The organism is Pseudomonas sp. rhizo25, from assembly GCF_031931935.1.
Lineage (GTDB): Bacteria > Pseudomonadota > Gammaproteobacteria > Pseudomonadales > Pseudomonadaceae > Aquipseudomonas > Aquipseudomonas synxantha.
The window spans coordinates 55749-229018 of the sequence record NZ_JAUJXA010000009.1 but is presented as its reverse complement, the minus strand read 5'-3'; the positions used below and the strand labels follow the sequence as shown (position 1 = coordinate 229018).

General features: G+C 60.1%; 160 protein-coding genes, 8 tRNA genes and 1 pseudogene (1 of these 169 only partly in view). 78 read left to right on the top strand and 91 right to left on the bottom strand.

Annotated elements, in window-relative coordinates:
- The first annotated feature begins 202 nt into the window (after nt 1-202).
- The 4 genes from rhtA to QZR30_RS20015 all read left to right on the top strand — a co-directional run bounded on the left by rhtA (nt 203) and on the right by QZR30_RS20015 (nt 3002).
- Nucleotides 203-1090, top strand: a complete 888-nt coding sequence (rhtA, locus tag QZR30_RS20030; RefSeq protein ID WP_046069007.1) for a threonine/homoserine exporter RhtA — start codon at nt 203-205, stop codon at nt 1088-1090.
- A 161-nt stretch (nt 1091-1251) separates the two neighbouring features.
- Nucleotides 1252-1533 carry a hypothetical protein gene (locus QZR30_RS20025; protein ID WP_046069008.1) on the top strand — a complete coding sequence of 94 codons (282 nt, stop codon included), beginning with the start codon at nt 1252-1254 and terminating at the stop codon, nt 1531-1533.
- A 111-nt stretch (nt 1534-1644) separates the two neighbouring features.
- A complete protein-coding gene (locus tag QZR30_RS20020) occupies nt 1645-2376 on the top strand; it encodes an SDR family oxidoreductase (protein WP_059397175.1) in 732 nt (243 codons plus the stop codon).
- Nucleotides 2377-2411: 35 nt separating this feature from the next.
- Nucleotides 2412-3002, top strand: a complete 591-nt coding sequence (locus tag QZR30_RS20015) for a 2-hydroxychromene-2-carboxylate isomerase (RefSeq protein ID WP_046069010.1) — start codon at nt 2412-2414, stop codon at nt 3000-3002.
- Nucleotides 3003-3039: 37 nt separating this feature from the next.
- Here the strand turns inward: QZR30_RS20015 and QZR30_RS20010 are convergent, their stop codons facing one another.
- The 3 genes from QZR30_RS20010 to QZR30_RS20000 form a co-directional block, all read right to left on the bottom strand.
- Complete coding sequence (locus tag QZR30_RS20010; protein ID WP_056846323.1) at nt 3040-4848, bottom strand: aminopeptidase P family protein; 1809 nt, start codon at nt 4846-4848, stop codon at nt 3040-3042.
- 49 nt (nt 4849-4897) lie between these two features.
- Entirely contained in the window at nt 4898-6058 is a 1161-nt protein-coding gene (locus tag QZR30_RS20005; RefSeq protein ID WP_056846322.1) for a cysteine desulfurase family protein, read from the bottom strand.
- 234 nt (nt 6059-6292) lie between these two features.
- Nucleotides 6293-6562, bottom strand: coding sequence for a hypothetical protein (locus QZR30_RS20000; protein ID WP_080944644.1), 270 nt, complete (start codon nt 6560-6562; stop codon nt 6293-6295).
- Nucleotides 6563-6812: 250 nt separating this feature from the next.
- Here QZR30_RS20000 and QZR30_RS19995 point away from each other — a divergent pair, with 250 nt between their 5' ends.
- Nucleotides 6813-7916, top strand: a complete 1104-nt coding sequence (locus tag QZR30_RS19995; RefSeq protein WP_311904023.1) for a sigma-54 interaction domain-containing protein — start codon at nt 6813-6815, stop codon at nt 7914-7916.
- Here the strand turns inward: QZR30_RS19995 and QZR30_RS19990 are convergent.
- Nucleotides 7905-8270 (bottom strand): antibiotic biosynthesis monooxygenase, encoded by a 366-nt coding sequence (locus tag QZR30_RS19990; RefSeq protein WP_056846328.1) that lies wholly within the window; start codon nt 8268-8270, stop codon nt 7905-7907. The two genes, QZR30_RS19995 and QZR30_RS19990, sit on opposite strands and share 12 nt — an antisense overlap.
- 100 nt (nt 8271-8370) lie before the next feature.
- On the opposite strand from QZR30_RS19990, the gene soxR reads away from it, so the two are divergent.
- The 4 genes from soxR (at nt 8371) to QZR30_RS19970 (ending at nt 11412) form a co-directional block, all read left to right on the top strand.
- Nucleotides 8371-8826 (top strand): redox-sensitive transcriptional activator SoxR, encoded by a 456-nt coding sequence (soxR, locus tag QZR30_RS19985; RefSeq protein ID WP_046069014.1) that lies wholly within the window; start codon nt 8371-8373, stop codon nt 8824-8826.
- A gap of 80 nt (nt 8827-8906) precedes the next feature.
- The gene (locus QZR30_RS19980; protein ID WP_059397172.1) at nt 8907-9362 is read left to right on the top strand and encodes a VOC family protein; all 456 of its coding nucleotides are present in this window, start codon (nt 8907-8909) and stop codon (nt 9360-9362) included.
- Between the two features lie 159 nt (nt 9363-9521).
- On the top strand, nt 9522-10406 hold the full coding sequence (locus tag QZR30_RS19975) for an alpha/beta fold hydrolase (RefSeq protein ID WP_311904020.1): 885 nt from the start codon (nt 9522-9524) through the stop codon (nt 10404-10406).
- A 91-nt stretch (nt 10407-10497) separates the two neighbouring features.
- Nucleotides 10498-11412, top strand: coding sequence for a LysR substrate-binding domain-containing protein (locus tag QZR30_RS19970; RefSeq protein WP_311904019.1), 915 nt, complete (start codon nt 10498-10500; stop codon nt 11410-11412).
- Here the strand turns inward: QZR30_RS19970 and QZR30_RS19965 are convergent.
- From QZR30_RS19965 to leuC, 3 genes are all read right to left on the bottom strand, one after another.
- Complete coding sequence (locus QZR30_RS19965) at nt 11393-12634, bottom strand: MFS transporter (RefSeq protein WP_442967574.1); 1242 nt, start codon at nt 12632-12634, stop codon at nt 11393-11395. The two genes, QZR30_RS19970 and QZR30_RS19965, sit on opposite strands and share 20 nt — an antisense overlap.
- Before the next feature lie 68 nt (nt 12635-12702).
- Nucleotides 12703-13317: a 3-isopropylmalate dehydratase small subunit gene (leuD, locus tag QZR30_RS19960; protein ID WP_059397168.1), complete on the bottom strand. Its 615-nt coding sequence runs from the start codon at nt 13315-13317 to the stop codon at nt 12703-12705.
- Entirely contained in the window at nt 13314-14732 is a 1419-nt protein-coding gene (gene leuC, locus QZR30_RS19955) for a 3-isopropylmalate dehydratase large subunit (protein ID WP_046072527.1), read from the bottom strand. Before leuC ends, leuD begins: the two co-directional genes overlap by 4 nt.
- A gap of 274 nt (nt 14733-15006) precedes the next feature.
- Between leuC and QZR30_RS19950 the strand changes: the two genes are divergently transcribed.
- Genes QZR30_RS19950 through QZR30_RS19915 form a run of 8 tightly spaced genes read left to right on the top strand, consistent with a single transcriptional unit; the run spans nt 15007 to nt 21160 of the window.
- Nucleotides 15007-16209 (top strand): PepSY-associated TM helix domain-containing protein, encoded by a 1203-nt coding sequence (locus QZR30_RS19950; protein WP_046069020.1) that lies wholly within the window; start codon nt 15007-15009, stop codon nt 16207-16209.
- Nucleotides 16206-16742, top strand: a complete 537-nt coding sequence (locus tag QZR30_RS19945; RefSeq protein WP_043050327.1) for a hypothetical protein — start codon at nt 16206-16208, stop codon at nt 16740-16742. The genes QZR30_RS19950 and QZR30_RS19945 overlap by 4 nt, the downstream gene beginning before the upstream one ends.
- Entirely contained in the window at nt 16739-17062 is a 324-nt protein-coding gene (locus QZR30_RS19940; protein WP_043050326.1) for a hypothetical protein, read from the top strand. Before QZR30_RS19945 ends, QZR30_RS19940 begins: the two co-directional genes overlap by 4 nt.
- A complete protein-coding gene (locus tag QZR30_RS19935) occupies nt 17059-17619 on the top strand; it encodes a DUF6162 family protein (RefSeq protein WP_056846315.1) in 561 nt (186 codons plus the stop codon). The genes QZR30_RS19940 and QZR30_RS19935 overlap by 4 nt, the downstream gene beginning before the upstream one ends.
- 19 nt (nt 17620-17638) lie before the next feature.
- Nucleotides 17639-18559, top strand: coding sequence for a metal ABC transporter substrate-binding protein (locus tag QZR30_RS19930; RefSeq protein WP_311904014.1), 921 nt, complete (start codon nt 17639-17641; stop codon nt 18557-18559).
- Complete coding sequence (locus tag QZR30_RS19925) at nt 18556-19302, top strand: metal ABC transporter ATP-binding protein (RefSeq protein ID WP_046069023.1); 747 nt, start codon at nt 18556-18558, stop codon at nt 19300-19302. Before QZR30_RS19930 ends, QZR30_RS19925 begins: the two co-directional genes overlap by 4 nt.
- Entirely contained in the window at nt 19299-20198 is a 900-nt protein-coding gene (locus tag QZR30_RS19920) for a metal ABC transporter permease (RefSeq protein ID WP_046069024.1), read from the top strand. Before QZR30_RS19925 ends, QZR30_RS19920 begins: the two co-directional genes overlap by 4 nt.
- The gene (locus tag QZR30_RS19915; protein WP_057023760.1) at nt 20198-21160 is read left to right on the top strand and encodes a metal ABC transporter solute-binding protein, Zn/Mn family; all 963 of its coding nucleotides are present in this window, start codon (nt 20198-20200) and stop codon (nt 21158-21160) included. Before QZR30_RS19920 ends, QZR30_RS19915 begins: the two co-directional genes overlap by 1 nt.
- Here QZR30_RS19915 and QZR30_RS19910 read toward each other — a convergent pair.
- Complete coding sequence (locus tag QZR30_RS19910; protein ID WP_046069026.1) at nt 21141-21866, bottom strand: UTRA domain-containing protein; 726 nt, start codon at nt 21864-21866, stop codon at nt 21141-21143. The two genes, QZR30_RS19915 and QZR30_RS19910, sit on opposite strands and share 20 nt — an antisense overlap.
- 350 nt (nt 21867-22216) lie before the next feature.
- On the opposite strand from QZR30_RS19910, the gene QZR30_RS19905 reads away from it, so the two are divergent.
- From QZR30_RS19905 to QZR30_RS19870, 8 genes are all read left to right on the top strand, one after another.
- Nucleotides 22217-23293 (top strand): ABC transporter substrate-binding protein, encoded by a 1077-nt coding sequence (locus tag QZR30_RS19905; protein WP_043050320.1) that lies wholly within the window; start codon nt 22217-22219, stop codon nt 23291-23293.
- Nucleotides 23294-23501: 208 nt separating this feature from the next.
- A complete protein-coding gene (locus QZR30_RS19900) occupies nt 23502-24308 on the top strand; it encodes an alkaline phosphatase family protein (RefSeq protein WP_124400055.1) in 807 nt (268 codons plus the stop codon).
- A 5-nt stretch (nt 24309-24313) separates the two neighbouring features.
- Nucleotides 24314-25150, top strand: a complete 837-nt coding sequence (locus QZR30_RS19895; RefSeq protein ID WP_311904029.1) for an ABC transporter permease — start codon at nt 24314-24316, stop codon at nt 25148-25150.
- Nucleotides 25137-25937 (top strand): ABC transporter permease, encoded by an 801-nt coding sequence (locus QZR30_RS19890; protein ID WP_046069029.1) that lies wholly within the window; start codon nt 25137-25139, stop codon nt 25935-25937. Before QZR30_RS19895 ends, QZR30_RS19890 begins: the two co-directional genes overlap by 14 nt.
- Complete coding sequence (locus tag QZR30_RS19885; protein WP_046069030.1) at nt 25934-26923, top strand: ABC transporter ATP-binding protein; 990 nt, start codon at nt 25934-25936, stop codon at nt 26921-26923. Before QZR30_RS19890 ends, QZR30_RS19885 begins: the two co-directional genes overlap by 4 nt.
- Nucleotides 26924-26956: 33 nt before the next feature.
- On the top strand, nt 26957-27610 hold the full coding sequence (locus QZR30_RS19880; RefSeq protein WP_046069031.1) for an HAD family hydrolase: 654 nt from the start codon (nt 26957-26959) through the stop codon (nt 27608-27610).
- Between the two features lie 324 nt (nt 27611-27934).
- The gene (locus QZR30_RS19875) at nt 27935-30016 is read left to right on the top strand and encodes a carboxy terminal-processing peptidase (RefSeq protein WP_233518718.1); all 2082 of its coding nucleotides are present in this window, start codon (nt 27935-27937) and stop codon (nt 30014-30016) included.
- A gap of 119 nt (nt 30017-30135) precedes the next feature.
- Nucleotides 30136-31905 (top strand): bifunctional diguanylate cyclase/phosphodiesterase, encoded by a 1770-nt coding sequence (locus QZR30_RS19870; RefSeq protein ID WP_059397165.1) that lies wholly within the window; start codon nt 30136-30138, stop codon nt 31903-31905.
- Here the strand turns inward: QZR30_RS19870 and QZR30_RS19865 are convergent.
- The 4 genes from QZR30_RS19865 to QZR30_RS19850 all read right to left on the bottom strand — a co-directional run bounded on the left by QZR30_RS19865 (nt 31902) and on the right by QZR30_RS19850 (nt 34246).
- Nucleotides 31902-32273 carry a hypothetical protein gene (locus QZR30_RS19865; protein ID WP_005786715.1) on the bottom strand — a complete coding sequence of 124 codons (372 nt, stop codon included), beginning with the start codon at nt 32271-32273 and terminating at the stop codon, nt 31902-31904. The two genes, QZR30_RS19870 and QZR30_RS19865, sit on opposite strands and share 4 nt — an antisense overlap.
- Complete coding sequence (locus tag QZR30_RS19860; RefSeq protein ID WP_046069033.1) at nt 32270-32608, bottom strand: helix-turn-helix domain-containing protein; 339 nt, start codon at nt 32606-32608, stop codon at nt 32270-32272. The genes QZR30_RS19865 and QZR30_RS19860 overlap by 4 nt, the downstream gene beginning before the upstream one ends.
- A 96-nt stretch (nt 32609-32704) precedes the next feature.
- Nucleotides 32705-33160: a YkvA family protein gene (locus QZR30_RS19855; protein ID WP_043050312.1), complete on the bottom strand. Its 456-nt coding sequence runs from the start codon at nt 33158-33160 to the stop codon at nt 32705-32707.
- A gap of 345 nt (nt 33161-33505) precedes the next feature.
- Nucleotides 33506-34246, bottom strand: coding sequence for an FKBP-type peptidyl-prolyl cis-trans isomerase (locus QZR30_RS19850; protein WP_043050311.1), 741 nt, complete (start codon nt 34244-34246; stop codon nt 33506-33508).
- A 247-nt stretch (nt 34247-34493) separates the two neighbouring features.
- Between QZR30_RS19850 and QZR30_RS19845 the strand changes: the two genes are divergently transcribed.
- Nucleotides 34494-36302: a c-type cytochrome gene (locus tag QZR30_RS19845; RefSeq protein ID WP_068966770.1), complete on the top strand. Its 1809-nt coding sequence runs from the start codon at nt 34494-34496 to the stop codon at nt 36300-36302.
- Between the two features lie 29 nt (nt 36303-36331).
- The gene (locus tag QZR30_RS19840) at nt 36332-37465 is read left to right on the top strand and encodes a catalase family protein (protein ID WP_046072529.1); all 1134 of its coding nucleotides are present in this window, start codon (nt 36332-36334) and stop codon (nt 37463-37465) included.
- 1 nt (nt 37466) lies between these two features.
- Here QZR30_RS19840 and QZR30_RS19835 read toward each other — a convergent pair whose 3' ends face one another.
- Entirely contained in the window at nt 37467-38366 is a 900-nt protein-coding gene (locus tag QZR30_RS19835) for a LysR family transcriptional regulator (protein WP_059397163.1), read from the bottom strand.
- 104 nt (nt 38367-38470) lie between these two features.
- Between QZR30_RS19835 and QZR30_RS19830 the strand changes: the two genes are divergently transcribed.
- Nucleotides 38471-39979 (top strand): MFS transporter, encoded by a 1509-nt coding sequence (locus QZR30_RS19830; protein WP_311904002.1) that lies wholly within the window; start codon nt 38471-38473, stop codon nt 39977-39979.
- Between the two features lie 280 nt (nt 39980-40259).
- Here QZR30_RS19830 and QZR30_RS19825 read toward each other — a convergent pair.
- A tRNA-Asp gene (locus QZR30_RS19825) sits at nt 40260-40336 on the bottom strand.
- Nucleotides 40337-40355: 19 nt separating this feature from the next.
- Nucleotides 40356-40431, bottom strand: a tRNA-Val gene (locus QZR30_RS19820).
- 201 nt (nt 40432-40632) lie between these two features.
- Here QZR30_RS19820 and QZR30_RS19815 point away from each other — a divergent pair.
- From QZR30_RS19815 to QZR30_RS19805, 3 genes are all read left to right on the top strand, one after another.
- Entirely contained in the window at nt 40633-41151 is a 519-nt protein-coding gene (locus QZR30_RS19815) for a sigma-70 family RNA polymerase sigma factor (protein WP_068966766.1), read from the top strand.
- Nucleotides 41152-41157: 6 nt separating this feature from the next.
- Nucleotides 41158-42138 (top strand): FecR family protein, encoded by a 981-nt coding sequence (locus QZR30_RS19810; RefSeq protein ID WP_311904001.1) that lies wholly within the window; start codon nt 41158-41160, stop codon nt 42136-42138.
- A gap of 82 nt (nt 42139-42220) precedes the next feature.
- On the top strand, nt 42221-44653 hold the full coding sequence (locus tag QZR30_RS19805; RefSeq protein ID WP_046069038.1) for a TonB-dependent siderophore receptor: 2433 nt from the start codon (nt 42221-42223) through the stop codon (nt 44651-44653).
- Between the two features lie 144 nt (nt 44654-44797).
- Here the strand turns inward: QZR30_RS19805 and QZR30_RS19800 are convergent.
- Together QZR30_RS19800 and QZR30_RS19795 are read right to left on the bottom strand one after the other, a co-directional pair.
- Nucleotides 44798-44874 (bottom strand) — tRNA-Asp (locus QZR30_RS19800).
- Nucleotides 44875-44893: 19 nt separating this feature from the next.
- Nucleotides 44894-44969 (bottom strand) — tRNA-Val (locus QZR30_RS19795).
- A 159-nt stretch (nt 44970-45128) separates the two neighbouring features.
- Between QZR30_RS19795 and rdgC the strand changes: the two genes are divergently transcribed.
- The 3 genes from rdgC (at nt 45129) to sugE (ending at nt 47589) form a co-directional block, all read left to right on the top strand.
- Complete coding sequence (gene rdgC, locus QZR30_RS19790; RefSeq protein WP_003172886.1) at nt 45129-46049, top strand: recombination-associated protein RdgC; 921 nt, start codon at nt 45129-45131, stop codon at nt 46047-46049.
- 153 nt (nt 46050-46202) lie between these two features.
- On the top strand, nt 46203-47162 hold the full coding sequence (locus QZR30_RS19785) for a bile acid:sodium symporter family protein (protein WP_059397161.1): 960 nt from the start codon (nt 46203-46205) through the stop codon (nt 47160-47162).
- Nucleotides 47163-47274: 112 nt separating this feature from the next.
- Nucleotides 47275-47589 (top strand): quaternary ammonium compound efflux SMR transporter SugE, encoded by a 315-nt coding sequence (gene sugE, locus QZR30_RS19780; RefSeq protein WP_010211634.1) that lies wholly within the window; start codon nt 47275-47277, stop codon nt 47587-47589.
- 105 nt (nt 47590-47694) lie between these two features.
- On the opposite strand, the gene QZR30_RS19775 is transcribed toward sugE, so the two are convergent.
- The 3 genes from QZR30_RS19775 to QZR30_RS19765 all read right to left on the bottom strand — a co-directional run bounded on the left by QZR30_RS19775 (nt 47695) and on the right by QZR30_RS19765 (nt 52071).
- Nucleotides 47695-49569: an MFS transporter gene (locus tag QZR30_RS19775; RefSeq protein ID WP_046069040.1), complete on the bottom strand. Its 1875-nt coding sequence runs from the start codon at nt 49567-49569 to the stop codon at nt 47695-47697.
- A 57-nt stretch (nt 49570-49626) separates the two neighbouring features.
- Nucleotides 49627-50775 (bottom strand): TDT family transporter, encoded by a 1149-nt coding sequence (locus QZR30_RS19770; RefSeq protein WP_311904000.1) that lies wholly within the window; start codon nt 50773-50775, stop codon nt 49627-49629.
- A gap of 108 nt (nt 50776-50883) precedes the next feature.
- The gene (locus QZR30_RS19765; protein WP_046069042.1) at nt 50884-52071 is read right to left on the bottom strand and encodes an MFS transporter; all 1188 of its coding nucleotides are present in this window, start codon (nt 52069-52071) and stop codon (nt 50884-50886) included.
- A gap of 91 nt (nt 52072-52162) precedes the next feature.
- On the opposite strand from QZR30_RS19765, the gene QZR30_RS19760 reads away from it, so the two are divergent.
- A complete protein-coding gene (locus QZR30_RS19760) occupies nt 52163-52702 on the top strand; it encodes a TetR/AcrR family transcriptional regulator (protein ID WP_056846301.1) in 540 nt (179 codons plus the stop codon).
- 132 nt (nt 52703-52834) lie between these two features.
- Here the strand turns inward: QZR30_RS19760 and QZR30_RS19755 are convergent, their stop codons facing one another.
- The 4 genes from QZR30_RS19755 to QZR30_RS19740 all read right to left on the bottom strand — a co-directional run bounded on the left by QZR30_RS19755 (nt 52835) and on the right by QZR30_RS19740 (nt 56012).
- Nucleotides 52835-53614 carry an ABC transporter permease gene (locus QZR30_RS19755; protein ID WP_046069044.1) on the bottom strand — a complete coding sequence of 260 codons (780 nt, stop codon included), beginning with the start codon at nt 53612-53614 and terminating at the stop codon, nt 52835-52837.
- The gene (locus QZR30_RS19750) at nt 53611-54543 is read right to left on the bottom strand and encodes an ABC transporter ATP-binding protein (RefSeq protein WP_046069045.1); all 933 of its coding nucleotides are present in this window, start codon (nt 54541-54543) and stop codon (nt 53611-53613) included. The genes QZR30_RS19755 and QZR30_RS19750 overlap by 4 nt, the downstream gene beginning before the upstream one ends.
- A 135-nt stretch (nt 54544-54678) precedes the next feature.
- Nucleotides 54679-55296: a glutathione S-transferase family protein gene (locus QZR30_RS19745; protein ID WP_046072531.1), complete on the bottom strand. Its 618-nt coding sequence runs from the start codon at nt 55294-55296 to the stop codon at nt 54679-54681.
- 56 nt (nt 55297-55352) lie between these two features.
- Nucleotides 55353-56012 (bottom strand): transglutaminase-like domain-containing protein, encoded by a 660-nt coding sequence (locus QZR30_RS19740; RefSeq protein WP_046069046.1) that lies wholly within the window; start codon nt 56010-56012, stop codon nt 55353-55355.
- A 191-nt stretch (nt 56013-56203) separates the two neighbouring features.
- Between QZR30_RS19740 and QZR30_RS19735 the strand changes: the two genes are divergently transcribed.
- Both QZR30_RS19735 and QZR30_RS19730 read left to right on the top strand, forming a co-directional pair.
- Entirely contained in the window at nt 56204-58651 is a 2448-nt protein-coding gene (locus tag QZR30_RS19735; protein ID WP_059397158.1) for an acyl-CoA dehydrogenase, read from the top strand.
- Between the two features lie 76 nt (nt 58652-58727).
- Complete coding sequence (locus QZR30_RS19730; protein ID WP_003190109.1) at nt 58728-59135, top strand: PA2817 family protein; 408 nt, start codon at nt 58728-58730, stop codon at nt 59133-59135.
- A gap of 60 nt (nt 59136-59195) precedes the next feature.
- Here QZR30_RS19730 and QZR30_RS19725 read toward each other — a convergent pair whose 3' ends face one another.
- Nucleotides 59196-60170: a LysR family transcriptional regulator gene (locus QZR30_RS19725; RefSeq protein ID WP_059397157.1), complete on the bottom strand. Its 975-nt coding sequence runs from the start codon at nt 60168-60170 to the stop codon at nt 59196-59198.
- Between the two features lie 89 nt (nt 60171-60259).
- Here QZR30_RS19725 and QZR30_RS19720 point away from each other — a divergent pair, with 89 nt between their 5' ends.
- The gene (locus QZR30_RS19720; RefSeq protein ID WP_059397179.1) at nt 60260-60934 is read left to right on the top strand and encodes a hypothetical protein; all 675 of its coding nucleotides are present in this window, start codon (nt 60260-60262) and stop codon (nt 60932-60934) included.
- 65 nt (nt 60935-60999) lie between these two features.
- Here the strand turns inward: QZR30_RS19720 and QZR30_RS19715 are convergent, their stop codons facing one another.
- Both QZR30_RS19715 and QZR30_RS19710 read right to left on the bottom strand, forming a co-directional pair.
- Nucleotides 61000-62574, bottom strand: a complete 1575-nt coding sequence (locus QZR30_RS19715; RefSeq protein ID WP_046069049.1) for an alkaline phosphatase D family protein — start codon at nt 62572-62574, stop codon at nt 61000-61002.
- A complete protein-coding gene (locus tag QZR30_RS19710) occupies nt 62571-63125 on the bottom strand; it encodes a GNAT family N-acetyltransferase (protein WP_311903990.1) in 555 nt (184 codons plus the stop codon). Before QZR30_RS19710 ends, QZR30_RS19715 begins: the two co-directional genes overlap by 4 nt.
- Before the next feature lie 190 nt (nt 63126-63315).
- Here QZR30_RS19710 and QZR30_RS19705 point away from each other — a divergent pair, with 190 nt between their 5' ends.
- From QZR30_RS19705 to QZR30_RS19680, 6 genes are all read left to right on the top strand, one after another.
- Nucleotides 63316-63723 carry an ExbD/TolR family protein gene (locus tag QZR30_RS19705; RefSeq protein ID WP_046069051.1) on the top strand — a complete coding sequence of 136 codons (408 nt, stop codon included), beginning with the start codon at nt 63316-63318 and terminating at the stop codon, nt 63721-63723.
- Nucleotides 63724-63725: 2 nt separating this feature from the next.
- Nucleotides 63726-64457 (top strand): energy transducer TonB family protein, encoded by a 732-nt coding sequence (locus QZR30_RS19700; RefSeq protein WP_056846294.1) that lies wholly within the window; start codon nt 63726-63728, stop codon nt 64455-64457.
- A gap of 23 nt (nt 64458-64480) precedes the next feature.
- Nucleotides 64481-66766 (top strand): TonB-dependent receptor, encoded by a 2286-nt coding sequence (locus QZR30_RS19695; RefSeq protein ID WP_046069053.1) that lies wholly within the window; start codon nt 64481-64483, stop codon nt 66764-66766.
- A 24-nt stretch (nt 66767-66790) separates the two neighbouring features.
- A complete protein-coding gene (locus tag QZR30_RS19690) occupies nt 66791-67438 on the top strand; it encodes a MotA/TolQ/ExbB proton channel family protein (protein ID WP_056846292.1) in 648 nt (215 codons plus the stop codon).
- 56 nt (nt 67439-67494) lie between these two features.
- A complete protein-coding gene (locus QZR30_RS19685) occupies nt 67495-68712 on the top strand; it encodes a phospholipase D-like domain-containing protein (protein WP_311903987.1) in 1218 nt (405 codons plus the stop codon).
- Nucleotides 68713-68807: 95 nt separating this feature from the next.
- Nucleotides 68808-70547, top strand: a complete 1740-nt coding sequence (locus QZR30_RS19680) for a dipeptidase (protein WP_311903985.1) — start codon at nt 68808-68810, stop codon at nt 70545-70547.
- A gap of 33 nt (nt 70548-70580) precedes the next feature.
- Here the strand turns inward: QZR30_RS19680 and QZR30_RS19675 are convergent, their stop codons facing one another.
- Complete coding sequence (locus QZR30_RS19675) at nt 70581-72242, bottom strand: M24 family metallopeptidase (protein WP_311903984.1); 1662 nt, start codon at nt 72240-72242, stop codon at nt 70581-70583.
- Nucleotides 72243-72319: 77 nt separating this feature from the next.
- Here QZR30_RS19675 and pdxR point away from each other — a divergent pair, with 77 nt between their 5' ends.
- The gene (pdxR, locus tag QZR30_RS19670) at nt 72320-73810 is read left to right on the top strand and encodes a MocR-like pyridoxine biosynthesis transcription factor PdxR (protein WP_046069058.1); all 1491 of its coding nucleotides are present in this window, start codon (nt 72320-72322) and stop codon (nt 73808-73810) included.
- 6 nt (nt 73811-73816) lie between these two features.
- Here pdxR and gltS read toward each other — a convergent pair whose 3' ends face one another.
- The 3 genes from gltS to QZR30_RS19655 form a co-directional block, all read right to left on the bottom strand.
- Nucleotides 73817-75028, bottom strand: coding sequence for a sodium/glutamate symporter (gene gltS, locus QZR30_RS19665; RefSeq protein ID WP_046069059.1), 1212 nt, complete (start codon nt 75026-75028; stop codon nt 73817-73819).
- Nucleotides 75029-75189: 161 nt separating this feature from the next.
- Nucleotides 75190-75477, bottom strand: a complete 288-nt coding sequence (locus tag QZR30_RS19660; RefSeq protein ID WP_046069060.1) for a hypothetical protein — start codon at nt 75475-75477, stop codon at nt 75190-75192.
- 55 nt (nt 75478-75532) lie between these two features.
- The gene (locus tag QZR30_RS19655) at nt 75533-76636 is read right to left on the bottom strand and encodes a polyamine ABC transporter substrate-binding protein (protein WP_046069061.1); all 1104 of its coding nucleotides are present in this window, start codon (nt 76634-76636) and stop codon (nt 75533-75535) included.
- Between the two features lie 137 nt (nt 76637-76773).
- Between QZR30_RS19655 and QZR30_RS19650 the strand changes: the two genes are divergently transcribed.
- On the top strand, nt 76774-77565 hold the full coding sequence (locus tag QZR30_RS19650) for a helix-turn-helix transcriptional regulator (RefSeq protein ID WP_056846287.1): 792 nt from the start codon (nt 76774-76776) through the stop codon (nt 77563-77565).
- A gap of 79 nt (nt 77566-77644) precedes the next feature.
- Here the strand turns inward: QZR30_RS19650 and QZR30_RS19645 are convergent.
- The 4 genes from QZR30_RS19645 to QZR30_RS19630 all read right to left on the bottom strand — a co-directional run bounded on the left by QZR30_RS19645 (nt 77645) and on the right by QZR30_RS19630 (nt 78059).
- Nucleotides 77645-77720, bottom strand: a tRNA-Gly gene (locus QZR30_RS19645).
- Nucleotides 77721-77723: 3 nt separating this feature from the next.
- Nucleotides 77724-77799, bottom strand: a tRNA-Glu gene (locus QZR30_RS19640).
- A 105-nt stretch (nt 77800-77904) separates the two neighbouring features.
- A tRNA-Gly gene (locus QZR30_RS19635) sits at nt 77905-77980 on the bottom strand.
- 3 nt (nt 77981-77983) lie between these two features.
- Nucleotides 77984-78059 (bottom strand) — tRNA-Glu (locus QZR30_RS19630).
- 358 nt (nt 78060-78417) lie between these two features.
- On the opposite strand from QZR30_RS19630, the gene QZR30_RS19625 reads away from it, so the two are divergent.
- Complete coding sequence (locus QZR30_RS19625) at nt 78418-79188, top strand: hypothetical protein (RefSeq protein WP_046069063.1); 771 nt, start codon at nt 78418-78420, stop codon at nt 79186-79188.
- A 209-nt stretch (nt 79189-79397) separates the two neighbouring features.
- Nucleotides 79398-80210 carry an alpha/beta fold hydrolase gene (locus QZR30_RS19620; RefSeq protein ID WP_311903983.1) on the top strand — a complete coding sequence of 271 codons (813 nt, stop codon included), beginning with the start codon at nt 79398-79400 and terminating at the stop codon, nt 80208-80210.
- A 36-nt stretch (nt 80211-80246) separates the two neighbouring features.
- Here the strand turns inward: QZR30_RS19620 and QZR30_RS28055 are convergent, their stop codons facing one another.
- From QZR30_RS28055 to QZR30_RS19605, 4 genes and pseudogenes are all read right to left on the bottom strand, one after another.
- A complete protein-coding gene (locus QZR30_RS28055; protein WP_428977831.1) occupies nt 80247-81110 on the bottom strand; it encodes a methyl-accepting chemotaxis protein in 864 nt (287 codons plus the stop codon).
- Nucleotides 81108-81305 (bottom strand): annotated as a pseudogene (locus tag QZR30_RS28050) (HAMP domain-containing protein); the annotation flags it as partial. The gene QZR30_RS28055 and the pseudogene QZR30_RS28050, both read right to left, overlap by 3 nt.
- Nucleotides 81306-82327: 1022 nt before the next feature.
- Complete coding sequence (locus tag QZR30_RS19610) at nt 82328-83740, bottom strand: aminotransferase-like domain-containing protein (RefSeq protein ID WP_056846284.1); 1413 nt, start codon at nt 83738-83740, stop codon at nt 82328-82330.
- Nucleotides 83741-83939: 199 nt separating this feature from the next.
- Nucleotides 83940-84701: an SDR family oxidoreductase gene (locus QZR30_RS19605; RefSeq protein ID WP_046069067.1), complete on the bottom strand. Its 762-nt coding sequence runs from the start codon at nt 84699-84701 to the stop codon at nt 83940-83942.
- A gap of 228 nt (nt 84702-84929) precedes the next feature.
- On the opposite strand from QZR30_RS19605, the gene QZR30_RS19600 reads away from it, so the two are divergent.
- On the top strand, nt 84930-85937 hold the full coding sequence (locus QZR30_RS19600) for an NADP-dependent oxidoreductase (RefSeq protein ID WP_046069068.1): 1008 nt from the start codon (nt 84930-84932) through the stop codon (nt 85935-85937).
- Between the two features lie 564 nt (nt 85938-86501).
- Here QZR30_RS19600 and pyrF read toward each other — a convergent pair.
- Nucleotides 86502-87200, bottom strand: a complete 699-nt coding sequence (gene pyrF, locus QZR30_RS19595) for an orotidine-5'-phosphate decarboxylase (RefSeq protein ID WP_043051239.1) — start codon at nt 87198-87200, stop codon at nt 86502-86504.
- Nucleotides 87201-87460: 260 nt separating this feature from the next.
- On the opposite strand from pyrF, the gene QZR30_RS19590 reads away from it, so the two are divergent.
- Nucleotides 87461-88225 carry a response regulator gene (locus QZR30_RS19590; protein WP_046072533.1) on the top strand — a complete coding sequence of 255 codons (765 nt, stop codon included), beginning with the start codon at nt 87461-87463 and terminating at the stop codon, nt 88223-88225.
- Entirely contained in the window at nt 88225-89259 is a 1035-nt protein-coding gene (locus tag QZR30_RS19585; RefSeq protein WP_056846282.1) for a sensor histidine kinase, read from the top strand. The genes QZR30_RS19590 and QZR30_RS19585 overlap by 1 nt, the downstream gene beginning before the upstream one ends.
- 5 nt (nt 89260-89264) lie before the next feature.
- On the opposite strand, the gene QZR30_RS19580 is transcribed toward QZR30_RS19585, so the two are convergent.
- The 9 genes from QZR30_RS19580 to QZR30_RS19540 all read right to left on the bottom strand — a co-directional run bounded on the left by QZR30_RS19580 (nt 89265) and on the right by QZR30_RS19540 (nt 97368).
- Entirely contained in the window at nt 89265-90329 is a 1065-nt protein-coding gene (locus QZR30_RS19580; RefSeq protein ID WP_046069070.1) for an AI-2E family transporter, read from the bottom strand.
- Nucleotides 90330-90401: 72 nt separating this feature from the next.
- Entirely contained in the window at nt 90402-91220 is an 819-nt protein-coding gene (locus tag QZR30_RS19575) for a DUF4892 domain-containing protein (RefSeq protein WP_046069071.1), read from the bottom strand.
- A gap of 102 nt (nt 91221-91322) precedes the next feature.
- A complete protein-coding gene (locus tag QZR30_RS19570; protein ID WP_046069072.1) occupies nt 91323-92177 on the bottom strand; it encodes an alpha/beta hydrolase in 855 nt (284 codons plus the stop codon).
- A complete protein-coding gene (locus QZR30_RS19565; RefSeq protein WP_046069073.1) occupies nt 92174-92977 on the bottom strand; it encodes an alpha/beta fold hydrolase in 804 nt (267 codons plus the stop codon). The genes QZR30_RS19570 and QZR30_RS19565 overlap by 4 nt, the downstream gene beginning before the upstream one ends.
- A 97-nt stretch (nt 92978-93074) precedes the next feature.
- On the bottom strand, nt 93075-93518 hold the full coding sequence (locus tag QZR30_RS19560) for a hotdog fold thioesterase (protein ID WP_043051244.1): 444 nt from the start codon (nt 93516-93518) through the stop codon (nt 93075-93077).
- A gap of 30 nt (nt 93519-93548) precedes the next feature.
- A complete protein-coding gene (locus tag QZR30_RS19555) occupies nt 93549-95198 on the bottom strand; it encodes an AMP-binding protein (RefSeq protein WP_311903980.1) in 1650 nt (549 codons plus the stop codon).
- A 340-nt stretch (nt 95199-95538) separates the two neighbouring features.
- Nucleotides 95539-95988, bottom strand: a complete 450-nt coding sequence (gene sixA / locus QZR30_RS19550; RefSeq protein WP_046069075.1) for a phosphohistidine phosphatase SixA — start codon at nt 95986-95988, stop codon at nt 95539-95541.
- The gene (locus QZR30_RS19545; protein ID WP_177342315.1) at nt 95985-96335 is read right to left on the bottom strand and encodes a DUF4389 domain-containing protein; all 351 of its coding nucleotides are present in this window, start codon (nt 96333-96335) and stop codon (nt 95985-95987) included. Before QZR30_RS19545 ends, sixA begins: the two co-directional genes overlap by 4 nt.
- Before the next feature lie 7 nt (nt 96336-96342).
- On the bottom strand, nt 96343-97368 hold the full coding sequence (locus tag QZR30_RS19540; RefSeq protein ID WP_046069076.1) for an NAD(P)H-dependent glycerol-3-phosphate dehydrogenase: 1026 nt from the start codon (nt 97366-97368) through the stop codon (nt 96343-96345).
- Between the two features lie 195 nt (nt 97369-97563).
- Here QZR30_RS19540 and QZR30_RS19535 point away from each other — a divergent pair, with 195 nt between their 5' ends.
- The 5 genes from QZR30_RS19535 (at nt 97564) to fabB (ending at nt 104513) form a co-directional block, all read left to right on the top strand.
- On the top strand, nt 97564-99687 hold the full coding sequence (locus tag QZR30_RS19535; RefSeq protein ID WP_322101189.1) for a TonB-dependent receptor plug domain-containing protein: 2124 nt from the start codon (nt 97564-97566) through the stop codon (nt 99685-99687).
- A 1-nt stretch (nt 99688) separates the two neighbouring features.
- Entirely contained in the window at nt 99689-100618 is a 930-nt protein-coding gene (locus QZR30_RS19530; protein ID WP_056846277.1) for an ABC transporter substrate-binding protein, read from the top strand.
- The gene (locus QZR30_RS19525; protein WP_311903979.1) at nt 100615-102516 is read left to right on the top strand and encodes an ATP-binding protein; all 1902 of its coding nucleotides are present in this window, start codon (nt 100615-100617) and stop codon (nt 102514-102516) included. Before QZR30_RS19530 ends, QZR30_RS19525 begins: the two co-directional genes overlap by 4 nt.
- Before the next feature lie 249 nt (nt 102517-102765).
- On the top strand, nt 102766-103281 hold the full coding sequence (gene fabA / locus QZR30_RS19520) for a 3-hydroxyacyl-[acyl-carrier-protein] dehydratase FabA (RefSeq protein WP_003190035.1): 516 nt from the start codon (nt 102766-102768) through the stop codon (nt 103279-103281).
- An 11-nt stretch (nt 103282-103292) separates the two neighbouring features.
- A complete protein-coding gene (gene fabB, locus QZR30_RS19515) occupies nt 103293-104513 on the top strand; it encodes a beta-ketoacyl-ACP synthase I (protein WP_046069079.1) in 1221 nt (406 codons plus the stop codon).
- A gap of 110 nt (nt 104514-104623) precedes the next feature.
- Here fabB and QZR30_RS19510 read toward each other — a convergent pair whose 3' ends face one another.
- Nucleotides 104624-105646 carry an amidohydrolase family protein gene (locus QZR30_RS19510; RefSeq protein WP_046069080.1) on the bottom strand — a complete coding sequence of 341 codons (1023 nt, stop codon included), beginning with the start codon at nt 105644-105646 and terminating at the stop codon, nt 104624-104626.
- 137 nt (nt 105647-105783) lie between these two features.
- Between QZR30_RS19510 and QZR30_RS19505 the strand changes: the two genes are divergently transcribed.
- Together QZR30_RS19505 and QZR30_RS19500 are read left to right on the top strand one after the other, a co-directional pair.
- Entirely contained in the window at nt 105784-106200 is a 417-nt protein-coding gene (locus tag QZR30_RS19505) for an OsmC family protein (RefSeq protein WP_043051254.1), read from the top strand.
- Between the two features lie 64 nt (nt 106201-106264).
- The gene (locus tag QZR30_RS19500) at nt 106265-107131 is read left to right on the top strand and encodes a pirin family protein (RefSeq protein ID WP_311903978.1); all 867 of its coding nucleotides are present in this window, start codon (nt 106265-106267) and stop codon (nt 107129-107131) included.
- A gap of 502 nt (nt 107132-107633) precedes the next feature.
- Here QZR30_RS19500 and QZR30_RS19495 read toward each other — a convergent pair.
- From QZR30_RS19495 to QZR30_RS19480, 4 genes are all read right to left on the bottom strand, one after another.
- Nucleotides 107634-108362 (bottom strand): dienelactone hydrolase family protein, encoded by a 729-nt coding sequence (locus QZR30_RS19495; protein WP_046069082.1) that lies wholly within the window; start codon nt 108360-108362, stop codon nt 107634-107636.
- 66 nt (nt 108363-108428) lie between these two features.
- Nucleotides 108429-110333, bottom strand: coding sequence for a molecular chaperone HtpG (gene htpG / locus QZR30_RS19490; protein WP_056846272.1), 1905 nt, complete (start codon nt 110331-110333; stop codon nt 108429-108431).
- A gap of 89 nt (nt 110334-110422) precedes the next feature.
- A complete protein-coding gene (locus tag QZR30_RS19485) occupies nt 110423-110875 on the bottom strand; it encodes a PaaI family thioesterase (RefSeq protein WP_046069083.1) in 453 nt (150 codons plus the stop codon).
- On the bottom strand, nt 110872-111348 hold the full coding sequence (locus QZR30_RS19480; RefSeq protein ID WP_046069084.1) for a PaaI family thioesterase: 477 nt from the start codon (nt 111346-111348) through the stop codon (nt 110872-110874). Before QZR30_RS19480 ends, QZR30_RS19485 begins: the two co-directional genes overlap by 4 nt.
- Nucleotides 111349-111505: 157 nt before the next feature.
- On the opposite strand from QZR30_RS19480, the gene QZR30_RS19475 reads away from it, so the two are divergent.
- Nucleotides 111506-111763: a hypothetical protein gene (locus tag QZR30_RS19475; RefSeq protein WP_043051010.1), complete on the top strand. Its 258-nt coding sequence runs from the start codon at nt 111506-111508 to the stop codon at nt 111761-111763.
- 84 nt (nt 111764-111847) lie between these two features.
- On the opposite strand, the gene QZR30_RS19470 is transcribed toward QZR30_RS19475, so the two are convergent.
- The 11 genes from QZR30_RS19470 to sdhC all read right to left on the bottom strand — a co-directional run bounded on the left by QZR30_RS19470 (nt 111848) and on the right by sdhC (nt 125901).
- Nucleotides 111848-112588, bottom strand: a complete 741-nt coding sequence (locus QZR30_RS19470) for a DUF599 domain-containing protein (RefSeq protein ID WP_046069087.1) — start codon at nt 112586-112588, stop codon at nt 111848-111850.
- Nucleotides 112589-112759: 171 nt separating this feature from the next.
- Nucleotides 112760-114073 (bottom strand): branched-chain amino acid transport system II carrier protein, encoded by a 1314-nt coding sequence (gene brnQ / locus QZR30_RS19465; RefSeq protein WP_046069088.1) that lies wholly within the window; start codon nt 114071-114073, stop codon nt 112760-112762.
- Nucleotides 114074-114501: 428 nt separating this feature from the next.
- Nucleotides 114502-115383, bottom strand: coding sequence for a succinate--CoA ligase subunit alpha (gene sucD, locus QZR30_RS19460; RefSeq protein ID WP_003190013.1), 882 nt, complete (start codon nt 115381-115383; stop codon nt 114502-114504).
- Nucleotides 115383-116549 carry an ADP-forming succinate--CoA ligase subunit beta gene (sucC, locus tag QZR30_RS19455; protein ID WP_003190011.1) on the bottom strand — a complete coding sequence of 389 codons (1167 nt, stop codon included), beginning with the start codon at nt 116547-116549 and terminating at the stop codon, nt 115383-115385. Before sucC ends, sucD begins: the two co-directional genes overlap by 1 nt.
- Nucleotides 116550-116753: 204 nt before the next feature.
- On the bottom strand, nt 116754-118199 hold the full coding sequence (lpdA, locus tag QZR30_RS19450) for a dihydrolipoyl dehydrogenase (RefSeq protein WP_043051007.1): 1446 nt from the start codon (nt 118197-118199) through the stop codon (nt 116754-116756).
- A 99-nt stretch (nt 118200-118298) separates the two neighbouring features.
- A complete protein-coding gene (gene odhB, locus QZR30_RS19445; protein ID WP_046069089.1) occupies nt 118299-119534 on the bottom strand; it encodes a 2-oxoglutarate dehydrogenase complex dihydrolipoyllysine-residue succinyltransferase in 1236 nt (411 codons plus the stop codon).
- Nucleotides 119535-119578: 44 nt separating this feature from the next.
- Nucleotides 119579-122410 carry a 2-oxoglutarate dehydrogenase E1 component gene (locus QZR30_RS19440; RefSeq protein WP_043051005.1) on the bottom strand — a complete coding sequence of 944 codons (2832 nt, stop codon included), beginning with the start codon at nt 122408-122410 and terminating at the stop codon, nt 119579-119581.
- 262 nt (nt 122411-122672) lie between these two features.
- On the bottom strand, nt 122673-123377 hold the full coding sequence (locus QZR30_RS19435) for a succinate dehydrogenase iron-sulfur subunit (protein WP_034118919.1): 705 nt from the start codon (nt 123375-123377) through the stop codon (nt 122673-122675).
- An 11-nt stretch (nt 123378-123388) separates the two neighbouring features.
- The gene (sdhA, locus tag QZR30_RS19430) at nt 123389-125161 is read right to left on the bottom strand and encodes a succinate dehydrogenase flavoprotein subunit (RefSeq protein WP_003190007.1); all 1773 of its coding nucleotides are present in this window, start codon (nt 125159-125161) and stop codon (nt 123389-123391) included.
- A 3-nt stretch (nt 125162-125164) separates the two neighbouring features.
- Nucleotides 125165-125533 (bottom strand): succinate dehydrogenase, hydrophobic membrane anchor protein, encoded by a 369-nt coding sequence (gene sdhD, locus QZR30_RS19425; RefSeq protein ID WP_003172805.1) that lies wholly within the window; start codon nt 125531-125533, stop codon nt 125165-125167.
- Nucleotides 125527-125901: a succinate dehydrogenase, cytochrome b556 subunit gene (gene sdhC, locus QZR30_RS19420; protein ID WP_003190005.1), complete on the bottom strand. Its 375-nt coding sequence runs from the start codon at nt 125899-125901 to the stop codon at nt 125527-125529. The genes sdhD and sdhC overlap by 7 nt, the downstream gene beginning before the upstream one ends.
- A gap of 365 nt (nt 125902-126266) precedes the next feature.
- Here sdhC and gltA point away from each other — a divergent pair, with 365 nt between their 5' ends.
- The gene (gene gltA, locus QZR30_RS19415; protein WP_003233249.1) at nt 126267-127556 is read left to right on the top strand and encodes a citrate synthase; all 1290 of its coding nucleotides are present in this window, start codon (nt 126267-126269) and stop codon (nt 127554-127556) included.
- A gap of 166 nt (nt 127557-127722) precedes the next feature.
- On the opposite strand, the gene QZR30_RS19410 is transcribed toward gltA, so the two are convergent.
- From QZR30_RS19410 to QZR30_RS19400, 3 genes are all read right to left on the bottom strand, one after another.
- A complete protein-coding gene (locus QZR30_RS19410) occupies nt 127723-129381 on the bottom strand; it encodes a cation acetate symporter (RefSeq protein WP_046069090.1) in 1659 nt (552 codons plus the stop codon).
- On the bottom strand, nt 129378-129689 hold the full coding sequence (locus QZR30_RS19405; protein WP_046069091.1) for a DUF485 domain-containing protein: 312 nt from the start codon (nt 129687-129689) through the stop codon (nt 129378-129380). The genes QZR30_RS19410 and QZR30_RS19405 overlap by 4 nt, the downstream gene beginning before the upstream one ends.
- 255 nt (nt 129690-129944) lie before the next feature.
- Nucleotides 129945-130796, bottom strand: coding sequence for a glycine betaine ABC transporter substrate-binding protein (locus tag QZR30_RS19400; RefSeq protein ID WP_311903975.1), 852 nt, complete (start codon nt 130794-130796; stop codon nt 129945-129947).
- Nucleotides 130797-131129: 333 nt separating this feature from the next.
- On the opposite strand from QZR30_RS19400, the gene QZR30_RS19395 reads away from it, so the two are divergent.
- Complete coding sequence (locus tag QZR30_RS19395; RefSeq protein ID WP_311903974.1) at nt 131130-132683, top strand: glycoside hydrolase family 17 protein; 1554 nt, start codon at nt 131130-131132, stop codon at nt 132681-132683.
- 105 nt (nt 132684-132788) lie between these two features.
- Here the strand turns inward: QZR30_RS19395 and QZR30_RS19390 are convergent, their stop codons facing one another.
- A complete protein-coding gene (locus QZR30_RS19390; RefSeq protein WP_046069093.1) occupies nt 132789-133157 on the bottom strand; it encodes a hypothetical protein in 369 nt (122 codons plus the stop codon).
- Nucleotides 133158-133392: 235 nt separating this feature from the next.
- On the opposite strand from QZR30_RS19390, the gene QZR30_RS19385 reads away from it, so the two are divergent.
- Together QZR30_RS19385 and QZR30_RS19380 are read left to right on the top strand one after the other, a co-directional pair.
- Entirely contained in the window at nt 133393-134691 is a 1299-nt protein-coding gene (locus QZR30_RS19385; RefSeq protein ID WP_046069094.1) for a serine/threonine protein kinase, read from the top strand.
- A 25-nt stretch (nt 134692-134716) separates the two neighbouring features.
- Nucleotides 134717-135472 carry an MlaA family lipoprotein gene (locus QZR30_RS19380; RefSeq protein WP_411741021.1) on the top strand — a complete coding sequence of 252 codons (756 nt, stop codon included), beginning with the start codon at nt 134717-134719 and terminating at the stop codon, nt 135470-135472.
- Nucleotides 135473-135528: 56 nt separating this feature from the next.
- On the opposite strand, the gene QZR30_RS19375 is transcribed toward QZR30_RS19380, so the two are convergent.
- Nucleotides 135529-136443 (bottom strand): DUF808 domain-containing protein, encoded by a 915-nt coding sequence (locus QZR30_RS19375; RefSeq protein WP_046069096.1) that lies wholly within the window; start codon nt 136441-136443, stop codon nt 135529-135531.
- Nucleotides 136444-136577: 134 nt separating this feature from the next.
- Between QZR30_RS19375 and QZR30_RS19370 the strand changes: the two genes are divergently transcribed.
- On the top strand, nt 136578-137183 hold the full coding sequence (locus tag QZR30_RS19370; RefSeq protein ID WP_046072537.1) for a TetR/AcrR family transcriptional regulator: 606 nt from the start codon (nt 136578-136580) through the stop codon (nt 137181-137183).
- Between the two features lie 63 nt (nt 137184-137246).
- Here the strand turns inward: QZR30_RS19370 and QZR30_RS19365 are convergent, their stop codons facing one another.
- Nucleotides 137247-137687 carry a GlcG/HbpS family heme-binding protein gene (locus tag QZR30_RS19365; protein ID WP_034118908.1) on the bottom strand — a complete coding sequence of 147 codons (441 nt, stop codon included), beginning with the start codon at nt 137685-137687 and terminating at the stop codon, nt 137247-137249.
- A gap of 257 nt (nt 137688-137944) precedes the next feature.
- Here QZR30_RS19365 and gcl point away from each other — a divergent pair, with 257 nt between their 5' ends.
- From gcl to QZR30_RS19310, 9 genes are all read left to right on the top strand, one after another.
- Nucleotides 137945-139720 carry a glyoxylate carboligase gene (gene gcl, locus QZR30_RS19360; RefSeq protein ID WP_311903973.1) on the top strand — a complete coding sequence of 592 codons (1776 nt, stop codon included), beginning with the start codon at nt 137945-137947 and terminating at the stop codon, nt 139718-139720.
- Between the two features lie 10 nt (nt 139721-139730).
- Nucleotides 139731-140513 carry a hydroxypyruvate isomerase gene (gene hyi / locus QZR30_RS19355; RefSeq protein ID WP_046069097.1) on the top strand — a complete coding sequence of 261 codons (783 nt, stop codon included), beginning with the start codon at nt 139731-139733 and terminating at the stop codon, nt 140511-140513.
- Nucleotides 140514-140625: 112 nt separating this feature from the next.
- Nucleotides 140626-141516 carry a 2-hydroxy-3-oxopropionate reductase gene (locus QZR30_RS19350; RefSeq protein ID WP_046069098.1) on the top strand — a complete coding sequence of 297 codons (891 nt, stop codon included), beginning with the start codon at nt 140626-140628 and terminating at the stop codon, nt 141514-141516.
- A gap of 149 nt (nt 141517-141665) precedes the next feature.
- The gene (locus tag QZR30_RS19340; RefSeq protein ID WP_046069099.1) at nt 141666-142946 is read left to right on the top strand and encodes a glycerate kinase type-2 family protein; all 1281 of its coding nucleotides are present in this window, start codon (nt 141666-141668) and stop codon (nt 142944-142946) included.
- The gene (gene pyk, locus QZR30_RS19335) at nt 142936-144351 is read left to right on the top strand and encodes a pyruvate kinase (RefSeq protein WP_046069100.1); all 1416 of its coding nucleotides are present in this window, start codon (nt 142936-142938) and stop codon (nt 144349-144351) included. The genes QZR30_RS19340 and pyk overlap by 11 nt, the downstream gene beginning before the upstream one ends.
- A gap of 105 nt (nt 144352-144456) precedes the next feature.
- Nucleotides 144457-145332 carry an urea transporter gene (locus tag QZR30_RS19325; protein ID WP_046069101.1) on the top strand — a complete coding sequence of 292 codons (876 nt, stop codon included), beginning with the start codon at nt 144457-144459 and terminating at the stop codon, nt 145330-145332.
- Nucleotides 145333-145363: 31 nt separating this feature from the next.
- Nucleotides 145364-146188: an ion transporter gene (locus QZR30_RS19320; protein ID WP_046069102.1), complete on the top strand. Its 825-nt coding sequence runs from the start codon at nt 145364-145366 to the stop codon at nt 146186-146188.
- A 94-nt stretch (nt 146189-146282) separates the two neighbouring features.
- On the top strand, nt 146283-147284 hold the full coding sequence (locus QZR30_RS19315; RefSeq protein ID WP_046069103.1) for a sulfate ABC transporter substrate-binding protein: 1002 nt from the start codon (nt 146283-146285) through the stop codon (nt 147282-147284).
- Between the two features lie 231 nt (nt 147285-147515).
- Nucleotides 147516-148712, top strand: coding sequence for an MFS transporter (locus QZR30_RS19310; RefSeq protein ID WP_046069104.1), 1197 nt, complete (start codon nt 147516-147518; stop codon nt 148710-148712).
- Between the two features lie 141 nt (nt 148713-148853).
- Here QZR30_RS19310 and QZR30_RS19305 read toward each other — a convergent pair whose 3' ends face one another.
- From QZR30_RS19305 to ccmA, 14 genes are all read right to left on the bottom strand, one after another.
- Entirely contained in the window at nt 148854-150764 is a 1911-nt protein-coding gene (locus QZR30_RS19305; protein WP_311903972.1) for a M10 family metallopeptidase C-terminal domain-containing protein, read from the bottom strand.
- 307 nt (nt 150765-151071) lie between these two features.
- The gene (locus QZR30_RS19300) at nt 151072-152805 is read right to left on the bottom strand and encodes a M10 family metallopeptidase C-terminal domain-containing protein (RefSeq protein WP_082561438.1); all 1734 of its coding nucleotides are present in this window, start codon (nt 152803-152805) and stop codon (nt 151072-151074) included.
- Between the two features lie 912 nt (nt 152806-153717).
- Complete coding sequence (locus QZR30_RS19295; RefSeq protein ID WP_311904027.1) at nt 153718-155259, bottom strand: M10 family metallopeptidase C-terminal domain-containing protein; 1542 nt, start codon at nt 155257-155259, stop codon at nt 153718-153720.
- Between the two features lie 816 nt (nt 155260-156075).
- Entirely contained in the window at nt 156076-156648 is a 573-nt protein-coding gene (phnN, locus tag QZR30_RS19290) for a phosphonate metabolism protein/1,5-bisphosphokinase (PRPP-forming) PhnN (protein WP_046072689.1), read from the bottom strand.
- A gap of 615 nt (nt 156649-157263) precedes the next feature.
- Nucleotides 157264-157659 carry a lipoprotein gene (locus QZR30_RS19285; RefSeq protein ID WP_046071627.1) on the bottom strand — a complete coding sequence of 132 codons (396 nt, stop codon included), beginning with the start codon at nt 157657-157659 and terminating at the stop codon, nt 157264-157266.
- Nucleotides 157660-157674: 15 nt separating this feature from the next.
- On the bottom strand, nt 157675-158859 hold the full coding sequence (gene ccmI, locus QZR30_RS19280) for a c-type cytochrome biogenesis protein CcmI (RefSeq protein WP_274358223.1): 1185 nt from the start codon (nt 158857-158859) through the stop codon (nt 157675-157677).
- Nucleotides 158852-159325, bottom strand: a complete 474-nt coding sequence (locus QZR30_RS19275) for a cytochrome c-type biogenesis protein (protein ID WP_056846744.1) — start codon at nt 159323-159325, stop codon at nt 158852-158854. Before QZR30_RS19275 ends, ccmI begins: the two co-directional genes overlap by 8 nt.
- Complete coding sequence (locus QZR30_RS19270; RefSeq protein ID WP_046071624.1) at nt 159322-159858, bottom strand: DsbE family thiol:disulfide interchange protein; 537 nt, start codon at nt 159856-159858, stop codon at nt 159322-159324. The genes QZR30_RS19275 and QZR30_RS19270 overlap by 4 nt, the downstream gene beginning before the upstream one ends.
- Complete coding sequence (locus QZR30_RS19265) at nt 159855-161840, bottom strand: heme lyase CcmF/NrfE family subunit (protein ID WP_046071623.1); 1986 nt, start codon at nt 161838-161840, stop codon at nt 159855-159857. The genes QZR30_RS19270 and QZR30_RS19265 overlap by 4 nt, the downstream gene beginning before the upstream one ends.
- Nucleotides 161841-161843: 3 nt before the next feature.
- Nucleotides 161844-162311, bottom strand: coding sequence for a cytochrome c maturation protein CcmE (gene ccmE / locus QZR30_RS19260; RefSeq protein ID WP_056846745.1), 468 nt, complete (start codon nt 162309-162311; stop codon nt 161844-161846).
- A complete protein-coding gene (ccmD, locus tag QZR30_RS19255) occupies nt 162308-162484 on the bottom strand; it encodes a heme exporter protein CcmD (protein ID WP_003172771.1) in 177 nt (58 codons plus the stop codon). Before ccmD ends, ccmE begins: the two co-directional genes overlap by 4 nt.
- Complete coding sequence (locus QZR30_RS19250; protein ID WP_046071622.1) at nt 162481-163236, bottom strand: heme ABC transporter permease; 756 nt, start codon at nt 163234-163236, stop codon at nt 162481-162483. The genes ccmD and QZR30_RS19250 overlap by 4 nt, the downstream gene beginning before the upstream one ends.
- 88 nt (nt 163237-163324) lie before the next feature.
- A complete protein-coding gene (gene ccmB, locus QZR30_RS19245) occupies nt 163325-163993 on the bottom strand; it encodes a heme exporter protein CcmB (RefSeq protein ID WP_046072688.1) in 669 nt (222 codons plus the stop codon).
- Complete coding sequence (gene ccmA, locus QZR30_RS19240) at nt 163990-164625, bottom strand: cytochrome c biogenesis heme-transporting ATPase CcmA (protein ID WP_046071621.1); 636 nt, start codon at nt 164623-164625, stop codon at nt 163990-163992. The genes ccmB and ccmA overlap by 4 nt, the downstream gene beginning before the upstream one ends.
- Nucleotides 164626-164825: 200 nt before the next feature.
- Here ccmA and fliK point away from each other — a divergent pair, with 200 nt between their 5' ends.
- Complete coding sequence (fliK, locus tag QZR30_RS19235) at nt 164826-166403, top strand: flagellar hook-length control protein FliK (RefSeq protein ID WP_056846746.1); 1578 nt, start codon at nt 164826-164828, stop codon at nt 166401-166403.
- Nucleotides 166400-166729 carry an EscU/YscU/HrcU family type III secretion system export apparatus switch protein gene (locus tag QZR30_RS19230; RefSeq protein ID WP_046071619.1) on the top strand — a complete coding sequence of 110 codons (330 nt, stop codon included), beginning with the start codon at nt 166400-166402 and terminating at the stop codon, nt 166727-166729. Before fliK ends, QZR30_RS19230 begins: the two co-directional genes overlap by 4 nt.
- Before the next feature lie 123 nt (nt 166730-166852).
- Here the strand turns inward: QZR30_RS19230 and QZR30_RS19225 are convergent, their stop codons facing one another.
- Nucleotides 166853-168079, bottom strand: a complete 1227-nt coding sequence (locus QZR30_RS19225) for a molybdopterin molybdotransferase MoeA (RefSeq protein ID WP_311903968.1) — start codon at nt 168077-168079, stop codon at nt 166853-166855.
- On the bottom strand, nt 168063-168602 hold the full coding sequence (gene moaB / locus QZR30_RS19220; protein ID WP_057008368.1) for a molybdenum cofactor biosynthesis protein B: 540 nt from the start codon (nt 168600-168602) through the stop codon (nt 168063-168065). The genes QZR30_RS19225 and moaB overlap by 17 nt, the downstream gene beginning before the upstream one ends.
- 76 nt (nt 168603-168678) lie before the next feature.
- Here moaB and mobA point away from each other — a divergent pair, with 76 nt between their 5' ends.
- Nucleotides 168679-169281, top strand: a complete 603-nt coding sequence (gene mobA / locus QZR30_RS19215) for a molybdenum cofactor guanylyltransferase MobA (protein ID WP_311903965.1) — start codon at nt 168679-168681, stop codon at nt 169279-169281.
- A gap of 79 nt (nt 169282-169360) precedes the next feature.
- Nucleotides 169361-169582 carry a YgdI/YgdR family lipoprotein gene (locus tag QZR30_RS19210; RefSeq protein ID WP_005786486.1) on the top strand — a complete coding sequence of 74 codons (222 nt, stop codon included), beginning with the start codon at nt 169361-169363 and terminating at the stop codon, nt 169580-169582.
- Between the two features lie 55 nt (nt 169583-169637).
- Here QZR30_RS19210 and QZR30_RS19205 read toward each other — a convergent pair whose 3' ends face one another.
- From QZR30_RS19205 to QZR30_RS19195, 3 genes are all read right to left on the bottom strand, one after another.
- Complete coding sequence (locus QZR30_RS19205) at nt 169638-170528, bottom strand: pseudouridine synthase (RefSeq protein ID WP_046071616.1); 891 nt, start codon at nt 170526-170528, stop codon at nt 169638-169640.
- A 69-nt stretch (nt 170529-170597) separates the two neighbouring features.
- Nucleotides 170598-170933: a hypothetical protein gene (locus QZR30_RS19200; RefSeq protein ID WP_003189932.1), complete on the bottom strand. Its 336-nt coding sequence runs from the start codon at nt 170931-170933 to the stop codon at nt 170598-170600.
- Between the two features lie 74 nt (nt 170934-171007).
- Nucleotides 171008-171244 carry a glutaredoxin family protein gene (locus QZR30_RS19195; RefSeq protein WP_046071615.1) on the bottom strand — a complete coding sequence of 79 codons (237 nt, stop codon included), beginning with the start codon at nt 171242-171244 and terminating at the stop codon, nt 171008-171010.
- 154 nt (nt 171245-171398) lie between these two features.
- Here QZR30_RS19195 and QZR30_RS19190 point away from each other — a divergent pair, with 154 nt between their 5' ends.
- Nucleotides 171399-173135, top strand: a complete 1737-nt coding sequence (locus QZR30_RS19190; protein ID WP_059397131.1) for a cation:proton antiporter — start codon at nt 171399-171401, stop codon at nt 173133-173135.
- Here the strand turns inward: QZR30_RS19190 and QZR30_RS19185 are convergent.
- Nucleotides 173122-173270, bottom strand: partial view of an ammonium transporter gene (locus tag QZR30_RS19185; protein ID WP_046071613.1) — the final stretch only. Its footprint extends 1060 nt past the window's final position; 149 of the gene's 1209 nt are visible here — the last part of the coding sequence; the start codon falls outside the window, past its right edge — the gene reads right to left on this strand; its stop codon occupies nt 173122-173124. The genes QZR30_RS19190 and QZR30_RS19185 overlap by 14 nt on opposite strands.

The following is a 173270-nucleotide window of genomic DNA, read 5'->3' as shown; positions in this document are numbered from 1 at the left end:
TGGAAGTGGGGCGAATTATAGGCTTCCAGAATCTGCCGTCAAGGCTTAATTCAGGTTTTCTATCAATACGGCTGCAAACTCCATGATCCTTCTATATAGAAAGACTTAAACGGCAAATTGAGCAATATATTGCTCATTACTCAACAGTTAAGCATCATAGCGACATCTGCTCATCGACTATGACTTCGGAAGAACACCTCCAATGACCTCCCCTCCCCGCGGCCTGGCCTGCGCACTGTTTCCCGTCGGCCTGCTGTTGATCGCTATGGCCTCCATCCAATCCGGTGCCTCACTGGCCAAGAGCATGTTTCCTATTGTCGGCGCGCAAGGCACAACTACTCTGCGCTTGATCTTCGCCAGTGTGATCATGCTGCTTCTATTACGCCCATGGCGCGCCAAGCTGACGGCAAAGTCCCTGCGCACAGTGATCATCTACGGGATGGCGCTGGGTGGCATGAACTTCCTCTTCTATATGTCCCTGCGCACCGTGCCCTTGGGAATTGCTGTAGCACTGGAATTCACAGGCCCGCTCGCCGTCGCTATCTACGCGTCGCGGCGAGCAGTCGACTTCCTCTGGATTGCGCTAGCAATTATCGGCCTGCTCCTGCTGATCCCAATGAGCGAGGCCAGCAGCGGTATCGATTGGGTTGGAGCAGCTTACGCGCTGGGCGCAGGGGTATGCTGGGCGCTCTATATCCTGTTTGGCCAAAAGGCGGGGAATGACAACGGTGTCCAGACCGCCGCCCTCGGCGTAATGATTGCAGCCCTGTTCGTTGCGCCGATCGGCATCGTGCATGCCGGCACCGCATTGCTGACGCCCGCCCTGATCCCTATCGCCATTGGCGTTGCGATTCTGTCGACGGCCTTGCCCTATACGTTGGAGATGGTCGCACTGACTCGTCTCCCCGCACGCACGTTCGGTACGCTGATGAGTATTGAACCGGCGTTCGGCGCCCTCTCCGGCCTGTTCTTCCTGAATGAGCACCTATCCCTCGCCCAGTGGCTGGCGATTACCTGCATTATCCTGGCTTCCGTGGGCGCCACTTTGACGATGCGCAACGAATCAAAACCGCTGGTGCCCGCCGACTGACCTCTTTAACACAAGCTCTGGTATTTGCCGCTCATTTAGGCCATGTTTAAGCCGTAACCGAATGTCATTCATGGAGAATTTCGACACGGACAGCATGAACGCTACGCTCGAGAGCGAGTAAGCGGCTCTGTTCTTCTGCAGAGCGGCTATTAAGGATGGGAATGAAACGAATTTTGATACTGTTGTTGGTTGTGGGCATCGTTGGCTGTGCTGCAACCACCAAAACAGAAGTGAAACGGGGCAAAAAAGGGCTGCACATCAACTGTTCTGGCCTGTCCTCCTCCTGGGACCAGTGCTACACCAGTGCAGCCAATTCATGCGGTGCCAAGGGTTATCGGGTGATTGCCAAGTCCGGCGACAACTCCGAGGAGCCTGGGGACTATCCGTTCGGCCTCAATCCTGCCGGCTATACCAGCCGCAGTATGATCGTCATTTGTAAATAGCTGCCGAGCAGCCTCTCTTGGCTGCTCGTCTCAAATTCCCACCACATTCCAAATGCCTTTTGCGACACGGCGGCTAAACTCCTGCTCGATCATCGAGCCAATGGAGTTCCCATGACGCACAACAAGAAAATCGTATTGGTAGTCGGTGCAGGTGACGCAACCGGTGGTGCCATCGCCAAGCGCTTTGCCCGCGAAGGCTACATTGCCTGCGTTACCCGTCGCAGCGCCGACAGACTGCATCCCCTGGTAGACAGCATCCAATCGGCAGGCGGTGAAGCCCACGGTTTTGCCTGTGACGCACGTAAAGAAGAAGACGTTATCGCACTGGTCGAGAAAATCGAGACCGAACTGGGGCCTATTGAAGCGTTTGTCTTCAACATCGGCGCCAACGTGCCTTGCAGCATTCTGGAAGAAACCGCACGCAAATATTTCAAGATCTGGGAAATGGCGTGTTTTTCCGGTTTCTTGAACGCACGTGAAGTTGCCAAGCGCATGGTCACCCGTAACCGCGGCACCCTCCTGTTCACCGGCGCGACTGCGGGCTTGCGCGGAGCCGCAGGGTTCGCCGCGTTCGCCGGTGCAAAGCACGGTATCCGCGCCCTCGCCCAGAGCATGGCGCGGGAATTAGGCCCGCTGGGCATCCACGTCGCCCATGTGGTGATCGACGGGGCCATCGATACCGACTTCATTCGCGAGAACTTCCCGCAAAAATATGCCCTCAAGGACCAGGACGGCATCCTCAACCCAGACCACATTGCCGACAACTACTGGTACCTGCATAGCCAGCCACGGGACGCATGGACGTTCGAACTGGATCTGCGGCCCTGGAACGAACCCTGGTAACACGCCCCTATAACAATAAGCAGCGAGTATCGACCATGAGTAAAATCCTGGAGTTTTTCTTCGATCTGGGCAGCCCCGCCACTTACCTGGCCTACACCCAGATGCCGGCTCTCTGCGCCGAAACCAGCGCACAGCTGGTGTATCAGCCGATGCTGTTGGGCGGCGTATTCAAGGCCACTGGCAATGCCTCACCGATCATGGTACCGGCCAAGGGGCGCTACATGCTGGATGACTTGGCGCGTTACGCCAAACGCTACAATGTACCGCTCAGATTTAACCCGCACTTCCCCATCAATACCCTGGTACTGATGCGCGCAATCACCGGCATGCAAATCCATCAGCCTGAGCGCTTCCTCGACTTTATCGATTGCCTGTTCCGTGCGCTCTGGGTAGAAGGCCGTCACCTGGGCGATCCCGAGGTCGTGGCCAGCGTCCTCAGCGATCATGGGTTCGATCCAGAGCAAGTACTGGCCCTGTCCAATGACGAAGCCGTCAAGAACACCCTCAAGGACAACACCGAACAAGCCGTTAAACGCGGCGTGTTCGGTGCCCCCAGCTTTTTTGTGGGCGATCAGCTGTTCTTTGGCCAGGACCGTCTGGACTTTGTGCGCGAAGCCCTCAGCTAGATTTAGCTTGCAGCCGGCGCGGGCCGGCTGCAACAAATCAAATGGCCGCGGTGCGCACCTGCAGCCACTCGAGCGCCGCACCACTGAGCAACGGGCTCAAGCGCTCACGCACTTCGGCGTGGTACGCGTTGAACCACTCGCGCTCATCCGCCGTCAGCAACGACGGCTCCAGGCAACGGGTATCAATCGGGCACAAGGTCAGGGTTTCGAACTTGAGGAATTCGCCAAACTCGGTCTTGCCCGCTTCACGGTTAAGTACCAGGTTTTCAATGCGTACGCCCCAACGACCGGGACGATAAGTACCTGGTTCAATCGAAGTAATCATCCCCGGCTGCATCGCCGTTTGTGGCGCAGCAGCAGCCTGGTAGGCAATGACCTGCGGCCCCTCATGCACATTGAGGAAATAACCTACGCCATGGCCTGTACCATGGCCGTAGTCCACTCCTTCGGCCCAGATCGGCGCACGGGCAATGGCGTCCAGCAACGGTGACAGGATGCCTTTGGGGAAGTGCGCACGGGACAGGGCAATCACTCCCTTGAGCACCCGTGTGCAATCGCGTTTCTGCTCTTCACTCGGCGTACCGATGGGCACCATGCGGGTGATGTCGGTGGTCCCGCCCAGGTATTGGCCACCCGAGTCGATCAACAGCAAGCCATCCCCTTCGATCAGCGCGTGCTCTTCTTCGGTGGCGTGGTAGTGCGGCATCGCGCCATTGGCGTTGAACGCGGCAATGGTGTTGAAGCTAAGCGACACATAACCGGGGCGACGGGTACGCGCAGCGGTCAGGTGTTCGTCGATAGTCAGTTCAGTGATGCGCTCACGGCCCAAAGCACTGTCGAGCCAGGCGAAAAATTCGCACAATGCCGCGCCATCCTGCTCCATCGCCTGGCGGATATGTTCCGCGTCCGCCAGGCTCTTGCGGGATTTGGCAAGCGTGGTCGGGTTCAGACCTTCCACCAGCTTGACGCCAGTGTCGAGGTTTTCCAGCAAGCCAGCCGTCACGCGTGCGGGGTCCACCTGCAAGCTTGCACCCGACGGCACGGCACGCAGCGCATCGGCCACATCGCTGTAGTCGCGCAAGGTCACGCCATCCTGCTCAAGCACGGCCCTCAGTTCGGCATCGACCTTGCCCAGCGCCACAAACAAGGTGGCCTGCTGTTGATTGATCAACGCAAAGGACACGAACACCGGATTGAACGACACATCACCGCCGCGCAGGTTGAATAACCAGGCGATGTCATCCAGCGTCGCGATGAAATGCCAGTCGGCGCCCTTGTCTTTCAAGCTGGCGCGCAATGCGGCAAGTTTCTCGCCACGGCTGACGGTGGCTTGGGGCGGCAGATGCTGGTAGATCGGCTGGTTCGGCAGCGCCGGGCGGTCTTGCCAGACCTCGTTGAGCAGGTCGATATCGGTACGCAAACGGGCACCGCGCTCGGCCAGCTTGCTACCCAGCGTACGTGCCGAGGCCACGGCCATGACCGCACCATCCACGGCCACCACGCCGCCTTCTGGGGTTTGCTCGGCCAGCCACTCCAGCGGCCCAGGTTGGCCCGGTTGCAGTTTGACAAGCTCGATGCCGCTGCCCTTGAGTTCCTTGGTCGCCTGTTCCCAGTAGCGGCTATCAGCCCAGACCCCGGCAAAATCCGCCGTGACGATCAATGTCCCCACCGAACCATGAAACCCTGACAACCATTGGCGCCCTTGCCAGTAACCCGGCAAGTACTCGGACAAGTGCGGGTCGGCCGATGGCACCAGCAGGGCATGGATGCCCTCGCGACGCATCAGTTCACGGGTATGCGCCAGGCGCTGGGGAACCGTTCCATGGGTCAAAGGCTGCGTACTCATTGTGTCTCCTGCTAACCACTAATAATTGTTATGTACTGCAAATGATAAATCAGACCGCCCAGAACGCCGGCGCGCTGGCCAGTGAGGCCTTGATCAGCCGGGCCGCTTCGTCGATATCCTGTTCGGTGGTAAACCGGCCCAGGCTCAAGCGGATAGTGCGTCCGGCGCTGCGAGCATCATGCCCCAAGGCCAGGAGCACATGGGACGGCGCATTGCTTGCCGAATTGCACGCAGAAGTCGCGGAAAAGGCAATGCCCGCGCTCAGTGCGGCGGAATTGAATTCGCCTTCGCTGAACGTCAGGCTGAGGGTATGTGGAATACGCTGGGTGGGGCTGCCATTGAGACGCAGGCCAGCGACTGACGCCAGTTGATCCAGCAGGCGCTGGCGCAGCGCAACAATCGTGGCCTTCTCATCAGCGAAGGACGCCGCCGCCAAGGCGAATGCTGTGCCCATACCCGCAATCTGATGGGTCGCCAGGGTGCCGGAACGCAAGCCCCCTTCGTGACCACCGCCATGAATCTGTGCCAGTACCTTCTGCTGTGCCCGAGGCCCGACGTACAACGCGCCGATACCCTTGGGCCCGTACAGTTTGTGCGCAGAGAACGACATCAAGTCCACCGGCCACTGGGCCAGATCAATGGCCACCTTACCCGCCCCCTGCGCCGCATCCACATGGAACAACGCGCCATGCTCACGCACGCGGGCGCCGATGGCCGGGATGTCGTTCAGGGTGCCCAACTCGTTATTGACCAGCATCAGCGAGACCAGGAAGGTGTCCTCGCGCAGGGCTTCGCTGACGGCGTCGACGCTGATCAAGCCGTGGGCATCCGGCACCAGGTAAGTCACCGCCACGCCGGCGTCCTGCAATTGCCGCGCGGTATCCAGTGTGGCCTTGTGCTCAATCTGGCTGGTGATGATATGCCCACCCGCCACACCACGGGCCTGGGCCACGCCCTTGAGCGCCAGGTTGTTGGATTCTGTAGCACCGGAGGTCCAGACGATCTGCTCAGGCTGGGCGCCGACCAATTCGGCGACCTGGCGACGCGCCTGTTCAACCGTATGCCGAGCCGCCTGGCCAAACGCATGGGAACTGGACGCAGGGTTACCGAAGTTGGCATTGAAGCCCAGACACTCGACCATCACCTGGATAACCCGCTCATCCACCGGAGTAGTGGCGGCGTAGTCGAAATACAACGGACGTTTATTCATGACGTTAAAAACTCGCAGAGCGTATTCCCGAGAGCAGCGTCTCGGGAGGCATCGACCAGAACAGAGGTCGTCAGGTTTAACCGATCGAGTGCCATTAAAGAAGGACCACTTTGTTTAAATGTGCGTAGGAACGCTCCTGAAATTCAGCTTAACAGGCTGAGGTAGCCCCATGGCAAACAAAAAGCCCGAGGTTCCTTATGGGACGCCTCGGGCTTTTTGCCGCAGGAAGCGGGCTCAACTGGGACGACCATGCAGGACGACGCTGCGCTCGGCGTTCATTTCACCCTGGTGATCAAAGCCGAAGGGTTGTTGTGGCTGGCCAAGCAACGCGGCGCGCTGGCGTTGATAGTCGTCAAACGACAAACCACGGCGGCCCAGGGCCTCCAGGGCCAATTGCCTGGTTTCTTCCGCGGTATAAGGCCGTAGCTCCGGTGACGGCTGAGTCGCACAACCGGCAAGGACAGAGGTGACAAGTAAAAAAGAAACAGCGAGCAAACGGTTCATGGCGGAGGCCCTGCGAAGGTGGTTTCAAGTCAATGAACACAGGCTACTCCCGCCCCTTCGCGGTGAAAAATCACCGTCCGTGATAGTCGCTATCAACCGTCACGGCATACCAGATAGCATCTTCTGCTTATTCACTTAAGACCTATAAATATAGAAATACGCACGTTTACGGAATAACCGTATTCTTCTATACCTACCCCATGAACCAGTCCATGCCGATTCCGACGCTCCATTTCAAACAGAGGTGCCCATGCAGCTTTTGACCCTCCCGCCCTCGCCCGCCCTCGCGACGTCGATCCGCGCCACGGCCCAGGTTTTCGAAGACCCGAAATCCCAGGCGTTGCTCGAGCATATCCGGCAAGTGGCGCCGAGCGAAGCCAGCGTACTGATCATCGGCGAGACCGGCACCGGCAAGGAGCTGGTGGCGCGGCATATCCACAACCTCAGCGCACGGCGCAACCGGCAGTTCGTGGCGGTGAACTGCGGAGCCTTCTCTGAATCCCTGGTGGAGGCCGAGCTGTTCGGCCACGAGAAAGGCGCGTTTACCGGAGCCCTCTGCGCCAAGGCAGGCTGGTTCGAAGAAGCGGACGGCGGCACTTTGTTTCTCGATGAAATCGGTGACTTGCCGATGGCTATCCAGGTCAAGTTGCTGCGGGTGTTGCAGGAGCGTGAAGTGGTGCGCCTGGGTTCGCGCAAGAGTATTCCAATTGATGTGCGGGTCCTGGCCGCCACCAACGTGCAACTGGAAAAGGCCATCAACGCCGGGCACTTCCGCGAAGACCTCTACTACCGCCTCGACGTGGTCAGCCTGGAGCTCAGCCCACTGCGCGAGCGCCCCGGCGATATCCTGCCGTTGACCCGGCACTTTATCGAAACCTATAGCCGGCGCCTGGGCTACGGCCTGGTCACCATCAGCCGCGAAGCCGAGCACAAGCTCCGTAGCTACAGCTGGCCGGGCAATATTCGCGAGCTGGAAAACGTGATTCACCACACCCTGCTGACCTGCCGCAACGGTGTGATCGAGCGCGACGACCTGCGCCTGTCGAACCTGCGTATCGAGCGCCAGGACGACAGCCGGCATGGCGTCGATAACAGCGCAGAAGCCCTGCTGGCACGGGCGTTTCAAAAGCTCTTCGAGGAGCAGGCCGGCGCCCTGCACGAAAAGGTCGAGGACGCATTATTACGCGCCGCTTACCGCTTCAGCCATTACAACCAGGTGCACACCGCCAACCTGCTGGGCTTGAGCCGCAATGTGACGCGCACGCGCCTGATCAAGATCGGCGAGTTGGCGGTGAACAAGCGTCGGCCAGGGGAAAACCTGCAAGGCGAGCGAATGCTGCATCTATCCATTTAGCCTGCAGTGCAACGCGTCATCCTGGCTGCGCTCAAAACTGCGCAGCACCTGGAACGAACCAAAGGTCACGGCCGTGGCCTGGTGAGCACGGATCAGCGTCCAGAAATCCGCATCGCCCTGCTCAAAGCACTTGAAGGCCGCCTCACCGGCCTCGCGGGATTGCCATTGCAGGTAATTGAGCACCCGCCGACCATCATCGCTGACCTGTACGCTGGCGCTCAAAAAGCCGCCATGGCCTTCGGCCAGGCGCTCGCTCTGGGTGGTCAAGGCTGCCACCAGGGCGGATTGCTGACGGGGTTCGATGTGAAATTCGATCAATTGGGTGAAGCTGCGATTTTTCTCTGATACCTGCATGAACACACCCCTTTCTTTGTAGGCAGAATCTTGCGATTCGATGCCACGCAGGGTAAAACCTCTAGTTAAGTCGAGGTCAAGCACTGCTTGGGAGTTTTGCATGCTCAACAAGGAACTCAGCGTCGGTCAGTTGGCGGCCCGCAGCGGGGTGGCGGTCACTGCCCTGCATTTCTACGAAGCCAAGGGGCTGATCAAGAGTAATCGCAATGCCGGTAACCAACGGCGTTATCCACGGGACGTACTGCGGCGGGTGGTGGTGATCAAGATCGCCCAGCGCTTGGGCATTCCACTGGCGACCATTGGCGAAGCATTGCAGACGCTGCCCGATGGGCGCACACCTAACGCTCGCGACTGGGAACGTCTGTCGGCGTTGTGGCGTGAAGACCTGGATGAGCGCATCAACAAGCTGATGCTGCTGCGGGACAAGCTCAATGGCTGCATCGGTTGTGGATGTCTGTCGATGCAGGCGTGCCCGCTGCGCAACCAGGATGACCAGCTGGGTGAGCGCGGCCCCGGTGCCCAGCTGTTGGAGCCCACCCTTGATTCCGACCTGTAGGCCCAATCAATGGTGGGGTGGTGCGGCGTGACCTATAGTGAAAAGGCTGTCACTCCATAACCACAATAAAGGAGAACGTTATGAGCGTTAAACCTATTCCCGACGGTTATCACGGCATTACCCCCTATCTGGGGATCAACGAGGCCGCAAAGGCGATCGAGTTCTATCAGAAGGCCTTCGACGCCACCGTGTCCATGCGCCTGGACATGCCCGACGGCAGGGTCGGCCACGCGGAGCTGCGTATTGGCGAAGCGATGATCATGCTGGGCACCCCCTGCGATGAAACGGCCCTGCGCAACCCGGATACACACCCCAGTGTCGGTTTGCACCTGTATGTCAACGATGTGGATGCACAGTTCAAACAAGCCATTGAGGCAGGCGCCATCGAAGTGTCTGCCCCACAGGACCAGTTCTATGGCGACCGCTCCGCGAGTGTGAAAGATCCGTACGGGCACCTGTGGTTCCTGGCTACACATAAAGAAGACCTGACCGAAGAGCAGATCCGCCAGCGTGCCATGGAGATGTTCAAACCGTAGTGCATTCGAGGTGGGAGGGAGCCCCCTCCCACATTGGATCTCCTCTGTTTGAAGGGCCGGGCTTCTACACACTTCATGAACATCCCCCCCACACTTTTCCCCTTGCCCCAACCGCCGTGTGATTCCAGGATGCAGGTCATCATCACAAGGAGTCATTCCATGTTTGCCGGCTTCGAGAAAGACCAGTGCCACGTCAATGGCGTAGACATAAACTACCGCAGAGGCGGTACAGGCCCCGGCCTGCTTCTGCTCCACGGGCACCCGCAAACCCATGTCATCTGGCATAAAGTCGCCGAGCAATTGGCCGAACACTTCAGCGTGGTGGCTGCCGACCTGCGCGGCTATGGCGACAGCAGCAAACCTGCGGCCAACGAACACCACACCCATTATTCGAAACGGCAAATGGCCCAGGACGGTGTCGAACTGATGCAGGCCCTGGGCTTCGACACGTTCTCGGTGCTGGCCCACGACCGTGGCGCCCGCGTCGCCCATCGCCTGGCCCTGGATCAACCCAAGGTTGTAAAACGCATTGTGCTGCTGGATATCGCGCCAACCCTGGCGATGTACGCCCAGACCGATGAAGCCTTCGCCCGCGCCTACTGGCACTGGTTCTTCCTGATCCGTCCGGCGCCGTTGCCGGAAGCCCTGATCGAAGCCAACCCCGAGTTGTACCTGCGCAGCGTCATGGGCAGCCGCAGCGCCGGGCTTAAGCCATTCACCGACGAAGCCTTCGCCGAGTACCTGCGCTGCCTGACATTGCCCGGCACCGCCACCGGTATCTGCGAGGACTATCGCGCCGCCGCGAGCATCGACCTGGAACATGACCAGGCTGACATCGACGCCGGCCATCATTTGAATCTGCCTCTATTAGTGATATGGGGCGCCGACGGCACCGTCGGCCGCTGTTTCGACCCACTCGGAGAATGGCAGAAAGTCGCCACCAACGTACGTGGCAAGGCGTTGCCGGCCGGGCACTACATAGCAGAAGAGGCCCCGGAGTTATTGCTGGTTGAAGCCCTGCCCTTCCTTCTCGCAGCCAAATAAGCTGTGGACTCCCGTCGTGGCCGCTACCCGAGCACAGCGGCCTCCCCAACCGATGCTATCCTGGCGACTCACCCTCCCACACCTGCCTGCGATGACGAACAAAAAAGCCACCGTGCCCCTGCCCGAAGACCTGCGGGTATTCCTCACCGTTATCCGCAAAGCCGGCTTTGCCGCAGCCGCCGACGAACTGGGCTTGTCCCCAGCCTATGTCAGCAAGCGTATCCAGATCCTCGAAACCACACTGGCCACGCGCCTGCTGCACCGCACCAGCCGACGCATCGCCCTGACCGAAGACGGCGAACGGGTGCAGCGTTGGGCTGTGCGCATCCTCGAAGACTTTCAGCAACTCTCGGATGAACTGTCCGACGCCCATGACAGCCCCCGTGGACACCTGCACTTGTGCAGCAGCTTCGGCTTCGGTCGCAACCATGTGGCCCCGGCCCTGTCAATGCTGGCAGAAAGATACCCAGGACTGGACATCCGCCTGGACCTGTTCGACCGCGTGGTGGATATCGTCAGCGAAGGCTTCGACCTGGAGATTCGGGTGGGCGATGACATCCCCGGCCAGCACATCGGACGGCGCCTGGTGAGCAACCGTCGAGTGCTGTGCGCCGCACCGTCCTACTTGCAACGCCGGGGCACGCCGCGGCAATTGAGCGACTTGGAGCGCCATGACTGCCTGGTGATCAAGGAGCGCGATAATGCCTTCGGCATCTGGAACCTGGAGCGCGATGGCACAGCGCACAGCGTGCGCGTTCGCGGGCCGCTGTCATCCAACAACGGCGAGATCGTGTTGCAGTGGGCACTGGACGGGCGCGGTGTACTGCTGCGCTCGATGTGGGACGTGAAGCCGCTGCTGGAGCAAGGCCAGCTGGTGCAGGTGCTGCACGACTACACCCAAAGCGCCAACGTGTGGGCGGTTTACCCGACACGCCTGGCCTACTCCGGCAAACTGAGGGCTTGTGTGGAGTTTCTACAGGAGCACTTCAAGGGTTTGTCGATCTGACACTCCGGTAGGCAGCGCAGCCCAGCCATATCGTCATGACCACCAACGCGGTCAATGGCAACCCATGAAACAACACGATCACCTGGGCCGGCGTCCACGTCACATAGAACGGCCCGACCACCAGCATGCCCACGCCAAAGCCCGCCATCTGGATCAGGGTCAAGAGGCTGAACAGCGGCAAGCGCAAGCTATCGGGCTCGCTTTGCGCGCGTGAGATCAATGCCACCTCGGACAATCCGTCGCCCAGCCCCGCCCACACCACCAGTAACAATGCCAGCCACAGTTCGGTCTGTTGGAAAGTCAGGATAAAGCCACTGGACATCAACGCCACACCGAGCATGAACAAACGCTCCATGCCTTGGGTTCCACAGCCTTTCAACATCGCGCTGGCGATGCGCGCGCCAATAAACTTGCCACAGGCCCACACGGCCAGCAGATAGCCCATGACCGTCTTGGCCGTGTCCGGGGAAATATACTGCGACAGCACGGGCCAGCCGACGTTATGTGCTGCGCTGCCAAGGGTATCGAGCATGCTGATCAGCAACATGACGGCCAGCACCGGCGCGCCACGCAGCCCCTTGGTCAGCGCCTGCCATTCGGCGGCGAGCCCGCGATGGGCCGCAACGGCCACGCTATACAAGGCACGCAGGGGCAAGACCAGGCAAGCAGCAATCACATAGGTGCCGATATTGACGACAAACACCGCTTCAAATCCACCTGTAGCGATCAGCAAGCCTGCGAGCAAACTGCCAAAGACCGCGCCGGTGGCAGCCGCCGAGGTGATCCATGCGTTGGTATTTACCCGCTGTTCAAGGGCGACCCAGGTGGGCAATTGACTGTTGAGGCCAATGGCGAACAGCGAATTACACAGGCCGAGGCCAAAGGCGATAAAGGGCAACAGCGTGAGTTGATGGGCCGGTAACAACACCAGCAGCGGCGTCAGCAATAATGCCCGCGCCAAATCCAGCCCCGCCAATGTGCCGCGCCCGGCAAACCGACGAAAAAACGGAATGCCAAACAGGCTGGCAACAATGCCGCCGGTGACCCGGCAGGCGAGGAAGATGCTGACAAACACCACGCTCTGACTGAGCCAATACACATAAGTGGACAATGCCACCATGTTGAGGAACGCCCCGAAATCCGACACGCCGCGGGCAAAGATGATCAGGCGTGCGTTGCGGGTCGACAGGGTCGATTGAGGATCAACGTTCAGCACATCCATGTTACGAACTTTCCTTGAGTGAGCCGACGCCCATGTCGGTCCCACTTAAGTCGACGAAGCACCCGGTGTCAACCGAGCCAGGGCTTCGTCGTCAGGTGCTGGCGCTCAAATGCCTTGATCTGCTCGCTGCGCTGCAAGGTGCTGCCAATTGCATCCAGGCCGAATAACAGTGCCGTTTTGCGCAAGGTGTCGATCTGGAAGGGGATCAACTGGCCATCCGCTAGACGAATCTGCTGGGCCTCAAGGTCAATACTGATCTGCGCCTGGTCTGCTTGACTGATGGTTTGCGCAAGCCGGTGCAACACCGCCTGTTCCAGAGTGATCAATAACAGCCCGTTGCGCTGGCAGTTGTCATGAAAAATTCCGGCGAAGCTGCTGCCGATCAAGGCGCGAATGCCCATTTGCTTCAGGCCCCACACCGCATGCTCGCGGCTGGAGCCACAGCCGAAGTTCGGCCCCACTACCATAAAGTTCGCGCCTTGCCAGGCCGGTTGATTGAGCACGAACTCGAGATTTGGTGCACCGGACGGCAAAAAACGCAGGTCAAAAAACAGTCCACGGTCCAGGCCATCGCGGTCGATGCCCTTGAGAAACTGCTTGGGCATGATCACATCGGTATCGATATTGGCCGCCAGCATCGGTGCGGCTTTGCCAGTGACCAGGGTGAAGGGTTGCAGGCTCATGGGCGCTCTCCAAGGTCACGGATATCGGTGAGCCGGCCGGTGATGGCGGCAGCGGCGACCATCGCCGGGCTCATCAAGTGAGTGCGGGCACCCGCGCCCTGGCGGCCTTCGAAATTGCGGTTGGTGCTGGAGGCACAGCGGTCGCCGGGGGCCAATACGTCGTCGTTCATCGCCAGGCACATCGAGCAGCCCGACTGACGCCATTCGAAACCAGCGGCGATAAAGATCGCGGCCAGCCCTTCGGCTTCGGCCTGGTCCCTGACTTGCGTGGAGCCCGGTACGATCATCGCGCGTACATGATCGGCCACCTGTTTACCGCGCACCACGCGGGCGGCGTCGCGCAGGTCTTCGATGCGCGCGTTGGTGCAGGAACCGATAAATGCATGGCTGATGGCGATATCGCTCAGCGGCACGCCCGGTTCCAGGCCCATGTAATCGAGGGCGCGACGCATGCCCTGGCGCAGGATCAGATCGCTGACGTGCTGCGGGTCGGGCACGCGGGCGCCAATGGACGCGGCCTGGTCGGGGCTGGTGCCCCAGGTGACCATGGGTTCCAGGGTGGCGGCATCCAGTTGGACTTCGCGGTCAAACACCGCGCCCTCGTCACTGCGCAGCGTGCGCCATTGACGCAGGGCTTGTTCCCACAGCGCCCCCCGGGGTGCGCGAGGCTTGCCCTTGAGGTAGGTGAACACCTTGTCATCCGGCGCCATGAACGCGCCGCGGGCGCCGGCCTCCACGGCCATATTGCAGATGGTCATGCGCGCTTCGACACTCAGGGCATCAATGGTGGAGCCACGGAACTCGATGGCGTAGCCGGTGGCGCCGGAAGCACCGATCTGGCCGATCAGCGCCATGATCACGTCTTTGGAGGTCAAGCCCGGCGCCAGCTCACCGTCGACGCTGACCCGCAAGGTCTTCAAGCGTTTATAGACCAGGGTCTGGGATGCCAGCAGATGCTCGATTTCCGAGGTGCCGATGCCAAAGCCGAATGCGCCCAAGGCACCGTAAGTGGTGGTGTGGCTGTCACCGGCGGCAATCACCATACCGGGCAGGATAAACCCCTGCTCCGGCGCGATCACGTGTTCGATGCCTTGATGCTTGTCGAGGACATCCAGCAGTTCGATGCCGAAATCCCGGCAGTTTTCTGCAAGATAGGCCACCTGTCGCGCCGCGCCGGCATCCGGCATGGTCGCGACCCGCGTGGGAGTGGTGGGGTTCACATGGTCAACCACCGCCAGCGCCGTGCCGGGGCGCCACACCGTGCGCCCGGCCTCGCGCAAGCCGCTGAACGCCTGAGGGCTGGTGTATTCGTTGATTACCTGGCGGTCTATATAAAGCAGGACATGGCCTTGGTCATCCAGGGCGCACACCGTATGGGAATCGATGTGTTTGTCGTAGAGGGTTCTGGCAGTCATTTTATTGCGGGCTCGCTCGACGGGGTCCGCCCATCCTAGCCAGCCGCCCTGCCCCATCAATGGCGACTGGGTGATCGCATGAAACATGTTTCGTGTTCGATCAACGTTTCCATACCGCCTGAATGTGAACCTGAAACATTTACTTTCATATATGCCTTAGGGATTTCTCATTCTCATCCGTCTTAATTTAGATACAGCCCGTCGCGTCAGCAAAAGCTACGACTGGCCTTTTCCGGGCCTCCATTGCCCCCTCCGATCAAGACCCTCATTAATCATGTCGAAGAAGTCACGCTCCAAACTCTGGTTTCTCGTGCATAGCTGGCTGGCATTGCCCATCTGGTTCTTTGTACTGATCGTCTGCGTTACCGGCACCCTGGCGGTGGTCAGCCAGGAAATCGTCTGGCTGGCCAACCCGGATATCCGTGCGAGCAAGCCGTCGGATGACGCCCAGCCGCTGAGCTTTGGCCAGGTGATCGCCGCCATCAATCGCGATGAACCCGAGGCTATCGTGCAATCCATCAGCCGCCCGGATGAATCGCACTTCGCCTTGAGTGTCGACCTCAGCTACCCGGATGGACGCTCCGTGGAGGTCTACGCCAACCCGTATACCGGAGCGATACAGGGCATCAGCCCGTCGTTCAACTTCCAGCAATTCACCCGTGCCCTGCATGGCTGGTGGCTGGTGCCGTTCACCAACGGCTACAGCTGGGGCTGGTACCTGGTGTCCTTGCTTGGCTTGCCGCTGCTGGCCTCGCTGGTCACCGGCCTGGTGGTGTACAAGCGTTTCTGGAAAGGCTTCTTCAAGCCAACCCTGCGTTTTCGCCACGGTGCGCGCATTTTCTGGGGAGACTTCCACCGCCTCAGCGGTATCTGGTCGATCTGGTTTATCGCGGTCATTTCCATCACCGGCACCTGGTTCCTGATCCAGGCGATCCTGGGTGACAACCAGATTTCCATCTCCAGCGAGCCGGTCGTGCCGGTGATCGCCCGCGAGAAAGTGCCAACCTCTGCACCTGGCGTACCCGCGCCGATGATTGCGCTGGACGACGCAATCAAGATTGCGAGCCAACGCATTCCCGGGCTGGAAGCCTCCTTTTTGGTCCTGCCGTTCAACGCCTACAGTCATTTGCAGATTGGCGGCCGGGGCTGGTACCCACTGATGTTCCAGACCGCACAACTGAACCCCTATGACGGTGAAATCGCCGTCACGAACCTGCTGTCCGACCGTACCGCGCTGGAGTTCGTCACCGAATCCATGCGCCCGCTGCACACTGGTGACTTTGGCGGCTTGTGGATCAAATTGATCTGGGCATTCTTCGGCCTGGTGCTGAGCATGATGGTGCTGAGCGGCTTGCTGATCTGGACCAAGCGCACCGCCCTGGCCACCCTCAACGCCCTCAAGCGCGAAGCCAAGACCCAGCGGCAACCCGCGCCCATCCCGGCCATGCAGGCTGAAACCTCGGAGGCCCAGCGATGAGCAAGGTCGCGACTGTACCGCCATCCCCCCTGCGCGCCTTCTGGCTGAAATGGCGTTTCCACATCAACATCCTGCTGTTGCTCGTGCCACTGGGGTTCATGCCCAAGTACTTCGCCGATGCCGCGCTGTTTCGCGGAGATACCGGTATCGGCGAGCGCGTGGCTGGGCAAGTGCAAGTCGGCCCGTGGAGCCTGACCCTCGCCGAGCTGCGCAATGAAGGCCCACGGCCAGACCCTGCCGGACCGATGAAATTATTCAATGCCGCCCTGTGTGACACCTGCACCAATCAGGTCAAGGCCACCTACCTGCGCATCGGCAAGCCGCGCAGCCTGCGCGCCGCCGGGGTGATCTTCTTTGGTACGCCGTACCGCATGGGCGCCGCCCTTCCGGTGCCGGAACGCACACCGGTAGACGCCGAAGTGTGGGTGACCATGGAAGGTTGGGACGGCAGCATGCACCAGGGTTCCATCCCGCTGAGCCAGGCCTCGCCTGCCACCATTGCCTGGCTGAACAAGCAAGGAGTCAAACCATGACCTTCAAGCGCCTGACCCGCGCCGCACTGTTGCTGTGCGCCGCTTTCAGTACCACCGCCTTTGCCCACAACCCGATGTGCGAATGCAAGGAAATCCCCGGCGAGCAGATCCAGTGCAAGGGCGGCTTTTCCGACGGCAGCGGCGCCCCCGGTGTGACCCTGGATGTGATCGGCTACGACGAGACCATCCTGGTGCCGGGCAAGCTCGGAGAGGATTCAACCCTGACGTTCAAGAAGCCTGCTGCCGAGTTCTATGTGCTGTTTGATGCCGGCCCCGGCCACGTAGTGGAAATCGACCAAGCGGATATCCAGGCGCAATGACTACCACACAGGTTGTACGCCCCGCCGGTGCAGGTCATGAAACCCTCTACGTGCTGTTGCTGTGCCTGATCATCCTGGCGGTGGCGGGTACGGTGGTGGCGCTGCACGGTGAAACCCAGGCAGTCGCGGCAGTGCCAAGCCACCAGCTGGACGCCCGCCGCGACCTGAGCGCCGCCGAACAAGGTATCTATGCCGACCTGCGGGTGACGCTGGATGAAATCCACCTGTTGCAACAGGAGCAAAATGCCCTACCGACACCTGAGCAACTGGCCGAGGAAGGCTTCGCGCCCTTTGCCCAGGATGCCAGTTCGGTCAGCCGTGGCGCCCACCGCTGGCAGCTGTTGGCCCCGGCCGCCTACCTGGGTTTGAGCCAGGTTCCGGCCACCAGCGGTTCGCTGCTGATGCGCGTGCTGGGCAACGAGCCGGATATCTGGCTCAACCGCAGCGCCAACCTCGCCGCCCCCTCCGACCTCACTGACCAGGCGCTGATTGCGGCCGGCTGGCAGCAAGTGGTCGCGCAATTCGATGCCGGCGTCACTCGCCAGCACCGTCACTGAACGAGAAGACCGATTGCCCATGTCTATTTCATCGCCCCTGTTGCGCCTGTTGCTGGTCAGCTTTCTCAGCCTGATACTCGCCCCGCTGGCGAATGCCGATGCGGCAAAGCGCCTGCGTATCGGCATCACCCTGCACCCTTATTACAGTTATGTGGCCAATATCGTCGGCGACAAAGCCGAGGTGGTGCCGCTGATCCCGGCCGGCTTCAACCCCCATGCCTACGAGCCACGCGCCGAAGACATCAAGCGCATCGGCACGCTGGATGTGATCGTGCTCAACGGCGTCGGCCATGACGACTTTGCCGACCGCATGATTGCCACCAGCGAGCGCCCGGACATCCCGGTGATCGAAGCCAACGCCAACGTGCCGCTGCTGGCCGCGACCGGCAATGCCGCACGCGGCGCAGGCAAGGTGGTCAACCCGCACACCTTCCTGTCGATCAGTGCCTCGATAGCCCAGGTCAATAACATCGCCCGCGAGTTGGGCAAGCTCGACCCGGACAACGCCAAGGCCTACACCCAGAACGCCCGCGCCTACGGCAAGCGCCTGCGCCAGATGCGCGCCGACGCCCTGGCCAAGCTGACCAGCGCCCCCAACCCGGACCTGCGCGTAGCAACGGTGCATGCCGCCTACGACTACCTGCTGCGCGAATTCGGCCTGGAAGTCACCGCCGTAGTCGAGCCGGCCCACGGTATCGAACCGAGCCCCAGCCAGTTGAAGAAAACCATCGATGAGCTGCGCGCCCTGGATGTGAAGGTGATCTTCTCGGAGATGGATTTCCCGTCCACCTACGTTGACACCATCCAGCGTGAATCCGGAGTCAAGCTGTACCCGCTGTCGCATATTTCCTATGGCGAATACAGCGCTGAAAAGTACGAAGTGGAAATGACCGGCAACCTCAACACCGTGATCCGTGCGATCCAGGAGTCGGGGGCATGACGGCGGCAGAGCAACTGAACGTAGTCAGCGTCGGTCCGACCCTGGACTTCGACCAGGTATCGCTGACCCTCGGGCGCACCGTGATCCTCGACAGCGTAAGTTTCCAGGTACAGCCGGGCAGCATCCACGCACTGGTAGGTCCCAACGGCGGCGGCAAAAGCTCGCTGATCAAGACCCTGCTGGGGCAGACGCCCCACCAGGGCCGATTGAGCCTGGAGTGGCCGACCACGCCCGGCACCATCGGTTATGTGCCCCAGGCACTGGAGTTTGACCGTGGCTTGCCGATGACCGTGGATGATTTCATGGCCGCCATGTGCCAGCGCCGCCCGGCGTTCCTGGGCCTGTCCAAGCATTACGCCGCCGCCATTGGCGAAGCGCTCGAACGGGTAGGCATGCACGACAAGCGCAAGCGCCGCATGGGCGCGTTGTCCGGTGGCGAACGCCAGCGCGTCCTACTGGCCCAGGGCCTGATCCCGGCGCCGCAATTGCTGGTGTTGGATGAGCCGATGTCGGCCCTCGACGAAGCCGGCATCCAGGTCTTCGAACGCTTGCTCAATGACTGGCGCCTGGCCGGGATCACCGTGCTGTGGATCGAGCACGACCTGGAAGCCGTCGGCCGCCTGGCCGACCATGTCACTGGCCTGAACCGCCGTGTGCTGTTCGACGCCACGCCTAAAGAAGCGCTGACCCCGGACCGCCTGCTGACCCTGTTCTCCACTCACCCTCGGAGCGCGGCGCAATGAGTTATGAAGCCTTTCGCCTGATGGTCCAGGGCTGGGCCTCTTCCGGTTACCTGCCAGAAGCCCTGGCCTACGGGTTTGTGGTCAACGCCCTGCTCGCCGGTTTGCTGATCGGCCCGGTACTGGGCGGCTTGGGTACGCTGGTGGTGGTCAAGCGCTTTGCGTTTTTCTCCGAAGCGGTCGGCCATGCCGCACTGACCGGCGTGGCCGTGGGTATCCTGCTCGGCGAACCCTACACCGGGCCCTATGGCAGCCTGTTCGGCTACTGCCTGCTGTTCGGCATCCTGCTGAACTACCTGCGCAACCGTACCGGCCTGGCGCCGGATACCCTGATCGGCGTGTTCCTGTCGGTGTCCCTGGCACTGGGCGCCAGCCTGCTGCTGATCCTGGCCGGCAAGATCAATGTGCATATCCTGGAGAACGTGCTGTTTGGCTCGGTGCTGACGGTCAATGGCAACGACTTATTGGTATTGGCAATCGTCGGTTCGCTGGTGATGGCCCTGGCGTTGCCGCTGTACAACCGCATCATGCTTGCCAGTTTCAACCCGCAGTTGGCGGCGGTGCGTGGTGTCGCGGTGAAAACCCTGGATTATCTGTTCGTGATTCTGGTGACACTGATCACCGTCGCGGCGGTCAAGGTCATCGGCGCGATCCTGGTCGGTGCGCTGCTGGTGATTCCGGCCGCCGCCGCACGCCTGTTGAGCCAGTCGCTCAAGGGGTTCTTCTGGGTGTCGGTCGTCATCGCCACCGTCAGCACCCTGTTCGGGATCCTGCTGCCGATTATCTTCGACCTGCCGATCCCGTCCGGCGCCGCAATCATCCTGGTTGCCGGTATCGCCTTTGCCTTCGCCGCCATTGCCCGCGGCACCGTGCCCAGCCTCAAAGGGAATCTTGGATAATGCGCCCTGTCTTTCGCCCAATGGCCCTGGCCATCGCTTGCTTGATCAGTACTTCGGCGCTGGCCGCCGTTGATGGTTTCGATCCAAAGGAGTTCAAGGCCAACCACGGCCTCGGCCATGCCGCTCTGACCAAGGCCAAGTCGGTAAAACCGGTCAAGGTCCTGGCCTCGCTGCCCATTACCTACGGCTTGGCCGAAGTGCTGCTCAAAGGCACCGACGTGCAGCTTGAACGTGCGGCCCCCGCCAACCTGCCAGGCTCGCGGCAGGTGTCCTATTTCACCGGCCGCGGTGCTGCGGCACTCAATACCTTGGCACAGGACGCCGACGCCGCCATCGGCCTGCGTTCCCTGTGGGCCGATGACCCGCTGTACCCGGTGGCGCGTCGCAGCAATATCCGTATCGTGGAAGTGGATGCCGCACGCCCGGTAGACGGCGGCTTGCCAGGGATCGCCGTGCAACCCGGCGGCGCCGATGGTTTGAACAGTCAACCCTGGCAATCGAGCAACAATATGGGGCGCATGGCCGATGTGATGGCCGCCGACCTGAGCCGCCTGGCACCGGGCGCCAAACCGAAGATCGACGCCAACCTGGCCGCCCTCAAGCAACGTCTGCTCAAGCTCAACGCCGATAGCGAGGCGCGACTGGCAAAAGCTGACAACCTGAGCGTGGTCAGCTTGAGCGATCACTTTGCCTACTTGGTCAGCAGCTTGAACCTGGAACTGGTCAGCACCGATGCGCGACCCGATGCCGACTGGACGCCTGAGGCGCTGCAGAAACTCAGTACCGACTTGAAGGACAACGATGTGGTGATAGTGCTGCACCACCGTCAACCAAGTGAGACGGTGAAAGCGGCTGTCACTGCCGGCGGCTCCACGCTGCTGGTGTTGAATGTGGACGGTGCCGACCCTGTGACCGAGTTGGAAACCAATGCGGATCAGGTGATCAAGACGCTGACGCCATGACATCCACCCCCACATGAATCGCATCATGACGCCAGAACTCCAGGTCACAATCGATCAGGCGCTGGTGCTGGTCATAGTTGACCCGGGCGATGCGCAAGCCCGGGCTGCCCACCGACACGCGCAACGCGGCGGCGGCCTCCACTGGCAGGGAAGTCGGCACGATTTCAAAGCGCACCCGTCCATAGTGCAAGTCGTACTTGCGCGCATACAGCTCGGTCATCGACTGATTCAAATCACACGCCAGGATCCCCGGAAAATACCGGGGGTTCAGGTAGTGCTCCACGTACAGCACCAGACGCCCGTCGATCCTGCGGCTGCGGCAAATCTGGATCACGCTGGACAGCGCCGGCAATTGCAACCATGCACACACTGCCGCCGACGCCGGTTGCAGCCGCGCTGAAATCACTTCAGTGGAGGCCACACGCCCTTGGTCGCTGACCATCGCGTGAAAGTGGCTGCGTTGCATCAGGTTATAGGCCAGTCGCGGCGGCGAGACGAACCAGCCACGACGCTCTTCGCGATAGATCTGCCCTTGAGCCTCCAGCTGTAACAAGGCTTCCCGCACGGTAATCCGAGTGGTACCAAACAACTCGCTGAGCTTGCGTTCGGCGGGCAACTTGCTGGCTGGCGGCAACAGGCCATGGTCGATCTGCTCTTGCAGCGCCAGGCCAATGGAGGTTACCGCCTTGATTGCCTCATCACGCATCAACGTTACCTATTTGGACTAGACCAGCACCGTTCGGGTGCACAGAACGTGCGCTATCTGGGCTTTTGCTGTCGCGTGCCAGCCTAGGCATTACAGATGACCGACAGATGACAGCGGGCGTAGCCTTTCCTACCACACCCTGCAATACATCGGCCAAGTCCAGGGCCTGCGGGCACTTGGGCATGGTCTACGCTAAGTTTGCGCTGAGCGACATCAGCGCTTTGAAAACGACATCGACATGAAACTGTCATCCATCGGGCCTAGATTGGCTCAGGTATTGCTGACCTAGACCAAACCACCGCTAACGTTCATATAAAACGCCGCGTTGAAAACGCCCAAAGGAGCTTCGGATGAAACAGCTTTTCCTGGCATCACTGTTAGGCTCGACCATTGCCATGTGCACCGCCGCCATGGCCGCTGATACCGATTTGAAAACGCTCGAAGCCGCCGCGAAAGCGGAAGGCGCCATCAACAGCGTCGGCATGCCCGATGACTGGGCCAACTGGAAAGGTACCTGGGCAGACCTGGCCAACACCTATGGCCTCAAGCACATCGACACCGACATGAGTTCGGCCCAGGAAATCGCCAAGTTCAAAGCCGAAAAAGACAACGCCAGTGCCGATATCGGCGACGTTGGCGCGGCCTTTGGCCCCATCGCGGTGAAACAGGAAGTCACCCAGCCGTACAAGCCTTCTACCTGGGCACAGGTGCCGGACTGGGCCAAAGACAAAGACGGTCACTGGGCCCTGGCCTACACAGGCACCATTGCCTTTATCGTCAACAAGAAGCTGCTGCACGGCTCCGAGGTTCCGACCAGTTGGGCTGACCTGCAGACCGGCAAGTACAAGGTGTCGGTAGGTGACGTGAGCACCGCCGCCCAGGCGTCCAACGCGGTACTCGCCGCCGCCATCGCCAACAAGGGCGACGAGAAGAACATTGCCCCGGGCCTGCAATTTTTCACCAAGATCGCCCAGCAAGGTCGCCTCTCGCTGTCCAACCCGACCATCGCCACCATGGAAAAAGGCGAAGTCGAAGTGGGTATCGTCTGGGACTTCAACGGCCTGAGCTACAAGGCCAAGATGGCCAACCCGGATGACTACGTGGTGTTGATCCCCTCGGATGGCTCGGTGAAATCCGGCTACACCACCATCATCAACAAATACGCCAAGCACCCGAACGCCGCGAAGCTGACCCGCGAGTACATCTTCAGCGATGCAGGCCAACTTAACCTGGCGAAGGGCAATGCCCGTCCTATCCGCGCTGAAACCGACCTGAAACTGCCGGCCGACATCGCCAAGAACCTGATCCCGGGCGAGCAATACACCAAGGCCAATCCGCAACCGATCAAGGATGCCGATGCCTGGGAAGCGACCTCCAAGAAGCTGCCGCAGCTGTGGAACGAGCAGGTCATCGTAGAAATGAAGTAAGCCACCAGCCCACTTTGCAGCCCCATGTGGAATGGGGCGTTTGTGGGAGGGGCGGTGCGACGATTCGACTTGCTCCCGATAGCGGTGTGTCATTCAAACAATTCATTGCCTGATCGACTGCTATCGGGAGCAAGCCCCCTCCCACATTTTTGACCTCGTTCCTCCAGGGGAATTTAGCCAAGTCTATTGCTGCGGAGCGCTCTCCCCCATGAAGCACAATGTCATCCTTGTGGTGCTCGACGGCCTGAACTTCGAGGTCGCCAGGCACGCCATGGGGCACTTGCAGGCCTATGTCGGCGCAGGACGCGCAGCCCTCTACACACTGGAATGTGAACTGCCCGCCCTGTCCCGCCCGCTGTATGAATGCATCCTTACCGGCGTGCCGCCAATCGACAGCGGCATCGTTCACAACAACGTCTCGCGCCTGTCCAACCAGCGCAGCGTCTTCCATTACGCCACCGATGCAGGCTTGACTACGGCAGCGGCGGCTTACCATTGGGTCAGTGAGCTGTATAACCGCACGCCCTTTCTCGCCGCCCGAGATCGCCACACCGACGACAAAGCGCTGGCTATCCAGCATGGGCATTTCTACTGGCACGACCATTACCCGGATTCCCACCTGTTCGCCGATGCCGAAAGCCTGCGGCTCAAGCACGCCCCGAACCTGCTGCTCGTGCACCCGATGAACATCGACGACGCCGGCCACAAGCACGGCCTCGACTCCGCGCAATACCGCAACAGCGCACGCTCGGTCGACATCATCCTGGCCGACTATCTGCAAGCCTGGCTCGACGCCGGCTACCAGGTGATGGTTACCGCCGACCACGGCATGAACAACGATCGCTCCCACAATGGCCTATTGCCAGAAGAGCGCGAAGTACCACTGTTTGTACTCGGCGACGGATTCAGCCTGGACAGCAATGCCGCGCCCAAACAGACCGAGTTGTGCGGCACGGTGTGTGAACTGCTCGGCGTACTACACGACAAACCTGTGTGCCGGGAGCTGCTCAAGTGAATTCAATGACCCGCGGCAAATGGCTGGCCCTGCTCTGCCTGGTGCCCTTCGCACTGTTCTTTATCGTGTTCGAGATTGCGCCGCTGGTGTGGGTGCTGATCAACAGCCTGCAGACCGAAGAGTCCGGCTGGGGCCTGGAAAATTTCACCCGCATCTTTACTTCGAAGTTCTACCGGCAGGCGATCCAGTTCAGCCTGGAGATCAGTTTCTACTCCAGCATCTTCGGCATCATCATCGCCATCCTGGGCAGCTACTCCCTGCGCCGGGTGGATTCGCCACTGCGCAACTTCGTCACCGCGTTCGCCAACATGACCAGCAACTTCTCCGGCGTGCCCCTGGCCTTCGCGTTCATCATCCTGCTGGGGTTCAACGGCAGCATCACCATCATGCTCAAGCAGGCCGGGATCATTCAGGACTTCAACCTGTACTCGAAAACCGGCTTGATCATCCTCTATACCTACTTCCAGATTCCCCTCGGCGTGCTCTTGCTCTACCCAGCCTTTGACGCATTGCGCGAAGACTGGCGTGAGTCGGCTGCCCTGCTCGGCGCCAATGGCTGGCAGTTCTGGCGGCATATCGGGTTGCCGGTGCTGACGCCGGCACTGCTGGGCACCTTCGTGATCCTGCTGGCCAATGCCCTGGGCGCCTACGCCACGGTGTATGCCCTGACCACAGGAAACTTCAACGTGCTGCCGATCCGCATTGCCGGCCTGGTCTCCGGCGATGTGTCGCTGGACCCGAACATGGCCAGCGCCCTGGCGGTGGTGCTGGTAGCGCTGATGACGGTGGTCACCGTGGTCCATCAACTGCTGCTCAAGAGGAGCTACCATGTCACGCGCTGATGCCGGCCCGGCCACCCTCTACCATCGGGTAGTGGTGTACCTGTTGTTCCTGATCCTGGTGCTGCCGCTGATTGGCACCTTTGTGTATTCCATTGCCAGCAGTTGGTCAGCCACCATCCTGCCTGCCGGTTTCACGGTGAAATGGTATGTACAGCTGTGGAGCGACCCGCGCTTCCTGATGGCATTCGGGCAATCATTGCTAGTGTGCGTGGGCGCGCTGATTCTCTCAGTGGTGCTGATCCTGCCGCTGCTGTTCGTGGTGCATTACCACTTCCCCAGGCTCGACGCGCTGATGAACATCCTGATCCTGCTGCCCTTTGCGGTGCCGCCGGTGGTGTCGTCGGTGGGCCTGCTACAACTATATGGCTCCGGGCCATTAGCGATGGTGGGCACGCCATGGATCCTGATCGGCTGCTACTTCACCGTGGCGCTGCCGTTCATGTACCGCGCGATCACCAATAACCTGCAGGCCATTAACCTGCGCGACCTGATGGACGCCTCGCAACTGCTCGGCGCCAGCACCTGGCAAGCCGCGATCCTGGTGGTGCTGCCCAACCTGCGCAAGGGCCTGATGGTGGCGCTGCTGTTATCGTTCTCGTTCCTGTTCGGCGAGTTCGTATTCGCCAACATCCTTGTCGGCACCCGCTACGAGACCTTGCAGGTGTACCTCAACAACATGCGCAACAGCAGCGGCCACTTCACCAGCGCCGTGGTGATTTCCTATTTTTTCTTCGTGCTGGTGCTGACCTGGGCCGCCAATATCTTGAACAAGGACAAAAGCCAATGAGCTTCGTCAGCGTCCAACATCTGCAAAAAGGCTACTCCGGTACCCCGGTGTTCAGTGATATCAACTGCGAAATCGCCAAGGGCGAGTTCGTCACCCTGCTCGGCCCGTCCGGTTGCGGCAAGTCCACGCTGCTGCGCTGCATTGCCGGGCTGACCTCGGTGGACAGCGGTAAGATCCTATTGGATGGCCAGGACATCGTGCCCCTGAGCCCGCAGAAACGTCATATCGGCATGGTGTTCCAAAGTTACGCGCTGTTCCCCAATATGACCGTGGAACAGAACGTCGCCTTTGGCCTGCGCATGCAAAAGGTCAACGCCGACGACAGCCACAAGCGTGTGCAGCAAGTGCTGCAACTGGTGGAGCTCAAGGACCTGGCCGGTCGCTATCCGCACCAGATGTCTGGCGGCCAATGCCAGCGTGTGGCCCTCGCCCGCTCCCTGGTGACCCGCCCGCGCCTGCTGTTGCTGGATGAGCCACTGTCGGCGTTGGATGCACGGATTCGCAAGCACTTGCGCGAACAGATCCGCCAGATCCAGCGCGAGCTGGGGCTGACCACGATCTTCGTGACCCATGATCAGGAAGAAGCCCTGACCATGTCTGACCGCATCTTCCTGATGAACCAGGGCAAGATTGTGCAGAGCGGCGATGCCGAGACGCTCTACACTGCGCCGGTGGATGCATTCGCCGCCGGTTTTATCGGCAACTACAACCTGCTGGACGCCGACAAGGCCACTCAACTGCTGCAACGCCCGATCAACAGCCGTATTGCCATTCGCCCGGAAGCCATCGAGCTGAGCCGCAATGGCGAACTGGATGCGCTGGTGCGTAGCCACAGCCTGTTGGGCAACGTGATCCGCTACCGCATCGAAGCCCGCGGTGTAGAGCTGGTGGTGGACGTGCTCAACCGCTCGGCCGACGACCTGCACCCGGACGGCCAGCGCCTGGCACTTTCCATCGACCCCAGCGCCCTGTGTGAAGTAGCCTGACAGGCAGCGACCTATTGAGAGAGAACATGACGGATGGCATTGGTAATTTTTGATCTGGACGACACCCTGATCCACGGCGACTGCGCCACCCTGTGGAGCGAACAGATGGGCCGCCTGGGCTGGGTCGACCCTGAGTCGTTCATGCGCAGGAACAACGAATTGATGGACGCCTACAGCCGTGGCGAGTTGCGCATGGAAGACTTCATGGACTTCAGCCTGGAGCCGATGATCGGCCGCACCCCGGAAGAGATCGATCATCTGGTGGAGCCCTGGGTCGAAGACGTGATTGAGCCGCTGATCTACAGCGACGCCACCAAGACCATCGCCCGCCACCGTGCGAATGGTGACCGGATCCTGGTGATTTCCGCATCGGGCACTCACTTGGTCACGCCGATTGCGGCGCGCATCGGTATTGACGAAGTGCTGGGGATTAACCTGGACGTCGGCCACGGCGTGTACAGCGGCCGTACCGTGGGTGTACTGACTTACCGCGAAGGCAAGATCACGCGCTTGCTGGAATGGCTGGAGCAGGAAGGGGAAACCCTGGAGGGCGCGTATTTCTACTCGGATTCGCGCAATGACCTGCCGCTTTTGCTCAAGGTCGACCACCCGCAGGTAGTGAACCCGGACCCGGTGTTGCGCACCCACGCCGAACAGGCCGGCTGGCCGATCCATCATTGGGTCTGAACTGTTCGATATATACATGTGGGAGGGGGCTTGCTCCCTCCCACATGGGTCGCATGACAACTCGGGAATATTCAGCGCGATGAGTACCCGCGGCCATCACGTCAACACGAACTCGCCCTACATTGCATGTAGGACCAAGCTCTTACACCACTCGACATGCCCCTCAACGCCTTGCAATGCTCTCACTGTGCCTCCATAGTGAGTCTGGACTGAGCCCGTAGCAGTAGTGCCGGGCTTTTTGCATTATGCGACCGGACCATATGGAACCGGCTCCCTCAAAGACGGCCTAATATGCGTTATCAATTGCCCCCGCGTCGAATCAGCATGAAGCATCTGTTCCCCAGCACCGCCTTAGCTTTTTTCATTGGTCTCGGCTTCGCGTCGATGTCGACCAATACGTTCGCAGCCAACAGCTGGGACAATCTTCAGCCTGATCGCGATGAGGTGATTGCCAGCCTCAACGTCGTCGAGTTGCTCAAGCGCCACCACTACAGCAAGCCGCCGCTGGACGACGCTCGCTCGGTGATCATCTACGACAGCTACCTCAAGCTGCTGGATCCGTCGCGCAGCTACTTCCTGGCCAGCGATATCGCTGAGTTCGACAAATGGAAGACGCAATTCGACGACTTCCTCAAGAGTGGCGACCTGCAGCCCGGTTTCACCATCTACAAGCGTTACCTGGACCGCGTCAAGGCGCGTCTGGACTTCGCCTTGGGTGAGCTGGACAAAGGCATCGACAAGCTCGACTTCACCCAGAAGGAAACCCTTCTGGTGGATCGCAAGGACGCTCCGTGGCTGACCAGCACCGCAGCCCTCGACGACCTTTGGCGCAAACGCGTCAAGGACGAAGTGCTGCGCCTGAAGATCGCCGGCAAAGAGCCCAAGGCCATTCAGGAGCTGTTGACCAAGCGCTACAAGAATCAGTTGGCGCGCCTGGACCAGACCCGTGCCGAAGATATCTTCCAGGCTTACATCAACACCTTTGCGATGTCCTACGACCCGCACACCAATTATCTGTCGCCAGATAACGCGGAAAATTTCGATATCAACATGAGTCTGTCCCTGGAAGGCATCGGTGCCGTCCTGCAAAGCGACAACGACCAGGTCAAGATCGTACGTCTGGTGCCGGCAGGTCCGGCGGACAAAACCAAACAGGTCGCCCCGGCGGACAAGATCATCGGCGTGGCCCAGGCTGACAAAGAGATGGTCGATGTGGTCGGCTGGCGCCTGGACGAAGTGGTCAAGCTGATCCGTGGACCGAAAGGCAGCGTAGTGCGCCTGGAAGTTATTCCGCACACCAATGCACCGAACGACCAGACCAGCAAGATCGTGTCCATCACCCGTGAAGCGGTGAAGCTCGAAGACCAGGCCGTGCAGAAGAAAGTCCTCAACCTCAAGCAGGATGGCAAGGACTACAAGCTGGGCGTGATTGAAATCCCGGCCTTCTACCTGGACTTCAAGGCCTTCCGTGCAGGTGATCCGGATTACAAGTCCACCACCCGCGACGTGAAGAAAATCCTCACGGAATTGCAGAAAGACAAAGTCGACGGCGTAGTCATCGACCTGCGCAACAACGGCGGCGGCTCCCTGCAGGAGGCCACCGAGCTGACCAGCCTGTTTATCGACAAGGGCCCGACCGTGTTGGTGCGCAACGCTGACGGCCGCGTCGACGTGCTGGAAGACGAGAACCCGGGCGCCTTCTACAAGGGGCCGATGGCGTTGCTGGTCAACCGTCTCTCGGCCTCGGCCTCGGAGATTTTCGCCGGCGCCATGCAGGACTATCACCGTGCGTTGATCATCGGCGGCCAGACCTTCGGCAAAGGCACCGTGCAAACCATCCAGCCGCTGAACCATGGCGAGCTCAAACTGACCCTGGCCAAGTTCTACCGCGTATCCGGGCAGAGCACCCAGCACCAGGGCGTGCTGCCGGATATCGATTTCCCGTCGATCATCGACACCAAGGAAATCGGCGAAAGCGCCCTGCCTGAAGCCATGCCGTGGGACACCATCCGCCCTGCGATCAAGCCGGCGTCGGACCCTTTCAAGCCGTTCCTGGCGCAGTTGAAGGCTGACCACGACACCCGCTCCGCCAAGGATGCCGAGTTCGTGTTTATCCGTGACAAGCTGGCCCTGGCCAAGAAGCTGATGGAAGAGAAAACCGTCAGCCTCAACGAAGCGGATCGTCGTGCACAGCACTCCAGCATCGAAAACCAGCAACTGGTGCTGGAAAACACCCGCCGCAAGGCCAAAGGTGAAGATCCGCTCAAAGAGCTGAAGAAAGAAGATGAAGACGCACTGCCGGCCGAAGCCGATAAAACCAAGCCGGAAGATGACGCCTACTTGGCCGAAACCGGCCGGATCCTGCTCGATTACCTGAAAATCACCAAGCAGGTGGCCAAGCAGTAAATGATGGCAATTTAATGTGAGCGCTCCATGGAGTGTCATCATATAGACATCATTCTGTCGTGAAATGAAAGGACCGCAGGCTTTATGCCTGCGGTCCTTTTTTTTCGATCGAGATCGCTATGACCATGACCGAACAGCTGAATGCATTGGGCTCAATCCTGGCTCAACGCAGTCTGCACAGCCTGTTCCAACCGATCATTTGCCTGTCGCAGCGGCGAATTCTCGGTTACGAAGCCCTCAGCCGCGGCCCGTCCAACAGCCCCCTGCACTCCCCCGTCGCGCTATTCTGCGTGGCCCGCCAGGCCGGGCGCCTGAGCGAGCTGGAAATGGCGTGTCGGGAGAGTGCATGCCGGCGTTTCAGTGATCAGAAACTGCCGGGCAAGCTGTTTCTCAATGTCTCGCCGGAATCCTTGATGGAGACTGCGCATCAGCCGGGGCGCACCCTGCAACTGCTGCGCGACTTCGGTATTGCGCCCAGTCAGGTGGTGATCGAACTCACCGAGCAGACGCCCACCGATGATTTCGCCCTGCTGCAAACCGCCCTGCACCATTACCGCGACATGGGCTTTGCCATAGCCCTTGATGACCTGGGTGCCGGTTATTCCAGCCTGCGATTGTGGTCGGAGCTACGTCCGGACTACGTGAAGATCGATCGGCACTTTATCGACGGCATTCACCAGGACGCGCTCAAGCGCGAATTTGTCGGCTCGATTCTGCAGATCGCCAGGGCATCCCGCGCCCAAGTGATTGCCGAGGGGATCGAACGACCGGAGGAACTGGCAGTGTTGACCGAGATGGGTGTCGACTTGATCCAGGGTTACCTGCTCTGCCGCCCGCAGGAGCATCCGCCTCAGGAAGCGCGCCTGATGCTGCCCAAACTCGATAACGCCGCCACTGCCCTCAATGACGAAGGCAGTGACCTCAGTGCCCTGCTCAATGAGCAACCAGCGGTGGATCAAGAGACTGCCACGGCCCAAGTACTCGAATCGTTCCGTCGCCAGGCCAACCTCAATTCGCTGGCGGTGCTGGATGGCTGCGGTCGCCCCGTCGGTATTGTGCATCGGCATTCGTTGTCGGACGCGCTGCTCAAGCCGTTCGCAACGGATCTATTCGCGCGCAAACCCATCAGCCGCTTGATGAGCAGTGACTTCCTGGCGGTGGAGTTGAGCCAGTCCTTGCAACAGGTCAGTCGATTGCTGACCAGTCGCGCGCGACAGCGCATCGAAGAAGATTTCATCATCACCTTGAACGGCGATTACCTGGGCTTGGGCCGGGTCATCGATGTGCTCAAGTTGATCACCGAACTGAAAATCCAGCAGGCACGTTACGCCAACCCATTGACCTTGCTACCCGGCAACGTGCCGATCCAGCAGTGCCTGACACGACTATTGCAACAACAGCGCGAGTCGGTGATCTGCTATGTGGATATCGACAGTTTCAAGCCGTTCAACGACATCTACGGCTACGGGCGTGGAGATGAAGTGCTGCTATGTCTGGCGCAGTGCCTGAACGACCGGGTTGACCCTAGCCGCGACTTTGTCGGGCATATCGGTGGGGATGATTTTCTGCTGGTGCTGGGCCCGCAAGACTGGCGCAAGCGGCTTAACCAGTTGCTGGATGACTTCCACACCCAATGTCGACGCTTTTACCGCCCCGAGCACGTTGATGCTGGCTGCTTTGTCGCACTCAACCGCCAGGGCGTGCGCCAGGAGTTCGCCCTGCTGTCGCTGTCCATTGGCGTGGTGCATCTGTACCCACAAGCCTGTGAGCGGCTCGATGCCAGCCAGCTGGCGGAGTTGGCCTCACAAGCAAAACACCATGCCAAGGATGTGGCGGGCTACAGCATCCATGTGATCGACAGCATGGACAGAGTCCCCCAGGCGCTTTAGGCCTCGGCAGATTCCGGGTACTCGTACTCGAACACCCGCACCACTTCCGAAGCATGCCAGGACGCAGCGGCCACGCCATCAGACGGCCCGCTGAAACGCCCCAGCCGCTCCACACACTCAAAGAAACCGGTGCGCGGCAGGCGGCTGGCACCCTGGCTTATCACCAGTGAACTGCGCAGCGGCTGCTCGGCTTTGGCATCCAGCGCCGCCAGGTGTTCCAGGGCGGCGGCCAGGGTCTGCATGGCCGGGGTCGGGAACTGCAGGCGCTCCAGCAGCGCCCGGTACGTCAGCAAATGGCGCTGGCGACGTGCCTGGTCCAGTTCATTGAGTAATCCATCCCAGTGCTGACGGCTGATACGTAGGCTCAAGACTCATCCCTCCAACCTGCAACGCCCAATTCCCAAGCCAGGCTGCGGCGAATGGCGGCATCCGGCTGGCGTTCACCACTTTCAATCAATCCAAGATACGAGGGGCTGATCCCCACCGTGCGTGCCAAGGCCTCGATCGCCAGGCCCTTGGCTTCACGCAGGCCGCGCAGGTCTGCTAGCGGGCGCAGGTCCTGATCGGTGACGATGGGGGCGACAGGTGAAGGAGCGAGTGTAGGTTGCTGCTGACCGGCAGCTTTTAGCAGCGCCTGGTACTGGTCCCATGGCAACACCGCATACTCGGGTTCGCCATTGCGTGAAATGATCTGGATATCCATGACTGCCCCGTAGGATAAAAACACTTACTAAGTAAGTTCTTTCCTTAGAAGTGTAATCCTAACAGCCACAAAGGTCGTAGGGGATACCCAGCATCATTAGTTTTTTTGCGGGTTTTCCTGGGCCAGCAGTTCAGGCGTTGCAGGCAGGCGCTCAACCACCGCCAGTTTTTCCGGACGTTGCCCGTCGCGCCAGGCGCGAAAGGCGCTCAGTTCGCCGCTCAGGGTCTTCATGACCCATGCCAGCACGGCGATGTCGTCGAGCATGCCGAACATGGGGATAAAGTCCGGGATCGCATCAATCGGGCTGAGGAAGTACATCAGCCCCGCCACCACCGAGATCAGCGCCTTGGGGCTGATCGCCCTGTATTCGCCGCGCCAGTAAGCCAGGCACAGGGCCTGGAGCAATTTGAGATCATCCTTGAGCTGGCCCAGCCGGTTGCCTTGGCTTGAGCCTTTGGCCGCGACGGCAAACAGCAGGGTCGGTAAGCGCCCCCGACCAAGCAGACGAGCCGCCATAGGCAGGAAACGGGTGAAATTGAAGGGTGGTTTCATCGGTCACTCCAGTTCCAGGCGATATAAAAGGTTATCCACACAAATTGTGGATAACCTTGTGAACAGAGCCTGTTTTATCGGCTGAAAGCCACGCTCTACAAGGCTCGCAGTCAGATCGGGCGTTTTTTGCGCACATAAAAAAAACCCAAGATTTCATTGACTTGGCATGCGCGTGCGGCTACCCGTGCTCGAGTCTTATATCAGACTGTTTCCGCTGCCGTGGGTTCTATCGGATTTCACTGTAGGGCAAGCTTGCCCGCCACACTTAGCTCTGCGGCAACAAAACTGAACCGGCAGAAACAACAACGCCCCGTCGAGACGGGGCGTTGTCTGTTCAGGCGCCGATTACTTTTTGGCGGCTGGTGCAGCAGGTGCTTCAGCAGCGTCTGCCTTGGCTGGGTCCTTGATGGCCAGCAGTTCCAGGTCGAATACCAGCACGGAATTGGCTGGAATCGCCGGGCTCGGGCTCTGGGCGCCGTAAGCCAGGTCAGACGGGATGTACAGCTCGACCTTCTCGCCAACGTGCATCAGTTGCAGGCCTTCGACCCAACCCGGGATCACGCCGCTGACCGGCAGGTCAATCGGGCTACCGCGATCCACGGAGCTGTCAAAGGTGGTGCCGTTGGTGAGCTTGCCGGTGTAGTGCACAGTCACTACGTCGGTTGGCTTGGGCTGGGCGCCGTCGGCCTTCTTGACGATCTTGTACTGCAGGCCGGAAGCGGTGGTGACGACGCCGTCTTTCTTGGCGTTGTCTTCGAGGAATTTCTTGCCGGCGGCTGCCGACTCTTCGCTCATCTTGGTCATGCGTTCTTCGGCACGCTTTTGCAGTGCGGCAAACGCCTCGACCAATTCGTCGTCCTTGAGCTTCTGTTCTTTCTTGCCGACGGCATCTTCAATGCCCTGGGCCACAGCCTTGGAGTCCAGGTCGTCCATGCCTTCCTGGGCAAGGCTCTTGCCCATGTTCAGGCCGATGCCATAGGAAGCTTTCTGCGCCGGGGTTTTCAGCTCTACGCTGGTCTGCGAATCACAACCCGCAAGTACCAGGCTAACCAGGGCCACCGCCGCCGCCAACCGATGCTGTTTCATGCTATTTCCTTGTTCATGCGCCAAAAGGGCATTTGAATAAAGTCGCGAGCTTATCAGGCGGCCACGACCAATGGCTACCGGCATGTGAGCAGGAAACTTCCGATAAGTTCACGTGTTTAAAAGCATTTTCATTCATTATGGAGCACCGCGACGGATCGTGGGGCCGCCTGCAACCAGACTACTGGCTACTTGCCGCACCTGTGGTGTAGTGGCATAACGATGCGATAACTCGACAAGGATAGTTATCTTGCGCATTTTTTCCCGTGTTTTACTCCTGATACTCATCGCCCTCGGCCTGATCCTGGCCGTGGTGCTCTATTACACCATTAACCCCAAGCTGCCGGACTACGTGCCAGTGCAGCAGGTGCACTATCAGGATCAATGGAGTGCCGCTGACCGCCAGGTCTATTACTTCACGCCCCAGGGCACCCAGGTAAAAGGCCTGCACTACGACTGGTTCACCGCACTGGAGTTGCCGTTCTCCGAGCAACGCTTTGCCGCGCCGCAGTACCTGGCGCGCTTCGGCTTCCTGGTCGACCCCAAGCAGCTTCCCACCACACAGAACCCAGGCAACCTGCCAGTGGGTTTCGCCCGACACCAGAACGCCGACAGCAAGGTTCAGTACCTGGACATCACCTGCGCCGCCTGCCACACCGGCGAACTGCACTTCAAAGGCCAGGCCCTGCGCATCGACGGTGGCTCTGCGCAACATGTATTACCCTCCAGCGTCCCTACCTTGCGCGGCGGCAGTTTCGGCCAGGCGCTGGTCGCCAGCCTTGCCGCTACCTATTACAACCCGTGGAAGTTCGAGCGCTTCGCCCGCAAAGTCTTGGGTGACCGGTACGATGCCCAGCACGACCAACTGCGCAAGGACTTCAAGCAATCGCTGGACCAGTTCCTCAAGGTCGCCTGGAATGACACCCATCGCGGCCTCTACCCCACCGAAGAAGGTCCCGGCCGCACTGACGCCTTTGGGCGCATCGCCAATGCAAGCTTTGGCGACGCCATTTCCCCAGGCAATTACCGCATCGCCGACGCGCCTGTGGACTACCCGCAGTTGTGGGATATCTGGACCTTCGACTGGGTGCAATGGAACGGCTCGGCCCAGCAACCCATGGCGCGCAATATCGGTGAAGCCCTTGGCGTCGGTGCGACCCTGGCATTCTTCGACAGTGCTGGCCAACCGCTCCAGGGCGATGCCCGCTACCCGTCGAGCGTGCGGGTGCGCGACTTGCACCTGATCGAAGAAACCCTGCAACGGCTCAAGCCGCCAACCTGGCCGGAAGACTTGTTCGGCGCCATCGACAAACCCCTCGCCGCCCAGGGCCGTGCACTCTTCGCCGAAAATTGCGCTGGCTGCCACGTACCGACTGTTACCGAGGAAAACGGGCGCCCAGTACAGCAATTGAAAATGCTGCCTGTGGACTACATCGGCACCGACCCCGGCACCGCCAGCAACATTGCCGACCAGCGCTACGACCTCAGTGCCCTGCAATGGGACCCGGCCGAACTGGCCCAGCTGGATGTCCAATTGCACCCCACGCCTACCGCGCCGCTGGACCTGAAAAACATGTCCGTGGCCCAGGGCCTGGCCTACGTCACTGCCTTTGTCGAAGAACATGCCTACCGCGCTGCCGGCGTGACCCCAACGGAGCGCCCACAACTGGACGGATTCGGCCTGCCCATCGGCGTACGTGAATTACGTGCCTACAAAGCGCGGCCACTGGCAGGCGTATGGGCCACCCCGCCGTTCCTGCACAACGGCTCGGTGCCGACGATCTACCAACTACTGTCGCCCCAGGACGAACGCAGCACCACCTTCTACAAGGGCACCTTCAATTACGACCCTCGCCACCTGGGCTTTGAAAGCGCCGCCTTCAAGAATGCCTTCCTGTTCGATACCCGGATCACCGGTAACCACAACAGCGGCCACGAATTCCGTGCAGGTGCGCGCGGCAATGGCGTCATCGGTCGTGGCTTGTTGCCGCAGGAACGCTGGGCGCTGCTCGAATACCTCAAAGTGCTGGGCGGCCCGCTGGAGCATCAACTGCCATGATTATCCGATCGCAAAACAAGGACCGTTCCATGCTCGCTCGTTTGTGGCTGCGCCTTGGCGCCTTTCTCGGCAAAACCCTGCTGTGGCTGCTGGGCCTGGGCTTGCTGGGGTGGCTACTGGCGACCCTCTGGTTCGCCTGGCGCCACAGCGGCCCGGTGTCACCGGATGAGCAGATCCCACCGGGTGAAGCGGCCATGACCCAAGGCATCATCCAGACCGCAGTCCGCATCGTCGACCAGCATCGCGAAGGCACCCGATACCTGCGCGATGCCCACGCCAAGGCCCATGGCTGCGTGAAAGCCGAAGTCAGTGTGCTGGCCGATCTCGACCCAGCATTGCGCCAGGGAGTGTTCGCCGAACCGGGCAAGACTTGGGAGGCGACCATGCGCCTGTCCAACGGCAACGCCTACCCGCAGTTCGACAGCATCCGCGACGCCCGCGGCATGGCGATCAAGCTGCTGGATGTGCCCGGCAAACAGCTGATGGCCGACCAGCAAACACGCACGGAGCAGGATTTCGTGATGTTCAGTCATCCGAATTTCTTTGTCAGCGATGTAGCGGAATATGCGCAGAACATCGGCGCGCAGGCGGACGGCAAGAAGGTCCTGGCATTCTTCCCCAAGCTCGACCCGCGCAGCTGGCAAGTGCGCCACCTGTTTATTGCCCTGGCCACCCTGGCGCCCGCACCCGCCAGCCCGACGCAGACCACCTACTTCTCCGTTTCGCCCTACAAGTTCGGTGCGGCCAACGCCAAGTTCCGCGTCGCGCCAGACCCGCAAAGCTGCCCGGACTATGTGCTGCCCAAACAGAATCAGGCCCTGCCGAACTTCCTGCGCAGCGCCCTCACACAACAACTGTCCACCGACCGTGTAGCGGCGTGCTTCGTCCTGCAGATCCAGCGGCAGAACCCGCAAAAGTTCATGCCCATCGAAGACACCAGCATCGAATGGAAGGAAAGTGACGCAGCCTATGAAACCGTGGCGAAGGTCAGAATCCCCGCCCAGGACTTCGACACGCCCGCGCAGAACCTGGCCTGCGACAACCAGTCGTTCAATCCGTGGTTCGGTCTAGAAGCACACCGCCCTATTGGCGGCATCAACCGGTTGCGCAAGGCGGTGTATGAAGCGGTCAGCGATTACCGGCACAGCCGCAACGCGCCATAGATCAACCGGGGAAAGCAGGAAATAGACGCCCGGCGACAAAGTCCACGAACACGCGGATTTTTGGTGACAAATGCCGGCTTGACGGCCACAGCGCCCAGAATTGCCCCTGGTCGCTGCACTGGTCGTCCAGCTCACTTTCCAGCCGTCCTTGGGCCAAGGCCTCGCGCGCCAGGAAGTCCGGAACAAAGGCGATGCCGTGGCCATCAATCGCGGCCGAAAGTATGGCTTCCATGTTGTTCAAGGTCATTACGCCAGGCAGGCGCAATTGGGTAAACGCAGGGTTGGCAGATAAGGTCCAGTCCATGAGTTTACCGGTGGTGGCAAATCGATACAGCAGGCATTCGTGCTGCTCAAGATCAGCCACCACCTGCGGCCTACCCTTGCGCTGGAAATAACCCGGCGACGCACACAGCAAGAACCTGAAGGGCCCCAGCCTGCGCGACATCAATGTCGAGTCGGCCAGGGCGCCACTGCGAATCACCACGTCAAAGCCCTCCTCGATCACATCCACCAACAGATCATTGAAATCCAACTCCAATTCGATGTCTGGATAGGCGTCGCGAAACGCCTGCATGTGCGGCATGAGGAAGCGATAGCCAATGGTCGGCAGGCTCACACGCAAGCGGCCACGAGGTTGCTGCACGCTGTCACTGAGCATGGCGCGAGCGTCTTGCAGATCGTCGAGAATTTTGCGACAGCGCTCATAGAACAACTGTCCTTCGGCAGTAAGGCTGACTTTGCGCGTGCTGCGGTGCAGCAACCGTACATTCAGCGAAGCCTCAAGCTTGGCGACATTTTTGCCGACTGCCGACGCGGAAATACCAAGGCCACGGGCCGCCCCAATGAAGCTGAGCGCTTCGGCCGTTTTTACGAACGAAATAACACCGCTAAGGCTGTCCACAGGCCAATTGCATCCTTTTTATCCATTATCATCGGAATATAAGCCTGTTTATTCATGATTACATCCTCAATAGAGTGACTGTTACCTTTCCAAGGACAACAGACATGATCACCTCTATACGACCAGCGCGGGTGACCCTCGCCGCGATTTGCCTCGCAGCGCTGGTGCTGCCCTTAAGCTTCACCGGCGGAGCAGTGGCTACGCCATCCATTGGCCGGGCATTTGCAGCCACACCCACGCAACTGGCCTGGGTCACCAACGCCTTCATGCTCAGTTTCGGCAGCCTGTTGATGGCAGCGGGCACATTCGCTGACCTATACGGACGCAAGCGTTTGTTTATCAGTGGCATGAGCGTTTTTGCAGGCGCCTCCCTACTGCTGGCTGGAGCGCCCGACCTCGTTTGGCTGGACCTGCTTCGCGGCGTGCAAGGTATCGCCGCGGCTGCGGCGTTGGCCAGCGGTTCGGCGGCACTCGCACAAGAATTCGAAGGCCATGCCCGCACCCAGGCGTTCAGCTTGCTGGGCACCACGTTCGGCGTTGGCCTGGCATTCGGCCCGCTCTTGTCAGGACTGCTGATAGAGACGCTGGGCTGGCGCGGGATCTTTCTTTTCACTGGCCTGCTGGCGGTCGTCTCATTGGTGTTCGCCGTGCCAAACATGCGTGAAAGCCGCAACCCCCAAGCCCAACGGCTGGATACGCTGGGGGTAATGACGTTTTCCGGTTTGCTGATCGCTTTCACAACGGCAGTGATTCTGGCCCCGTGGTATGGCTGGGACAATTGGACGATACACACACTGCTGGGCGTATCAATCGTGTGTGCCATGGCGTTTGTCCTCGTGGAAACGCGCACGCAACAGCCCATGCTGGAACTGCGAATGTTTCGGCTCCCACGCTTCGTGGGCGTGCAGATCCTGCCGATTGGTACCTGTTACTGCTACATCGTGCTGATCGTGTTGCTGCCAATTCGTCTGATTGGCGTTGAGGGCGCCAGCCCGTTCCAAGCGGGGATAACAATGCTGGCACTGACTGCGCCGATGCTGATTGTGCCGCTTATTGCCGCGTCGCTGACCCGCTGGCTGCACGCCGGCTCACTGTGCGCCCTCGGCTTTGTAATGGCAGCGGTAGGCCTTGCCTGGATGAGCAACGTCAACACCCATGGGCAGCTCATCGCCGCCATGCTACTGACAGGTGCGGGTACTGCAATCCCTTGGGGCTTGATGGATGGCATGGCGATAAGCGTGGCACCAAAGGAGCGAGCCGGCATGGCGGCGGGGGTTTTCAACACTACACGCGTTGCCAGTGAGGGCGTGGCGCTCGCCATTACCATGGCGGTGTTAAGTGCACTGGTGGCCCGCCACTTGAGCGCGGGCACCACGGCCAGCGCTGCCTCGAACATCGCGCAACACCTGGTGATAGGCGATCTGCAACATGTAGGCCAGATCCCACTCGCGCAATTGCGCACAGCCTACGCTTCGGGATTCAATACTTTATTGCAGCTATTGGCGGCGTTCACCTTGATCACTGCCGTAATCGTTTATCTTTTTCTTGGCAGGCAACCTGCAGCAGCGGCCGCCGCACATAAAGAATGCGTAACAAGCAGCCGGGCGCCGTAAGCATTGCGTCAGCTCTATTGAGCGGCCTTCAGCCCGTCTCTACCGTGATGACCTATCCCATCATTGTGTAGGAAGCCACCGTGGAAAGCTCAACCCTCGGCATGATCGTACTGACCATAATCGCCGTGTTTGGCACGGCATCCTTCTGCTTCGAGCACCTGGCAAGGCGCCCGCGGCGCAAGAAAAAAGCTGAATAAACAAATCACAGACGAAAAAAAACCCGCTCAATGAGCGGGCTTTCTGTGGCGACCTGGCGTTCAGTGTTCCAAGTTGCCGAATATGGCGCAGCGGACGGGACTCGAACCCGCGACCCCCGGCGTGACAGGCCGGTATTCTAACCGACTGAACTACCGCTGCGCGTAACACTTGAAGCGAATGGTGGGTGATGACGGGATCGAACCGCCGACCCTCTGCTTGTAAGGCAGATGCTCTCCCAGCTGAGCTAATCACCCTTCGTTTCGGTGTGGGCGGCATCATACACCAAAAATCCGCAATGTCTTGATTTAAATGCACTTTATTTTAAATATTTTCTTGACCCAAGGTTAACCCGAATAAAAACGGGCTTCTGCTCCTGTAAACGCGAGTCTATTGCGTTTACCCAGCGCTTGGCTGCACAATTAAAAACCATTCTCAATAACGCCCGAGCCACGCCTATGCCTGTGGGTGAACCGCCATTCCAACGGGAAATTACCCAGCTCTACAGCGAGCATCATGGCTGGCTGCTCACCTGGCTGCGGCGCAAGCTGGGTTGCCGGCAGAACGCCGCCGACTTGGCGCAGGATACCTTTGCACGCATCTTGAACGCGCGTGAAACCGTGGCCAGCATTCGCGAACCCCGGGCTTACTTGAGCACCACCGCCAGGCGCCTGCTTATCGACCAAGCGCGACGCAGACAGATTGAACAAGCTTATCTGCAGGAATTGGCCCTCACGGTGGACGCGCTCGAAGGTGTTCAATCCCCAGAGCAAATCCACACAACGCTCGAGGCCCTTGAGCAGATTGCGTTTATCCTGGAAGGCATGCACGAATATTCACGCCAGGCTTTTGTGCTGTATTACCTCGAAGAATTGACCCAACAGCAAATCGCCCGGCAGCTCAAATTGTCAGAGCGTACTGTGCGCAAATACCTGATCAAGGCGCTCATGCATTGCAGCCACAGTATGGACACCTGATTGAACATGCCCGACCCACAACAAAAAATCGAAGAGCAGGCCGCCGACTGGCTGCTGCGCCTGCACGAGGGCGAACTGAACGACACCCAGCGACTGGCATTTGAACGCTGGAAACAGCAAAGCCCGTATCACGCTGCAACCGCCGCTCGCATGGAGGCCGCCGTGGCCCATATGCAGGCACTGCACGACAAGAAAGCACCGTCCCGAGCGGCGTTGAACGCAGCCTTCGCCCCATCCGAGAAGCGACGCGGCAAAAACACCCTACGGGCACTGTTATTGGTGTGCGGCCTGGCGATTCCAACGACGGCAATGCTCGTCAGCCCTTATCCGCAGCAGTGGCTGGCCGATATACGCAACGGTCCGGACCAATGGCAAACCCTGCAACTGGCCGACGGCTCAACCTTGACTCTCAACGGTATCAGCGCGGCAAACCTGTATTTCGATGGCAAACAGCGCCGCGTCGAACTGCTGCAAGGCGAAATCCTGGTGCAGGTGGCCCACGACAACACTCGACCGTTTATCGTGCAAACCCCTCAAGGTACGCTGCGCGCACTAGGCACGCGATTTGTGGTCAAGCGTGCGGGTGAGGTCACCGTTCTGAGCATGCTCGAGTCCCGGGTAGCCGCACATAGTGCGAACGGCCAACAGACACTGGAGGTCGACGCGGGCTCGCAGGCCACAATGCGCTCGAACGAGGTGCGCCTGGCCGGCCCCATCGATCCAGCGAGCATTAATGAAGCCTGGCGCCGCCATCAATTGGTAGTTGAGAACCGCCCCTTGCCCGAGGTGCTGGATGAAATTGCCAGGCATCGCGCCGGCCGCGTGCAATTTGATCGCCATGCGCTGCAATCCCTTCGCGTATCTGCCGTGATCCCGCTGGATAACAGCGACCACGCCTTGAAACTGCTGGCGCAAACACTGCCGATCCGGATACAGGCCTTCACCCCATGGCTGGTCGTGGTAAGCCCTCTAGACAAGAGCCAATGAATAATTATTCGCATTTGCTTCCGGTTTTTAAGAAGCTGCCCGTCAAGGAGGGTAATTGAACCCATAAAGGACTGCATTCACCATGTACGCCCCCTCCCACCTGCGTGGACGCTTTCGGCTATTGAAATGCGCACCGCTATCCTTGGCCATACTCACCACTTGCACACTCAATACCAGCCTGGTCCAGGCGGAGGCAGCCAGCATCGCCGCCCAGGCTTATGACATTCCTGCCGGGCCGCTGGGCAGTTCGCTCAACCGCTTTGCCCAGCAGGCCGGAGTCGCTATCGTGTTCCAGTCCCACGAACTGGAAGGTGTCAAGGGCCCAGGCCTGAAAGGCGACTACGGGGTTCAGGATGGCTTCGACAGGTTGTTGCGAGGCAGTGGTTATCGTGCGGTAAAAGGCGATCGGGGCTATGCGCTGCAACCTGCCCCCGTTGCGGGCAACGACACACTGGAGCTGAGCCCCACCGAAGTCAGCGCCAACCAACTCGGCAACGTCACCGAAGGCACCGGCTCCTACACGCCCGGCACGATCGCGACTTCCACGCGGCTGGTGCTGACCCCCAAGCAAACCCCGCAGTCGGTATCAGTGGTTACTCGCCAGCACATGGACGACTTCGGCCTGAACAACGTTGACGATGTGATGCGTCACACGCCAGGCATCACCGTTTCAGCCTTCGACAGCGAGCGCAGCAACTACTACGCCCGGGGCTTTTCGATCAATAACTTCCAGTACGATGGCATCCCGTCCACCGCGCGCAACGTCGCGTACTCGGCGGGCAACACCTTGAGCGACATGGCGATCTACGACCGCGTCGAAGTGCTCAAGGGTGCCACCGGCCTGCTCACTGGCGCAGGCTCATTGGGTGCAACGATCAACCTGGTGCGCAAGAAACCTACAGCGGATTTTCAGGGGCACGCCACCCTCGGCGCCGGGTCCTGGGACAATTACCGCAGCGAGCTGGATGTCAGCGGCCCGATGACTGAGAGCGGCAATGTGCGTGGTCGGGCAGTGGCCGCCTACCAGGACAAGCACTCATTCATGGACCACTACTCACGCCAAAGCCCGACGTACTACGGCATCATGGAGTTCGACCTGTCACCCGATACCCTGCTGACCGTAGGCGGCGACTATCAGGACACCTTGCCACGGGGCTCATCATGGTCAGGCAGCTTCCCGCTGATCAACTCCAAAGGCGACCGTAACAGCGTCAAGCGCTCGTTCAATAACGCCGCCGACTGGAGCAGCTGGGAACAATACACCCGCACCGTATTTGCCATGCTCGAGCACGATCTGGGCAATGGCTGGGTCAGCAAATTGCAACTGGACCACAAGATCAACGGCTACCACGCCCTGATGGGCTCGATCCAGGGCAACTACCCGAACCAGGACGGCACCGCCCAACTGACTTCGGGCAAGTACACCGGGGAAACCGTCAGCGATTCTGCCGACCTGTACGTGAGCGGTCCGTTCAGCTTGGGCGGGCGCGAACACGAACTGGTACTGGGCGGCTCCATCAGCGCCTCAGAATGGAAAGGCAAAGGCTACTGGAACCTCTCACCCAATATCGTCGACTTCAACAACTGGCACGGTCACGCAGCCATACCGGATTGGGGCAAGGCCCAATTGTTGATCGATGACACCGTGCGACAGACCGGCGCGTATGTGACCACACGCCTGAATCTCGCCGACGACCTCAAGCTGCTGATGGGTGGGCGCGTGGTCAACTACCAAGTCACAGGCTATAACCCCAACTACCGCGAGTCCGGACGGTTCGTACCCTACATCGGCGCGGTCTACGACTTGAACGACACCTACGCGGTCTACGCCAGCTACACCGATATCTTCATGCCACAAGAGAATTACAACCGCGATCGCGACAACAAACTGCTTGAACCGGATGAGGGCCAGAACTGGGAACTGGGCGTAAAAGCCGAGTTCCTCGACGGGCGTGTCAACGCCAGCGCGGCCTACTTTGAAATCCATGAATCCAACCGCGCACTCTCGGATGACGAGTACAACAACCAGACGCCGACCCCGAGCAACTACGCCTATAAAAGCAGCAAGGCCGTCACCAAAGGTTATGAGCTGGAAATGTCCGGCGAGATTGCCCCCGGCTGGCAACTCCAGGCTGGCTATACCCACAAGGTCGTGCGCGACGACAAGGACGTGAAGATCTCCACGTTCGAACCCGAAGACCAGGTCAAGCTGTACACCACCTACAAACTCAAGGGCCACCTGGACAAGCTGACCGTTGGCGGTGGCGTGCGCTGGCAGAGCGTCGGCTGGCAGGACATCTACAACGACCCCCACAAGCAATACGAAGAGTTCTCCCAGGACGCCTATTGGCTGGTCGACGTGATGACACGCTACCAGGTCAGCAAGAACCTGTCGGCGACGCTGAACGTCAACAACCTGTTCGACAAGCACTATTACACCAACATCGGCTTCTATAACTCCGCCGCCTATGGCGAGCCTCGTAACTTCATGGTCACCACTCGCTGGGATTTCTAAAGCCTCATAAAAAAGCCGCCGATCATCAAAAATGATCGGCGGCGGCGTTCCCGGTTATTTGCAAAAACCCAGACAGCAAAAAGCCCGCTCAATGAGCGGGCTTTTTGTGGAAACCTGGCGTTCAGCATTCCAGGTTACCGAATATGGCGCAGCGGACGGGACTCGAACCCGCGACCCCCGGCGTGACAGGCCGGTATTCTAACCGACTGAACTACCGCTGCGCGTAACACATGAAGCGAATGGTGGGTGATGACGGGATCGAACCGCCGACCCTCTGCTTGTAAGGCAGATGCTCTCCCAGCTGAGCTAATCACCCTTCGTTTCGGTGTGGCGCGCATTCTACGGAGCGACCCTAAGTCTGGCAAGCACTTTCTTAAATCTTTTTTTTCAGCCCTTCCAATGGCTTAGGCAGGGTTGGCCTGGGGCGTGATCAAGAGAATAATGCCCCCCTTTGTATAGAGGAGAGACTCACCCCATGTGGTTCAAGAACCTGCTTATCTATCGCCTGACCCAAGATCTGCCTGTTGATGCCGAGGCGTTGGAAGCGGCCATGGCCACCAAGCTGGCGCGCCCTTGTGCAAGCCAGGAGTTGACCACTTATGGTTTCGTCGCACCTTTCGGTAAAGGTGAAGATGCTCCCCTGGTTCACGTCAGCGGCGACTTCCTGCTGATCGCAGCGCGCAAGGAAGAACGCATCCTGCCGGGTAGCGTGGTGCGTGATGCACTCAAAGAGAAAGTCGAAGAGATCGAAGCCGAGCAGATGCGCAAGGTCTATAAGAAGGAGCGCGACCAGATCAAGGATGAAATCATCCAGGCCTTCCTGCCCCGCGCCTTTATCCGTCGCTCGTCGACCTTCGCCGCCATCGCGCCGAAACAGGGCCTGATCCTGGTCAACTCGGCCAGCCCCAAGCGCGCCGAAGACTTGCTGTCGACCCTGCGTGAAGTGATCGGCACCCTGCCAGTCCGTCCGCTGACAGTGAAAACCGCACCGACTGCCATCATGACCGACTGGGTCACCACCCAGAAACCGGCCGACGACTTCTTTGTCCTCGACGAATGCGAACTGCGCGACACCCACGAAGACGGCGGTATCGTGCGCTGCAAACGCCAGGACCTGACCGGCGAAGAGATCCAGCTGCACCTGACCACCGGCAAGGTCGTGACTCAATTGTCCCTGGCATGGCAGGACAAACTGTCCTTCATGCTCGACGACAAGATGACCGTCAAGCGCCTGAAATTCGAAGACCTGCTGCAAGACCAGGCGGAACAGGACGGCGGCGACGAAGCCTTGGGCCAACTGGATGCCAGCTTTACCTTGATGATGCTGACCTTCGGTGAGTTCCTGCCGGCGCTGGTTGAAGCGTTGGGTGGTGAGGAAACCCCACAGGGCATCTAAGCCATGTGAAGATCAAAATGTGGGAGGGGGCTTGCTCTCGATGGCGGTATGTCAGCCAATAGATGTGTAGCTGACCCACCGCTATCGGGAGCAAGCCCCCTCCCACATTTGATCGCATTGCCAACTAAAAAAACTAACAAAAAGGATGCCCCCATGCGTGCACTCGCCGCCTTGAGCCGCTTCATCGGCAATACCTTCGCCTACTGGGTGTTGATATTTGCCGTATTGGCCTTCCTGGAACCCGGTTGGTTCATCGGCCTCAAAGGCGCCATCGTCCCCCTGCTGGGCCTGGTGATGTTCGGCATGGGGTTGACCTTGAAACTCGAAGACTTCGCCGAAGTCGCGCGCCATCCGTGGCGCGTGGCCTTGGGCGTGGTCGCGCATTTTGTGATCATGCCCGGCGTGGCATGGTTGCTGTGCCAGATGTTCCATCTGCCGGCGGAAATTGCCGTCGGCGTGATCCTGGTGGGCTGTTGCCCAAGCGGCACCTCGTCCAACGTCATGACGTGGCTGGCCCGGGGCGACCTGGCATTGTCGGTGGCCATTGCCGCTGTCACCACCCTCCTCGCCCCGCTGCTCACCCCGGCATTGATCTGGCTGCTGGCCTCGGCCTGGCTGCCGGTATCGTTCATGGAGCTGTTCTGGTCGATCCTGCAAGTAGTGCTGTTGCCGATTGTGCTTGGCGTAGTCGCGCAACGCGTACTGGGTGAGCGGGTTCGTCATGCGGTGGACGTGCTGCCCCTGGTATCGGTGGTCAGCATTGTGATTATCGTTGCCGCGGTGGTTGCCGCAAGCCAACAGAAGATTGCCGAGTCGGGCCTGCTGATCATGGCCGTGGTGATGCTGCACAACAGCTTCGGTTACCTGCTGGGCTATTTCACCGGGCGCTTGTTCAAGTTGCCCTTGGCGCAACGCAAGTCGTTGGCCCTGGAAGTGGGCATGCAGAACTCCGGGCTGGGTGCCGCGTTGGCCAGTGCGCACTTTTCGCCGCTGGCGGCAGTGCCAAGTGCGTTGTTCAGTGTCTGGCACAATATTTCCGGAGCACTGCTGTCGACCTACTTCCGCCGCATGAGCGAAAAGGAAGACCGCCGCGCACTGGAAAGCGCGCCGTAACTTGATCGTCTGATCCGATTTCGGCACTCTACCAAGCTTCGCGGGGACGACCTCGCGACGCTATCAAGCGCTTACCCAGGGGACGACCCCACTTTGTAGAAGCGAGGTCATCATGTCCTGGATCATTCTGTTTTTTGCCGGGTTGTTTGAAGTCGGCTGGGCCGTGGGTTTGAAGTACACCGACGGTTTCAGCAAGCCACTGCCCACCGCCCTGACAATTGCCGCCATGGCGGTCAGCCTGGGGCTGTTGGGGCTGGCCATGAAGGAGTTGCCGCTGGGCACTGCCTATGCGATCTGGACCGGCGTGGGTGCGGTAGGTACCGTGATCGCCGGGATTATCCTGTTTGGCGAATCCATGGCGCTGTTTCGATTGGCCAGTGTGGCGTTGATTATCTGCGGGCTCATTGGGCTCAAGATCAGCACTTAGACCGCTACCACCATCGAGGGCAAGCCCCCACTTTTTGATTTGTGAACACATTCAGAATGTGGGAGGGGGCTTGCCCCCGATAAGGCCGCCCCCACCAATCTATAGCTACCTGACACTCCCCCGCAAACCGCCCACCGCCGCCTGCAACTGCACAGGCGTTGCCGCCTCCACGGCAATTGGCTCACCCGCCACCAACACCACCCGCGACCAAATCCGATGGAAAAAGCCCTTGTGCGGATCGCGACTGAAAAAACTTCCCCAAAGCCCCTGCAACGCCATCGGAATCACCGGCACCGGTGTTTCCTCCAGAATCCGCGTCACGCCACCGCGAAACTCATTCATCTCGCCATCGGCCGTCAACTTGCCTTCCGGGAAGATGCACACCAACTCGCCATCCTGCAGGTACTGGGCAATCCGCGAAAACGCCTTTTCATAGATCTGGATATCTTCATGCCGCCCGGCAATCGGAATCGCGCCGGCGGTGCGGAAGATAAAGTTGAGCACCGGCAAACGATAGATCTTGTAGTACATGACAAAGCGAATCGGCCGACGCACCGCGCCACCGATCAACAGCGCATCGACGAACGACACGTGGTTGCACACCAGCAGAGCCGCACCCTCATCTGGAATTTGCTCCAGGTTGCGATGCTCCACGCGGTACATGGAGTGGCTGAGCAGCCAGATCATGAAGCGCATGGTGAACTCAGGGACGATCTTGAAGATGTAGGTGTTGACCGCGATGTTGAGCAACGACACCACCAGGAACAGCTCGGGGATCGACAGCTTGGCCACGCTCAGCAGCAGGATCGAGACGATGGCCGAGACCACCATGAACAGCGCGTTGAGGATATTGTTGGCCGCGATCACCCGCGCCCGTTCGTTCTCAGCGGTGCGCGACTGGATCAGCGCATACAGCGGCACGATATAGAAACCACCGAACACACCGAGGCCAAGGATATCGAACAACACCCACCAGGCCTGGCCGTAACTGAGTACCGCAAGCCAATCATTGGCCTGGACGTTCTGTGGGAAGCCCCCCGAGTGCCACCACAGCAACAGGCCGAACACCGTCAGGCCGAAGGAGCCGAACGGCACCAGGCCGATCTCCACCTTACGCCCGGAGAGTTTTTCGCAGAGCATCGACCCCAGGGCGATGCCCACTGAGAACACGGTGAGGATCAAGGTCACCACGGTTTCGTCGCCGTACAACCATTCCTTGGCGTAGGCCGGGATCTGCGTGAGGTAGATCGCGCCGACAAACCAGAACCAAGAGTTGCCGACGATCGAGCGCGACACCGCTGGCGTCTGCCCCAGGCCCATGCGCAACGTCGCCCAGGACTGGGTGAAGATATTCCAGTTCAGGCGCAGTTGCGGCGTCGAAGCCGCCGCCCGCGGAATGCTGCGGCTGGCCAGGTAGCCCAGCACCGCCACGCCGACTATGGCCACCGCCACTACCGGGGCGTAATGGGTGGAAGACATCATGATCCCGGCGCCAATGGTGCCGGCCAGGATCGCCAGGAACGTGCCCATTTCCACCAGGCCGTTGCCGCCCACCAGCTCATCGTCGTGCAGGGCCTGGGGCATGATCGAGTACTTCACCGGCCCGAACAGCGCCGAATGGGTGCCCATGGCAAACAGTGCCAGCAGCATCAGCTCCAGATGATTGGTCAAAAATCCCGTCGCGCCCACGGCCATGATCACGATCTCACCGACCTTGATCGCACGGATCAAGGCGTCCTTGTTGAATTTCTCGCCAAATTGCCCGGCCAATGCCGAGAACAGGAAGAACGGCAGGATGAACAATAAAGCGCACAGGTTGACCCAGATAGAGCGGTCGCCCTCGATGCTGAGCTTGTAGAGAATCGCCAGGATCAGCGATTGCTTGAAGATGTTGTCGTTGAACGCGCCCAGCAGCTGGGTGATGAAAAACGGCAAGAAACGCCGTGTGCGCAGCAAAGTGAATTGCGAGGGGTGGCTCATCGTCCGTGTTCCTGCGTGGCCTGTTATTGATCAGGCCACGACTTTACCTAATCCCGCCTACTTATTCCCTAACCCTGCAATGCATGGCGAAACAAAAAGCTCGCCTTTATACGCGCCCTGCACCGTGCGCTTGGCCACGATCAGCCACATCAGCGCCAGCGCCGCCACCAGCACACTGCCCAATACGCTGAAGAACCCCAGCTGCAGCACGTTCGCCAATTTCAACGTGGCCAGGGCATACACCCCCAGCGGAAAGGTAAAACCCCACCAACCCAGGTTGAACGGGATACCGGCGCGCAGGTAACGCAGGGTGATCAGCACCGCGATCAACATCCACCACAGGCCGAAGCCCCACAAGGTGACGCCTGCGATCAGGCCCAGGCCATGGGCCATTTCACCGACACTCGCCAGGCCATTGGCAGCGAAGATCGCCGGCGCATCGCTACCGAGCAGTAACATGCCCAGGGCACCCGTACCGATAGGGCCCAGGGCCAGCCAGCTCGACGCCGCCATATTGGCGTGAGGCAACTTATGCAAGGCCATGCGCAACATCAGGATGGTCAGGATGCTGAACGCCACTGGCAGCGAGAACGCCCACAGCACGTAGCTGGTCACCAGCATCATCAGTTGCGCATGGGCGTCGACCAAGTGCGGGGCCAGCAAGCCACCGCTGGCCGCCGCTACTTCGGCAGCCACCACGGGCAACAACCAGACCGCGGTCATCTGATCAATGCTGTGCTCCTGGCGAGTGAACATCATGAACGGGATCAGCACGCCACAGGCCAGGGACATGGCGACGTCCAACCACCACAGGGCCTCAGCCAACGGGATCACATCACCACCCCAACGCGGCAGGCCGAACAGCAACAAACCGTTAAGAATGGTCGCCAGGCCCATAGGAATGGTGCCGAAGAACATCGAGACTGTGGAGTGCCCGAAAATCCGCCGTGCCTCGTGAAAAAACATCACCCAACGGGCGGCATACAACACGCTGAACAGCATGAACAGTCCGATGGTGAACACCCAAAGACCCTCTGCCACAGCGTGCAAGCCTGGCAGGCTGACAGGCAGTTGGGCCAATGCCAGCGCCAGCACCCCGGTGCCCATGGTGGCGGCGAACCAGTTCGGAGTGAACTGGCGAATCACTTCCCGCGGACGGGCCAGGTGACTTAAAGGTTTGTAGCGGTTGATAGTCGAGCAGGTCATGGCGTTAATCCTCTTCCTCGCATGAGGTTGAAGCCATGATAGAACCCGTTCGAATATCTATATAACGGGTAATATCTCTAACTATTATCTATTTTGCAGATATAGACTTTATGCGGCGGCTCTGCCTCGTGAAGCATCCTGCAACAGCAGCCCGGCGAATGCGCCGAGGGCCAGCAGGATAAGCATCACACCGTAGCCATCCGTAGTAGCGACAAGGCCAAACACTCGACTCAGGTTACCCGCCAACAACGCCGGCACACAGAACGCCAGGTAGCTCAATACATAGAACGCTGACATCAGGCCGGCCCGCTCATGAGGCAACGCCAAGCCGACAATACTGCGCACACTGCCCATGAAGCCGCCGCCGAAACCAAAGCCGGCAATCACACTGGCGACAAAGAACAGCCACAGGCTGGCGGTCTGCACGGCAACCAGCAGCAGCCCTACACCCACCGCCAGCAGCAGCGCCGACAGGCGCATGACCTTGTCGGCCGCACGGTTGCGCAGGCTGTAGATCATCACCGCGCCACTCAGGGTCACTACCGCCACCAGGCCACCGCCGATCAAATGCGAGCTCGACCCCGTCGCAGCCCGCACCAGCGACGGCGCCAGGGAGGACACGAACCCACCCAGCGCCCACACCGCCACATTCAGCGGCATCGCCAACCACAAGGCCCGGCGCGCTTGGGGCGGCACGTGCAGGGTTGGCGCCAGGGACTTCAAGGCCCCCGGTATCCGGCTGACGGTTTCAGGCAGACGCCACAGGTACAGGGCCTGCAGCACCATCAAGCCCAGCAGGGTGAAATAGACCAATTGGGTCGGTCGCGGCGCGTACTCCACCAGCAAGCCGCTGCCCAGGCCACCACAGGCCATGCCGAGCATCGGCGCGAGGCTGTTGAGCATCGGGCCACGCACGCGGTCGGTGTCGAGCAATGTCGCGCTCAACACCGCTGTGGCAGTCCCGGTCGCAAAGCCCTGCAATGCGCGAGCGGCAAGCAGGCAGGCGGTGCTGTCAGCGTTGATAAACAGCAGCATCGCCATGATATTCAGCAGCAGCGCGGCGAAGATCACCGGCTTGCGCCCCAGGTAATCCGAGAGCGACCCCACGGTCAGCAACGCCGCCAACAGGCTCACGGCATAAACGCCGAAAATGGCCGTGAGCATTGCGGCCGAAAAATGCAGGTTTTCCTGGTACACCTGATACAACGGTGTCGGCGCACTGGACGCGGCGAGGAAGGTCAACACGGTGATCACCAGGAACGCCAGGCTGGAACGGTGAGAAATGTTGCTGGACATGGGCACGCTCCGTTAAAGCTAATATTTTGCTTTTGCAGAGTGTGCTACCCGTCGGCGCTTAAAGCAAATTCTTTGTGTTAAGGTTTTAAGCATGGCGATTAAAGAAGGCCTCCGCCCGGGGGGCCGTAGTGCCCGGGTACAAGAATCCGTTCATTCGGCAGTGCGCGAATTGCTCGAAGCCCATGAGCGATCCAGTATTACTGTGCCGATGATTGCGGCGCACGCAGGCGTTACGCCCTCGACCATCTACCGGCGCTGGGGCGACCTTTCCGTGTTGCTCGCCGATGTAGCCCTGGCGCGCCTGCGCCCGGACAGCGAGCCGGCAAACACCGGCAGCCTGCGCGGCGATCTGCAGGCCTGGGCTGAGCAATACCTGGATGAAATGAGTACGGACGTAGGGCGCAATATGATGCGCGACGTGCAAAGCAGCGTGACGCCTGGGTATTGCGTAAGCATTCTGGGCGGGCAATTGCAGGCGATCGTCGATCGTTATCCGCAAGAGACGGCGCCGAGTGTGGACCGCTTGATCAACCTGCTCGCGGCGCCGACGGTGTTCCGTATTCTATTTTCGGCGCAGCCTTTGGCGGTTGAAGAGCTGCATGCCCTGATAGAACTGGCCCTGAAGGCCTGAAGGCCATACACCAAACCAAATGTGGGAGGGGGCTTGCTCCCGATAGCTGTGGATCAGTCAGTACAAGGTGTCTGACAGACCGCTATCGGGAGCGAGCCCCCTCCCACATTTTTTACCGCGTTGAATCGCTATTTAAGTACGCATCCCACGCCCACTCACCAGCAACCGCGCACAGCCGACATACAGCACCACGGTCGCCACGACCATGAAGGTGATCGCCACGCTGATCTTGATGTCCGACACGCCCAGAATGCCGTAGCGAAAGGCGTTGACCATATGCAGCACAGGGTTGGCCAGGGACACGGTCTGCCAGAACGGCGGCAGCAAGGTAATGGAGTAGAACACCCCGCCCAGGTAGGTCAGCGGCGTCAGCACGAAGGTCGGAATGATCGAGATATCATCGAAGTTGCGTGCGAAAACGGCGTTGATAAACCCCAGCAGCGAGAAGATCGTCGCCGTGAGCACTACCACCAGGATGGTGACGCCAAGGTGATGCACCTGCAGGTGGGTGAAGAACAGCGACAGCAGCGTCACGATCACACCCACCATCAGGCCACGCAGCACGCCGCCCAGGGTGTAGCCGATCAGGATCGTGTGGGGCGACACTGGCGAAACCATGAGTTCCTCGATGGAGCGCTGGAACTTGCTGCCGAAGAAACTGGAGACCACGTTGCCGTAGGAGTTGGTGATCACCGACATCATGATCAGGCCCGGCACGATGTACTCCATGTAGGTAAACCCACCCATGTCACCGATCTGCCGGCCGATCAGGTTACCGAAGATCACAAAGTACAGGACCATGGTGATTGCCGGCGGCAGCAGGGTCTGCGGCCAGATCCGGGTAAAGCGCTTCACTTCGCGATAGACAATGGTTTGCAGCGCGACGAGGTTGGGTTGTAGTTCGGAACTCATACCGCCACCTTCGCCAGATTTTTCTCCACCAGGGACACGAACAACTCCTCAAGGCGATTGGTTTTATTACGCAGGCTCAACACTTCGATGTTCAGGGTCGCCAACTGGGTGAACAGCGCGGTGATGCCCATGGCCTTGTCCACCTGCACTTCCAGGGTGTGGCTGTCGACCAGGCGGCTTGGATAACCCACCAGTTGCGGTGCCACCGCCAGGTTGTTCTTCAGGTCGAGCAGGAAGGTTTCCACATGCAACTGACCCAGCAGGTTGCGCATGCTGGTGTTCTCGACAATGGTGCCGTGGTCGATGATGCCGATGTTGCGGCACAGCTGCTCAGCCTCTTCCAGGTAGTGGGTGGTGAGGATGATGGTGATGCCCTTCTCGTTCAGCTCGGTGAGGAAGGTCCACATTGAGCGGCGCAGTTCAATGTCCACGCCCGCGGTAGGTTCGTCGAGGATCAACAGGCGCGGCTCATGCACCAGGGCGCGGGCAATCATCAGGCGGCGCTTCATACCACCGGACAGCGAACGTGAAGGTACATCGCGCTTGTCCCACAGGCCCAGTTGGGTCAGGTACTGCTCGGCGCGCTCCTTGGCGATTTTCGCCGGGATGCCGTAGTAGCCAGCCTGGGTCACGACAATATCGAAGGTCTTTTCGAACTGGTTGAAGTTGAATTCCTGGGGCACCACGCCAATGGAACGCTTGAGCGCCGCCGGGGATTTATCCAAGTCATGCCCGAAGATATTCACCGTGCCGCTGGTCTTGTTGACCAGGGTCGAGAGGATGCCGATGGTGGTGGATTTGCCGGCACCGTTGGGGCCGAGCAAGGCGAAGAAATCACCTTCGGCAACATCCAGATCGATACCACTCAGGGCCTGGAAACCGTTGCCGTAGGTTTTGGTTAGCTGCCGGATGGACAGAGCGGAACTCATATCGGGATACGCACCAAAGAAGGGAATAGAAACAATAGATGAGGGCACACCGCCGGTAGTTCAACCGGCGGTGCAGTGCGAGCATGGTGCGTGCCCATGCCGCACAAGTACAGTCACCCGTATTAATAGTGTGTATTAAGTCAACGCGGTCATCACCGCTTTGCGATAGGCCGGCCGCTGTTGAAGGCGTTGGTACCAGGCCTCTAGATTGGGCATTGCAGGGCGTTCGATAGGCATCTCGAACCAGGCGTAGATAAAGCTGCCCAGGGGGATATCACCCATGCCGATCTCATTGCCCGACAGGTAAGGTTGCTCGGCAAGGGCCTGGTCGACAGTCTTGAGCACCTCGATGCAGGCTTGGCGCCCGGCATGGATGTTGTCCCAATTCTGCTTCTCTGCCGGGGTGCGCAGCACGCCCCAGAACACCGTCTTGAAGGGTTCGGCGAAGGTGGAGGTGGTCCAGTCCATCCACTTTTCCGCGTTGGCGCGGGCCTTCAGGTCGCTCGGGTACCATGTCGAAGCCTGCTTGGCACACAGATAACGCACGATGGTGTTGGACTCCCACAACACAAAGTCGCCATCCTCGATCATCGGCACCCGGCCATTTGGGTTCAGGGCCCGGTACTGCGGAGTGTCGACCACACCGAAAGCCCCGCCCGCATCAATTGCCTCATAGTCCAGGCCGAGCTCCTCGGCGCACCACAGTGCTTTCCTGACGTTTGACGAATTTTTACGACCCCAGATTTTCAGCATGACCGCGCCTTCTTGTTGATGAACTTGGCAGGATGAAGGCAGCAGCATACGCCGGTTCAGGCGCGGCTTGAATCGCTGCGCATATCGCCCATCAGGATCGGTGCATCGTCGGTAAACAGGTGCGGGTAACACTGCTGGATATGGGCGAAGAAAAATGCCTCGGGCACATCGGCAAATTGCCCGTGGTCCACCAGATACTCCATCGAGCGCTGACCCTGGCGGTTGAAGGCGTGAAAGACGCTGTCGTGAAGGCCATCGAATTCCAGCGGTGGCACGTCGAACACCTCGCACAGTTGCTGGTTGAACGCAGGAGTCGCCTTGACCCAGCGGCCGTTCAGGCAGAGCTCGGTATAACCATGCATGGCGAACACGTCACTTTTGAGCAGGGCGAGCAGGCGTGGGGTGGACAGGTGATTGCGCACATCCGCCAAGCCGATTCGCGCAGGGATACCGCAGTGGCGGGCGCAGGCAGCGAGCAAGGTGGCCTTGGGCACGCAATAGCTTTCACCGGCAGCCAGGGCGAAGCTGGCGTTCAAGGTGCCGGGGTCACGGCTGAAGGTGTAGGGGTTGTAGCGAATCGCCTCACGCACGGCGTAGTAGAGACTGACTGCCTGGTCACTTAAATCCGCATGGGTTCCGCGATGTTTTTCGGCGAACTCCACCACTGCAGGGTGGTCACTATCGATGAAGCGGCTGGGACTCAAGTATGCGTTCATAAGCTTGATCTCCAAAGGAAGCCTCGAGTCTAACGACAGGCTTGCCACAAGAGATAACGACGATTCGGCCAAATGTCGGCGCCTGCGGATGGGTAGTCGAGTACAACTTGTAACACCCTGATCACCCGGCTTGATCGGATGCCGACTAAGCTCCCTGGTGGTTTCGCCCCTGGTTTCACGGAGGATTGCATATGCTGTTGTTGTGGATACTGGTGCTGGTGGTCGGCATTGCCTACCTGGCACACCGCCGTACCGCCCCCCTGCCCGCCCTGGGCGTGGTCGCCGTCTACCTGCTGGCGATGGGCGCCTGGAGCCACGCACCGGGTTGGCTGCTGCTGATCTTCTGGGTGCTGATCGCCGTGGTCGCCGTGCCATTGCTGTTGCCCGACCTGCGCCGCCAATACTTCACCAAGCCGCTGTTCAGCTGGTTCCAGAAAGTCTTGCCGCCGATGTCCGAGACCGAACGCGATGCCATCGATGCCGGCACCGTCTGGTGGGACGGGGAACTGTTCAGCGGGCGCCCCGACTGGGACAAATTGCTGGCCTACCCCAAGGTGCAATTGACCGAAGAAGAACAGGCGTTTATCGACGGCCCTACCGAAGAACTCTGTGCCATGGTCAGCGACTGGGAAATCGGCCAGGCCATGGACCTGCCGCCGGAGGCCTGGGAACACATCAAGACCCACGGCTTTTTCGCCCTGATCATTCCCAAGGAATACGGTGGCAAAGGCTTCTCTGCCTATGCCCACTCCCAGGTCGCGATGAAACTCGCGACCCGCAGCGGTGACCTCGCCTCGACCGTGATGGTGCCCAACTCCCTCGGCCCGGCCGAGCTGCTGTTGCACTACGGCACCGAAGAACAGCGCAACCACTACCTGCCGCGCCTGGCCCGTGGCGACGACATTCCATGCTTCGCCCTCACCGGCCCGCTAGCCGGCTCTGATGCGGGCGCCATGCCCGACACCGGCGTGATCTGCAAAGGCGAATGGGAAGGCAAGGAAACCCTCGGCCTGCGCCTGAACTGGGAAAAGCGCTACATTACCCTCGGCCCGGTCGCGACCCTGCTCGGCCTGGCCTTCAAGGCCCATGACCCGGACCATCTGCTGGGCGAGGAAGAAGACCTGGGCATCAGTCTCGCATTGATCCCTACGGACACCCCTGGCGTTGAAATCGGCCGTCGTCATCTGCCCCTGGGCGCCGCGTTCATGAACGGCCCCAACTCCGGCAAGGACGTGTTCATCCCCCTGGAATACCTGATCGGTGGCCAGGAAATGCTCGGCAAGGGTTGGATGATGCTGATGAACTGCCTGTCGGTGGGCCGCTCCATCTCCCTGCCTGCGGTCGGTACCGGCGCGGCCAAGTTCACCAGCCTGGTGACCGGGCAATACGCCCAGGTGCGCGAACAGTTCAACGTACCGCTGTCGGCCTTCGAAGGTATCCAGGAAGCCCTGGCGCGCATCGGCGGCAATGCCTGGCTGATGGACAGCGCCCGCATGCTCACCGCCAATGCCGTGGATTTGGGCGAGAAGCCCTCGGTGTTGTCGGCGATCCTCAAGTATCACCTGACCGAGCGTGGCCGTGAGTGCATCAGCCACGCCATGGACGTGCACGGCGGCAAGGGCATCATCATGGGCCCGAACAACTATCTGGGCCGTAGCTGGCAAGGGGCGCCGATCTTCATCACGGTGGAAGGCGCGAATATCCTTTCGCGCAATCTGATGATCTTCGGCCAGGGCGCGATTCGCTGCCATCCGTTCGTCCTCAAGGAGATGGCCCTGGCCGGTCGCGAAGACCATGACCAGGCGTTGAAGGAATTCGATGGCCTGCTGATGCAACACATCGGCTTTGCCGTGAGCAACGCGGCCAGCACCCTGGTGCTGAACCTGGGCTTCGGGCATTTCGAGAAGGCCCCCGGCAACCGTTTGAGCCAGGGCTACTTCCGCGCCCTGAACCGCCAGGCGGCGGCGTTTGCGCTGCTGGCAGACCTGAGCATGATGCTGCTGGGCGGTGAACTGAAACGCCGCGAACGCTTGTCGGCGCGTCTGGGTGACGTACTCAGCCATATGTACCTGGCATCGGCGGCGCTCAAGCGTTATCACGACCTGGACTCGCCGGATCACCTGGAACCGCTGTTTGCCTGGGCCATGGAAGAAAGCCTGGGTGAATCGGAACGTGCACTGGATGAGCTGCTGAGCAACTTCCCGAACAAAGTGTTGGGCTGCCTGCTGCGGGTGATCGTGTTCCCGTTCGGGCGTCGTCACACCGGGCCGTCCGACGCGCTGGATGCCGAAGTGGCCGCAGTGATCGGTCGCGCCAAGGGCGACCCGACCCTGGAAGAATTGCTGGCCGGCTGTTATCGCCCGCAATCGGCAGAAGATCCAGTGGGCGCGCTGCAGCATGCCTACGACCTGCTCGGCGCCAGCCATCCGTTGCAGAAAAAATTGCATGCCGCACTTAAAAGCGGGCAAGTCAAACCGACGGCCGGTGAGTCTGCCATCGACGCAGCCCTGCATGCCGGCGTACTGCAACCGGCCGAAGCGCAAACCCTGCGCGACGCCGAAGCGGCGCGGCGCAAGGTGATCGACGTGGATGATTTCAGCAAGGAAGAGCTGATCCAGGCCGAAGGTAAAGTCCGCTGAGTCAAGCGGTCATATAAATACGGGCGCGAGAGGCATATACTCTCGCGCCCGTTTTTGCTTTAGAGGACTTTATCTCGTGTCCAACGTCGTTGCCGATCATCTCGTCTTGCTCGACCACCTGCGCAGCATCCTGGTTGCCGTCGGCGAAGCCGAACAGGTGCCCGAGGAAAGCCACTCGCTGTTCCTGGAGCGTTTTGACGAACTGCGCGCCCTGCTGCCAATCGACCCGATCGAAAGCCAGTACCTGGGCCAGGACCTGATGAGCCAGGTCATCCTGCGCTACCCGCAGATCGCCCATTTGGTCCCCCGCGATCTGCTGTGGTTCTTTGGCGGTGACTGCCTGCACTTCATGCCCGACGAGGAACTGGACCTGTACCAGGCCCTGGAAGAGCGTCGCTATGAAGCCGAACAGAACGACGAACCGTTCGACTGGAACCAGGAAAAGCAACTGCTGGCCATGCCCCAAGACCAGAGCAAGCACTGACTTTTCAAACACTGAGATTCAAATGTGGGAGGGGGCTTGCCCCCGATAGCAGTGGGTCAATCAATGCAAAGGTGACTGACAGACCGCTATCGGGGGCAAGCCCCCTCCCACATTTAGCTTTGGCTCTTTCGCCATGCACTCCACCAGATAATCAATAAATACCCGCAACTTCGGCGGCAAGTACCGCGTCGGCGAGTGCAGCAACCACGCCTGGCCATGGTAAGACGCAATAAAGTCCCACGCCGGCAACACTTGCATCAACTGGCCCACCGCCAACGCATGCCGCGCCGTGAAATACGGCAAGCTGCCAATCCCCACATGCTGCAATACCGCATCCAACCGCACCCCAGTGTGGTTCGCCGCATAACGCCCGCGTACGCCAACCGTCACCGCCTTGCCGGCCTGGCGGAATTTCCAGCGCGAGTCGCCCGGGGTTTCCCCCAGGTAGATGCAACTGTGTTCGAGCAAATCGTGGGGATGGCACGGGGTGCCATGCTCGGCCAGGTACTGCGGCGTCGCGCACAGCAAGTGTTCGATGGGCAATAACTGGCGCCCGACCAAGCCAGGCGGCGGGCTGTCAGTGATGCGAATGCTCAGGTCGACATTATCGTCGATCAGGTCCACGTGCCTATCCTCGAGGATCAACTGCACATCCACCTTGGGATAGCGCCGCAGAAATTCAGGCATATGCGGATGCACCACAAAGCGCCCCACCGCCTTGGGCACGCTGACCCGCACCAGGCCCTCGGCTTCATGGTTGAACTGGCCACTGATTTCCATCACCGAGCGGGCCGCGTTGACCATCTCCTGGCAACGCTTGAACACCTCTTCGCCACCCTCGCTCAGGCGCAGCTTGCGCGTGGTGCGTTGCAGCAAGCGCGTGGCCAGGGCCTGCTCCAGGCGTGAAATGCTGCGGCTTACAGCCGAGGGTGAAACGCTCAGTTGCCGCGCCGCTTCGGAGAAGCTGCCGGTTTCCACGACTCTGACGAAAATTGCCATTTCGCCCAGCAGCGACAAGGGAAGATTGATGCTCATGACGCACAGGTCCATTGATAATTGAGCAGATTATCACCCATCCACGCACTATTTATACTGTCCGCAGAACCCCGATGCGGATGTAGATGATGACCGAGCGCCTGTTTTTTACCCACGACCACCTTACAGCCGAGCTGGAAGTGCTCAGTTGCACTGCGCACGAAGAGCAATTTGCCGTGATCCTGCAGTCGACGATCTTCCATCCCCAAGGCGGCGGCCAGCCGTTCGACACTGGCTGGCTCGGCAACAGCCAGGTACTGCGGGTCATGCAGGAAGCCGAGCATGTGGTGCATTACGTTGATCAGCCGTTGCAACCCGGCCCGATCATTGCGCGGGTCGATGCACAGCGCCGCGCGCTGCACACCCGCCTGCATTCGGCGGGGCATTTGATTGGCAATGCCGGCGAACGCCTGGGCTGGATGCCGATCAAGGCCCACCATTGGCCGGGTGAAGGCAAGATCACGTTTATCCGTGGCGAAGCTGCACAGGACATGGATGCCCAAATGCTTCAACTGCAGGTCAACCAATGGATCGCCGCCGACTACCCACGGCATATGAGGCTGGAAGAAGGCATCCGGGAAGTCGGCTTCGGCGAGTTGCCGTCATACGCTTGCGGTGGCACCCATGTGCAAACGTTGAGCGAACTGGGCCAGGTGACGATTTTGGCATTGTCGGAGAAAAAAGGCGCCCTGTCGGTGCGCTACGAAATCAATGTGGGAGGGGGCTTGCTCCCGATGGCGGAGGTTCAATCACAGCATGAGTGACTGACCCACCGCTATCGTGAGCAAGCCCCCACCCACAGGGGACCGATGCGCCACAGAGAAATAGGCTACACGGCAATCGCCCCCGCCCTCCCCGGCTCTACCACGAACGACTTCAACGTCGACACCGTCGCCGCCGGGTCGCGCGGGTCACTGATCGCGCGAAAGTTCGTCAGCATCCGCTGGGCCGTCAACTCCACCGACACGTACCCGCGCTGGCGGCTGTCGAAAAACTTCACGTGGCGGTTGAGCGGCATGATCTTCATGAAGGCGTCATAGGGCGGCCCGTCTGACGTCACCGACGAGCCGACGAACTCGGTGGCGACCACCGCCGAGTCCGGATTGTCGGCCTCTGCATGCAGGTCCGTGGCCCAGAACGAATGTATGTCACCACCCCAGAACACCGGGTTGTTGAGCCGATGGCGGGTGATGGACGCCAGCATCCGCGAACGGTTGGCCATGTAGCCATCCCAGCCATCGGTCCAACGCCCCGGCTTGTGATTGGTGAGATCACGCTGGATCAGCGGCGCCACCAGCAGATCCTGGGCGATCACATTCCACTGCGCCTTTGACTGGGCGAACCCCTGGTCCAGCCAGGCCTCTTGCTGCCAGCCGAGCAACGTGCGAGCGGGGTCACGCAAGTCACGGCAAGGGCTGGTCTGAATGTGCCCTTGGCGACTGCCATTGGCCTGGATACAGGGCTGCCCGGAACGGTATTGGCGACCATCGAGCACATGGAAACGGGCGAGCCGTCCATAGTCCAGGCGCCGGTAGATGCGCATGTCCGCGCCTTTCGGCACGCTGCTGGCGCGCAGGGGCATGTGTTCGTAATACGCCTGGTAAGCCGCCGCCCGTTGCTGCAGAAATTGCGTCACTCCGACCTTGGGGTCCTGGGACCAACGGTTGGCATAGTCGTTCTGCACTTCATGGTCGTCCCAGGTCGCCACACTGGGTGCGGCAGCGTGCAGGGCCTGCAGGTCCGGATCGGTCTTGTACAGCGCGTAGCGGTTGCGGTAGTCACTCAGGGTCTGCGCATTGCCGCTGCCATGGGAGCGAAAAACCTTGCCGGAATCCGCCGCGTAGGAACTGTCGTAGATATAGTCGCCGAGGAAAAACACCAGATCGGGCTGCTCGGCAGCCAGGTGACGGTAGGCGCTGAAATAACCGCGCTCCCAGTGCGAGCAGGACACAAAACCCAGCCGGGCCGAGGCCATGGCATGCAGTGCAGGTGTGGTGCGCGCCTGGCCCACCTGGCTCTGCGCGCCCAGCCCTTCAAATTGGTACCAGTACGGCCTGCCCGCCTCCAACCCTGCCACTTCGATGTGCAGCGAATGGCCAAAACGCTCGGTCGCCATGACCTCGCCTCGCTTCACGATCTGCGTCATCGCCGCATCAGTGGCGACGCGCCAACGTACCGGCACTGGACGACTCAACCCACCGCGCCCATCCACAGCGTTGAAAAAAGGTGCCAGGCGCGTCCAGATCACAAAACCATCCGGCAACGGATCGCCGGACGCCACACCGAGGGTGAACGGATAATCCACCCCGGCACTGCGCGCAAACGGGCTGAGGATGGAAAACGCCGTAGCGACCGCCAGGCCGCTGAGTACCCGACGCCGGTCGTGGTCTACGACACCGCTCATAGTCGTTGCTCCCAATCGTCACGCACGATGGCAAACCCGAGCAGGTCCTCGTACACACCATTTTTCAGAAATGCCTGGCGCAGGCAACCTTCATAACGCAGGCCGATCTTCTCCATGACCCGCGCCGATTCCTTGTTGCGGCCAAAGCATTGGCTGCCTATGCGCTGCAACCCCAGTTCAGCGAAGCCGAAGTCCATCACCGCGCTCGCGGCTTCGGCGGCATACCCCTGGTTACGGCAGAGCGCTGCCACCCAGCCACCCAAGTGCCCGTAGTGATGACGAGCGTTCAGACGCAGGCTGACCATGCCCATCAATTCGCCAGAGTCACGCACATGCATCCCCAGGTTCAGACACCCACTGGCGCGGTATTTTTCGCCGACCCCGGCAATAAACGCCTGCGCTGTTTCCAGGGTATAGGGTGATGGAATATTGGCCGTGTTGTCGGCAATTTTCGGCCCGTTGACCAGCGAGAAAAGCACCTCGGCCTGGTGCGCTTCCAAGGCGCGCAATTGTAGGCGCGGGGTGGACAAATGAGGCAACGCAGTGGACATACGGGGCGGCTCCCGAGATAAATTCCTCGAGGATGTACCCCCTGCATGTCAGTTTCATTACGTCGCAAAAGTGACCGGTAAGTTTTCTGAAAGACGCGTCCTAGAGCCTTTAAACCGTCAATTAAAGTTAACCGTTCGGTCATTTTTGCCTGTTAGCGTCTTGCCCCTAATTCACTGACGGGGTAACGGAATGAGAACCTGGGACGAACCCAAGAAACGCAAGGCGCACATCGAGCTGATCCCGATGATCGACGTGATGATGTTCCTGCTGGTGTTTTTCGTACTGGTGAGCTTGAACGTGATTCCCGCGCTCGGCATGAAGACGCAATTGCCCAGTGCCAGCAGTTCACAGCAGCTCAAACCGCAAAACAAATTCATCCTCACCCTGGGCCTGGGAGGCCAGTTGCAACTCGACGGCAAGGACCTGACGGTGGATGCCTTGGTGCCGGCGCTGAAGGCCGCCGAAAAGCCCGATACCAAGTCGACTATCATCGTCAACAGCGACAAAGGCGTTGAGGTTTCGCGCCTGGTGGAAGTGATGGACACCCTGCGCCTGGGTGGCTTCACTTCCGTTTCCATCGCTACGCGTAAGTCCTGATCATGTACATGCTGTTTCGTGCGCGTCAGCTGCTGGGCAGTGTACCGGCCGTGATCGCCCTGGTGCTGATTGCACTGGGTATCCAATCCCAGACCTTGAAGGTCGAGCCGGTGTATGACGAGTCGGCGGTCGAGTTGGCATTGGTCGAACCGGAGCCGGAAGTCGTCCCGGAACCGGTGGTGGAGCAAGAGCCGCCACCGCCGGTGATCGAAGAGCAGGAGGCCGAGCCTGCTCCGCCACCGCCACCGCCCAAGCCGCTCCCCAAACCTGAACCCAAGCCCAAGCCAAAACCTGTGCCCAAGCCAGTGGTGGCCAAGACAGCGTCCACGCCGCCCCCGGTCGCCGCCGCCAAACCCACCCCGCCCGTACCAGCCCCGGCAGCACCCGTGGCGGCCCCCGCCCCGCCTGCGCCGCCGAAGGTTGACGGCCAGGCCCTGGAAGGCGGTTACCTCAAAGGCTTGCGCAACGAGCTGGACACCTACAAGCAATACCCCACCGGGCGCCAGGCGTCCCTCGAACGCCCGAGTGGCGAGGTGGTGGTGTGGTTGCTGGTAGATCGCCAGGGTCGCGTTCTCGACTCCGGCGTACAAAGCCCGGCCTCAAGCATGCTGCTCAACCGGGCCGCCACCAACAGCTTACGTCGCATCAAGCAAGTCAAGCCGTTCCCCGAGCAAGCCTTCGGGGGGCGCAACGAGCAACGCTTCACCGCCACCTTCAACTACAGCGTGCAATAAGCACCCGACCCAGGACGACAGTGATGAAGTTCACCCGTATTCATCTGGCACTCGTTGCCGCGACCAGCATGACCCAGGGAATGGTCATGGCAGAGACCAGCGACAGTGACGTCGGCACCATTGGCGTAAAAGGCAAGGCGACCGCCGGCGGCGGCTATATGGTCCCGGAGGAGAGCATCAAGGGCCGCTCCACGGTGACCAAGGAAGCCCTGGACAAGCAGGCCGCGACGGGCAACGCCATCGACAAGCTCAAGTACACCCCGGGCTTGAACATCTCCAGTGAAGACAACACCGGTCTCTCGGGTTTTCGCTTCACCATGCGCGGCATGAACTCCGACCAGGTGGGCATGTCGGTGGATGGCATGCCGATCAACGACTCCGGTAACTACGCGCTGTACTCCAACCTGCTGGGCGACCCGGAGAATATCGACCAGATCTTTGTCACCCAGGGCGCATCGGAAGCCGATGGCCCGCACATCGGTTCGAGCGGCGGCAACATCGGCATCGTGACCATTCGCCCGACCAAGGAAACCGGCGCGTTCGTCAAACAGGTGGTCGGCAGCAACGCCACGCGCAAGACCTTCGCCCGCCTCAATACCGGCGAGATCAATGGCCTGAGCAACTGGCTGTCGGTGTCCCATACCGAAGGGGAAATGTGGCGTGGCTCAGGCGCGGTGCGCGCTGACAAGGTGGAGTGGAACAGCTTCTTCGACGCCGGCAACGGCAACACTGCCAACCTGATCCTCAAGTACCACGAGCAGGACAACAACAGTTACAGCCAGTTGACCAAGGCGCAGTTCCAGCAGAACGGCCGCAAGTACGATCCCTACCCGGCGACGCCGAGCGTGGGCAGCAACGGCAAGTACAACAGCTACTACGCCCTGGCGCAGAACCCGTTCCAGACCTTTACCGCCGTGCTCAACACCCAGTTCAAACTGGCCGACAACCTGGCCCTGTCGGTGATCCCGTATTACTACTGGGGCAACGGCAGCGGCGTCGGCTCGTCCGCCTATGCGCTCAACCGCGGCTCGAACCAGGGCGGAGTGTTCGACCTCGGCAACCTGCCCACCGCCGCGCAATACAACGCCGATGGCACGCCGAACAGCGGCGTGTACTACCGCCCTTCGCGCACCCAGACCTGGCGTCCGGGCATCACCACCAAGCTGACCTGGGACCTGGGCGACCACAGCCTGCAGTTCGGCTACTGGTACGAGCGCGCACGCCAGAGCCAGACCCAGCCGTTCATTCCGCTCAAGAGCAACGGCAAGCCGGTCGACACCTGGCCCGACTCCAACAGTGCCATCGTCGATGCCAATGGCAACCAGATCCAGGGACGCGACCGCTTCACTGTCACCCCGGCGCAAAAAGTCTGGGCCCAGGACACGTGGTACATCAACCCGGACTGGACCTTCATCGCCGGCCTTGCGTACATGAACGTCGAGCGTGACGGCACCAACCACGGCAGCCTCACCGAGCAGCCGGAAAAACGTAACCAGACCTATAACAAACTGCTGCCCAACGTCGGTCTCAAATACCAGCTGGACGAGCGTGACCAGTTGTTCTACAGCCTCTCGCGCAACATGCGCGTACCGCAGAACTACGCGCTCTACGACAAGGGCGCCGACTCTATCAACCTCGAGCCGGAAACCAGCTGGAACCATGAACTGGGCTGGCGCTACAGCGGCGACGACATGAGCCTGGCCGCCACCCTTTTCTACATGGACTTCAAGAACCGCCAGGTGTCGTCCAAAGACATCAATGGTGACGCTGCCGACATCAACGTCGGTGCGGTCACCAACAAAGGGTTGGAGCTGGAATGGAGCGGCCAGTTGCCTCACCACTTCAACTACTACACCTCCTACACCTACACCAAGGCCGAGCAGCAAGACGACATGACCGTCTACAACGCCGGCAAAGCCATCGTCTTGCCCACCAGCGGCAAGCAGTTCGCCAATGTGCCCAAGAACATGCTGGCGGCCAACATCGGTTATGACGACGGGCGCTTCTACGGCACCTTCGGCGGCAAGTACACCAGCAAGCTCTACGGCGACCTGACCAACGACGAAGCCATTTCCGGACGCACCGTATTCAACCTCGGCGCCGGTATCTACCTGCCGGTGGACAAGAAGGTGGTCAAGGACGCAACCCTGCGCCTGAACGTCGACAACCTGTTCGACAAGAAGTACCTGGACGGCGTGTACACCACCAAGACCAACGCGGCCAGCTACAGCGGCTTCCGCGATGGCGACCCGGCGTACATCGTCGGCCTGGACCGCACCGTAACGGTTTCGCTGGAAGCGAATTTCTAAGACTGACCCAAGAGGAACACCATCATGGATATGAACCTGCTCCACGACGTCACCTTCTATGTGATGTATGCGGCGATGGCCATCGCGATCTTCATCGCCATCGAACGCGGCATCTACTTCGCCTATGTGCGCCGCCAGGCCCGCGCCCTCACCGACGCCCTGGGCCCTCAGGTGCACAGCGAACGCGAGTTGCCGGACAGCCTGACCCGCCGCCACAGCCTGGCGCTGAACATGGTGTTGCCGGTGCTGGCGCAGAAGGCATCGAATGGCTCGCGCAAAGACCTCGACGACGAAATCGAAACCCAATACCTGAAGACCCGTGCGCCCTTGGCCCGTAGCCTGTGGATCATCGAAACCATCACCACTGCCGCCCCGCTGCTCGGCCTGCTGGGTACCATTCTGGGCATCATCGACACCTTCAAGGCATTGGCGACGGCGGGTGTTTCCGACCCAGGGCAGATTTCCGGTGGTATCGGCACGGCCCTGTTCGCCACCGGCCTGGGCATCGCCATCGCGCTGTTCTGCGTGGTGTTCCACAACTTCTTCCAGGACAGCCTGGAACGCATCAATGATCAGTTGAAGATCCTGCTGATCCGCGCAGCCAGCGGCGCCCGCGAGCAGGCCGAAGCACCACACCGCGTGCCGACCCCGCTTCACAGCCGCACGGCATGACCCGCCGGGCGGGCGCGTCATGCACCCGCCCCCTCTTTTTGTCCGATGAGACGCTTATGTCCCTTTCGATGAAGTTGCGTATTGCAAGCCTCGCCGGCTTGCTCCTCAGTCCGCTGGCCCAGGCGGACTTTTCCATTCCAGGGTTTGAATTGGTGCATACCGTGCCGGTGGACACCACCCTGGACGCTGCCGATCTGCGCCAGACCGGCGCGGTATGGATCGAGTTGTTCGACGGCGCAAAAAGCCGCATTGATATCGGCCAGTTCTACGCCGCCGATCATCCAGGCTCGGTAATGGACAAGGTCATCGAGCACCTTGAGGCTGCCGGCAAGCGCGGTGTGAAAATCCGTTTTCTGCTGGAAGAAAAAGGCATCAAGTTATCGGAAGCCGCCACCCTGGAACGTCTGCGTGCGATTCCCAATCTGACCTTCCGTGTGCTGCCCTACGGGCAACTGAGCGGCGGCATCATCCACGCCAAATACCTTGTGGTGGATGGCAAGCAGGCATTTATCGGTAGCCAGAATTTCGACTGGCGCTCCCTGGAACATATCCACGAAACCGGGCTGCGGATTACGGACGAGGCGGTGGTGGGCCAGGTTCAGGCGATCTTCGATCAGGACTGGCAAGCCCAGGCTGCCCTCGCCGATAAGCAACCGGTGCCGCTGCCGGCCACCGGCCAGGAACCTACGCGTGTCGGCAATTACCTGGTGGCCAGCCCGCAACGCTACAACCCGCCTGGCGTAGGCGACTCACAGCTGGAACTGCCACGCCTGCTGGGCGAAGCAAAAAAACAAGTCCGCGTGCAATTGCTTGACTATGCGCCACTGTCCTACGGCCCGGATCGGACCCGGCCGTACTACGCGGTGATCGACAACGCCGTGCGCGCCGCAGCCGCCCGCGGGGTGTCAATCAAACTGATGGTGTCCAACTGGAACACCGACAAGCTGGAATTGCCCTACCTCAAGAGCCTGGCGGTGCTGCCCAACGTCGAGATCAAGATCGTCACGCTGCCCGAGGCCAAGCAAGACTTTATCCCCTACGCGCGGGTGATCCACAGCAAGACCATGGAGATCGACGGGCAAGTGGCGTGGATCGGCACCAGCAACTGGCTGGGTGGTTACCTGGATAACTCGCGCAACCTGGAGGTGGTGATGCGCAGTGAAGCGATGGCCAAACGCGTAGGGCAATTGCATGCGCAACTGTGGGAAGGGCCCTACGCTAGAGCCTTGAACGTGACTGATGAATACCCTGCGCCCCATCCTGGCCAGCCTTGACCTTGGGCACCTGAGTAATGGTAGTGTGTGGAAATGTTTCTGGCATATCCGTCAGAAACCTCCTACTCACTACCTGCAAAGGAATGCCATCAACCATGCACTTCCCACTCAAAAAACTGGTAGCTGCCACCCTGTTCGCTGCTAGCCTTTCAGTTGTCACCACCCCTGCGCTCGCCAACATAAGCGCCGAACAAAGCGCGGCGATCCTGAAGAGCTTCAGCGACACGTCGGTCACCGATTTCCGCAGTTTCCTCGGCACCCTGGCCAAGGGCGACCTGGGCAAGAGCAGTGACGTCGGCCCGGCCATCAGCACCTTTCTCGACAACAAGACCCTGAGCGCCGAGCAGCAGAACGAAATCAACCGCCTGCTCGGCATCTACACCCGGGCGAAGTACGGCAAGGCGGCCCTGGAAACCCTGCGCGAACTGGTGGAGATCCCGACGTTCAACGTAGACGGTCTGCCACAGTACAAAAACCCGGAATTCCTCAAGATTGCCGACAAGATCCAGGCCCTGGCCAAGTCCTTCAACCTGAACTTCCGTAACGTCGATAACCGTGTGTACGAAATCTCCCTGGAAGGCAGCGGCGATGAAGTCGTCGGCGTGCATGCCCACGCCGATGTGGTGCCGGTGACGCCGGAAAATTGGGTACTGCAAGACGGCACCAAGCTCGACCCGTTCAAGGTCACGCTGATCGGCGACCGCATGTATGGCCGTGGCACCGAGGATGACAAGAACGGCATCGTCGTGGCGATGTACGCCATGAAGGTGATCAAGGAAGAAAACCTGCCGCTGGCGCGCACGTTCAAGCTGCTGGTGGACACCACCGAGGAAACCTCCGGCGACGCCATTCCTTACTATTTCGAACGCAATCCCGTGCCGCAATACAACCTGGCGCTGGATGGCGGCTACCCGGTAGTGATCGCCGAAAAAGGCTCGGGCACCGTCATGGCCACCTTCCCGGTGCGCAAGGGCGAAGGCCAAGGCGCAGAAATCATTTCGATGACTGGCGGCAAGGCCACCAACCAGATTCCTTCGGTATCGGTCGCCACGCTGGTCAGTGATAAACCTGCCGAACTGGCAGCCAGCCTGCAGCATGCTGGTGCTGATTATGCCAAGCGCAATGGCGGCAATTTCCAGGTGACTGCCAAGGTCGACGGCAAGGACGTCAAGCTCACCGTCACTGGCGTATCTGCCCACTCCTCGGAACCTGAATCCGGGATCAACCCGGTGGCACGCATGCTGGAGTTGATCCACAGCGTCGACGGCAAGATCGCCCTCAAGCACAACCACGTCACCGACGCCGCCCACTATGCGGCGGACAACTGGGGCCTGGACTACCTGGGGGGCAAATTGGGCGTGGGCTTTGCCGATGACTTCATGGGGCCGCTGACCACCTCGCCGACCTTTGTCGGCCTGGACGACAAAGCCTTCAAGCTGGCGGTCAACCTGCGTGCGCCGAAGGGCAAATCGCCGGAAAAACTCAAAGCCGAAATCGCCGAGAAGTTGAGCGCCTGGGACAAACGCACCCAGGTCAAGGTGGACTTTACCTACTCGCTGGATACGCCGATGTACCGCAACCCTGAAGGTGAATGGGTCAAGGCCTTGCTGGCGGTCGCCACGGAAAACCTCGGCATGGCGCACAAGTTCGGCACCTCGGCCGGCGCGACCTCCGTGCATGACTTGCCCAACGGCGTGCAATTTGGCCTGGCGCGACCTGAAGAGAAGTACACCGGGCACACCGACGGTGAGTTCAAGACCGTCGAGCAGTTTTTGCTGGACCTGCAGATTGTCACTGAAATGATGGGCCGAGTTGGCCAACTACCCAAGCTCTGAGCGCAGTGGGAGCCCGCCGCAATGGCGGGCTCGTCAGGCTTGCAGCATCAGCATATCCTCAAAAAAACCACCGACCGGCTCCGTGGGATGGCATAGCTGGATTTCCAGCACCCAGGCCATCTCACTCGGTGGGATTTCCAGCTCCGCCAGCACCTTGCTTTCGAACAGCGCATGGGGAAAATCCGCAAGGCGGTGCCCTGCGAGGTTGCGCGCCAGCCTCCAGCCCTTGGACTCGGCGCTCTGCTCGGCGAAGTCATAGAGCTCACGCCCGGTCAGCCCGCGCAGCCAGGCTTCACGGGTTTCATCAAATACTTCATGCAGGGCTTTTCTACAGGCCAGGTGCAACGGCAAATCACCGAACACAAAGGTGTCGCCGTAGTCGCCTTCGTAGCCATCCCACACCGGGCCCAGGTCAACCACGGCGATGTCCGTGGCGCGCAGCCTGCGTTGACGGTCAATGCCTTCACGGGGTGGGCGCACCGTGTCGGCGCCAAAGCGAATGTAGGTTGGATGCCAGGTGTGGGACGCGCCCAGGGCGTGCAGTTGCTCGGCAGCCATATCCAGGGCTTCGCCAGTAGTCATACCCACCTTCAATTGGCTGGCGATCGCCGCCAGGGCACGGATGGACTGCTCACGTGCCGCGAGCATGCCGTCCAGCGAGTAACGTGGGCCGACTTTTTCCCAGACCGGGTCCAATGGCTTGGAGAGCGTTCCCGCACTCGAACGGCCACTGGGCACAAAGGCTTCCGCGACAAACCGATGGCTGGGCAAACCCGCTTCAAGACAAGCCGCACGCGTCTGGCTGATCATCGCACCGTTGCCGCAGGCATAGACCTGGGCAGCCTCCCAGTGATGACCATGATTCAGTGCAACTTCCTGCACCCGGCCCTCTGAGGCCAGTACCGGATGCCAGTGAAAACGTGGGTGGTCCATGACCATCCTGTCCAAAAACAGACGGTCATAAAAATCTGCCGGCTGCGCACCGCCCCAGTACAGCGTCACCTCCACATCGCGTTTCAAGGCGGTCAGCAGAATCGGCTTGATACCCGCGTAACCCGTGCCCGTGGCGAACAGCATGACCGGCGCAGCGTCATCGTCCTGCCAGGTGCAGGCACCAAAAGGCCCTTCCAGTTGCAACAGGTCGCCGGCTTCAAGGGCGCCCAGGAAGGTCTCGGAAAACAGCCCACCGCTCACTCTACGAACTTGAAACATCAGGCGCCCATCACTCTCAGCCGGCAGGTTGGCGATTGAGAAACAACGCGAGTCACCATCGACCAGGCGGAACTTGACGTACTGTCCCGCACGCACCGCCAGCGGCATGTCCGGCATCACGATCAACTCGATGACATCGGGGCTGAGCGCGCGCTTGCCCAGCACCGTTGCCTCGACCACGAGCACGGGTGTGTCCAGCGACCAGCCGGGAATCTCCAGGCGCATGTCGGAGCAGGCATGGCTCTGGCACAGCAGCATTTCATTGGCTGCCAGTGGATAGGACGGTGCCGGGGCGCCCGGGTCCAGTGGCTTGGCACGGTATGCACCGTCCGCCACTACCACCTTGCACGACCCGCACGCGCCACGCCGGCACGAAAACGGCACGGTCAACCCGCTGGCAAGCATTGCATCAAGCAACAGTTCATCACCGGCTTCAAAGGTTTTCCCCGAGGGGGCGAGTTCGATGACATGGTGTGTGTTCATAAGGACCTCGGGGTGAGTGAGACCTGATTGTTGCGCTAGACTAGGCCCATTAGAACCTCCAGATTTGGATAATTCAGATGGTCCAGATGCGCAAATGGCGCCCCTTGCTCAAGCTCGACGAAGATACCCACCAGGCGTCCTACCGCAAGATTGCCGAGGGCCTGGTCAGCGCGATCCTCGAAGGCCGCCTGGCGCCTGGAGCCTTACTGCCGGGCACACGGGAAATGGCGCAGTTGCTCAACGTCAACCGCAAGACCGTGATCCTGGCCTACGAAGAAGCCATGACCAAAGGCTGGCTGATCAGCGAGCCGCGCCGTGGCACCTTCGTCAATGCGCAATTGACGCCCAAGCCCATGCCCAGTGCTGCGCAACCGTCCTTCGCGCCGCCGCTGCTGGAGCAGACGGTGGTGCCGTATTTCACCCACAACGCCCAAGTGGTCGCTCTCCAGCATCGACAGGGTGCGCTGTTTTTCGACAATGGCACCAGCGATCACCGTTTGCTGCCCCAGGCCGTTTTGCATCGCTACTATCGTCATGCATTACGTAACAGTTTTGCCTCCAACACCTTGCGCTACGGCAGTGAGGGCACCGGCTACCATTTGCGTTGCGCCCTGGCCGACATGCTGCGAAATAATCGCGGGTTGACGGTGAATGCCGAGAATATCTGCCTGACCCAGGGCACCCAGATGTCGCTGTACCTGAGCGCAAGCCTGCTGCTCAAGCCCGGCGACGTGGTGCTTGTAGAGCGTTTGAGTTACCCGCCGGCGTGGGAAATTTTCCGAAAACTCGGCGCACAACTGGTCACGGTCGACATCGATGATGAAGGTTGCCGCACCGACCAGATCGATCGCTTATGCCGCGAACATAAAGTGCGCATGATCTACCTCACACCCCACCACCAGTTCCCCACCACCGTGAGCTTGCATGCAGCACGCCGGCAACACTTGCTGGCACTGGCTGCGCAACATGATTTTTGCGTGATAGAGGAAGACTACGACCACGAATATCATTTCAGCGGTCGCCCTTACCTGCCGCTGGCCAGTGACCGCGCCCAACGCCACGTGATCTACATCGGTTCGTTATCCAAGGTGCTGGGCTCAACGTTTCGTTGCAGCTACATCGTGGCGCCCACCCAGGTGATTGAGGTTTTACAGCGCAATGCCGCATTGATGGTGGGCGATGCCGATGGGGTGGCGCAGGCCATGCTGGCGGACTTGATCAATGACGGTGAGTTGAAAAAGCATCTGCGCCGCGTCTCGAAAGAATACCTGGCGCGCCGAACTGTGCTGCGCGATTGCCTGGACCAGGCATTCGGCGATCGCATACAGGTGCGCGAGCCTGAGGGTGGCTTGGCGCTCTGGGTACGCTTCGAGGAAGGAATAGACGTGGATCGCTTGGTAACCACCGCCCTGGACCATGGGCTGGTGGTGCGCAGCGGTCGTCAGTTTTCACCCAACGACCGTCCGGAAAATGCGCTGCGCCTGGGCTTTGCATCCCTGGACCGGGATGAAATCGCGCAAGCCACGCAGCGCTTGGCCCAGGCGATGAGAGCGCTGGCCACGGGGTGAAGCGACTTACCCCACGGCCCCCAGGAACGGCAGTGCCAAGTACAGCTTGATCACCACAGCATTGGTGATATCGATGAAGAATGCCCCGACCATCGGCACCACCAGGAACGCAATCTGTGACGGCCCGAAGCGCTGGGTCACGGCCTGCATATTGGCAATCGCAGTGGGGGTGGCGCCAAGCCCGAACCCGCAATGACCGGCCGCCAATACCGCCGCGTCGTAATTACGGCCCATTACCCGAAACGTCACGAAAATCGCAAACAACGCCATCAACAGCGCCTGCGCAGCCAAAAGGATGACAATCGGCAAGGCCAGTGCCGCCAGGTCCCAGAGCTTGAGAGACATCAGCGCGATCGCCAGGAACAACGACAAACTGACATTGCCCAGCACCGACACTTCGCGCTCGAACACCTGGTGCCAGCCGAGGATCGACAGCCCATTGCGCAGCACTACACCGACGAACAATACGCAGACGAAGGTCGGCAATTCGAAGGCAGTGCCTTGGATGGCACTGTTGAGCAAGGTGCCGGCCTTCAGGCTGATCGCCACCAACGCCAGGGTCTCGATAAACGAAAACGCCGTGATCAGACGCTCCTGGTTGGGCTGTTCGAAGCCCTTTGGCAAGCGCGGCTGCGGTTGCCCGACACCTGGCACTTCGACCCGCTTGATCAGCAAGCGCGCCACGGGGCCGCCAATCAGGCCACCGAGTACCAAGCCAAATGTCGCCGAGGCAATTGCCAACTCAGATGCAGAAGCTACGCCATATTGCTCACTGAACACCGCGCCCCAGGCCGCGCCAGTGCCATGTCCGCCGGATAATGTCACCGAGCCGGCCAGCAAGCCCATCAGCGGATCCAGGCCAAGCGCCGTGGCCAGTGCGATACCCATGGCGTTTTGCAACACCAGCAGCGCGGTTACCACCAGCAGGAATATGGCCACTATGCGCCCGCCCTTCTTCAGGCTGGCGAAGTCTGCGTTAAGGCCGATAGTGGCGAAAAACGCCAACATCAAGGGGGTTTGCAAAGAGGGGTCGAAGCTTACCTCGATATCAGCCAGGCCGCGCAATGCCATGAGTAGCAGGGCGACCAACAAACCACCGGCGACCGGTTCGGGAATATTGTAGGTGCGCAAGAAGCCGATCCTCGTCACCAGCCATCGCCCCAGCAATAACACCAGCGAAGCGGCCACCAATGTTGAATAAAAATCGAGTTGAAGCATCTGGGCATTTCTCTGAAGTGAGCAAGGAGAATGGGTGGCCAGAGTAGAGAGCACGACAGAGAAACGCACCTCCCCCACAAAAAGTACAGACTATCCCTACATGTTTTACAAGAATGGCCTACGACGAGCTGCGCTTCTGATAGGAAAGACGGCCCATGAGGCTATTCACGATAGCGTCGCAACAAGGGCCAGTTGGACGCGAGTGCTCCGGGCTCATAGTTGCGCCCCTCGACCCGCACCAGGTCAGGGAACTCAAGCAGCAATGCGCGGTTACCCCTGCCGATGTGCTCCATCACTGCCAGGGTAATGTTCTCGCGCACCATGCCCGTCGAGACGTAATACATGGCCCAGGCTTGTTCGGGCGTACAAAGGCCAATCTGCTCTTCAATCTCTTTGTATGCCTTATAGTCGTCTGACTCCAGATAGCCCTGATCAACACCTTGGCGCATGCTGTCTCCCTCCCCCGGCCCCCGCCCTGTGGTCAGCCGGCCAATAGTTCTACCCTCACGTACCACTCTTGACCTTGGTCCACACACGGGTGCGAATGCGCTCGGCCTTCAGCGGCAAGGGCTCGAGCGGGACCAATGTGGCCATGGTCTTTTTATCGGGATAAATCCACGGGTTATCCCGCAGCTTCTGTTCGACAAACTGCGTGGCATCTTTATTGGCGTTGGGATAGAGCATGTAGTTGGATGTCTTGGCGATCACCTGTGGCCGCAGCATGTAGTTGATAAATTCCAGGGCGGCTTTGGGGTGCCGGGCATCCTTGAGCAGCACCCAGTTCTCAGACCAGACCAATGCCCCTTCCCGGGGCAGGCTGTAGGCAATCTTGCGTCCGCTGTTGGACTTTTCATTGATCGCCTGCGCCGCCAGGGCACCGTTGGCCCAGCCTACGACGGCGCAGATATTGCCGTCGGCCAAGTCGGTGTCGATGCGAGATGAGTCGAAATAGAGAACGTAGGGGCGGATTTTCAACAGCAGGGCCTGGGCCTTCTGGTAATCCTCGGGGTTGGTGCTGTTGCTCGGGAGCCCGAGGTAGTGCAAGGCAATCGAAATGATCTCGCTGGGCGAGTCGAGCATGGCCACGCCACACGTCTTGAGCTTGCTGATGTTCTCTTCCTTGAAGATCAGGTCCCAGCTGTCCACCGGGGCATCCTCACCCAGTGCCGCCTTGACCTTATCCACGTCGTAGCCAATGCCGGTGGTGCCCCATACGTAGGGTACGGCGTAGCGATTACCGGGATCATTGACCGCCAGCAGAGCGAGGATATCGGGATCGATGTGCGACAGATTGCTCAATTGCGAGCGATCCAGCGGCTGCAACACGCCGGCCTTGATCAGCCCGGGCAGCACATTGGAGGTGGCCACCACCAGGTCATACCCGGTGCGTCCGGCCATCACCTTGCTCTGCATGATTTCCGCGCTGTCGAAGGCGTCCATGTGCAACTTGATGCCGGATTCCTGCTGGAATTCACTCGGGGTCTGCGGCTCAAGAAACCCGAACCAGTTATATAGATACAACGAAGATTGGGCGGCGCCTGCCGGTGTACTGATTGCGGCACCCAGCAGCAAGGCTAAAAAAATAGCTCGCAAGTGTGATCGACTCATATGACTATCCTTGTCCACCCGACATGCCTTCATGGCTATCGTTAGTTCGGGGTGAATATACCGGGCATGGTTGAATAGTAAATACCTAGAAATACTTAGCCTTGGCCTGCCAATCCCTAACCCTAAAGGGGTAGAACATGTCGCTTGACCTTCATAGCCTGGCCTGGCATCGATCCGTTGGCAAACTGATCATGCAGCTCAATCGGCCAGAATTCTGGAGCTCATTGATTCGTGTATTGAATGAATACGTGCAGATAGACAATTGGGTTGTACTGGTTTTCGGCGATCACTCTGTGCGCGTGATCAGCCTGCCTGAGGTAGCTGACAGCGAAGAGGTTGACGCCTTTATTCACCGCTATGTGAAAGGTCTTTATCTACTGGACCCGTTTTATATCGCTGATCGAGAAAACCCGCAGAGCGGCTTCTTCCATCTGCTCGATATTGCGCCGGAACACTTTCTTGAGACCGAGTACTACCATCAGTATTTCGCGCAATTCATCTCGGTCGATGAGGCGCAATACAACGTACGCCTCGATGCCGACAGAACTTTGTGCATGTCGTTTGGCAGCAACGTGCGATTCACACAGGCGCAAGTCACCATGCTCGACATGATCAAGCCGTGGGTGACGGCGATGATGCACCAACGCATGTGCTTTGAAAGCGACCAGGAAAAGAACATCGCCGAGCCGGCGCCATGGGCTGAAGCCATAGCCCAGTTGGAGGCCCAGATAACCACTCGCGAAAAAGATGTACTCAAGTTGCTGCTCAGCGGTTTTTCCAACAAGGAGATTGCCGGGAAGCTGTCGCTGTCGACGGAAACCATCAAAGTCCACCGCCGCAACATCTATAGCAAGTTGAATATAAAGTCGCAGTCCGAACTGTTTGCGCGGTTTTTTATGCCAAGGCAAGACGCGCCTGCGGCCACTTGAGTGCTGGCGGTGCGCGGGTGAGGTAAATTCAGCACACACAAAAACGCCGATCATTACTGATCGGCGTTTTTGTTAAATATGGAGCGGGAAACGAGACTCGAACTCGCGACCCCGACCTTGGCAAGGTCGTGCTCTACCAACTGAGCTATTCCCGCAAATGGCGTCCCCTAGGGGACTCGAACCCCTGTTACCGCCGTGAAAGGGCGGTGTCCTAGGCCACTAGACGAAGGGGACACGCTACTGAAACACATGGTGTGTATTTCAGTGCCCAGAGGCCTTATCCGAAGACTTGGTCCTGGTTTCACTCAATGCCGCCCGAGGGCAACACTGCTTAAAAATTGGAGCGGGAAACGAGACTCGAACTCGCGACCCCGACCTTGGCAAGGTCGTGCTCTACCAACTGAGCTATTCCCGCATATGGCGTCCCCTAGGGGACTCGAACCCCTGTTACCGCCGTGAAAGGGCGGTGTCCTAGGCCACTAGACGAAGGGGACACACGTACAACATTCACTCCCTACCGCGTTTCGCTGTGTGCTTTACGCTGTAAGTGGCGCGCATTCTATGGATGGATTGAAAGGTCGTCAACCCCCAAGGATAAATTTATTTAAATCAATGACTTCGCCATGGTTTACCGACCTTCCCGGGCTTTGTCGGCGTCCGAGCCTTGGCGCCTATATTCTGGCGCCCGCCAAGACGCTATAGTTCACCCAGGCAAGTGATGGCAATGTGCAGCCATACAGCGCACGCCTACCTATATAGAAGAAAGTACCTGGGCAATTGGTCGATCAATCCTATCCGCCGGCTGACCCAGTCACTACACTCCACAGCAAACCCTATAAAGAGGTCACACCGGTGACACCACTCATGATCACCCTGCTGGTAATAGCCGGGATCGCAATACTGATCGCCATTGGCTACATGAACCATGTGGTGGAAAACAATAAGCTGGAAAAAAAGCGCACCGAGATCGAGCTTAATGATCGGCTGCGCCGCTGCGGTGAAATCACCGAGACCTTTCCTGGCCAACTGATGACCCCGGCGCTCAAACTGTTGCTGGCCCGCCTGGAACTGAACGTTACTCAGCGCCTGTTGAACCTCAACAAATCCAGCGCGCCACTCAAGGCACGTATCGCCGAGTTGAATGCACTGATCGCCCAGGGCGAATCGATTCCAGTGGCCAACCCACCGGCGCCGATCCAGACCGAAGCCAAGGCCAAGGACGTGCGCTTTTTGCTCGAAGCCTTGCACGGCCAAGTCACCCGTGCAGCCCAGGACGGCTTCCTGCCGACCAACGAGGCCAAGCACTGGATCAAGGAAATCCGTCATATCCTGGTGCTGCTGCATATCGAGTTCTTTAACAACCTCGGCCAGCATGCCCTGCAGCAAGGCCAACCGGGCCAGGCGCGCCTGGCCTTCGAGCGTGGTGTGCAGTACTTGCGCAAACAACCGGAGCCGGTGCTCTACAGCGCGCAGCTGCAACTGCTGGAATCGCAACTGGCACGCGCCAACTCCACGGTACTGACCAACAGCCAGCCCGCCGAGGACGAAGTCAACGAGTTGACCGAGGGGTTGAAGGTCGTCGACGCCGATGCCGAGTGGAAGAAGAAAGCTATCTACGACTGATAGCCCAGGTAATAACGTGCAGCATGGGCGATTTACCTGGTGTAAGACGATCCAAATGTGGGAGGGGGGCCAAGCACCCTCCCATATCTGGATTGCGGGGCATCAGCTGGATAGCGCCCTCACCTCACAGGCCATCACTTTGCACCTATCCCCCCACCCACAACTAGCGTAAAAAAGTGCTCCTCACTCCGTGAAGTTAGAGGCCTGTTATGCCTGTTGCCGTGATTGATGGACAACCGCTGCATTATCTTGACCAGGGCACCGGCCCGGTCGTCCTGTTAGGTTCAAGCTACCTGTGGGCCAGCGACATGTGGGCGCCGCAGATTGAAGCGCTGTCGCAGCAATACCGGGTGATCGTCCCCGAGCTGTGGGGCCATGGCGAGTCGGGCAAACTGCCGACGCAAACCAAGTCCCTGGATGGCCTGGCCCGCCAGGCCCTGGCGCTGCTCGAGCATCTGGGCATCGAGCAGATCAACCTGGTGGGCCTGTCGGTCGGCGGCATGTGGGGCGCACGCCTGGCATTGCAGGCTCCCGAGCGTGTCAACAGCGTGGTGCTGATGGACACCTACCTCGGCGCCGAACCCGAAGCAACACGCCAGTACTATTTCTCGCTGTTCAAGATGATTGAAGACGCTGGCGAGATCCCTGAACCGTTGCTGGATGTGATCGCACCGATCTTCTTCCGCCCGGGCATCGACCGCGAATCGGCGCTGTACCGGGATTTTCGAAAATCCCTGCAAAGCTATTCCAGGGAGCAACTGCTGGAAAGCATCGTGCCCCTGGGCCGCTTGATCTTTAGTCGCGAAGACATCCTGGCGCAACTACCACGCCTGGATTCCGACACCACCCTGGTGATGTGCGGCGAGCAGGACAAACCCCGGCCGCCCGCAGAGTCAGAGGAAATGGCCGAACTGATTGGCTGCGACCTGATCCTGATCCCCGAGGCCGGGCATATTTCCAGCCGCGAGAACCCCGAATTCGTCAATGAAGCCCTGCTGACCTTCCTCGCCAACCACGCCTGATCGCCCTGCCTATTGATCGCAGCGCCGTCGCTGCGATCAAAGGCGGAAATGCCCCACCATGCCCTTGAGCTCTACCCCCAACTGCGCCAGCTGGAGGCTCGATGCGGCGTTGCCTTGCATGCTCAGCGCCGAGTGGTCGGCACTGGCACGAATACAGGTGACGCTGCGGTTGATCTCTTCGGCCACCGAGCTTTGCTCCTCGGCGGCGGCCGCGATCTGTTGATTCATCTGCTGGATCAGTGACACGGCAGCGGCAATGCTACCCAAGGCGCTTTCAGTTTCCAGGGCATCACCGACCGCCTGCTTCACCAGTTCGCCACTGTGCTGGATCTGCTGCACCGACGCCTGTGCCGCACTGCGCAAGGTGTTGACCAGGCGCTCGATTTCCTCGGTCGATTGCTGGGTGCGCTTGGCCAGTGCCCGTACCTCATCGGCCACTACGGCAAAGCCACGGCCCTGTTCACCGGCACGCGCCGCTTCAATGGCGGCGTTCAAGGCCAGCAGGTTGGTCTGTTCAGCCACGCTGTTGATGACGCTCAATACAGTGCCGATATTCTGGATCTCTGCACTGAGGCCCTCGATGCTGGCGCTGGCGCTGCTGCTCGACGCCGCCAGTAATTCAATACGCTGCAAACTCATACGTACCACCTGCTGGCCGCTGTCGACCTTGTCATCCGCCGTCTGCGCCGCTTGGGCGGCCTGCTCGGCGTTGCGCGCCACATCATGCACGGTGGCGGTCATCTGATTCATCGAGGTGGCGACCTGCTCGGTTTCTTCCTTTTGGCTGCTGACCTCAAGGTTGGTCTGCTCGGTGACACTGGACAACGAATGCGCGGAACTGGCGAGTTGTTCGATACCGGCCTGCAACCCACGCACGATCTGGCTCAAACCACTGCCCATCTGCTGCATCGCCTGCATCAATTGGCCGATTTCATCACGGCGGCTGACCTCCATGCGCCCACTCAGGTCACCCGCGGCAATCTGTTGGGCCACGGCGATCACGCTGCGCAGCGGCGCCACGATCAACCGGGTTATCACCCATGCAGCGATTAAGCCCACCAGCAAAGCCAGGGCGGATGAGCCGATGATCAGCATCGCGCTGTGTTGCAACTGTGCCTGCATGGACTGGTCTTCGGCGGCATACGCCTGGTTGACGCGACTGACCACGTGCTCAGCGCGGTCGTGCAGTTGCGTATAGACGACTTTCTCCTGGGCCAGCAGCCCGGTGTACTCGCCGAGTTTTTCACTGAATGACGCGATGTGCCCGGAGACTTCGTTGAGGACGGTCTGGTAGCCGGGGTCCTTGACGCTGCTCTTGAGCTTCTCGACTTCAGCCAGCGCCTGGTCGGCCTGCTCGATCTTGCCCTGCTCAGCGGCATCGGCGTCAGCCTTGCGGCTCTGGTCCAGGCGCACCCGCGCCTCGTCCATGGCTTGCAGCATCAAGCGCGATACCTGGCTGACCTGCCCCGCCTGCTCGATAAATTCGGCCCCCTCTTTGCCTTGGCTTTCCTTGAGGCCATAAGCACCGTCGTCCGCCAGGCCGGCTTGCAACACATCCAGGTTGTTCGCCACGCTGGACACTGACCAACTGGCCATTTCCAGCGCCAAGTCCTTGGTCTGGTTCAGTTCGACGAACTCATCGAACGCCTTGCGGTACGCCGCCAAGGCTTGCTCAACGTCACTCATCACTTGCTCGTTGGCCACAGACCGGGCCTTGAGACTGGCGGCCTGCGCCGCCAGCGCCTCGACACCGGCATGCAGGTCGTCAACGGCCTTGGAGTCGGCGTGCAGTGCGTAGTCCTGCTCGATCAAGCGCACCTTGAGCAAGCCGCTGTTGAGCGAAGACATGCTCGTGAGCCCGTCAAAACGCTGGCCGACGGTTTGCAGCGACCACACGCCTATCGCCGCCACCAGCGCCGTGAGCAGGAGTACCAAGGTGAAGCCCAAGCCCAGTTTTTTTGCCATACCAAGGTTGGCGAAACGTCGTTGCACGCCCGAAATCATTGCCTTGAATCCTCTTGCGATGGCAGATGCCATAAGCCAGGTTTACAAGCAGTGAGATTGGCAACCCATGGGTACTGAGCACAAGCGGCTGGCGCCGGAATAATGGCAAAAAGCTACATGCTCGTCGTTTTCAGAATGGTCGAGGTCGATCTGGTTGCGCCCATGGCACGGAACAATGCCAATGCCCGCTGATCAGCCGCATAGGCCACATTGATGCGCAGCCACTCGCTGCGCTCACCCGTCGGGCTGAACAACCCTCCCGGCGACAGCAACACCCCCAGGCGTCGGGCGCACGCCTGCAAGCGTGAGGGGTCAGCCAAGCCAGGTCGCGCCCACAGGAACATACCGCCAGCGGGCACGGAAAAGACTTGCCACTCCTCATCTTCCAACACTTGCAAGGTCGCGGCCATTTGCGCGTTCAGCCGCCTGCGCAGGCGCTGCACCCACTTGCGGTAGGTGCCGTTGCTCAACAACGTCGCCACCATGGCTTCGGCAAAGCGTGAGGTGCCGATTCCCGTCAGGGTCTTGAGATGGGTCAATTGGGTAATGATTGTGGCACTGGCACAGAGGTAGCCCACGCGCAAGGCGCTGCTCAGGGTCTTGGAAAAACTCGAGATATAGATCACCCGGTCGCCGTGGGGCAACGCCGACAAGCGCGTGCAGCTGGCATGTTGCAGGTCGCCGTAGACGTCCTCCTCGATGATCAGGAAGTCGTGATCCCGGGCCAGTTCCAGCAAACGCTCCGCGACCCGGCGGCACAGACTGGTGCCGGTGGGGTTGTGGTACAGGCTGCTGATGAACAGGCACTTGGGGCGACGGGTTTGCAGCAGCACTTCCAACGCTGTGATATCCGGGCCGCCTTTGGTACGTGGCACCTCCAGTAGCCTGACACCCTGAAAGTCCAATTGACGATAGAGGTTGCCGTATCCCGGCGTCTCGACCACCACCTCATCACCAGCCTTGAGCAGCGTGCGTATCAGCAGATCCTGGGCATGACTGGCGCCATGGGTGGTGAGGATACGGTCCAGGCTGGTGGGCACATGGATCTGAGTCAGGCGCTTGAGCAGTTGCTCGCGCAGCGCCGGCAGCCCCAACGGCGTGCTGTAGCTGAACAGGCCAGCTGTGTCGGTACGACTGACCTCGCGGATCGCATAGCTGATGTCGTCGCTTTCACGCCAAGCGTCGGGCAACCAGCCGCACCCCAGTTTCAGCTCGCCCAAGGGGCTATCGGTAAAGGCGCCCCAGACCTGTTCCGCACCTTCGTACCAGTGGTTTTCGTCGGCTGCCGGCGGTTGCGCCACCACATACCCCGAACCGTGCCGCGAGGCCAGCAGGCCCTGGGACACCAACCGTTCGAATGCCTCCATCACGCTGGACTGGCTCAACAGGTTGTCGAGGGCCAATTGCCGAATGGACGGCAAGCGTGTTCCGGGGCTCACCCCATTCTTGCGAATCCATTCTGCCACTGCGCTGACGATTTGCTGAACCACCGGTACCTGGGCTTGTCGATCGATCCCTAAATCCATGAGCCACTCACTTCAACTGTCTGTAAACCTAAAACAGTTAAGCACAGAAGCCCGTTCAACCCCGTCGAAAACCTATATTAAAGTATTGATTTTATTGGATTATTTACCTTCCGATACATATTAGGACACGGCACTTTGCCAGCTCTGGAAACCCCTCACAGCAGCCCACTCACTTTCTAAGAGTCCATGAGATGAAGTCCTAGATCGCCGTGGCACCACCATCCACCGCCAGGGCCTGGCCGGTGGTAAACGCCGCACCGTCACTGCACAAGTACAACACCGCGCTGGCGATTTCCTCGACCTTGCCAATGCGGCCGACCGGGTGCATCGCCGCAGCAAATTCGGCTTTGCGCGGGTCAGCCTCGTAGGCACGGCGAAACATGTCGGTATCAATGACTGCCGGGCAAACCGCGTTGACGCGGATGTTCTTTTTCGCGTACTCAATGGCCGCCGACTTGGTCAGGCCGATCACCGCATGCTTGGACGCGGCATAGATGCTCATCTTCGGCGCCGCCCCCAACCCCGCTACTGACGCCGTGTTGACGATTGCCCCGCAGCCCTGGGCCAGCAGCAGCGGCAACTGATACTTCATGCACAACCATACGCCCTTGACGTTAACCCCCATGATGGCGTCGAACTCGTCCAGACTGCCATCGGCCAGCTTGCCCTTCTCGATCTCGATCCCAGCGTTGTTAAAAGCGTAGTCGAGCCTCCCGTAGGTGGCGACGGTCTGCGCCATCAGTTGCTGCACGTCGGCTTCAAGCGTGACATCGCACCGCACAAAAAGCGCTTCGCCACCGGCCTCTCTAATCAGCGCGACCGTGCCCTCGCCGCCCGCCACATCAAGGTCGGCGACCACCACCTTCAAGCTTTCGGCGGCAAACGCCAGCGCGGTGGCACGGCCAATACCAGCGGCGGCGCCGGTCACCAGGGCGACCTGGCCGGAAAACGTCATGCTCATGGGAAGCGTCCTATGGGAGAAGTAGCGATGGAGCGAGTCTAGCCAACACCGGGAGCAGCGCGTCAGCACTATCAGAAGGCCGGTTGGCGCTGCATGGATCGCAGTGATAACGTCACCCGGCTGATTATCAGTGAGGCCTATCGACGGGCATTCGTCTTCCACGGACAACCTTGCCCTCCAGGCACTGAAGGTCTATCACTCATGATTCATTTCTAAAGAGTCCTTGCCATGACCGCCCAGACCAACCGCCAATTTCTTCTCGCCAAACGCCCGGTCGGCGCGGCCACGCGGGAAACCTTCACCTACCAGGAAGTGCCGGTGGGCACGCCCGCCGATGGCCAGGTGCTGGTGCGCAATGAATACCTGTCCCTCGACCCGGCGATGCGTGGCTGGATGAATGAGGGCAAGTCCTACATTCCACCGGTTGGCATCGGTGAAGTAATGCGCGCCCTGGGCGTCGGCAAAGTGATCGCCTCCAACAATCCGAAATTTGCCGTGGGTGACTACGTGAACGGCGCCGTCGGCGTGCAGGATTATTTCCTCGGCGAACCTCGTGGCTTCTATAAGGTTGACCCCAAGCTTGCGCCCCTGCCCCGCTACCTGTCTGCCCTGGGCATGACCGGCATGACAGCTTACTTCGCTTTGCTGGAGACCGGTGCGCCGAAAGCCGGCGACACCGTGGTGATCTCCGGCGCCGCAGGCGCCGTGGGCAGCATCGCCGGGCAGATCGCCAAGATCAAAGGTTGCCACGTGGTGGGGATTGCCGGTGGCGCCGACAAGTGCAAGTTCCTGGTGGATGAACTGGGCTTTGATGCCGCCATCGACTACAAAAGCGAAGACGTGCCCGCGGCTCTCAAGCGCGAGTGCCCCAAAGGGGTGGACGTGTATTTCGATAACGTCGGCGGCGACATTCTCGACGCCGTGCTCAGCCGCCTGGCGCTGAAAGCCCGCGTAGTGATTTGCGGTGCAATCAGCCAGTACAACAACAAGGAAGCCGTCAAAGGCCCGGCCAACTATTTGTCATTGCTGGTCAATCGCGCGCGCATGGAAGGCTTCGTGGTGATGGATCATGCGGCAAACTTCCCGGCGGCCGGGCAGGAAATGGCCGGTTGGATGGCCCAGGGCAAGCTCAAGAGCAAGGAAGATATTGTCGAAGGGCTGGAGACATTCCCGGAAACGCTGATGAAGCTGTTCAACGGCGAGAACTTTGGCAAGTTGGTTCTAAAAGTCAGCTGACACACTGCAGATCGAAATGTGGGAGGGGATTTGCCCCCCTGGGAAGTAAGCTTGCTCTCCCTGGAGCCTGACAGCCGACCGCTATCTAACTGATACTCTACGATCCAAATGTGGGAGGGGGCTTGCTCCCGATGGCGGCCTGACAGCCGACCAGAATGTTGGATCAGACCGAGTACATATCCGTTATTTGGGCAACGGCCACTTAGGGTTCCGCTTTTACAGCGGGTCACTTTGAAAAGCGCAAAGTAACCAAACGCTCTTGCCCCACCACTCGGCACCTCGCTTAGGCTCGGTGTGCCCGTAATCCGACATGCATTTGGGGGGCCGCCGCCACGCGCCATCCATGGCGCGGGGCGGCTAAACCGGCATCCCTGCCGGTTTACCCCCCAAATCCCTGTCGAATTCCGGCCAGCGTGGTTTGACGGGGCGCCTAGGATCAAAAGCAAGATCAGAAGCGACTCGCTGCGCATCATGGTTACCGTCGGTTGCTACACAGTTGTGTAGATACCCATGGTCATCGGGGGCAAGCCCCCTCCCACATTTTTTACAGCGCTAACTTGAGTATCAGGCGATTTCGGCAACCACTGCGGCCAACGCCTTGGCAGGATCCGCCGCCTGGCTGATCGGGCGGCCGATCACCAGGTAATCGGAGCCCGCATCCAACGCCTGGCGCGGGGTCAGGATACGGCGCTGGTCATCCTGGGCACTGCCGGCCGGGCGAATCCCCGGCGTCACCAGTTGCAACGACGGGTGGGCGTTTTTCAGAGCCTGGGCTTCCAGGGCCGAGCACACCAGGCCGTCCAGGCCGGCTTTCTGCGCCAGGGCCGCCAGGCGCAAGACCTGCTCCTGGGGCTCGATATCCAGGCCGATGCCGGCCAAGTCTTCACGCTCCATGCTGGTCAACACGGTTACGCCGATCAGCAGCGGTTTCGGGCCGCTGCGCTGTTCCAGCACTTCGCGGCACGCACTCATCATGCGCAGGCCACCGGAGCAGTGCACATTGACCATCCACACGCCCATCTCGGCCGCAGCTTTCACCGCCATCGCCGTCGTGTTGGGAATGTCGTGGAATTTCAGGTCGAGGAACACTTCGAAGCCTTTGTCACGCAGGGTACCGACGATTTCCGCCGCGCAACTGGTGAACAGTTCCTTACCGACCTTGACCCGGCAAAGCTTAGGGTCCAACTGGTCAGCCAGCTTCAGTGCGGCGTCACGGGTGGGGTAATCCAGGGCGACGATGATAGGAGTCTGGCAGACGGACATTGGAATGGGCTCTCAGGCAAGTCGAAATCGGCGCGGATTGTAGCGCAAGCAGCGCGGTTGCGGGATCCGATGATCGGTAAATACTGATCAAACGCCCGAGAGACGCCATTTCGGGCAATTGTTTCAAAGCTGGTACAGACTCGACACGCCCTCAACACGCCGTGGGCCTAGCCTCGCGCACGTGACCGCCCGCCCGGTACTTCCAGGCTTGGAACCGGGCGCCTATGCTGACCGCAACAACCCAGGCAGATGATCGCACTATGCATACCCCCTCCGCCCCCGTAACCGAAGAGCCAAAAGACGCGGTTATCGCCGAAGACAAACGCTGGAATACCCGTGCGCTGATTGTCGACGACGACGTGCCGATCCGCGAACTGCTGATCGACTACCTGGCGCGCTTCAATATCCTCGCCTCGGGTGTCACCGACGGCACCGCCATGCGCCAAGCCATGCAAGCCGAAACCTTCGATGTGGTGGTGCTCGACCTGATGCTGCCGGGCGAGGACGGGCTGTCGCTGTGCCGCTGGTTACGCGCTGAGTCGGACATTCCGATCCTGATGCTCACCGCCCGTTGCGAACCCACCGACCGCATCATCGGCCTGGAACTGGGCGCCGATGACTACATGTCCAAACCGTTCGAGCCCCGGGAGCTGGTCGCGCGTATCCAGACCATCCTGCGCCGGGTGCGCGATGACCGCAGCGAGCAACGCACCAACATCCGCTTCGACAATTGGCGCCTCAACAGTGTGCTGCGCCAGTTGGTGGCCGATGACGGCCTGGTGGTGCCGCTGTCCAACGCCGAGTTTCGCTTGCTGTGGGTCTTCATCGAACGCCCGCGCCGTGTGCTGAGTCGCGAACAATTGCTGGATGCCGCCCGTGGCCGCTCCATCGAAGCCTTTGATCGCAGCATCGACTTGCTGGTGTCGCGCTTGCGCCAGAAGCTGGGAGATGATCCCAAGGCGCCACAACTGATCAAGACCGTACGCGGCGAAGGCTACCTGTTCGACGCCCGGGATATCGGTTGATGCGTGCCACCCTCAATACGCTGTTCGGGCGATTGTTCGGCCTATTGCTGGTGGCTATTGTGCTGGCCCACGTGCTGGCGATCTTCTGGTTCCACCACTACGGCCGGCCGCCTCCCCCGCCTCCCGAGGTGTTCGTCGAACAACCGGACGGCACCCTCAAGCCACTGCGCAAGGAACCTCGCCCTTGGTTTGGTGGGCCGTTGGTACCGCTGACGTTTCAATTTATCTCGTTGATCATCGCCGCCTGGTACGGTGCCAAGCTGCTGAGTCGGCCGATCCAGCGCCTGAGCGCGGCGGCCGAGCGCTTGAGCATCGACCTCGACAGCCCGCCCCTGGTGGAGTCCGGCCCGCGCGAAGCACGGCAGGCCGCGTCGACCTTCAACCTCATGCAAAAGCGTATCCGCGAGCAAGTCAGCCAGCGTGCGCGCATGCTCGGTGCGGTCTCCCACGACCTGCGCACCCCGCTGTCGCGCCTCAAGCTGCGCCTGGAACAGATCGAGGACACCCAACTGCAAGGCCAGATGCGCCAGGACCTGGACGACATGATCGGCATGCTCGATGCCACCCTGAGCTACCTGCACGAACAACGCACCAGCGAGACACGGCACTGGCTTGATGTGCAGGCGCTGGTGGAGTCCCTCAGCGAAAACGCCCAGGACCAAGGCAGCGATGTGCAATTTTCCGGTACCTGTGCACCGTTGCAAGTACAGCCGATGGCCTTGCGCTCATGCCTCAACAACCTGATCGACAATGCCCTGCGCTATGCCGGCACGGCATATATCGAACTGACGGACAGGAGCGACGCGCTGGTCATTCGCGTGATCGACCATGGCCCGGGCATTGCAGCCGACAAGCGTGAGGCGGTGTTCGAGCCGTTTTACCGACTCGAAGGGTCACGCAACCGCAACTCCGGCGGCGTCGGCCTGGGCATGACGATTTCCAAGGAAGCGGCGGAGCGCTTGGGCGGCCGCTTGAGCCTGGAAGAAACACCTGGTGGCGGGCTGACCGCCGTCATGTGGCTGCCCCGCGCCTGAACGCCTCAGTTACAGGGTTTGTCTTCGCGGCGGACTTGCGCCTGAGTGGCGCTCCAATCTGTCAGCAGGCTGTAGGCCACCGCCAGTAAGGTCGGGCCGATAAACAGGCCGATAAAGCCAAACGCTATCAAGCCGCCAAACACGCCCAGCAGCACAATCACCAGCGGCAGGTTGCCGCCACGGCTGATCAGGTACGGCTTTAGCACGTTATCCACGCCACTGATCACGAACGTGCCCCATACACCCAGGAACACGGCATAGGTGTAGTCGCCCTTCCACGCCAGCCAGGCCGTGGCCGGGATCCACACCAGCGGCGGGCCCATGGGGATCAGGCTGAGCAGGAAGGTGACGATACCCAGCACCAGCGCACCCGGCACGCCGGCGATCAGGAAGCCGATCAGCGCCAGCAGGGCCTGGGCGGCAGCAGTGCCGATCACACCGTTGACCACCCGTTGCACAGTGCCGGCCACCAGTTCGATGTAATAGCCGGCGCGCTCGCCGATCAGGCGCTCCAGCAAGCGGTGCACAAACATCGCCAGGCGCGGCCCGTCACGGTAGAAAAAGAACACGAAGACCAGGCTCAGGGTCAGCTCGAGGATGCCGCCGCCAATTTGCGCACTGCGCGCCAGCAACCAGTTGCCGACCTGGCCGAGGTACGGCTTGATGCTGACCATCAACGCCGCGCCTTGTTGATCGATGCTGTCCCACATTCCCGCCAGGCGCTCGCCGACCAACGGAATCGAACCCAGCCAGGACGGCGCCTCGGGCAAGCCGTCGACCTGGATATCCTTGATCAGCGCCACTGCATCGCGCACGTGGTCGGCGAGGTTGAACCCCAGCCATACCAGCGGCACTGCCACCAGCAACATCCAGCCCAGGGTCAGGATGCCGGCGGCCAGGGACTCCCGGCCACCCAGCCAGCGCGTGAGCAAACGCATCAGCGGCCAACTGGCAAATGCCAGCACCGCCCCCCAGAACAGCGCCGACCAGAACGGCGCCATGACCCAGAAGCTGGCACCGAACAGCACCAGCAGCAGGATTTGCACCAGCAGGCGATCGTTATTGAGCATCGGGTATCTCGAGACTAAGGCTATTGGAAGAGAGCTTAGGCGAACGGCGCGGGTCCGTTCGCCTGATGACGGTCAGCGTATCAGATGCAGGTGCAATCCTTTAGCGTCACCGGTGCCGGTTTCCAGACGTGCGGCGCGCACGCCGGCATCGATCAGGCCCTGGCGCCAGGTTTCGGCGGTGGGCCCGGTCAGGCTGATGCGCAAGGTGGTGTCGAGGTTCAGTCCGCGGGAAATCAAGGTCAGCCACGTGGCGTCAGGTTCGGCACCCAGCGCCGGGAAGTCCAGCTCGCCGGTGCTTTTCAGTTCACGCAACAGGGTGGCGGAGGTCGGCAGCAGATTACCCAAAGGCGCGCTGGCGTCGAGTTGCTCGACATGCAGGTAAGCGCGACGGTTACCGCGGGTGATGCCGTACAGCGCGATCAGGGAATTGTCCTGCGGAGCGGCCAGGCGCAGCAGCAAGTACTCCTGCTGGCCGTCGGCCCCCACCAGCTTGGCGTTGCCGAACACTTCATTGGCCCACAGGCTGCTTTCGCCACAATCGCGGGCCTGGCACCAGAACAACAACTGCGCGCCCTTGGCCTGTAATGCTTCGCGCGTTGCGGTAAAGGCCGCGCTGGAGCTGTGCTCGGCGGGCAGTTCATAGGTGATTGCAGTGGCTTGGCCACGCGCGGTGGCCTGGCCCTCGTAGCGCAACTGGCCGCTGATCTTGCGGATCGCGCCCATGGGGTAGATGCGTTCCTTTTCTTCGGCGGGGCGATAATCGACGATCTGCGCGTCAACCTGGCGGGCCACGGCAGGCAGATCCTGGCTGCCCGACACGTCAGCGGCGAACACCAGGGGGCTGAAACAGCAAAGGCCAAGGGCACGGAGACATCCTTTACCCAGGCTCATCGGATCAATGAGTCCTGGCCAATGGAGGTCACAGCGATATTGAGTGTGTACATGGTTGACTCCCTTTCAATCCGCCCAGCCTCGGCAGTTGACCCCGCCAAGTCAAGGCGTGGAGAAGAACCGATTGAAACAGTCTGCAACAAGAGCAGCGCCGGACTCGTCATTCAGGTGTAAATGATGGCCGCCTGGCAGCGTGGCAACGGTGAAGGGTAGCTGGGAAAGCAATTCGGAATGTTTCGCCAGCATGCCGTCAGCCGCGACCACCAACTGCGTAGGGCAACCTACGCGCCTTACGAAAGCCATGGCCTGCTCATCGGTCAGGCGCGTCGGCGATGCCAGGGTCAGGCGGCTGTCGCTGCGCCAGGTGTAACCGCCCGGCACTGGCATCAGGCCGCGCTGGGCCAGCAGTTCCGCGGCTTCACGACTGACCGCCACCACGCCCTTCATCCGCGCCTCAACCGCTCGATCGAGCGTGCCGTAGACAGGCTTACGCTTGTCTTGCAGGCTCATTTGCGCCTGCAAGGCCATGCCCAGGCGTTCGGCCGCGTTCTCGGCGCTGGCGGTCGGAGGGATCACCCCATCGATCAAACCCAAGTGCGTCACACGCTCCGGCAAGGCCCCAGCTAACACCAGGGAAACGATGGCACCCAGGGAATGGCCAAGTAATGCAAAACGTTGCCAGCCCAATTGCTCGGCGACCTGCAGCACGTCATAGACATAATCCCACAAGGCATAACCGGCCCCTGCCGGACGATGGTCCGAGTGCCCGTGCCCCGCCAGGTCCAGCGCGACAATACGCAAGCCGTGCAGCTTCGGCGCCAGGCGCGCAAAGCTATTGGCGTTGTCCAGCCAGCCATGCAGGGCGATCACCGGCAGGCCATCCTCGGGGCCGAACAGATGAGCCGCCAACTCGATGTGCGGCAGGCTCAGGCGAACTTCTTCGACAGGTGTGCTCATGCGCAACTGCGCTCGCGGGCTTGCCAGCGGGCGAACAGGTTCTTGATCAAGGTGGCGGTGTCCTGGGGGCGTTCCAGGGGGAACATATGGCCGCCCGGCATGGTGAGCATTTCGCCCATGGGCAGGCGGTCGACGCCGCTGGCATGGTGGCGCATCACCACACGGCTCTGGCGCCCACGCACCACCGCCAGCGGCACCTTCAATTGGCGCACCTGGCCCGGGCTGGTGTGGGGTACGCCGCGATAGATGCTGATTTCGGTGGCCGGATCGAAACGCAGGCGCAGGCGGTCGCCCACTTGCTGCAGGCCATGTTGCAGGTACGCGTCAAAACAATCGGGATCAAAGCCACGAAACAGGGTCTTGCCGGCAAAATAGCTGCGTGCGGCTTCAAGGTCGGTGAACTCTTCACGGCGACCGAGGGTGCGCCCAGCCGGCGTCAGGCGGTCGATGAAGCCAAAACGCTTGGCGGCACGGATCACCCAGCGGTCTGCCCGGGTCAGCACCGGCGAATCCAGCATTACCACGCCCCGGTACAACTGCGGGCAACGCATGGCTGCGTGCAAGTGCAGCACGCCCCCGAGGGAATGGCCCACGCCCCACACCGGCTCCGGCTGCTGTTGCAGATGGTGGATCAACTCATCCACCAGGTTCTGCCAGTTATCGTCCACCGGGAACCTGGGGTCGTGACCGTGCTGCGGCAGGTGCGCCACCGCATATTCCGGGGCCAGGGCGGCAAACAGCTTGCCGTAAGTGGCCGATGGGAAGCCATTGGCGTGGGTAAAAAACACGTGCTGCGGCATACAGGTTCCATCGACGAAAACAGAGGTGGATTGTCACCATGCCGGCGTCCTGCGGCAATGACTGTAACTGCCAGGAATGATGACACTCACGCCACGCCTATCGCGCCGGTGGTTTTTCGCCCAGCGGCACCACGGCCATGGTCAGCCGCGAGATACAGCTGGCCTTGCCGTCGTCGCTGCTCAGGCGGATGTCCCAAACCTGGGTCGTGCGCCCGATATGAATAGCCTTGGCCACCGCCGTCACCCGCCCGCTACGCACGCCACGCAGGTGGTTGGCATTGACCTCCAGGCCCACGCAATAGAACTTGCTCGCGTCGATGCACAGGTAGGCCGCCATGGAGCCGACACTCTCGGCCAGCACCACCGAGGCGCCGCCGTGCAACAGCCCGTAAGGCTGATGGGTGCGGTGATCGACCACCATGCTGGCGGTGAGGGATTCGTCGTCGAAGCTTTCGAAACGAATATCCAGCAACTCGCCGATGGTGTTTTTCTGCATCGCATTGAGTTGTTCGATATTCGGTTGGGTGCGCCACAGGCTCATGGGGTTGTCCTTGTTGATTTTATTACGTGCCTAATCCTGCCACAGAACGGTTTCGGTGCGCGCGCTCCATGCCTGCAATTGTGGCCCGTACGTCGACTCGATCACGTTGCGCTTGATCTTCAAGGTCGGGGTCAGGAAGCCGTTTTCCACCGCCCAACTGTCTTTCACCACCACCAGCTGGCGCAGGCGCTCATGTTTATCCAGGGCAGCATTGACCTGTTCCAGCCAGTGCTCGAGACCGGCGCCAAGGGTTCGACGGTCCTCATGCGGCGCCGACAACACGCAAAGCCCTATCGGTGCGCCGAGCCCCTCCCCGACCACACAGACCTGTTCGATGCGCGCATGTTCGGCCAGGCGATTTTCAATCGGTGCCGGGGCTACGTATTTGCCTTTGCTGGTCTTGAAGATCTCCTTGAGGCGCCCGGTCAGGCGCAGGCGACCGTCAGCGTCCTGCTCGCCCTTGTCGCCGGTACGCAGGAAGCCGTCCTCGGTGAGCGTTTCAGCGGTTTTCTGCGGGTCCTTGAAATAGCCCAGCATGGTCGCGCCGCTACGCACCTGCACCTCGCCCGAGGGGTCGATGCGCACTTCCACGCCAGGGCATGGCAGGCCGATCCAGCCAAGCCTTTGCGCACCCGGGGTACACACATGGGAGTAGCCGCAGTTTTCGCTCATGCCATACACCTCCAGCACATCCAGGCCCAGGCGCTGATACCAGCGCAACAGCGCCTCGGGCACCGGTGCCGCGCCGGACAGGGCAATGCGCAGCGCATCCAGCCCCAGGCCCGCCAGCACTTTATGGCCGACACGCTTGCCGATGAACGGCAGGCGCAACAGGGTCTCGAGGCGCTTTTCCGGGAGCTTGGCGTAGACCCCCAGTTGGAATTTGGTCCAGATACGCGGCACGCCAAACAAGGCCGTCGGTCGTGCCCTGCGCAAATCGGTCAGGAAGGTCTCCAGGCTTTGCGCAAAAAACACGGTTTGCCCGGTGTAGATCGAGGCCATTTCCACAAACATGCGTTCGGCCACATGACACAGCGGCAGGTAGGACAGCAGCCGGTCTTCTTCCCCCAGGCCAAACAACTCGGTGCCGCGGGTAGCGGCAAAGCCCAGGGCATCGAACGTGTGCATCACGCCTTTGGGCAACCCGGTAGTCCCGGAGGTATAGACGATGGTGGCGAGTGTCGAGGCAAGAGGTTCGGGGCTGTCTTGGATCGGTAAGCAGGCTTGCAGGTCCGCCCAGCTGAAATCGAACGTCCCCGCCGGGCACAGCGGCAGGCCGATGGTCGGCACACCCGCTGGAATACCCGGCGCCATTGCCGGCCAGTCATCCAGCTTGCCGATCAACGCCAGCGCTGCCTCGGAATGGGTCAGCACGTGGGCTACGGAGTCGGCGGTCAGGTTGGGATAGAGCGGCACCGAGACATGCCCGGCCATCCAGATGGCCAGGTCGGCGATGATCCAGTGCGCACAATTTTTTGAGATCAGGGCGATGTGCGAGCCCTGGGGCAACTCCCGGCCACGCAGCCAATGGGCGGCGCAGCGGGCCTGGTGGCCGACATCGCCCCAGGTCAGGGTCTGCACCTCGCCGCCATCGAGGGGCTGCACCAGGAAATCCTTGCGCGGGTGCCGCGCTTCACGCTCGAAGAAAACCTGCAACGGCAAACGAAAAGCGACAGGCATGGGACGCGCTCCTTTGTGATCCGCCAAACAGTCAACCAAGCACTTGCTTGGTTGACTGTATAGCACATACAAAGGCAATGGCCTGCTAGAGCAATAGGCTATAAGGCCGCTATCGAGGCATAGGTGTCTACATGATTTTGGCGCGGCCCCGGTCAGTCAAGCGAACGAAATGCTCAAGACAGCGAGGATCCAATGTGGGAGGGGGCTTGCTCCCGATGAGGGAGTGTCAGCAAATTCATCTGGAGCTGGCTCACCGCCATCGGGGTGTAGCCCCCTCCCACATTTAGATCGTCGTCAGGCCACAGGTCCAGCGTCGCACCAACGCTGTGTGAATACCTATCTACGGATTCTTCACATCGACCAGGCTCATCAAGCCGGCCAGCGGAAAGTCCCCCTCAAGCTCTGCGAGGCTGGCCGTGTACATCGGCTGCGGCTGGCGCTGATGCCCGTGCAGCAGAAAGCTGATCAGGCTACCCACCAGAGGTTGGTGGCTAACCAGCAGCACGTTGTCGTCGGTGTCGAGTTTTTCCAGCACCTGCTGCGGGTTACCGTCGGGCGTCAGCCACGGCACCGTACGGATTTGCGGCTTGAACCCCAACGCTTCCTGCACCAATTGCGCCGTCTGCTGCGCCCGCACATAGGGGCTGGCAATGATGGCGCTGAGGGGCTGGCCAATCAGGTGCGCCGCGCTGCGCAATACTTCGGCGCGCCCATGCTCGGTGAGGTTGCGTTCGGCGTCGGTACGGGCATGCCCTTGGGCCTCACCGTGGCGCAGAATCCACAACTTCATAGTTTTGGCTCTTCATCACGCGCGGGGTGCGGAGCCGGTGGCACGCTGTGAGCGGCTTCGCCTTCCGGGGCACGCGGGGCTGGCCAATCGGCGAACGGCCAGGGCTTTTGCTCGGTGTGGAAGCTGCCGAAGCGACCGATCTGCGCGAGGAACTGGCTGAGGCTGTCACCAAAGTTCATCAGGCCCAGGTTAGGTGCGCCGTAGATAAGACGGTAAACCAGCTGCACCACCACCAGCGCGCCGAGCAGCAATTGCGCCACCTGCCACACCAGCGCGAATACCAGCATCCACAGGACGCGCAAGGCAATCGACTCGTATTTGGGGGCGGCTTTCGGATCGTTCATGATGCGTTCCTCAGTTGAAACCACTGGTGGAAATAAAGTCGACATCGGTCTTGGGCTCGGCCCGCATTAACAGCTCGATGACCTGGTCCAAGGTGCGCCCTTCGAACAGGATCGCGTGCAGCCCGGCGACCAGCGGCATATACACGCCGACTTCCTGGGCTTTGGCTTTGAGTACCTTGAGGGTGTTGACCCCTTCGGCCACTTCGCCCAGGCGCGTCACCGCCTCCTCCAGGCTCAGGCCCTGGCCCAGGGCAAACCCGACCTGATAGTTACGGCTCTTGGGCGATGAGCAGGTGACGATCAAGTCGCCCACGCCTGCCAGGCCTAAGAACGTCATCGGGTTGGCGCCCTGGTTCACCGCAAAGCGGGTCATCTCGGCCAGGGCGCGGGTGATCAACATGCTCTTGGTGTTTTCCCCCATGCCCAGGGCTACGGCCATGCCGGCAATGATCGCGTAGACGTTTTTCAGCGCGCCGCCCAATTCGACGCCAAAACGGTCGGCACTGGCATAGACCCGGAAAGTACGGCCATGCAACACCGCCTGCACACGCTCGCACAAGGCTTCGTCTTCGCTGGCGACCACCGTGGCCGTCAGGGCGTGCTCGGCGACTTCCCGCGCCAGGTTCGGCCCGGACAGCACGCCAATGCGCGCCTGAGGCGCGATCTCCGTGAGGATTTCACTCATCAGCTTGAAGGTATGGGCCTCGATACCCTTGGTCAGGCTGACCAGCAGCTTGCCTGCCAGGCGTTCGGCATGGGGGGCCAGCACCGAGCGCAAAGCGCTGGAGGGCAGCGCGACAAAGCACAGGTCGCAGGCCGTGAGGGTGTCCAGCAGGTCGGTGACCGGCTCGACCGCCGGATGAATCTTGATGCCTTTAAGGTAACGGGGGTTTTCACGATGCACGCGAATCGCTTCGGCCTGCTCGGGGTCGCGCATCCACTGACGCACCGTCTGGCCGTTCTCGGCCAGCAGGTTAGCCACGGCGGTACCAAAACTTCCGCCTCCCAGGACCGCGATAGGGCGCTGTTCTGTCATATGCAATCCGTTAATCCATACCAGTGGCGATGGCGGCATTATACGGGGCGCCCCGCTTGCGGCCAGCCCCCGTATCAATTCGCACGCCTGTCGGAAAATGCCACGCCTGTGCTAGGTAATTGCAAATCCGACGACTGGCAAATAGTCCCGCCTCAGTTAACATGGGCGGCTATCCGTCATTAACAAGGCCGTGCCGTGTATCTGGGCCCTCCTCCTCGCTCATCTCTATTGTTGATGCTCTTGTGCAGCCTGCCTGCACTGGCTGACGATCTGTTTCTCGACGGCCAACCGCTGCCGCAGGTCTTGACCGCCACGCGCCTCAAGCAATCGGCCGCCGCCGTGCCCGGCAGCATGACGGTGATCGACAGCGAGCTGATCAAGGCCAGCGGCGCCCGGGACATTTCGGAACTGCTGCGGCTGGTGCCCGGGATGATGGTCGGCTACACCACCGGCAACCAGGCGTCGGTGAACTACCACGGCACCAGCGCCAGTGATGCACGGCGCATGCAGGTGTTGATCGACGGTCGCTCGGTGTATCGCGCCGGCCTGGCCACGGTGGACTGGAGCGATATCCCGGTAGCCATGGAGGATATCGAGCGCATCGAGGTATTTCGCGGCCCCAACACCGTCAGCTATGGCGCCAATGCGCTGATGGCGGTGGTGAATATCCTCACCCGCTCGCCGGCCAACAGCCAGGGTTCGCGCATGAAGGTCACCCGTGGTGAACGCGGGATCAACGACTTCTATGCCAGCCAGGGTGTGGGCTGGGAGACCGGCGATTTGCGCCTGTCCCTGTCCGGGCAACAGGACGATGGCTTTGACAGTAATGCCGTCGGCGCCGACCGCCGTGATGGACGGCGTCTCAACCGTTTCAGCCTGGCGGTAAGCCAGACCCTGAACGCGCAACAGAGCCTCGGCTGGCAGCTGAGCGTCAAGGAAGGCACCAACCAGCGCCCTTATACCTACACGCCGGTATTTGATGGCATTACCGAAGGCGGCAACAACTCCGACATTACCGCCAAGGACTACGCAGGCTCATTGCGCTGGAACTTCGATTTCAACCCCGACCACAGCCTCTACATCCAGGGATCGGCGCAGCAGTGGGATCGCCGGCAAATCTGGAAAGCCTGTGACGCCAAGGTCTCATTCAGCCCGCAGCTGACCCAGTTATGGCAGCTCAACCCCAATTACGCCGAACGGCTGGCTCGCAACATGGAGACCTACAGCCAAGGCTCCGCCCCACCCGGCGGCGCCGCTGAACAGGCTCTGGCCAATCAAGTGCTCGATCAGTGGAAACACCAGGGTGGCAAGGACCCTGTCTGCGGCGATATCGACCAAAGTACCCGGGAAAGCCGCTACGACCTGGAACTGCAAGACACCCTCAGCCTGTCCGACAGCCTGCGCCTGCTCAGCGGTTTCAATTACCGCTATGACCGCGCCGACTCGGACACCTACTTCAACGGCACACTGGACGACACCACCTGGCGCCTGTTCGGCCAGCTGGAATGGCGGCCCAGCGAACACTGGCTGCTGCAAGGCGGCGCCATGTACGAAGACACCCACCTGAGCGGCAACTCCCTGACGCCGCGGGTGGCGGTCAATTACCTGATCAACCCGCGCCATGGCTTGCGGGCGGTTTACTCCGAGGCGGTCCGCTCGCCGGACATGTTCGAGAACAACGTCAACTGGAGCTACCTCGTCACCAATCTCAGCTCCCCGGCCTATGGGCAAGATTCCGGGCAATATTTTGTCGTGACGCGCGGCCCCGGCAACCTCGACAAAGAATTGATGCGCTCACGGGAGCTGGGCTACAACGGTTTCTTTGCCGACCTGGGGCTAAATGTCGACGTGAAGCTGTTCTATGACGAAATCACCGACATGATCAGCTCGCCACTGCGCAACAACCAATACATCGCCAGCAACGCCAACAGCTCGCGTTTTACCGGGGCAGAATCACAGTTGGACTGGCGCGTGAGCAACGCCGACCGCCTGCGCCTGACCTATGCTTATGTCGACGCTTCCTCCAGCAACCCGTTGGACAAGGCGCAAACCGCCCGCAACAGCGGTTCGGCCGGATGGTTGCGTGAATGGGGCCAGGGTTGGTCCAGCGCAGTGTTCTATTATGGCGACGACGCACTCAATCAATATCGCTTCCAACGGGTCGACCTGCGGGTGGCCAAGCGCATTGCAGTGGCCAAGACCAATGTGGAACTGGCCGGCATGCTGCAACAACGCCTTGATAACCAGCCCACCACCTGGGCCGACAATAACTACGATCATCGTCACGTCCTCTACTTCAGCGCGGAGCTGGACTTCTGACATGGGCGATCAGTCACGGATGACCCTCTTCTGGACTCCACTGCGCTGGTGCCGCGGCGTGCTGCTGGCAGCCCTGCTGCTGGCGACCCCGGCGTGGAGCGCCGACATCCTCCTGACAGCAGTCCAAGACAGTGCCGGCGTACAAGCCTTTACCCAGGCCCTTGCGCAACAGCGCCCCGGAGACCAGATCACCTTCACCCCGCTCAAGGACTTGCCAGCGCCGAGCCGTTTGCCCGTCAGCACCCGCTTGATCCTCCTCGACCTGCCCGGCCTGGATTGGCGTCTGCAGGACGCTCAAGGCCCGCCGACCCTGGTGCTGCGAATCAGCCGCCTGCAGGCCCGGCAACGCATGGGCAACACGCATCCGGCGAAGATCAGCCTGCTGTGGAGTGACCCGCCGCTGGAACGTCAGTTGCACCTGATCGCCAGCATCCTGCCCCAGGCCCGCCGCATCGGCGTGCTTTACGGTGCCGACAGCGAGTTCCTGCTTCGCGAACTGATGCAGTTCGCCAAACCCATGGGCCTGGAAATCGTGCCGCAACGGTGGAACAACACCAATGACAGCCGTGCGCTGCAAACCCTGTTCAAGAACAGCGACGTGCTACTCGGCCTCGACGACCCGCAATTGTACAACCCCAAAACCGCAAAGAACCTGTTGTTGAGCAGCTACGCCCAACAACTGCCGCTGGTGGGCCCCAATGCCGGGTTTGTCAGGGCCGGCAGCCTGGCCAGCACCTACAGTGACCAGCCCGACTGGCTCGCCGTGCTGGACCGCCTGCTGGACCACGCTCCGGCCAATTGGCCGCAGACCTTGTACCCGGAACACTTCAAAGTCGTGGGCAACCCGCAAGTCGCGCGCTCACTGGGCATCGAACAGGTCGATGAAGCCGCCGTCGCCGCCCGCTTGGCCGAAGGAGAAAAACGCCCATGACCTTGCGTCGTCGTTGGGATATCAACACCCGCACCCAGCTCATTACCCTGGGCCCCGCGCTGTTGCTGACCCTGCTGTTAATCAGTTTCTTTACCTTCGTGCGGATCCAGGATTTGCGCCAGGAACTGGATCACACCGGCCAACTGATCGCCAATCAACTGGCGCCCGCCACCGAGTACGGGGTGATTTCCGGCAACAACGATGTGCTCGAATCCCTGCTGCGCGCGACCTTGGCCACGCCCCACGTACGCTTCCTGGAGATTCAGGACAGCGCCGAAAACATCCTGGTGTATGTCGAGCAACCATCGGAGAAGCATGACCGCTCACTGTCGGTGAAAGTGTTCCAGGCGCCGATCCGCCTGCAACATATCGAGCTGGGCAATGACTTCCTCCTGGACAACCTAAAGGGCCCCATGGCACCCCGCGCAGATTACCTGGGTCGGGTGATCGTCGGCATGTCCAACGACGCGTTCAGCCAGCGCCAGCAACAGATCCTGTTCAAGGCCGGGGTCCTGGCACTGTTCGCCCTGCTGTTCACTTTCCTGCTGGCGCGACGCCTGGCGGCGAGCCTGTCGCAGCCGATCAGCGCCATGGGCAACGCGGTCAAGGCGATCCAGCAGGGCGACTACAAGACCCCACTGCCGATTGTCGATGACTCGGAGCTGGGCGACCTGTCGCGGCATATCAACAACCTGGCCGAGGGCCTCAACCAAGCCAGTCGCGAACAGCAACAAGCCATCGCCCAGTTGATCCAGACCCGCGAGGAAGCCGAGCGTGCGAACAACGCCAAATCGGAATTCCTGGCGATGATGAGCCACGAACTGCGCACGCCCATGAACGGTGTGCTGGGTATGCTGCAACTGCTGGAAACCACCGAGATGACCGAAGAACAGACCGAGTACGCGGCGCTGGCTTCCGAGTCCACCGAGCACTTGCTCAAGGTGATCAACGACATCCTCGACTTCTCACGCATTGAGCGCGCCGCACTGGAACTGGAACATATTTCCTTCAACCTGGCGGACCTGATCAACAGCTGCGCCCAGGCCTTCCAGCACAGCGCCCAGCAGCGCGGGCTGACCCTGGAGTTGCCGATTCCCGCGGGCATGGAAGCCCTGCAAGTGCGGGGCGACCCGACACGTATCCGGCAGGTACTGGTCAACCTGATCGGCAACGCATTGAAATTTACCGAACATGGCAGCGTGACCGTCGAGCCCCATTGGCAAACCCTGGACCACGAACTGGTCTGGTTCACCTGCACGGTGCGCGACAGCGGTATTGGCATTTCTGCCGAACGCCTGGAGCTGATGTTCGATGCGTTCCAGCAGGCCGACAGTTCCATTTCAAGACGTTACGGCGGCACCGGCCTGGGGCTGCCAATTGCGCGCACCCTGGCCGAGCGCATGGGCGGCACCTTGCGGGCCCGGAGCGAAGAAGGCCGGGGCTCGGTGTTTACCCTGGAAATCCCGCTGGCCATCGACCAGCACCAGGTGCAGACGATTGCTCCAGACGCCGTTGGCAAAACCAGTGCCGGCGACGGACGCCACGTGTTGCTGGTGGAAGACAACCCGGTCAATCGCACAGTGGTCGAAGCCATGTTGCGCAGCCTGGGTTTTGAAGTCAGCCTGGCCACCGATGGCGCCGAGGCGATCCGCAGCGCCGAGAGCCTGATTTTCACCGCCATCTTGATGGATTGCCGCTTGCCGTTGATCGACGGCTACGAAGCCACTCGACAGATTCGCCAACTGCCCGGCTGCGCTGATCTACCGATTATCGCCCTGACGGCCAACGCATTACAGGGTGACCGCGAAGCGTGCCTGGCAGCCGGAATGAACGATTACCTGGCCAAGCCGTTCAAACGCACGGATTTGCAGGAAATCCTGCAGCGCTGGGTGCAATAGCGCCGCGCCATCAGCCAACTCTGACTGGCGTGAAAGACGAAAGTGCGGCAGTCTTAGGCACCCGAACGGGCCGATAAACAGGCCCGGTTTAAAATTTCAGTGAACAAGTGTACATTCAGTACCTTGCCGCTGTGACTTTCACTACAACGCAATAGTCTATGTGTAGGCTGCCGCTATGAGGCATGAACGCTTCATTCGGTTCGGGAAGATTTACCCTACCCTGCCGCATGGGATTATTGAGGAGCTCGCATGACCAAACAAAACGCCTTTACTCGGGAAGACCTGCTGCGCTGCAGTCGCGGTGAGCTGTTCGGCCCAGGTAACGCGCAACTGCCCGCCCCGAACATGCTGATGGTGGATCGCATCACCCATATCAGCGAAGAGGGTGGCAAGTACGGCAAAGGTGAATTGGTCGCCGAGCTGGATATCACCCCGGACCTCTGGTTCTTCGCCTGTCACTTCGAAGGCGACCCTGTGATGCCAGGCTGCCTGGGCCTCGATGCCATGTGGCAACTGGTCGGCTTCTACCTGGGCTGGCAAGGCCTGCCGGGCCGCGGCCGCGCCCTGGGTTCGGGCGAAGTGAAGTTCTTTGGCCAGGTCCTGCCGAGCGCCAAGAAAGTCACCTACAACATTCAAATCAAGCGCGTCCTCAAGGGCAAGCTGAACCTGGCCATCGCCGACGGTTCGGTGACTGTCGACGGACGCGAGATCTATACTGCCGAAGGCCTTCGGGTCGGCGTATTCACTTCCACTGACAACTTTTAAGGGTTATCCGCATGCGCCGCGTCGTTATCACTGGTCTGGGCATCGTTTCTTGCCTGGGCAATGACAAAGAGACCGTCACCGCTAACCTGCGTGCAAGTCGCCCTGGCATCCGCTTCAACCCGGAATATGCCGAAATGGGTCTGCGTAGCCAGGTTTCCGGCTCCATCGACCTGCCCCTCGAAGAGCTGATCGATCGCAAGATCTATCGCTTCGTCGGCCACGCTGCCGCCTACGCCTACCTGGCCATGAAAGACGCGATCGCCGATTCCGGCCTGAGCGAAGACCAGGTGTCGAACGTGCGCACCGGCCTGATCGCCGGCTCAGGCGGCGCATCGACCCTCAACCAGATGGAAGCGCTGGACATCCTGCGCGAAAAAGGCGTGAAGCGCGTTGGCCCTTACCGTGTCACGCGGACCATGGGCAGCACCGTTTCCGCCTGCCTGGCCACGCCATTCCAGATCAAGGGCGTGAACTACTCGATCTCCTCCGCGTGCGCTACCAGCGCCCACTGCATCGGAACTGCCGTTGAGCAGATCCAGCTGGGCAAGCAGGACATCGTATTCGCCGGCGGTGGTGAAGAAGAACACTGGAGCCAGTCGTTCCTGTTCGACGCCATGGGCGCACTGTCCACCCAGTACAACGAAACTCCGGAAAAAGCCTCCCGTGCCTACGACGCCAAGCGCGACGGTTTCGTCATCGCCGGCGGTGGTGGCATGGTGGTGGTCGAGGAGCTGGAACACGCCCTGGCCCGTGGCGCGAAGATCTATGCGGAAATCGTTGGCTACGGCGCAACGTCCGACGGCTACGACATGGTTGCGCCAAGCGGCGAAGGTGCCATCCGGTGCATGCAGATGGCGATGGCCACCGTGGATACCCCAATCGACTACCTGAACACCCATGGCACCTCGACTCCGGTCGGTGATGCCAAGGAAATGGAAGGCGTACGTGCGGTATTCGGCGACAAGGCTCCGAAAATCAGCTCCACCAAGAGCCTGTCCGGTCACTCCCTGGGCGCCGCTGGCGTTCACGAAGCGATCTACTGCCTGCTGATGATGGAAGGCAACTTCATGGCCGGCTCGGCCAACATCGACGAGATCGACCCAGTCGTCGCCGATATGCCGATCCTGACCAAGACCGTTGAAGATGTAAAAGTCGACACCGTGATGAGCAACAGCTTCGGCTTCGGTGGCACCAACGCCACCCTGGTACTGAAACGCTGGCAGGGCAAGTAAGCCCCGCAGGCTGAGTCACCTGAAAAAGCCCCGACTGGTTCGGGGCTTTTTTATGGGTGAACGGAAACCGAGGCGCCTGCTTCGCACCGGTCAAGGCAAAAAACGCAGTATCAGGGTGTGACGCCATTGCGAGGCGACTTGGGCAGTATCGCCAGGAAATTATCCCGCGCCACCTTGCGGGCCACGTCCTCGGGCAACGCATCGAGAAACGGGTCGAAGCGGCGCATTTCCTTGCCCAGTTTATTGAAGCGCCCGACCACGTCGGAACCGAGCATAAAGCGCTCCGGGAAGCGCTCCACCAACTTCACCCATTCCGGCCGAGGCTGACCTGCCTCATCCAGCAGGTAGGGCCTGAGCATGCTCCAGGACAGGTCGATATACAGGTTGGGGTACGCCTCGAGCATGCGGTTCAAGGTGGGCAGTAAAAAGTCCATCTGCACCTGATGGCGGTGGATTTCCTTGCTGGTACCAGCATGGGCCCAGATAAAGCGTGTGTGCGGGTGGTTGCGCAACGGCTCCTCGACCTCCGCGAGATACAGCGGGTTGCGCTCGCGCTTAGAGGTGATGTTGGAGTGCAGCATCACCGGCAGGTCGTTTTCGGCAGCCAGGTGATAGATGCGCGTCATGGCCTCGTTATTGGCCCGAGGCGTGTCGCCGGATGTCAAGGCGGTGAGGTCGTCGTGCCGGGTGAACACTTCACCGATGCCCTGCCATAGCCCTGGATTGAGGTCGAGCATGCGCTGGATATGCGCCGCGGAGTTCTTGTCGTTGGGATTGAAGCCGGCCAGGAACGGATGAAAGTGTTGGCGTTGTTCGGCGGCCAGCTTATTGACCGCTGCCGCGACAATCACATCGGTGGCACTGTACCAATAGGCATCGGCGTCATCACCGGCGTAGTAGCGCGGGCGCTTGGGCTCGTCTTCATGCCATTTCTTGGCCACGGGGATACCGGAAATCATCACATGCTCGATGCGGTTTTCGGCCATCGCCTTGAGCAGTTTGTCCATGCCTGCCGTTTCCTGGAAAAAATCCACGTAATGCAGGTGCGCGTCACTGTAGGCATAGTCACGGGCCTGCACGACAAGACTGCTGGCAGCGAGCAACAAGGCGAGACTCAAGCGGGTTCGGAGCACGATAAAACCTCAATCAGGCTGATACGGATAGACCTTGCGCCAGTCATCCCGGTTCAACGCCGAAAAACTGGAACACACGAGCGCCAGCATGATCTATAACTGCATGACCTTCATCCTGCCCTCTTGTGAGGTTCGCCATGCCTGTTACCGTCAATACACTGAACGCTGAAAACTTCCGTCACAGCGTCAATATCAACAACCACGAGCTGTTTACTGACCTGCCCAAGAGTCTGGGTGGCGACGACTCCGCACCCTCTCCCCACGATTATTTCGATGCAGCGCTGGCATCATGCAAAGCCTTGACGGTCAGACTCTATGCGCAGAAGAAAGATATCCCGCTCACCGGCGTGACCGTTGAGGTGACCCACGACGCCGCCGAAGAGCAAAAAGGCAAATACAAACTCAGCGTCAAATTGACCCTCAAGGGCGTGCTGAGCGATGAGCAGCGTGAGGAGTTGCATCGCGTCGCGGACAAGTGCCCGGTACACAAGCTGATGACCACCGCCGAAATCAGCATCGAGACGAAATTATCGGAAGGTGCCTTCAGCGCATAGCGCCAACTTCCCATCGAGCGGGTTATGCTCAGCCGCATCCAACCCGCTCAGACAGGGATGCCCCATGACCACCCTCACCGTGATCCGCCCCCGCGCCGAAGATGTCGAAGGCCAGCCGATCCTGCGCCCACTGCCTTCCCGTGAATGCCGCAGCGTCGGGCCCTTTGTGTTTTTAGACCATATGCTGCCGACCCGCTATGCACCAGGCACGGGCATGAATATCCGCCAGCACCCGCATATCGGCCTGTCCACCCTCACTTATCTGTTTGAAGGCGCCTTGCAGCACAAGGATAGCCTCGGCTCGGACCAAGTGGTGCAGGCCGGCGATGTCAGTTGGATGACCGCGGGCAGCGCGATTGCCCATGTCGAGCGTACACCCGACATGCTCAAGGCCAGTGGTTTCAGCCTGCATGGCCTGCAAGTGTGGCTGGCCTCACCCAAGGACCACGAGACCGGGCCTGGCCACTACAGCCATCACCCGGCGGCGAGCTTGCCGGTGAGCGATAATCTCGGTGTGCAGGTGCGTCTGATCGCCGGTGATGGCTTCTGTCTCAAGTCTCCGGTGCCTGTGCTCTCGCCCACGTTATATGCCGAGGTGCGGATGCAGACGGCTACCACGTTATTGCTCCCCGATGAGCATGAGCAACGCGCGGTGTATGTGCTGGAAGGTGATGCGCAGCTCGACGGCGAGCCGCTGGCAGTGCATAGCCTGGTGGTATTGCCGTCAGGGCAAGAGATGACACTGTTTGCGGAAACCGGTTGCCATGTGATGGTGTTTGGCGGCGCGCCGCTGGATGGACCGCGGCGGATCAACTGGAATTTCGTGGCGAGCGATCCGGCGATGATCGAGCAGGCACGGCAGCGGTGGGCGGCTGGGGATTGGCCGACGGTGCCGGGTGAATCAGAAAGAATTGAGTTGCCTGTTAGATAGTCATCGGGAGCAAGTCGAGTCGTCGCACCGCCCCTCCCACATTTTTGACTGTTCACAGTTCAAGTGTGGGAGGGGGCTTGCCCCCGATGGCGGCCTGACAGCCGACCAGAATGTTGGATCAGACCGAGTACATATCCGTTATTTGGGCAACGGCCAATATTGGTTCCGCTTTTACAGCGGGTCACTTTGAAAAGCGCAAAGTAACCAAACGCTCTTGCCCCACCACTCGGCACCTCGCCCAGGCTCGGTGTGCCCGTAATCCGCCATGGATTTGGGGGGCCGCCGCCACGCGCCATCCATGGCGCGGGGCGGCTAAACCGGCATCCCTGCCGGTTTACCCCCCAAATCCCTGTCGAATTCCGGCCAGCGTGGTTTAACGGGGCGCCTAAGATCAAAAGCCAGATCAAGAGCAAGAGCAAGATCAAGAGCGACTCGCTGCGCATCGTGGTTACCGGGGAGCTACACAATGTGTAGATCCCCATGCCCCGATAGGGCTGCGCAATCAGCCCTTGAACACTTCATCCAACAAGTTATGCATCGACTGGAACGCCCGTGCAGCGGTCTTGGCGTCGTACATCATCTTGCCCGGCACATTGGCCTCGGGGTCGGTGAAGGAATGCACCGCGCCACCGTAGCTCAGCAACTGCCAATCCACACCCGCCGCGTTCATTTCATCTTCGAACGCTGGCAGTTGTTCTTTGGGTACCAACGGATCAGAAGCACCGTGCAAGACCAGCACCGAGCCCTTGATATTCTTCGCATCCGCCGGACGTGGCGTATCAAGGGTGCCGTGGAACGAGATCGCCGCCTTGAGCGGCGCCCCAGTACGCGCCAACTCCAGGGAGCAGCAACCGCCGAAGCAGAAACCGAAGGTCGCCAGCTTCGACGTATCGACGGCCGCCTCGGTCTGACCTTGCAGCTGTTCAAAGGCCGCTTGCATGCGCTTGTTCAGCAGCGGGCGGTCATTTTTCAGCGGCATCATCGCCGCGCCGGCTTCATCGCCATTGCTCGGACGCACGGTTTGCCCGTAGAGGTCGGCAATCAGCACCACGTAGCCTTTGCTGGCGACACGCTTGGCGATCTCCTCGGCGCCCGCACTCACCCCCATCCAGTTCGGCGCCATCAACAGCCCCGGCAGGGGGGCCTTGTGACTGGCATCGAACGCCAGGCGGCTTTCATAAGACTGACCATCAATCTGATAGACCACGGAACGTACAGTGACTTGGCTCATCATTTTCTCCAGTTGAGGTGCGGTAAAACGAAAAAACCCGCCGAAGCGGGTTTTTCTACGCGGGTATTAAACCGACAGTTCAACCAACAGCTTGTTCAGACGGCGCACATAGGCGGCTGGATCTTTCAGACTGTCGCCGGCTGCCAGGGCGGCCTGGTCGAAGAGAATGTGCGATAGATCGCCAAAACGCTCTTCGCTCTGCTCGCCATCGAGTTTCTCGATCAGCGGGTGAGCCGGGTTGAATTCGAAGATCGGCTTCGAGTCCGGCACTTTCTGGCCGCTGGCCTCGAGGATCTGGCGCATCTGCATGCCCAGGTCCTGCTCGCCGATGGCCAGGATCGCCGGAGAGTCGGTCAGGCGATGGGAAACCCGTACTTCACTGACCGCATCCCCCAGGGACGCCTTGATCCGCTCAACCAGGCCCTCTTTGGACTTGGCGACTTCCTCGGCTTCTTTCTTCTCTTCCTCGGAGTCCAGGTTACCCAGGTCCAGGTCACCACGGGCGACGTCGACGAAGGATTTGCCGTCGAACTCGGTGAGGTAGCTCATCAGCCACTCATCGATACGGTCGGTCAGCAGCAGCACTTCGATGCCTTTCTTGCGGAAGACTTCCAGGTGCGGGCTATCCTTGACGGCTTCATACTTCTCGCCGGTCAGGTAGTAGATCTTGTCCTGACCTTCCTTGGCACGGGCCAGGTATTCGGCCAGTGACACGACCTGCTCTGCATCGCTGCCTTGAGTCGAAGCAAAACGCAGCAAGCCGGCGATTTTTTCCTTGTTGGCAAAGTCTTCCGCCGGGCCTTCCTTCATCACTTGGCCGAAGTTCTTCCAGAAGCTCTTGTATTGCTCAGGTTCGTTCTTCGCCAGTTTTTCCAGCATGTCGAGCACACGCTTGGTCAGCGCCGACTTCATGGAATCGATGATCGGGTCTTTCTGCAGGATTTCCCGCGACACGTTCAACGACAAGTCGTTGGAGTCGACCACACCTTTGATAAAGCGCAGGTACAGCGGCAGGAAGGATTCGGCCTGGTCCATCACGAACACGCGCTGCACATACAGCTTCAGGCCTTTGGGCGCTTCACGCTGGTACAGGTCGAACGGAGCACGAGCCGGCACGTAGAGCAACGAGCTGTATTCCAGCTTGCCTTCGACCTTGTTGTGGCTCCAGCTCAGCGGGTTTTCGTAGTCGTGACCGATGTGCTTGTAGAACTCCTGGTATTCCTCGTCCTTGATTTCGGTACGCGGACGGGTCCACAGGGCGCTGGCACGGTTGACGGTTTCCCATTCCTCGGCCGGCTGCTCTTCGCCTTCGGCAGCGGTTTGCTCCTTGGGCAATTCGATCGGCAATGCGATATGGTCGGAGTATTTCTTGATGATGTTGCGCAGGCGCCAGCCATCGGCGAATTCGTCTTCACCGGATTTCAGGTGCAGCACGATGCGGGTACCGCGGTCAGCCTTATCAATGGTGGCGATTTCGAACTCACCCTCACCCTTGGAAGCCCAGTGCACGCCTTCGCTGGCGTCGAGCCCGGCACGGCGGCTGAACACTTCGACCTTGTCGGCAACGATGAAGGCCGAGTAGAAGCCCACGCCGAACTGGCCGATCAGATGCGAATCTTTTTTCTGGTCGCCCGAGAGGTTCTTCATGAAATCCGCAGTACCGGATTTGGCGATAGTACCCAGATGGGTAACCGCCTCTTCACGGCTCATGCCGATACCGTTGTCTTCGAGGGTGACGGTCTTGGCGTCTTTGTCGTAGCTCACACGGATTTTCAGTTCCGCGCCACCTTCCAGCAACTCCGGCTTGGACAGGGCTTCAAAACGTAATTTGTCGACAGCGTCAGAGGCGTTCGAGATCAATTCGCGAAGGAAGATTTCCTTGTTGGAATACAGCGAATGGATCATGAGGTGCAGCAGCTGCTTCACCTCGGTCTGGAAGCCCAGGGTTTCCTTTTGAGTTTCCACACTCATGGTCATCAAACTCCAATTGGATGGCAATGGCCGCGCCCTTGAGGGTTGGCGGCGGGTTGTCATCAAAGTTGGGGGCTAAGACCAGGATTTCAAGGGCGGACCAATTCCTCAATCTTGAAATGTGCACGGGCGGTGGCAATCGGTTCGGCCGGGGTGCTCTGCCAGGCGGTGATCGCCACATTCGCCACACGGCGGCCCTGGCGCCATACCTGGCATTTGGCGTAAGTGTCGCGAAACTGGCCGGCGCGCAGGTAATCCAGAGAGAAGTCGATAATCTTCGGCAGGCTCGGAGCGCCGGTAGACACCAGCAGGTGCATCGACGCCGACAGCTCCATAAAGCCGGCGATCACTCCGCCATGCAACGCCGGCAATATCGGGTTACCAATATTGTCCTTGCTGGCCGGCAGGCGAAACAGAAGCTCATCCCCCAACCGGGTGCATTCGACACCGATAAGCTTGGCATAGGGCACCAAGTCCAGAAGTGCGTCGTAATTGCCGCGAGCGAGGGCCTGCTCCAGGCGGGTCTTGAACCTATGGGTCATGTCTGCTCTCCCCTGACCGTGCTGCCTAGCCCCTGCGTGCCTTTGAGACGCTTGCCCATGCGCATGAACGTGCCCACCACGTGGGCGATGGGCTGTTGCGGGTCGTCCTGGTAGGCCACACCTCGGGTAAAGATCACATCAGTGGTGACCCGGTAGCATTGGGCAAAACCATAGACCGGTTTATGGGGCTGGGCCGGGTGCATGTAGTCGATGCGCAGGTCCAGGGTCGGGCACACCTCGAATTCGGCTAATACGCACAGGGTGGCCATGCCGCAGGCCGTGTCCATCAAGGAAGTCAGCGCGCCACCATGGATTACCCCGCTCAGGGGATCACCGACGATATGCGGGCCGTAAGGCAGCACGAGGGTCATGCCCTCCTCACTGGCCGCATGCACGGCAACACCCAGCACCTGGCAGTGGCGCAGCGCCGAAACAAAGCGTGCGGCACGCTCTAACAAGGGGTTTTCGGTCATTGGTTTTAGACTCTTATTAGTGTGAATCCGGCGGACTAAAAACGCCGAAAAAAGTTTCTGTGCGAAAACGTATATATATCTGTGGGATAAAAGGAACTAATGCTGGCCCATTAGGCTCGAAAGGCCAGTAGATATCTTCAATAAGGAGAAACACCCCATGCGCAAGACATTAGCTATTTCCATGATGCTGGCCGCTGCCCTCGGCCTGGCTGCCTGCGACAAGAAATCCGAAGACAAAGCCCAAGACGCTGCTGCCCATAAAGAGCAAGCTCAGCAAGACATGGCTAAAGCACAGGATAAAGTGAACGACGCTGCGAAAGAAAACGCTGATGCTGCCAAAGCTCAGGCTGAAGCTAACGAAGCTGCCGCAAAAGAAGCTGCACCTGCCGCACCAGCAGAGCCTGCCAAGCCTTAATAGGCTGGTCTGATTCCGCAAAAAAAGCCCGCTTAGATAGCGGGCTTTTTTTATCTGCTTATTTTGCGCCGGGCACAGGCGTAATCAGCGTGCGGCCTCTTTGACCGACTCCGGCGCAGACATATCGGTCGGGGTATAGACCATCACTTGCAGCACCGCGGAATGAAACTCTCGGTAATAGAGCACCAGCACCACCCCGCTGCTCAACAACATGAACAGCCAAGGGCTGACAAACCAGGCCAGCATGGTCATGCCGAAATAATAAGAACGCAGCCCAAGGTTGAATTGGTTGGCCGCCATGGAAATCACCCGCGCCGCCCGGGACGCGAACGCTTTGCGCTCCTGTTCCGAGACTTGTCGCTCACCGATCATCGGCGCCGAACCCACCAGCACCGCCGCAAAGTTGTACTGGCGCATGCACCAGCTGAAGGTAAAAAAAGCGTAGACAAATACCAGTGCCAGGCATAGCAATTTGATCTCCGACATCCCACGGGACGCCTGCTGCACCATGGGAATGTCCGCCAGCAACGACACCGCCCGTTCGGAAGCGCCGAGCACCGTGAGAATACCGGCGAGAATGATCAAAGTGCTGGAGGCAAAGAACGAGGCATTGCGTTCCAGGTTGCCGATCACGCTGGCGTCGGCGATGCGGTTATCGCGCAATAGCATGCGGCTCATCCAGTCTTCGCGGTACAGATGCAGCACGCTGGCCAGACACGCGGTGTCACGGGCTTTCCAGGTGGCGTAACGGGTATAGCCGCCCCAGCAGATAACAAACCAGATTGCGGCGAGCAGGTGGGCTTGGTTGGTTTCAACGAACGACATGCCGGTCCTATTACATGAGAGGGTGTGGCGAACGCGGTAAACTTTGAGAGAGGGCAAACCCTCCTTCCACTCTTACCGGGTTACAACTTTAGAAATATGTAACCTCATACGCATAAAAAATGCCCCGTATCGATTGATACGGGGCATTTCAATACAGCCTCAAACAATCTGTTATGCGATGGCTTCGCTACGCTTGCCGAGCAGGCGGTCGACCACCACCGCCACGACCAGGGTCATCACTGATGGCACCAGCCAGGCCAGGCCTTGCTCACTCAGCGGCAGGTGGGTCAATTGCGCTGGCATCCAATCCGCCAGGCCCGCCCCCTTGAGAGCGTCGATGCAGCCAAAGATAAACGACACCAGCATTACCGGTCCGACAATACGCCCTTGCTCCTGCCAGAAATCCTTACAGAAGCTCAGCGCCACCAGCACGATGCACGGTGGGTAGATGGCGGTGAGTACCGGAATGGAGAAGGCGATCAGCTTGGTCAGGCCCAGGTTGGACACGAACAACGAGAACACTGCCAGGATCACTACCAGGGTTTTGTAGGACAGCGGCAGGATCTTGCTGAAGTACTCGGCGCAGGCGCAGGTCAGGCCCACGGCGGTGACCAGGCACGCCAGGGAGATCAATACGGCGAGGAAGCCGCTGCCCAGGGAGCCGAACGTATGTTGCACATAGGCGTGCAGTACCGCGGCGCCGTTGCTGGCGCCAGCAGCCACGGCATGACTGCCCGAGCCCAGGCGGAACAGGCTGACGTACACCAGCGCCAGGCCCACGCCGGCAATCAGCCCGGCAATGATCGCGTAGCGGGTGATCAGCTTGGGCGACTCGACACCCCGGGAGCGGATCGCGTTGACGATCACGATGCCGAACACCAGGGCGCCCAGGGTATCCATGGTCAGGTAGCCATTGATAAACCCTTGGGAGAACGGCGCGGCGACATATTCCGTAGTAGCAACCCCTACTTCGCCGGCAGGCAAGGCAAACGCGGCGATACCGAGGATGGCCAGCGCAATGATCTTCAACGGTGCGAGGAAACGACCTACGGTGTCCAGCAACCGGCCTGGATACAGCGAGACGAAGAACACCACCAGGAAATACACCGAGCTGTAGAGGAACAGCGCCAACGGACTTTCACCGGTCAACGGCGCAAGACCCACTTCAAATGACACCGTCGCCGTGCGCGGGGTCGCGAACAGTGGCCCTACCGCCAGGTACGCCGCCGCCGCCAGCAGGCCACCAGCGATCTTGCCGATCGGGCTGCTCAGCGCATCCATGCCACCACCGACCTTGGCCAGGGCGATCACGGTGACCACCGGCAAACCGACCGCGGTGATCAAGAAGCCCAGCGCCGCCATCCAGACATGGGGCCCGGACTGCAAGCCAACGATGGGCGGGAAGATGATGTTGCCGGCGCCCACGAACAGGGCAAAGGTCATAAAGCCCAACGCCAGGATATCCTGGCTTTTCAACACTTTCATTTGAGGAAATACCACACTACTGAATCGGAATTTAGAGAGGGCTTCCCTATGGATGAGGGAAATGCTGCCGGCCCTGATGAGGGCTGACCGTACTAGCGCGCAGCTTCCTTTTGGGATGCGGACGCATAAAGAGGCGGTTAGGGTACAGAATTAGACTGACAAACGCACTGTTGCGGGGCGCACTGTCCGATAAGCGACATTCAAATGTCGCGTTTTCATACTTAATTTAGCAATATAGGTTTTTCGTAGGAGCGAGCTTGCTCGCGAAAAACTCACAGGCGCCGCGTTCATTCAGTAAGTACGCGTTATCGTCGACGTTTTTCGCGAGCAAGCTCGCTCCTACAGAAGGGCCATATCCCAGACCCAGAATGCACAAAGGCCACCCGAAGGTGGCCTTTGTGTGGTGAAGCGTCAGCTAAGCGCGAGGCTTACTTGACAGCCCAACCGGTCAGCTCAGCCAAGGCCTTGCCGATGTCTGCCAGCGAACGCACGGTTTTAACGCCTGCGTCTTGCAGCGCAGCGAATTTCTCGTCTGCAGTGCCTTTGCCGCCAGAGATGATTGCGCCAGCATGGCCCATGCGCTTGCCCGCAGGGGCAGTCACACCAGCGATGTAGGAAACAACCGGCTTGGTCACGTGTGCCTTGATGTAGGCAGCCGCTTCTTCTTCAGCCGAACCGCCGATCTCACCGATCATCACGATCGCTTCGGTCTTCGGGTCTTCCTGGAACAGCTTCAGGATGTCGATGAAGTTCGAGCCCGGGATCGGGTCACCGCCGATGCCGACGCAAGTCGACTGACCGAAACCGGCGTCAGTGGTCTGCTTCACAGCTTCGTAGGTCAGGGTGCCGGAACGGGAAACGATACCGACTTTACCTGGCAAGTGAATGTGACCGGGCATGATGCCGATCTTGCATTCGCCTGGGGTGATCACACCTGGGCAGTTAGGGCCGATCAGGACTACGCCCAGCTCGTCGCACTTAACTTTAGCGTCCAGCATATCCAGGGTAGGAATGCCTTCGGTGATGCACACGATCAGCTTGATGCCGCCGAATGCCGCTTCCAGGATCGAGTCCTTGCAGAAAGGAGCTGGAACGTAGATCACGCTGGCGGTGGCGCCAGTGGCTTCTACCGCTTCTTTCACGGTGTTGAACACTGGCAGGCCCAGGTGCTCGGTACCGCCTTTGCCCGGCGTTACACCGCCAACCATCTGAGTGCCGTACTCGATGGCTTGCTGGGTGTGGAAACTACCTTGCGAACCGGTAATACCCTGGCAGATAACTTTGGTGTCTTTATTGATCAGGACGCTCATTACTTGCCCTCCGCAGCTTTGACAACTTGTTGAGCAGCGTCGGTCAGGCTGGTAGCCGCGATGATGTTCAAACCGCTTTCTGCCAGTACTTTAGCGCCCAGTTCAGCGTTGTTACCTTCAAGGCGCACAACAACCGGGATTTTGACGCCGACTTCTTTCACTGCACCGATGATGCCTTCGGCAATCATGTCGCAACGAACGATGCCGCCGAAGATGTTGACCAGTACTGCAGCGACGTTGGAGTCGGACAGGATGATCTTGAACGCTTCGGTAACGCGCTCTTTGGTAGCGCCACCACCTACGTCGAGGAAGTTGGCTGGCTTGCCGCCATGCAGGTTGACGATGTCCATGGTACCCATGGCCAGGCCAGCACCGTTGACCATGCAACCGATGTTACCTTCCAGGGCTACGTAGTTCAGTTCGAACTTGGCAGCGTGCGCTTCGCGCGGATCGTCTTGCGACGGATCGTGGAAAGTCTTCAGCTTAGGCTGACGGTACATGGCGTTGGCGTCGATGTTGATCTTGGCGTCGAGGCAGTGCAGATCGCCGTCAGCCTTGATCACCAGCGGGTTCACTTCCAGCAGGGCCAGATCGTGATCCTGGAACAGTTTGGCCAGACCTACGAAGATCTTGGCGAACTGGGCAACTTGCTTGCCTTCCAGGCCCAGCTGGAACGCCAGTTCACGACCCTGGAATGGCTGGGCGCCAACCAGTGGATCGATAGTGGCCTTCAGAATTTTTTCTGGGGTTTCGTGAGCGATCTTCTCGATGTCCACGCCACCTTCGGTGGAAGCCATGAATACGATGCGACGGCTCGAACGGTCAACGACAGCGCCCAGGTACAGCTCTTTAGCGATATCAGTGCACGATTCAACCAGGATCTTGGTGACTGGCTGGCCATTGGCATCAGTCTGGTAAGTCACCAGACGCTTGCCCAGCCACTGCTGTGCGAAGGCCTTGGCGTCTTCTTTGCTGCGAACCAGCTTGACGCCGCCCGCTTTACCGCGACCACCGGCGTGGACCTGGGCTTTGACCACCCACTCACTGCCGCCGATTTTGTCGCAAGCTTCTGCTGCTGCTTCCGGGGTGTCTACTGCGTAGCCCTTGGAAACTGGCAGGCCGTATTCAGCGAACAGCTGCTTACCCTGATACTCGTGAAGATTCATGCTTTTTACCGTCTTCGTTAGGTACTGCGCATTCGGCGCTGCGCTCATTATGAGTGCCGCGCCACCTGTGACTGCTGCTTGCGCAACTTGCGGGGCTCAAGGCCCGTAAAGCTGCACAAGGCTGCGTCCAGCGGATATTCCGCGGTGAGTCTTGCGCGCAAGGCTCACGACGGGCAACTCCGCCGTGGTTTCTTATTATCTCGCTTAGCGCTTCTTCTTGTTGGCGATGTGGATGGCGCCGCCATTCACTGCCAACGCGGCTTCATGCAGCGCTTCGGACAGGGTCGGATGGGAGAAGACCATCATGCCGATGTCCTCGGCACTGGTGCCGAATTCCATGCCGATCGCGCCCTGCTGAACCAGTTCTGCAGCGCTTGGGCCAATCACGTGAACGCCCAATACGCGGTCAGTCTTGGCATCAGCGATGACCTTGACAAAACCACCGGTGTCGTTGGCTGCCATGGCACGGCCAGAAGCAGCGAAAGGGAAGGTGCCGACGTTAACTTCAACACCTTCGTTTTTCAACTGCTGTTCGTTCTTGCCGACCCATGCAATTTCCGGGTGGGTGTAGATAACCGATGGGATCAGGTCGTAGTTCATCTGGGTCTTGTGGCCCTTGATGCGCTCGACAACCATGATGCCTTCTTCGGAAGCCTTGTGCGCCAGCATCATGCCGCGAACCACGTCACCGATGGCGTAAACACCTGGAACAGCGGTAGAGCAATGATCATCGACATGGATGAAACCACGCTCGTCGATCTCTACACCGCTGTCGGAGGCCAGCAGGTCGTTGGTCACTGGACGGCGACCCACGGCTACGATCAGCTTGTCGAAGGTGATGGTTTGCTCGCCATCCTTGTCGGTGTAGGTCACCACGACTTCTTCGCCGTTGACCTTGGAGCCGGTCACGCGAGCGCCGAGCTTGATGTCCAGGCCTTGCTTGGTCAGGGTTTTCAGCGCTTCTTTGGACACGGCGGTGTCGGCAGCCAGCAGGAACGTGTCCAGGGCTTCCAGCACGGTGACCTTGGAGCCCAGGCGGGACCAGACCGAACCCAGCTCCAGGCCGATCACGCCGGCGCCGATCACGCCCAGACGCGCAGGCACGGCCTGGAATTCCAGGGCGCCGGTCGAATCAACGATTACGTTTTGGTCAACCGGAGCCGGTGGAATATCGATTGGGCGCGAGCCTGGGGCCAGGATCACGTTTTCGGCTTCGATGACTTCAACCGAACCGTCCGGCTTGGTGACTTCGACTTTCTTGCCGGCCAGCAGCTTGCCGTGGCCCTGGATGGAAGTCACACCGTTGGCCTTGAACAAGGTAGCAACGCCGGAAGTCAGGCCTTTAACAATGTTGGCTTTACGGCCGACCATGGCAGGAACATCCATGCGCAGGGTCTCACGGCTGATCCCTTGGATACCGTGAATGGCCAGGCCGTCTTGGGCTTCGTGGAATTTCCAGGAGCTGTCCAGCAGCGCCTTGGAAGGAATGCAGCCAACGTTCAGGCAGGTACCGCCCAGCGCCAGCTTGCCTTCCTTGTCGGTGTATTTTTCGATGCAGGCAGTCGAGAGGCCCAGTTGCGCGGCCTTGATGGCGGCAACATAGCCGCCAGGGCCTGCACCAATCACTACAACGTCAAATTTCTGTGTCATGAAAATAGATCCTCTATTTGCGACAAGCTTTTAGCCACAAGCCGCAAGCCAAGCTGCTTTTTCCTACAGCTTGTAACTCGCAACTTGCGGCTGCTTCTATCAGATGTCCAGGAGCAGGCGAGCCGGGTCTTCCAGCAGGTTCTTGATGGTCACCAGGAACGTCACGGCTTCTTTACCGTCGATCAGGCGGTGATCGTAAGACAGTGCCAGGTACATCATTGGGCGGATCACGACCTGGCCATTGATGGCCATCGGACGCTGGATGATGTTGTGCATGCCCAGGATCGCGGCTTGCGGTGGGTTGACGATCGGCGTCGACATCATCGAACCGAAGGTACCACCGTTGGTGATGGTGAAGGTACCACCGGTCATCTCGTCGATGGTCAGCTTGCCGTCACGGGCTTTCTTGCCGAAGCCGGCGATGCCGCCTTCGATTTCAGCCAGGCTCATCAGCTCGGCGTTACGCAGTACCGGAACCACCAGGCCACGGTCGCTGGACACGGCAACGCCGATGTCTGCATAGCCGTGGTAGACGATGTCGCTGCCGTCGATGGAGGCGTTGACTGCCGGGAAGCGCTTCAGCGCTTCGGTGGCCGCTTTGACGAAGAACGACATGAAGCCCAGGCGTACGCCGTTGTGGGACTTCTCGAACAGATCCTTGTACTTCGAACGCAGGGCCATGACTTCGGTCATGTCGACTTCGTTGAAGGTGGTCAGCATCGCCATGTTCGACTGGGCTTCAACCAGACGCTTGGCGACGGTGGCACGTACACGGGTCATCGGTACACGCTTCTCGGTGCGATCGCCGGCAGCGAATACCGGAGCAGCGGCAGCCGGAGCAGCAGCCTTGGCAGGTGCGGCAGCCGGGGCGTTTTTCTTGGCTTCAACGGCAGCAACCACGTCTTCCTTGGTCACGCGGCCGTCTTTGCCGGTGCCCTTGATGGAAGCCAGGTTGATGCCGTTTTCATCAGCCAGTTGACGTGCAGCCGGTGCAGCGATTGGGTCTTCGCCAGCGGCAGCCGGTGCGGCAGCAGGCGCCGAAGCGGCAGGCGCAGCAGCCGGAGCAGCAGCGGCCGGCGCGGCGGCAGCGCCACCCTCTTCGATCGAGCCCAGCAGTTGGTTGGACAGTACGGTGTCGCCCTCATTGGCACCATCAGCGATTGCGCCCAGCACGCCGTCAGCTTCAGCCAACACTTCGAGTACGACTTTGTCAGTCTCGATGTCAACGATCAGCTCGTCACGCTTGACGGCGTCGCCTGGTTTCTTGTGCCAGGTGGCAACGGTGCCATCGGCAACCGATTCCGGGAATGACGGGGCTTTGATTTCGATAGCCATTATCTGTAGGTCCTTAAAATTCGGTTTCAGTCAGCGCGAAGGCGTTAAACAGTGAAAGCATCTTGCAGCAGTTTTTCCTGCTGCTCGGCGTGCATCGACGCATAACCACAGGCAGGTGCAGCAGAAGCATCACGACCGGCGTACTCCAGGCCCAGGGCCTTGTTGTGGTTGCCGATGCTGCGACGCAGATGATGCTGGCTGCTGTACCAGGCGCCCTGGTTCATCGGTTCTTCCTGACACCACACCACATTGGTGAGGTTGGTGTAAGGCGCGATGATCTCCATGAGGTCATCTTCCGGGAACGGGTAGAGCTGCTCGATACGCACGATAGCGATGTCTTCGCGGCCTTCGGCACGGCGTTTTTCCAGCAGATCGTAGTAGACCTTGCCGCTGCACAGGATCAGGCGAGTGACCTTGGCGGCGTCCAGTGTGTCGATCTCTGGAATCACGGTCTGGAACGAACCTTCGGCCAGGTCTTCCAGGGTCGAGACGGCCAGTTTGTGGCGCAACAGCGATTTCGGCGTGAGTACGACCAGCGGCTTGCGCAGCGGGCGGATCACCTGGCGACGCAGCAAGTGGTAGATCTGCGCCGGGGTGGTCGGCACGCACACCTGGATGTTGTGCTCGGCACACAGCTGCAGGTAACGCTCCAGACGGGCCGAGGAGTGCTCAGGGCCCTGACCTTCATAACCGTGTGGCAGCAGCATGGTCAGACCGCACAGGCGACCCCACTTGTGCTCGCCGCTGGTGATGAACTGGTCGATCACCACCTGGGCACCGTTGGCGAAGTCGCCGAACTGGGCTTCCCAGATCACCAACGCGTTCGGCGTGGTGGTCGAGTAGCCGTATTCGAACGCCAGTACGGCTTCTTCGGACAGGAACGAATCGTACAGGTCGAAACGTGGCTGGCCTTCGTACAGGTGTTGCAACGGAATGTAGGTGGAAGCGTCTTTCTGATTGTGCAGAACCGCGTGACGGTGCGAGAACGTACCACGGCCGATGTCCTGGCCGGTCATGCGGATCGGGTGACCTTCGAACGCCAGGGTCGCGTACGCCATGGTTTCAGCGTAACCCCAGTTGATCGGCAGGCCGCCGGCTTGCATCTTCTGACGGTCTTCGTAGATCTTCGCCACCTGGCGCTGAACGACGAAACCTTCGGGAATTTCCAGCAGCTTGGCGGACAGTTCCTGCAAGGTCTTCAAGTCGAAGGAGGTATCGTGACGCGCAGTCCAGGTGTGGCCCAGGTACGGACGCCAGTCAACGAACAGCTCTTTGTTTGGCTCCTTGACCAGGCTTTTTACTACATGCAGGCCATTGTCCAGGGCGTTGCGGTATTCGTCGACTTTGGCCTGGACACGCTCATCATCCACCACGCCGGCCTTGGTCAGGCTTTCGGCGTACAGCTCACGAGTGGTGCGCTGCTTGGTGATCTGCTGATACATCAATGGCTGAGTGCCGCTTGGCTCGTCCGCTTCGTTGTGACCGCGACGGCGGTAGCAAACCAGGTCGATCACCACATCACGCTTGAACTGCATGCGGTAGTCGACAGCCAGTTGGGTCACGAACAGCACGGCTTCCGGGTCATCCCCATTCACGTGCAGGATCGGCGCCTGGATCATCTTGGCAACGTCGGTGGCGTACTCAGTGGAGCGCGCATCCAGCGGGTTGCTGATGGTAAAGCCGACCTGGTTGTTGATGACGATATGAACGGTACCACCGGTCTTGAAGCCGCGAGTCTGCGACATCTGGAACGTTTCCAGGACCACGCCTTGACCGGCGAATGCCGCGTCACCGTGAATGGAAATCGGCAGGACCTTCTCACCGGTGGCGTCGTTGCGACGATCCTGGCGAGCACGTACCGAACCCTCGACCACTGGCGAAACGATTTCCAGGTGGGAGGGGTTGAACGCCATGGCCAGGTGAACTTCACCGCCGGTGGTCATCACGTTGGACGAGAAGCCCTGGTGGTACTTAACGTCACCGGAACCCAGCTCGACCTTCTTCTTGCCTTCGAACTCGTCGAACAGCTCACGCGGGTTCTTGCCGAAGGTGTTGACCAACACGTTCAAGCGACCACGGTGAGCCATGCCGATCACGACTTCCTTGGTACCGTAGGAACCGGAACGCTGGATCAGTTCGTCGAGCATCGGAATCAGGCTTTCGCCGCCTTCCAGGCCAAAACGCTTGGTGCCTGGGTATTTGGTGCCCAGGTATTTCTCCAGGCCTTCAGCTGCGGTCACGCGCTCCAGCAAGTGGCTGCGCACATCGGCGGACAATACCGGGCGGCCACGCACGCCTTCCAGGCGGTGCTGGAACCAGTGGCGCTGCTCGGAATCGGTGATGTGCGTAAATTCAGCGCCGATGGTGCGGCAATATGTCTGCTGCAACGCTTCGTGAATTTCGCGTAGGCTCGCTTCCTCTTTGCCGATGAACAGGTCGCCGGCACGGAAGGTCGTATCAAGATCGGCATTGGTCAAGCCGTAATGATTGATCGACAGGTCTGCAGGTGCAGGACGCTGCCACAGCCCCAGCGGGTCAAGCTGGGCTGCCTGGTGGCCACGCATACGGTAGGCCTGGATCAGTCGCAGTACTTCAACTTGCTTCTTCTCATGCTCGCTGCTCACGCTGCCGGCGGAAACCGGCTGGGCGCGGCGCTGGTTCTTTGCCAGCAGCACGAACTGATCGCGAATTGTTGCGTGCGATACATCGGTGGCAGCGTTGCCGTCTGAAGACAACGTCTGAAATTTGGTGCGCCATTCTTCTGGCACAGCGTTAGGGTCGTGCAGGTAGAGCTCATAAAGCTCTTCCACATAGGCAGCGTTACCACCTGAAAGATAGCCGCTGTTCCACATGCGCTGCATCACGCTTTCTTGCATGCTTGGTCACCCTCGATTTGGGGACACCACCGGCGAAAACACCGAGTCTGCTTGCAAAAGGCCAAGTGCAGCGACCAAAACAAGCCACTTAGGATCACGCTGATAGTTCGGGTACCAACCCGAATGCCCCTGCTTGTCTCATTTCTTCAAAATAAGAGCCGCGGCTTTGTAAGTCGCTGCTCAAGTTAAAACTACGGCGCCGGTTGAAGCCTGCGCCGCAGCATTTACGGGCACAACGGTCCTGCTATTACTACAACGTCAGTTACACGCCGCTCTGCAGCAGCATGTTACGGATGTGACCAATGGCCTTAGTCGGGTTCAGGCCTTTGGGACATACGTTGACGCAGTTCATGATCCCGCGGCAGCGGAATACGCTGAACGGGTCATCCAGCGAAGCCAGGCGCTCGGACGTCTTGGTATCACGGCTGTCTGCCAGGAAGCGGTACGCTTGCAGCAGGGCAGCTGGGCCCAGGAACTTGTCCGGGTTCCACCAGAAGGATGGGCACGAAGTCGAGCAGCAAGCGCACAGGATGCACTCGTACAAGCCATCGAGCTTTTCACGCTCTTCCGGGGACTGCAGACGCTCGATGGCCGGAGCCGGCGTGTCGTTCTGCAGGAACGGCTTAACTTTCTCGTATTGCTTGTAGAAGATGCTCATATCGACGACCAGGTCACGGATAACCGGCAAACCTGGCAGAGGACGAACGATCAGCTTGTTACCCTTGACAACAGCAGACAGCGGCGTAATGCACGCCAGGCCGTTCTTGCCGTTGATGTTCATGCCGTCGGAGCCGCAGACACCTTCACGGCAAGAGCGACGATAGGAGAAACCCTCGTCCTGCTCCTTGATCAGGGCCAGCACGTCCAGCACCATCAGGTCTTTACCACCGGTATCGACCGAGAATTCCTGCATGAACGGCGCGGCGTCCTGATCAGGGTTGTAGCGATAAACACTGACTTTCAACATGGCAGCCACCCTTAGTAAGTCCGAATCTTCGGTTCAAACGTCGGAACCGTCTTCGGCGAGAAGTTCACGGCACGCTTGGTCACGCGCTTGTCACCCGGGAAGTACAGGGTGTGGCACAACCAGTTTTCGTCATCGCGATCTTCAAAGTCTTCACGGGCGTGGGCACCACGGGATTCTTTACGAACCTCGGCGGCGATCGCCGTCGCTTCAGCCACTTCCAGCAGGTTTTGCAGCTCAAGGGCTTCGATACGAGCAGTGTTGAACGCCTGGCTCTTATCGTTGATCTTGACGTTGGCGATACGCTTGCGCAGATCGGCCAGCTGGGCAATGCCCTTCTGCATGTATTCGCCGGTACGGAACACACCGAAGTAGTTCTGCATGCAGTTTTGCAGTTCGCGACGCAGGGTTGCCACGTCTTCGCCATCAGTGCGCTCGTTCAGAGCGTTGAGGCGCGCCAGGGCAGCTTCGATGTTGGCGTCGGTGGCGTCATCGTATTCGATGCCGTCGGTCAGCGCCTTCTCCAGGTGCAGGCCGGCAGCTCGGCCGAATACCACCAGGTCGAGCAGCGAGTTGCCGCCCAGGCGGTTGGCACCGTGGACCGATACGCAGGCCACTTCGCCTACCGCGAACAGACCATGAATGATCTCGTCCTGGCCATCGGCGTTCTGGGTGATCGCCTGGCCATGAATGTTGGTCGGCACGCCGCCCATCATGTAGTGGCAAGTCGGAACAACCGGCACCGGAGCAACCACCGGGTCAACGTGGGCAAAGGTCTTGGACAGCTCGCAGATACCTGGCAGGCGGCTGTGCAGCACTTCCTCACCGAGGTGATCGAGCTTGAGCAGTACGTGGTCGCCATTCGGGCCACAGCCGTTGCCGGCGATGATCTCTTTAACCATCGAACGGGCTACTACGTCACGACCAGCAAGGTCTTTGGCGTTCGGAGCATAACGCTCCATGAAACGCTCGCCATGCTTGTTGATCAGGTAGCCACCTTCACCACGGCAACCTTCGGTCACCAGTACACCGGCGCCGGCGATACCGGTCGGATGGAACTGCCACATTTCGATGTCTTGTACCGGTACGCCAGCGCGCAGTGCCATGCCGACGCCGTCACCGGTGTTGATCAGGGCATTGGTGGTCGAAGCGTAGATACGGCCTGCACCACCGGTGGCCAGAACAGTAGCCTTGGCACGGATGTAGGTGGTTTCACCGGTTTCGATGCAGATAGCGATCACACCAACGAACTCGCCTTGCGCGTTCTTGACCAGGTCAACCGCGTAGTACTCGTTCAGGAACGTGGTGCCGGCTTTCAGGTTGCCCTGATAAAGGGTGTGCAGCAGCGCGTGACCGGTACGGTCGGACGCGGCGCAGGTACGGGCAGCCTGGCCACCTTTACCGTAGTCCTTCGACTGACCGCCGAATGGACGCTGGTAGATACGACCTTGCTCGGTACGGGAGAACGGCAGGCCCATATGGTCCAGCTCGAACACCGCGGCCGGGCCCTCCTGACACATGTATTCGATAGCGTCCTGGTCACCGATGTAGTCGGAACCCTTGACGGTATCGTACATGTGCCAGCGCCAGTCATCGTTCGGGTCGGCGGACGCGATGGCGCAGGTGATACCACCCTGGGCCGATACGGTGTGGGAACGCGTCGGGAACACCTTGGTGATCACGGCAGTCTTGTGACCACCCTGGGCCAGCTGCAGCGCAGCGCGCATGCCAGCACCGCCGCCACCAATGATGATGGCGTCGAATGAAATAGTTGGAATGTTAGCCATGAATCAGATACCCCAAAGAATCTGCACACCCCAGACGAAGTAAGCGAACATCGCGACGCCGCATACTGCCTGGAAGAGGAAACGTACTGCAGTCGCGGACTTGCCCAGCGCCATCGGCGTCAGGTAGTCAGTCGCGATGGTCCACATGCCAACCCAGGCGTGAGCGCCCAGGGCTACAAGGGCCAGCAGACTGAAGATTCGCATCGCATTATGGGAAAACAGGCCATGCCATTGCTCATAGCCAATACCCGGGTTTGCGACGAGGTATCCGATCAGGAAAATGAAATAAGCCGCGAGAACGACCGCAGACACACGCTGTGCCATCCAGTCATAGAGGCCCGAACGCGACAGATTCGTAACGCTGGTTACCATATCCAAACTCCTGCCAGAACGATCAGCACCACGGAAATGGCGATGATGATTTTCGAGCCCAGGCGGCCGCCTTCCAGCGTCTCACCGATGCCCATGTCCATGATCAAGTGGCGCACACCGGCTACCAGGTGATACAGGAGAGAGGACAAGAGGCCCCATGCTACGAACTTGGCCAGCGGGCTGGTCAAGCATGCCTTCACCTCGGCGTATCCTTCCTCGGAACCCAGGGATTTGCTCAATGCATAAAGCATGATGCCCAAGCCCAGGAACAGGATGATGCCGGAAACACGGTGCAGGAACGACGTAACGCCGGTGATGGGGAGTTTGATGGTCCTTAGGTCTAGGTTTACAGGTCGTTGGCTATTCACGGCTTTTTTTCACACTGAAGAGCCCCTAACAATCAGGGCAAAGTTGTTGGGGAGTGCGACTGGTCAGGTAAGCACCACCCAGGGAGTGCGACCCCCAATGAAAGCAAGCCCAAAAGCCCTTGGCGGTCGGTGGCCGAGTATAGACAGTTAGGTTACTAATGACAACGCGCACACCTCACCCTAATAGCTGATTGCGCTGACGGGATAAAAGGCGTAAACGGCAGTCAATTTCGACGAAAAAGTACGGTTAAAGCCTTCTGGCGCAAGACTTTAGGCAAATTGACATCTGGATTTATATCAATATAGTGGTGCGGGCCCTGCGTGGGGGGTCTGTCTGATGATTTGAAGCATAAATAGGAGGCCACATGGCTGACAAAAAAGCGCAGTTGATCATCGAGGGCGCAGCCCCCGTCGAGCTGCCCATTTTAACCGGCACCGTTGGTCCCGATGTTATCGACGTACGGGGCCTGACGGCCACGGGCCGTTTTACTTTCGACCCAGGCTTCATGTCGACCGCGTCCTGCGAGTCGAAGATCACCTATATCGATGGTGACAATGGCATTCTGCTTCATCGCGGTTACCCGATCGAGCAACTGGCAGAACAATCGGACTACCTGGAAACCTGCTACCTGCTGCTAAATGGCGAATTGCCAACAGCCGAGCAGAAAGCCCAGTTCGTCAGCACTGTGAAGAACCACACCATGGTTCACGAGCAATTGAAGACCTTCTTCAACGGCTTTCGTCGCGACGCCCACCCGATGGCCGTCATGTGCGGCGTGGTCGGCGCCCTGTCGGCCTTCTATCACGACTCCCTGGACATCAATAACCCGCAGCATCGCGAAATTTCCGCGATCCGCCTGGTTGCCAAGATGCCGACCCTGGCCGCGATGGTCTACAAGTACTCCATGGGCCAGCCCATGATGTACCCGCGCAACGACCTGACGTACGCGGAAAACTTCCTGCACATGATGTTCAACACCCCGTGCGAGATCAAACCGATCAGCCCGGTGCTTGCCAAGGCCATGGACCGGATCTTCATCCTCCATGCCGACCACGAGCAGAACGCCTCCACCTCCACCGTGCGCCTGGCCGGCTCTTCGGGTGCCAACCCGTTCGCCTGTATCGCCGCCGGTATCGCTGCACTGTGGGGCCCTGCCCACGGCGGTGCGAACGAAGCCGTGTTGACCATGCTCGATGAAATCGGCGATGTGTCGAACATCGACACCTTCATCGCCAAGGCCAAGGACAAGAACGATCCGTTCAAGTTGATGGGCTTCGGTCACCGGGTCTACAAGAACCGCGACCCACGTGCCACCGTGATGAAGCAGACCTGCGACGAAGTGTTGAAGGAGTTGGGCATCAAGAACGATCCGCAACTCGAACTGGCCATGCGCCTGGAAGAGATCGCCCTGACCGACCCGTACTTCATCGAACGCTCGCTGTACCCGAACGTCGACTTCTACTCGGGGATCATCCTCAAGGCTATCGGCATTCCAACCAGCATGTTCACCGTGATCTTCGCCCTGGCGCGGACCGTGGGCTGGATCTCCCACTGGAAGGAAATGCTCTCCAGCCCGTACAAGATTGGCCGCCCGCGCCAGTTGTACACCGGCTACGAGTCGCGTGACATTACCAAGCTGGAAGATCGCAAGTAAGCACTTAGCGGCTTGCTTGTAATGAGAACGGCCTCCCTTAGCGGAGGCCGTTTTTGTTTGTGGTGCCTGGTGTACCGCCATCGGGAGCAAGTCCACCCAACACAAATCTTCAGGCAAAAAAATACCCCGGCCTTTCGACCGGGGCATTTTCTATCCAGCTATAACCTTAGTGGTTAACCGCCCCGCTCGCCCCCAGGCCAGTCTGCGAACGCACAAACTGCGGGAAGTACAGCGCACGCTCTTTCTCTGCCGCCGCCGACTTGTCGGTGATGGAGAAGAACCAGATGCCGATGAACGCAATGATCATCGAGAACAACGCCGGGTACTCGTACGGGAAGATGGCTTTTTCATGGTGCAGGATCGAGACCCAGATGGTCGGGCCGAGGATCATCAGGCCCACGGCACTGATCAAGCCCAGCCAGCCGCCGATCATGGCGCCACGGGTGGTGAGGTTTTTCCAGTACATAGAAAGCAGCAGTACCGGGAAGTTACAGCTGGCGGCAATCGAGAACGCCAGGCCGACCATGAACGCAATGTTCTGACTTTCGAACAGGATACCCAGGCCGATAGCCAGCACCGCCAGGGCGATGGTGGTGATCTTCGACACGCGAATCTCATCCTTCTCGTTGGCCTTGCCCTTCTTGATCACGCTGGCGTACAGGTCATGGGATACCGCCGAGGCACCGGCCAGGGTCAAGCCGGCAACCACCGCGAGGATGGTGGCAAAGGCCACGGCCGAGATAAAGCCCAGGAAGATGCTGCCACCCACCGCGTTGGCCAGGTGCACCGCCGCCATGTTGTTACCGCCGAGCAAGGCGCCTGCCGCATCCTTGAACGCCGGATTGGTGCTGACCAGCAGGATCGCGCCGAAGCCGATGATAAAGGTCAGGATATAGAAGTAGCCGATGAAGCCCGTAGCGTACAGCACGCTCTTACGCGCTTCCTTGGCGTCGCTCACGGTGAAGAAACGCATCAGGATGTGCGGCAGGCCGGCAGTACCGAACATCAGGGCCAGGCCAAGGGAGAATGCCGAGATCGGATCTTTCACCAGGCCGCCCGGGCTCATGATCGCTTCACCTTTAGGGTGAACCTTGATCGCCTCGGAGAACAGCATGTTAAAGTCAAAGTTGACGTGCTTCATCACCATCAGCGCCATGAACGAGGCACCGGACAGCAACAGCACCGCCTTGATGATCTGCACCCAAGTGGTCGCCAGCATGCCGCCGAACAACACGTACAAGCACATCAGGATGCCGACCAGGATCACCGCCACGTGGTAGTCCAGGCCGAACAGCAGCTGGATCAGCTTGCCCGCGCCAACCATCTGCGCGATCAGGTAGAACGCCACCACCACCAGCGAGCCACAGGCCGAGAGGCTGCGGATCTGGGTTTGCCCGAGGCGATAGGACGCCACGTCGGCAAAGGTGTATTTGCCCAGGTTACGCAGGCGCTCGGCGATCAGGAACAGGATGATTGGCCAGCCCACCAGGAAGCCGATCGAGTAGATCAGGCCGTCGTAGCCAGAGGTAAACACCAGCGCGGAAATACCCAGGAAGGACGCCGCCGACATGTAGTCACCGGCAATCGCCAGGCCGTTCTGGAAGCCGGTGATCTTGCCGCCTGCCGCATAGTAGTCGGCCGCCGACTTGTTGCGCTTGGACGCCCAGTAGGTGATGCACAACGTCGCGCCGACAAAGGCCACGAACATCAGGATCGCTGCGATATTCAGCGGTTGCTTGTGCACTTCACCGGTCAATGCATCTGCCGCCCAAACGGCGGGCGCAAAGACGCAAGCGCCGAATACAGCCAATAGACGACGGATCATTGCGCAGCCTCCTTGAGAATCGCATTGTTCAGGTCGTCGAATTCGCCGTTGGCGCGTCGCACATAGATACCGGTGAGGATGAAGGCCGAGACAATCAGCCCGACCCCGATGGGGATACCCCAGGTGATGGATGAACCAGGGCTGAGCTTGGCCCCCAGTACTTGCGGCCCGTAGGCGATCAACAGGATGAAACCGGAGTAAAGCCCTAGCATGATCGCCGAGAGAATCCAGGCGAACTTTTCCCTTTTCCTGACCAGCTCCTTGAAACGCGGGCTGTTTTGAATCGAGAGGTAAATGCTGTCGTTCATTGTTTTTATCCTCGCAGCACAGCTTTTTTATTATTGGAACGTATCCACTGTATGCGGCTGTGGAAAGGGTTCCAGACGACCTTAGTAGTAGATCGAGTGTAGCGAGGGATGGCCAAAGCGCAGGAAGATTTGAGGCGGTGCGAAACCAGTGTGGGAGGGGGCTTGCTCCGATAGCGGTGTACCAGTCAAAAAATCTGTGACTGACATACCGCGATCGGGAGCAAGCCCCCTCCCACAGGGGTGCATCAGTGGCTTTTATTTAGCGGTCCATTCAGCTATGCGCTCAGGGTGCTTGGCCACCCAATCCTTGGCCGCTGCATCAGGCTTGGCGCCTTCCTGGATCGCGAGCATGACTTCGCCGATCTCATCCTTGGAGGCCCACTGGAATTTCTTCAGGAAAGCCGCCACTTCCGGTGCTTTCTTCTCCAGGCCCTTGCTGCCGATGCTGTTGACGGTTTCAGCAGCACCATAAATCCCTTTGGGGTCGTCCAGGAAACGCAGTTTCCACTTAGCAAACATCCAGTGCGGCACCCAACCGGTCACCGCAATGGAGTCCTGCTTGTCTTCGGCACGGGTCAGTTCGGCGATCATCGCCGCGCCCGAGCTGGCTTGCAGCTTGTAGTCCAGGCCATATTGCTTGATGGCTTCGTCGGTCTTGAGCATTACGCCTGAACCGGCGTCGATGCCGACGATCTTGTTCTTGAAGGTGGTATCGGTCTTGAGGTCTTCAATGGATTTGGCCTTGACGTACTCCGGCACGATCAGGCCGATCTTCGCATCCTTGAAGTTGGGGCCGTAGTCGACCACCTTGTCTTTGTTCTTGGCCCAGTATTCGCCGTGGGTCACGGGTAGCCAGGCGGAGAGCATGGCATCGAGTTTGCCGGTGGCGACGCCCTGCCACATGATCCCGGTGGCGACGGCTTGCAGCTTCACGTCATAGCCAAGTTTTTCCCTGATCACTTCTGCCGCCACATGGGTGGTAGCCACGCTGTCGGACCAACCGTCCACGTAGCCGAGGCTCAGGGTCTTGCTGTCGGCGCTGGCCAGTGTGGAGCCCATCGCAACTACCAACGTGGCAGCTGCGCCCAAGAGTCGTCGCATCTTCATAGTACTTCCCCGAAAGTGCTGCGCCCGACGGATGCCGAGCGACGTCAAACTGTTGTTATAGGGTGCACCGCGCCTCCTTCACGCGCATCGATCCGGTTGCCCAAGACATCAGTGGAGTTCTGACCCTTCGATAATCAACCTGCAGGGTCCATGGACCTGCTCTGCCAGCGACCTCGGCTGAGCAAGAAACGACATCACATAGCCAGCAGGAGACTTCCTACAACTTGACGCCAGAATTCCGCCCGAACTTTGCATGTCAAAATCATGCAGCCCCACTGAAAGGAGTCAATTGCGGGTAAGATGCGCGCCTTTGCTCCCCCAGATAAGCCGACCATGCCCGCGACTGCCCGCTTCCCTGCCCTGCCCTATTTTCTCGCCTTGATCCTCGGCCTACTTGCCCTTGTCGGCTACTGGTACGGCCTCGGCCGGCCGGTGGTGTTGCCGGACGTCGCCAGCGCCAGCCACAAGATGCAGTGTGCGTCCTATACGCCGTTCGACAAGGATCAGTCGCCCTTCGACCAGCCGTTCAAGCTGCGCCCCGAGCGCATGGACGCCGACCTGGCACTGCTTGCCACGCGTTTTGAGTGCATTCGCACCTACTCCATGACGGGTCTGGAGTCCTTGCCCGACCTGGCGCGCAAGCATGGGTTGAAGGTGATGGCCGGGGCCTGGGTCAGCAGCGATCCAGTGGCGACCGAGAAAGAAATCAACGAACTGATCGCTGCTGCCAATGCCAATCCTGACATCGTCACCTCAGTGATCGTCGGCAACGAAGCCCTGTTGCGCAAGGAGGTGACCGCCAAGCAATTGGTGGCGCTGATTCAAACAGTCAAAAGCCAGATCAAACAGCCGGTCACCTATGCCGATGTCTGGGAGTTCTGGCTGCAACACCCGGAAATCGCCCCGGCGGTGGATTTCCTCACCATTCACCTACTGCCGTACTGGGAAGATGACCCATCCGGCATCGACCAGGCGCTCAAGCACGTGGGCGATGTGCGCCAGACCTTCGGCCACCAGTTCGCGCCCAAGGACATTGTGATCGGCGAGACCGGCTGGCCCAGCGAAGGCCGCCAGCGCGAAACCGCCGTGCCAAGCCGGGTCAATGAGGCCAAGTTCATGCGTGGCTTCGTGGCCATGGCCGAAGCCAATGGCTGGCGCTACAACCTGATCGAAGCCTTTGACCAACCGTGGAAGCGCGCCAGTGAAGGTGCTGTCGGCGGGTATTGGGGGCTGTTCGATGCAGACCGCCAGGACAAGGCCATCCTCGCCGGCCCCGTAACCAATGTGCCGTACTGGCCGCTGTGGCTGGGCGTGGGCGGGCTCATCCTGCTCGGCACCCTGGTGCTCGGCGGCCGCGTACGTAGCACGCGCTCGGCGCTGATGCTGCCCTTGCTGGGCGCCGTTGCAGCCTGCTCCATCGGCACCTGGGCCGAACTGACCCGCGTCACCGCACGCTTCAACGATGAGTGGGTATGGGCCGGTTTGCTGGTGGTACTTAACCTGCTGGTGCTGGCCCACGCCGCCCTGGCCCTCAGCGTCCGTGACGGCTGGCGCGTGCGAGCGTTTGACTGGCTGGAACAACGCGCTGGCTGGCTGGTGGCGATTGCCGGGTTTGCGGGGGCGGTAATGATGCTGGCGCTGGTGTTTGACCCGCGTTATAGAAGCTTCCCGAGCGCGGCGCTGGTGCTGCCGGCCCTGGTGTACCTGGTGCGCCCGGTGACCGGGCCGCGTCGGGAGATTGCGCTGCTGGCCTTCATTATCGGTGCCGGCATTGCACCGCAGTTGTACCGGGAAGGCTTGTTGAACCAGCAGGCTTGGGGTTGGGCGGTGGTCAGCGTACTCATGGTTGCAGCATTGTGGCGATGCTTGCGGGTGCGCAAGGCTTAACACTGCCATCGGGAGCAAGCCCCCTCCCACACTTGACCGTATTCACAAATAGAAATATGCGAACCCAATCAAGTGTGGGAGGGGGCTTGCTCCCGATTGGCCCTATCAGGCGCCCCGAGGCTTCCTGACCAACCGCAACCCCGCAATCACCACCGCGAACACCGCAAACGTGGTGTTGTACAACGCCAGCGCCGGTAACCCGAACACCATCCCCAGCACTGCCAAAGCCCACCCCGCACGCCCCGGCACGAAAAACGCCAGCACCGACGTGATCAACGCCGCCCAGCCCAGCACCTTGAAGTGAATCATCAACCCCAGGTTGGCACGCACCTGGCACTCCCAGCGGCTGGCTTCATCAGCGCAGAGGCCAACCCACTGCCCATCCTCCATAAAGCCATAACGCGCGGCATAGCTGGCGGCCAGCCATAACGGCAGGGCAATAAGCAGCAAAATCAACGGCAAGCGGCGGGACATGGGGCACTCCGATAGGCAAAAACGGCGCTCAGCTTAATCCCACCGCGGCCGTTAGCAAGGTGTTCGCGCAGATATCTGTTCAACATAGCTCGGCAAAGTGTATCGTCTGGCAACTATTACCCCCGATTCCGACGCTTTTTCCGACTTTTCGTGCCGCAGGCTGGCACTTCGGTGGCAACGCGGTGGTCATAGCCTGCGAACTTCATTCAGCACGTTTCCTCTTAGGGATTAAGTCATGCTCCGTTCCTTGCGCTGTGCTGCCTTGCTGGGCAGCCTATTTTTGAGTGCGTCAGCACTGGCCGTCGATATCGACCAGGCCAGCTATGGCTACCCTTTGACCAACCCGTTCGAAGCGACCATCGCCACCACGCCTCCCGATCTTCGGCCAACCTTGCCGACCGATGATGAGATCAACCAATCCGACTACACCCTGAATATGCGCCCCGAACGCGAGTTCAGCCTGCCGGACAATTTCTGGGCGGTGAAGAAACTCACCTACCGCATCGCCAAGCAGGACCGTGCTGCGCCGCTGATCTTCCTGATCGCCGGCACCGGTGCGCGGTTCGACAGCAGCATCAACGAATACCTGAAGAAGCTGTATTACCAGGCCGGCTATCACGTGGTGCAGTTGTCATCGCCCACCAGCTTCGACTTCATCAGCGCTGCCTCGCGCTTCGCCACCCCGGGTATCACCCAGGAAGACGCCGAAGACATGTACCGCGTGATGCAAGCCGTGCGCGCGCAGAACGCCTCGCTGCCGGTCACCGACTTCTACCTCACCGGCTATAGCCTGGGCGCGCTGGATGCAGCGTTCGTCAGCAAGCTCGACGAGACACGCCGCACTTTCAACTTCAAGAAAGTGCTGCTGCTCAACCCGCCGGTCAACCTCTACACCTCGATCACCAACCTCGACAAGCTGGTACAGACCGAGGTCAAGGGCATCAACAACACCACTACCTTCTATGAGCTGGTGTTGAGCAAACTGACCCGCTACTTCCAGCAAAAAGGCTACATCGACCTCAACGATGCCCTGCTCTATGACTTCCAACAGTCCAAGCAGCACCTGAGCAACGAACAGATGGCCATGTTGATCGGCACTTCGTTCCGCTTTTCGGCTGCCGACATCGCCTTTACCTCGGACCTGATCAACCGCCGCGGCCTGATCATCCCGCCTAAATACCCGATCACCGAAGGCACCAGCCTCACGCCGTTCCTCAAGCGTGCCCTGCAATGCGACTTCGATTGCTACCTCACCGAACAAGTGATCCCGATGTGGCGCGCCCGTTCCGATGGCGGCAGCCTGCTGCAGCTGGTCGACCAGGTGAGCCTGTACGCGCTGGAGGACTATCTGCGCGACAGCCCGAAAATCGCCGTGATGCACAACGCCGACGACGTGATCCTCGGCCCTGGCGACCTGGGTTTCCTGCGTAAAACCTTCGGCAATCGCTTGACCGTCTACCCGCTGGGCGGCCACTGCGGCAACCTCAATTACCGCGTCAACGCCGACGCCATGCTGGAGTTCTTCCGTGGCTAAATATCTTTTGCTGCTTGCCGCACTGATGTGCACAGGCGTGGCCAATGCCGACAACAGCAAGGCCCATGAACCGGTCAAGGTCGGTGCCGACGGCTTCAAGGAGCCGCTGACCAAGCTCAAGTTCAACCCTGGCCTGGACCAGCGCGAGTTCGAACGCTCATCGCTGACCGCTCTCAACGTGTATGACCCGCTGGAGTCGTGGAACCGTCGCGTGTACCACTTCAACTACCGCTTCGACCAGTGGGTGTTCCTGCCGGTGGTCAATGGCTACCGCTATGTCACGCCAAGCTTCCTGCGTACCGGCGTGAGCAACTTCTTCAACAACCTGGGCGATGTACCCAACCTGTTGAACAGCCTGCTGCAGCTCAAGGGCCACCGCTCCCTGGAAACCACCGGGCGCTTGCTGGTCAACACCACCATAGGCGTCGCCGGCCTATGGGACCCGGCCACCGCCATGGGCCTGCCGCGCCAGAGTGAAGACTTCGGCCAGACCCTGGGCTTCTACGGCGTGCCCGGCGGCGCCTACGTGGTCCTGCCGATCTTCGGCCCGTCGAACCTGCGCGACACCACCGGCCTGATCGTCGACTACAGCGCCGAGACCCAGATCAACTTCCTCAACGTGTCAGAAGTCAGCTCCAACCACCCGGAAATCTGGGCCCTGCGCGCGGTAGATAAGCGCTATCAGACCAGCTTCCGCTATGGGCAGATGAACTCGCCGTTTGAATATGAGAAGGTGCGGTATATCTATACCGAATCGCGCAAGTTGCAGATTGCCGAGTAAGCCAAGCGCCATGAAAAAGGCCATTCGATTGAATGGCCTTTTTTGTGCCCGCAAGGTTAAGCTCTGATTGCTTTCCAACTTTTGCCAACCACACTGACCACCGCCAATACAGCGGCCCCGGCAATAATCCCCGCCACGGCATTCAGCAACGTCGGCATCAACCACGCGAGCGCCCCGGTGCTCTGGCTAACGGATTCAATCCAGTGATGCACCACCGGCACACCATGGGTGAGGATGCCGCCACCAACCATGAACATCGCCGCCGTACCGATCACCGACAGGCTTTTCATCATGTACGGCGCGGCGCGCAAAATGGCACCCCCGATACGGCGTGCCACCTGACCCGGCTTCTGGGTCAACCACAGCCCCAGGTCGTCAAGCTTGACGATACCTGCCACCAGCCCATACACACCCACGGTCATGACGATCGCAATGCCCGACAGCACCACCACCTGCTGCATCAACGGTGCTTCGGCCACGGTGCCCAGGGTGATGGCGATGATTTCTGCGGAGAGGATAAAGTCGGTGCGGATCGCGCCTTTGATCTTGTCCCTTTCAAAGGCCACCAGGTCGGTGGCCGGGTCGGCCACAGCTTCGACCAATTGCGCGTGCTCGGCCTGGTCTTCGGCCTTGCTGTGCAGGAATTTATGCGCCAGTTTCTCGAAGCCTTCGAAACACAGGTAGGCACCACCGAGCATCAACAATGGCGTCACCGCCCAGGGCGCGAAGGCGCTGATCAACAGCGCGGTAGGCACCAAGATCAACTTGTTGATAAACGAGCCCTTGGCCACCGCCCACACCACCGGAATTTCCCGCTCGGCGCGCACCCCGGAGACCTGCTGGGCATTGAGCGCCAGGTCGTCACCCAGCACACCGGCGGTCTTCTTCGCCGCCATTTTTGTCATCAGGGCGACGTCATCGAGTACCGCGGCGATATCGTCGATCAACACCAACAAGCTGCTTCCTGCCATGAATCAAGTATCCGTAAGGGGGAGATCGGGCGAGCATAGCGCGGCGCAAGGCGTTATGGGCAGATTGTTGAGGCCCGCGGATGGCCGGTGCTACCATGCGCAACCGCCTGTCATGGCAAGGAAACCTCTGGTTTATGAGCAGCATTCGCGAGCGCAACAAAGAAAAAATCCTGCGGGCGGCAAGCGAGGAGTTTGCCGACAAGGGCTTCGCCGCGACCAAGACCAGCGACATCGCCGCCAAGGCCGGGCTGCCCAAGCCCAACGTCTATTACTACTTCAAGTCCAAGGACAACCTCTACCGCGAGGTGCTCGAAAGCATTATCGAGCCGATCCTGGCCGCCTCCACGCCGTTCAACCCAGACGGCGAGCCCAAGGAAGTGCTGAGCAACTACATCCGCTCGAAAATCCGCATTTCCCGTGACCTGCCATTTGCCTCCAAGGTGTTTGCCAGCGAAATCATGCACGGCGCCCCGCACTTGAGCACCGAACAGGTTGAACAGCTCAACGCCCAGGCCAAGCATAATATTGATTGCATCCAGAACTGGGTGGATCGTGGGTTGATTGCGACTATCGACCCTAATCACCTGATGTTCAGCATCTGGGCGGCGACCCAGACCTATGCGGACTTTGACTGGCAGATCTCGGCCGTGACCGGCAAGGCCAAGTTGGATGAAGCCGACTATGAGGCGGCGGCGCAGACGATTATTCGGTTGGTGCTCAAGGGGTGTGAGCCGGACTGATAGACCGCGGTGCCTGTGCCAATCGGGGGCTTGCCCCCGATTGGCCCTAACAGTCACACAGGATCAGGCAGACACCCCCGCATCCGCCATCAACCCCACCCCCTCAATCGCCGTGATCGCACACTGCTCATCAATATCGGACGTATCCCCACTGATCCCGATCGCCCCCAACACCAATCCCGCCTGATCCCGAATCAACACCCCACCCGGCGCCGGCACCACGCTGCCCTGCCCCAGGCTGTTCAACGCCGCGATAAATGCCGGACGCTGCTGTGCGTCCAGCGCCAGCAAACGTGAACCCTTGCCCAGGGCTATGGCGCCCCAGGCCTTGCCGATGGCGATTTGCGGGCGCAGCAGGCTCGCGCCGTCTTCCCGTTGCAAGGTAATCAAGTGACCACCGCTATCGAGTACCGCAATCGTCAGCGGCGCAGCTGAAATCGTGCGGCCAGCGGTAAGGGCCTGACTGGCCAGTTGGGTCGCGAGTTTCAAGGTTAAAGCGCTCATAGGTGCCGTCCTTATCTTGTTATGGGTAAAGCCTTGGCGTTCTGTTTGATCAGATGCTCGACCAAACAAATAGAACACAATGATATTTGTTTTTGTATACAATATTTTCAAACAAAGGCTCCATACGTCGAAAAAAGTCATTCCGACGGACGCAAAGGCCCGTTCACAAAATGCATTGACCTGCGTAGCCCGCCGTGAATACACTTTGCATCGACACCACTTGTATACAATTACAAAACGCAAGAGGCACCAAAATCATGAGCAAAATGAGAGCAATCGAAGCCGCCGTCCTGGTGATGCGTCGTGAAGGTGTGAATACCGCCTTCGGTATCCCAGGCGCTGCGATCAACCCGCTGTATTCGGCCTTGCAGAAGGTGGGCGGCATCGATCACGTCCTTGCTCGCCATGTTGAAGGCGCCTCGCACATGGCCGAGGGCTACACCCGCACCAAGGCCGGCAATATCGGTGTGTGCATCGGCACCTCTGGGCCAGCGGGCACCGACATGGTCACCGGCTTATACAGCGCCTCCGCCGATTCGATCCCGATCCTGTGCATCACCGGGCAAGCCCCCCGCGCTCGCATGCACAAGGAAGACTTCCAGGCCGTGGATATCACCAGCATCGTCAAGCCGGTGACTAAGTGGGCGACCACCGTGCTGGAACCCGGCCAAGTGCCCTACGCGTTCCAGAAAGCCTTTTATGAAATGCGCTCCGGCCGTCCAGGTCCGGTGCTGATCGACTTGCCATTCGACGTGCAAATGGCCGAGATCGAGTTCGATATCGATGCCTACCAACCGCTGCCTCTGGCCAAGCCGTTGGCCACGCGTATCCAGGTCGAAAAAGCCCTGGCCCTGCTCGACCAGGCTGAGCGCCCATTGCTGGTCAGTGGCGGTGGCGTGATCAACGCCGACGCCAGTGAATTGCTGGTGGAGTTCGCTGAATTGACTGGCATCCCAGTGATCCCGACCCTGATGGGCTGGGGTACCATTCCCGACGATCACCCGCTGATGGTGGGTATGGTCGGCCTGCAAACTTCCCACCGTTATGGCAACGCGACGATGCTCAAGTCGGACGTGGTGCTGGGTATCGGCAACCGCTGGGCCAACCGCCACACCGGTTCGGTGGAGGTCTACACCGAAGGGCGTAAATTCATCCACGTCGACATCGAGCCGACGCAGATTGGCCGCGTGTTCACCCCGGACCTGGGCATCGTTTCCGACGCCGGCTCCGCCCTGACGATGTTTATCGAAGTGGCCCGCGAATGGAAAGCCGCCGGCAAGCTCAAGGACCGCAGTGCCTGGTTGCACGACTGCCAGCAGCGCAAAGCCACCTTGCACCGCAAGACCCACTTCGACAACGTGCCGGTCAAGCCACAGCGCGTGTATGAAGAAATGAACCAGGTGTTCGGCAAAGACACCTGCTACGTCAGCACCATCGGCCTGTCGCAGATTGCCGGCGCGCAATTCCTGCACGTCTACAAGCCACGCCACTGGATCAACTGCGGTCAGGCCGGCCCGTTGGGCTGGACCATTCCTGCGGCGCTGGGCGTGGTCAAGGCCGACCCGAGCCGCAAGGTAGTGGCGTTGTCGGGCGACTATGACTTCCAGTTCATGATCGAAGAACTGGCGGTGGGCGCGCAATTCAAGCTGCCGTACATCCACGTGGTGGTGAATAACTCCTACCTGGGGCTGATCCGCCAGGCCCAGCGCGGCTTTGAAATGGACTATTGCGTGCAGCTGTCCTTCGACAACCTCAATGCCCCGGAGCTCAACGGCTATGGCGTCGACCATGTGGCCGTCGCCGAGGGCCTGGGTTGCAAGGCCCTGCGCGTGTTCGAGCCAGGGCAGATCCAGCCGGCCCTGCGCCGCGCCCAGGAAATGATCGAAGAATTCAAGGTGCCGGTGATCGTTGAGATTATTCTGGAACGGGTGACCAATATTTCCATGGGCACCGAAATCAACGCCGTCAATGAATTCGAAGACCTGGCCCTGGTCGGCAACGATGCACCGACCGCCATTTCCCTGCTCGATTAAGGAGAACCCTATGCCGCGTTTCGCCGCCAACCTGTCCATGCTGTTTACCGAACAGGACTTCCTTGCGCGCTTCAAGGCCGCCGCCGATGCCGGCTTCGAAGGCGTGGAATACCTGTTCCCGTATGAGTTCAGCTCCGCCGAGATCAAGGCGCAGCTCGATGCCAACGGCCTGAGCCAAGTGCTGTTCAACTTGCCGGCCGGCGACTGGGCCAAGGGCGAGCGCGGCTTGGCCTGCCACCCGGACCGGGTCGAGGAATTCCGCGCCGGGGTCAAGCTGGCTATCGCCTACGCCCAGGTACTGGGTAACACCCAGATCAACTGCCTGGCGGGTATCCGGCCACAGGGCGTGGAAGACGAAACCCTGGAAAAGACCTTTGTCGCCAATCTCAAGTACGCCGCCGACAAGCTGCAAGCGGCAGGCATCAAGCTGGTGATGGAGATGATCAACACCCGCGACATCCCGGGCTTCTACCTGAATAACACGGCCCAGGCCCTGGCGATTCGCGAGCAGGTGGGCAGCGACAACCTGTTCCTGCAATACGACATCTACCACATGCAGATCATGGAAGGTGACCTGGCGCGGACCATGGCAACGCACCTGGGTGTGATCAACCACATCCAGCTGGCGGATAACCCGGGGCGCAATGAGCCGGGGACTGGGGAGATCAACTATCGCTTCCTGTTCGAGCATCTGGACCGCATTGGCTACACGGGTTGGGTTGGCTGTGAGTACAAGCCATTGACCACCACCGAAGCAGGTTTGGGCTGGCTCAAAACCCATAACGCGCTCTAACACACACCGCCTAACCCCTGTGGGAGGGGGCTTGCTCCCTCCCACATTGGACCTGATGTGTCTGGCAGACCTCAACAAGTCTGCCTACCGAATAAAAAAGAGGATTTTGATCATGGCTAAAATCGGATTTATCGGCACCGGCATCATGGGCCAGCCCATGGCCGCCAACCTGCAGAAAGCAGGGCACCAACTGTTTCTGTCCGAGCATCATGGCAAGGCCCCGCAAGCGCTGATCGACGCTGGCGCCATCGCTCTGGCCAACCCGCAGCAAGTCGCGCAAGAAGCCGAATTCATCATCGTCATGGTGCCGGACACCCCACAGGTCGAAGACGTGCTGTTGCGCGCCGACGGCGTGGCCGCCGGCCTGTCGCCGAACAAAGTGGTGATCGACATGAGTTCGATCTCCCCCACCGCCACCAAGGCGTTCGCGGCGAAGATCAACGAGACCGGCGCGCAGTATCTGGACGCACCGGTTTCCGGCGGTGAAGTCGGCGCCAAGGCCGGCACCTTGAGCATCATGATCGGTGGCGAACCGCAGACCTTCGAACGTGCATTGCCGCTGTTCCAGGCCATGGGCAAGAACATCACCCTGGTGGGCGGTAACGGCGATGGCCAGACCGCCAAGGTCGCCAACCAGATCATCGTTGCACTGAACATCCAGGCGGTGGCCGAAGCGCTGCTGTTCGCCTCCAGGAACGGCGCCGACCCGGCCAAGGTGCGGGAAGCGCTGATGGGCGGCTTTGCGTCGTCGAAGATCCTGGAAGTGCATGGCGAACGCATGATCAAGGGTACTTTCGACCCGGGCTTTCGCATCAACCTGCACCAGAAGGACCTGAACCTGGCCTTGGCCGGCGCCAAGGAACTGGGGATCAACCTGCCGAATACCGCCGGCACCCAGCAAGTGTTCAGCACCTGCACGGCCATTGGTGGCGGTAACTGGGACCACTCGGCGCTGATCAAGGGCTTGGAGCATATGGCCAACTTCTCGATCCGCGACAAGTAACGAAATTACGCAATCCCCCCGGTAGGAGCGAGCTTGCTCGCGAAAAACCTGAGAGCACCGCTGGCTGCCTGGTCACCCGCGTTATCGTTGACGATTTTCGCGAGCAAGCTCGCTCCTACAAATAACAAGAATCCCCAGGGAGCCCGCTTATGTCGGTCGATCCGCAACACCTGCTTCGCGAGCTGTTTGCCACAGCCATCGACGCCGCCCATCCCCGGCAAGTGCTTGAGCCTTACCTGCCTGCCGACCGCAGTGGCCGGGTGATCGTGATCGGCGCCGGCAAGGCCGCGGCCGCCATGGCCCTGGTCGTCGAGAATTGCTGGCAGGGCGAAGTGTCGGGCCTGGTGGTCACCCGCTACGGCCACGGCGCGCCGTGCCAAAAAATCGAGGTGGTCGAAGCGGCCCACCCGGTCCCCGACGCTGCCGGCCTGGCCGTGGCCCAGCGCGTGCTGGAGTTGATCAGCCACCTGACCGAAGACGACCGCGTGATCTTCCTGCTTTCCGGCGGTGGCTCCGCATTGCTGGCCCTGCCCGCCGAAGGCATCAGCCTGGCCGACAAGCAAGCCATCAATAAAGCCCTGCTCAAATCCGGCGCCACCATCGGCGAGATGAATTGCGTGCGCAAACACCTCTCGGCGATCAAGGGTGGGCGCTTGGCCAAGGCGGCATGGCCGGCCACCGTATACACCTACGCGATTTCCGATGTGCCGGGCGACCAGGCCACGGTGATCGCCTCCGGCCCTACCGTCGGCGACCCCAGCACCTCGCAGCAGGCCCTGGGGATTCTCAAGCGCTACGGCATCGACGCCCCTGCCTCGGTGCGCAGCTGGCTGCAAAACCCCGACTCGGAAACGGTCAAGCCCGGCGACCCGGTACTTGCCCGCAGCCACTTCCAATTGATCGCCCGCCCACAGCAATCCCTGGAAGCGGTAGCCGTGAAAGTGCGCCAGGCCGGGTTCAGCCCGCTGATCCTCGGCGACCTGGAGGGTGAAGCGCGGGAAGTGGCCAAGGTACATGCCGGTATCGCCCGGCAGATCGTCCAGCACGGCCAGCCATTGGCGGCGCCCTGCGTGATCCTGTCTGGCGGCGAGACCACCGTCACCGTGCGCGGCAATGGCCGTGGAGGGCGCAATGCGGAATTCCTGCTCAGCCTCACCGACAGCCTCAAGGGCCTGCCCGGCGTGTACGCCCTGGCCGGCGACACCGATGGCATCGACGGCTCGGAAGACAACGCCGGCGCCATCATGACCCCCAGCAGCTACGCCCGCGCCGAAGCCCTGGGCCTGTCGGCCAGCGACGAGCTGGATAACAACAACGGCTACGGCTATTTCGACGCCCTGGGCGACTTGATCATCACCGAGCCGACCCGCACCAACGTCAACGACTTCCGTGCCATCCTGATCCTTGAGACTGCCAAACATGACGCCTGACAAGAAGGTCAAGATCCTCGCCACCCTGGGCCCGGCAACCGACGGCATCGATGACATCCTTGAGTTGGTGCAAGCCGGGGTGAATATCTTCCGTCTCAACTTCAGTCACGGCGAACACGCCGACCATGCCCAGCGCTACCAGTGGATTCGCCAGGTGGAGCGCCAGTTGAACTACCCACTGGGCATCCTCATGGATCTGCAAGGGCCAAAGCTGCGGGTCGGGCGCTTTGCCGAAGGCAAGGTGCAGTTGATTCGTGGCCAGGCCCTGCGCCTGGACCTGGACCCGACGCCCGGCGACCAGCGCCGCGTCAACCTGCCCCATCCGGAAATCATCGCAGCCCTTGAACCGGGCATGGACTTGCTGCTCGATGACGGCAAGCTGCGCCTGCGCGTGATTACCAAGCATGCCGACGCCATCGACACTACCGTACTCAATGGCGGTGAGCTGTCCGACCGTAAAGGCGTAAACGTCCCACAAGCTTTGTTGGAACTCAGCCCGCTCACCGCCAAAGATCGCCGCGACTTGAGCTTCGGCCTGGAACTGGGCGTGGACTGGGTGGCACTGTCGTTTGTACAGCGCCCGGAAGACATCCGCGAGGCCCGCGAGCTGATTGGCGACAAGGCGTTCCTGATGGCCAAGATCGAGAAGCCCTCGGCCGTGCAGCGCCTGCAGGAAATTGCCGAGCTGAGCGATGCGATCATGGTAGCCAGAGGCGACCTGGGCGTGGAAGTACCGGCCGAAAGCGTGCCGCAGATCCAGAAAGACATCATCAGCACCTGCCGCCAACTCGGCAAGCCAGTGGTGGTCGCCACACAGATGCTCGAGTCCATGCGCTTCTCCCCGGCGCCGACCCGTGCCGAAGTCACCGATGTCGCCAACGCCGTGGCCGAAGGCGCGGACGCCGTGATGCTGTCGGCGGAAACCGCGTCGGGCGAGTATCCGCTGGAAGCCGTGCAGATGATGAGCAAGATCATCCGCCAGGTGGAAAACGGCCCGGATTACCAGGCGCAACTGGACGTCAGCCGGCCCAAGGCGGATGCCACGGTGTCGGACGCCATCAGCTGTGCGATCCGGCGCATCAGCAGCATCCTGCCGGTGGCGGTGCTGGTGAACTACAGCGAGTCGGGCAGTTCCAGCTTGCGCGCCGCACGGGAACGGCCGGTGGCACCGATCCTCAACCTCACGCCGAACCTGTCCACGGCGCGGCGCTTGAGCGTGGCGTGGGGCGTGCATTCGGTGGTCAATGATCGTCTGCGCCAGGTGGATGAGGTGTGTTCCACCGCGTTGGAAATCGCCCAGGCCCAGGGCATGGCACAGCGTGGGGATACCTTGGTGATTACCGCGGGGGTGCCGTTTGGGCAGCCGGGGTCGACCAATTCGCTGCGTATCGAAACCCTACTGTAGGAGCGAGCTTGCTCGCGAAGAACGTCAACGATGACGCGGGTAGCCTGAATGCACGCGGCGCCCTTGGGTTTTTCGCGAGCAAGCTCGCTCCTACAGGGAGCTGCCATGCACAACCACACCTGCCCTGACTGGGCCGAAGCTCTGCTCAATGGCTTCAGCCAGATTTTCCTGCAGCGCCACCCACTGTGCGGTCTGCTGTGCCTGCTGGCGATCCTGATCGGCGCCCCGGCCTTGCTCGGCGGCGCGCTGCTGGGCGGGGTCGCGGGGTTGCTCACGGCCCAGCGCCGTGGCTATCCCAAAGCTGAGCGCCAGGCTGGACTGTACAGCTACAACGGCGTACTGCTGGGCTTGTTGATCAGCCAGCACTTTGCCTGGTCGGCGCTGGTGCCACCGTTGATCCTGGCGTGCGGGGGCTTGAGCGCGATCCTTACCCGGCAATGGTTGACACACGCGAACCAGCCCCAGGACTTGCCCGCCTATACCGCGCCCTTTGTTGGCCTCGGCTGGTTGCTGCTCGGGTGCGTACCTGGAAGCGCCCTTGCGCTGACCGAGCCCGGCACCTTCTCTATTCTCGCCGCTCCATTTATCGGTCTTGGACAAATCATGCTGTTGGAGCAACCCATAACAGGCGTGTTGATCGCCGCGGGCTTGCTGCTGGCCGACCGCCGCGCCGCGTTGTGGGCACTCGGCGGTGCCAGCCTCGGCGTGCTGGCCGGCCTTTGGCTGAACGACCCCAATGGCGCCCTGCTCGGCCTGCACAGCTATAACCCAGCGTTGGTCGCCCTGGTCCTGGGCTTGTCAGGTCGCCAGCCGTGGTTGCCGCTGCTGGGCATCCTGCTGGCAATCATCCTCACCCCAGGTTTCGCCGCCCTGCACCTGCCTGCGCTGACCGCACCGTTTATCCTCGCCTGCTGGCTGGTGCGCGCCGGCCAGCGAATGCTGCGCAAACCCCACATGGACAGTCCGTTCGAATCCCCCTAGGCTTGCTCGATATTCGCTTCAGGCAGGACTTATGGACAGTAACAACGACTGGCGCCAGCGGCTCTACATCATGGTTTTCCAAAGCGACACCGTCGCCGGGCGGCGCTTTGACGGCATCCTGCTGCTGATCATCCTCGCCAGCCTGGTGATCGTGATGCTCGACAGCATCGATGAAATCCACCAGAACTACGCGGATGTGCTGGCCTATATCGAGTGGGGCTTCACGCTGATCTTCGCCATCGAATACGGCCTGCGCCTGTATTGCTCGCCCAAGCCGCTGCGCTATGCCTTCAGCTTTTACGGCCTGGTGGACTTGCTGGCCATCGTCCCCGGCATCCTCGCCCTGTACTACAGCGATGCGCAGTACCTGCTGATCATCCGCATCATTCGCATGCTGCGCATCTTCCGCGTACTCAAGCTCAGCCCGTACCTCAAGCAGGCCAACTACCTGATGGCGGCGCTGCGCGGCAGCAAGCAGAAGATCGTGGTGTTCCTGGTCAGCGTGTGCACGCTGGTGACGGTGTTCGGCACCCTGATGTACGTGATCGAAGGCCCGGAACATGGGTTCACCAGTATTCCCAAGGGCATCTACTGGGCCATCGTGACCCTGACCACCGTGGGCTTCGGCGATATCGTGCCGAAGACGCCGCTGGGCCAGGTGATTTCGTCGCTGGTGATGATCACCGGTTATTCGATCATCGCGGTGCCGACGGGCATTTTTACTGCAGAGCTGGCCAGTGCCATGCGCGGTGAGCAGCTGCAAACCGACTGCCCGGCGTGCAAGAAGAACAGCCATGAACCCAATGCAGCTTTTTGCTCGCGCTGTGGCAGTAACCTCTTTCATAAACTGGAATAAGCAAAGGTCGTTTTAATCTTTATAGGTCTATGCAGGCCCGGCTATAGTCGCTGGCAAATTGCCTCCCCTCTTCTCCAACAACAAGGAATGAGCAGTGAAAAAAATCCTCAGCGCCTCTCTTCTGGCCGCCAGCCTGGCCTTGGCAGGCTCCGCCCAGGCCGCGACCACCCTGCTCAACGTCTCCTACGACGTGATGCGCGACTTCTACAAGGACTACAACGCAGCCTTCCAGAAGCACTGGGAAGCCGAGCACCCGGACGACAAGCTGACGTTGCAGATGTCCTTCGGCGGCTCCAGCAAACAGGCACGCTCGGTGATCGACGGCCTGCCGGCTGACGTGATTACCATGAACATGGCCACCGACATCAATGCCCTGGTCGACAACGGCAAACTGGTGCCGGACAACTGGGTGACGCGCCTGCCGAACAACAGTGCACCGTTCACCTCTGCCACCGTGTTCATCGTGCGCAAAGGCAACCCCAAGGCTTTGAAAGACTGGCCGGATTTGCTCAAGGACGGCGTGCAGGTGATCGTCCCCAACCCGAAAACCTCGGGTAATGGCCGCTACACCTACCTGTCGGCCTGGGGCTATGTGCTCAAGAACGGCGGCGACGAAGAGAAGGCCAAGACCTTCGTCGGCAAACTGTTCAAACAAGCGCCGGTGCTGGACACCGGTGGCCGTGCCGCCACCACCACGTTCATGACCAACCAGATCGGCGACGTGCTGGTCACCTTCGAAAACGAAGCAGAAATGATCGCCCGTGAGTTTGGTCGCGATCAGTTCGAAGTGGTCTACCCAAGCGTGTCCGCCGAAGCCGAGCCGCCTGTGTCGGTGGTGGATAAAGTGGTCGAGAAGAAAGGTACCCGTACTGCGGCGGAAGACTACCTGAAGTACCTGTGGTCGCCGGAAGGCCAGGAAATTGCGGCCAACAATTACCTGCGCCCACGGGACCCCAAGGTGTTGGCCAAGTACACCGACCGCTTCCCGAAGGTGGACTTCCTGTCGGTGGAGAAGACCTTTGGCGACTGGCGCACGGTGCAGAAGACCCACTTCAATGATGGCGGGGTGTTTGACCAGATCTACAGTGGTCAATAACTGAAGAAATGCGGTAACAAATGTGGGAGGGGGCTTGCTCCCGATGGCGGTGTGTCAGCCAAGGCATAGGCTGACTGACACACCGCCATCGGGAGCAAGCCCCCTCCCACATTGGGTTTTGCATTGAGTCATTATTTCGCGGCATGACAGTTATCACGCCAAGCGGCCTACTCACTGCCGGCCCATGTCTTTATTCTCTCACCCCATCGTCCTTCGCCTTATGAGAACACCATGAACCCAACCTCTCACGCTACAGGCACCATGACCCGGGGCATGGTCATGCTGTTTGCGTTTTGCTGCGGTGCCATCGTTGCCAACATCTACTACGCGCAACCGATCATTGAACTGATCGCCCCGGATATCGGCCTGACACCGGCAATGGCCAGTCTGATCGTGTCCCTGACGCAAATCGGCTACGCCCTCGGCCTCTTCTTCCTGGTGCCTTTGGGCGACTTGTTGGAAAACCGCAAGCTGATGATCTTCACCACGGTGGTGGCCATCGCCAGCCTGCTGGGTGCTGCGTTTACCGAACAACCCAATCTGTTCCTGCTGGTGTCGCTGCTGATCGGTTTCAGCTCGGTGTCCGTGCAAATCCTGATCCCGCTGGCCGCGCACCTGGCCCCGGCCGAATCCCGCGGTCGGGTGGTAGGCAGCATCATGGGTGGCCTGCTGCTGGGCATCCTGCTGGCGCGACCGGTGTCCAGCGTAGTCGCCGACCACTTCGGCTGGCGCGCGATGTTCATGGCCGCCGCTGCGTTGATGGCGCTTATCAGCGTGGTCCTGCTGCTGACCATTCCCAAGCGCCAACCCGATCACCGCGCCAGCTACGGCCAATTGCTGCGCTCCCTGGCTACCTTGCTGCGTGGGCAGCCGCTGCTGCGCCAACGGGCGTTCTACCAGGGCTGCATGTTTGCTGCCTTCAGCCTGTTCTGGACCGCCGCGCCGCTGGAACTGGCGCGTAACCATGGCCTTAGCCAAAGCGAAATCGCGCTGTTCGCCCTGGTCGGCGCACTGGGCGCCATTGCCGCGCCCATCGCCGGGCGCCTGGCCGATGCCGGCCACACCCATCGCGCCTCGTTGCTGGCAATGCTGTTCGGGGCATTGAGCTTCCTGCCGGCGTTTGTGCACCCGCTGTACAGCGTGGTCGGCCTTGCGGTCACCGGCGTGGTCCTGGACTTCTGCGTGCAGATGAACATGGTGCTTGGCCAGCGTGCCATCTATGCCCTTGACGCCAATAGCCGCAGCCGTCTCAACGCGTTGTACATGACCAGCATCTTCATTGGCGGTGCATTCGGCTCGGCGATTGCCAGCAGTGTGTATGAACACGGCGGTTGGCTGGGCGTGATGCTGGTGGGCAGCGCCTTTCCATTGATCGCATTGCTGCGATTCCTGGGTGCGTCTCGTGGGGTCATGGCGGCCACCGCCTGAGAGCGGTGTGACCAAGATCAGCAAATGTTGGGCACACGTAATCAGGTATCCACAGGCACAAAAAAGCAGGACTTGATCATATGAAAAAGTCCTGCCCTGTCTTACTCCAAAGGCGATGGTTGCTAGCTCGCCATTACAGCGTTACAGATAACCAGCATCCCTTATGTTCAACCCGATGACATCTTCCGGGCTGATCATGCGGGTGCTCTTGATCAGGAAGTCCGTCTTGCCGTCACCATCCAAGTCTATCGCCAACAAGTAACGCCCTGTTTGCGGGTTAAACTTGATAATGGTATCGCCGGTTTTGCCGGTGTATTCCTCAACAAAGTTAAATGCAACCTTGCCATCAATGGACATTTGCGACAGATCAATCTTGTCCTGACCCGTGTTGAAGTCCAACAGCAAATCGGCTTGCGTGCGGGTAGAGTCGGCAAAAGCGTTGAACTTGAACGTATTCCAACCGCCGCCCCCAACCAGGCAATCGGCGCCTGCACCGCCAATCAGCACGTTATCGGCACTGTTACCAATGATTCGGTCGTTACCACTACCACCCACTGCGTTTTCGATCATAGTCGAGGTGCCGATCCTGACGTTTTCCCGCAAGCCACCCACGCTGGAAAGCGAACCACTGCGCAAGTCGATGATCTGGTCCTGCTTGAAGCCGGAAAAATCAAAGGTATCTATGCCTTTCTGATCCCAAATATTGAATTCTGGCTTATCGGAAGCGGATGTCAGGGTCGTTTCCGGCTTGCCAGTCGTGGAGTTGAATCCGTAGGTGGTGTCATCCGACCTGGGCACATCTTTTGGGACCGGCCGGACAGGCGGCTGGGACTCGACTTTTGGCTTGGTGTCCACACCGGTTGGTTTGGGCTGGTCCCCCTGTGGCTTGGCGTCCATACCGGTTGGTTTGGGCTGTTCACCTTGTGGCTTGGTGTCTACACCGGTTGGCTGCGGCTGATTTTCTTTTGGCTTGGTGTCCACACCGGTTGGTTTAGGCTGCTCACCTTGTGGCTTGGTGTCTACACCGGTTGGCTGCGGCTGATTTCCTTTTGGCTTGGTGTCCACACCGGTTGGCTGCGGCTGATTTCCTTTTGGCTTGGCGTCCACACCGGTTGGTTTGGGCTGGTCTCCTTTTGGTTTGGCGTCCACACCGGTTGGTTTGGGCTGGTCTCCTTGTGGCTTGGTGTCTACACCGGTTGGCTGCGGCTGATTTTCTTTTGGCTTGGTGTCCACACCGGTTGGTTTGGGCTGCTCATCTTGTGGCTTGGTGTCTACACCGTTTGGCTGCGGCTGATTTCCTTTTGGCTTGGCGTCCATACCGGTTGGTTTGGGCTGCTCACCTTGTGGCTTGGTGTCCATCCCGGTTGGTTTGGGCTGGTCTCCTTTTGGCTTGGCGTCCATACCGGTTGGTTTGGGCTGCTCACCTTGTGGTTTGGCGTCCATACCGGTTGGTTTGGGCTGCTCACCTTGAGGCTTGGTGTCTACACCGGTTGGTTTGGGCTGCTCACCTTGTGGCTTGGTGTCCATCCCGGTTGGTTTGGGCTGCTCACCTTGTGGCTTGGTGTCCATACCGGTTGGTTTGGGCTGGTCTCCTTTTGGCTTGGCGTCCATCCCGGTTGGTTTGGGCTGCTCACCTTTGGCCTTGGTCTCCTCATCAGCTGGCTTGGACTGCTGGTCTTTTGGCTTGATCTCTTCCCCCTTCGGCATAGGCAGGCAATTAGCAGTCATAACGTTGCCGTCCACTCCTCCCATACTCAAGAAAAGCCTGTTGCTGATCGGCGTTTCACCAGCCTGCAGCAGACCTGATGAGTTCGAATTCATATTCGATCCATATTGCCGTTGCAGGCTGGAAAGCCCACCTGCCGTCTGCGCAAGACTCAACAATCTGGACCCTTTTGAGAGCGATGGACTATTTCCATAATGCGAGTCGTTGGAAGTGCCCACAGACCCGCTGTCGCCATAGGCACTCGACGGTATCGCCGGGGATGGTTTAGAGGCCGCATCTAATGTAGGTACATAGGAGTTCAAACCAGGCAAATTTACATTAAGCATACATCACACCTTCTTTAGTTAGTTATACACAACAACAACCCACGCTCCGCAAGTACAGCACTTACGAATTATCAAATCGCCAACTATCAAGCGAAAAAACGCCTTTCAGCCAGCAACCAAATCAAAAATAAACTCAATAAATAAAGTGACAATACTGCGCTCAGCCGCCCAACTGGCAGATGCAAAAAAACAATTAACTGCCTCTAGTCAATGGGTCATAGGCACTTTCCAGCACCACATTCTCAAACGCACTGAGCAGCGATCACCTACCCGAGAGGGCGCCTCATTCAGATATATTCCCTGCCGGTTACCCGTGAACCGTCCCGCCCCATGCACGTGCTGTAAAAGCCCATTGATCAGACGCGGAAATCAATGTTGATCGACGCTGATCAGCACCGGCTTCGACGTCATATGCCGGCTTCATGGAAGGCGCATTGGCTTGATGCTCGCGTGCGTTGATAGTGCTTATCACACATGAGGCTGGCGTCGGTGCACAGGGTTCAGGCTTTGACTCACACGAGACTGTGCGTGGCTTGGGCTTTGGCTTGGGCCTACAGGAGTCTGGACGTGAGTCGGGATTTGGCTTTTGCGGTTCAGGCCGCGTATCCGGCTTTGGCTTTTCCGGCTCGGGCCGCGTATCCGGCTTTGGCTTTTCCGGCTCGGGCCGCGTATCCGGCTTCGGTTTTTCCGGTTCGGTGTCTACCGAGGGGCTGACGCCGTGGTACACATCATCGGCATTTATCCGGCCAATACTCTTTATCAATACATCAGCCTTACCATTTCCGGTCAGGTCCAAGGCCAAACTTCCCTCTCCACTGCCCTCGTCGTAGTTCAACACGGCTTGGCCAGGTTGACCGGTTAGGCGCTCGCCGAATGTCAGCGCCTTGATATTCGTTCCTTTGAACAGCGCAGAGACATCCAGACGGTCCACGCCGCTCTCGAAATCGAGGATGACATCAGGGTTATCCGGAGTGGAATCACTGGTGTGGTCATAGACAAACGTGTCTGCACCACCACCGCCTCGCAACCTGTCGGCTCCGCCTCCACCGGTCAGGCGATTGGCAACGTGGTTGCCTATCAAAGCGTCGTTCCCGGTGCCCCCCGCGGCGTTCTCCAGAGTGACGCCCCTGGCAATAGAGACATTACCTTTCAATGCCCCCACATCTGAAAACGACTCGGCATTGAGATTGATCTTCTGATCCTGAGAGAACCCGGAGAAGTCCATTGTGTCGTCACCGCCACCGTCCCACACACAAAAGACAGGATTGTCATTGGCCGTTTTCAGGCTCAGGGCGTCACGATTCGTATTGGAGTTGAACCCATAGGTCGTATCGGTATTACGCGTATTGGTATTAGCCCCATATAGCCGCTGGGCCGCAGCAATGTCGTCCATCATCGGCGCAGAGGGATGCAGCGAATTGAAATCATGCCCCGGTTGATTCCTTTCCGAGAAATAGCTCATGACACTACGGGCTCGAGTGTCCCCGGCATACTCGGCGTGCGTTGCATAGGTCCCGGAACCATCATATTTACCCGGGTGCTCCAGCCCGATTGCATGTCCTGTTTCATGAATCAGTACTTGGCGAAAGAACCCGCCCTGCCTAGGGTTTGTGCCCGCATCTGCCGTGCCGATATTAGCGAATGTATTTCTTAAGTACCGATTTGGCAGTGAAGCCACACCGTTATTGGTTCCTGGCATATCACCGATATCAACGTGACCGTCGAGGTTCGCGGCGTTTTCAGTGAACGTCACGTTGGCGACATCCTGCCAGGATTTCAATGCTTGCCTGGCCAGTTCTGCCTGCTGCGGTGTGAACTCCTTGGAAATCCGGAATGACAGGTCAATCTTCTGATCACTATTACGGTCATGAAATCGGAAGTCACGCCGAGTGATATGTTTTGCAGCCTGCTCAGTCGTGAATAGCGCTTTTTCACTATTGGGGGTGTAAGACGGCCTCAACCGCTCAAAACTCATAGCCCCCCGGGCAGCAAACTCCTTTTCTTGCGAAATATTAATAGCGGGTGGTCCTGATAATTTCATACAACCTAAGTCCTTATGCAATAACCCAAGACATCGTACTCCCACTCCACACGAGCAATAGCACTTGTCGGCACCCCCTTAAGTTCGCACAGAGACACGCTGTCCGCCAGACACTAATTAGTGCACTCCGACACACTCTAAAATCTCAAAATACTTTGGCGACAGAGGCGCAACGTCCCGAAACAACACCCGCACCCCCATACGCCACTACAACTACGCCAAGCAACTGATTTATATTAAAAAAACAAGAACTCACACACTCACAATCCATTTCGATTGCAACCCATTACTCACAAACAGATAACACTCCAAGACGCAGCTTGGAGTCGGTATTCCAGTGCGAACTCCCCTACCTACACTCCGCTGCAACTAAACAAGAGAATACTGAGTAAGAGCCGAGCGAAAACCGTTAGCTTTTTCAACTTATTAAATCCACGCCTTCGCCACACCGTACATTAATACACTGCCACAACCGATCATTCTGACAAGGCCGACCTCGAGCCTATGGACAACTGGCATAAAGACCTAATGACCAGGCACGCGCGGTTTTGCTGCAGGAAATGCAGACCTATATGAAACAGGCATGCAACAGCCTGCCGTTGGCGCAATAGCGCCGGACAAAACTAAATTGGGTTTGGGTTGGAGCAACGTGCGGGAGATATGATCAAGCCAGGGGCTCGATCTGGGCCAACGACACAAGCGCATGCGCGATGCCGCCAAAGCAGCAGCGCACATCAGGTCGACAGGCTTGTACGCAGTATCAAGCGAGGACCCAGCCTGTCATTAGGTAACAAGATAGTGATTTTATCGGCGTATAGCAGAGGTGCCGTGGCATTCCCTGAACCGGGCATTGACAGGCATGAAGTAGACGCAACGCGTCAACTCACGCTTATCATCCAGCCAGCGCCGTAATCAAGCCAGGCCCAGGACATCATCAGGGCTGATCGGGCGCGTACTTTTTATAAGAAAGTCACTTCTGCCGTTACCCGATAGGTCGATCGACAAAAAATAGCGACCGCTGTACATATTGTATTTAATGACCGTATCGCCGGGTTTGCCCGTAAAGTCGGCAACAAAGTTCAGACTGACTCCCGCAGTGTTCGCCAGGGTGCATAAATCAATCTTGTCCCAGCCGGTCTTGAAGTCAATGAGCAAATCAGCCGCTGCGTAGCCAGAGTCCGCTACCGAGTTGTATTTGAAGACATTGTGTCCCCCTGCACCTCGCAGCGTGTCCGCACCTTCGCCCCCAACCAATACGTTATTGGCCTCGTTGCCGATTATCCGATCATTGCCGGAGCCGCCGATGGCGTTTTCGATAACTGACGCTGGGCTGATATAAACATTGTTGGGTTTTCCGCCGACACTTGAATAAGCACCCGCCTCCAGGTTGATGACTTGGTTCTGCCTGAACCCGGAAAAGTCGAATGTGTCATTACCCTGCCTGTCGTCAACTTCAAATTGTGGTTTGTCATGGGAAGCTACCAAGGACTGACCGGCATTTCCGGTGTTTGAGTTAAAGCCGTATACGGTATCCTTTGGTGAACACTGTGCAGGCTCGGGTTCCGGGCATGGCTCTGGACGCGGGTATGGTTCTGGACAAGGCTGAGGCTCCGGACACGGCTCTGGGATCGGGCACGGTTCTGGACATGGCTGAGGCTCCGGACACGGCTCTGGGATCGGGCACGGTTCTGGACATGGCTGAGGCTCCGGACATGGCTCTGGACTCGGGCACGGTTCTGGACATGGCCTTGGCTGAGGCTGTGATTCAGGACGCGGCTCGGGCCTTGGCTGGGGCTGCGGATAGGGTTCTGGCCTCGGCTCCGGTTGCGGATAAGGCGCGGGGTTGGGCTGCGGTGTCGGACGCGACTCCGGCTTTGGCTGGGGTTGCGGATAGGGTTCTGGCCTCGGCTCCGGTTGCGGATAAGGCGCGGGCCTCGGCTGCGGTGCCGGACGCGGCTCCGGCCTTGGCTGGGGTTGCGGATAGGGTTCTGGCCTCGGCTCCGGTTGCGGATAAGGCGCGGGCCTCGGCTGCGGTGCCGGACGCGGCTCCGGCCGTGGCTGGGGTTGCGGATAGGGTTCTGGCCTCGGCTCCGGTTGCGGATAAGGCGCGGGCCTGGGCTGCGGTGCCGGACGCGGCTCCGGCCTTGGCTGGGGTTGCGGATAGGGTTCTGGCCTCGGCTCCGGTTGCGGATAAGGCGCGGGCCTGGGCTGCGGATACGGCTCAGGCCTCGGCTGCGGCGCCGGACGCGGCTCGGGCCTTGGCTCAGGATACGGCTCAGGTCTCGGTTGCGGCGGCGGACATGGTACGGGCCGCGGCGGCTGCGGGCGCGGACAGGGTTCTGGCCTTGGCGGTGGACACGGGCGAGGTCTGGGCTGCGGTTCTGGACAGGGTTCAGGCCACGGCCTCGAAGGTGGACACGGATTGGGGTTGATAGATCCCCCACAGCGACTCATTACCTGCCTGAATCCGTTAAGACTTTCCGTCAGCCCGTTTACTACGCTACTTTGACTTTGAAAGCCGTTGAAAACACTCTTATTAGTACTTCTAGAGGGATGCCTATCGACATGATAGTCCTCACTCTCCAACGGGCTGTAGAACAGACTGAATGCAGGGGTATTACGAGGGAATGGAATAGAGGCAGTGTGACGACCACTATCCATGTTGGACTTATTCGTTTCACCCGTTCTGCTCAGAGCATTAAATTGTCTTGGGACACTGGAAAAGCCATCACTTCGAGACCCCACACTGGAAACATTAACCTGCATTTTCAAATCCGCCTATCCAAGTTGAAATAATTAAAATCAATGTAGTCTGCCGAGGGCAAAATTCGCTGTAAAAATATACGAGCACGCGATCAACGCGGCGTTAAATTCCCACAATCAAAAACACCAGACAACACTTCATCTATTTCAACTTAAAACGTCACTTCATGTACGTTAGACCGATTTCACGACACCACAAAAATACATTTACCCACAACTAAAAACCTCACAAAACGTGCACAATTATAAAACCTTGCAACATATAATCTTGAAAATTTCAGAATGACGCAACACGGATAAACACTCACACAACAGCATTCCCCAACAAACGGAAAATCGAACACGAATGACTTTTTACCGCACTTGGCGATTACCAATGAATACGGTGAGCTCCGAGGTCACGACCCCGTACCGCCAGCCCCTCCTATTCAGACGAAGCCAACCCGCATGCCGCGCATTCGCAACCGTACGCCCGAACTTGCCATGCATCGCCGTTGCCGAGCAGGGTCAGGCGCATACCGAGTGCCCGTGGTCCAGGCAGCACAGCAGACGGGCGACGGTATGTTCCAATGGGCCCGAGTTATCCAGTACAAACAAGCCCGCGCCATTACCGGTGATCAGCGCGGCGGTGAACCGCGCGTTGCGCGCCAGGCGTTCTTCGATGTCCGCCGGGGACTCTCGTCCCCGTGCGATCAAGCGCTGGAGCAACACGGCCTGATCCACCGTCAGCAGCAGCACCAGCAACGTCGGATAACGCTTGCGGGTCTGCGCCAGGTGGGCGCGGGAGCCATTGACCAGCACATCGTCCCCCGCTGCCAGCCAGTCGTCGATCTCACGAGGAATTCCATAGGACAAGCCATTGGCCTGCCAGCTCAAGGCAAACGCGCCCTGGGCATCCATCGCCGCAAACTGCTCCGGGCTCACCCCTTGCGCCGCTTCGCCCACTGCCTCCGCCGAGCGCGTGATCACCCGGCGCACCATGTGGCAGCCGCGCTCGACCAAGTGCGGGCGCGCAGCATCCAGCAGGCTGTCCTTGCCCGAACCCGATGGCCCGATGAGATAGATCAACCTGCCTGCCATCAAAACACCCTCTTGGCTTATCCAGACTTGTTGTACCACCGACAACCCTTCGCGGCTCCTGGCTTGCATCAGGTTGGTCGGGGAGTAGTCACTGGAAAGTATATCCAGCAATCGCGCGACGACCAGACCGGCGGCGGCCACCTTACCCGAGTGCGACTCACCGCGCACCACGTATGCGCCACGCGCAATAAAGGACTTTACCTACGGCCAACCATCCGCAAGATCTCCATTATGCCGAACGAGCTGTGCGCAGGAGGCCGTGCCCCAACCAGGTTTCCATCCCTGGTCGACCGCCTGCGCACAGCTCGCCCTGTTTGACCCACCCCATCAGTGACTGAACCACTGCAATCGGGGCTGGCAGACCGTTTTTCAGCCCACGACGATGTAATCCCCTGCGCTTTCAGGATGGCCCCACCAATCCCGACTTCGCCGCCCGGCTGCTTGATGGCGCACAGATCTACTGTGGGAGGGGGCTTGCTCCCGTTCGCGGTGTATTCAGCTAATCATTGACTGACCTAACGCTACGGGAGCAGGGCCCCTCCCACATTTGCCCGGCGGTGATTGCCAGAGTGCATTTCAAGGCCATGAAAAAGGCGACCCGAGGGTCGCCTTTTGTCATTGTGCGTACTGCTTGCTCAAGCCCGGCGGTACGCCTTGTACGTTGGTTTCTTCCCAGGGCCCGTTGGGGCTGATGGAGCGGCTCCAGCCGTTGCTCCAACGATAATAAGTGCGCTGGCGGTAGAAGGTGTCGGGCTGGTCGTCGAGCACGTAGACCTGCATCTTGCCGTCCCAGTGGCTGGCGGCGCCTGGGGGTGGAGCGAAGGTCGGCGATTTGGTTGGCAATGGCTTCGGCGGCGGGGTCACCGGGCCAGACGGCTTGGTGCTCGGCTGGGTCGACGGGCCCGACGGCGGGATGGTCGGGCCGGTGGGGGACGGCGGTGGGCGGTGGACCGCACAAGCGCTCAAGCCAAGTACCAGGCTAAGCAGGGTGATGCGTGCAAATGCGGTCATGGGCGTTTCCTCGATTTACTTGTCCGGACTGTCGATGGTCAGCTGCTGCGGCGCAGTGGTGCTGCTGGCCAGGGGTTGGGTGCGGCCGATCCATTCGCCAGTGGTCGGAACACCTGCCCGGGATATGCGCGCAACCAGTTGGACTTCGGGGAAGTTGGACAGTTTCAACTGCGGCATCATTGCATCGGCATCGCCCAGTTCGACGGTGATGGGCAGCTCGGCGACGGTGACGCGCTTGGCCGCCAACGGTGCCGGTGGACCGGAGACGGCACGGGCAAAGATGAACACGCTGTCGGTCGGCAACGTCTTGGCTTTCGCCTCGGCGGACAGGTCCACCCGTACGGTCATTACCGCTTTGTGCGCTACCGTACCGCCGCTTTCCTTGAGTTTCTCGGCAGCGCGATCAATACCGCCTTGCAGCGCCACACGGGAATTATCTTGCGGCGGCAGTTGCGCCAGCAGGCGGTTCCAGTAGTCGATCGCCTCCTGGTAACGCTGGCCTTCAAAGGCGGCGATACCCAACAGGCCAAGGCTGGTGACTTCCTTGGGGTCGAGCTTCAACGCCTCGTCGGTCAGCGCCTGCACCTTGGGCGACCACTGTTTGTTGTCGGCAAAGTATTGCGCCTGGGCCCACTGGCCGAGCAATTCAGGCTGGCGCCCGGCCAATGCCACGGTACGCTCGAAGACTTTGGCGGCATCGGCGGAACGGTCCTGGGCCATGTAGGCGCGACCCAGGAAGTATAGGCCCTCGGCCGAGTCCGGCTGGGCTGCCGCGGCACGTTCCAGGCGCTGGGTCATGTCGGCCATGGATACCGGCGGCTGGGAGAACTCACGGGTCAGTTCGACCTTGTCGCTCGCCCCATAATGCAGGTACAGCACAACGCCGAGTACGGGCACCAGAAACGCCGCCAAAAACGGCAAGGGTTTACCCAAGCGCGATTCACGGGGCTTTTCCACGCCTTCGGTATCGGCCAGCAGCTCACGGGCGGCTTCGGCGCGGCCGGTGTCCAGTTGCGCGGCGTTCAATACACCTTCGTCCTGCTGCACTTGCAGCTCGGCAACGCGCTCCTGATACAGCGCCACGTTCAGCGCGGTGCGATCCTCCTCACGCTGGGCACGGCGGCCGCGCAGTACCGGGATGAGCAGAAAACTCAGGGCAATCAGAAGCAGCAAGCCGGCTGCGAGCCAGAAATCAATCATCAGTCTTGGTGTCCAGCAATTGGTCGAGACGTTTGCGCTCTTCAGGGGAAAGCGCATCGGAACCATCGGTCGGCGCGGCGCGGCGACGACGCACGATCACCGCCATCACCACGACGCCGGCCAGCAGCAGGCCGGCAGGGCCGAACCAGAGCAGCGCGGTCTTGCCGGTGAGGGCCGGTTTGTAGCGCACGAAATCACCGTAGCGGTCGACCATGAAATCGATGATCTGCTGGTCGTCCTTGCCCTCCCCCAGCATGCGGAAGATCTCTCTGCGCAGGTCGGTGGCAATGGGTGCGTTGGAGTCGGCGATGTCCTGGTTCTGGCACTTGGGGCAGCGCAGTTCCTTGGTCAGGTCGCGGAAACGCTCGCGCTCGGCGTCGTTGGCAAATTCGTAGGTGTCGATGGCAGCGTGGACCACACCGGCCAGGCCCAAGGCCAAGACAGCGGCGGCTAACAGACGCTTCATGGCTTAGCCTCATCGACCAGGGCCTGGTACTTGGCGGCCAGTTGCTCGCGCCACACCACCTCGTCGATCACGCCGACGTACTTGTCGCGGATCACGCCCTTGGCGTCGATGAAGAAGGTTTCCGGTGCGCCGTACACGCCAAGGTTCAAACCGAGGTTGCCGTCTTCATCGCGGATATCCAGCTGGTACGGATTGTGAAACTCGGCCAACCATTTCAACGCGGCTGCGTTGTCGTCCTTGTAGTTGATGCCGTAGATCACCACGCCCTTCTCGGCCAGCTTGTTCAGCACCGGATGCTCGACGCGGCAGGAAATGCACCAGGTCGCCCACACATTGACCAGCGCCGGTTTGCCCTGCAAGTCTGCCTGGGTCAGGATCTTGTCGCCCTGCACCGTCGACAGGCTGAACGCCGGGAACGGCTTGCCGATCATCGCCGAAGGCAGCTCGGCCGGGTCCAGGTACAAACCGCGATACAGGAACACCGCCACCAGCAGGAACAACGCCAGTGGCACCACCATCAACCAACGCTTCATACCGCAGCTCCCATACCCAGTGCTTCACGCACCCGGCTCTTAACCTTGACCCGATAACGCCGGTCCAGCGCCGCGAGCAAACCGCCAAAACCGGTGAGCAGACCGCCGAACCAGATCCAGCGCACGAAGGGTTTGACATGCACCCGCACGGCCCAGGCGCCGTCGCCCAGGGGTTCTCCGAGGGCCACATACAGGTCACGGGTGAAACCGGCGTCAATGCCCGCTTCGGTCATCATCGAACTCTGCACGGTGTACAGGCGTTTTTCCGGGTGCAGCACGGCGATTTCCTTGCCATTGCGCACCACGCGCACCGTGCCTTTGTCTGAGGTAAAGTTCGGCCCTTCGAAGTGCCTGGCGCCTTCGAAGATGAAGTGGTAACCGGCCAAGTCCATGGATTCGCCCGGCGCCAGGCGCAGGTCGCGCTCGGCGCTGTTCTGGCTGGACAGCACCACGCCGAGGGCGCACACCGCGATGCCGATGTGGGCGATCTGCATGCCCCAGTAGCTGCGGGTCAGGGTCGGCAGACCTTTGAGCAAACCTTTGTGACGGGTCTTGTCGACGATGTCACGCACACCGGCCAGTAATACCCAGGCGGCGAGCAGGAAGGTGGCGAGCACTGCCCAGTTGAAGTCGCCGTAGGCAATACCGGCGACCACGGCCAGCGCAACGCTGCCGAGCAGCACCGGAGCGAGCATGCCCACCAGCCATTTCACCGGAGTGTCTTTCCAGCGCACCAGCACGCCCACCGCCATCACCACCATCAACAAGCCCATCAGCGGGATGAACAAGGCATTGAAGTACGGCGGGCCCACGGACAGTTTGGCGCCGCTGAGGGCATCCAGCACCAGCGGGTACAGGGTACCGAGCAGGATCATCGACGCGGCCACCACCAGCACCAGGTTATTGCCCAGCAGCAGGGTTTCCCGCGACCACAGGTTGAAGCCGACCTGGCTCTTGACCACCGGTGCACGCAGGGCGAACAGGGTCAGCGAGCCGCCGACCACAAACAGCAGGAAGATCAGGATGAACACACCGCGCTCGGGGTCAGAGGCAAACGCATGCACCGAGGTCAGCACGCCCGAACGCACGAGGAAGGTGCCGAGCAGGCTGAGGGAAAACGCCGCGATGGCAAGCAACACGGTCCAGCTCTTGAACACGCCGCGCTTTTCGGTGACCGCCAGGGAATGAATCAGCGCAGTGCCCACCAGCCAGGGCATGAACGAGGCGTTTTCCACCGGGTCCCAGAACCACCAGCCGCCCCAGCCGAGTTCGTAGTAGGCCCACCATGAGCCCAAGGTGATACCGATACCGAGGAAGGCCCAGGCAACGATGGTCCATGGTCGCGACCAACGCGCCCACGCCGCATCCAGGCGCCCGCCGAGCAAGGCGGCGATGGCGAAGGCAAAGGCCACGGAGAAACCGACGTAGCCCATGTAGAGCATCGGCGGATGCACGATCAGGCCGATGTCCTGCAACAGCGGGTTGAGGTCATGCCCGTCCGCCGGGATCTGCGGCAGCATGCGGCTGAACGGGTTGGAGGTCATGATCAGGAACAGCAAAAAGCCAATGCTGATCATGCCCATCACCGCCAGCACCCGCGCCAGCATGACTTGCGGCAGTTGGCGTGAAAACACCGATACGGCGAAGGTCCAGCCACCGAGGATCAACGCCCACAGCAGCAACGAACCTTCGTGGGCGCCCCACACGGCGCTGAACTTGTAATACCAGGGCAAGGCGCTGTTGGAGTTGTTTGCGACATAGGCGACGGAAAAGTCGTCGGTCATGAAGGCGTAGGTCAGGCAACCGAAGGCGAACAACAGGAAGGCAAACTGGCCCCAGGCGGCCGGCTGCGCCAGGCTCATCCACAGGCGGTCACCGCGCCAGGCGCCAAGCAATGGCACCACGGCCTGGACCACGGCAAAGCACAGGGCGAGGATCATCGCCAACTGGCCCAGCTCCGGAATAAACAGTGCGGACGTCATCACTTAGCCCTCCTTGGCAGGCTGCGAATTCGCGCCAGGCGCGGATTGGCCGCTGTCTTTCAAGGCCTTGGTGACCTCTGGCGGCATGTACTTCTCATCGTGCTTGGCCAGTACTTCGTCAGCCACCACCACGCCATCGGCATTGAGTTTGCCCAGGGCGACGATGCCCTGGCCTTCGCGGAACAGGTCGGGGAGGATGCCGCGATAAGTGATGGTCACGGCCTTATTGAAATCGGTGACCACGAAGGTCACATCCAGGGAGTCGCCGGAGCGCTTCAACGAACCCTGCTCCACCATACCGCCGGCGCGGATGCGCGTGTCCAGCGGGGCTTCGCCATTGGCGATCTGGGTCGGGGTGTAGAACAGGTTGATGTTCTCCCGCAGGGCGCTCATCGCCAGGCCCACGGCAATACCCACACCGGCCAGGATGGCAAGGATGATCAACAGACGCTTTCTACGCAGCGGATTCACTTTTCGGTCTCCCGGCGCAGACGTCGCGCCTCTTGTTGCAGGTAACGCTTGCGGGCCAGGATCGGCGCGGCGACGTTGAGGGCCAGCACCGCCAGGCAAATGCCATAGGCCGTCCAGACATACAGGCCATGGTGGCCCATGGCGAGAAAATCACTGAAAGAAGCAAAACTCATCCACGCACTCCCAGGCTGGTTTGCACTTCGGCTTTTACCCAACTGGTGCGGGCTTCACGCTTGAGCACTTCAAGGCGCATGCGCAGCAACAGTACGGCACCGAAGAAGCAGTAGAACCCCAGCACCATCAGCAGCAGTGGCGCCCACATTTCCACGGGCATCGCCGGTTTTTCGGTGAGGGTGAAGGTGGCGCCCTGGTGCAGGGTGTTCCACCACTCCACCGAGTACTTGATGATCGGGATGTTGATCACGCCGACAATTGCCAGCACCGCGCAGGCCTTGGCGGCGCTGTCGCGGTTGCTGATGGCATTGCCCAGGGCAATCAGGCCGAAGTACAGGAACAGCAGGATCAGCATCGAGGTCAGGCGTGCGTCCCACACCCACCATGAACCCCAGGTGGGCTTGCCCCAGATTGCACCCGTGACCAGCGCCACGGCGGTCATCCACGCGCCAATCGGCGCGGCGCATTGCAGGGCCACGTCGGCCAGCTTCATCTTCCAGACCAGGCCGACGATGCCGCATACCGCCAGCATCACGTAGCAGGACTGGGCCAGCATCGCGGCAGGAACATGGATATAGATGATGCGAAAGCTGTTGCCTTGCTGGTAGTCGGGCGGCGCGAAGGCCAGGCCCCAGACCAGGCCGATGCCGATCAGCAACACGGCGGCGACGCTCAACCACGGCAGCAACTTGCCACTGATGCCATAAAACCATTTGGGCGAGCCGAGCTTGTGAAACCAGGTCCAGTTCATTGCAGTTTCCATCACGGGTGCTTTTCGTCGTGGCGAGAAGCTCAGGGTCTTTACTGACTCAACGTCATCAACGCCGGGTCAGACCTCATTATTCGCCGACGCTGATTTTCAGGCCGGCGGCTATAGCAAAGGGTGTCAGGGTTACCGCCAGGGCGGTCAGGCTACCGAGCCATAAGAGGTAACCGGTCGCCGGCATGCCCATTAGCGCGGCTTGCAAAGCGCCGCTGCCGAGGATCAATACCGGGATGTACAAAGGCAGAATCAGCAGGGCCAGCAACAGGCCACCGCGCTTCAAGCCTACGGTCAGCGCCGCCCCTACGGCTCCCAACAGGCTCAGGGTCGGCGTGCCGAGCAACAAGGATAGAAGCAACACCGGCAGGCACTCGCTGGGCAACCCTAGCATCATCGCCAGCAAGGGTGAGAGCAGCACCAGCGCCAGGCCGGAAAAAGCCCAGTGTGCCAGTACCTTGGCCAGCACCAGAAGTGGCAGGGGGTGCGACGAAAGGACCCACTGCTCCAGGGAACCGTCTTCGAAATCACTGCGAAACAGCCCGTCCAGCGAGAGCAGGACCGATAAAAGCGCCGCTACCCACACCAGCCCTGGGGACAAGGTTTGCAACAGTTTAGTCTCCGGGCCGACCGCCAGCGGGAACAGCGCGATCACAATCGCAAAGAACACCAGCGGATTTGCCAGCTCGGCCGGGCGACGGCACAACAGCCGCGCTTCACGCGCGACCAACAGGGCAAACACACTCATGCCGACCACCGCCCGAGGTCCAGCTCGCGAAACCCCGCGGGCAGGCGCGTCAGGGTGTGGTGGGTGGTCAGTACCACCAGGCCGCCTTTCTCGCAGTGCTGGGCCAGGTGCTCTTCGAGTTGGGCCACGCCCTGTTTGTCGAGGGCGGTGAAGGGTTCGTCGAGGATCCACAGCGGCGGACCGGGCAGGTACAAACGCGCCAGGGCCACGCGGCGCTGCTGGCCGGCAGAGAGGGTGTGGCAGGGAACGTCTTCGAAACCCTTGAGGCCCACTGAGGCCAGGGCCTGCCAAATCGCGTCGCGGGAAGCGGGGTGATGCAGGGCGCTGAGCCAACTGAGGTTTTCTTCAGCGGTGAGCACGTCCTTGATACCGGCGGCGTGGCCGATCCAGATGAGGTTGCGCGCCAGTTCGGTACGTTGTTCGTGTAAAGGCTTGCCGTTGAGTCGGATTTCACCTGCCGTGGGCTGCATCAAACCGGCCATCAGCCGCAGTAGGCTAGTCTTGCCGCTGCCATTGGGCCCGCTGATTTGCACCATGTCGCCGCCCGCCAACCGCAGCTCGAGTTGCTCGAACAACAGGCGCAGGTCGCGTTCACAGGCAAGCGCTACGGCTTCAAGAAGAGGGCTGGTCAAGAGATCGCGGGCCTTTACGGTTCAAGTCGGCGGTGCAGCGGCCGTTATAGAGAAATGCACAATAACGGCTTTGGCGACCGATTTTAGAGAGCTGGATCAAATAGTTGTGAGGTTTTTACCGCTCTCTTTGCAGACGGGCGGCATTATACATGCGATGCCCTACTCTAAAGAGGGCAATTTCCCCAGAGACGACGTGCACGATGACCGGCGAGATCAACCTACCTCCACTGCCTCCAGCCCCAGCGCCCAAACCTGCCCCGCTGCCTGCGGCGGGTGAGCTGCTAAAGCTGCTGGAGCCGCAGGCCGGCCTGATCGGCCCAGGGAAAACTGTGAACGCCGAGGTCATCGCGCTGAAACAGGGCAGCGAAGCCTTCCAGTTGTTGCTCAAATTGACCCTCGAAGGCGGTCGCCAGACCCTGGTACAGGCCAGCAGCGCCCAGCCCTTGCCATTGGGCAGCAATGTGGCGGTGAGCCAGGCGCCTGCGGGCAACCTGGCCATCACCTTGCAGCAGACCATGAGCGCCAACGTCGCCGCCCTCACCCGCCTCGATACCTCGCAAATGCCGGTGGGCACGCTGCTGCAAGCCAAGGTGCTGACCACGCAGATGCTGCCCCAGGGCACGGGGCAGCCGGCGATCTATCGCTCGCTGGTGAGCGTGCTCAATAACGCCCTGGCCGGCGCCACCCTGACGCTGGAAAGCCCTCAGCCCCTGCGGGTTGGCAGCTTGCTCAGCGCCGCGGTGCAGAACGCGCAAACCCTGAGCTTCGTGCCATTGAGCGGCTTGAAGGACCAACTGGCCGTGGCGCAACAGCTTGCTACCCAGCAGAGTCGCCAAGGCTCGCTGGATGCCGTATTCAGCGCCTTGCAAAACCTGCCCCGTGGCGACAGCACCTCCGCCGACCTGCGGGCCGCTGCCGAGCGTTTGTTGGCGGCACTGCCAGACCTGGCGCAGGTCAGCAACCCCAAGGTACTGGCGCAGGTGATCCAGAACAGCGGTGCTTTCCTGGAAGCCAGGCTGCTCGCCGGGCAGAACCCGCAGATCCCGCCGCTGGATATGAAAGGCGCGCTGTTGCGGCTGGTCGCGGACCTGCTGCCCACCCTGCCCGCCAGCACCAACCTGAATGCCATCCTCGCCGCCAATACCCTGGCCCAGGTGCTGCCAAATTTTGTCCGCAGCCCGTTGAACACCCTCGGCCAGGTCGGTGCCCGGCAGATACCGGCAAGCTTCCCGCTGCCGGAGCGGCTCATGGCCAAACTCGAAGGTGAAGGCGACCTGGAGAACCTGCTGCGCCTTGCCGCCGGCGCGATCTCCCGCTTGCAGAGCCATCAGCTGTCGAGCCTGGAACAGACCGGCACCACCGCCGATGGTCGCCTGCAAACCACCTGGCAGCTGGAAATCCCCATGCGCACCCTGCAGGACATCGTACCGTTGCAGGTCAAGTTTCAGCGCGAGGAGCCGGCGCCGGACAAGGATCAACCCGAGCGCAAGGACAAAAAGGAGCCGAAACAGATGCTCTGGCGCGTCGAACTGGCCTTCGACATGGAGCCGCTGGGGCCGCTGCAAGTCCAGGCGCAATTGACCCAGGGCAAACTGTCCAGCCAGTTGTGGGCCAGCCGCCCATTCACGGCCAGCCTGATCGAAAGCCACTTGGGCAGCCTGCGCGAACGCCTGGTGTCGTCGGGGCTTGACGTCGGCGACCTGGATTGCCACCTGGGCACCCCGCCACGCGGCCCCAAAACCGGGCTGGAACAACGCTGGGTGGATGAAACCGCATGAAGAACGCCGTCCCGCCCCGCCAGGCCATTGCCCTCAAGTACGACGGCCAACAAGCCCCCACCCTGTCCGCCAAGGGCGATGACGCCCTGGCCGAAGCCATCCTCAAGCTGGCCCGGGAAAACGAAGTACCCATCTATGAAAACGCCGAGCTGGTGAAGCTGCTGGCGCGCATGGAACTGGGAGATAGCATTCCAGAAGAGCTGTACCGCACGATTGCCGAGATCATTGCGTTTGCATGGACGCTCAAAGGCAAGTTCCCGGCAGGGTACGACCCGGATGCGGGGCCGGTGGAGCGGGATGTCACTGAGCGTGGCGACGATTACTGAGTAGCCGCAGGCGTACCAAGATCTACTGTGGGAGGGGGCTTGCTCCCGATAGCGTTATTACAGCCTACATATCTGGGGCTGATACACCGCTATCGGGCCCCTCCCACATTTTTTGATCTGTGGTCAGTTCAGGACTTCGCTCAGGGGGATGAAATTGACTTGGTCACCGATATCCAGCGTCGTGCCTTCCATCACCTCCACAAACCCCTCCGCCCACGCCGCGCTGCGCAGCACGCCGGAACTCTGGTTGTGGTAGATGACCGCCTTGCCCTGCTCGATACGCCCCCGCAGGTATTCGCGGCGATTGCCAGGCTTGGGCCAGTTGAACCCTGCCGGCACCTCGAAACGCAGCGGCTCTACCTGCGTCACACCTTGGCGGCGTAGCAGATAGGGGCGCGCCAGCAGCGCAAAGGTCACCAGGGTCGAGGCCGGGTTGCCTGGCAGGCCGATAACCGGCACGCCACGGAAATGCCCGAAGGTCAGCGGCTTGCCTGGCTTGATCGCCAGCTTCCACAGTGCCAGCTCGCCGTCTTCACGCAGGGCAATACCGAGGAAGTCTGCTTCGCCTACCGACACACCGCCGGTGGACAGGATCAGGTCGACGCCGCCCAGGCCCGCCAGGCGCGTGCGGGTCTGTTCCAGGTCATCCGGCAGGATCCCGGCATCGATCACTTCACAGCCCATGCGTATCAGCCAACTGCACAGGACGCGGCGGTTGCTGTTGTAGATCTGCCCGGGGCCCAGCGGCAACCCCGGCTCGATCAGCTCATCGCCGGTCGACAGTACGGCTACACGCACGCGGCGCACCACGTCGAGACGATCACGCCCGAGGGACGCGGCCAGGCCCAGCTCGATGGGACCCAGTCGGGTACCGGCGGTGAGCACGCATTCACCGACCGTGGTTTCCTGGCCCTGGGGGCGGATGTTGTCACCCGCTTGCATCTGCTCGGTAAAACTGACGCGCTGGTCGGCATGCACCACGGCGTTTTCCTGCATTTGCACGCAGTCCGCGCCCTGAGGCACCGGCGCGCCGGTAAAGATACGGGCGCAGGTGCCGGGCGCCAAGGGCTCGGGCGCATTGCCGGCGAAAATGCGTTGGCTCACTACCAGCGGTTCGCCGGTCCAATCCGCCAGGCGCACGGCGTAGCCGTCCATGGCGCTGTTGGGCCAGGGCGGCAGGTCAAGTGTGGAGATCAGGTTCTGGGCCAGCACCCGGCCATCGCACTCAGCCAGGGGCAGCGCTTGCTGCTCGCTGATCGGCGCGGCTTGGGCCATGGCCAGCAAACGCTGCAAGGCTTCTTCCACCGGCATCAGTGCGCCGGTCTTGCCCGGCTTACCCACGGGATTCACAGGGTTCAGCCTGTTTCAGATGCGGGACGAAGTTGCACGGGCGGTGACGGTTATCCAGTTGCTCGGCGAGGATGCCGTCCCAACCGGTGCGCACGGCGTTGGTGGAGCCCGGCAAGCAGCACACCAGGGTGCCATTAGCCAGACCAGCGAGGGCACGGGATTGCACAGTGGAAGTGCCGATATCGGCCACGGAGATCTGGCGAAACAGCTCGCCAAAGCCATCGACCTGCTTGTCGAGCAGGCAGCTCACGGCTTCAGGGGTGCTGTCGCGGCCTGTGAAGCCGGTGCCGCCGGTGATCAGCACGACTTGCACAACGTCTTCTGCGATCCAGTGGGCAACCTGGGCGCGGATCTTGTAGAGGTCGTCCTTGAGCAGCACGCGCTCGGCCAGGCGGTGGCCGGCGGCAGTCAGACGGTCGACGAACACCTGGCCGGAGGTGTCGGTATCCAGGGTGCGGGTGTCGCTGACGGTCAATACTGCAATATTCAGGGGTACGAAGGGCGCATCGGCCTTGGCTTTCATGGCACGGTCCGGTTGTCGAAGGAACAGCCCGATGTTATATCACAGGCCCCCATTTACGTGCCGCAGCGGAACCACCATGTCTCTTGAATCTTCACCCCTGCCCTGTTCGATCCTGCTGTTGGCCGGTGGTCGCGGCCAACGCATGGGCGGCCAGGACAAAGGGCTGCTGCAATGGCAGGGCGAACCCTTGATTGCCCACCTGCAACGGCTGGCCCGGCCGCTCACCGATGACCTGATCATCTCGTGCAATCGTAACCATGAACGCTACGCGCCCTATGCCGATCAATTGGTGAGCGATGACAACCCGGACTTCCCCGGCCCGCTTGCCGGTATCCGCGCCGGACTGCTCGCGGCACGCCATGAGCATCTGCTGATCCTGCCGTGCGATGTGCCGCAGATCGATGGGCGACTGCTCGCCGACTTGCGTGAGACCGCCCAACGCAACCGACAGTTGCCGGTGCTGGTACGCCAGGGCGAGTTCTGGGAACCCCTTCTGTGCATCATACCGACCAGCCTGAAAAACCAAGTGGAGCAGGCCTGGCAAGCGGGTGAGCGCAGCCCGCGCAAGATCTTGCTGGAACTGGGTGGCGTGGCCCTGCAATGCCCGGCCGATGACCCGCGCCTGGCCAATCTTAATACACCCGAGCTGTTGCACCCACGGGCTGGCGTGTCAGAATGAGCCTTGCACAAGGAACTTTGCCGACGTCCCATACGTCACAAGGTCAGCATTTTAAAAGTATTCTCTCGGAGACAAACTCATGACTCAACGGACCATCGCCGCTCTCATGCTTGCACTGGGCCTCGCCACCCTCGCCGGTTGCGCTTCGCCAACAGTGATCACCCTGAATGACGGTCGCGAAATCCAGGCCGTCGACACCCCGAAATTTGACGAAGATTCGGGCTTCTACGAATTCCAACAGCTTGACGGCAAGCGCACCCGCATCAACAAAGATCAGGTTCGCACCGTTAAAGACCTGTAAGCCTCGACGCTTGCACACAAGGCCCGCCTCGCGCGGCCCTTGTTGTTTCTGGGGATTACCAGTCGAGGGTGATCCTGCTGCGGAAGCTGCGTTCTTCACCGCTCACCGGGTCGATAAACCGCACGCCTTGGGCCAGCAGTTTCAGGGGGTTGGCGTAGTCATCCTCAGCATCCTTGATCACCTCGGGGTAGAACGGGTCATTGCAGATGCTCGCGCCGAGCGCGGTCATGTGCACGCGCAGCTGGTGCTTCTTGCCGGTCACCGGGAACAGGCCGTAGCGCCATAGACCAGCGTTTTTCTCTCTTACTTCCACGGCTGTCTCAGTGTTGCTGGCGCCCGGCCCCTCCTGCATGCGAAAGAATGGTTCGCCATCCACCAGCCGGCTTTTATGCACCAACGGAAAGCTGAGGTTCGGCAAGGCTGGGGCGATGGCTTCGTAGATTTTATCGATACGCCGCGTGGGAAACAGTTGCTGATACGCCGAGCGGCTTTGCGGGTTGGCCGAGAACAGCACCAGCCCCGCCGTATGCCGGTCGATACGGTGCAGGGGCACCAGCGCGGGGTTGTCCAGGCGCCGGATCAGGCGACGCAGCAGCGTCTGCTCAACGTACTCGCCAGCAGGCGTAACCGGCAGGAAATGCGGTTTGTCCGCCACCACCAGGTGTTCATCGGCGTACAGGATGCTTTCCTGTACCGGGATCACTTTCTCGTTGGGCACTTCGCGAAAGTAATAGATGCACAGGCCTTCCTTGTAGGCCAGGTCCAACCTGATCGGGCTGCCATTGATATCCAGAACCCTGCCCCGCGCAATCCGGTCCAGCCATTGTTCGCGGCCGATGGCCGGGAAGTGCTCGCACAGGCAATCGAGCACCGTCGCCCATGGGCCTGGGGGCAGATACAACGTACTGGCTTGGTGCTGGGAAGGGGAAAAACCGGAAGTGGACATGCAGATGCTCGAAGCCTGGGAAACAGGCGGGCATTATCCCGCATGGCGCACGATTGCCTAGGGCCTATCTCAGGCCTTGGCCAATTGCGCCCGCAGGACCGGCGACGCGCTCGCGGCCTCGGTAAACTCCTTGAGCCAGCGCAATACGTCCACCGCTTCCCAACGGCCTGGATCATACAGTGCGTAAAGCAAGCCCTGGTAACCCACCACATCCAGCTGCTTGTGATAACCGGCACGCTGGAACAGCGCCTCGATTTCCGCAAAGCAGGTGTTGAAATGCACCTTGTTAAACGGCGTCTTGCCTTCCGTGACCAGGCCATCGAGGCGCAGCTCGTTTACCGCGTCGCGCACGACATCGGCGGACATGCGATTGACGCTGCTCTTCAGTTGTTCAACATTCACCACGGGCGTTCCCTCTATTCAATCGCTGTACGAATATACAGTAACGTAATATTTGGAAACTCGCCATCGCATAAATATCAGCGCAGGAAGGCGACGACCTGATCACTGTCGAATGGCCAGTCCAGTTCCGCCCCGGTGTCGACCCGTCGCAGTACCGGGATCCTTAGGCCGTAGGCTTCGGTCAGGTCTTCTGGATCGGCGATATCGATCAATTCAACCATCAGACCGTGGTCGACCAACGGCATGAGGACCTCTTCCGCAAGTTCACAAAGGTGGCAACCCAGGGTGCCGAACAGCTGGCATTCAGGAGGCATGACGAAAGAACCCGGTCAGAAAAACAAGTGATCATTCTAAACCCGCTCGCCCCATGAAATCCCATTGCCGACAAAACACCTGACCCAGGTCACCATGGCCTATAACTGATTCAGCGATTCTCGCGGCTTTTTTGCCCGCTCACCTGCAACGGAGATGCTTGTGTTTGCCAACCTGCTGATCATTCTGGCCTCATCCCTGGTGGTGATTGCGCTGTTTCGCCGGCTGCAACTGCCGCCCGTGCTGGGCTACCTGTGCGTGGGCCTGGCGGTGGGTCCGACTGCTCTGGACTGGGTGAACGACAACGAGGACCTGCCGGACCTGGCCGAGATGGGCGTGGTGTTCCTGCTGTTTTCCCTGGGCCTGGAGTTTTCCCTGTCGAAAATGTTTGCTCTGCGCCGCGTGGTGTTTGGCCTGGGCACTTTGCAGGTGCTAGGCTGCGGGGCGCTGCTGGGTGGCCTACTGATGGGCTTTGGCCTGGCGCCGGGCATCGCGCTGTTGCTGGGTGCAGGGTTGGCGTTGTCGTCCACGGCCATCGTCAGCAAGGAATTGACCAGCCTCGGTGAGATCTTCAGCAGCCATGGCCAGAATGCGATTGGCGTGCTGCTGTTCCAGGACGTGGTGGCGGTATTGCTGCTGACGCTGGTGCCAGTGTTCGCCGGCAGCAGCGACCAAGCCTGGTACTGGGCGCTGCCACTGACCCTGGGCAAGACTGTGGTGTTGTTCGTGGGCCTGTTATTCGCCAGCCGCTGGTTGCTGCCGCGGTTGTTTCGTGAAGTCGCGGCGTCCCATTCGGCGGAGTTGTTTGTATTGCTGGCGCTGGTGATTGTGTTGCTCACGGCCTGGCTCACCCATCTGCTCGGCCTGTCCCCTGCCCTTGGGGCGTTCCTGGCCGGCATGTTGCTGGGTGAAAGTCATTATCGTCACCAGATCGAAGCGGATATCCGACCGTTCCGAGACATTCTGCTGGGGCTGTTTTTTGTCAGCATCGGCATGTTGATCGACTTGCAGCTGTTCATCAGCCATAGCCTGTTGATCCTCGGCCTGACCCTCACGCTGATGCTGGTCAAAGGTTGCGTAGTCGCCACACTGGTCAAGCTGCGCGGCAGCGACACTGAGACCGCCTGGCGCAGCGGCCTGGCCCTGGCCCAAGGTGGCGAGTTCTGTTTTGCGTTGATGGCGCAGATGCAACAGAGCCGGCTGATTCCAGATCAATTCAACGGGCTGCTACTGGCCGCCACGTTCTGTTCGATGCTGTTGACGCCATTGCTGTTGCGCGCCGCGCCGGCCATTGCCCTGCGCCTGCACCGCAAGCCCAACCAGCAGGTGCAACTGGAGCAGATCACCGCGCTCAATGCGCAACTGCACGGGCATGTGGTGATTTGTGGTTATGGGCGGGTGGGCCAATCCATAGGGCGTTTTTTGCGCCGCGAACACCAGGCGTTTATCGCCCTGGATGACGACCCCGCACGCGTACACGAAGCCGCCACCGAGGACAGCAGCGTGCATTACGGCGACTGCCGCCGTGGCGCCTTGCTCAGTGCCGTCGGCCTGGAGCGGGCGCGGTTGGTGGTGATCGCCGTGGACAACAGCGATGTCGCCCTGCTGGTGCTCAAGGAAGCGCGGCGGATCAACCCTGAGGTGCCGATCCTGGTGCGCACTCGCGATGACAGCCAGTTGGCTGAGCTCAAGGCCGCCGGTGCCAGTGAGGTGGTGCCTGAGCTGCTGGAATCAAGCCTGATGCTCGCCTCCCACGCGCTGATCCTGCTGGGCCTGCCGGACCAACAGGTACAGGCGCGGGTCGATGAAGTGCGGCACAACCACTATCGCCTGTTGCACGGATTCGATCCGCAGCCCCGCACGGACGAAGAGGCGCCAATCAATCCTGACTGACTGCGCCAATCTTGTGGATCGACAGGTCGGCACCGTAATACTCTTCTTCCTGGCTCAGGCGCAGGCCGTGCATGCGCTTGATCGCGCCGTACACCAGCAAGCCGCCGCCAAAGGCCACCACTACGCCAAGGCCGG

Bases quoted from the DNA above. Each gene is read 5' to 3' on its own strand.
- QZR30_RS20005 (WP_056846322.1), bottom strand. From the start codon at position 6,058: ATGAATAAACGTCCGTTGTATTTCGACTACGCCGCCACTACTCCGGTG.
- QZR30_RS20025 (WP_046069008.1), top strand. From the start codon at position 1,252: ATGAAACGAATTTTGATACTGTTGTTGGTTGTGGGCATCGTTGGCTGT.
- QZR30_RS19305 (WP_311903972.1), bottom strand. From the start codon at position 150,764: ATGCTTAATGTAAATTTGCCTGGTTTGAACTCCTATGTACCTACATTA.
- QZR30_RS19190 (WP_059397131.1), top strand. From the start codon at position 171,399: ATGCTTGTGTTTGCCAACCTGCTGATCATTCTGGCCTCATCCCTGGTG.
- QZR30_RS20015 (WP_046069010.1), top strand. From the start codon at position 2,412: ATGAGTAAAATCCTGGAGTTTTTCTTCGATCTGGGCAGCCCCGCCACT.
- gltA (WP_003233249.1), top strand. From the start codon at position 126,267: ATGGCTGACAAAAAAGCGCAGTTGATCATCGAGGGCGCAGCCCCCGTC.
- QZR30_RS19195 (WP_046071615.1), bottom strand. From the start codon at position 171,244: ATGCCTCCTGAATGCCAGCTGTTCGGCACCCTGGGTTGCCACCTTTGT.
- sdhD (WP_003172805.1), bottom strand. From the start codon at position 125,533: ATGGTAACCAGCGTTACGAATCTGTCGCGTTCGGGCCTCTATGACTGG.
- QZR30_RS19480 (WP_046069084.1), bottom strand. From the start codon at position 111,348: ATGACCGAAAACCCCTTGTTAGAGCGTGCCGCACGCTTTGTTTCGGCG.
- QZR30_RS19485 (WP_046069083.1), bottom strand. From the start codon at position 110,875: ATGACCCATAGGTTCAAGACCCGCCTGGAGCAGGCCCTCGCTCGCGGC.
- leuC (WP_046072527.1), bottom strand. From the start codon at position 14,732: ATGACTGCCAGAACCCTCTACGACAAACACATCGATTCCCATACGGTG.
- QZR30_RS19765 (WP_046069042.1), bottom strand. From the start codon at position 52,071: ATGTCCAGCAACATTTCTCACCGTTCCAGCCTGGCGTTCCTGGTGATC.
- QZR30_RS19885 (WP_046069030.1), top strand. From the start codon at position 25,934: ATGAGCTTCGTCAGCGTCCAACATCTGCAAAAAGGCTACTCCGGTACC.
- QZR30_RS19265 (WP_046071623.1), bottom strand. From the start codon at position 161,840: ATGACGTCCGCACTGTTTATTCCGGAGCTGGGCCAGTTGGCGATGATC.
- hyi (WP_046069097.1), top strand. From the start codon at position 139,731: ATGCCGCGTTTCGCCGCCAACCTGTCCATGCTGTTTACCGAACAGGAC.
- QZR30_RS19295 (WP_311904027.1), bottom strand. From the start codon at position 155,259: ATGAGTCGCTGTGGGGGATCTATCAACCCCAATCCGTGTCCACCTTCG.
- QZR30_RS20020 (WP_059397175.1), top strand. From the start codon at position 1,645: ATGACGCACAACAAGAAAATCGTATTGGTAGTCGGTGCAGGTGACGCA.
- QZR30_RS19495 (WP_046069082.1), bottom strand. From the start codon at position 108,362: ATGAGCCAAGTCACTGTACGTTCCGTGGTCTATCAGATTGATGGTCAG.
- phnN (WP_046072689.1), bottom strand. From the start codon at position 156,648: ATGGCAGGCAGGTTGATCTATCTCATCGGGCCATCGGGTTCGGGCAAG.
- QZR30_RS20000 (WP_080944644.1), bottom strand. From the start codon at position 6,562: ATGAACCGTTTGCTCGCTGTTTCTTTTTTACTTGTCACCTCTGTCCTT.
- QZR30_RS19675 (WP_311903984.1), bottom strand. From the start codon at position 72,242: ATGAACACACACCATGTCATCGAACTCGCCCCCTCGGGGAAAACCTTT.
- odhB (WP_046069089.1), bottom strand. From the start codon at position 119,534: ATGGCTATCGAAATCAAAGCCCCGTCATTCCCGGAATCGGTTGCCGAT.
- QZR30_RS19745 (WP_046072531.1), bottom strand. From the start codon at position 55,296: ATGCTGAAAATCTGGGGTCGTAAAAATTCGTCAAACGTCAGGAAAGCA.
- QZR30_RS19905 (WP_043050320.1), top strand. From the start codon at position 22,217: ATGAAACAGCTTTTCCTGGCATCACTGTTAGGCTCGACCATTGCCATG.
- QZR30_RS19915 (WP_057023760.1), top strand. From the start codon at position 20,198: ATGCGCCCTGTCTTTCGCCCAATGGCCCTGGCCATCGCTTGCTTGATC.
- gcl (WP_311903973.1), top strand. From the start codon at position 137,945: ATGAGCAAAATGAGAGCAATCGAAGCCGCCGTCCTGGTGATGCGTCGT.
- QZR30_RS19935 (WP_056846315.1), top strand. From the start codon at position 17,059: ATGACTACCACACAGGTTGTACGCCCCGCCGGTGCAGGTCATGAAACC.
- QZR30_RS19275 (WP_056846744.1), bottom strand. From the start codon at position 159,325: ATGAAGCGTCTGTTAGCCGCCGCTGTCTTGGCCTTGGGCCTGGCCGGT.
- QZR30_RS19270 (WP_046071624.1), bottom strand. From the start codon at position 159,858: ATGAAGCGTTGGTTGATGGTGGTGCCACTGGCGTTGTTCCTGCTGGTG.
- QZR30_RS19920 (WP_046069024.1), top strand. From the start codon at position 19,299: ATGAGTTATGAAGCCTTTCGCCTGATGGTCCAGGGCTGGGCCTCTTCC.
- QZR30_RS19475 (WP_043051010.1), top strand. From the start codon at position 111,506: ATGCGCAAGACATTAGCTATTTCCATGATGCTGGCCGCTGCCCTCGGC.
- rhtA (WP_046069007.1), top strand. From the start codon at position 203: ATGACCTCCCCTCCCCGCGGCCTGGCCTGCGCACTGTTTCCCGTCGGC.
- QZR30_RS19585 (WP_056846282.1), top strand. From the start codon at position 88,225: ATGCGTGCCACCCTCAATACGCTGTTCGGGCGATTGTTCGGCCTATTG.
- QZR30_RS19395 (WP_311903974.1), top strand. From the start codon at position 131,130: ATGCCCGCGACTGCCCGCTTCCCTGCCCTGCCCTATTTTCTCGCCTTG.
- ccmI (WP_274358223.1), bottom strand. From the start codon at position 158,859: ATGATTGATTTCTGGCTCGCAGCCGGCTTGCTGCTTCTGATTGCCCTG.
- QZR30_RS19775 (WP_046069040.1), bottom strand. From the start codon at position 49,569: ATGAGCCACCCCTCGCAATTCACTTTGCTGCGCACACGGCGTTTCTTG.
- QZR30_RS19995 (WP_311904023.1), top strand. From the start codon at position 6,813: ATGCAGCTTTTGACCCTCCCGCCCTCGCCCGCCCTCGCGACGTCGATC.
- QZR30_RS19500 (WP_311903978.1), top strand. From the start codon at position 106,265: ATGACCACCCTCACCGTGATCCGCCCCCGCGCCGAAGATGTCGAAGGC.
- QZR30_RS19975 (WP_311904020.1), top strand. From the start codon at position 9,522: ATGTTTGCCGGCTTCGAGAAAGACCAGTGCCACGTCAATGGCGTAGAC.
- QZR30_RS19930 (WP_311904014.1), top strand. From the start codon at position 17,639: ATGTCTATTTCATCGCCCCTGTTGCGCCTGTTGCTGGTCAGCTTTCTC.
- QZR30_RS19685 (WP_311903987.1), top strand. From the start codon at position 67,495: ATGTCCCTTTCGATGAAGTTGCGTATTGCAAGCCTCGCCGGCTTGCTC.
- QZR30_RS19385 (WP_046069094.1), top strand. From the start codon at position 133,393: ATGCTCCGTTCCTTGCGCTGTGCTGCCTTGCTGGGCAGCCTATTTTTG.
- QZR30_RS19700 (WP_056846294.1), top strand. From the start codon at position 63,726: ATGTACATGCTGTTTCGTGCGCGTCAGCTGCTGGGCAGTGTACCGGCC.
- QZR30_RS19655 (WP_046069061.1), bottom strand. From the start codon at position 76,636: ATGAGTCGATCACACTTGCGAGCTATTTTTTTAGCCTTGCTGCTGGGT.
- QZR30_RS19910 (WP_046069026.1), bottom strand. From the start codon at position 21,866: ATGCGTGATGAGGCAATCAAGGCGGTAACCTCCATTGGCCTGGCGCTG.
- QZR30_RS19370 (WP_046072537.1), top strand. From the start codon at position 136,578: ATGAGCAGCATTCGCGAGCGCAACAAAGAAAAAATCCTGCGGGCGGCA.
- QZR30_RS19525 (WP_311903979.1), top strand. From the start codon at position 100,615: ATGACCTTGCGTCGTCGTTGGGATATCAACACCCGCACCCAGCTCATT.
- QZR30_RS19680 (WP_311903985.1), top strand. From the start codon at position 68,808: ATGCACTTCCCACTCAAAAAACTGGTAGCTGCCACCCTGTTCGCTGCT.
- QZR30_RS19860 (WP_046069033.1), bottom strand. From the start codon at position 32,608: ATGGATATCCAGATCATTTCACGCAATGGCGAACCCGAGTATGCGGTG.
- pdxR (WP_046069058.1), top strand. From the start codon at position 72,320: ATGGTCCAGATGCGCAAATGGCGCCCCTTGCTCAAGCTCGACGAAGAT.
- QZR30_RS19365 (WP_034118908.1), bottom strand. From the start codon at position 137,687: ATGAGCGCTTTAACCTTGAAACTCGCGACCCAACTGGCCAGTCAGGCC.
- QZR30_RS20010 (WP_056846323.1), bottom strand. From the start codon at position 4,848: ATGAGTACGCAGCCTTTGACCCATGGAACGGTTCCCCAGCGCCTGGCG.
- QZR30_RS19570 (WP_046069072.1), bottom strand. From the start codon at position 92,177: ATGAGCACACCTGTCGAAGAAGTTCGCCTGAGCCTGCCGCACATCGAG.
- soxR (WP_046069014.1), top strand. From the start codon at position 8,371: ATGCTCAACAAGGAACTCAGCGTCGGTCAGTTGGCGGCCCGCAGCGGG.
- QZR30_RS19990 (WP_056846328.1), bottom strand. From the start codon at position 8,270: ATGCAGGTATCAGAGAAAAATCGCAGCTTCACCCAATTGATCGAATTT.
- QZR30_RS19575 (WP_046069071.1), bottom strand. From the start codon at position 91,220: ATGAGCCTGGGTAAAGGATGTCTCCGTGCCCTTGGCCTTTGCTGTTTC.
- QZR30_RS19320 (WP_046069102.1), top strand. From the start codon at position 145,364: ATGGACAGTAACAACGACTGGCGCCAGCGGCTCTACATCATGGTTTTC.
- QZR30_RS19590 (WP_046072533.1), top strand. From the start codon at position 87,461: ATGCATACCCCCTCCGCCCCCGTAACCGAAGAGCCAAAAGACGCGGTT.
- QZR30_RS19690 (WP_056846292.1), top strand. From the start codon at position 66,791: ATGGATATGAACCTGCTCCACGACGTCACCTTCTATGTGATGTATGCG.
- QZR30_RS19970 (WP_311904019.1), top strand. From the start codon at position 10,498: ATGACGAACAAAAAAGCCACCGTGCCCCTGCCCGAAGACCTGCGGGTA.
- QZR30_RS19695 (WP_046069053.1), top strand. From the start codon at position 64,481: ATGAAGTTCACCCGTATTCATCTGGCACTCGTTGCCGCGACCAGCATG.
- QZR30_RS19565 (WP_046069073.1), bottom strand. From the start codon at position 92,977: ATGCCGCAGCACGTGTTTTTTACCCACGCCAATGGCTTCCCATCGGCC.
- sucC (WP_003190011.1), bottom strand. From the start codon at position 116,549: ATGAATCTTCACGAGTATCAGGGTAAGCAGCTGTTCGCTGAATACGGC.
- QZR30_RS19580 (WP_046069070.1), bottom strand. From the start codon at position 90,329: ATGCTCAATAACGATCGCCTGCTGGTGCAAATCCTGCTGCTGGTGCTG.
- QZR30_RS19950 (WP_046069020.1), top strand. From the start codon at position 15,007: ATGTCGAAGAAGTCACGCTCCAAACTCTGGTTTCTCGTGCATAGCTGG.
- ccmD (WP_003172771.1), bottom strand. From the start codon at position 162,484: ATGAGTTTTGCTTCTTTCAGTGATTTTCTCGCCATGGGCCACCATGGC.
- QZR30_RS19705 (WP_046069051.1), top strand. From the start codon at position 63,316: ATGAGAACCTGGGACGAACCCAAGAAACGCAAGGCGCACATCGAGCTG.
- sdhA (WP_003190007.1), bottom strand. From the start codon at position 125,161: ATGGCTAACATTCCAACTATTTCATTCGACGCCATCATCATTGGTGGC.
- QZR30_RS19870 (WP_059397165.1), top strand. From the start codon at position 30,136: ATGACCATGACCGAACAGCTGAATGCATTGGGCTCAATCCTGGCTCAA.
- QZR30_RS19620 (WP_311903983.1), top strand. From the start codon at position 79,398: ATGCCTGTTGCCGTGATTGATGGACAACCGCTGCATTATCTTGACCAG.
- QZR30_RS19390 (WP_046069093.1), bottom strand. From the start codon at position 133,157: ATGTCCCGCCGCTTGCCGTTGATTTTGCTGCTTATTGCCCTGCCGTTA.
- sugE (WP_010211634.1), top strand. From the start codon at position 47,275: ATGTCCTGGATCATTCTGTTTTTTGCCGGGTTGTTTGAAGTCGGCTGG.
- sucD (WP_003190013.1), bottom strand. From the start codon at position 115,383: ATGAGCGTCCTGATCAATAAAGACACCAAAGTTATCTGCCAGGGTATT.
- QZR30_RS19720 (WP_059397179.1), top strand. From the start codon at position 60,260: ATGACCGAGCGCCTGTTTTTTACCCACGACCACCTTACAGCCGAGCTG.
- QZR30_RS19540 (WP_046069076.1), bottom strand. From the start codon at position 97,368: ATGACAGAACAGCGCCCTATCGCGGTCCTGGGAGGCGGAAGTTTTGGT.
- fliK (WP_056846746.1), top strand. From the start codon at position 164,826: ATGACCGGCGAGATCAACCTACCTCCACTGCCTCCAGCCCCAGCGCCC.
- QZR30_RS19605 (WP_046069067.1), bottom strand. From the start codon at position 84,701: ATGAGCATGACGTTTTCCGGCCAGGTCGCCCTGGTGACCGGCGCCGCC.
- QZR30_RS19740 (WP_046069046.1), bottom strand. From the start codon at position 56,012: ATGAACGCATACTTGAGTCCCAGCCGCTTCATCGATAGTGACCACCCT.
- QZR30_RS19875 (WP_233518718.1), top strand. From the start codon at position 27,935: ATGAAGCATCTGTTCCCCAGCACCGCCTTAGCTTTTTTCATTGGTCTC.
- QZR30_RS19205 (WP_046071616.1), bottom strand. From the start codon at position 170,528: ATGTCCACTTCCGGTTTTTCCCCTTCCCAGCACCAAGCCAGTACGTTG.
- QZR30_RS19660 (WP_046069060.1), bottom strand. From the start codon at position 75,477: ATGCGCCAAGGTGTTGATCAGGGCTATCTGGAGTCAGACGACTATAAG.
- QZR30_RS19375 (WP_046069096.1), bottom strand. From the start codon at position 136,443: ATGGCAGGAAGCAGCTTGTTGGTGTTGATCGACGATATCGCCGCGGTA.
- QZR30_RS19710 (WP_311903990.1), bottom strand. From the start codon at position 63,125: ATGTCCACTGCGTTGCCTCATTTGTCCACCCCGCGCCTACAATTGCGC.
- QZR30_RS19785 (WP_059397161.1), top strand. From the start codon at position 46,203: ATGCGTGCACTCGCCGCCTTGAGCCGCTTCATCGGCAATACCTTCGCC.
- QZR30_RS19840 (WP_046072529.1), top strand. From the start codon at position 36,332: ATGCTCGCTCGTTTGTGGCTGCGCCTTGGCGCCTTTCTCGGCAAAACC.
- QZR30_RS19230 (WP_046071619.1), top strand. From the start codon at position 166,400: ATGAAGAACGCCGTCCCGCCCCGCCAGGCCATTGCCCTCAAGTACGAC.
- leuD (WP_059397168.1), bottom strand. From the start codon at position 13,317: ATGAGCCTGCAACCCTTCACCCTGGTCACTGGCAAAGCCGCACCGATG.
- QZR30_RS19965 (WP_442967574.1), bottom strand. From the start codon at position 12,634: ATGGATGTGCTGAACGTTGATCCTCAATCGACCCTGTCGACCCGCAAC.
- QZR30_RS19250 (WP_046071622.1), bottom strand. From the start codon at position 163,236: ATGAACTGGACCTGGTTTCACAAGCTCGGCTCGCCCAAATGGTTTTAT.
- QZR30_RS19815 (WP_068966766.1), top strand. From the start codon at position 40,633: ATGCCTGTGGGTGAACCGCCATTCCAACGGGAAATTACCCAGCTCTAC.
- QZR30_RS19725 (WP_059397157.1), bottom strand. From the start codon at position 60,170: ATGAGCATCAATCTTCCCTTGTCGCTGCTGGGCGAAATGGCAATTTTC.
- QZR30_RS19900 (WP_124400055.1), top strand. From the start codon at position 23,502: ATGAAGCACAATGTCATCCTTGTGGTGCTCGACGGCCTGAACTTCGAG.
- QZR30_RS19530 (WP_056846277.1), top strand. From the start codon at position 99,689: ATGGGCGATCAGTCACGGATGACCCTCTTCTGGACTCCACTGCGCTGG.
- QZR30_RS19760 (WP_056846301.1), top strand. From the start codon at position 52,163: ATGGCGATTAAAGAAGGCCTCCGCCCGGGGGGCCGTAGTGCCCGGGTA.
- QZR30_RS19945 (WP_043050327.1), top strand. From the start codon at position 16,206: ATGAGCAAGGTCGCGACTGTACCGCCATCCCCCCTGCGCGCCTTCTGG.
- QZR30_RS19735 (WP_059397158.1), top strand. From the start codon at position 56,204: ATGCTGTTGTTGTGGATACTGGTGCTGGTGGTCGGCATTGCCTACCTG.
- QZR30_RS19810 (WP_311904001.1), top strand. From the start codon at position 41,158: ATGCCCGACCCACAACAAAAAATCGAAGAGCAGGCCGCCGACTGGCTG.
- QZR30_RS19805 (WP_046069038.1), top strand. From the start codon at position 42,221: ATGTACGCCCCCTCCCACCTGCGTGGACGCTTTCGGCTATTGAAATGC.
- htpG (WP_056846272.1), bottom strand. From the start codon at position 110,333: ATGAGTGTGGAAACTCAAAAGGAAACCCTGGGCTTCCAGACCGAGGTG.
- QZR30_RS19750 (WP_046069045.1), bottom strand. From the start codon at position 54,543: ATGAGTTCCGCTCTGTCCATCCGGCAGCTAACCAAAACCTACGGCAAC.
- QZR30_RS19560 (WP_043051244.1), bottom strand. From the start codon at position 93,518: ATGAGCCTGTGGCGCACCCAACCGAATATCGAACAACTCAATGCGATG.
- QZR30_RS19880 (WP_046069031.1), top strand. From the start codon at position 26,957: ATGGCATTGGTAATTTTTGATCTGGACGACACCCTGATCCACGGCGAC.
- QZR30_RS19340 (WP_046069099.1), top strand. From the start codon at position 141,666: ATGTCGGTCGATCCGCAACACCTGCTTCGCGAGCTGTTTGCCACAGCC.
- QZR30_RS19310 (WP_046069104.1), top strand. From the start codon at position 147,516: ATGAACCCAACCTCTCACGCTACAGGCACCATGACCCGGGGCATGGTC.
- QZR30_RS19940 (WP_043050326.1), top strand. From the start codon at position 16,739: ATGACCTTCAAGCGCCTGACCCGCGCCGCACTGTTGCTGTGCGCCGCT.
- QZR30_RS19830 (WP_311904002.1), top strand. From the start codon at position 38,471: ATGATCACCTCTATACGACCAGCGCGGGTGACCCTCGCCGCGATTTGC.
- QZR30_RS28055 (WP_428977831.1), bottom strand. From the start codon at position 81,110: ATGGGCAGTGGTTTGAGCCAGATCGTGCGTGGGTTGCAGGCCGGTATC.
- QZR30_RS19505 (WP_043051254.1), top strand. From the start codon at position 105,784: ATGCCTGTTACCGTCAATACACTGAACGCTGAAAACTTCCGTCACAGC.
- pyk (WP_046069100.1), top strand. From the start codon at position 142,936: ATGACGCCTGACAAGAAGGTCAAGATCCTCGCCACCCTGGGCCCGGCA.
- lpdA (WP_043051007.1), bottom strand. From the start codon at position 118,199: ATGACACAGAAATTTGACGTTGTAGTGATTGGTGCAGGCCCTGGCGGC.
- fabA (WP_003190035.1), top strand. From the start codon at position 102,766: ATGACCAAACAAAACGCCTTTACTCGGGAAGACCTGCTGCGCTGCAGT.
- pyrF (WP_043051239.1), bottom strand. From the start codon at position 87,200: ATGTCCGTCTGCCAGACTCCTATCATCGTCGCCCTGGATTACCCCACC.
- mobA (WP_311903965.1), top strand. From the start codon at position 168,679: ATGTCTCTTGAATCTTCACCCCTGCCCTGTTCGATCCTGCTGTTGGCC.
- QZR30_RS19285 (WP_046071627.1), bottom strand. From the start codon at position 157,659: ATGACCGCATTTGCACGCATCACCCTGCTTAGCCTGGTACTTGGCTTG.
- gltS (WP_046069059.1), bottom strand. From the start codon at position 75,028: ATGCTTCAACTCGATTTTTATTCAACATTGGTGGCCGCTTCGCTGGTG.
- QZR30_RS19650 (WP_056846287.1), top strand. From the start codon at position 76,774: ATGTCGCTTGACCTTCATAGCCTGGCCTGGCATCGATCCGTTGGCAAA.
- QZR30_RS19610 (WP_056846284.1), bottom strand. From the start codon at position 83,740: ATGGATTTAGGGATCGATCGACAAGCCCAGGTACCGGTGGTTCAGCAA.
- QZR30_RS19440 (WP_043051005.1), bottom strand. From the start codon at position 122,410: ATGCAAGAAAGCGTGATGCAGCGCATGTGGAACAGCGGCTATCTTTCA.
- QZR30_RS19600 (WP_046069068.1), top strand. From the start codon at position 84,930: ATGACCGCCCAGACCAACCGCCAATTTCTTCTCGCCAAACGCCCGGTC.
- QZR30_RS19470 (WP_046069087.1), bottom strand. From the start codon at position 112,588: ATGTCGTTCGTTGAAACCAACCAAGCCCACCTGCTCGCCGCAATCTGG.
- QZR30_RS19770 (WP_311904000.1), bottom strand. From the start codon at position 50,775: ATGACCTGCTCGACTATCAACCGCTACAAACCTTTAAGTCACCTGGCC.
- brnQ (WP_046069088.1), bottom strand. From the start codon at position 114,073: ATGAAAGTGTTGAAAAGCCAGGATATCCTGGCGTTGGGCTTTATGACC.
- QZR30_RS19350 (WP_046069098.1), top strand. From the start codon at position 140,626: ATGGCTAAAATCGGATTTATCGGCACCGGCATCATGGGCCAGCCCATG.
- QZR30_RS19380 (WP_411741021.1), top strand. From the start codon at position 134,717: ATGTGCACAGGCGTGGCCAATGCCGACAACAGCAAGGCCCATGAACCG.
- rdgC (WP_003172886.1), top strand. From the start codon at position 45,129: ATGTGGTTCAAGAACCTGCTTATCTATCGCCTGACCCAAGATCTGCCT.
- sixA (WP_046069075.1), bottom strand. From the start codon at position 95,988: ATGAAGTTGTGGATTCTGCGCCACGGTGAGGCCCAAGGGCATGCCCGT.
- QZR30_RS19895 (WP_311904029.1), top strand. From the start codon at position 24,314: ATGACCCGCGGCAAATGGCTGGCCCTGCTCTGCCTGGTGCCCTTCGCA.
- QZR30_RS19850 (WP_043050311.1), bottom strand. From the start codon at position 34,246: ATGAAACAGCATCGGTTGGCGGCGGCGGTGGCCCTGGTTAGCCTGGTA.
- QZR30_RS19210 (WP_005786486.1), top strand. From the start codon at position 169,361: ATGACTCAACGGACCATCGCCGCTCTCATGCTTGCACTGGGCCTCGCC.
- QZR30_RS19400 (WP_311903975.1), bottom strand. From the start codon at position 130,796: ATGAAGATGCGACGACTCTTGGGCGCAGCTGCCACGTTGGTAGTTGCG.
- QZR30_RS19410 (WP_046069090.1), bottom strand. From the start codon at position 129,381: ATGATCCGTCGTCTATTGGCTGTATTCGGCGCTTGCGTCTTTGCGCCC.
- QZR30_RS19405 (WP_046069091.1), bottom strand. From the start codon at position 129,689: ATGAACGACAGCATTTACCTCTCGATTCAAAACAGCCCGCGTTTCAAG.
- QZR30_RS19435 (WP_034118919.1), bottom strand. From the start codon at position 123,377: ATGTTGAAAGTCAGTGTTTATCGCTACAACCCTGATCAGGACGCCGCG.
- QZR30_RS19300 (WP_082561438.1), bottom strand. From the start codon at position 152,805: ATGAAATTATCAGGACCACCCGCTATTAATATTTCGCAAGAAAAGGAG.
- QZR30_RS19325 (WP_046069101.1), top strand. From the start codon at position 144,457: ATGCACAACCACACCTGCCCTGACTGGGCCGAAGCTCTGCTCAATGGC.
- ccmB (WP_046072688.1), bottom strand. From the start codon at position 163,993: ATGAGTGTGTTTGCCCTGTTGGTCGCGCGTGAAGCGCGGCTGTTGTGC.
- QZR30_RS19855 (WP_043050312.1), bottom strand. From the start codon at position 33,160: ATGAAACCACCCTTCAATTTCACCCGTTTCCTGCCTATGGCGGCTCGT.
- QZR30_RS19715 (WP_046069049.1), bottom strand. From the start codon at position 62,574: ATGAGCGGTGTCGTAGACCACGACCGGCGTCGGGTACTCAGCGGCCTG.
- QZR30_RS19555 (WP_311903980.1), bottom strand. From the start codon at position 95,198: ATGCCTGTCGCTTTTCGTTTGCCGTTGCAGGTTTTCTTCGAGCGTGAA.
- moaB (WP_057008368.1), bottom strand. From the start codon at position 168,602: ATGAAAGCCAAGGCCGATGCGCCCTTCGTACCCCTGAATATTGCAGTA.
- fabB (WP_046069079.1), top strand. From the start codon at position 103,293: ATGCGCCGCGTCGTTATCACTGGTCTGGGCATCGTTTCTTGCCTGGGC.
- QZR30_RS19890 (WP_046069029.1), top strand. From the start codon at position 25,137: ATGTCACGCGCTGATGCCGGCCCGGCCACCCTCTACCATCGGGTAGTG.
- QZR30_RS19925 (WP_046069023.1), top strand. From the start codon at position 18,556: ATGACGGCGGCAGAGCAACTGAACGTAGTCAGCGTCGGTCCGACCCTG.
- QZR30_RS19980 (WP_059397172.1), top strand. From the start codon at position 8,907: ATGAGCGTTAAACCTATTCCCGACGGTTATCACGGCATTACCCCCTAT.
- QZR30_RS19755 (WP_046069044.1), bottom strand. From the start codon at position 53,614: ATGAGTTCCGAACTACAACCCAACCTCGTCGCGCTGCAAACCATTGTC.